Genomic DNA, 226,899 nt, shown 5'->3' with positions numbered 1-226,899 from the left:
ATCGGGTGCGACGCCATCGTCTCGGCCACCGACGAGGTTATCTCGAAGACGCAGGCTGGCCGCACGCGGGCCGTCGTCAATACGGCGCAAACCCCCACCGCCGAGTTCATCAAGAATCCGAAGTGGCAGTTCCCGGGCATGTCGGCGGAACAGGACATCCGCAATGCCGTGGGCGCCCAGTGCGACTTCATCAACGCCAGCGCGCTGGCCGTGGCGCTGATCGGCGACGCGATCTACACCAACCCGCTGGTGCTGGGCTACGCCTGGCAGAAGGGCTGGATCCCGCTGACGCTGGAGGCCCTGGAGCGCGCCATCGAGCTGAACGGCGTGTCGGTGGACAAGAACAAGGCCGCGTTCGACTGGGGCCGCCACATGGCGCATGACCCCGAGCACGTGCTGTCGCTGACCGGCAAGCTGCAGACGACGGCCGAAGGTGCCGATGTGGTGAAGCTGCCGACGTCGTCGGGCGCGCTGCTGGAAAAGCTGATCGCCAACCGCGCGGACCTGCTGACCCAGTACCAGAACGCCGCCTATGCGGAGCAATACCGCGAGGCCGTCAATCGCGTGCGCGCCGCCGAATCGGCGCTGGTGGGTTCGGGCAAGCCGCTGCCGCTGACGGAAGCCGCCGCGCGCAACCTGGCCAAGCTGATGGCGTACAAGGACGAGTACGAGGTGGCTCGCCTTTACACGGACCCGGTATTCCTGGACAAGCTGCGGGCCCAGTTCGAAGGCGAACCCGGCCGCGACTACCAGCTGAATTTCTGGCTGGCGCCGCCGATCATGGCAAAGCGCGACGACCAGGGGCATCTGGTGAAGCGCCGCTTCGGGCCATCGACGATGACGTTGTTCCGGATCCTCGCCAAACTCAAGGGCCTGCGAGGCGGCGCGCTCGACATCTTCGGCAAGACCGAGGAGCGCCGCACCGAACGGGCACTGATCGGCGAGTACCGTGCGCTGCTGGCGGACCTGTCGGCCGGCCTGACGGCGGCCAACCACGGCGCGGCCATCGCGCTGGCCAACCTGCCGGACGACATCCGCGGCTTCGGCCATGTGAAGGAGAACAACCTGAAGGCCGTGCGCGGCAAGTGGGCGAAGTTGCTGGAGCAGTTCCGCAATCCGCAGGCGGGACAGCAGGCTGCCTGAGGGGTGCATCATCAATGCCCGGGAGACTGGGCAAATGAAGACGGCGCGGGCCAACACCCCGCGCCGTTTTTGTTTGGCGGCCTTACTCCGCGCGCGCCAAGGTGTTCTCGCCGGGCTTCACATACATCGAGTTTCTCGGCGCACTCATCACCCGCCGCACCATCGGCTCGAAGAATTCCAGCGGCAGCGTGTCGTAGTCCGGCATGAACGCGGCGGCGTCGTACTTGCGGCAGAAATCGGCCGTGCGGTCGAACAGGTCCGGCTGGCTGCGGAACTGCTCGCGCAGGTTGCGATCCAGGCCCAAGTGATGGAAGAAGTAGTAGCCCTGGAACACGCCGTGTTTTTCCACCATCCACAGGTTCTCCGCGCTCACGAACGGCTTGAGGATGGCCGCGGCGATGTCGGGATGGTTGAAGCTGCCAAGCGTGTCGCCGATGTCGTGCAGCAGCGCGCAAACTACGTACTCCTCGTCCTGCCCGTCGCGGTGGGCCAATGTCGCGGTCTGCAGCGAATGGGTCAGGCGATCCACCGGAAAGCCGCCGCAATCGCCATCGAGCAGGCGCAGGTGCGTCAGCACGCGGTCCGGCAGCGCCCGCGCATAGGGCATGAACTCCGCCGAGATGGCCGCCCAGTCTTCCCGGGTGCCCTGTTCCATGTGGCGGAAGGTGGCGCGCGCGGGCGCGTGGATGTCGCTCATGGTGTCTCCTGTGGGGTGTTGTTCTCAGGTGTTGCCGGCCATTGTGACAGCGCCGCCGCGGATACACTGTCAATCGCTTAACAATGTCGGCAAACGCCCGCGCTGCGATGCAGCAGTGGTCGCTTCCGCCGCCCTCATTCCCATGCTGATCCGCGCATATCGCGCCGCCGATGAACCCGCCGTGGTGGCACTCTGGCAAGCCTGCGGCCTGACCCGGCCTTGGAACGACCCGCATCGCGACATCGCCCGCAAGATGACCGAGCAACCCGAGCTGTTCCTCGTCGGCGAGACCGACGGCCGCGTGGTGGCATCGGCGATGATCGGCTTTGACGGCCATCGCGGATGGGTCTACTACCTGGCTGTCGACCCGGGGTTTCAGGGCCGTGGCTACGGGCGTATGCTGATGGCGCGCGCGGAGGCGCTGCTGATCAAACGCGGCTGCCCGAAGATCAACCTGCTCGTGCGAGAAGGCAATGACGCCGTGATGGCGTTCTACGACAAGCTCGGCTATGGCCGCGACGCCGCGGTCAGCCTGGGCAAGCGGCTGATCCCGGACCAGTGAGCGGGCGGGGTCGGATGACGACAACATCAGGAGACCCCATGACGACCTACCAGGGAAGCTGCCATTGCGGACGCGTCGCCTTCGAGGCGGACGGCGAGATCACCTCGGTCCTGCAATGCAACTGCACGATCTGCCGCCGGCGCGGCCATCTGCTGTGGTTCGTACCCAAGGCGCAGTTCCGGCTCAAGACGCCGGACGAGAATGCATCGACCTACCGCTTCAACACGATGAAGATCGCGCACCGCTTCTGCCCGGTCTGTGGCTGCGGCCCGTACGCGGAGGCGCAGGACCCGCAGGGCAATGCCATGGCGGGGGTCAACGTGCGCTGCGTGGATGGCGTGGACCTGGGCAGCCTCAAGATCGTCGAGTACGACGGCCTGCACAAGTAGGCCAAGAGGGAAGGAGGCAAGTCGCCATGTTCCGCATCGCCGGCATCGATCACCTGGTACTGCGCACGGCGGATGTGCCTCGCCTGGCGCGGTTCTATGTGGACGTACTGGGCTGCACCCTCGAGCGCGAGCAGCCCGATTTCGGGCTGACCCAGCTACGCGCCGGCAACAGCCTGATCGACCTGGTGTCGCTCGCCGGCCCGCTCGGTCGGGCCGGTGGTGCCGGGCCCGGTGCCGAGGGCCGCAACCTCGACCATTTCTGCCTGCGCATCGACCCGTTCGATGCCGAGGCGATCTTTGAACACCTGCACATTCATCGTGTCGATGCCAGCCCCGTCGAGCAGCGATACGGCGCCGAGGGCCGGGGCCCTTCGATCTATGTGAAGGACCCGGACGGCAATACCGTCGAGCTGAAGGGTTCGCCGACATCGGCTTAACCGGCATCGCGACAACTGGCCGGCAACGCCGAATGGAGCGGCATGTCGGCGTGGTGCGCGAACGACGCCCGCCAAGTGCCTTGGCGTAGGCATCCGGCGACCGGGCCGATACAATTTCCGCTTCTTCCATCGCACCGCCACCGGCGCTCCCCCACCTGCGCCGGGCGCGCCATGACTGCTCCTGCCGACCCCGCCGTACCCACCGCTGCGCTGCCACCGCGCCATATCGTCTGGACCCTCGGCCTGACCGAAGTCATCAGCTGGGGCACCCTCTACTTCACCTTCACCGTCTTCATCGACCCGATGCATCAGGCGCTGGGCTACGGCAAGCCGTTCCTGGCCGGGGGCTTTTCGCTGGGGCTGCTGGTCTGGGCCCTGTGCTCGTTCGCCGTGGGCCGGCTGCTGGACCGCGTGCCGGCACGCAAGGTGATGAGCGCCGGCTCCGTGCTCGCCGCCATCGGGCTGCTGCTCTGGGCGTGGTGTCCGACCCCGGCGATGTTCCTGCTGATGTGGATACCGCTGGGGCTGGCGATGGCTTCCACGCTCTACGAACCCGCGTTTGTCGTCCTGCGCCAGGCGTACGGCGACGGCTACCAGAAGCCGATCGTCCACGTGACGCTGCTGGCCGGTTTTGCCAGCACCGTGTTTATTCCGCTGGCCCAATGGCTGGTGCTGCATCTGGGCTGGCGCCCGACGCTGGTGGGATTCGCCGCGCTCAACCTGTTCGTCTGCGCGCCGCTCCATGCGCGGCTGCGATTCGCGGTGCACGCCACCTACGCGCCCGTGCAGGCTGGCGGTCCGCTGGCCGGGGCGGGCGCTCCCGGCATTGCCCGCATGACCCTGCGCCAGCCTGTGTTCTGGGCCGTGGTGCTGGCCTTCACGGCCACGGCGGTGATTGCGTCCCTGCTGGGCGCGCACCTGATCCCGATGCTCACCGAGAAGGGCATGCCGCTGGGCCAGCAACTGATCGTCGCCGCGCTGATCGGCCCCGCCCAGGTGGCCGGGCGGCTGGCCATGGCGCGGCTGCCGATCCATCATCCGGTGCGGCTGTCGATGCCGGTCTATGTCGTGATGAGCATCGGCCTGCTGTGCCTGGCGATGGGCCACGGCTACTGGCTGATGCTGGCGGCCGTGCTCTATGGCTGCGCCAACGGCGTCAACACCATGCTGCGCGCGATGGCCATGCCGGAGCTGATCTCGCGCCACCACTACGCCACGCTGAACGGGCTGATGATGACGCCGGTGCTGCTGATGCAGGCCGTGGCGCCGTGGTTCGGCGCCCTGCTGTGGCGCGCGGCCGGCGGCTACTGGCTGATGCTCTGGGTCATGGTGGCGCTGGCCGCGGGCGCCCTGCTGGCGTTCGGCTTCGCGCTGCATCGGCGTGGCCTGCTACGCCCCGGCACTCAGTCGGCATAAGCGGTGGTATCGGTGCCCTCCCCCCTTGCGGTCTCCCGCGCCACGCGCGGCACGATGGCGCTGTTCTTCGTCAATGGCGCCACGTTCGCCACCTGGGGCGTTCACATTCCCACCATCAAGGCGCGTTTCGGGTTGTCGGACGCCATGCTGTCGTTTGCCATGCTGGCCGTGGCCGGCGGCGCAATCCTCGCCATGGGCCCGGTGGGGCGCTGGGTGGCACGGCTGGGCAGCGCGCGCGCATCGATGCTGGGCGGTATCGCCTTTGCCGCGGCAACCATCGCGATCCTGGCCATGCCCGCCTTTGCGCTGCTGCTGCCGATGCTGCTGCTCTTCGGCATGGCCAACGCCGCGTTCGACGTGGCCATGAACGCGCAGGCCGCCACGGTGGAGGCCAGCCGCACGCGGCCCGTGATGTCCGCGCTGCACGGCATGTTCAGCCTCGGCGGCATGCTCGGGGCGGCTTTCGGCGGCCTGATGCTGACACTCGGCGTGCCGCCGCTGGTGCATGCGGCGATGATCGCCGCAATGACCGCCGCCGTGGCAATCGGCATGGCACCGCGGCTGATGGCCGACCATCCGATGCCGCCGACGGCCGATCACCACCGCGAACACGCCACGCGCGCGCTATGGCTGCTGGGGCTGATGGCGTTCCTGGGGCTGGTCGGGGAAGGCGCGATGTACGACTGGACCAGCGTCTACATGCGGGACGTGGCCGCGGCGCCGCTGGGCTGGATCAGCTTCGGCTATGCCGCGTTTTCGGGCGGGATGGCCTGCGGCCGATTTGGCGGGGACCGCCTGCGCGCGCGTTTTGGCGATGCCGACACGCTGACCGGCAGCGCCTGGCTTGGATTTGCCGGCATCGCGCTGGCGATTGCGGTGCCGCTGCCGTTGGCCGCGCTGGTCGGCTTCAGCCTGATGGGGCTGGGCGCGGCCAACATGGTGCCGATCTTCTTCGTCGCGGCCTCGCGCCTGCCCGGCGTGGCCCCGGCCGAGGCCATCGCGCGCGTGGCGCGGTTCGCCTACGTGGGGCTGCTGCTCGGGCCTGTGCTGATCGGCGGCGTGGCGCATGTGGCCAACCTGCGGATTGGCATCGCCGTGGTGGCGCTGACGATGGGTTGGATCGCGCTGTTTGGCGCGCGCGCAGCCCGCCAATACCTGACCCGGCGTTAGCGGTTGTTTCCATCATGAAAAAGGCGGCCGAGGCCGCCTTTTTCGTTCCCGGCGAAGCGCCCGGAGTTCTGCTCAAGTCGCCCCGGTCAGGCCGCCTTGTCCAGCCGCACGTGCCCCGCGCCCATGCCGTCGAACACGAAGGTGTCCATGGCGAGCACACCGTAGGTCACCTCATCCGCCACGCGGGCTACCTGGGTCTGCCCCGTCGAGGCCGATCGCGGGCCGATGGCCGCGCCCAGCGTCACGTATAGCGGCAGCAGGTGCTCGTCGGTCGGGTGCGCCCGGCGCGCATAGGGGGCCTGGGCGCGATAGTCGGCGATCCGGCTGACATCCCCAGTGGCCAGCGCTTCGTCCAGCGCATCCAGCATCCACCCGCGAAAGGCATCCACGTACGGCTCGGTTTCCGGTCCGTGCTGGGCCTTGCGGCCGCCGCCGAACACTTCCTGCAGGTTGTGGGTAAAGCTGCCGGAGCCGATCACGAGCACGCCTTCCTCGCGCAGCGGCGCCAGTGCGCGGCCGATCTCGATCTGCATGGCCGGCGTCAGGTACGGGTTCAGCGCCAGTTGCACGACGGGCACGTCCGCCTGCGGGAAGAAATGGCGCAGCGGCATCCAGGCGCCGTGATCCAGCGGGCGATCCTCGTCCTCGGCGACAAACCCGGCGCCGGGGATGGCAGCGGCCTCGACCAGCGCCTTCACGCGGGCGGCCAGCGTCGGAGCACCCGGCGCGTCGTAGCGCAGCGCGTAGAGCTCGCGCGGGAAGCCACCGAAGTCGTGCCAGGCCTCCTGCCGATTGCGGGTGCTGACGGCCAGCGTGCTGTAGATCCAGTGCGCCGAAATGACCAGCACCGCCTTGGGGTGTTCCGCGCGCAATCGCTCGCCCAGCGCATCGAAGGCGGCGCCGGTCGGTCCGGGATCGATCGCCAGCATGGGAGAACCGTGTGACACATAGAGAGCGGGAAGCATGGTCGTGACCTTCAAAGGCTTTGTGCGTATGCCTGAAGTCTGGCAAAGATGCGCCCGTCCGGCGAAAGCCGATTGCGGATATATCGTGCAAAAAACTTGAAGCTCCACCTGGCACTTATCGGGTGCCGGGCACGACGCGTTGGATAGCGCACACAGTCCGCGTGGGATTGCCGCTCGCGAGCGGCAGGCGCAAGGCGAATCGGCCTATGATGATGACAGGGAGCCCCATGGCTCACCGCGCCAGGCCGCCCCATCGGTCGACCGGCGCGGGAGCGCTACCCACAATGCAAGATGCGCCCGCCTCGGAACCAGGCGGTCAGCTGGAGAAACCCCGTGGTAAAGCGCAATGCACACCGACACGCCTTGCCCCACGCCCTGTGGTGGCAGCCCGGCGTCTACGGCAGCGGCCCGGCTGTGCTGCTGTGGATCGTCGCACGCTTGCCCGCCGACTTGCTGGCCGAACTCTTCCGCACCCCATCCGCTGCCGCCCTGTTCAATCACGCCGGGGATACGGTCTTTGTGGTTGGCTGGCTGGCCAGCGCCGCCTGGCTCTGGTTCACGCGCAAGCGTCCGGAAACCGGGCGCCCGGATGCTGCGGCCAACGCCGCGCCCAACTTGCCCTCAACGCCCTCCGCGCGCCGCGATCACGCCACGAACAGGCGGCGTCCCGGCTGAACGCCGCTCCTGCGGCTCTGGCCACTCTGCCCGCTCTAGCCCACTCGTACCGCTCCCCATTGCTCTCCCACGTGCCCTTGAGCCGACTTTCAGGGCGCGATGTAAGGAATCGCTTAAGATGACGCCTCGCGCCGCCGCTCGCAGAAGCGGGGGCATCCACCGGTTCCTTCATCGTTGTCAAAAGCGCCATGTCCGTCATCGCCGCACCTGCCCACGAACTCACCAAAGCCACCCGACGACGCGCGATCATCGCCGCGACCATCGGCAATGGCCTGGAATGGTTCGATTTCACCGTCTACAGCTTCTTCGCCGTCATCATTGCCAAACTGTTCTTCCCCACCGGCGATGACCTCACCTCGTTCCTGCTGACCGTCGCCACCTTCGGCGTGGGCTTCTTCATGCGTCCGGTCGGCGCCATCGTGCTCGGTGTCTATGCCGACCGCGTGGGCCGCAAGGCGGCGCTGACGCTGACGATCCTGCTGATGGCGCTGGGCACGGCCATCATCGGCCTGGCGCCCACCTACAATTCGATCGGCCTGTGGGCCCCGGCGCTGATCGTCGTGGCCCGGCTGATCCAGGGCTTTTCCGCCGGCGGCGAGGTCGGCGGTGCCACGGCCTTCCTGATCGAGCACGCCCCCGACGAGGAGCGTGGCGCGTACGCCAGCTGGCAGCAGGCCAGCCAGGGCATCTCGTTCATGCTGGGCGCGGCCATGGGCGCGCTGGTGACCAACGGGCTGGACCAGGCGCAGATCGACGCCTGGGGCTGGCGCATCCCGTTCCTGTTCGGCCTGCTGATCGGGCCGGTGGGCATGTACATCCGCTCCCACCTGGAAGAGCCGCCTGAGTTCGAGGCGCGCCGGGCCGAGCGCAATGCCAGCAAGGTCAAGTTCTCGCCGCTGTCACAGGTCCTGCGCGACCATCCGCGCGAGGTGCTGGCCGGCCTGGGCGTGACCATCCTGTGGACGGTCTGCACCTATGTGCTGGTGTTCTACATGCCGTCCTACGCCAAGCAGCAGCTGGGGCTGCCGCTGGGCGCCACGTTCCAGTCCACGGCCATCTGTGGCGCGATCATCCTGGTGCTGTGCCCGCTGATGGGCATGCTGTCCGATCGCGTGGGCCGCAAGCGCATGCTGGGCACCGTGGCGCTGATCATCGGCGCGCTGGCGTACCCGCTGTTCCACTGGCTCAATGTGTCGCCGACCACGGCCACGCTGCTGCAGGTGCAGGTCGTGCTGGGCATCCTGCTGGCCGCTTTCACGGGCCCGGCCCCGGCGGTGCTGGCGGAGCAATTCCCGACCGAGGTGCGCTCCACGGGCCTGTCGCTGGCCTATAACTTCGCCGTGACCATCTTCGGCGGCTTTGCCCCGCTGATCGTCACGTGGCTGATCGAGTCGACGCACAACAAGCTGGCCCCCGCGTACTACGTGATCATCGCCGCGGCCATCAGCTTCGTGGCCCTGGTGTTCATGCACGACCGCACTGGCAAGAAGCTTGCGTAAGCACGCCGTCGCGACCGCAAAAAAGCCAACCCGAGGGTTGGCTTTTTTTATTGCCGCCGGCCGTGAAGTCCGTCAATCCCGCGCGGTCCGGCGGGGAGCCGGGTCTGGCGTTCAGACGTCGTCGCCGGCCTTTACCCCCTTTACCGCCTCGCCGCCCTCTTCGCTTTCGAAGATGTTGATCACATGGCGCGCTTCGAAGCAGACCGGCAGGCCCGGGTTCATCTCGTCGGTGCAGTACGGCTGGTTGTCGAGCTCCCCCCGGTACAGGTTGCCCTCGCGACCCGTGACGATGACCCACATCCGCTCAACATGCACCTCCTCGGCGCCGTCCGCGTCTTCGGTGACGATACGGAAAATCAGCTTGACCTGCTGGCCGGGCTGCAGCGCATCCCGCTGCTCCCGGGAAGGAATCCAGAACGTTTCCGGGTGTTGGGCAGCGATTTCCTCGCCGTCATCGAGCGTCCAGCCGTCGTCTTCCAGTGTTGCCAATTGCATGTCCATTTCCAGCCGTCTCCACCCTTTACGCAAAACCATTTGTCCGGGCATGATCGTAGCAAAAGCGCCAGCGCGCCCGGGGGCACAGCCGGCACTTTCCATCCACTACAAGGAGTTTCAAGGCAATGACAATGTCCGAGTCCGCGTCGCAGCATCGGGACCGCTGCGGCTGGTGCGGCACGATCGAGGATTACTGCCACTACCACGACAACGAATGGGGATTTCCCGTCGACGACGACCGGCGCCTGTTCGAGAAGATCTGCCTGGAGGGCTTTCAGTCCGGATTGAGCTGGCTGACGATCCTGCGCAAGCGCGAGGCCTTCCGCAAGGCGTTTGCCAACTTCGACATCGACAAGGTGGCGCGCTTCACCGACCGTGACGTGGAACGCCTGCTCGGCGACGCCGGCATCATCCGGCACCGCGGCAAGATCGAGGCCGCCATCAACAATGCCAGGCGCGCGCAGGAACTGCTGTCGACCGAGCCATCGCTGGCCGCCTATTTCTGGAAGTTCGAGCCGGACCCGAAAAGCCGGCCGAAGAAGATCACGCCCGAGGCCCTGCGCGAGATGACGACGTCCGCGGAATCGGTGGCGCTGTCGAAAGACTTGAAGAAGCGCGGCTGGAAGTTCGTCGGCCCGACCACGATGTACGCGCTGATGCAGGCCATGGGCCTGGTGAACGACCATCAGGAAGGCTGCTGGGCCCGCGCGGAGGCGTTGCGTGCCCGCAAGGCGTTCAAGGTGCCACGCTAGGGCGCGCCTGGGTGCGAAGCGGTGGCAGGGAATCGTCAACGGTATACGAGGCCGATCCCTCCACCTGCCGTGCCGGATGTCGAGTCATCCACAGGGCATTCCACCCCCGGCAACGGTCTGTATACGTAGTTCAGTATTGTTTACGTATACATCAATAGTAGTAGTAGATAGAGGTGCCGCCTGACCGTGGATAACCGGGTTTTTCCCTTTTGCATCAGCGGTTTGGCGAAAAGACAAGCGCAGGGGCAAGCGGGGTGCGTATACGTGGATAGTTTGGATGGACGTATACGCGGGGCGCCGATAGGTTCAGGTTATCCGTATACATCCCACATGCCACCCCCAGCCGGACCACAGGCTTTTCATGTGGTTGTCCCCAGGTGCCGAAAAGATGTCCACAGGCAACGCGTGCGCATCGCGGTCAAACGCGGCACACTGGCGGATCGCTTGCGCCTTGCGTGGCGCAGTTGCCTGGAGCCGCCGATGGATGCCACGACCTTGTTTCTCTACCTGATCGCCGTTGCCGCCGTGATGGTGACGCCTGGGCCGACGATGCTGCTGGCGCTCAGCAACGGCGCCACGCGCGGTATGCGCGTGGCGTCCTGTGGGATTGCCGGCGCGGCGCTGGCGGACCTGATCCTGATCGGCGCGGTGGGGTGCGGGCTGGGCGCGGTGCTGCAGGCGTCCGAGCAGCTGTTTACGCTGATCAAATGGATCGGCGCGGCCTATCTGCTGTACCTCGCGTGGTCGATGTGGCGCGCGCCAACCCACGCGCTCGTGGCGGCGCCCGGCGCGTCTTCCGCCAGCGGGCGCGCCGCATTCCTGCGGGCACTGTTCGTGGCGCTCTCCAACCCGAAGACCTTGCTGTTTACGTCGGCGTTCGTGCCGCAGTTCGTCCATGCGGACAAGCCGGTGGCCATCCAGTACGTGATCCTGGCCGTCATCGCCGCAGTCATGGATATCGTGATGATGGCCATCTACGCGTTCGGGGGCCGGCACGCGATGCGTACGCTGTCAGCACGCGCCGTGCAATGGATCAATCGCGGTTGCGCGGGCATGCTGGCTTTCCTGGCGGTCGGACTCAGCCTCTACCGGCGCAGCGATCTACGCTGAGGGCGCGTCTGCGCCTGTCGGAGACTGGCCTCGGAGGGCCGCGTCTCGCCCGGCTGGGCCGTCATGCCGGGCGTTCAGGACATTTCCGACATGCCGGGCGTCGGGGCCAACTCGGACGCCGCGGTCGGGCGGGCCGCGACGCGGACCGGATCCACGTGCGTCATGACGTTGAGCACGTCGTCGCGCTGCATGGCCCGGCGGCGCGCCTCCGTGGCGATGGCGTGACCTGCCTCGACGGTCAGGTCAGCCTGGATTTCCAGGTGCACGTCCACCAGCACCATATCGCCCATCTTGCGGGTCTTCAGATCATGCAGGCCCAGCACGCCAGGGGTAGCGAGCATGATATCGCGCAAGTTGGCCACGGTCTCGTCATCGGCGGCACGGTCCATCAGATCCCCGAGGGCGTTCCAGCCGAACTGCAGACCCATCTTCGCCACCATCAGGCCGACGACGATGGCGGCCACCGGGTCCAGCACGTGATAGCCCAGCAGGTTCCCGCCAACGCCAAGTGCCACCACCAGCGAGGACGCCGCATCGGACCGCGCGTGCCAGGCATTGGCCACCAGCATGCTCGACCGCACGCGCTCCGCCACGCGCAGCATGTAGCGGAACAGCAATTCCTTGCCTGCCAGCGCGACCAGCGCCATCCAGAGCGCCACCAGCTTCACGGGCTGGACGCCTTCCGGGTGCTGGATCTTGCCGACGGCGCTCCACAGCATGCCGACGCCAACCGCCAGAAGCAGCGCGCCCAGCGCCAGCGACGCAGCCGTCTCGAACCGCTGATGACCATACGGGTGATCGGTATCGGCATCCTTGTGGCTGTGGTGGCCGGCAAACAGCACCACGAAGTCAGAGATCAGGTCCGACAAGGAATGCATGGCATCCGCGATCAGCGCTTGCGATCCCGCCAGGACGCCGACCACGCCCTGCGCCGCGGTCAGCGCGACGTTGACGACAACGCTGACCAGCGTGCTGCGCCGGCCGGCGATGTGCCGCGCCTCGGCGTTCGTGGTGGTTTCGCCCACCACGGGCGCATCGGATGTTCCGGCCACTTGCCTATCGGGCATAGCGTCCGACGATGCTTTGCCCGCCCAGCGCATGGCCCTTCAGGGCGTCGAGCACTTCCTGACGCGTCATGCCGGGCTGCAGCGCGTTGGGCTCCAGATCGGTGGCGATGACGGTCAGCGTGTAGTGATGCGGCAGGTCGCCGACCGGCGGGCAGGGGCCGCGATAGACGGTATCGCCCCGAATGTTCTTGCCGACCGTGGCGCCCTTGCCCTCGGCCTGCCCTTCGCCCTGCTTCAGTTCATTTCGGCTGGCGGCGATGTTGTAGGCAACCCAGTGCGAGACACCCAGGCCGTTCTGGCCATCGGGGTCGTACAGGAACACGACCACCGAGCGCGCCTTCGGCGGCAGATTCGACCACCCGACCTGCGGCGACACGCCCTTGCCACCGCAGTTGTCGGTGTCGTTGCCGTGGAGCGTGGGAATGGTGCCTCCTTCCAGGAAGGAGGTGGAAGTGACCTCCATGCCGGCGGCATGAGCCAGCGTCGTGGCGGCGAGGAGGGCGGCGGCAGCGGCGAATCTGTATCGAGCAGGCATGCGAGCTCCGATTGGCGCGGATCAACGGGGTTCCGGGCTGGACGGGCCAGTGCCGGACAGGATCGGCTTCTGTTCCCGTCCCACCTTTGGAACAACGATTGACGGGCATAAGCAGATTCCCGGGAATCGTACCGCCAATTTCGGCGCTTGTTGATGTCGGATGGCGGAGGCGTTTGTGCACTGCACCCGGACGCCATGCAAGCGGCCCGGCAAAACGCCCTCAATTTCCCGAGGCCAGCTTGAGTCCGATAACGCCTGTCAGAATCAGAACAATGCAGAGCACCCTCATCGGCGCCGCGGAGTCACCGAGCACGATGATTCCCAGGATCGCAGTACCGGCTGCGCCGATGCCGGTCCAGACCGCGTAGCCCGTCCCCATTGGCAGGGTACGGAGCGAGAGCGAAAGCAGAAAGACACTCGACAAACCGGCGGCGAGTGTCAACAGCGCGGGGATCAATCGCGTGAACCCTGCAGACGACTTCATGGCGAAGGCGAATGCAATTTCGAGAAGGCCGGCGATCCCTAGTAATACCCATGCCATATTTGACAGGTCCCTTCCGTGATTTGAAAAGCGAGGCCCGCCCATAGGGCAGGCACTCGCTCATGGGAGATTTCAAGCCTTTGCAGCAGCGGGGGTCGCGCGGAACGCAACGCCAAATCGGTTGAAGGCGTTCATCAAGCCGATCGCGTAGGTGAGATCGGCAAGCTCCTTGTCGCTGAACTCGGCCGCGGCAGCTTCGTAGTCGGCATCGGAAACGCCGGTTTCGGCGACGCGCGTGACGGTTTCCGCCCAGGCCAGCGCGACCCGCTCGCGGGCGCTGAATACTTCGCCCGCTTCGTGCCACACCGGCACTAATACGAGCTTGTCCACGGCAAGACCGGACTTGAGCAAATCCCGGGAATGCATGTCAATGCAGAATGCGCAGCCGTTGATTTGCGAAACCCTCAGATACACCAGATCGACGAGCTCTTTTGGCAGGCTGCCGTGTTGAAGCGTGCCGTACACACCTCCGAAGGCCTTGTAACCTTCAGGCGATGCCTTGGCGTAATCGATACGAGCGGTCATGACGAATCCTTGATGTTGACTGATGAAGGACGCTATCGTGCCGCTTCTTGGCCTACCCCAGAAGATCCAAGATCGGTCTTGCACATTAGGCCATGATCGCCCCAAGGCGCACATTTGCGATCATGACATCAGCGCCAGGATGCGCCTTCCGAGATTCTCGGCAGTCTCCTCGGAGTCGATATTCGTGAAACCGAGAAGCAAGGCCGAGGCGCCATCGCAATTCGTCGTCCAATCGGTCAACGCTTCGGCGTACAAGCCCTCTTCCCGCATGCGCGCAGCAAGCCGGCGATCTGACTGCTGGCCTTGCAACCGCAAGATCAAATGCATGCCTCCCGGCTGTGAATCGATTTGCATGTGTTTCCCCAGCACGCTTTTCAGGCCTGCTGCAGTGGCTTCCCGACGCTCCGCATAGAGTTTCCGCATCCGTTGAATATGGCGCGCGAAGTGTCCCTCGGTAATGAAGGCCGTGACGATGGCCTGGGTAAGCTGCGGACTGCCCCCTGCCAAAGCCTGACTGATCGTCTCGAATCTCTCGACCTGCGCTTCCGGCACGACGAGATATGCAAGTCGAATGCTCGGAAACAGCACCTTGCTGAAGGTTCCTGCATACAGCACTCGCCCATCGCGATCCAGGCTCTTCAACGCCGCCAAGGGACGGCTGACATACCGATACTCGCCGTCGTAATCGTCCTCGATAATCCATGCGTGATTTCGCGCGGCCCAGTCCAGTAACGCCTGCCGCCGCGTCAGGGACAGCGACACACACAGTGGACTCTGATGCGCAGGCGTGACCACCGCTGCGCGCGCCCGCGGTGCCAGCTTGATGCCGTCGGAAACGACTATCCCCTCCTGGTCTACCGGCACCGGGACTGCCGCAATCTGCATGTGCCCCAGAATTTCTCGCGTCGGCGGGTATCCGGGGTTTTCAAGCCAAACGCGATCGCCCGCCTTCAGCAAGGCATGCGTAATCAACTCGATGGTGTGGCGATATCCCGATGTCACGAATATCTGATGCGGGCCGCAATTGATGCCACGCGAAACCTGGAGATATGCGGCGATCTCGGCGCGCAGCGCCTGCGAGCCGAATACGGACGGATGAACCATGTCTGACGGCTGCATGGCGCGTACACACCGCGCGCCCAGTCGAGCCCAGATCTTTCGGGGAAACATATCGAGGGCAGGCAACCCCATCTGGAACGGCCGGATGGAATCCGGGCGATAACTCGTCGCATCGATGCCGATTTTGGGCGGGGGCGTCGCGGTTGCAATGCGCGATTGCGGCTTGAGGCCCGGTGTCACAATGGTCCCTGCCTGGCCGCGAGCCTGAATGTACCCCTCGGCGGCTAGCAAGGAATATGCAGCCTCGATCGTGCCTCTTGCCAGACCCAACTCTTTCGTCAGCGCCCGTGCCGATGGGATTCGGTCACCCGGCTTCAACACTCCGCTGGTAATAGCGCCACGAAAGCGCTCGTAGATCTGCCGGTAGAAAGGCGCGGCCGCTGCGGGATCCAACGGCGGAATACTGCGGGTCTTTGCCTCGGTCATGGTCTAGTCAACATCGCAGATTGGTTATTGGCGACCATACCATGTCAAGCCGGCGTGGCGGTGCAGGGCAAGCCAGAATGACATGTTCCGAGCGGGCCCGCCAACCCGAATCATGGACCAGGCGCAATTGCCATTCATGGACCTTGGGAACGGGTCATGGGATTCGTAGACTTCCCGGACCTCAATCGAATCCATCGGCCATGACGAGACGTTCAATCAAGACCATCGCTGTATTTTGCGGATCGAACTACGGCGCATCGGAGGCGTTTGCCGAGGGAGCGCGAGCGCTCGGTCAGGCACTGGGGAAAGCGGGAATCACCGTTGTATATGGCGGGACGACAAAAGGCCTGATGGGCGTTGTCGCCGATGCCGCGCTGGCTTCCGGCGGCAACGTCCATGGCGTGGTTACCGAAAGCCTGCACCGGCGCGGGCAATCGCATCCGGGTCTGACCGAACAGGAAATCACGCCGACGTTGCGCAGCCGGAAGGAACGCATGGTCGAGCTTGCCGACGCCTTTATCGCGCTGCCGGGTGGAATTGGGACGATTGAAGAGCTGATGGAGGTATGGACCATGAACCAGCTTTCGGAGATCGACAAACCCGTCGGTCTGTTGAACGCCGCCAGCTTTTTCACGCCGTTTCTGAGGTTCATCGACCATATGATCGACACGAAATTCCTGCCCGCGGCGCATCGGCATTCGATAGTCGTGGATACAGACGCGAGTGCCTTGATCGACAGGCTTCACAGCCATGTATGCGTCGATGTACCCAAATGGCTATAGCGCCGCCACTGGCCTGCCGCCATTCGTTCCGGACGAAAAAAAAGAGCCGACCTAAAGTCGGCTCTTCTTGTCAGGCAGGCATCTCGTGCACTCGTCCAGGAAGCGCATCCTTGCGCGCCGCGCAAAAATATCGTTCCCGTCTCACGTCTTGAATCACGCCCTGATGTTCTGGTGGACCGAAGGAGGATCGAACTCCCGACCTCTGCATTGCGAACGCAGCGCTCTCCCAGCTGAGCTATCGGCCCGTAGCGAAGGATTGTAGCCGAAGATTTTGCCCGCTTTCAATCCGGCCGGGTGCGATGGCGTCCACCCGACACCACACTGCGCCCCCGGACCGCCATCATGCTGCCGTCATGCCGGGATTGCCGTCCATGCCTCGCACGGTCGGCAGGTTCAGTGGGCGGGCGCTGACCTCCTTGCTCTGGCGCAGCCACTGCGCCATCACGTCCCAGATCGGCGGGCCGCCAGTCTTGCTCGCCTCCTCCGATACCGGCGCCCAGCCGGCCACCTTGTAAGTCTTGCTGGCATCGAGAAGCTTGCCGTTCAGGCGCATGTCGGTGATGCGCTGGCCAATGGCCTTGTTGGGGTCGATCGTGTACTGCAACCCGCCCACGCGTACCATGTCCCCGCCCTGCTGGTAGTACGGGTCGGGGTTGAACAGGTTGTCCGCCACGTCCTCCAGGATCGTCTTGATGGTGTCGCCGGTCATCGCCGTCACCGTGGTGTACGGGTACGTGATGGCGGTCTGGTCCATCAGCGCCTCCATCGTGATGTTCTCGCCCGGCATCAGCGTCGTGCCCCAGCGGAAACCCGGCGAGAACGCGATCTCGGCGTCCTGCACCGCCATCAGCCCGTCGAGGATCAACTGGTCGAACGTGCCGTTGAAGTTGCCGCGCCGATACAGCAGGCCGCGGGTGACGGCCAGCACCTCGCCCAGCCTGGCTTCATAGGGCGCGCGCACCTTGGCGATCAGCGCGTTCATGGCCGGGTCGGCCGGCAGGTAGTCGGCGAAGACCGGCAGCAGCTTGTAGCGGAAGTCGCTCACCTTGCCGTTGCGGACGTCGAAGTCCAGCACGCCCAGGAACTTGCCGTTCGATCCCGCATTGGTGACCAGCGTGGTGCCCCCGGGGTTCTTCACCGGCACCGGCGCCGGCATGCCGTCGTGGGTGTGGCCACCCAGGATGGCATCCAGTCCGCGCACGCGCGACGCGAGCTTGAGGTCCACGTCCATGCCGTTGTGCGACAGCAGCACCACCACCTGCGCGCCCTTGCCGCGCGCATCGTCGATCACCTGCTGGAGGTTCTCCTCCTGGATGCCGAAGGTCCAGTCGGGCACCAGGTAGCGCGGGTTGGCGATCGGCGTGTAGGGAAACGCCTGCCCGATGATGGCCACGGCAATGCCGTTGATGTCCCGGATCACGTATGGATCAAACACGGGGTCGCCAAAATCGTTGGTCTTGATGTTCTGGGCCAGGAAGGACACGCGGTCCTTGAAATCCTTGCTGACGATTTCCTTCACGCGATCCGCGCCGAGCGTCATTTCCCAGTGCGGCGTCATCACGTCCACGCCAAGTTGCAGCGCGGCGTCGACCATGTCCTGGCCCCTGGTCCACAGCGCCGTGGCCGAGCCCTGCCAAGTGTCGCCGCCGTCGAGCAGCAGCGCGCCCGGGCGACTGGCCTTCATGCGCTGGACCAGCGTCGACAGATGCGCAAACCCGCCGACCTTGCCATAGCGGCGTGCCGCCTCGGTGAAGTCAAGACAGGTAAAGGCGTGCGCGGCGGCGCTGCCGGGCTGGATGCCGTAGTGGCGCAGGAAGGCGTTGCCAACCAGATGCGGCGGCTTGCCGGCCCATTGCGCGACGCCAAGGTTGACGCTCGGTTCGCGGAAATGCACGGGCCGCAGCTGGGCGTGGCAATCGGTGAAATGCAGCAGGTGGACGTTGCCGAAGCGCGGCACGTCATAGAGTTGCCGTGCGGCGCGCGCGGCCTGGGCCTCGCCGCCGGGGAAGGCCATGCCGCCCGCGCTGGCCACGGCCAGCACTTGCAGGAACTCGCGTCGATTCATGGTCGGGTATCCGTATCGGGTATCCGTTGCGGGCGACGGCTCAAGGCTGGCCGTATCGGGCCAGCGCGGCGACGTCGTCTTCCAGCATTTCGCCCACTTCCTTCTGCACCACGCGGCCGTTGCCGTCGAGCACATACAGTTCGGGCAGGCCCTTGCGTGCGCCCAGCGCATGGCGCAAGGCCGGGGTATCCATCGTCGCCGGGAAGGTGTAGCCGCGCTGTTTCAGGTACGCGGCGGCCACCTGCGGGTCCTTGTCGATACTGATCGTGAGCACCTGCAGCGACGTGCCACGGGCTCGCTCGTAGAGCGATTGCAGGCGCGGGTTCTGCAGCGCGCAGAACGGGCACCACGACGCCCACACCTCGATCACCAGCGGCTTGCCGGCCCATTGCGAGGCGGGCACCGAGCGGCCGTCGAGCAATTGCACCGCTGGCAGGCGGATTACCTCGCCCACCTCGGCGGCACCCACGGACGCCACCAGCCCGGCTGCCAGCGCCAGTGAGGCAACAATGCGCCGGGCCAGCATCGCCCTGCCCTTACTGGTTGACCGGCGATGCCGGATCGAGCAGCAGCGCCATCACGTCGCGGATCTGTGCCTCGGTCAGGATGCCCTTGTGGCCAAAGCGCGGCATGTTGGAACACGCGGCGTACGCGTTGGAGTCCCAGATCTTGCCCCACGTGTACTTGACCACCTGGTCCGAGTTGCCGCGCAGCTTGCCGTATTGGTACAGCGAGGGGCCAATGTTCCCGAACGAGATCTCGGCCTTGGTCATCTGGTGGCAGGCGTAGCAGTTGCCGCCGTTGACGCCGCCCACCTGATCGGTGAACTGCATGCCACGGCCGTTCTGCGCGATCTTCTCGCCTTCCTTCCAGTCGCCGATCCAGTTGTTGTCGGCCGGGTATTTCACCTGGCGCAGTTCGGCGGCTTCGACCTTCTTCGCCACCGGCGCCGGCACCCGGGTACGGTCGGGGTACTGGCTGCAGGTCTTTTGCGTCGCGTCCTGGTTCACCACGCCGTCGACCGTCGCCGGCCCCTTGGACGTGAAGGAGCCTTCGATCATCTGGCGAACGTCGGCGTCACTGACCGCAGGCGTGACGGCCTTGGCGGCCTTCGTTGCGCGTGCCGGCCTGGCGGCATCCTGCGCCAGGGCCTGCGTGCCGATGCCGGCGAACGTCATGGCCGCGACCAGCGCCATCGTATGGAGTCGATTCATGTTGTGCTCTCCCGTGCCTCAGCGCTTCATGTTGGGGCCGTCGTACGTGCCGCCGTTCGCGTTCTTCGCCAGGAACATCGCCAGGGCGGTAATCACGTCGGAGCCATAGGCCGGTTCGGGAAAGCGCTGCTGGCGCAGGCAGTCATAGAGGCGGTGCTGCATCGAGCGAACCTCACCCTGCGACACGCGGTACGCGGGCCAGGTGGTGTAGGCCGCTTGCGCGCCCTTTTCGGTCAGCAGGTTCGGCAGGTCCTGCAAGCGGATGCGCTGGCCATCCACGGCATGGCAGGTCGCGCAGGCAAAGTCATACGCGCCGCCACGGTAGAAGAACATCTTCTGGCCCAGCGCATAGACCCGTTTTTCCTCGGGATGCGTCAACTGGACGTTCATTTTCACACCGCGCGATTCGCCCGTCAGGTACGACACCAGTCGTTCGATGTCCGACGGCTTGCCGGAGGACGAGAACGGGTTCTTCGTCGCCTCTTCCTGCGTCAGCCCCTGCAGCGTCACCCGGCACCAGGCCAGCCGCTGCTCCAGGTCCATCACCTTGTTGGCGTCTTTGAAGTAGCGCGGCAGTTCCGCGTACGCGCCCTTGGTCACGCCGGGGCCCTTGCCCAGGTCGCACTGTTCGAGCGATACGTTCTTGGGGCCGGCCGGCTTCTTCCACAGTTCCTCGCCGGCGGCTTCCCACAGTTCGGCGGGATTGCCTTCGGCTAGCATCTGGCGGTACTTGGCGATTTCCTCGGCGGTGCTGCCTTGCGCCAATGCCGGCGCGGAGACCGAGACGCTGACTGCCGCAGCGGCGACGACAGCCAGTGCCGTGATGGCGGGCACGGTGGCGCCGCGCAGGCGACGACGGGTGATGCGCATGGGGGCTTCTCCTCGCAATCTCGCCGCACAGGCGCGACGGATCGCTTTGTACTCGAGTCCGGCCAGGGGCTCGCGGCCGGACTTCGGGGGAACGACGATCAGATGAAGATCAGGCGATCAGGGCCGGACCCCGATCAGGGCTTGATATAGGCGTAGCCTTCGTCGAACTGCAGGCGGGCGATCTCGACCACGCCGGCCGGCACCACCTTGGCGTCCATCAGCAGGCTCTGCTCGGAAATCTTGCGTGCGGTCAGCGTGTTGCGGCAGACGCGGAAGTCGACGCCGGCCGATGCCAGCGCTCCCACGGCCGCCTCGAACGCATTGCCGCGCGAATCCTTGGCACCTTCGACGAGGAAATCCACGCCGTAACCGAACGCCACCACCACGATCCTGGTGTCCGGCGCGCCGTTCAGGTGATTGCGCAGGTTGCCCATGGCGCGCACGGCCTGGTCGATCCCGTCGGACAACTGGTACACGACCTTGACGCGCCCGCCCTTGCCGGCCGATGCCGGCGCCTGTTGCGCTGCAGCCTTGGCCGACAGCCCGATGGCGGCCAGTGCCGCCGTGGCGCGAATGAATGCTCGCCGCATGATGCTTCCTCGCTTCGCCGTATCAGGCGATGGTGGCCTCGTCGGTACGCTTGTCGCCGCGGTTGTCGACCCAGGTCACGGTGACCTTGTCGCCCTTGGCGCCGCCCTTGAACTTGAAGTTGAGGAACGGGTCCTTGGACACGGCCGGGCCAAACTGGGCATGGAAGACTTCCTTGCCCTTGCACGTGGCAATCACGGTCTGGATATGCCAGGCCGGAATCGTCTTGCCGGCCGAATCCTTGCGCTGGCCGGTTTCCATGTCGTGCTTCATCAGAATCTTGACGTCGACAACGCCGCCGTTTTCGGTGGCGCGGACGCGCATCGGGTCTGCCATGTGCTTCTCCTGTCAGCAGGTAAACGGGAAATCCGTGAGTCGGGGTTCGGGGCGAGGCTCAGCCGCCGCAGCCACCCAGCGTGACCTTGATTTCCTTCGATGCCACGTACCACTTGCCGCCGGCCTTGACCGCCGCGTACACGATCGACGTCTGGCCCATCTTCACGCGCGTGGAGACGAACGGTTCCGTGCCGGCCGGGATGGTGAAATCCGCCGCCAGCGTGTTGGGGTTCTTCTCCACGAGGATCGCGATCTGCTCGGTATCCGGGATGCTGCTCGTCACGGCCACCGGCACCACGGCGCCGTTCTCGGCGATGTCCGGGGCGGTGAAGGTGATCGCGCTGCTTTTCTCGGTGCCGCTGCCGCCGAGGGCCTTGATCACGTCGGCGACGCTCTTGCCGTCAAAGGCGGTCTTGTTCCATTCCGCGGCCTGGGCTTCGCTGATCAGGCCAGTGGCCGCCATCAGCGAGAGGACGGCGGTGACCCGCAATACTTCTCGTCGTTTTGTATTCATGTTGCTGTTTTCCCGTACTTGCGTACCCGGTTCCCTGTCGACCCCTTCTGCTCCGCCAGCCAGACTTTCGCGCCGGACCCGGCGCCTGGCCTGCGTGCGGCGGCCGGTGCGTCGCCGGCCGTTGCTTCTTTCATCTGTGCAGCTTGCCTGCCGCGTCCGGCGGCACCGGAAGCGGCACGGGCCGCCGGCAATGCCGGACGGCCCGTCTGGCCTGTCGATATCCGCGTGGCTTACTTGGCCGGCGCGCCGGCCAGAATCCATTCCACCACCGTCTTGATGTCAGCGTCGCTGACTGCGGCGTTGGCAGGCATCGGCACCGGACCCCACACGCCCGAGCCACCGCTCTTGACCTTGGCGCTCAGCTTGGCCAGCGCGCCCTTGTCGCCCTTGTACTTGGCGGCGACGTCCTTGTAGGCGGGGCCGACCAGTTTCTTGTCGACCTGGTGGCAGCCCATGCAGGCGTTCTTGTTGGCGATGTCCTGCGCCTTGGCGGCGTCCACCGCGTGTGCGGATGCGGCGGCCGCCAGCAGGGCGGCGGCGATGACAAACTGCTTCATGTTGTTGTGCTCCAAACTGATTGAGCCGTGGGGACGGCAAAGGCCTCGCTCGGGGATCCCCCGCGGCGCGGCGCGCGCTGGCCGCCGTTGGGGCGGGCCTCTCGAGGGGCAAATGCGGCCAGTCCGTTATTTTGCCTCAAGAATGGGCAACGTTACGGATGCGCCTGTGATATCGATATTCACAAAAACGAGGGAAATCGCGGTCAAACCCTGGGTTAACCCTCGTCGATTAGCTCGATTCGGCTGATCAGCGCCGGGCCAGCGCCCGGCCCGCCCACAGGCGGCCACCGAAGACATTGAGCAGAAGTCCCGCCATCACCACCGCGGCCCCGCCCCATTGCGCCAGCGCCAGGTCCTCGCCCAGGAGCATGCGGGACGACACAAGGCCCACCACCGGCACCAGCAGCGTCAGCGGCGCCACCTTGCTGGCCGCATAGCGGGTCAGCAGCCGGCCCCACATCGTGTAGCCGAACAGCGTGGCGGCGAAGGCCAGGTAGCACACCGCGAAGATACCCGTCCCGGAGATGTGGGTCAGGGCCGTGCCGATGCGTGTGGGCCCCTCGAACCAGAGCGACAGCAGCGCAAACGGAATGATCGGGATCAGCGCGCCCCAGACCACCAGCCCCAGCAAGTCCACCGGGCCGATTTTCTTGCTGACGATATTGCCCGATGCCCAGCAGAGTGCCGCGCAGAGCGTCAGCGCGAAGCCGGCGGCGGTCATGCCGCCGGGGCCGTGCGCGGCACCCGTGCCGATTAGCGCGAGTCCGCCTGCCGCGATGGCCATGCCGGCGATGTTGTGCCAGCGAATCGGCTCGCCCAGCCACAACGCGGCGATGGCCAGGGTGAAGAACACCTGAGACTGGAGCACCAGTGACGCCAGCCCGGCTGGCATGCCAACGGCCATCGCATAGAACAGGAACACGAACTGGCCCAGGCTGATGGTCGCCCCGTAGGCCAGCAGCATCCGCCAGGCAATGCGCGGGCGCGGAATGAAGAAGATGGCCGGGAATGCCACGAGGCAAAAGCGCAGCGTGCCCAGCAGCATGGGCGGCATGCCGGCGAGGCCGACCTTGATGACGACGAAATTGACACCCCAGACCACGATGATGGCGAGGGCAAGAAGACGGTCTTTGGCTTGCATGATCGATGGAAGGCGCCGCATCCCATTGGGGGGCGGGATGACCGGCAAGCCAAGCGTAGCAGCGCGGCCCGCCCCGGCATTGCACGATCTTGCGGTTTTGTGGGGCTCGTGGTCGCCCAGGGAAACCCCGGGCCGGGCGGTCAGCCGAGCATGTCGGCCCAGATGCTGCGGGCCCAGGCGATCCCATAGGTGCCTTCCAGCACGCTCGGGCCTGTGGATAACCCGCCCGAACCCGGCACGGTGATCATGGTCTGCTGGGCAGCGTCGTAGCGGTGGACGCTGGCGATGTGGATCGCCTCGCTGGCCGACGTGAAGCTGTAGCAGGTGTTGGTGTAGAGCGGCGCGGGGTCCGGCGCCTGCCCGGCCAGCAATTGCAGGATGGCAGCGGCCGCCACCTTGCCATGCTGGTTGGCCATGGTGCCGGACTTGGGCATCAGCGGCGCGATCTGGATGGCGTCGCCCAGCACGTGGATCTCCGGCGCCACGCGGGACGCCATGGTCCGGAAATCCACCTCGCACCAGCGCCCGTTGGCCGTCGCCAGTCCGGCGGACACCGCGATGGCGCCGGCGCGCTGGGGCGGCAGCAGGTTCACGACGTCGGCGCGTTCATCGTCCTGGACGTCGAACTTGATCGTGCGCGTGGCCGGGTCGACGTCCACGGTCTCGTGCTGGGGCCGGTATTCGATCATCCCCTTGTAGCGGGTCTCCCAGACCTGCCGGAACAGGGCCCCCTTGGAGGTGATGTCCGGATTGGCGTCGAAGATCAGGACCTTGCTGCGTGGCTTGTGCTGCTTCAGGTAGTCCGCGACGAGGCAGGCGCGCTCGTAGGGGCCGGGCGGGCAACGGTACGGGGCCAGCGGGATGGTGATGGCGAAGGTGCCGCCATCGCGCATCGCCGCCAGTTGCCGGCGCAGGGCCTCGGTTTGCGGGCCCGCCTTCCACGCGTGGAGAATCTGGTCGCCGCCAGGTCGGGCGAGGCCCGGGATGGCGCTCGATTGCATCTCCACGCCGGGCGACAGCACCAGCCGGTCATAAGGCAGCATACCGCCGCCAGCCAGCCGGACCGTGCGTGCGGCAAGGTCGATGGCGGTAGCCAGGTCGCGCACATGGGTCACGCCATGGCGGCGGACCAGCGTGTCGTACGGCACCGTGATGTCGGCCATCTGCCGGTTGCCGGCGACTACCAGGTTGGACAGCGGGCAGGAAACCAACGCGGCGTCGGGTTCGACCAGCGTCACGTCCACCGCCCCGCGGCTCCAGGTGCGCAGATATCGCGCCGTTGTGGCGCCGCCGTAACCGCCACCGATCACGACCACCTTGGCCGGTGCCGCCGCGCGGGCCTGACGTGGGGTCAGCATTCCCAGGGTGGCGGCACCGGCCAGGCCGGTCAGCGCGCCGAGTACGGCTCGTCTGCGCATGGATTTTTGTCGTTATTGTTGTTCCGGGGAGGAAGACCCCGTCACTTACTTCTGATCGGCGAACCAGGACGCGATGGCAATGATTTCGGCGTCGCTGTATCCCTTTGCGATCTGAGGCATCACGGTGCCCGGCCGCTTGCCGGACTTGTAGTTCAGCATCGACTCGACCAGCTCCGCCTGTGGCCGCCCGGCCAGCCCCGGCACGGCGCTATCGGCCGGCGCGCGCCCGTCGGGGCCGTGGCAGACCGCACACGCGGCCGCCTGGTTGCGCGCCTGCTGGATGCGCGCCGCTTGCGTTTCGACGGTCGTGCGCTGGTCGCTCGCCGGCCCCGATGCGGCGGGCTGGGCCAGCGCCAGCATCGGCGCGGCGCCTGCCGCCGCCACAAGGCTCATCGGCAATCGTCGAATGGTGCGCCGCAACATACCGGTCATGGCGATCTTGCCGGTCAGGGCAGGCTACGGCCCGGCGGCAGCGCCACCGGCGACGAGACGGGTGCTGCAACGGGGCTCGTCGTGGTGCCGTTGGTGGCGGTAGTTGCAGGCGCACCGGACGTCACCGGCGCGTTGGGCGCCGTACCGGGCACCGACTGCACCGGCGCCGGCGTGCCCACCGCTTCCGAACCCGTATTGCCGTTCGTCGAACTGGAGGCGGCATCCAGGCGTGCCCGCTCGGCGTCGCTCACGTAGTCGAAGACCTTGACCACCTTCTGCACGCCGCTGGCGTTGCGGGCCACTTCGGTCGCCTTGTCACCCTCGGCCGAGGTCACCACGCCCATCAGGTAGACCACGCTCTTGTCGGTCGTGACCTTGATCGAATTGGCCGGCACGCCGTCCGCGGTGACCAGCAGCGTCTTGACCTTGCTGGTCAGGTACGCGTCGTTGCTCTTGGTCATGAAGCCGGGGGAAGAGGTGATTTCCAGCTCGTTGATCACCTCGCGCGCATTCGACAACCCGCGCACGTACTGGTCCACCTGCTGCTTGACGTTGGCATCCTTCGCCTCGCCGACCAAGAGAACCTTGCGGTTGAAGACCGCCGCATCCACGCGTGCCTGGCCGCTGTACCTGGCGTTCAGCGTGTTGTCGATCTCAAGTTGCAGGCCGCGGTCGATCGTCTGGGTGCCGGTCGGGCGGCGGTCGGTGGCCATCACAACACCGGTGCCCACGGCGCCGGCCAGCACCGGGAAGCAGCCGGCAAGTTGCGTGGCCGACACCACCAGCGCAGCCACGGTAATGGCCGTGCGCGCCATGCGGGCGGGGGAAGTCTTCTGGGTAATCACGGTCGTCATGCGATCCTTGGCTCGTAACGGAATGATGCGCGATAGGTTGCAAAAGGGTGCGGCGCTGTGGATAGAGCTGTGGATGACGCCGCAAAACCTGTGGATACCTTGTGGGCAGGCCTGTGGATAACAGGGGATAAGTCGTGCTCCTGTTCTCCCCAGCCTATGCCGTCTGTCTTACGCTTCGCCCAGCAGCGCCTCGTCGATCCCGTCGCAGAGGCAATGCAGCGTCAGCAGGTGCACCTCCTGGATGCGCGCGGTACGGTCGCCCGGCGCGCACAGGTGGATATCGAATTCGTCCAGCAATGTGGCAATCCTGCCGCCGCCCTTGCCGGTCAGGGCGATGATGCTCATGTCGCGCTGGCGGGCGGCCTGGATCGCTGCCACCACGTTTGCGGAGTTCCCCGAGGTCGACAGCGCCAGCAGGATATCGCCCGGTTGGCCGAGCGCTTCCACCTGCTTCGCAAACACAACGGAAAAATCATAGTCATTGCCGATGGCCGTCAGGATCGAACTGTCCGTGGTCAGGGCGATGGCGGCCAGGCCGGGTCGCTCGCGCTCGAAGCGGCCGATCAGTTCGGCGGCAAAGCGCTGGGCGTCCGCAGCCGATCCACCGTTGCCGCAGGCCAGAATCTTGTTGCCACTGGTCAGCGCGGCGACCATCCGCTCCACGGCGGCGTCGATGTGCGGCGCCATCAGCGTGGCGGCCTGGCGCGTGTGGTCGGCGCTGTCCAGGAAATGCTGCTCGATACTTTCAATGCTCATGGATCACCGGGTCCCTTGGGCGGGCCCTCTACCTCTCATACTCTCTCTTGCTATCCCGCGCATTATGACGCAGCGGACCAGTCAGTTTCCATGGCGCCGAGATCAAAGGCATTCTTCAGCCAGTCGAGCCGGCCGGGCTCCAGCGCCACCACGTCGAAACGGCATGGCGGGGTGGGATCGAGCGTCGCCAGATACTGTCCCGCGGCCAGCAGCACGCGCCGCTGCTTGGCCGGCGTGACGCTGGCGGCCGCTCCGCCAAAGCTCCGGCCGCTACGCTGGCGCACCTCGACAAAAACCAGCGTGCCGTCGGCCGCCCGCATCACCAGGTCGATCTCGCCGCCTTTGCAGCGATAATTGCGAACCACCGGCGCCAGCCCCTGCCTCAGCAGGTAGGCCTGCGCGCGGTCCTCTGCCAGCGCGCCCGACTGCGTGGTGGTTTTGAATGAGCGATTCAACGGAAGTTCTCAAGCATGAGTGACTGGACCTCGCTGGCGACAGGCCAGACCTACCCGCCCGGCACGCTGTACGTGGTGGCCACGCCGATCGGCAACGTCGCGGACCTGTCGCTGCGGGCGCTTCACGTATTGGGACTGGCGGACGCCATTGCCTGCGAAGACACCCGCAACACCGGCCAGCTGCTGTCCCGCGTCGGCCTGCAACGGCCGCTGCTGGCCGTCCACGAGCACAACGAGCGCGAGGCTGCCGGCCGCATCGTCGAACGCCTGACTGCAGGCGAACGCATTGCCTATGTCTCCGATGCCGGCACGCCCGGCATTTCCGATCCCGGCGCGCGCCTCGTGGAAGCCGTGCGTGCCGCCGGCCTGAAGGTCGTGCCGCTGCCGGGGCCAAGTGCAGCCGTGACTGCGCTGTCCGTGGCCGGCGACATGCTGGAAGCGGGCCAGGGACGCTTCACGTTCGTCGGATTCCTGCCCGGCAAATCCAAGGCCCGGGCCGATGCCATCGACAAGCTCGCCAGCCTGGACCACGCGTGGGTGTTGTATGAAGCCCCGCACCGGATCGCCGACACGCTGGCCGCGCTGGCGGCCGCCCTGCCCCCCGCGCGCCGGCTGCTGGTGGGCCGGGAGCTGACCAAGCTGTTCGAGGAGGCGCCGGTGCTGACCGTCGCCGCGGCCCCCGCATGGCTGGCGGCCGAGGCGTCGCGTGGCAAGGGGGAGTTCGTACTGGTAGTGGAAGGCGCGGGCAGCGCCGAGCGGGACGGGGCGGATGCGCCGGACGCCGAGGCCCAGCGCGTGCTGAAGTTGCTGCTGGCAGAGTTGCCAGCCAAGCGCGCGGCCAAGCTGACGGCGGCGATTACGGGCGCGAAGACGGATGCGCTCTATCAACTCGCCCTGGGCCAACGAGGCGATGGCGACAGCGAAGACTGAGAGATGTACTGAGAAAAATCTGAAGAGGTAGTGCGGGGCACTGGCAGCAGGGAGGAAGTCCTTCGCGCCAGTCCACATCGTCTGGACCCGGCCGCTTACCGGGCCTTGCGCTTGACGGCTGGCTTGACCGTGCGCGCGCGAGCCTTGGACTTGACGGGGGCCAACGTGTTGGCGCTATCGGGTGGGCTCAGGTCATCCGCACCGCTGCCGTCACCGGCTTCATTGCCGCCAGCCTCGATCTGCGGCCCCAGCGCCGCCACCTCGGTGCGGGACAGGCGGCGAATCTCGACCTGGGTCGCGCCGTGATCGACGAAGCTCAACCGCCTGGCTGCGGCATAGGACAAGTCGAGGATACGGTTGCCGTGATAGGGACCGCGGTCGTTAATGCGCACCACGGCCACCTTGTTATTGCGCAGGTTGCGCACCAGCACCCAGCTATCCAGCGGCAGCGATGGGTGGGCGGCCGTCATGGCGCGCATGTCGAAGCGCTCGCCGTTGGCGGTCTTGCGGCCGTGGAATGCCTTGCCGTACCACGACGCCATGCCACGCTGCTCGAAGGTGCCCAGGTCCGCCCTCAGGCCGTCGAGCGACGGCTGCGAAGCAGCGCCCTCGTCCTTGCCCCAGCTGAACAGGTCCCAGTTGCCACGGTCATCGGCCCGGGACTTGTCCGCCCTGGACTTCGCCGACTTCGTGGCGATGGCGCCGTTGGTATTGGATGCGTTCTGCGAATCGCTTTCCGGCGGCGTTGCGCACGCGGCCATCACCAGCGCCGATACGATGATCGCGCACTGACGAAGAAAACGATTGCCGGCGGGGAACACGGACGCGAACCCCGGACGGAGGATTGGCAGGCTAGGCATGGCCGCAGTCTAACACCGGCCTTTCGCTGCTATTACCTTGATTTTGTTACGAAATTTAATCAAACGGTGTCCAAGATGGTGCCTATTCCCCGGAATCCACCGCCAGACAAGGGATTGCGCCGATTGTTACCGGGCGTCAGTCACGTAATCGATACGCAACTTTCAGAGTTGTCTCATCCAGAAAGCGGGTGACGGAGCATCGATGAACGGACTCGCCGGAGGCTACAATGGCCCACCCGCCGGGCCTCAATCTGACCCGTGTTCGAACCCGGTTTTCAAGCCATTGTCAGCGCCCAATCGATCCCTTGCCTGGTCGGATAGCAGGTAGCCGGCCCCGCGCCGGTTGCCAATCCCGGCCGCCCAGACAGCACAAGCATTCAAGCATTCGCCCGATGAAAGTCCTCGTGATCCCCGTGACGCCCTTCCAGCAGAACTGTTCGCTGCTGATAGACGAAGCCACCAACCGCGCGGCGGTGTGCGACCCCGGCGGGGACCTCGACCGGATCCTGGCCGCGGTGAAAGAGCACGGCGTCACGCTGGAAAAGATCTTCCTCACGCACGGGCATGTCGATCACTGCGCGGGCGCGGCGGCACTCTCGCGCCAGCTTGGCATCCCCATCGAGGGCCCGCAGCAGGAGGAGCGCTTCTGGATCGACCAGCTCCCGGAGCAGACTCGCCGCTTCGGATTCGGGCAGGCAGAAGCCTTCGAACCCGATCGCTGGCTGGAAAACGGCGAGACGGTGACATTCGGCAACGAGACGCTGGAGGTCTACCAATGCCCCGGCCACACGCCCGGCCATGTGGTGTTTTTCTCGCGGGAGAACAAGCTCGCGATCGTTGGCGATGTGCTGTTTGCCGGCTCGATCGGCCGCACCGACTTCCCGCGCGGCAACCATGCGGACCTGATCCGGTCGATCCGGACGCGCCTGTGGCCGCTGGGGGAGGAAGTGACGTTCGTCCCCGGCCACGGCCCGGTTTCCACGTTCGGCGAGGAGCGCCGCAACAATCCCTTCGTAGCCGACCATCTGATCGAGGTGGCCTGACGCATGGCGAAGAAGCAGGCGCCGGATTCCCGCCCCGAGATCTACGTCAGCACCGACGTCGAGGCTGATGGCCCGATCCCGGGACCGCATTCGATGCTGTCGTTTGCCTCCGCGGCCATGCTCGCCGACAAGACCGTGGTCGGCACGTTCTCCGCAAACCTGGAAACGCTGCCCGGCGCCACCGGCCATCCGGTGCAAATGCAGTGGTGGAAGACCCAGCCCGACGCCTGGGCCGCCTGCCGGCGCGACCTGGAGCGCCCGGAGGACGTCATGCCGCGCTATGTGGAGTGGGTGGAACGCCTGCCTGGCAAGCCGGTGTTCGTCGCGTTCCCGGCGGGTTTCGATTTCACGTGGGTGTTCTGGTACATGATGCGCTTTGCCGGCCGCTCGCCTTTCGGATGGGCCGCGCTGGACATCAAGACCATGGGTTTCGCGCTCACCGGCCGACCGTATCGCAAGTCGGTCAAGGCGGCGTTCCCGGCACACTGGCACGACCCGTTGCCACATACTCACGTGGCACTCGACGACGCGATGGAGCAAGGGGCGCTGTTTTGCAACATGCTCGCAGAACTGCGTTCGCGAGAAACCGCGATGGCTGAGATCGAAGCCAAGGCTGCGGCCGACACCGAGGCAAGCAATCCCTCACTTTCTGCCGAGTCCTCTGCCGAAGCAGGGGCCAGGTCGACCTGACTTCCTCGGATTGCCTGCGGGTGGGGCAGCCCACACACGACGCGACAGCAAGGCCACATTTCGCGCCGGTTGCCTATAGTAGAAGGGTGCTCATGGCGACCCGGGGCCGACCGCTCCGGGGCTAGTGCGGCCACGCCATGTGACGGTCGAAAACGGAGTTGCCCGGCCGCCCGCGCCGTCCCAGAGGCAAGGAGGTGTGACCATGCGATTCCATCCCGAAATCCACGTCAAGGACCTGGCCGGCAGGTTGCATTGGCCACACCGGACGCACGAGCGCACCACCGTCATTTCCCGGTCGCATTCCGCCTCGGAAGACGCGGAAGTCGCCAAGGCCACGCTCTACGTGAGCACGGTAACCCTCGTCGTTCTGCTGGTCGTGCTGGCTGGCATTTCTTTCGGTCAGGAGGCCATGCACTGGCTGGGTGTTCAATAACGACGACTCGCCTGAAGCGATTCGCCTGTCTGACCGGCCGGCCTCCACCTTGGTGGAGGCCGGTTCAATTTGGGGCCCTCGAAACCACGGCTCCCCAAAACGGGGCTCTCCGCTTCCTCAGGCAAGCAGCGCCTGAACGTGCTCTGGTGGCCGGCCGATGGCGGCACGGCGATTGCGCACCACCACGGGACGCTGCAGCAGGATCGGGTTGTCGGCCACGGCGGCGAGCAATTCCGCATCGGTCAGGCCCGGGTCGGCCAGGTCCAGTTCCTTGTAGACGTCTTCGTTGTCCCGGATCATTTCGCGCACCGTCACGCCCAGCATCGTATGGAGCTGGCGCAGCGTGGCCAGTGACGGCGGATGCTTCAGGTATTCGACGATCTCCACCGGTTCGCCCAGACGCTGTGCCGCGGACTCGACCAGCGCGAGCGTTTCGCGAGACTTCGAGCAACGGGGGTTGTGGTAGATCGTGATCATGACGGCGTCCTCCAATTGAATATCCCGCACTATATACAAGCGCTGGCGGCGCTGGCACGGTAAGGTACCGGATGTGGCGGGCATGTATCGTGCTTGTCCGCTTTACCTCTGAACCGTGGCCACCGGCCATCGGCTGGTCCACCCTTCCCTGCCCGATTCATCGTGTCCGAATCTTCCGCGGTCCTGACCCGCAAATCCTTCCGGCTGCGTGACGCCACCCCAGCCGATGTGCCCGCGATCCACGCCATCTACTCCCACCACGTGCAGCACGGCCGCGCCTCGTTCGAGGAAGTCACGCCGACGCTGGACGATATGCACCTGCGCTTTGCCGAGGTCCGCAAGAAGGGCCTGCCGTATATCGTGGCAGAACGCGACGGTGAGATCCTGGGCTACGCCTATGCATCGGCCTACCGCGCGCGCAGCGCCTACCGGTTTGCGATCGAGGACTCCATCTACATTGACCACCGCCACACGGGCGAGGGCCTGGGCCGCGCGCTGCTGGCCGACTTGATCGCCCGCTGCGAGACCGGCCCGTGGCGCCAGATGGTGGCTGTGGTGGCCTTGACCTCCACCGGCGAAGGCGCCGGATCGGTGGCCGTGCACGAGCGGCTGGGCTTCCGGACCGTGGGCCGCCTGGAGTCCGTCGGATTCAAGCACGGCCAATGGATCGACACGCTGCTCATGCAACGCCCACTGGGTGCCGGCAACGAGACGATTCCCAGCTGAAGCACCAACGCAGGCGCCGACGCGATCCGAAACCCCTGCTTCGCCCTGGCCAGGACCGCGTCACGTCATGCTGAAGCGACCTATTGGTCGAGCACGACGTTGAACCGCAGCGCGGCCGCCAGCAGGCCGTTGCGATAGTAGAACCGGTGCCCCAGCACGTTGGTCAGCGGCGTATCCAGCACAAGCTTGTGGCAACTGAGCTCCCGCGCCTCCGCCTTGAGCCAGTCCATCAGCGCGTGGCCGTACCCACCGCTGCGCGCCTGGGCATCCGTCACGAGGTCATCGACGTAGAAATGCAGGCCGTGAACCAGGTTGTCCTGCAGCCGGTAGCCAGCCAGCGCCATCAGCCGGCCATCATCCCAGAGTCCAGCCAGCCGGTAGCCGACGTCCGCCTGCCGGCGCCAGCGCGCCACGAACTCGTCCGCGTCCGCCAGGTGGGGCCGCAGTTGTTGCATCAAAGGGAAGCATGCCGCGACCTCGGCGCCCGTGTCGATGCGACGAATCTGAACCTGCCCGACGTTCGCGCTCATGCCTGGTTTCTGGCACCGGCAGCCGGCGGCGGCGGGAAGTGGAGGCCAACGGCGATCCGGTTCCAGGCGTTGATCCCGGCAATCGTGGCGGCCAGGTGGACCAGCTCGCTTTGCTGGAAGGCTGCGCGGGCGGCAGCGAGCGCAGCATCGCGCGCGGCGGGATCGGCCAGGCAGGTCAGTGCTTCTGCCCAGCCGAGCGCCGCCTGTTCGCGCTCGCTGAAGATGCCGGCGTCGCGCCAGCCTGCCAGCAGGTCGAACTTGCGCGGATCGATGTCGAGATTGCGCGCGATGTTCAGGTGGAATTGCAGGCAGAACGCACAGCCGTTGATCTGCGAGACGCGGAGTTTCACCAGCTCCGTCAGCGCCTTGTCCAACCCGGAAGCGTCCACGGCCTTGCCGACGCCGCCCAGTGCCGCGTAGACATCGGGCGCGATATGCGTGAATTCCTGAAAGTCCATCATGAATGCTCCTTGCTCATGGTGGTTACGTGGCTCGACACGTTGAGTTAACATGTCAGAGCACGAATATTAATGTAAGAGCTCTGACAACATGTCGAAGACCCTGCCGTCCAAGGGGAAAAAGGCTGCCGCCGCCCACCCCGCCCCCGAAGCGCTATCCGGCGCCCCGCCCATCCCACGCCCCGGCGAAGGCAAGCGCGGTGAAGGCGGCTATCTGGCGTACCTGCTGAGGCAGGCCAGCGCCGCCAACCGGCTGCGCATGGAACGGCAACTGGCCGACCTCGGTGTCACATTGCCGCAGTTCTTCGTGCTGACGATGCTGGGCGCCTATCCGGGCATCTCGGGCGCCGACGTGGCGCGCCTGGCGCTGCTGACACCGCAGACGGTCAGCGTGATCATGAACAACCTGGAGAAGATGGGCGCGATCTCCCGGACGCCGCATCCGGTTCACGGCCGCATCCAGACCATCGCGCTGACTGACGCTGGACAAACCATGCTGGCAGCGTGCAAGGACCGGGCGAAGTCCGTCGATCAGCAGTTGCGCGCTGGCCTGTCGCCGGAAGAGGAAGGGATCATCCGCCGCTGGCTGGTCAGCCTGGCGGAGCCGCTCGAAGCCGGCACCCAATGAAAAAGGCCCGCGGACTGGCGTCTCGCGGGCCGGAATCACAACAAGGGAATCAGAACATCAGGCCATCAGGTCCGACAGGGCCAGCGCCACCACCTTGGTCGCGCGGTTCAGGTCGTTCAGGCGCAGGTTCTCGTCCGAGTTATGGCCGCGCGCTTCCATCAGCGTGCGCGGACCCGCGCCGTACAGCACCGTGGGAATACCGCGGCTGGTGTAGTGGCGCGCGTCCGTGTAGAGCGGCACGCCCTGCACCGGGATCTCCACGCCGAAGACGGCCTCCGCACGTTGCTTCAGCGCGCCGATCAGCTTTTCCACGCCCGGCAGTTCCGACAGCGGCTCGGCCAGGATGATGCGTTCCACCTTCACTTCGATACCCGGACGATCCTTGGCGGCGCGCTCCACCACGGCGCGGATTTCGCTTTCCGCGTCGAAGCCGATTTCCTCAGGAATCATGCGGCGGTCCACGCGGAACGTGACGAGGTCCGGCACCACATTGGTGTTGATGCCACCCTTGATCAGGCCGACGTTCAGCGTGGCGGTGTCGATGCCCGGCACCTTGGACTTGCGCGTGGCCAGTTCGGCGCGCAGGCCATAAATGGCCTGCAGGATGTGCGTGGCGGCTTCGATCGCATCCACGCCGGTGTGCGGCATGGCGGCGTGCCCCTGCTTGCCCTTGACCGTCACCTCCACGTGCAGGCAGCCGTTGTGCGCCGACGTGATGCCATACGAGAAGCCGGCCGAGATCGCGTAGTCAGGCTTGGTCAGGCCTTCGTCGAGCAGGAACTTCGGGCCGATGTCGCCGCCGGTTTCCTCGTCGTAGGTGAATTGCAGTTCCACCGTGCCATTCAGTTTGGCGCCCTGCTTCTCGGCATTCATCAGCGCCAGCACGGCGTAGGCATAGGTCGCGAAGTCCGACTTCGACACGGCCACGCCGCGGCCATACATGACCGGGCCGTGCTCGCTGTCGGCGATCTCGCCGCCGTACGGATCCTTGGTCCAGCCCAGGCCCGGCGGCACCACGTCGCCGTGGGCATTCATGGCGATGGTCGGGCCGCCGCTGCCGAACGTCTTGCGCACGAGCAGGTTCGTCGCGCTGATCATGCCCGCGGCCTTGACCATGTCTTCCGGCACCTTGTGGGCTTCGACGGTAAAGCCCAGGCCTTCCAGCAGCGCCTTGGCGCGCTTGCCGTGGGCTTCACAGTCGCCGGACGGGTTATCCGACGGCACCTTGACCAGCTCGGCCAGGAACGCTTCCTGCTGTGGGCGCTGTTGGTCGATGTACTGCGTGAGCGTGGTCTCGATGGGGTTCATGTTGTCTCGTGCGGTCATGTCTTTTCTCGGATATCGGGAATCTTTGATGGTCGTCGTCTTGACTTGGAGGTTGTTTCAAAATGAAGCGAAGCGGTCCTGGCTAGGCGCGCGGCCGCAGACAGTAGAAGTGGTACGGCCAGGCCGCGCAACGACGCCAGGATCTTTTTGAAACGACCTCTCAGTGGGGACGCTGGAAATGCTCGACAAAGTCCGCGAACACGCGCGCGGCCGTCTGGGCGTCTTCCGACGTCATGATTTCAGTGGGGTGATGGCTGATGCCGCCGTTACCGCAGCGAACGAACAGCATGGCCACATCGGCGATGGCGGAGATGGCCATGGCGTCATGGCCCGCGCCGGAAGGCAGGTGCCTCACCGGCACGCCCTGGCGGCCGACGGCCTCGGCCCATTGCGATTGCAGCCACGGTGCGCACGGCACGCTGTTGGCCTCGTGCGTCTTGCGGACCTGCACGCGAACATTGCGGCGCGCGCCGACGCGTTCGATTTCGGCCAGCACGTCGTTGACGGCGGCCTGGCGCTCGGCGTCTTCGCCGGCACGGATGTCGATCGAGAACACCGCGCGGCCCGGCACCACGTTGGTGGCGCCGTTGGGCACGTTGAACTGGCCGACCGTGCCGACCAGGCCCGGCTTGCCGCCACAGCGGCGCTCGATGTACAGGCCGATCTCGGCGCCGGCCATGGCGGCGTCGCGCCGCATGTCCATCGGCACCGTGCCGGCATGGCCGGCCAGCCCTTCCAGCTCGACGATATAGCGCGTGGCACCGGAGATGGCGGTCACGACGCCCACCGGCAAGCCTTCGTTCAGCAGCACCGGGCCCTGCTCGATATGGACTTCGACAAACGCCAGCACCTGCTTGCGGTCATGCGCGGCGGCAGGCAATTGCGCCGCGTCGAAACCGGCGGCACGCATCACGTCGCGCATGGTCTGGCCGGATTCGTCGACGTTGTCGAGCACGCTGGTGTCGAACGTGCCGGCGATGGCCCGGCTACCCAGCAGCGTGGCCTTGAAGCGCACGCCCTCTTCCTCGGCAAACCCGACGACCTCGATGGCAAACGGGAAGCGCTTGCCCTGGCGATTCCATTCCGCCACGCAGGCAATCGGCAAGATCACGCCGAGGTTGCCGTCATAGCGGCCGCCATCGCGCACGGTGTCGAAGTGGGAGCCGGTCAGCAGCGCGGGCGCGTCGGGCGACGTGCCTTCATAGCGGCCGATCACATTGCCGGCGGCGTCGCGGCGCACGGTCATGCCGGCCTCCTGCATCCACGCGGCCAGCTGTGCGGCGGCGCCGTGGTGCGCATCGGTCAGGTACGTGCGGGTGAGCATGCCGGGTTGCTCGGTGTGGACGGCCAGGGTATCGGCCCAGGTCATGATGCGCGTGCCGACTTCAGCGGCGAACGGCGTCGGGGATGCTGCCATTGCGTGTCTCCTGCTGGTGGTGCCTCGTTGGTGCCTTTGGTGTCTGGTCTGGCGATAGCCCGGCGCGGGGGTCCTGGCGGTGGCGCCAGTCCGGGCTGGCGCCCGGTGCCGTAGCTCTATTCTCTGCGATTCATGTTAGCACAGTGAATTCAAAAATTGCATACAAAAATGATATGCACTATATTGGCCTCCACGCACCGACAATCCGCTGCGGACAATCCAGTCCCGACAAGTGGATTGCGTGGATTCCGCCCCAACAGGGGGGCTTTCCGCGCGCGGCAAGGCTCCCGGGCCGATCGCTGCACGATGCGTCAGGCCAGCTCCACGTCCCAATGTGACGGCTGGCATTCCTGAATCAGATCAGGGCCTGCCATGCTCGACATGGACTGGCCCGGCACGGAGACAACGATGCAGCATGCAGTTCAACCGCAGCGCGCCGCCGGCGCACGCCTGCACACCCGCTTCACCCGTTCCCTGTTCGGCCAGGTGCTGATCGCCCTGGTGCTCGGCACGGTCGTTGGCCTGCTCTTCCCCGAATTCGCCACCAAGCTCAAGCCGCTGGGCGACGCCTTTATCAAGCTGATCAAGATGCTGATCGGCCCGATCGTGTTCTGCGTGGTGGTGGCCGGCATCTGCGGCGCCGGCGAACTCAAGAAGGTGGGCCGTGTAGGCATCAAGGCCGTGGTGTACTTCGAGATCGTCACGACGATCGCGCTGGCGCTGGGCATCATCCTGGCGTACGTCTTCCAGCCGGGCACGGGCATGAACGTGAACCCGCAGTCGCTCGACGCCTCGGCGATGGCCGCCTACGTGGAAAGCGCCGGCAAGGTGAAGAGCGCGGGCACGGTGGACTTCCTGCTCAAGCTGATTCCCAACACGGTGATGGGTGCCTTCGCCAGCGGCGACGTGCTGCAGGTGCTCCTGATTTCCGTGCTGTTTGGCTGCGCGCTGTCGCTGGTGGGTGAACCCGGCCGGCCCCTCGTGCGGCTGATCGACACGTTTTCCCACACGCTGTTCAAGATGATGGGCTTCATCATCAAACTGGCGCCGCTGGGCGTGCTGGGTGCCGTGGCATTCACGGTCGGCAAGTACGGCATCGGCTCGCTCAAGCAACTCGGCTTCCTGGTCATCCTGTTCTATGGCGCGGTGGTGATCTTCGTGCTGGGTGTGCTGGGCGGCATCATGCGGCTGTGCGGGTTCTCGGTGATCAAGCTGATTCGCTACCTCAAGGCCGAACTGCTGGTGGTGCTGGGCACGGCATCGTCGGACAGCGTGTTGCCGCAGGTGATGAAGAAGCTCGAGTTCATGGGCATCCGCAAATCCGTGGTGGGCCTGGTGATCCCGACCGGCTACTCGTTCAACCTCGACGCGTTCTCGATCTACCTGACGCTGGCGGCCGTGTTCATCGCGCAAGCCACCAATACGCCGCTTGCGCTGGGTGACTTGCTGGGCATCCTGGCCGTGGCGCTGGTAACCTCCAAGGGTGCGCACGGCATCCCGGGCTCGGCCATCGTGATCCTGGCGGCGACGCTGTCGGCGCACCCCGCCATCCCGGCCATCGGCCTGGTGCTGGTGCTGTCGGTGGACTGGTTCATCGGCATCGCCCGTGCGCTGGGCAACCTGATCGGCAACTGCGTGGCCACGGTGGTCGTGGCGGCCTGGGAGCGCGACATTGACCACGAGCGGGCCCACGGCGTGCTCAACGGCACCATCTCCGCCGGCGATCTGGACGAGGGCCTGGCGGCCATGACGGACGCCAGTGGGGAAGTCCCGGTAGCGGCTGCGCTGCCTGGCACCGTGGCGGGGCGCTAGAATCTCGTCATTCCCTTCACCGCGCAGGTCCGTCAGGCGACGCGCGACACCATGCCCGAGCACATCGATCCAGATATGACCGCCGAGGCGATTGCCGAAGACATCGTCGCGGCCATCGTCTCGCACCGGCTGCCACCCGGCACCAAGCTGCGCGAGGAGGCATTGGCGAGCGTCTACCGCGTCAGCCGCACCAAGGTGCGCGCGGCGCTGCTGATGCTTTCCAAGGACAAGGTCATCCAGATCGTGCCGGACAAGGGCGCATTCGTGGCCAAACCAAGCGCCGAAGAGGCGCGGGAAGTCTTCGCCGTACGGCGCATCCTGGAGGCGGCACTGGCGCGCGAGTTCGTGGCCAAGGCCACGGCGGCCGACTACAAGCGGATCGACAAACACCTGTCGGCGGAACGCAAGTCGCTTGCCGGCAACGATGCGCAGATTCGCACCCGGCTGCTCGGCGACTTCCACATCGTGCTGGCAGAAGTCGTCGGCAACCATGTGCTGACCGCGATCATGCGCGAGCTGTCGATGCGCAGTGCGGTGATCACGATGCTGTACCAGAGCCGTCGCGACGCCACGTGCTCATCCGACGAACACCGGGAGTTCATCGAGGCCGCGCGCGCCGGCGACGCCGATCGTGCTGTCGCGCTGATGGTGGAGCACCTGGCGCATGTCGAGAATGCGTTGCACTTTGAGGAAGTTCCGGCCGCGGCGCGCGGCAAGGATCTGGTGGCCGCGTTGCTGGCTTAGGCGATTGCTGCCAGCTTGATCGGCATCAAGGACGCGAGGTACGGGGTGGGCGCATCATTCCTCTCGCCATGAAGTTGCGGGGGCGCACTTCATGGGCTCTCCCCGTCCTTCGCAAGAAGGACTGCCCGCAGACCGCAATGGCTGCGGGCTTTTTCTTTTGTGCGATGCGCATCGCGCATCGTCTCGTACGACGCGGGTCGTGGCACACGCCGCGCACCCCTCCCTCGTGCATCTCCCGCGCATCTCCCACGTCTCCTGCGCATCTCCTACGCATCGCATCTTCCACGCATTGCGATGCGCTCGCGCAGCCTGCCGTCCCCTCGGCCCCGACTTCAACCGGCTTCACCCCCCCACCGATTCAACCTTCGCTGCGGCCCGTCCAGTAACCGGGCTTGGCGAACGCCGCTTTCAGATGCTCGATGAAGAAGCGGATCTTGGCCGGCACCGGCCGCTGCTGCGGGTACACCGCCAGGATGTCGTAGTCAGGCAGCGCATACTCATCCAGTACCGTAATCAGCTCCCCGCTTTCCAGCTGCGGCAGGATTTCCCACGTCGACCGCCATCCCAGTCCGAGGCTCTCGCCGGTCCACCGATGCAGCAGCTCGCCATCATTGCAATCCAGATTGCCGTTCACCCGCACCGTCACCGTCTTGCCGTTCTGCTGGAAGTACCACCCGCGCTGCTGGCCGCCCTGAAGGTTGAAGGCCAGGCAGTTGTGGCGCTCCAGGTCCTCGAGCGTATGGGGGACACCGTGCCTGGCGAAGTACGCCGGCGTGCCGCACACGACGCGCTTGTTGGTCGCCAGCTTGATGGCCACGAAATTGGGATCGATCGCGCCGCCAATGCGAATGCCGACGTCGTAACCCTCGCGCACCAGATCCACCACGCGATCGGTGAGGTTGAACGAGATCTGCACTTCCGGGTTGGCCTTGAGGAAGGCCGGCGCATGCGGCGCCACATGCTTGCGGCCGAACGCCGCCGGCGCCGACACGATCAGGTGGCCGGTGGCCTTGTGCTTGCCCTCGGCAATCAGCATCTCGGCGCGGTCCAGGTCGGACAGCGCCTTCTTGCATTGCTCCATGAACGCGGCGCCCTGCTCCGTCACCACGATTCGGCGCGTGGAGCGATGCAGCAGCTTCACGCCGATGCGCGCTTCCAGCGCATTGATGCGGCGACCGATCATGACCGGCGTGACGTTCTGCGTCAGCGCCGCCGCGGCCATGCTGCCGTGTTCCACCACGGCGATAAAGGCTTCGATTTGTTTGAGTTTGTCCATATGGGCCAGCTAAGCCATTTGTCTCCTGCTGGCACATTGTGAGGCATCCGCGACGCGATGGGCATCCCCGCGCTGCTATGCGGCCCATCCACTCATGCCGATGACGGTGACGGCTGGCGCCCTTTGAGCAGCGCCTCGTTGATCTCGGCGGCCTCCCCCAGCACGTGGGCAAGCCGCCGCAGCGGTCCGCAACATTGCAGCTGCGCGAACAGCGCGAACGCGGCGCCGATCACCAGCACGGCACCATAGATCGCCACCAGCGTGGGCGCGTTGCCGGGTGGCGTGACGGCGATGCCATCGGCCAGCACCAGCGCAGCCGGCCCGAGCGCGAGCACCAGCGCCACCGTCCGCGCGGCGCCTTCCCACAGGCGCGCCTGCAGGACGATGCGGCGTTGTCGCGCCCGCAGTTGCAGCGACGAAATTCGTCCGAGCCGTAGCAGCAGGGCGTTCTCGATCTCGCTTTCGGTATCGACACGCCGTGACAGCCAGCGCATCGGATGTTGCAGCGCATCACGCGCCGCCAGCATCCGGGCCAGCCACGCCGCCACGTAGAACACGCCGCTCATCGCCAGCAGCACGTGGAAGAGCTGCGGCAGCCAGACCGGCGGCGTCTGGACGAGGACCTGGTGCCACCACACCAATGCCCCGCCCCCGACCAGTGTCGGCGCCAGCGTGAGGACGAAACCCGCCCACAGCACAACGGCCAGCCGGCTTTCGGACGCTTTCGCGGGCGGCGCCGTCTGGAGCGCTTCGATCAATTCATAGGTGGGCGGCAGCCGGGTGTACATGGCAAGGCAGTGACAAAACACAACCCGTTATTTTGGCCCGACGGCGGCTGCGGCCGATAGGCCAAACCGTACGAAAACAGACCAATCCCCACGCCGTGGGGGACTCCATCACGCGTACCGATTTAGTCACATCAAATTGGCCGATGCTGCAATATTCCTAACTCCAGGTATCGAATCAACTGATCGCCCTTCTGTTTATCCACAGGCCGGTGCGGGCATAGCATCAACTCCAACACGAATCCCACCATTTCAATTGGAGACAGACATGCCGAAGATGAGAGCAATCGACGCAGCCATCGCCGTGCTGGAAAAGGAAGGCATCCATACCGTATTCGGGGTGCCCGGCGCAGCCATCAACCCGTTCTATTCCGCCATGCGCAAGACCGGGACCATCAAGCACCTGCTGGCCCGTCACGTCGAGGGCGCCTCGCACATGGCCGAGGGCTACACTCGCGCCGAGCCCGGCAACATCGGCGTCTGCGTCGGCACGTCGGGACCCGCCGGCACGGACATGATCACGGGCCTGTACTCCGCCTGGGCGGATTCGATCCCCATTCTCTGCATTACCGGCCAGGCCCCGCGCGCCCGGCTCTACAAGGAAGACTTCCAGGCTGTCGATATCGAATCGATCGCCAAGCCGGTGACCAAGTGGGCCGTGACCGTGCGCGAGCCGGCGCTGGTGCCGCAAGTGTTCCAGCAAGCGTTCCACCTGATGCGTTCCGGCCGTCCGGGCCCGGTGCTGATTGACCTGCCGTTCGACGTGCAGGTGGCCGAGATCGAATTCGATCCGGAAACGTATCAGCCGCTGCAACCGTACAAGCCGTCCGCCTCGCGCGCCCAGATCGAAAAGGCCATCAGCATGCTCAACGCGGCGGAGCGCCCGCTGATCGTGTGCGGCGGCGGCGTGATCAACGCCAATGCGTCCGAGTTGCTGGTCGAATTCGCCGAACTGGTCAACGTGCCCGTGGTGCCCACGCTGATGGGTTGGGGCGTGCTGGCCGATGACCACCCGCTGCAAGCCGGCATGGTCGGCCTGCAGACCTCGCACCGCTACGGCAACGCCACGCTGCTGGCCTCCGACTTCGTGATGGGCATCGGCAACCGCTGGGCCAACCGGCACACCGGCAGCATCGACGTCTATACGAAGGGTCGCAAATTCGTCCATGTGGACATCGAACCGACCCAGATCGGCCGCGTGTTCGGTCCGGACCTGGGCATCGTGTCCGACGCCGGCGCTGCGCTGGAGCTGTTCGTGGAAGTCGCCCGCGAAATGAAGATGGCCGGCCGCCTGCCGTGCCGCAAGGCCTGGGTGGCCGACGTCCAGAAGCGCCGCCGCACCATGAAGCGCAAGAGCGACTTCGACAACGTGCCGGTCAAGCCGCAGCGCGTGTATCGCGAGATGAACCAGTACTTCCCGCGCGACGTGCGCTACGTCTCGACGATCGGCCTGTCGCAGATCGCCGCCGCGCAGTTCCTCTCGGTGAACCAGCCGCGTCACTGGATCAATTGCGGCCAGGCCGGCCCGCTGGGCTGGACGATCCCGGCCGCCATCGGCGTGAAGACGGCGTCGCCGGAATCGGACGTCGTGGCCATCTCCGGTGACTACGACTTCCAGTTCATGATCGAGGAACTGGCCGTCGCCGCGCAGTTCAAGGTGCCGTACATCCACGTGGTGGTGAACAACTCGTACCTGGGCCTGATCCGCCAGGCACAGCGCAACTTCGAGATGGATTACTGCGTGCAGCTCGCGTTCGACAACATCAACGCGCCGGAACTCGAAGGCTATGGCGTGGACCACGTGAAGGTGGTGGAAGGCCTGGGCTGCAAGGCGATCCGCGTGTTCAAGCCGGAAGACATCGCACCGGCCTTTGCCGAGGCCCGCGACCTGATGGCCGAGTACTCGGTGCCGGTGGTCGTCGAGGTGATCCTGGAGCGCGTGACGAACATCGCCATGGGCACCGAGATCGACAACATCAACGAGTTCGAGCCCATCGAGGACCTGGATGACGCCGAGGAGGCGATCCTGGTCGAGGAAACCGTCAACGCCTGAAGGCTACCGCGCCGGCGGATCGCCATCCGCCCGGCCTGACGAGACCCGCCTTGCCTTTCACCCTTCCCGCGTGCGCGGGAGGGGTCAGCATTGCCGCCACACCATCACCGAGAGAGACCAACAATGCCAAAGCTCGCAGCCAACCTGACGATGCTGTTTAACGAAGTCGGCTTCCTGGACCGCTTCGAGGCCGCCGCCCGCGCGGGATTCCGCGGCGTGGAGTTCCTGTTCCCGTATGCGTTCCATGCGGACCAGATCGCCGACCGCCTGAGCCGCTTCCAGCTTGACCTGGTGCTGCACAACCTGCCCGCGGGCAAGTGGGAAGCCGGCGAGCGCGGCATCGCCTGCCATCCGGACCGCGTCGGCGAGTTCCAGGACGGCGTGGGCGAAGCCATCCAATACGCAAAGGTGCTGGGGGTGAGTCAATTGAACTGCCTCGCCGGCATCCTGCCGCAGAACGTGCGGCGCGAGCAGGCCAGCGAAACGCTCGTGGAGAACCTGCGCTTCGCCGCCAATGCGCTGGCGAAGGAGCAGATCGACCTGCTGATCGAACCGATCAACACGTTCGATATCCCCGGCTTCTTCCTCTCGCGCACACAGCAGGCGGTGGACCTGATTGGCCAGGTCAACGCGCCCAATCTCTACGTGCAGTACGACATCTATCACATGCAGCGCATGGAAGGCGAGATCGCCGCGACGATCCGCGCCAACCTGCCGAAGATCCGCCACGTGCAGCTGGCCGACAACCCGGGCCGCAACGAGCCCGGCACTGGCGAACTGAACTACCAATACCTGTTCAAGTTCCTCGACGAGATCGGCTACGCGGGCTGGATCGGCTGCGAGTACAAGCCGAAGACCACCACGGAAGCCGGCCTCGGCTGGCGCGCCGCGCACGGCGTGCGGTGAGCCCCGCATCCCCGCATCCCCGGAAAAACAGATTCATACCCTTCAAGGAGACATCACATGGCAAACCAACGTAACGTCGGCTTTATCGGTCTGGGCATCATGGGCGCGCCGATGGCAGGCCACCTGCGCAGCGCCGGGCACACGCTTTTCGTGCACGACGTCAACCCCGCGCCGCAGGCACTCGTCGATGCCGGCGTGACGGTCTGCACCAGCGCCGAGGAAGTAGCCAAGCGCGCCGACATCATCATCATCATGGTGCCGGACACCCCGCACGTCGAGGCCGTGCTGTTCGCCGACAAGGGTGTGGCCGCCGCGTTCAAGACCGCCGGCAAGGAAGCCAGCTACGGCAAGATCGTGGTGGACATGAGCTCGATCTCGCCGATCGCCACCAAGGACTTCGCCGCGCGCATCAACAAGCTGGGCGCGTCGTACCTGGATGCCCCGGTTTCCGGCGGCGAAGTGGGCGCCAAGGCTGCGTCGCTGACGATCATGGTGGGCGGCCCCTCCGAAGCGTTCGACCAGGTGAAGCCGCTGTTCGACCTGATGGGCAAGAACATCACGCTGGTCGGCGGCAACGGCGACGGCCAGACCACCAAGGTGGCCAACCAGATCATCGTGGCGCTGAATATCCAGGCCGTGTCGGAGGCGCTGCTGTTCGCCTCGAAGGCGGGCGCCGATCCTGCCAAGGTGCGCCAGGCCCTGATGGGCGGCTTCGCGGCATCGCGCATCCTGGAAGTGCACGGCGAACGCATGGTCAAGCGCACCTTCGATCCGGGCTTCCGCATCGAACTGCACCAGAAGGACCTGAACCTGGCGCTGCAGGGTGCGAAGGCACTCGGCGTGTCGTTGCCGAACACGTCCACCGCGCAGGAGCTGTTCAACGCGTGCGCGGCAAACGGCTTCGGCAAGCTCGACCACTCGGCGCTGTGCCGCGCGATCGAGATCATGTCGAACCACGAGATCGCCAAGGGCGCGAAGTAAGCATCGCACCCGCGTAGTCCCTGCAGTTCCCGTAGTCCCTGCCCTGCCCGCCGACGTGGCCGCGCGCGATGCGCGCCACGTCGGCGGATGCCGTTCTTCCCGCGTGTCACGCGCGGGATTTGCATCCCATCAGGACCCCACATGTTTGCCACCGATGCCAACGCCGCCTTGCTGTCGCCCGAGCGCCAGCCCGGCTTGCCCGACTATCGCGAACCCCGCCACGCCCGCGCGCTGCTGCGCGACCTGTTCGATACCGCCGTGGCCGCCGTGAGCGCGAGCCATTGCCTGCCGCCGCACCTGCCGCAGCCACCCAGGGGACGCACCATCGTCATCGGCGCTGGCAAGGCCGCCGCAGCGATGGCGCAGGCCGTGGAAGCGCACTGGCAAGGCGAGTTGTCCGGGCTGGTGGTCACGCGCTACGGCCATGGTGCCGATTGCCGGCGCATCGAAGTCGTCGAAGCGGCGCACCCGGTGCCGGACGCCGCGGGCCAGCGCGCCGCGCAGCGCATGGTGGAACTGGTGCAAGGCCTGACCGCGGACGACCTCGTGCTGTGCCTGATCTCCGGCGGCGGCTCCGCGCTGCTGGCGGCGCCCGCGCCGGGTCTCTCGCTGGCCGACAAGCAGGCCGTGAACAAGGCGCTGCTCAGGAGCGGCGCGAGCATCGGCGAAATGAACTGCGTACGCAAGCATCTCTCCGCGCTGAAGGGCGGCCGACTGGCGCTGGCGTGCGCGCCGGCTCGCGTGGAAACGCTGCTGATTTCCGATATTCCCGGCGACGACCCCACGCTCATCGCCAGCGGCCCGACGCTGCCGGACGCCACGACGTGCGCCGACGCGCTCGCGGTCATCGCCAAGTACGGCATCGACGTGCCCGCCAATGTGCGCCAGCACCTGGAGAGCGGGGCCGGAGAAACGGCGAAGCCCGGCGATGTCCGCTTTGCCGGCCATCGCAGCGTGACGCTGGCCAGCGCGCAGCAGTCGCTCGAAGCTGCCGCCACGCGCGCACGCGAACTGGGCCTGACCGCCCACATCCTGTCCGACAGCATCGAGGGCGAGGCGCGCGATGTGGCCGAAGTGCATGCCGCCATCGCGCGCCAGGTGGCCACGCATGGCCAGCCGTTCGCAAAGCCGTGCGTGATCCTGTCCGGCGGCGAAACCACCGTCACCGTGCGCGGCAATGGCCGCGGCGGCCGCAACGCCGAGTTCCTGCTGTCACTGGCCGTGGCGCTGGATGGCTTGCCCGGCGTGCATGCGATTGCCTGCGACACCGATGGCATCGACGGCTCCGAAGACAACGCCGGCGCGCTGGTGGGCCCCGACACGCTGACGCGCGCCACCGCACGCGGCCTGTCGGCCCGCGCGCATCTGGACAACAACGATGGCTACGGCTTCTTTGCGGGCGTGGACGACCTGATCGTCACCGGCCCGACGCGTACCAACGTGAACGATTTCCGCGCGATCCTGATCGTCTAATCCGGGTATCGCGCGTCCCCAGCAATATCGGCACGCGAGAGGCGTGCCGTCCGAGAATGGAAGAGGAGACAACATGAGACGCCAGCGCAAAGCCAAGATCGTTGCCACGCTCGGTCCCGCCAGCACGGACAGCGCGGTGATCCGCCAGTTGTTCGATGCCGGGGCCGATGTGTTCCGGCTGAACTTCAGCCACGGCACCCACGAGGATCATCGCGCGCGCTACGACGCCGTGCGCCGCGTGGAGGCGGAGACCGGCCGCCCCATCGCGATCCTGGCGGACCTGCAGGGCCCGAAGCTGCGCATCGGCACATTCGCGGCCGGCAAGGTCGCCGTGCGCACCGGCGATACGTTCGTGCTCGACAGCGATCCGACGCCCGGCGATGCGACGCGCGTCTACCTGCCGCATCCCGAGCTGTTCCGCGCGGCCAGCGCCGGTCAGTCGCTGCTGATCGACGACGGCAAGGTCCGCATGAACATCGAATCGGTGGCCAGCGGCAGCATCACCACGCGCGTGGCCAACAACGGCACGCTGTCCGACCGCAAGGGCGTGAATGTGCCCGATGCCGTGATTCCGATTCCCGCGCTGACGGAAAAGGACCGCAAGGATCTGGCGTTCGCGCTGGAGCTCGGTGCCGACTGGATTGCACTGTCGTTCGTGCAGCGTCCGTCGGACATCGTGGAAGCACGCGAGATCATCGGCACCCGTGCCGGCGTGCTGTCAAAGATCGAGAAGCCGGCCGCCCTGCAGCAGCTCGAAGAAATCGTGCGCGTCTCCGATGCGGTGATGGTCGCGCGTGGCGATCTTGGCGTGGAGCTGCCGCCCGAGCGCGTGCCTGGCGTGCAGAAGCGCATCCTGCGCATCTGCCGCCAGCTCGGCAAGCCGATCGTGATCGCCACGCAGATGCTGGAATCGATGATCGACTCGCCGGTGCCCACGCGTGCGGAAGCGTCGGACGTGGCCAGCGCCATCTACGACGGCGCCGATTCCGTCATGCTGTCGGCCGAATCCGCCAACGGCCGCCATCCGGTGCCGGCCGTCGCGATGATGGACCGCATCATCACCGAGGTGGAACGCGACCCGCTCTACCGCAACATGATCGACGCCCAGCACGAGGCGCCGCTCTCCACGAGGCAGGATGCGATTTGCGCGGCGCTGCGCGAAGTCACGCACATCATCGGCGCCCGGGCGACGGTGACCTACACGTCGTCCGGCGCCACCGCGCTGCGCGCCGCGCGCGAGCGGCCGTGCGCGCCGATCGTCAGCATCACGCCGAACCTCGACATCGCGCGCCGCCTGGCGATTGCGTGGGGCGTGCATTCGACGGTCAGCCCGGATGTGCAGAGCGTGGACGAGATGGTGGAGGCCGCTGCCCGCGCCGCGCTGGTGGAAGGCTACGCCGAGCCCGGCGACCAGATCACCATCGCGGCCGGCATGCCATTCGGCCAGGGCGGCACGACCAACCTGCTGCGAGTCGCCGAGGTCGGCACGGAAGTGGCCGGCGGCCTCGATGCGGAGCTCGGCATCGGCAACGCCGCGCGGGAGACCGCCACCGCCTGATGCGCGTGATGCGCCTGATGCGCGCCGCACCGCACGACAGGCTTTTGTTTTCCCTGAGTCGGGCAGGCTGACCCCCTGCTCACTGGCCGTCCGCGCTCTGGTTGTCGGGTGTCGCGGACGGCTCCTTTTTTCACGTAACGATTTGTGCACAGCATGTGGGCCGTCAGGTGCCGTTGCTATACTGCTCCGGCATCCGGCAGCCAATCGTGGCTGCCGTTTTACCCTGCATTGACGGAGCCCCCATGCGTCTCGATGACGAAGCCGAAAGCCAGAACGTAGAAGACCGCCGCGGTGACGGCGGTGGTGGCGGGTTCGGCGGATTCGGCATCGGCGGCAAGTCCATCGGCATCGGCACCGTCATCATTGCGCTGGCCGCGTCCTATTTCTTCGGCATCGATCCCTCGCTGATCTTCCAGGGTGCCTCGGTCATCCAGGGCCAGCCGCAACAGGCGCCGCAATCGCAGGCGCACCGGCCACCCGCCAACGACCAGCTGACCGTGTTCACGCGCAAGGTGCTCGGCAATACCGAGCGGACGTGGGAGCACATCTTCGAGACCGACCTTAATCGCCGCTACGCGCCGCCTACGCTGGTGCTGTTCTCGGGCGCTACGCCCACTGCGTGCGGAACCGGGCAATCGGCGATGGGGCCGTTCTATTGTCCCGGCGACCAGAAGGTCTACATCGACCTGGCGTTCTATGACGAGTTGCGCCAGCGCTTTGGTGCCGGTGGCGACTTTGCGCAGGCCTACGTGATCGCGCACGAGATTGGCCACCATGTGCAGAACCTGCTGGGTGTCTCCGGCAAGGTGGATGCCGCGCGTCGGCGTATGAACGAAGCGCAGGCGAACCAGCTTTCCGTGCGCATGGAGCTGCAGGCCGACTGCCTGGCCGGCGTCTGGGCCGCGACGGCGCAGCGCGCCAATGAGGCGCTGCTGGAGCCGGGTGACGTGGAAGAAGGCCTCAAGGCCGCGGCCGCCATCGGCGACGACCGGCTGCAACGGCAGGCGCAAGGCTATGTCGTGCCGGAAGCCTTCACGCACGGCACGAGCGAACAACGCGTGCGCTGGCTGCGTCAGGGCCTGACGACAGGCGACATCCGCAAGTGCGACACCTTCGCCGCGCGGCAACCGTAAGTCACACCACCGTCACGGCGAGCGGCGCCGGAGGCGCGAGCAGGTCCGGGCGAAGCACATACGAAACCATGCAAGTCGCTATAAGTCGCTGATAGTCGATACGAGTCGACATGGCGCGAGAGCGGTACGCCTGAGTTCAGTGCAGGCGGGGCGCTTTGGTTCGGCAACAAGCGTGCGGAAGGTCGAGTGGAGGTCGTGCTGGATCGTGCAGGCACGCCGGCATCGTTGCGGAGGGGAAAAACCTGAGGGGAAAAATCACCTGCGCGACGGAGAGAGAAGGAGGAGGAGGTCGGTCGCGCAGGTGGGAGAGAAAACTGAGCGGCCACCGAAGTGGCCGCTGATGTCCATCAGGACAGGCAATCAGACGCGATAGCCATAGAGATCGCCGTTGCGGGCATTGTCGAGTGCCGACGCGGAGATCTCGCCGCTAAACGTGCGCGAGCCTTCGCTGAAGGTATCGAACTTGCCTTGGCGCGAGCCCTCGCTGAAGGTATCGAACTTGCCTTGGCGAGCACCATCCGTATAGGTGTCGTACTTGCCAATCTTCGAGCCTTCCGAGAAGGTATCGAACTTGCCGGTACGCGACGCGTCGGCATACACATCGAACTTGCCGACCTTGCTGGTCGTGGCGGGCGCGGCAATGGCAACTGCCGAGGCGGCAAACGCGGCGAACACAAGGGCGCCGCCAAGGATACGTTTGGCGTTCATCTGGGACTCCTTCAACTGATCATTACTTTTTTATGGACGCAGCTGACTGCTGCCCGGATGCGCAATCTTTGTTGCCATGCGAGCACGGAGTGAAGGTTAGTGGGTCGGCTGGAAACGAGAAATACCGCTGCGACGAATGGTGCGTTGCACGCCGTGAAACGACGGGCTTGCGGACGAACGGCACGGTTTGGCGACCGGCCGGCAGGCTTGCCGGCACCGGTCAGGCGGAAGTGGCACCCCGCCGAAGCCAGTTCGCCCGGGGTTCAGGTAGCCAGTGCGGGGTGGGTACGCGGCTGCTTCAGAGCGTGAACTGGCCGCTGGCTTCGGGCTGGAAGGCAATTTCGATCACCGTCACGCTCTGCGCCCGGCCGTCCGGCAGGCGGTAATTCACCGTCTGCCCTGCCCGCGTACCCAGCAGCGCCTGCCCCACCGGCGACAGCACGGACAGCCGTCCGGCCGCCAGATCGGCGTCGTCCGGATATACCAGCGTCCAGTCACGTGGCGCGGCCTCCCCCTCAAGCGCACAGACGATCCGGGAATTCATCGTCACGACATCCTTGGGGATGGCGTCAGGCGGCACGATCGCCGCACGCGCCAGCAGCGCATCGAGCATTTCATCGAGTTCGGCGGTGCCCGCCCGGCTGGCAATGCCCTCCAGGCGGGTCACGTCGAGTTCGGTCAGGTACAGGGTGGAAGACGCGGCGTTGGAAACGTTGGCGGACTTGGCCATGGCAATGCCTCTCTCGCTGAATGGCGGCCGGGTGCGGAATCGAGACGCGTGGCGGCCGTCGTGGGCTGGGAAATCGATATCCGGCGCGGAAACTGGCGCGCCGGCTGGTGAAACTGCGGTGGCTCAGGCCCGGTTCGGCGCCGGGACCCGCTTAGTGGGGATCGGTCAGGCCGGGAACCGGGCGGGATCAAGCGGGGCGCTGATCCGGCGGTCGGTGACGATGGCGGCAAGCGCCACCGCCGCGCACGCGCGCGCCGGCCGCTGAGTGCGGACCAGGGCGAAGGCGGCGAACGGCTGAGCGCAAGACATCGTGAGAAAAGTCTGGGATATGGGAAAGACGTCGATGTGACGAGCGGTCATGCTAGCACAGGCCGTCGCGTCGGTCTGGCAGGGCAGCCGCCCTCGGCAGGAGCGGAGGTGGCTGATGGAAGACTCGGGTGCCCCGTCGATGCAATTCAGTGCCGGGGATGGCACTCGCAGGCGGCACCTTCGGCTGCTTGCTGCAGGTTCTGCAGGATGCCGCACTCGCTGGCGGGATGCGGATTCGGCTTCTCGCAGGTGTGGCGTAGCGCGCGCAGCTGGCCTTCGAGTGCCTCAAGCGCCATGCGCTGCGCGTGAATCTGGTCGATCTGGCGATCCAGCAGGGTGTTGATATCGTCGCAGGCCAGCGAGGGGTTACGCTGGAAGTCCCGCAGGCGCCGCACGTCGGACAAGCTCATGCCCAGCGACCGGCAATGCCGGACGAAGTTGAGCTGGACGAGATGGCCGTCGCCATAGCGGCGATAGCCGTTGTCCTCGCGCTGCGGCGCATCCAGCAGGCCCTCGCGCTCGTAGTAACGAATAGTCTCAACGTCACAGCCGCTGTGGCGGGACAGCTCGCCGATTCGCATGTTCATGTCCTCCGCGTCTCAAATCCCTGTAGTCATTACAGGGTTACGAACGGAGTGTAGACCATCCGAAAGCCCCTGGCGCAGCAGTGGGTACGCTGCGATGATCCCGGTCCTTCAGGCCAGCCCGGGCCCCCGGGCCTGGTCGCGCACGTTCGCGACGGTCGGTGACAGCGCCGCCAGGATGACTTCAATGCCCAGTTCCGGCTGCGCGGTGCCGCACATGAAAATGTCCACCGCCGCAAACCCATATTCGGGCCAGGTGTGGATGCTGATATGGGATTCCTTCAGCAGCAGCACGCCGGTCACACCGAGCCCCGGCCCGAAATGCTGGAAGCGGCCGTCCACCGGCGTGGCACCGGCCGCGCGCGCGGCGTCGTAGAGCACGCGCTCGATCAATGCGGCGTCGGTCAGCCGCGTCGCGGCCACGCCCTGCATGTCGAGCAGCAGGTGGCGGCCCAGGATCGGTGGGCAAGGAAGCACGGGGGCATTCATCGCGGCGCTTACTTGTGGCCGGCACCGGACGACCAGCCACCGCTGCCGCCGCTGAAGCCCGAACTGCCGGACCAGCCCCGGCCGCGCGCGCCCGACGCATCGCCCAGCGTATAGAAGGTGACCCCGAACAGCACGGCCACGCCATAGACAAGAAACAGGAATCGCACGCGCTCAGTCTCCTCCGCCACCGTCACCACCACTGTCACCATCGCCACCACCGCCACCATCGCGGCCGGATTTCCGCTCGCCGGTGTAGTGCTCGACAATCCAAACCGGCGCCCACAGCAGGAGCGTGCCGACGAACAGCCCGGCAAAGTTGCGCCCATTGAAAAACGCCAACGGCAGGTTCAGCACCCACATCACGACGGCCACGCCCCATGCCGTCTTGCGGCAATAGGCGAGATCGCCGGTCGGCGCCTCGGCGCGCCGGGCCTCCGGCAGTCTTGCAGCCTCCGCCAGCGCCTTGTTGCCCTTGAACCATTGCGCCACCTGCGACCGGCTCACGGTCGTGGACAGCGTCCAGACGATCTCGGTCTCGCTGGTTTCGCGCGTCAGCCGTCGCGCCGGCGCGCCGAACTCGGTCAGCCGCGTGGTATCGCCGGCCTGCACCCGCCAGTTGAACGTGCCGGCGGCATAGAGCACGCGGCTCTCGTAGTCGAAACCCTGCCGGAATTCCTTGCCCTCGAAGGCCGCCGTCTTCGCGGTCGACATGCGCGGCCATGTGTCCAGCACGCGCACGCGGTCCCAGCCGGCGTCTTGCTCCACCAGCCAGAGCAGTCCGGCTTCCTCGTTGAACAGCAGGTACTCGACCCACGTGGACGCCTCGTCCTCGTCGTCATCGATGCATTGCAGGAGACCCAGCACCGTGTACGGCTTGCCGTCGATGGTGCCCACCTCGCCCGGCGTCAGGCTGGTCTGCAGCGCCTCCACCTCGGCATGCTTTTCCAGCACGATGGCGGTGGATGTCGTGCAATCCACCTCGCTGTGGCAGCTCGGGCAGACGACAAAGCTGGCCATGCCCGCACGATAGGCGATCGGGCTGCCGCAGTTCGGGCAGCCGAGCGGCACGGCCTTGCCGCGATACTTGTCCGCGGTACGGCCGATCTCGTCCGCGCCCCGCAGCAACTGGCACTTGAGCCCGGCGAGCGTGACCAGCTCGCCCGTGTACACCGATGGCGGATACCCGTCGGCATAGTCCAGCGTCAGGAAGCGGCCCTCGTTGCGGAAGTCCGCCACCTGCGCACTCCAGCCCGCGCCAACCTGGAACGGCAGCTCGCCTTCGCCGCCGGTGCAGCGCGCCGTGCGCACGTCGCCGGCCTCATAGCGATACTTGTCGAAGAACAGCCCGTCGCCGGGCTTGAGCGCCTCGAACTTCGGCAGCGGATTGACCGAAGCGCTGGCAGCGGCCTCCGGCGGCATGCGCCGCGTGAGCATGTACTGGCCGGACGCATCGGCCAGCCAGCCATCGGTGCCGTCATCGAACAGCACGTACCACTCGTTCCACAGGCCCGCGTCATAGCGCAGCTGGATGCGGCCGACCAGCGCAAAGCCCTGCCCCTGCCATACGCCGCTGGCATGGAGCTGCAGCGGCGTGTAGTCCTCCAGCACCGACGACATCTTGCCGATGCTGCGGACGGCGTCCGCTTCCCGCAGCAGCGTGCTGTGGCAATACTCGCAGACCGCCATGACGGCGGCGGACGAACGAAAGCTGACCTCCGCGCCGCAGCCCGGACAGTTGACCGTTTGCATAAGGGAGGATTAGCCGACCAGCTTCCTGAGGATCTCCGCCTTGGCCGTGTCGAACTCCGCTTGCGAGATCAGGCTCTTGTCGAGCAACTCCTTGAGCTTCTGCAGGCGCGCGGCCGGATCATCGGTGGGTGCCGGGGTTGCCCCAGCCGTCCCCGCCGCGCCAGCAACGGCCGTCGGCACCGCAGGCGCGGGTACGCCCGGGGCACCGCTCGCGGCGCCGGCCACGCCTCCCGCCAGCCCGCCGGCCATCGCCTGACCCATCACCGCGCCGGCCGCCAGGCTCGCGCCCAGGCCGGCCACGCCGCCTTCGTTCTGCGCGGCGAGCGGGATCGAGCTGGCCACCTGGTACTGCGTGTACCGGGTCATATCACCCATCATCCCCATCGAGATGCGCGTGTCGATCGCCTTCTGCAGTTCCTCGGGCAGCGAGACGTTGGTGACCGCGAAGTTGTCCAGCACCACGCCGTAGCGCTCGAACTCGGGCGCCAGCTTCTCGCGGATGGTCTGCGACATCAGCGCCTGGTTGGCCGCCATGTCCAGGAACGGCACCGACGATGCGCCCAGCGTGCTGGTCATCGTGGCGATCAGCAGGTTGCGCAGCTGCTCTTCCACCTCGTCGCGCGTGTATTCGGCGCGGGTGCCGCTGATCTCGCTGTAGAACTTCGCCGCGTCGGCAATCTTGTACGAGTACAGGCCGAACGCGCGCAGCCGCACCATACCGAAGTCCGCATCGCGGACGGTGATGGCTTGCGGCGTGCCCCACTTGCGCCCGATCTGCAGCCGCGTGCTGAAGAAATAGACGTCCGACTTGAAGGGCGACTCGAACAGCTTGTCCCAGTTCTTCAGGTACGTCAGCACCGGCAGCGTCTGGGTGGTCAGCTTGTACATGCCGGGGGTGAAGACGTCGGCGATCTTGCCCTCGTTGACGAACACCGCCACCTGGGATTCCCGCACGGTCAGGCTGCCGCCGTACTGGATTTCCATGTCCTCCATCGGATGGCGCCATGCCAGTACGCCGTCCGTATCCTCCGTCCACTGGAGGATGTCGATGAACTGCTTCCTGATGAATGACCCGATGCTCATGTCAGCTCCTCTAAGGGGATATTCAGCAATGTTCAGGGTTGTGCCGGGATGTCCGGGGATGCCTGCCGGGCGCCCGTCCGGTCAGGACAGGCAGGCGGCATTGAGCACCCCCACGGTCACCGAAATGGTCCCCATCAGGCCGCCCATGGCGATGTTGTTGGATTCGATGGCGGCGTCCATGTCAGGCAGCGCGCGCGTCAGGGCCGCATAGACGGCGGCCTGCACGACCAGCGCGCCCAGCGACCACACCAGGAACATCAGGAAGGTGTCGTTATGCTGGATGCTGGAGGACAGCGTGAAGCAAAAACCCAGCGTGCTCCCGGCCAGCGAAAGCCCTGCGGCGACGTTGCCCTGGCGGATCAGCGTGAACTCGTGGAACGGCGTGATCCTGGTGTAGACTCCGACGAACACGACCAGCAGCACAAGGCTTGCCAGCAAGTGCTCGACGTAGGCATAGATTGGTTGCATGGTTCGGGTTGCCGTGCCGGCCCTTCGTAGTCGACGTGGTGGTGGTTGTATCCGGTCCTTCGCGATGCGGAACTGCGCGGCAGAGTATAGCCGCAGTCGCATTTTTTCCAATATCAGATTCTTGACATACCGGTCGCCTCACACGGCCGGGTGATCTCCTGTTGCGACCGCCGCCCCATGCGCGACCGTACCCTCGTTCTTTCGGTGTTGATCGTGGCCTCTTGCGGGCTGGGCTACGAACTGATCGCCGGCGCCTTGTCCAGCTACCTGCTGGGCGATTCCATCCTCCAGTTCTCCTCCATCATAGGCTGCTACCTGTTCGCCATGGGCGTGGGCTCCTGGCTCTCGCGCTATGTGAAGGACGAGGACGTACTGTCGCGTTTTATCGACATCGAGATCCTGGTCGGCCTGCTCGGCGGGATCTCCGCGGCGCTGCTGTTCGTCGTGTTCGCGTGGCTCTCCGCCCCGTTCCGGACCGCGCTGTATGCGCTGGTGTTCGTGATCGGGTTGCTGGTCGGCATGGAGATTCCGCTGGTGATGCGGGTTCTCAACGCCCGCAAGGCCCAGTTCAGCGACCTCGTCAGCCGCGTGCTGACGTTCGACTATCTCGGCGCGCTGGCGGTGTCGCTGGTGTTCCCGCTGGTCCTCGCCCCGCGCCTGGGGCTGTCGCGTACCGGCTTCCTGTTCGGCATGCTCAACGTGGCCGTGGCACTGTTCACGCTGCGCATCTTTCGCGACGAGGTGTCCCACATCGCCACGCGATCGCTGCGCGCCGGGATCGTGCTGGCGCTGCTGACGGCCGGCTTTGCCGGATCGAACCACCTGACACGCTGGGCGGAACGCGGGCTGTTCGGCGATGAAATCATCCACAGCGAGACCACGCCTTACCAGCGACTGGTCATCACGCGCTGGAAGGACGACCTGCGGCTTTACATCAACGGCAACCTGCAGTTTTCCTCGCGCGACGAGCATCGCTACCACGAGGCGCTGGTCCATCCGGTGATGCAGGCGCTGCCGTGGGCGCGCCGCGTGCTGGTGATCGGCGGCGGCGACGGGCTGGCGCTGCGCGAGATCCTCAAGTATGGCCACGTGGAGCATGCCACCCTGGTGGACCTGGACCCGGCGATGACCACGCTGTTTTCGCGCAGCGCTCCGCTGCGGGCGCTGAACCACGATTCCCTGACCGACCGTCGCGTCACCGTCGTCAACGCCGACGCCGCGCAATGGCTCGAGCAGAACCGCGAGAGCTTCGACGCGATCATCGTCGACCTGCCGGACCCGTCCAACTTCGGCCTCGGCAAGCTGTACTCGGTGCCGATGTACCGGCTGCTGGCGCGCCACCTGGCCGAGAAGGGCTACGCGGTGGTGCAGTCCACCTCGCCCTACTACGCACCGCGCTCCTTCTGGGACATCGACGCCACGCTGCGCGAGGCCGGCCTGCACACCTGGCCGTACCACACCTACGTGCCGTCGTTCGGCGAATGGGGCTTCATCCTGGCCGGCAAGCGCGCCGACTACACTCCGCCCGCGCGCTACGACGTGCCGATGAAATTCCTCGACGCCGACACCACGGCGCTGATGTTCCGTTTTCCGGCCGACATGGCGCCGCGCGCCGGCGCGGCCAATCGCCTCAACGAACAATCCCTCGTGCATGACTTCGAGGAAGACTGGCGCAATGTCATTCGCTAAGTTCTCGCCAGGCACGTCGCGGCCCGCCCGACTGCGTTCCGTCGTGCCCCTGCCTGTTGAATCGTTGTCGACCCGATCCGTGCCGGGATGGACCGCCGCCGCTTCCTGATCGCCGCTGCCGGCACGGCCCTGGCCGGATGCGACCGCCTTGGCGGCGAGGCCGGCCGCTTCCTCGCCGGGCTGGGGCTGCGCGAGCCGGCGCCCGTGGTGCTGCGCCCGGGCATGGCGGAAGGCCACGCGCTGCGCGATATGCGCCAGTGGCCCGAGCCGGACGGCGAGATCCGCTGCGAAGTGGCGATCCTCGGCAGCGGCGTGGCCGGGCTGTCCGCCGCATGGCAGCTATCGCGCGCTGGATTGCGTGATGTCGTCATGGTCGATGGCCCCGAGTTCGGCGGCAACGCGGCGGGCGGCCAGTTCGGCGACATCGCCTATCCGCGCGGCGCGCACTACCTGCCGCTGCCGTCGGCCGAATCGACACACGTGCGCGAGATGCTGGCCGATATCGGCGTCATCGAGCGCGATCCGTTCGATGCCCGCCCGCGCTTTGACGAACGCGTGGTCGTGCATGCTCCGGAGGAACGGCTGTTCTTCGACGGCAGATGGCAGGACGGGCTGCTTCCCGACAGCGACGCCTTTCGCGACCAGCACCAGCGCTTTCTTGCCCGCATGGACGCCTTGCGTCACGCCACGGGAAGTGATGGCCGCAAGGTGTTTGCGATTCCCCTCGCGCTGGCGTCGCGAGATCCGGCATGGACGGCACTCGACCGTCAGACCTTCCGCCAGTGGCTGGTCGCCGAAGGCTTCACCGCGCCGACACTGCACTGGTACGCCGACTATTGCTGCCGCGACGACTATGGCGCTGGGGCGGACGCGGTGTCGGCCTGGGCCGGACTGCACTACTTCGCCAGCCGTGGCGGCCATGCACGCAACGCGGCGGACGGCGCTGTGCTGACGTGGCCGGACGGCCTGCATGGCATCGTCACGCGGCTGTCGGCGCGCATCGACGCGCTTCGGGGCGCTGGGCGCGGCGCCGATGGTGGCCCGGGGAGCGGCACGGACGGCGACGCACCCGACGGCACCGCACGCGGCTGGCGACGGCCGGGTCTGGCTGTACGCGTTGACGAGGCGGGCGACGGCGTCAGCGTGCGCTGCGTGTACTGGCCCGACGGCGTCGGCCGGCCACCGAAGTCCTATCGCCTGCGTGCCCGCCGCGTGATCTGTGCGATGCCGCTACACGTGGCCGCGCGCGTGGCGCCGCTGGCGGCGTTCGGCTTCGACCCGGCCACGCACCTGCGCCCGCACGCACCCTGGCTGGTGTCCTCCTTTCATCTACGCGGGTTTCCCGCCGAGGCGGCCGGCGTGCCGCTGGCCTGGGACAACGTCGTGCACGGATCGCGCGGGCTTGGCTACGTCGTGGCGACGCACCAGTGGATCCGGCAGGCGCGGCCGGCGGAAACCGTCTTCACCGCCTATTGCCCGCTGGACGCCGCGTCAGGCGTGCCGGCCACCTCATCGTTCACCCCACCGTCCACCTCGCCGGGCAGCTTGCCGGCTTCGCCTGACGCCGTCCGCCGCTGGCTGGCCGATGCCGCGCCGGCCGCGTTGCTGGACCTCGCCGTCTCGGACCTCCGCGAGGTCTATGGGCGCGACTTCTGGCGCCATGCCGATGCTGTGGAGATCACCGCACGCGGCCATGCCATGGCGACACCGGTGCCGGGATTCCTGACCAATCCCGGCGCCGCCGCGCTGCGGCAGGCGGACGGCCGCATCCAGTTTGCCCATGCCGACCTGTCCGGTCTGTCCGTGTTCGAGGAGGCTGCGTGGTGGGGCACGCGGGCGGCGTTGAGAATCATCGGATAGCGCACTTTTCCGGCCGATGGCTGGCGGCGCCATCCTGTAGAATCGACGCCATCGATGTCGTCCCCATGTGACACGCCCCCGTGCAATCGCTCCGCTTCCTGCTGATGATCGTGCTGCTTGCCTTCCTGCCGCTGCAGACCTGGGCAGACACGGCCATGCATGCTGGCGCGCCTGCGGCCAGGATGGCGAGCGCGCAGGCCGAGGCATCGCCGGCCACGCAGGCCAATGCCAACACGGCGGTGATCGAACTCGCCGTACAAGCCGTGCAGGCCGACCAGGCTGACTTCGTCACGCCGGCCGAATCGGGCGAATCCCCCTATCCCGCCGACAACGCGGAGCCGTCGCCCCCGGGTGCGGACTTTGCCGAGCAACTGCTGCCCGCGCCGCTGCCGCGCGTGGCCACGCCCAACGGCCGGAGCGCCTTGCCGCACTACGCCGGCACAGCCCTGCCAGACCCCGACCTTCCCCGCCTGCCGCGCCCGCCGCGCGGCTGATCCTCTTTCGCGCGGCCTTCGGTCCGCGCATTTGTGTGTCGTGTGGCGCGTCGCAACGTGCCGCGCGCTCTTGCGGCCTGTCCGCGTCCTTTCGAGTCTTGCCCCACCACTATGAAACGCGTTCTCCTTTTCCTGGCGACCAACATCGCCGTCATGCTTGTTCTCAGCTTCACGGCCAGCCTGCTGGGCGTGAACCGATTCCTGACCGCCAACGGCCTCAACCTCGGCATGCTGCTGGTCTTCGCCGCGCTGATGGGTTTCGGCGGATCGTTCATCTCGCTGTTCATGTCGAAGACCATCGCCAAATGGTCGACGGGTGCACAGGTCATCACGCACCCGAGCACCAGCACGGAACTCTGGCTCGTCCAGACCGTGGAAAAGCTGGCGACCCGGGCCGGCCTGCCGATGCCGGAAGTCGCCATCTACGAGGGCGAGCCGAACGCCTTTGCCACGGGCGCATCGAAAAAAAGCTCGCTGGTGGCGGTATCCACCGGCTTGCTGCAGTCGATGTCCCACGACGAGGTGGAAGCCGTGCTGGCGCACGAAGTCGCGCACATCGCCAATGGCGACATGGTCACGCTGACGCTGATCCAGGGCGTGGTGAACACGTTCGTCATTTTCATGGCGCGCGTGGTCGGCTACTTCGTGGATTCGTGGCTGCGCCGCAATGACGAGGAGTCGAGCGGCCCCGGCATCGGCTACATGGTGACCGTGGTGATCTGCGAGATCGTGTTCGGCATCCTGGCCAGCATCATCGTCGCGGCGTTCTCGCGTCATCGCGAATACCGCGCCGATTCCGGCGCCGCCGGGCTGATGGGTACGCCCACGCCGATGGTCGCCGCCTTGCGCCGCCTGGGTGGCCTGGATGCCGACGGCCTGCCGCAGAACATGCAGGCCATGGGCATCTCGGGCGGCAAGTCGTGGCTGGCGCTGTTCTCCAGCCACCCGCCGATCGAGTCGCGGATCGCGGCGCTGCAGGGCGCCCGCTAAGTGCGGACAGGGTTGCCGGCGGCGCTGCCTGCCGGCGACTTCGGCGGCGTTCGGAAAAGACTGCCAGCTAGGCCGCCAGGTCGCCGCCCTGCCCGGCCTTGAATGCCGCCCGATAGCGCTCGGGCGTGGTCTGCACATGCCGCAGGAATGCCTGCCGCATGATGTCCGCGTTGCCGAATCCGGTGGCGCGGGCGATCCCTTCCAGCCTGCGGTCGCTGCCTTCCAGCAGCCGCCGCACCGCCTCCACCCGCAGCCGCTCGACGTAGCGCGCCGGGGTCTCGCCCACCTGCTTCGCAAACACGCGCGCGAAGTTGCGCGGGCTCATCGCCACGCGCTCGGCCAGCACGCCCACCGACAAGTCACCGCCGAGGTTATCGGCCATCCATCCTTGCAGCGCGCGCAGCTCCGGACTTTCCGCGGCCTGGGCGCGCAGCGACGTGGAGAACTGCGCCTGGTTGCCGGGCCGCCGCAGGAACAGAACCAGTTCTCGCGCGACCTCCAGCGACACGGCGTACCCCAGGTCTTCCTCAACCAGCGCCAGCGAGAGATCCATCCCCGCCGTGACACCCGCCGACGTGTAGAAGCGCCCGGCGCGAATCCAGATCGGGTCCGCATCGACGGTCAGCCTCGGATTGCAATCCGCCAGCCGGCCGGCGTGGCGCCAGTGCGTGGTGACGCGCTGCGCGTCAAGCAGCCCGGTGCGCGCCAGCACGAACGCGCCCGTGCACACGGCCCCCAGCCGCCGCACACGCGGGGCCTGCGCGCGGATCCAGTCGATCAGTCGCGCGTCGTCGGCCGCCCGGGCGTGACCGGAGCCCCCCGAGATCAGCAGCGTATCGATCGGCCGCCCGATCTTGTCGAGGATCTGGTGATAGGGCGCGTCCGCCAGCATCCGCAAGCCGCTTTCCGTGCGCACGATGGCATCGTCGCTGACGCTGACCACGTGCACCTCGTAAGGAGGCTGCGGTCGGCCGGAGAGCTTGTTGGCGGCGCCGAATACCGCCGTGGGCCCGGTCACGTCCAGTTCCTGCGCGGGATCGGGCGCGACGATCACCACGACGCGCGGCAATTCGGAGACGAGGTGCAGGTCGGATGGCATGGCGGTTCGGCGAAAGTGAGTGGCCCCGGGCTGGCCCCAGGCTGACCTCGGGCGACTTGGGGACATCGGGGCGGTCGGAATGGCGATCGCCGGGTGTGTCGGGGCGTCCCCGTCAGCCGGCGCGCGTCGTGAAGATCATACCTCCCGCTTCAGGCCGCCACGGCCATTGCTTGTTGGCGCCGTACGTGGCGTTGCCAGCCTGCTGTCATGACCAGCGCCAGCAGCAGCGCCGGCAGTACGGCCAGGTTCACGGCGCTCCAGCCCCAGTGATGGAGCACCTGCCCCGCCGCCAGTGTGGCGAGCGCGGTCAGCACGGCTGTGGAAAACTCGCTCGTGGCCTGCGTGCGGGCGCGCTCGGCGGTGCGATAGCTGCCGGCCAGCAACGTCGTGCCTCCCACGAACATGAAGTTCCAGCCCACACCAAGACACAGCAGCGCCACATAGAACGCCGGCAGCGAGGTCGAGCACAGCGCCACCACGGACGCCAGCGCGGACAGCGCAATGCCGCTCATCAGCATCACCGGGTTGCCAAAGCGCTGCAGCAACCAGCCGGAAAAGAACGATGGCGCGTACATGCCGACCAGATGCCATTCGATGATCTGCGCGCCCTGCGTGATCGTGTGGTTACACGCCACGGCGGCAATCGGCGTGGCCGTCATCATGAACATCATCACGGCATTGCCGATGCCGTTGTTGGCAAATGCGGCTACGAACACCGGCTGGCGCACGATCTCGCCCAGCGGTCGCGCAGGCAAGCCGTCCCCGGCCGTCGTGGCCGCCAGCGATGTGGGGTCCCGATAGGCGATGGCCAGCAGCAGCACGGTCAGTGCGCCGAAGACCGCCACCACCAGATAGGCGCCGGCAAACGGCAGCGGCTGCATCATGTCCGCGCTCCACGCGGCGATGGCGGGGCCGCACACCGCAGCCACCACGCCACCGGTCAGCACCACCGAAATGGCGCGTGGCTTGTCCGGTGCCGGGGCGGCATCGGCAGCGGCCAGCCGGTAGAACCGCGCGAACGCCTGAAACACGCCAACTAGCGCCGTGCCGACGCAAAACAGGATGAAGTGATGGCGATAGATCGCCCAGACCGAGACCAGCCCGCCGATCGTGCACGCCAGCCCGCCAAGGCAGAACGCGAAGCGCCGGCCGAGCCGCTCGATAAGAAAGGCCGCCGCGATGGCAGTCAGCGCCGACGCGACGGTGATCAGCGCGAACGGCAGCGTGGCGAGCGCCTTGTCAGGCGCCAGGGTGTAGCCGACCAGCCCGGTCAGGGTCAGGTCGACGGATAGTGCTGCGGTATAGAGCGCCTGACAGAGCGCCAGCACGCGCGCTTGCCGCATCGCGGGGATAGCCATCGGAGGTCTCCCGAGGAGAGGGGGATGGTTCCCAGCGTAAGGCGCGGGCCGGGTGGCCGGCTGACAATGATCCGTGGATTTCTGCCAACCCGGCTGCCAGCCGCGCTGCCGCCCCGCTACCGACCGCCAGCCAGGCCGCATCCGATAGCCCGAGTCCGTGGAAGCCCGCCGGCAGGGCCGACGGCAATGAGTGAGTAAGTGAGCGGGTCAGTTAAACACGTCCTGCCGATACCGCCCCTGCGCGACCAGCGTCGCAAACCAGTCGGAGGCGGCGTCCGCCGTCATCCCGCCCTGCTCCGCGCCGATGTCGATCAGCGTCTGGCGAACCGCAGGCGCCATGCGGCGCCCGTCGCCGCAGACATAGACCGTCGCACCGGCCTGCAGCCGTGCCCAGACATCCTGCCGCCGCTGCCAGAGCAGATCCTGCACGTAGCGCGGTGCACCCTCCACAACCGAGTACGCCGCGTGGACCTCGGCCACGCCGGCGCTGGCCCATCCGGCAATCTCGTCGCGATACAGCCAGTCATGCTGCGGGTGCCGACAGCCAAAGTACAACTGCACGGGCGCCACCGGCTGCCCGGCCGCATGCTGGGCGGCGCGCTCTTCCAGGAATCCGCGGAACGGTGCGATACCCGTGCCCGGACCTATCAGCAGCATCGGCACCTCCGGGTCGGCCTCCGGCGCGAACGGCGGATTCGGCGTGCGGACGGATGCCGCCACGCGCGCCCCGGGCGCCAGGCCCTGCAGCCACGTCGACGCAACCCCCCGGAACTGCCCGCGCCCGGACAGCGCCGGCGCCCAGACCGTGCCAACTAGCAGCGTCGCGACGTCCGGCGACACCCGCGGTGATGACGCGATCGAATAGAACCGTGGCCGCATGGGCACCGCGCAGGCCAGCAGGCCCTGCAGCGTCAGCGTGATGGCGGGATACGCCGTCAGTACGTCCAGCACGCCCAATCGCCGCGCCGCCACTTGCACTGCGTAGCCCCGTTCCGGATCGTCGGACGCCAATTGTTCCAGCGCCTGCCGCGTGAACGGGCAGCGCGTCGCCTGCAGCAATCCGCGCAAGGTCTGGCGCGACACCACATCCTGTAGCTCGATGAAATGCGTCAGCAACTGGCCGACTGGCAGCGCCTCACCGATGGGCAACCCGCGGCCGGCGCCGGGCGGCGCGGACAGCGTGACCATGGCGCCCGGATCGAGGTCGAGCCGTTCGCACAACGCCTCCACCAGCCGTGCCTCGTTCTGCGGCCAGATTGCGAGGTGATCGCCGGCCTGATAGGTCACGCCCGGCGGCAGTTGCAGCCGGATGTCGCGCGTGGAGGTGCGCGGCGCCTCGATCGAGAAATCCCACAGGCCACTTGGGTCGTTCACAAGCTCGGTGTTCGAGAGCACCGCGCACGCCTGCGTGCCAGCCGGCAGGGTGTCGGCACGAATCGCGGCCATGCTGCGCAGCCGGACCTGGAGGCCCGTTCCGCCCACACTCGCACCATCGCTCGCGCCTTCGGCCTGCAGTGCCTGCCAGAGCTGCGCGAGCCAGCGCTCAGCCGCCTGGTCGAAGTCGCCATTGCCGTCGGCCTCGCCGCGCGGCAACAGCGGCACCGCGCCGGCGGCCGTAAAAAAATCGAACACCCGGCGCGGGAATGCCTGATATGTCGCCCATTGCGAGTTGCCGCAGCCGAGCAGCGCCAGCCGCAAGCCTGCCGCGCGATAGCCCTGCGCCGCCTCGGCATCGAGCATCGCCTCGAACTTGCGGCCGGAGTCCGGCGCGCGGCCGTTGTAGGTGGCGGCGACGATCACGACAAGGCCCGACACTGGCAACGCGCCGACGGTCTCGTCCAGATCCTGCAGCCTAGCGTCGAATCCTGCGCCCACGGCGCCCGCGTGAATCTGCTCGGCCAGCTCACGCGCGGTGCCCAGCGATGAGGCGCACAGCACCGTCAGCGCCTGGCCTTGACCGCGTACCTCCGCCTGCGCCGCGCCGGTCGCTTCCGGGGCCGCCACACTCGTCACGATGCGCTCGTGCGCCCGCCGCCGCCGTGCGCGCAGCACGAAGTTGTCGGGCTTGATCGTCAGGGTTTCCTTGAGCCGGAACTGGTAGTCATGCGGATCGTGAAAGGCGAAGTGGCGCAGCATCAGCGCGAGCGCCAGCTTGGCTTCGGTCAGCGCGAACTGGCGGCCGATGCAGGCGCGATCGCCCTGCCCGAACGGCATGTAGGCGTGCGCGGGCAGCCTCGCCTCGTTCTCCGGCAGGAAGCGGTCGATATCGAAGCGTTCGGGATTCGCCCACACCTTCGGGTCCCGATGTAGCGCAGTCAGCACCACGGAGACACGGCGGTCCTTGCGCAGGTGATAGCGCCCACCGATCACCACGTCCTCGAACGGCGCCACCGCGAATGCCGGGGCGGTGGGCCACAGGCGCAGCGTCTCCTTGAGGATGCGGTCGAGCACCGGCATGCGCGCCAGGTCGGCGTAGACCGGCGGCGCGTCGCCCGGCAGCACGGCATCCACCTCCGCATAGGCCTGCGCCAGCACGCCCGGGTTGCGCAGCAACTCGTACAGCGCAAAGGTCAGCAGGCCGCTGGTGGTCTCGTGGCCGGCGATCAGGAAGGTGATGACCTGGTTGCGGATATTCGCGTCATCGAGCCGCTGGTCGGTCTCCGGATCGCGCGCTTCCAGCATCAGGTTGAGCAGATCCATGCCGGGCATGGGTGCCGCGCGCCGCTTGCGGATCACGTCGTCGACCAGGTCGCGCATGTAGGCGATGTCTTCGGCGCACTTGCGATGGGCGCGGCCCATGAAGCGATCCTGGATCGGCAGCCGCGTGAGCTTGTCCATCGCCTCTTCCAGCGCGCCGACCATCGCCACGATGAACGGGTCCAGCCGATCGCTGGCGAACGACGCGAAGTCGTAGCCGAAGCCGGACAGCGCAATGGTGTCCAGGGTCAGCCGCGTCATGTCGTCCGCCACGGCGATGTCGGCGTCCGGGCCCTGCCGGTCCCACTTGTCCACCAGCCGGTTGGCCACGCGCAGCATGACGTCGAAATAGCCCTTCATCGCCCGCTGGCTGAACGCTGGCATCAGGATGCGGTGTGCGCAGCCCCAGTTGGGTTCGTCGCTGTGCGCGGTGAACAGGCCATCGCCGGCCATGTCGCGCAGGTAGGACAACGGCGGCCCGATGATCTTGCGAAATCGCGTTGCATCGCACAACTCGCTGGCCAGCGCCACCGACGAGACAAACGGCACGCGCCGTCCGGCGAAGTCCAGTTCGAAGATCCCGTCATGGTGGCGGCTGCGCGCCAGCAGGTGCTGGCCAACCTCGCCGGGCGTGATCTGGAACAGGTTGCCGACGATCGGCCAGCCTGGATCGCGGGGAATGGGCTGGAGCACGGCGGCGAGCGTTTCGGAGGACATGTGGGGGCGGCAGGATGGTCATTGAAGGCTGCCGTAGACAATCGCCAGTTTCGGGAGCGAAGTCAACGCGCGCGCACCGAGCAGGTCCTCCAATCTGCGCGAAGTGCCGCCCGTTTGAAGTGATCGTTCGAATACAACGCCCACGCCGAAGCGCTGCCTAGTCGGCCGGAGCGCTGCCTAGTCGAATACCCGGCCTCGTAGCGCCTTGACCTGTCCGCGCTGGGTCTTGGCGTCCAGCCGGCGTGTGCGCGATGCCCGCGTCGGCCGGGTCGCGCGGCGCATGCGTGGGGGCTCGGCCACGCTCTGCACCAGTTCGTGCAGGCGCCGGATCGCTTCCTCGCGATTCATCTCCAGGCTGCGATGCTGCTGCGCCTTGATGACCACCACGCCATCGCGCGTGATGCGATGGTCGTGCAGCGCCAGCAACCGCTCCTTGTGGTCGGCCGCCAGCGACGACGTACGCACGTCATAGCGCAGGTGCACCGCGTTGGACACCTTGTTGATGTTCTGCCCGCCCGCGCCTTGCGCGCGAATCGCGGTGATTTCGTATTCGTGATGAGGGATAACAGTGTCGCCGGCCATGCGCGCCATCATAGCAACGCATCGACCGGCGGCGCCAGAACGGCCGCGTGGGCAGGTTCAGGGTGCGGGCGCGATGTTCTGGTTCGTGCGGAACAGGTTGTGCGGATCGTAGGTGCGCTTGATGCGCGCCAGCCGGTCATAGTTGGGACCGTAGGCCGCGCCCACGCGTGCGACTTCATCATCGGTCAGGAAATTCACATAGACACTGCCGGTGGCGTAGGGCTCCGTGGCGCGGAAGAAATCACGCGCCCAGGCGATGCAGGCGGCGTCCTCGTCGGCACGCTCCCAGCGGGCGTGCACGTTGAGCACGTAGCGCGCGTCCCGATTCGCGTAGGCGGTGACGTCCGGGGCCACGCGATTGGCCACGCCGCCGACCTGGCCAACGAAGATGTCCGCCAGCGGCGACGGCAAGCGCAGCGCGTAGTCGGTCATCGCATCGATGGCCGCATCGTCCAGCCGGGCGAAGTTATGGGATTTCCAGTAATTGCGCGCCCCCGGGCCGAGCAACGGGTCGAACGCCTGCTGCCACGCGGTGTACGGCACCGGCCCGACGTGCTCGCCGATAGTCTGGCCGAATGCGCGCAGCGGATCGATGGCCTTGTCCGCCTTGGCGGGATCGCCGTCGTAGAACACCGCCAGCACCACCACATCGGTGCCGTGAGCCGACGACGGCAGGAACGGCAGCGGCGGCGCCTTGCGCAGCACCACCCAGACATTGAGGTCTTCGGACATGGCCGAATCGACAAACGTGCGGTACTGCTTCAGCACGGACTTGCCCTCCACCGCCGGAAACACCAGCAGCCCGGCCGTGACGAGCGGCCCCACCGGATGCAGCCGGAATTCGAACAGCGTGACGACGCCGAAATTGCCACCGCCACCACGCAGCGCCCAGAACAGGTCGGGCTCCTCGCGCTCGCTGGCCCAGAGGCGCCGGCCGTCGGCCGTGACCACCTCGCAGCCCAAGAGGTTATCCACCGTCATGCCGTACCTGCGCGTGAGCCAGCCGAAGCCACCGCCGAGCGTGAGCCCGGCCACGCCCGTGGTGGAGTTGATGCCCAGCGGCGTGGCCAGCCCGCAGGCCTGGGCCTCATGGTCGAAGTCGGCCAGCGTGGCACCGGGGCTGACCCATGCCACGCGATCCCGGGGATCGATATGAACGCCGCGCAGGTTGGACAGGTCGATGACCAGCCCGTCGTTGCAGATGGCGCTGCCGGCGATGTTATGGCCGCCCCCGCGCACGGCCAGCACGAGCCCGCGATCGCGCGCGAAGTTGACGGCCTGCATGACATCGGCCGTCCCCGTGCACTGCACGATGACCGCGGGCCGGCGGTCCACGGTGGCGTTCCACACGGTACGCGCGGTGTCATAGCCCGGGTCGGCGGGAAGGATGACCTTGCCGCGCACGGACTGGCGCAGCATGTCGATGTGTTCAGCAGATAGAGTGGGCATGGCGGGATCTCCACGGGTGCAGGTACGCGGGTCGGAAGGAGATCTCATGCAAACGGCGCGCCAAGTGGCGCCCACGCTGGCGTGGCGGCTCCGGCGACCCGCGCGCGTCGCGCGGAATTGGCCGATGTGTTGCAGCGATGAGGCGGCGCCAACGTGACTTGATCCCTTGCGGGTGACCTCGCGGGCGCCTAGGCTCATTCTCATGAACCTGCCACTGAGAGATCGCGTCGCGCTGGTTGCCGGTGCCACCCGGGGCGCCGGCCGCGGCATTGCCGTGCAACTGGGGACGGCGGGGGCGACCGTGTATGTGACCGGCCGCTCAACGCGTGCCGCGCGCTCCGAGATGGACCGGCCGGAGACCATCGAGGAAACGGCCGAGCTGGTGACGGCCGCCGGCGGACGCGGAATCGCCATCCGCGTGGACCATACGATACCGGCGCAGGTCGGCGCGCTGATCGACCGCATCCGGATGGATCACGGTGCGCTGCACATCCTCGTCAACGATATCTGGGGCGCCACGGTCATGGAATGGAACAAGACCGTGTGGGAGTCGTCTCTCGACGTTGGCCTGCGCAATCTGCAGCTTGGCGTCGGCACGCATGCCATCACGAGTCACTTTGCCTTGCCGCTGCTGATCGAATCACCGGGCGGGCTGGTGGTCGAGGTGACCGACGGCACGGCCGACTACAACGCCAAAAATTACCGCGTGTCGTTCTTCTACGACCTGGCCAAGGCCAGCGTGCTGCGCATGGCCTTTGCGCTGGGGCATGAACTGGCGCCCTACGGCGCCACGGCGGTGGCGTTGACACCGGGCTGGCTACGCTCGGAGGCCATGCTCGATGCCTATCGCGTCACCGAGGCCAACTGGCGCGATGCCACCCACATCCAGCCTCACTTCGCGATCTCGGAGAGCCCCGCCTATATCGGCCGTGCCGTGGCGGCGCTGGCGACGGACCCGGAGGTCTCGCGCTGGAATGGCCAGGCGTTATCCAGCGGCCAACTGGCGCGGGTCTATGGGTTCACCGATCTCGACGGCAGCCAGCCGGACGCCTGGCGCTATGTGCCCGAGGTGCAGGACGCCGGCAAACCGGCGGACACGACTGGCTATCGATAGTTGCGTCTGGGGTTCGGTGCGCACGCCAATCCGGATTGCGGAGTCGCCGCTGGTGGTGGAGATCCCTCGTGGACAAGACGGGCTACGCTGCCTTCGGAGACAAGACGCCGAGGGACGCCACAAGGGCCAGGATCAGGATCGCCAGTGTGGTTTCGATCATCAGACTCGTGCGGAACGCGCTGACGGCCTGCGCGTAATCGCCCGTCAGCACGGCACGCGCCAGCCGGGGACTCAGCCGATAGCGGTTGGCTGCGGCAAGCCCGAGCATGGCGCCGAACAGCGCCAGCTTGGCAAGCAGTTGCCCACCGTAAGAACTCCATGAGACAGCCGGTAACTCCGGTCCGACGATCAGCCAGTAGTTGAGCGTGCCGGTGAGCATCAGCGTGACCACGACCACCGTCCCGGCCTTCGCGAATCCATCGGCCGCGCGACTCAGCAGCGCCACCCCGCCGCGGCTGGCCGACGGCTTCGTCCATGCCAGCAGGACGAAGGCCACCAATGCGCCGACCCAGACGCCCGCCGCCAGCAGATGCCCGATGTCGGCGGCAAGGTGGAGATAGCGCCTGAGCCCGTCATCGTCCATCGCGCCGTGTCCTGACCACGCGAGCGTGGCGAGTGCCACGGCGGCGGTCGTCGTCTGCCATATCGACCGGAGCCGGGAATGCGTCCTGCCGGACAAGCCTGCCATCAGGCAGAGTGCCAGCGCGACCATGCGCACGGCCCAGGACATGCCTGCGTCGGTGCCGGTCACGATCATGGTGAAGACGTCGCGCCGCAGTGCCGAGTATTCGGCCACGCCGGTCATCGACCGGGCCATCACCACGATGCCGGCCAACGACAGAACGATGCCGATGGCCGCCGCTGCCGCGGTGACGGCGGCGTAGTGGGACAGAACCCGTGATGCCGCCCGGGAAACGTGCGCGGACGACGGCTCGTCGCGGCGGAATGCATGGAGGCTGAACAGGGGCAGCCCGAACAGCAGGGTCAGGTCGAGGTATAGCCCGAAACGTACCGAGATTCCGGCCCAGTCCATGCGCGATCCCTACCTGACGGTGAAGGAGACATTGCCCGTGATCGGGTGGGTATCGGATGAGACGGCACGCCAATCCACGCGATAGCTTCCCGGCGCCAGCGGGCGAGCGGGCGTGACGACCATCGTCTTCGGATCGTCGCTACCCGCGACCGTCGCCGCGATCTTCATCGGCGCATGGCCATCCATGCCGGGCATGGCGGTCATGACGAGGTTCGCGCCCGAGAACTGCGTCACGAGGCGCTCGGAGAAGTGCAGCTCGATCTTCGAGGGTGCGGCGATTTCCGCCTTGTCAGCGGGCATCGATGAAACCAGTGCCGGGTGCGCGACGGCTGCGGCGCTGACAAGTGCGGTTGACGCCAGCATCATGTGGACGGTGGAACGAAGGATAGGCAAGGAAGACTCCCGGGGGCGAGTGGAGATGAGGTGGAGATGAAGTAGATGGGACTCAGAACCAGAGGCGAACACCGGCGACAAAGCGCGTCTCGCCGCTGCGGCCGCCCGATGTCCGGACGAGGTCCGCTGTGTTGCCGAAGGTCTGATATCGCTCGACGCCGATATAGGGCGAGAACTGGCGGCTGAATTCGTAGCGCAGTCGCAGGCCCGCCATGCCGCTGGACAGGCCGCTGCCAACGCCGGCCTCCGGATCGCTCTTGCCGTACAGATTGGCCTCGATGCGGGGCTGTAGTATCAGTCGCTGGGTCAGGAGCAGTTCGTACTCGGCAGACAGGCGCAAGGCAGTGCGGCCGCTCGTGCCGACATAGGCGGTGGCGTCGACCTCGAACCAGTAAGGCGCCAGGCCTTGCACGCCGAAGGCGAGCCAGTTTCTGGGCTCGCGGCCGCTTCCGGCATCGTTGCGAAGCCCGAGCTGGGTATCCCAGTAGGTGGCGATGGCATGCCCCCAAAGGAGTTCGGTGCGTGCGTCATGTACCTTGCCCCTCGCGGCTTCGCCTTCGGCCTTGATCACCAGCTTGTCGTAGGCATTGCCGAACCACGCCTGCGCCTCGTAGGCGGCGGCGTTGCCGTCGCCGGCGTGCGTCCATTCGAGCCGGTCCACCAGCACGGAGGCGAAAAGGTGCTCGTCCGCCATCACGAGCTGACGCTTGTCGCTGAGCGCGTATTTACCTGCGCCGAGCTGATAGCCGCCTGAGTAGGCGTCAGGGTCGCGCGCATCAGCCGGCGGCGATCCGCCCTGCATGCGCATCGATCCGTGATCCATCGTCGGCGCGGGGGCTGAATCGGCGGCCTGCATGGACATGACTTCCATGTCCTCCACATCCGGTTTCATCGCGCCGCTGTCGGCTGGGGTCGCCTCGGCCGCTGGCGCGGGATGAACGTGCCCGGCGTGCGAATCCTGTGCGGAGGTGACGCCGGTTGCCGCGATGGCGAGCAAGGCGACGATTATTGTTGCGATGGGCTTTGACATGGGAAATGCGTGTTTGCAATAGGACATCAGGCCACCAACACTTCGCGGAACATTCCCGCATCCATATGGAGCATCAGGTGGCAGTGCCAGGCCCAGCGGCCGGGTGCGTCGGCGGTGACCAGGAAGCTGATGCGCTGCGCCGGCTGCACGGGAATCGTGTGACGGCGTGCCTGGAAGCTGCCGTCCGGCGCTTCCAGCTCGCTCCACATGCCGTGCATATGCATCGGATGGGTCATCATCGTGTCGTTGTGCAGGATGACCCGCAGCCGCTCACCGTGCCTGAAGTGGACCGGCGTGGATTTTCCGAACTCGACGCCATCGAACGACCACGTGTATCGCTCCATGTTGCCGGTGAGATGCAGTTCGACCTCGCGCGCCGGACCGCGCGGGTCCATCGCGCCGCCGATGGTGTGCTGATCGGCCAGGGTGAGCACGCGCCTGCCGTTGTTGCGCAGGCCGATGCCGGGATCGTCGAGGTTGGTGCGGGCCACGTCCACACGCATGTCGGTGCCGGGGCCGTACTCGGTTCTGGCGTGCCTCGCCTTCGTGCTGGGGACCTTGAGCGGATTCGGCGCGTCCATGCCGGTCATGGCGTGCTGGCTGTGATCCATCGCCATGCCACCCATGCCGTGCTGGCTGTGGTCCATCGTCATGGCGCCGTGATCCATGCCCTGCATGGTCATCGCGCCGTGGTTCATCCCACGCATGCCGGCGTGGTCCATGCCGTGCATCGCCATGCCACCATGATTCATGCCGCCCATCATGTCGGACATGGCGAGCCACTCGATCTTGTCCAGTGCAGGCACCGGTGCCGTCAGGCCTTCGCGCATTGCCAGCGTGCCGCGCGCGTAGCCGGACCGGTCCATGGCTTGCGAGAAAATCGTGTACGCCTCGTCCTGCGGTTCCACCAGCACATCACACGTTTCACCGGGGCCGAACCGGAATTCGTCGACGGTGACCGGATCGACGTTCTGGCCATCCACTTGCACGACCTTGAGTTTCAACCCGGGAATGCGGACGTCGTAGAACGTGCTTCCCGCGCCGTTGATAAAGCGCAGGCGCACGCGCTCCCCGCGCTGGAACAAGCCGGTCCAGTTGCCGGCGGGCGTGACGCCATTGGTGAGGTAGGTAAGCGTCGCGCCGGACAAATCCGCGAGGTCTGTCGGATTCATCCGCATCTCGTTCCACATCTTGCGTTTGTCGAGCGCGTGCTTCAGGCCGTCGTTCGAGACATCGCGGAAGAAATTGACGACGGTCGGCTGGTTGTAGTTGTAGTAGTCGCTCTGCACTTTCAGCTTGGCGAGCACGCGCATCGGATCCTCGTCGGTCCAGTCCGACAGCAGCACCGTGTAGTCGCGATCCGCCTGGATGGCATCCTTGCCGGCGGCGGGGTCGATGATGATGCCGCCGTACACGCCGGTGAGCTCCTGGAATCCGGAGTGAGAGTGATACCAATAGCTGCCGCTTTGCGCGACCTTGAATCGGTAGGTAAAGGTGGTGCCGGGCGCGATGCCGGCAAAGCTGATCCCGGGTACGCCGTCCATCTGATACGGCAGGATGATGCCGTGCCAGTGGAGGGAGGTGGGCTCGGGTAGGCGGTTGGTCACGCGAATCGTGACGGTGTCGCCTTCGCGCCAGCGCAAGGTGGGCCCGGGAATCATGCCGTTGATCGTGGTGGCGATGCCGGGCTTGCCGGTGAAATTGACCGACGCCTCGTCGATCACGAGGTCGAACTCGGTGCCGCGCAGCACGGGCGCCGTACCCAAGTCAGCGCTTCCACGGCTTTCGGAGGACCCGGCGGGGTGGGCATGGGCCCAAGCGCCGCCCGGTAGTCCGGTCAGCCCCGCCATGACACCGCCCGCCGCCAGCCCCTGGACAAAGCGGCGGCGAGGAAGGTTGGGCAGCACAATGCCGGCCGGTCGGTCGCGTCGCATGAAATCAATCCTTTTTTCGTAATGACCGCACAGGAAGGCGGCGCGCACAGCGTAGCGAGATCGAGCCTACGCACATCTGACCGGAAAATTACGATCCGGTAATGTTCCCGTCATGTCAGCGGCTTTCTGGCTAGACTAGACTCGCCTGCCTCTGGCGCAGGCCGGGTGCGACTCATGAATGGAAGGTGGCTGATGAAACTGCTAGTGGTAGAGGACGAGTCCAAGACCGGCGAATACGTACGCCAGGGTCTGACGGAAGCGGGCTTCGTGGTCGATCTGGTGACAAACGGGCTCGATGGCCGGCACCTGGCGATGAACGAGTCCTACGACCTGGTCATCCTCGACGTGATGCTGCCGGACGTCGACGGCTGGCGCATTCTGCAAGCACTGCGCGCCGCCGAGATCGCGGTTCCCGTGTTGTTCCTGACCGCCCGCGACAGCGTGGCGGACCGGGTCAAGGGGTTGGAACTGGGTGCGGACGACTATCTGGTCAAGCCGTTCGCGTTTTCGGAGCTGCTCGCGCGCGTGCGCACGCTGCTGCGGCGTGGCACCGGGCAAATTGCCTTGGATCGCATCCAGGTGGCCGATCTGGTACTGGACCTCAGCCGCCGCAGGGCAACGCGCGCCGGCCGCCGGATTGTGCTGACCAGCAAGGAATTTGCCTTGCTCGAACTTCTGGCGCGGCGCCGGGGCGAAGTTCTGCCGCGTTCCCTGATCGCCTCCCAGGTGTGGGACATGAATTTTGACAGCGACAGCAATGTGATCGACGTGGCCATTCGTCGCTTGCGGGCCAAGATCGATGACGACTTCGAGCCCAAGCTGATCCAGACCGTCCGGGGCATGGGCTACGTGCTGGAGGAACCGGAGGCGCTGGAATGAGGGTTCGCCCGTCGCTGACGACGCGACTCACCATCCTGTTCTCGTTGTCGTCGGCCGGGGTGCTGCTGGGCCTGGGCGTTCTGATCTGGCTGGCCATGGACCGGCACTTTGCCGATGAAGACTATGCCGTGCTTCAAGACAATATCCGACTGATCCAGAAGATCGCCGCCGAGGGGCCGCCAACCTCCGTCCCGACGCGATTGGCGGAAACACTGGAACACCATGCCGGCTTCGTGGCGGAGGTGCGTACCGCCGATGGCGCCCGCCTCTATGCCAGCGAGGGATTCGATTTCGGTTCCGTCTCCGATGTCGTTGCGAAGCTGCCGCCGGATCGGAATACCTTCGTGTGGGAGCACGGCGGCGAGGAGTATCGGGGCATGCGCGCGTCCGTGGAAATGCCACCAACACCGGGCGCGCCACCCGGCATCCTGCGTGTCGTGGTCGGCATGGATACGCAAATCCATGCGCACTTCATGCACGCATTCCGGCAGTCACTGGCTTTCTATATCGCGCTGGGCGCGTTGGCGAGCGGCCTGTTGGGGTGGAGAGCCGCGCGGCGCGGGCTGGCACCGCTGCGAACCATGGCGTCACGCGCCCGGGCCGTCACGGCGCACAAGCTTGACGAGCGCATGCCGGTGGATGCGGTGCCTGTGGAGATGGCGGATCTGGCGGCGACGCTGAATGCCATGCTGGAGCGGCTGCAACGCGACTTTCGCCGCTTGTCCGAGTTCTCGTCGGATCTGGCGCACGAATTGCGCACCCCGCTCACCAACCTGATGACCCAGACCCACGTGGTGCTGTCCCAGCCGCGCGAGGCCGGAAAGTATCGGGATGTATTGATATCCAATGCGGAAGAACTGCAACGCCTGTCTCGCATGGTGTCCGACATGCTCTACCTTGCGAAGATGGAGCACGGCATTACGCTGCCAAACGCGGAGCCAATCACGGTGAAGGACGAGGTGCTCGCGCTGTTCGATTTCTATGACGCGCTGGCCGAAGACAAAGGCGTGCACCTGCGCATGCGGGGCGACGGGAACATCGTCGGCGATCGCCTGATGCTGCGTCGAGCACTCAGCAATCTACTGTCTAACGCGCTGCGCTACACACCGGCGCGCGGAAGTATCGACGTGGAGATCGCCAGCCAGCCGGACACGGTCACGATCGCCGTGGAAAACGAAGGAAAGGAGATCAGCCCGGAGCTGCTGCCGTCGATCTTTGATCGCTTCTTCCGCGCCGACAGATCGCGTGCCCGTGCGGATTCGGATAGCGTGGGGCTGGGCCTGTCGATCACGCAAGCCATCATGGCGGCGCATGAAGGCAGCATTGCGGCGGTGTCCTCGGACGGCAAGACGTGTTTCACGCTGACCTTTCCCCGACTGGTCAAATAAGGCGGGTTGCAGGGGTTCTGCGGGTCGTCGCCCGGTGCCAGTGGGAGTCTCGCCCGAGGGAACGCTGGCTCGGCACCCAACCGAGCGGCATGCGTTTTCCCTTGACATCGATTGGCTCGTGTACGAAGATCATTTACATCGCATGCGATTGAATCGTGTGCGCACATTAAGTCCGTCGCGCGCGTCAAGGAGGTCCCCATGTTCTTCCTTGCCTACGTATGCGGCGCAGTGATCAAGGAACAACTTCCATCCCCAGGCTGGCGGAGAGCAAATGACATCCACTGACAAGGCGGCCCCGGCGAACCCGATGCTCTCCGACTTCCTGTGCTTTGCGGTCTATTCCGCAAACCTGGCTTTCGGCAAGGCATACAAGCCAATTCTCGAGCGACTCGGCCTGACCTATCCGCAGTACATCACCATCGTTGCGCTATGGGAGGAAGACAATGTGACCGTTGGCAGGCTGGGGGAAAAGCTGTTTCTGGAATCGAACACGCTCACGCCGATCCTGAAGAAACTCGAGGCGATGTCGTTTCTTGAGAGGCACCGCGATACCGTGGACGAGCGCCTGGTGCGGATCAAGCTGACCAGGAGTGGTCGAAGCCTGCGCGAAAAGCAGCTGGAAATGTGCCTTTCCGACGCGACCGGCCTGACTCCGGACGGCTTCGCGCAATTGCAGAAGGCGATCCCGACGCTACGCGACAACCTCATCCAGTCGACCAGGGCCGGAGAATGAGCGCTTGCCCGGCTGCCTCTGATGCATTTTGCAGTTCGCGCCAGAGCTATCCACTTGACCCCTCGCGACACGTTGATGGCGCGTTGCGGGACATCCAATCCAAGTCGCAAAGCGCGGCACACACCATCACTAACATGAGCACCGACCCTTCCCAGTACAGCCCGATCAGCTGCGAATTCCACGATCGACTCGAGGATCTCGCGACCGTACGCAAACCGACACGCATCCGCTATCAAGACAGCGATGCCGCAGCACAGGAACGTGACGCAACGATTACGGATGTGTTCAGCCGGGGTGGCGCCGAGTATCTCTCGCTCAGCTCAGGCGAGACCTTGCGCCTCGATCAGCTCGTCGAAGTCGACGGCAACAAGTTGGCCGACTACTGAACAGCAGGCGACGCCAGCGCTGATGGAAACGTGCAGCGAGCGGCAGATGTGCTGACGAGAGGAGGCGGGGAAATACGGGAATCCGTTGTCAGGATTGGCGCGCCCGGCTGGGATCGAACCAGCAACCCCTGCCTTCGGAGGGCAGTACTCTATCCATTGAGCTACGGGCGCGACGTATGCAGTTTTGACAGCGGGCGAGTGCCGCCGTCGGAAAGTCGCATAGGATACCTCGTTTGGCCCGGCCCGTCCATGCGGGTTGCGCCGGGAGTCGCCACGGCAGGTTTCGGAGCCGCCGCTTTTAGCCCCCGCCGACATGTCTTGGGTCTATAATCGCCAGCTATTTGCGTCGAAACGAGACGTACTCGGGACCTGAGACAGTCCCGGACGCAAATGCGACAGATTCATCCCCGACAAAGGGCCAACAAAGCAAGCCGCCCCCACCGCGCTGCATAAGGTTTCCTGCAAAATCGAGAGTTCTGTATGAGTGACGTCCACCAAGAAAACGACCACCACGAGTCTCCTATCAAGACCCCGAAGCAACTGATCGCCGTCGTGATCGCCGCCTTCCTGGTTCCAATCATCGTCATCATCCTGCTGGTCAACTTCGTCGGACACGGCACCCGTGAGGGCGCCGGCTCAACCCAGACGGCGGAGGCAGTGAACAACCGCATCGCCCCGGTTGCCTCGCTGGAAATCAAGGATCCCAACGCACCGCGCGTCTTCAAGGCCGGCGAGCAGGTCTACAAGGAAGTCTGCGCGGCCTGCCACGCCACGGGTGCGGCTGGCGCGCCGAAATATGGCAACGCCGGCGACTGGACCGCCCGCATCGGCCAGGGTCTTGATGGCCTGATGAAGTCGGTGCTGCACGGCAAGGGCGCGATGCCCGCGCGTGCTGGCACCACGCCGGACGACTTCACCGACTACGAACTGACCCGCGCCGTGGTCTACATGGCCGACGCCGGCGGTGCCAAGTTCCCCGAACCTGCCGCACCCGCACCGGCTCAGGCCGCCGCACCGGCACCGGAAGCGCCAGCCGCGGCACCCGCTGCTGCCCCCGTAGCCGCTGCCGTAGCTGCCCCCGCCGCCGCGCCTGCTGCTGCGGCCGCTCCGGCAGCCGCCTCCGCCGACACTGGCAAGAAAGTCTACGAGCAGGTTTGCGCCGCATGCCACGCAGCCGGCGTCGCCGGTGCGCCGAAGTTCGGCGACAAGGCAGCCTGGGCGCCCCGCCTGAAGGAAGGCATGGACGCGGTGCATGGCTTTGCGCTCAAGGGCAAGGGCGTGATGCCGCCGAAGGGTGGCTACGCTGGCCCCGACGCCGATGTGATCGCCGCCGCCGACTACATGGCCAACGCCGCCAAGTAAGCCGTCCGGATCCGGAAAGGCCCGGAGCTGACGAGGCACCAAGCCCACCGGCTCCGGACCAAACAAAAAACCCGCGAATGTCCTCGCGGGTTTTTTGTTTGGTGCAACCGGCTTTTGCGGTGGCTAAGTCGACTGAGTCGACAGCCCGACCATCTTCCTAAACAACACGCGCCTCAAACGACACGCGAATAGCGCACAAGTGGTATCACCTTGCCATTCCGGGCAACCGGGGCAGCAGGTGCGGGCCGCGTGGCATCCTCGCGCAGGTAGCGATCGAACACCATCGCCACGCGCCGAACCAGCAACCGGCCCAGCGGCGTGATGTCGATGCGGTCCGGCTGGCGGCGCAACAGCCCCTCGGCGGCCAATGCGTCGAGGTCGGCCAGCTCGGCCGCAAACTTGCCCGCGAAGTCGATGCGATGCGTCGATTCCAGTGCCCCGATATCGAGCGTGCCGTTGCACATCAGGGCGCCGATGATCGCCTTGCGCAGGTGATCGTCTTCGGACATCTCGAAGCCCCGCACAACCGGCAGCCTGCCCGCGTCCAGCCCGGCGTAGTAGTCGTCGGTCGTCCGCGCGTTCTGCACGTAGTGACCCGCCACCGCACCAATCGCCGACACGCCGAAGCCCAGCTGGTCGTAGCCCGCATGGGTGGCGTAGCCCTGGAAGTTGCGCTGCAATCGTCCCTCGCGCTGGGCGATGGCCAAGTCGTCGTCCGGCAGCGCAAAGTGGTCCATGCCGATATAGACATAACCGGCGGCGGTCAGACGCTCGATCGTGGAGACCAGGATGTCGAGCTTCTCGCCCGCCGGCGGCAGCGCCGTCTCGTCGATGCGACGCTGTGGCTTGAAGACATGCGGCAGGTGCGCGTAGCTATAGACGGAAAGCCGATCCGGCCGCAGCGTCAGCACGCGATCGATCGTGGCGGCAAAGCGCGTCGTGGTCTGGTGCGGCAGCCCGTAGATCAGGTCCACGCTGACCGAGCGGAAACCCAGCCGGCGCGCCGCCTGCACCACACCGCGCGTTTCCTCGTAGGACTGCACACGGTGGATTGCCTGTTGCACCTCGGGGTCGAAGTCCTGCACGCCCAGGCTGATGCGGTTGAAGCCCAGTTCGCCAAGCAGCGCCATGCGATCGTCGCCGACGCGCCGCGGGTCGATCTCGATCGCGTGTTCGCCCTCCGGCAGCAAGTCGAAGTGGCGATGCAGCGCGCGCATCACGCGGCGCATCTCGTCCGGGTCGAGGAAGGTCGGCGTACCGCCCCCCCAGTGCGATTGCATCACGCCTCGACGCGCGCCAAGCCGTTCCGCCGCCATCGCCATTTCGCGGGCCAGGTAGTCCACATAGCGCGCGCTGCGCGTGTGGTCCTTCGTGATGATCTTGTTGCAGCCGCAGTAGTAGCAGATGTTCTCGCAGAACGGGATATGGATATAGAGCGAGAGCGGAGCGGGCGCACTAGCGCTGCAGGCATCGAGCGCGGCCAGGTAGCCGGCGTCGCCGAGTTCACCGTGGAAGCGGTCGGCGGTAGGATAGGACGTGTAACGCGGCCCGTTGCCGTCGATGCGGCCCGCCAGGCTCCGGAAGTCCGCGAGCGCACGGCGATCGAAAGCCGTTGAGGCGGTTGAGGCGGTTGAGCTGGTGGACGCGGCGATGGAATCGGCGAGGCCGCCGGCGTCAATGGAATTGGCTTGAGATTGAGCAGGAGTGGCTGGGCTGGCGTGGGCGGGGGCTGACATGGCGAGTGCTCTTTTGTGGGGCGGAGATTTGATCGATGCTATGCGTCGGCCCTTCCCCACATCTTGACGTCCATCAAAGTCCGCCACGGAACATCGCCTCACCTGCACGCCGCCGCAGACCACGACAGCCCTGCGCCCGCCAGCCCCGCGCCAGTGGGGATCAAACGTCACGGAAACGTCACCATCGATCGATAGTCTCGGGGCCGGCTTTCGCAGTCCCCGCCTTGCCTCCTTCCACGCACGAACTTTCAGATCCGCTGCCATGCGCCCAGCCTTGCCGCAGTCGACCCCGCCTTTTGCGCCCGCCTCCACCGGGCGCCGGCGCGCCCTCGCCACCATGGCCGCCTTCGCCGGAGCGCTGGCCGGCCCTGCCGCCTGGGCGCAGTCCATGCCGTCCGGCCAGCGCCGCCAGTTGGTGGTCGGCCATCTGGTCGACCGTACCGGCCCGCAAGCCGATCTCGCGCGCGACTACCTGGCCGGCGCCAAGGTGCTCTTCGATGCCCTCAACGCATCGGTCAGCGGCTTGCACGTCGTCCACGTTGTACGGGATGCCGACGCCAATCCGCGCACGGCCATCGGCCAGGCCATCGCGCTGGTCGACAACGAGCACGCCGATGTGCTGTTCGGCCCGGGCGACAACCTGCTGCCGGCGCTGGCGTCGTCCTCGGAACTGGGCCGCCGCGGCGTGCAAATCGTGGCGCCTCTTTCCGGCCTCTCGCTCAACGCGGAGAACGTCTGGTTCACGCGGGCCGACTATCAGTCAGAACTCGATGCCGCCGTGCGCCAGTTGCGCAGCTATGGGCTGACGAGCGTCGCGCTGGCGGTGTCCCCCGACTTTGCCGCGGGCACGCTCGGCACGGGTACGCCGTGGCTCGGCCGGATGGAAAAGGAGATGAACACGCGCGCCGTGCCCCTGACCGGCAGCTTCGACGAATGCGCGCAGCGCATCGCCGCGGCAAGGCCCGGCGCGGTGGTGGTGGCCGGCGACACGCTCGCCTATGGCAGCCTGGGTCGCGCGCTGGCGGCGCAGAACTGGTACGGCTTCCTGGTGGGGCTATCGGCCGTCAGTCCGGCCTCCGCGCGCGAGATTCTCGGCACGCGCTATGTGGGCGGTGTAGTGGTGACGCAGGTGGCACCCGGTCCGCAGGAATCCACGCTGCGCGTGGTGAAGGAACATGTGGCCCGCATGAAGCAGTACCTCGACGAACCGCCCTCGCCCGCCACGCTGGCCGGCTATATCGGCGCGGCATGGCTGGTGCGCGCGGCAGGTGCCGCCAAGGCCCCCGGCACGATGGAGTTGCGCCGTGCGCTGCAGGCTCGCGTGGATGTGGGGGATTTCACGCTCGACTTCACACGCGGGCTGCGAGGATCGCAGTATGTGCAGCTGGCGGCCATCGGCAAGACCGGCCTGCCGCAACGAGCCTGAAATCCGGGCTGAATTCGGGCTGAATTCGGGCCTGAATTCAGTGCTGATGAGCCTGAACATTGGCGCGGGCCCATCGCGTCCCGGGTCACCGCGCCAGGCGGTGTTATCAAGATGAAGCGATAGTGGTTCTGCGTGCCGCTAGCTGCGCGGCAGCGTGATGCTGACACGCAGCCCGCCCTCGGGACGATTGGCCAGCGTCAGTTCGCCACCATGACGCGCGACGATGTCCGAGGCGATCGACAGCCCCATGCCCACGCCACCGGTCGCACGGCTGCGCGACGACTCCACACGGTAGAACGGCTCGAGCACGCGCTGCAACTCGGCGGGCGGAATGCCGGGGCCGTTGTCGCAGACGTCGATCCCGACGCGCTCGGGGCTGTCGGTCAGCAGGATCTGCGCCGCGCCGCCATAGCGGTGGGCGTTCTCCACCAGATTCACCACGGCGCGACGCAACTCCGCCGGATACGCCAGCAGGGGCGCCGCGGTGCCGGAAAGGCGCACGTCCTGCCCCAGCTCCTCTGCGTCGTCGACAATGGCCTGAAGCAGTGCCTGCACATCCACGCGCTGGCGCGGCCCGGTGGCATCGTCACGGTCGCGCAGGTAATAGAGGGTCGCGTCGATCAGCCCGTTCATCTCCGCCAGGTCCTGGCGCAGCCGGTAGCGCACATCGTTGTCTTCGATCCGCTCGATCCGCAGGCTCATCCGCGTGAGCGGCGTGCGCAGGTCATGCGATACCGCCGCCAGGAAGCGGGACTGTTGCGCGAGCTGCGTGCGGATGCGCTGCTGCATCAGGTTCAGCGCATGCGTGGCCGCGCGCGCCTCGGCAGGTCCGGTGTCTTCGTCCAGCGGCGGTGCGTGAACGTCTTGCGCCAGCCGTCCGGCCCCACTGGCCAGATGCTGCACCGGTCGCGCCAGCAAGCGTGCGCCGACCCACGAAGCGGTCAGGATCGCCAGCAGCTGAAGCAACATGCCCGGGTGCGGCGGCCAGATGCCGCGCAGGTGTGGCGGTGGCCCGCGCCGCTCGCCGTCGGGGCGGCGCATGCCCGGACCGCCATCAGGACCGCGACCTGGGCGCCCTTCCATGCCCGGCCCGGGCGGCGGACCGAACGGCCGCTCGCCGGGTGGCGGCGGCATGAATCTGTCCATGGGACGCGGAGGCGGGACAGTCGGCACCGGCTTGCCGGCGGCCTCGGCCTCCGACGCCGCACGGCGCAAGCGCTCCATGTACCGTTCGGAACCGGGACGCGGGAACAACCCTTCGATCACGGTCACGCCAAGCACGTGCACGGCCAGCATGATCGCGGCCATCACCAAAAACAGCCGGACGAACATCGAATCGAACCGGCGGGCGCGGGGGCGATTCCAGGCCTGCGCCTCGGGTCGGCCGCCGTCGGCCGACGGCGGTGTCGAAGCGGCCATGCGGTCAGTGCTCCACGTTGCCGGTGAAGACGTAGCCCTCGCCGCGCACGGTACGAATCAACGCGGAGTCACGCGGATCGTCACGCAGTTTCTGGCGCAGGCGCGACACCAGCAGGTCGATGCTGCGGTCGAACACATCGAGATCGCGGCCGCGCGCCTGGTTGATCAGCATCTCGCGGTCCAGCACGCGATTGGGATGTTCGATGAAGGTCAACAGCAACCGGAATTCGGCGTTGGACAGCGGCACGACCGTGTCTTCGGCATCCACCAGCTGGCGCAAGGTCGTATTCAGGCGCCATGCGCCAAATCGCAGCTCGTGGCCCGCCGAAGTGGGCGCGGGACGATGCACGTCCGCACGGCTGCGGCGCAGCACCGTATGGATACGCGCCACCAGCTCGCGCATCTCGAAGGGCTTGGTCACGTAGTCGTCCGCCCCGACCTCCAGACCCACCACGCGGTCGGCCAGCTCGGCGCGGGCGGTCAGCATGATGACGGGCAGGTTGCCCTGGTCGCGGATCTCGCGGCACAGCGTCAGGCCGTTTTCGCCGGGCAGCGACAGGTCCAGGATCACCAGGTCATAGTCGTTCCGCGTCAGCGCCGCACGCATCGCTGCCCCGCCCTCCGCGCCATCGGCTTCCATGCCGAAGGTTGCAAGATATTCAGCCAGCATGGCACGGATCTGGGGATCGTCATCGACGATCAGCAGGCGGATAGGCAGGGAAGATGAACGGTCCATGGGCAGATACGGGAGGGGCATGCGGCGGCAATCGTCCAACGGGAGGCGTCTGAAAACGCCGGGGCGATCGGCCGTCCACTGTACCAAATGGATCCATCCCGGCTATCGCCGTTTTGTATCAATTTCGATACGTGCAGACTGCGCCACATGCATGCGAAGACGGGCCGCATCTCGTCACGACACAGCGAAAAAAACGCCCCCGGCACTGCCGCGCCAGGAGCGTTCAACAGGGAAGAAGCCAGGCTCGCATGGGCCCGGCCGCACCGCAGCCGAAGGGCAGGCCACGGCACGACGCAAGACATCGAGATGTCATCGCCGAAGCGATGTCACCGCAACGTTTCGCGCCCGCTCATCCTAGGAGGGCGTGTCGCGCCAGTCTTGTCCAGCTTGTACCGGCATCAAGCGCTGCCGGCGTCCGCCTCAACCCGGCGCGGTCTTGCCAGCGGTGCCGAGCAGCGCCTTGAGTCCGGCCAGCCGGTCCTTCGGGCTCATGGCGGGGGTCTCGTCCTTCGGGGCGGGCGCTTCCTCCAGCTTCATCTCGCCAATGAAACGCGACGGCTCGCACGAATACGTTTCCCGCGCGCGCTTGCGCTTCCTGCACCAGCTGATCTGCAGGCTGCGCTGGGCGCGCGTGATGCCCACGTACATCAGCCGGCGCTCTTCCTCGATCTTCTCGTCGCTCATGTCCTCGTCTTCGCGAGCGTGGGGCAGGATGCCCTCCTCCACGCCCACCAGGAACACGTGCGGATACTCCAGGCCCTTGGAGGCATGCAGCGTGGACAAGCGCACCGCGTCCGGATCTTCCTCGCGGCCTTCCAGCATGCTCATCAGCGCCACCGTTTGCGTCAGCTCCAGCAGGTTCTTGCCTTCGTCGCCAAAGCCGTCGGCGTTGTCGAACCCCGTGGCTTCGCCCTCGCCCTCCGGCTCCGGCCGGGTGCCCTTGCGCTTGAGCCAGTCCAGGAACTCCAGCGCGTTGGTCCAGCGCGACTGCGCCTGGCGTTCGTCGAAGGTGTCGTAGAGGTAGGCCTCGTAGTGGATACCCGCCATCAGGTCGTCCAGGACCACGGTCGCCGGGTCCTTGGCCGCGCGGTCGGCCAGCCGCACCATCGACTCGCAGAACACGCGCAGCGGTTCCAGCTGGCGCGGCTGCAGCTTGCCTTCGATGCCGCCCATCATCGCGGCCTCGAACAGCGACACCTTGGCCTGGCCGGCAAACGTGCCGAGCGCCTCCAGCGTGGTATTGCCCACGCCGCGCCGCGGCGTGGTGATGGCGCGGATAAAGGCGGGATCGTCGTCCGGATTGGCGATCAGCCGCAGGTAGGCGCAGATGTCCTTGATCTCGGCCTTGTCGAAGAAGCTCTGGCCGCCCGACAGCACATACGGAATGCGCTCGCGCCGCAGGATCTGCTCGAACAGCCGCGCCTGATGGTTGCCGCGATACAGGATCGCGTAATCGCGAAACTGCGCGCGCCGCTCGAACTTGTGCGCGGACAGGCGGAACACGACGGACTCGGCCTCGTGTTCCTCGTCGTTCATGGGGTGAATCGCAATCGGATCGCCCATGCCGTGCTCCGACCAGAGTTTCTTGTCGAACAGCTTGGGATTGTTGGCGATGACCGCGTTGGCGGCTTCCAGGATGCGCACCGTGGAGCGATAGTTCTGCTCCAGCTTGACCACCTTGAGGTCGGGAAAGTCAGTCTGCAGCAGGCGCAGGTTATCCAACGTGGCGCCGCGCCAGCCGTAGATCGCCTGGTCGTCGTCTCCCACGGCCGTGAACGCCGGCGCACGCAGGTGCGACCCGCCGGCCAGCTGCTTGAGCAACTGGTACTGGCAGGCATTGGTGTCCTGGTATTCGTCGACGAGGAAGTAGCGCAGCCGGTTCTGCCACTTCAGCCGCACGGTTTCATCGCGCGCGAAGAGTTCGGCAGGCAGGCGGATCAGGTCGTCGAAGTCCACGGCCTGGTAGGCATGCAGCGTGGCCACGTAGTTGCGATACACCATCGCGGCCTGGTGCTCGTCGGCATTGGCGGCCTGCGCCAGCGCGGTCTCGGGATCGATCATGCCGTTTTTCCACAGCGAAATCGTGCTCTGCACGCTGCGGATCAGCTTCTTGTCGGTCGTGCCGAGTTGTTCCTGCACCAGCCCGAAGCAGTCGTCGGAATCCATGATCGAGAACTGCGGCTTCAGGCCCACATGCTCGGCTTCCATGCGCAGGATCTGCACGCCGAGCGAGTGGAACGTGCAGACGGTCAACTGCTTGAGTGGAATGCGCTTGCCCTCGCGCGTGGTCTTGCCCTCCATCAGCTTGGCAATCCGCTCCTGCATTTCCTTGGCCGCCTTGTTGGTGAAGGTGACGGCGGCAATGTGGCGCGGCTCGAAGCCCTTGTCCTCGATGAGGTGCGCGATCTTCTGCGTGATCACCCGCGTCTTGCCCGAGCCCGCGCCGGCCAGCACCAGGCAGGGTCCGTCCAGATAGCGGACGGCTTCGGATTGGGCGGCGTTGAGTCCGTGGGTCATGGGGCGGGAAGGAGCAAGGGCGAGGTGCCGGATGGCGCACGCAGCAGGTGGTACGCGAAAGCCGACGATGTTAACACGCGGTGCCCGGCCCGCCGGTGACCGATAGCGGACACGCAACGGGCTCTTTCGGCGGACGGACCCACCGAGGTAACACTTCGTAAGTCGCGGCCGCCGGGGCATGGAGTTTGCCTCTCTGAGTCATGGCCGCGCGGGCCCATGGTCGGCGCGGATGGCAAGTTCAACACATTGGAGGCCATCATGAGCACGCTGCGAACCTTGTCGAAAGTCACCCTGATCGGCGTCACGCTGGTTGCCTTTGGCGGCTGCGCGGACATGACGCCCAAGCAACGCAACACCGCGATCGGCGCGGGCGTGGGCGCCCTGGGCGGCGCGGCGCTGACCAACGGTAGCGCACTGGGCACCGTCGGCGGCGCGGCGGTGGGTGGCGTGGTGGGTAACGTCGTCACCAAGGACCGCTGATTCCGGCAAGCGTGAAGTTGCCGGACGTAGCGGTTACTCGCGGCCGGCAGGAATTACAGAGGGGCGGGTGACTGAGGGAAGACTGCGCGGCGAGGCCGGACCGGCGGGGTGAGCCTGGCGCACATCCCGCCACTCCGCCGCCTCTTCGCCTTGTAGCCCCTGTGGCGGATGCCGCATACGAAGGACATGGCGCCGCGAAACCTGGCCGCGCGTTTCGCCGTTTGACAAAGGCAAACCGGTCCCGTACATTCTCGCGCATCCGACCGGGAGAGCGCGCAGCGACTGCGCCGCCGAAGGGGTATCACCCGAAAACTCTCAGGCACCATGGACTGGTCGGATCGGCATGCAACATGCACACAATGCATGCCGCACTCTGGAGAGCGACATCCGCCATTGCCCAAGCGCATGGTGAGCATGTCCACCGAAGGGGCGCACGAGGCGCGAGCCTTGTAATCTCTCAGGTATCGAGGACAGAGGGGTCATCCGCCGCAGCGGCTAGGTTGCACATTGTTGTGACCGAGCGATGCGGCGGACGACCCTTTTTTCGTTTTCGAACCACGGTTTCTGAACCGCGAGAGCCCCCGAAGGAATTCCATGACGCTMCAGGCCACGCCCCTCAATGCCATCCACCGCGCCCTTGGCGCCCGCATGGTCGATTTTGGCGGCTGGGACATGCCGGTCAACTACGGCTCCCAGATTGAAGAGCACAACGCCGTGCGCAGTGACGCTGGCATGTTCGACGTCTCCCACATGTGCGTGGTCGACCTGGCCGGCCCCAACACGCGCACCTTCCTCCGTGGCCTGCTGGCCAACAACGTCGACAAGCTGCAAACACCCGGCAAGGCACTGTACTCGTGCATGCTGGACGAGAAAGGCGGCGTCATCGATGACCTGATCGTCTACTTCTTTGCCGAGGACCGCTTCCGCCTGGTGGTCAACGCCAGCACCGCGGTGGGCGACATCGAGTGGATCCGCGCCCGCAATGCCGCCACCGGCAGCGGCGTCACCATCACCCCTCGACGCGGCGACGTGGCCCCGGCCGACGTCAGCAAGCTGGCGATCATCGCCGTGCAAGGTCCCAACGCCCGCCAGAAGGTCTATCAGGCCTTTCCGTCCACCCAGCCCGCCGACGCGCTCAAGCCGTTCAACGCGCTGGTCGTGCAGGACCCGGCCGTCGGCGAGCTGATGGTCGCCCGCACCGGCTACACCGGCGAAGACGGCTTTGAACTTGTGGTGCCGGCCGAGAACGTCGCAGGCATCTGGGAAAAGCTGGAAGCCGCCGGCGTGCGCCCGGCCGGCCTGGGAGCGCGCGATACGCTGCGCCTGGAAGCCGGCATGAACCTTTACGGCCAGGACATGGACATCCACACCTCCCCGCTGGATGCCGGCCTGGCCTGGACCGTCGACCTGCAGAGCGAGCGCGACTTCGTCGGCAAGCCTGCGCTGACCGCCAGCGGACAACACAAGACATTTGCCGGCCTGATCCTGCGCGACAAGGGCGGCGTGCTGCGCGCGCACCAGCGCGTCATCACGCCGGCCGGCGAAGGCGAGATCACCAGCGGCACCTTCAGCCCCTCGCTTTCCCAGTCGATCGCCTTTGCCCGCCTGCCCGCCGATGTTGCCCCCGGCACCGAGGTACAGGTCGAGATTCGTGACCGCAAACTGACCGCGACTGTGGTTAAACTGCCGTTTGTGCGCAATGGCAAGGCACTCGTGAGCTGAGGCATCCGCCTGGCATCACCCAACGGTCGCCATCTCGCCTGCCCGGCTGGCCAGCCGGCAGGCGTCCGAAACAAGAAACACACTGCATCCCGGAGAACCCTCATGAATTTCCCCGCTGACCTGAAGTACACCGAGTCGCACGAATGGGTGCGCGTCGAATCCGACGGCACGCTGACGATCGGCATCACCGACCACGCGCAAGACGCGCTGGGCGACATCGTCTTCCTGGAACTGCCGGAAGTCGGCAAGTCGGTCGGCGCCGGCGACGCGCTGGCGGTGGTGGAGTCCGTGAAGGCGGCCTCCGACATCTACGCCCCGGTGGCCGGCGAAGTCATCGCCGTGAACGAAGCCGCCACGGCATCGCCGGAATCGGTGAACGCCAACGCCTTCGACGCCTGGCTGTTCAAGCTGAAGCCGGCCAACGCCGACGACGTGAACGGCCTGATGAACGTCGACGCCTACAAGGCCAGCGTCGGCGCCTGAGCCCGGACGCACCCACGCCGGCTCCCGAGCCAGGAGACGGCGCCTGAAGATGCCCGCGCGGCGGCACGGCTGACCACCTGCCGCCGCGCACCCACGAGACCCTTGCCATGAACGCCCCGCTCCCCATGAACGCTGCCGCCCAAGGTACACGGCCCACGCTGGCCGAACTGGAGGCGCGCGACGCCTTCGCCGCCCGCCACATCGGCCCGGACGGCCCCGAACAGCAACACATGCTGAAGGTGCTCGGCTATGACAGCCGCGCCGCGCTGATCGATGCCGTGGTGCCCGCCGCCATCCGCCGCCGCGACGGCATGCCGCTGGGCGAATTCACCGAACCGCTGACCGAGGAAGCCGCGCTGGCCAAGCTGCGCGGCCTAGCGAGCAAGAACCGGGTTCTCAAGAGCTTTATCGGCCAGGGCTACTACAACACGCTCACCCCGGGCGTCATCCTGCGCAATATCTTCGAGAACCCCGCCTGGTACACGGCCTACACGCCGTACCAGCCCGAAATCTCGCAAGGCCGCCTGGAAGCGATGCTGAACTTCCAGCAGATGGTCACCGACCTGACTGGCCTCGACATCGCCAACGCATCGATGCTCGACGAAGGCACCGCTGCCGCCGAGGCGATGACGCTGCTGCAACGCGTGAACAAACACGCCTCGAACACGTTCTACGTGGCCGACGACGTCCTGCCGCAAACGCTGGAAGTGGTCCGCACGCGCGCGCTGCCGCTGGGCATCGAGGTGAAGGTCGGCCCCGCCCCCGATGCCGCGCAGGCCCACGCGTTCGGGGTGCTGCTGCAATACCCGGGCGTGAACGGTGACGTGGCCGACTACCGCGCGATTGCCGACGCGGTGCACGCGGCCGGTGGCCTGGTGGTCGCCGCCGCCGACCTGCTGGCACTGACCCTGATCGCCGCACCGGGCGAATGGGGCGCCGACGTGGCCGTGGGCAACTCGCAGCGCTTTGGCGTGCCGCTGGGCTTTGGCGGCCCGCACGCCGGGTACATGGCGGTGAAGGACGACTTCAAGCGGTCGATGCCGGGCCGGCTGGTCGGCGTGACCATCGACGCGCAGGGCAACAAGGCCTACCGCCTGGCCCTGCAGACGCGCGAGCAGCACATTCGCCGCGAGAAGGCCACCTCGAACATCTGTACCGCCCAGGTACTGCTGGGCGTGATGGCGTCGATGTACGCGGTCTACCACGGCCCGCAAGGCCTCAAGCGCATCGCGCAGCGCGTGCATCGCCTGACCGCCACGCTGGCCGCCGGCCTGAAGGCGCTGGGCCACACGCCGCTGAATGCGACGTTCTTCGACACGCTGACGCTGGAGACGGGCTTCAACACCGACGCGTTCCACGCCACGGCCACGCAGCGTGGCATCAACCTGCGTCATGCAGGCGCCACGCGCGTGGGGATCTCGCTCGACGAGACCGCCTCGCGCGAGGACGTCGTCACGCTGTGGGAAATCTTCGCCCACGGCAAGCCGGTGCCCGACTTCGACAAGACCGAGGCCTCGGTGCAGGACGGCTTCCCGGCCGCACTGGCCCGCCAGAGCGCCTACCTCACGCACCCGGTGTTCAACACGCACCACGCCGAGCACGAGATGCTGCGCTACCTGCGCTCGCTGGCCGACAAGGACCTGGCGCTGGACCGCACCATGATCCCGCTGGGCTCCTGCACGATGAAGCTCAACGCCACGAGCGAGATGATCCCCGTGACGTGGCCCGAATTCAGCAAGATCCACCCGTTCGCGCCGCTGGACCAGACCGTGGGTTACCGCGAGATGATCGACCAGCTCGAGGCCATGCTGTGTGCCGCCACGGGCTACGCCGCCGTGAGCCTGCAGCCCAACGCGGGATCGCAGGGTGAATACGCCGGCCTGCTGATCATCCACGCCTACCATGCCAGCCGTGGCGAGTCCCATCGCGACATCTGCCTGATCCCGTCGTCGGCACACGGCACCAACCCGGCTTCGGCGCAGATGGCCGGCATGAAGGTGGTGGTGGTGGCGTGCGACGCCAACGGCAACGTCGACCTGGACGATCTGGCGAAGAAGGCCGAGCAGCACAGCAAGAACCTGGCCGCGATCATGATCACGTACCCGTCCACGCACGGCGTGTTCGAGGCGGGCGTGCAGCAGATCTGCGACATCGTGCATCAGCACGGTGGCCAGGTGTACGTGGACGGCGCCAACATGAACGCCATGGTCGGCACCGCCGCGCCGGGCCAGTTCGGCGGCGACGTGTCCCACCTGAACCTGCACAAGACCTTCTGCATCCCGCACGGCGGTGGCGGCCCGGGCGTGGGTCCGGTGGCCGTGGGTGCCCATCTGGCCGATTTCCTGCCGAACCAGGACAGCGTGGGCTATCGCCGCGACGACAACGGCATCGGTGGCGTGTCCGCCGCGCCGTTCGGCTCGGCCAGCATCCTGCCGATCTCCTGGATGTACATCGCGATGATGGGATCGGCCGGCCTGACCGCCGCCACCGAGAACGCGATCCTCGCCGCCAACTACGTGGCCCGGCGCCTGTCGCCGTACTACCCGGTGCTGTATGCGGGTCAGCATGGCCTGGTGGCGCACGAGTGCATCCTGGACCTGCGGCCGCTGCAGAAGAACACGGGCATCTCCAACGAGGACGTGGCCAAGCGCCTGATGGACTACGGCTTCCACGCGCCGACGATGAGCTTCCCGGTGCCGGGCACCCTGATGATCGAGCCGACCGAGAGCGAGGCGCTGCACGAGCTGGACCGCTTCATCGATGCGATGATCGCCATCCGTGCCGAGATCGCGCGCGTGGAGGACGGCAGCTTCGACCGCGAGGACAACCCGCTCCGGAACGCGCCGCACACGGCCGCCGTCATCACCGCGAACGAGTGGACGCGGGCGTACACGCGCGAGGAAGCGGCCTATCCGGTTGCCTCGCTGCGCACGCAGAAGTACTGGCCGCCGGTTGGCCGTGCCGACAACGTGTATGGCGACCGCAACCTGTTCTGCGCCTGCGTGCCGATGAGCGAGTACGCTCAGGACTGACGCGCCCGGTCGGGCGGTGTCCGGTTCACGCGGATGCCGCCCACGCGCTATGCTCAGAAGGCCAGCGCCGGCGTCCGGCGCGCTCCTGAGCGGAGGTCTCATACATGTGGAGTCTCAGCGCCCCCTGGTGGGAATTCGTCCTGCGCGGGCTGATCGTGTACGGCGCGATACTGGCGCTGCTGCGCCTCTCGGGCAAGCGCCAGATCGGCCAGCTCACGCCGTTCGACCTGGTGCTGCTGCTGGTGATTTCGAACGCCGTGCAGAACGCCATGAACGCCGGGGACAACTCGGTCAGCGCGGGCCTGATCCTCGCCACGACGCTGGTCGCCGCGAATGCGGCGCTGGCCTACCTGACCTGGCGCAGCCGGCGGCTGGAAGTGCTGGTCGAAGGACGCCCCCGGGTGCTGATCCACAACGGCAAGATATTCCGCGACGTGATGCGGCATGAACGCATCTCGAGCGACGACCTGAACAAGATCCTGCGCCACGCTGGCTGCGACGGCACGCAGGACGTGCATTTCGCCATTCTGGAAACAGATGGCACGGTGTCGGTGAAGGTCCGTGCGAAACCGGCCGAACCCGTATCGCCGCCGCCCCGGGCCGTATCGATCTGGGGCGACCCCGGCTCCGACGATTCCGTCTGAGGCGCGCCATCCAGATCCCCGATCCACACCGCAATCCCAGGAGTTCACCGTGGCTGTCAGCGTCTTCGATCTGTTCAAGGTGGGTATCGGCCCCTCGAGCTCCCATACCGTGGGGCCGATGCGCGCCGCCCTGATGTTTGCCCACGGGCTGGAGCGCGATGGCCTGCTGCCGCAAGTGGCCAGCGTGCGCGCGGAACTGTATGGGTCGCTTGGGGCGACCGGCAAGGGCCACGGGACCGACAAGGGCGTGATTCTGGGCCTGATGGGCGAGACACCCGACACCGTCGACCCGGACGCGATTGACGGCAAGCTAGCCGCCCTGCGCGCCAGCCGGACGCTCTCGCTGCTGGGCAAGCATGCCGTGCCATTTGTCGAGCGCGATCACATTGCGTTCTATCGTCGCGAAGCCTTGGCCGAGCACCCCAACGGGATGAAGTTCCACGCGTACGACGCCAGCGGCACGTCGTTGCGCGAGGCACGCTATCTCTCCGTCGGCGGTGGTTTCGTCGTCACGGCCGGGGCCCCCAATACGCACGTGCTGGCCGCCGAGCAGCAACTACCCCACCCGTTCCGCAGCGGACGGGCGATGCTGGAAATGGCGCATGCCAGCGGCAAGTCCATCGCCCGCCTGATGATGGAAAACGAGCTCGCGTGGCGACCCGAGAACGAAGTCACCGACGGCCTGCTGCACATCTGGGATGTGATGCAGCGCTGCGTGGTGCGCGGTTGCCGTACCGATGGCGTGCTGCCGGGGCCGTTCAAGGTACGCCGCCGCGCTCCGGAGCTCTACCGCAGCCTGACCGAGCGCGCCGAGCGCACGCTGTCCGATCCGCTGTCCGTGATGGACTGGGTCAATCTCTATGCGATTGCGGTCAACGAGGAAAACGCCGCCGGTGGCCGCGTGGTCACCGCGCCGACCAACGGCGCCGCGGGCATTATTCCGGCGGTGCTGCACTACTACGACCGCTTCGTGCCCGGCGCCAGCCGCGAGGGCGTCGTCGATTTCCTGCTGACGGCGGGCGCAATCGGCCTGCTGTACAAGCTCAACGCGTCGATTTCGGGCGCCGAGGTCGGCTGCCAGGGAGAAGTGGGTGTGGCCTGCTCGATGGCGGCGGGCGCGCTGACGGCGGTGCTAGGCGGCACGCCGGAGCAGGTCGAGAACGCCGCCGAGATCGGTATGGAGCACAACCTCGGATTGACCTGCGACCCGGTGGGCGGCCTGGTCCAGATTCCGTGCATCGAACGCAATGCGATGGCGTCAGTGAAGGCGGTCAACGCGTCGCGCATGGCGTTGCGCGGCGACGGCACACACTATGTGTCGCTCGACTCCGTCATCAAGACGATGCGGGAAACGGGCGCGGACATGAAGACCAAGTACAAGGAGACGGCGCGGGGCGGGCTGGCCGTGAATATCGTGGAGTGCTGACGCACTCGATTGTGCCTACGGGCCGGCGTATCATTGGCGACACCCCCGGTTTGCCAAAAAGAAAACGGCCATGCAGACCTTCCATCAGCTGTTCGACGAGACGTCGTCCACCTTCACCTACCTGCTGGTCGATGCCGATACGCGCGAAGGCTTGCTGATCGACCCCGTCGACCGGCAATACGAGCGCGACCTGGCCGTGCTGGCGGACGCCGGCGTCCGGCTGAAATGGGTGATCGAAACTCACGCGCACGCGGACCACATCACCTCGGCCGGCCGCCTTGCCGTGCAGACCGGCGCCCACACCGCGGCGCCATCGGGCTGCGACATCAAGCCCGCGCAGAAACAACTGATCGACGGCGACACCGTCACATTCGGCAATCAGGTCCTGCGCGCGATCCACACGCCGGGCCACACGGCCGGCAGCATGAGCTATCTCTGGGAGGAGCCAACGCCAGACGGCATGGTTCGGCGCATCTTTACCGGTGACGCCTTGCTGATCGACGGTTGCGGCCGCACCGATTTCCAGTCCGGCGACGCTGGCACGCTGTTCGACAGCCTGACGCAGAAGCTTTTCCGGTTGCCCGACGATACGCGCGTCTACCCGGCGCACGACTACAAGGGCCGCACCGAATCCACCATCGGCCATGAGCGCGCGCACAACAGCCGCGTGGCCGGCCGCACACGCGACGAATTCATCACGATGATGCGCGGGCTGAACCTGCCGCGCCCGAAGATGATCGACGTGGCCGTGCCGGCCAACCAGCGCCTCGGGCTCGTCACCGGCCGGGATGGCGAAAGCGTGCCGCACGGCGCGTGACCGCGCAACGTCCTTTCCTGCCAAAACGGAGTCACACGCATGTCCGAGTACACCGCCGAAGTCCTGTGGCAACGCAACGAAGAGGACTTCCTCGGCAACCGCTACAGCCGCAGGCATCTGCTGCGCTTCGACGGCGGCATCGAGGTGCCCGGGTCGTCATCGCCCCACGTGGTGCCGCTGCCGATGTCCGACGCGAACGCGGTGGATCCCGAGGAGGCGTTTATCGCCTCGCTGTCGGCGTGCCACATGCTGTGGTTTCTGTCGCTGGCGGCAAAACAGCGCTTCTGCGTCGATCGCTACGAGGACAAGGCGATCGGCCGGATGGAAAAGAACGCCGAAGGCCGCATGGCCATGACCGTGGTCACGCTGCGGCCGGACGTCGTGTTCTCCGGCGCGCATCGGCCGACGCGCGAGGACATCGACCACCTGCACCACGCAGCCCACGACGCCTGCTTCATCGCGAACTCGGTCAAGACCGATGTCCGCTGCGAGCCCGTCTATCCGGCGTAGCACCACGGGCGCTGTCTGCCGTCAGGACTCCCAGCTTTCGCACGTCCGCCGCACGGTCTCGCGCAGGCTGTGCGCATCGGCGTCCACCGTGCGAACCCAATGCGCATCGTTGTCACGGCTGGCCGCCAGCGCCCGGATGTTGGCCAGCGCCGGCAGCGACCCCAAGGCTTCCGCATGCGGCACCAGCGCATCGCAGATTGACAGGATGTGATCGGCAATCGGCATGCGCGTGAGTTCGTTCGGATGCACGTACTCGCCCTCCAGCCCGAAGCGGCACGCCTGGAAGCGGTTGAACGTGTAGACGAGGTAGTCGTCCTCCTGCGGCATGAAGGGACGCGACAGCAACAGATAGCGCGCCAGCGCCTGGATATAGGCGGCGATATCGCACGCGCGCTGCACCGTGAGCGGCGTGTCCATCACGCGCACCTCGATCGTGCCGAACTCCGGTTTGGGACGGATATCCCAGTAGAAGTCCTTCATGCTCTCGATCACGCCCGTGTTGCGCATCTTGTTGAAGTACGCCGTGAAGGCGTCCCACGTCAGCACGTGCGGCGCGCGGCCGCTCATCGGGAAGGCCGCCACCGAATTCAGGCGCGCCGACGCAAAGCCGGTATCCACGCCCTGCACATAGGGTGACGACGCCGCCAGCGCAATGAAATGCGGCACGTAGCGGCCGATGGCATGCAACAGGAACAGCGACTCGTCCGCGCTGGGGCAGCCGATGTGCACGTGCTGGCCGAACACCGTGAACTGCTTGGCGAGGTAGCCGTAGAGTTCGGAGATGTACTGGTAGCGCGGCGAGTCGGAAATCGTGCGATCCGACCATTGCTGGAACGGGTGCGTGCCGCCGCCGCAAATACCAAGATTCAGGGACCGCGACGCATTGACCATCAGGTCGCGCATGACGGTCAGCTCTTCCAGCGCCTGCGCATAGTCGTGGCAGATGCCGGTGCTGATCTCGATCATTGACGGGCTGATCTCGGGCTTGATGTCGCCGGCATGCTGCGCCCCCTTGAGCGCCCGCAGCAGGTCCGGGGCAAACGGCGCGAGGTCATAGTCGTGCCGGTTGACGAGCTGTAGTTCCAGCTCGACGCCGAAGGTCAGCGCCTCCGAGTGCTTGAACGGTTCGAGCGACATCAGCGCCCTCCTCCATTTTCGCGCGCCTCGCCTGCGTAGCGCAGCGCCCAGGCCGCGATGATCGGGCCCAGCAGTTGTTCGATGGCCAGCGCGCACAGGATGATCGACGTCAGCGGCGCGCCCGTGCCCGGATACAGCCGCGCCACATCGCTCATGAGCAGGTAGGCCAGGCCGGACATCGGCGCCAGCGCCAGGCCCAGCGCCATGCACTGGCGCAGGCTCAGGCCTGAAAACGAGCCGAGCGACACCACACCCACCAGCTTGGCCACATGACGCAGCACCACCAGCGCGACGGCCAGTGAGCCGCCGATCACCCAGTCGCGCGCGGTCAGCGGCAGGCCCAGCGACACCACCATCACAATGATCAGCAAGCTGCCCGCGCTGCCGAAGTGCGTGGGCCATACGTGCGGCTGACGGTCCTGATGCTTGAAGACCACGCCCGCCAGCATCAGCGTCAGCGGCATGGACAATTTTAGGACGCGGGTCAGCGCCAGCGTGAACAGGACGAGCCCCACCAGCACCAGGAAACTGTAGTGATCGTCGGCGGACATGCGCGCATAGAGCGCATGTCCCAGCTTGCCGACCACCCATGCCAGCAGGCACGAACCCACCAGCAGGTACAACGGATGCAGCAATGCGGCGCCCAGGTTGCCATACTCCGAGTGCAGCCAGCCGGTGGCCACCTGCACGATCGCCGCCGCGTAGATGCTGTTCAGCGCCGACATCGCCATCAGGCGCTCGGTGACCTGGCCTTCGGCGCGCAGCTCGTTCTTGAGCTGCAGCACGATCGTCGGCGAGGTGCTGACCGCGATCCCGCCCGCGAGGATCGCCACGCCGGGCGACGCCCCGAGCCATTGCAGTACCGTGGACACGAGGCCCCACGTCAGCAGGCTCTCGGCCGCGCTCGTAAACAATAGCCAGCGGTTGGCGCGCAGCCAGGACAGCGACAGGCGGTGCCCGAGTTCGAACAACGCCAGCGCCAGCGCCATGTCGATCAGGATGCGCGTCTGCGCAATCATGTTCTCGTCGACGATGCTGCGGCCGAGCATGCCGGCGAACAGTCCAATGACGGCGTAGCCGACGATGCGCGGGCAGCCCAGCCAGCGGCGGCAGACCTCTCCGGCCAGGCCCGCGCCCACCAGCGCGAGACCCACCCAGAACAGGCCGCCCGGCGCCAGCGGCAAGGAGGGAAATAGTTGGCTCAATCCATTCATGGCCGACATGGTAACGGAAGCACTTGCATTTCCGTGTCGGGGTTTGTCCGACACTGCTCGCAATGTGCCGGCAACATTCGTCAAATCAAAAGAAAAAACGCCATCTCCATGGATGGCGTTTTTGTAGGACTTTCAAAATTCAGAATCGGGTCGGGCCCTGCCGCCCCGCCCGGGTCACCATGCGCGCTATACGCCCCACAGCTTCCATTTCGGACGCGTCGCCTTCAGGCCGGCCTCGACCTTGGCATAGAGTCCCCGCGTGCGACCGGTCTCGGCACCTTGCGTGCGGGCGCGCTCGAACCACGTCAGGGCAGTCTCGCGCTGCCCCATTCCGAGTGCCGCCTGCACCGCATTGAGATACGTCTCGGCGTCCCAGTCATCCCGCGCGGCCAGGGCCATCTGGAAATCGGTCAGGGCCTCGGGGAAGCGCTCCGCGGCGACGTAGAGCTTCGCCCGCTGCACGCGCGGCGGCGCCTGGTCGGCGGGGTCACCTTCCGTCAGGGACACGGCCTGCTCGAACAGCGGCAGCGCGCGTTCGGTGTCGCCGAGGTCACGCCAGATCTGGCCAAAGCGGTTGAACAGCCACGCGTCCTCCACCAGCAAGGCGCGGCGCTGCAGCGTTTCCAGCTCCGCCGTCGCGTCGGTCTTGTCGTGTTCGTCCATCGTCGCCATGCCGGACTGCAACAGCGCCGCGTAGTGCGCACGCGCATGGGCCATCGCGTGGGCGGCTTCACTGCGCGCCTCGACCGGCAGCGCATCCAGCCGCGCGTCCATATGCGTGAGCGCGGCGCTGGCGGATTCGGTCGGCTCCCGCCCGCCGATGGCACCCCATGCCGCCACCAGACGGCTGAACGCCCAGGTCACGTCCGCCGGGTTGCGCTCCACCGGGTAGCGGTTCAGCACCTGGCCGGCGAGATCCACCACCTGCTGGGGCTGGCCCGCTGACGCGTAGGCATCGAGCAGGTCGATCCAGTGGTCGATGAAATCGCTGGCCACCATGCCCTGCCGATGCAGTGCGATCTTTTCGTCGAGATGCGTGGCGTCCGCCGGCATCGTGCGCGCCAGCAGGCGGCACAGCATCGAATAGAGGTGCGGATCGGCATTGCCGCCATGCCCGTCCGCATCCCCCTCGCCCGTGGCGAAGTACGCCTCGAAGCGCTCCAGGCCCTTGCGGCAGGCCAACTCCATCACCGGCTTGAGCGTGGCCTCGGATTGCGGCACCTCGTCGATGAATGCGCCGAGCGCGGTGGCCGCGTGGAAGTACGCCGCACCGTCATCGGCGTCGGCGGTCATGGCAAAGCTGCTCCACGCCGGCGGCGGCACGGGTGTGCCGGGTGCGGTGGACGCGTTGGCCTGGTGGCGCCAGGTCAGTTCGCGTACCTGTGCCTGCGGGTCCGGGCGCTGGCGAAGATAGGTGGCGAGGTCATCGAGCGCTCCGACGCGATCACTGCCCAGCCGCAGGGGCGCGCGCAGCCGGCGCGCTTCGGGATGGTCGGCTTGCTCGGCCAGCACACGCTCGGCCTGCGCGGCCGCCAGCGCATCGCCGGCTTCGGGGGTGAGGTCGAGCAATTCCGGGGAATCCAGCGCAATCCGCCCGAGGCAAATGCGCAGCAGCGGCTCGCCGAGCTGGCCGGCGTCGTCGGCGCGCACGACATAGTCCTGCACGAGTGGCAGGATGTCCGAGGCCCCGAGGTCTGGCGCGCGATACAGCAGGTCGTGCCAGTAGCGGCCGGCCAGCGGGAAATCGTTGAGACGGAAGGCAACAAAGCCGGCGTAGAAGTGCGCGGCCCATTCCCCGGAAGCCAGTCCGTTGCGCCGCGAAGCCTCATGCAGCCATGGCAGAGCCTCGGAATCCCGGCCCGCGCGCATCAGTAGCGTGCCGTGGAGGTGCGCCAGCGCGCCGCGCGACGCCCAGCGGTGGACCGGCTCCAGCGGCAGGGACGGGAGCTTGGCCATCGCCTCGTCGAGCGTGGCCAGCGCGGCCGGCGTATCCCCCCGATCGGCGTGCAATTGCGCGCGCAGCGCGGCATAGTCCACGACTTCGGGGTGGGCCTCCCAGAGCTGGTCGGCAATCCGCAGCGCCTCGTCATAGCGCTCCGCGTTGGCTAGCGCGATCGCGTGCTCGTAACGGACTTCCTGCACGGACGGCTCCTTCTGGAAATATGCAAAGGCGGGATTATGCGCCATCGCCGCGTCGCACCATGGAGAAAACAGGGGGAAAAACCGGTGTGATTCCGGTTGCGGAGCGCGACGTCGGCTGCTCCACGGCGTGTGTGGCGGCCGCGCCCATAAAAAACGCCACCCCGCGAGGTGGCGTCAGTTCTGCAACCGCGCCGGCCGGAGGAAAGCCAGTCGGCGGGCCTGATGTCGGCCGGCTTACTTGCCGCCGACGGTTTCCAACACGGTCCACTTGCCGTCCACGACCTTGTAGACGGTGATGCCGCCGTCCTTCAGGTCGCCGCGGGCGTCATAGGCCAGCGTCTTGGTCGTCACGCCCTGCATGCTGGTTGCGGCCAGCACCGGGAGGTAACGCGCCGGGTCGGCCGAACCGGCCTTGATCATGGCGGTCATCATGGCGGTGGCGCCGTCATAGGCGTACGGCGAGTAGGTCTGCACCTTGCTGCCGAAGCGCTTCTCGTACTTCTTCTCGTACGCCGCGCCACCCGGCATCTGGTCCAGCGGCAGGCCGGCCAGCGACACCACGGTGCCGTCGGCAGCGTTGCCGGCCAGCTTCAGGAAGTTGTCGGTCTTGGACATTTCGCCCGACACCAGCGGGGACTTCAGGCCCAGTTCCTTGACCTGCTTGGCCATCGGGGCCGACTGCGTCTCGGCGCCGCCGTAGAAGATCACGTCCGGGTTGCTGCGCTTGATGTTGGTCAGCACGGCCTTGAAGTCCACCGCCTTGTCGTTGGTGAACTCGCGGCGCACGATCTTGCCGCCGGCGGCCTTGGCGGCCTTCTCGAACTCGTCGGCCAGGCCCTGGCCGTAGGCGGTGCGGTCATCGACGATGGCGATGTTCTTGGCACCCAGCTTCTTCACCACGAAGGCGCCGATCACCGAACCCTGCTGGGTGTCGGAGGTCATCATGCGGAACGTGGTCTTGAAGCCTTGCTTGGTGTACTCGGGCGCGGTCGCCATGGCGATCTGCGGAATGCCGGCGCGGTTATAGACCATCGACGCCGGGATGCTGGTGCCCGAGTTGAAGTGACCGAGCATGCCCTGGATGCCGGAATCCACCAGCTTCTGGGCCACCACGGAACCGGTCTTCGGATCGGCCTGGTCGTCTTCGGAGACCAGCACGAACTTGACATCCTTGCCGCCGATCTTCGGCTTGGTGGCGTTCATGTCCTCGATGGCGAGGACAACGCCGTTCTGCATGTCCTTGCCGTACTGGGCCTGGCCGCCGGTCATCGGGGCGGCAAAGCCCAGCTTGATTTCCTGTGCCTGCGCGAATGCGGCCGAGGCGGTGGTCAGGCCGGCGAAGGCCATGGCAACGGTCATGGCCGTCTTTTGGAATGTCGAGCTCATCAGTTCTCCTTGGGTCCCATAGGGTGCCATATGGTGCCGGTGTCGGCATTTTTGCGGGTCGGCGTTGGCAGCACCGCTCCGTTCCTGGGTTGCGCGACGGGGTCAGGATCGCCGGCCCCCGCCACGCACTTCGATGACACGTCAGCCGGGGTGGACTCAGCCGATCGTCATCAGACTTGCATTGCCGCCCGCCGCCGCCGTATTGACGGACAGCGAACGCTCGATCAACAAACGCTCCAGCGCGACATTCGGTTCACCGTGGGCAAGCCCCTGCACGCCGACAATCGGACCGGGCCGCGTCGCCACCTGTTCGCAGACGGTACGAAGCTGGTCGGAATCGCCGTGATGCAGCACCGCGTCGATGCCGGTGTCCGCGGCCATCCAGTCGGTGACCAGGCGGACGCGCGATTGTACTGCCTGGGGCAGCCGCGCCAACAGGCTCTTTGCCAGTGTGGTGTCCGGCCACAACGCCTCCGCGCCCACGGCCAATACCGCGGCCAGTTGCACGGCCAGGTCGGCTTCCTGCTGAGCCAGGCACAGCACGCGCTCGCGCGGCAGCAGGGAATAGGTGTTGCGCTCGCCGGTCGGGCCGGGCAGCGTCACGGACAGGCCGGACGGGCTGGCGGCGGCAAAGCGGTCACAGGCGGCGGCCAGCTCCGGGCTGTTGCCCTGGGCCCAGGTCTTGAGGGCCGCCAGTTCCGGCGAGAGCGGGGCTTGCGGCGCGGGCGCCGTGCCCCCGGCGACATCCGCCGCGCGCACCACCCGCACCACGGCGTCCTGCGGGCAGACCGACAGCAGGCGGTGCAGGTACAGCGGGCCGCCCGCCTTGGGGCCGGTGCCGGACAGGCCTTCGCCGCCGAACGGCTGCACGCCCACCACGGCGCCGACGATATTCCGGTTCACGTACAGGTTGCCCACGTGGGCGCGGTTGACGATACGGGCGATGGTTTCATCGATCCGCGTATGGATGCCCAGCGTCAGGCCGTAGCCGGTGCCGTTGATCTGGCCGATCATCGTGTCGAGGGCTGCGCGCGGGTATCGCACCACGTGCAGCACCGGCCCGAAGACCTCGCGCTGCAGTTCCTCGAGGCTGTCCAGTTCGATGAGCGTCGGCGGCACGAAAGTGCCATGACGGCAGGCGGCCGATTGCGCGGCGCCGGCATCGGCCTGGTGAACACAACGGCCCTTGGCGCGCATCGCCTCGATATGGCGGACGATGTTGCCGCGCGCTTCTTCGTCGATCACCGGACCCACGTCGGTCGACAGGCGATCCGGATTGGCCAGCGTCAGTTCGCCCATCGCCCCCTTGAGCATTTCCAGGATGCGGTCCGCCACGTCTTCCTGCAGACACAGCACGCGCAGCGCGGAGCAGCGCTGACCGGCGGAATCGAACGCCGACGAGACGACGTCGCCCACGACCTGTTCGGCGAGCGCCGACGAATCCACGATCATGGCGTTCTGGCCGCCGGTCTCGGCGATCAGCGGGATCGGCCGGCCCGCGGCGTCCAGCCGGCCGGCCACGTTGCGTTGCAACAGCCGCGCGACTTCGGTGGAGCCCGTGAACATCACGCCCTTGACGCGTGCATCGCCCACCAGCATCGCGCCGACGGTTTCGCCACGGCCCGGCAGCAGTTGCACGGCACCGGCCGGCACGCCGGCTTCGCGCAGCAGGCGCACGGCCTGCGCGGCGATCAGCGGGGTCTGTTCGGCCGGCTTGGCCAGCACCGGATTACCGGCAGCCAGCGCGGCGGCCACCTGGCCGGTGAAGATCGCCAGCGGGAAGTTCCACGGGCTGATGCAGACCACCGGGCCCAGCGGGCGATGCGTGTCGTTCGAGAAGGTCTCGCGCACCTGCACAGCGTAGTAGCGCAGGAAGTCCACGGCCTCGCGGACTTCGGCGATGGCGTTGGAGAACGTCTTGCCGGCCTCGCGCATGATCGTGCCCATCAGGGACTGCATCTGCGCTTCCATCAGGTCGGCGGCGCGCTCCAGCGCGGCGGCGCGGACCTCGGGCGGCGTGGCCTGCCAGATCGGCGCCACGTTGACGGCGGCGGCCAGCGCGGCCTCGATCTCGGCGGGCGTGGCTTCGCTGACCTGGCCCACCACGTCGCGGTGATCGGCCGGGTTCAGTACTGGTGCGAACGTGGCGTCGGCGCGTGGCACCTCGGCGCCCAGCAGCGGCTCGGCGCGCACGGTGTCGCTGGTGCCGGCCAGCAAGGCCGACGAGAGCGACGCCAGGCGATGCTCGTTCGAAAGATCGATACCGGCCGAATTGGCGCGCGACTTGCCGTACAGCCCGCGCGGTTGCGCAATGCGGGGGTGGGGCTGGCCGAGCACGCCTTCGTCGCGATGCATCGCCTCCACCACGGCAACCGGGTCGGCCACGAGTTCGTCGAGCGAGATCGTGTCGTCGGCAATGCGGTTCACGAACGACGTGTTGGCGCCGTTTTCCAGCAGACGGCGCACCAGGTACGCCAGCAGCGTCTCGTGTGTACCCACGGGTGCGTAGATGCGGCACGGGCGGTTGAACTTGCCGTCCGCCACGGGGCCGACGACCTGGTCATACAGCGGCTCGCCCATGCCGTGCAGGCACTGAAACTCGTACTGGCCGGGATAGTAGCTGTGGCCCGCAATCTGGTAGATGGCCGACAGCGTGTGCGCGTTGTGCGTGGCGAACTGTGGATAAATCGCGTCCGGCACGGACAGCAGCTTGCGCGCGCAGGCCAGGTACGACACATCCGTATAGACCTTGCGCGTGTAGACCGGGTAGCCCTCCAGCCCATCCACCTGGGCGCGCTTGATTTCGCTATCCCAGTAGGCGCCCTTGACCAGGCGGATCATCAGGCGATGGCGGCTGCGGCGGGCCAGGTCGATCAGGTAGTCGATCACGAACGGGCAACGCTTCTGGTAGCCCTGCACCACGAAGCCGATGCCGTTCCAGCCGGCCAGCTCGGGCTCGAAGCACAGGCGCTCCAGCAGGTCCAGCGAGATTTCCAGGCGGTCGGCTTCCTCGGCATCGATATTGATGCCGATGTCGTACTGGCGGGCCAGCAGCGTCAGGGACTTCAGGCGGGCGTAGAGCTCGGTGACCACGCGTTCATGTTGCGCGCGGCTGTAGCGCGGATGCAGCGCCGACAGCTTGATCGAGATGCCCGGGCCTTCGTAGATGCCACGGCCGCGCGAGGCCTGGCCGATCGCGTGGATGGCCTGCTCGTACGATGCCAGGTAGCGCCGGGCATCGGCTTCGGTCATCGCGGCCTCGCCCAGCATGTCGTAGGAATAGCGGAAGCCTTCGGCTTCGTACTTGCGCGCGTTGGCGAGCGCCTCGGAAATCGTTTCGCCGGTCACGAACTGTTCGCCCATCAGGCGCATCGCCATGTCCACGCCCTTGCGGATCAGCGGCTCGCCGCCCTTGCCGATGATGCGGGTCAGCGCCTTCGACAGGCCGGCTTCCGTATGCGTGGCCACCAGCTTGCCGGTCAGCAGCAGGCCCCAGGTGGCGGCATTGACGAACAGCGACGGGCTCTGGCCCAGGTGCGACTGCCAGTTGGCGCCGCTGATCTTGTCGCGGATCAGCGCATCGCGCGTGGCCTTGTCGGGGATACGCAGCAGCGCCTCGGCCAGGCACATCAGCGCCACGCCTTCCTGCGACGACAGCGAGAATTCCTGGATCAGGCCCTGCACCAGTCCTTCGCGACCAGTACCTACCTTCTGTTCACGCAGGCGCTGGGCCAGCGTCTTCGCCATCTTGATGGCGGCCTCCCCCTGGATCTGGGGTAGCCGGGCCTGCTCGAGCAACACCGGCACACACTCGTTTTCCGGGCGACGGTAGGCCGAGGTGATCGCCGCGCGCAACACGGACTGTGGCTGGATGCTCTGCGCGAATTCGAGGAAAGGCTGCGGCGCGGCATCGCCCTGCGTCATCTCGGCGGCATCGGCGGCGTCGGTCTCCGACGTGGCGCCCGGACCCGCTTCGTGCGGCAGGTGGCCGCGCTCGACTTGCTCCAGGTACGTGAAGATCGCCTGCTTGATAAGCCAGTGCGGCGTGCGGTCGATGGATTGGGCGACGCGCTTGAGGCGGTCGCGCGACGCGTCGTCGAGCTTGACGCCGAGGGTAGTGGTGGCCATGCGAGCAATTCTCCGTAAGGCGGGAAAGGCAGCGGGTTCTACCGGCACGCAACGGGCGCGCAGGGTCCCGCAGCTTCCGGGGCTGGCACGATCTTACTCTCGGCAAATCCATGGGTGCAACCTAGTGCAACCCCTTAGCACGGCGATGGTGCAACGGTTGCACGCACGCCACATTCCACGCATCCGTCAAATCCGCAGCGGATCGATTTCGAGTTGCCAGCGCACACCCTTGACCCGTGCGGCAACCTGATCGAATGTTTGCACCCACTCGCTAACGAAACGTTGCAGTACGGGACGCGAACCCGCCTCCACCAGCATTTGGGCGCGCTCCTTGTTGAATATCCGCACCATCGACATCGGCACGGGATCGTGCAGTTGCACCTCCGGCGCCATCGCGCACGAATCGGCCTGTTCGCGTGCAGCCAGCAGGAACGCCAGCGCACGTTCCAGTTGCCCGTGCTCGGCGGTGACCAGCACCTGGTACGCGAACGGGGGCAACCCGGCCTGGCGCCGCTCGCGCAACTGGCTGGCGGCGAATCCATCATAGTCATGCCGGGCAAGGGCCTGCAATGCGGGGGCGTCCGGATAGCGGGTCTGGATCAGCACTTCGCCGGCCAGCCCCGCCCTGCCCGCCCGGCCGGAAACCTGCATCAGCGATGCGAAGAGATGCTCGGCCGCGCGGAAGTCGTGACTGAACATCGCCGCGTCGGGATGGACGATGCCAACCAGCGTCACACGCTGGAAGTCGTGGCCCTTGGCGACCATCTGGGTGCCGACGAGGATATCGACTTCCCCCGCGTGGACATCGTCGAACATGGCCTGGGCGCTACCCTTGCGACGGGTCGAATCGGCGTCGATCCGGGCGATGCGGGCCTGTGGAAAACGCGCAGCCAGTGCTTCTTCGATGCGCTGCGTGCCACGCCCGAGTGGCGCAATATCGACATTGCCGCAATCCGGGCAGTGATGCGGCACCGGGGATTCCAGGCCGCAATGGTGGCAACGCAGCCGGCGCTCGGGCCGGTGCAGCACCAGGTACGCGGAGCAGCGCGGACATCCTGACAGCCAGCCGCAACTGTCGCAGGCGATGACGGGCGCATAGCCGCGACGGTTCAGGAACAGCAGGCTTTGCTGCCCGCGATCCAGCCGCTGCTGGATCGCATCGATCAGGGGTACCGACAGGCCTTCGTAGAGTGGCCGCTGGCGCTGACGCTCGTGGTTCAGGTCGACAAGCCTCACCACCGGCAGCGCGGCATCCGCCTGTGCGCGCTCGCGCAGCACGAGTTTGCGGTATGCCCCCTGCTCCGCGCGGAACCAGGTTTCCATCGACGGCGTCGCCGAACCCAGCACGATCGGAATCTTCAACTGGTTCGCACGCCACACAGCGAGATCGCGCGCGGAATAGCGCAAGCCCTCCTGCTGCTTATATGACGTGTCGTGCTCTTCATCGACGACAATCAGGCTGAGCTGTGGCATCGAGGCCATCACGGCCATCCGTGTGCCCAGCACGATGCGAGCCTCGCCGCGATGTGCGGCCAGCCATTGCAGGCTGCGCTCCTGGTCCGCCAGTCCGCTGTGCAGCACGGCCAGCGGCCACTGGGGGAAGCGCGCGGCGATGCGCGCCTGCAGTTGCGGCGTGAGGTTGATTTCAGGCACCAGCATCAGAACCTGCGCGGCGGGGTCGGCAGCCAGGATGCCGGCCATCGCATGCAGATAGACCTCGGTCTTGCCACTGCCGGTCACACCATGCAGCAGGAACGCCGCGAATCCGTCCGCCGCATCGATGGCAGCCACGGCCTGGCGTTGCTCGTCATGGAGCGGCGGCGCCACGGACGGCGCCTGATCCGGCACGATTTCCAGGAGCGGCCGGGCGACGTTGCCGGATTCCACCCAACCGGACTCCGCCCATTCGCCCAGCCTCGCCGGCGCAGCGGTGCATAGTTCGCGCGCATCGGCCAAGTCGATCCAGCTGTCCGTTGCCGCCAGCGCCTGCGCCAGTGCGTGGACGGTGCGGGCCCGCGCTGGCACGGCGGCCAGGAGCGCCTCGGCCTGCCCCGGGCGTACCCGGTACTGCGTGGTCTGCGCGCGCTGGCCGAGGCGATCCCACGTGTCGGATTCGCGCAGCGACGGCGGAAGCGACGGCAGGATCACCTCGCCAAGACGTCGGTGGTAGTAGCGCGCCGCGAATCGGGCCAGCGCGATCCATTCCGCACTCACCGGCGTCAGCCAGTCGAGCCTGCCGGCCAGCGGGCGGAGGCGGTCGATGGGCACATCGGAGGATGTGCCCAGTTCAATCACAACCCCGACCAGATGACGGCGGCCGAACGGCACGACGACCAGCTGGCCTGGCGTGACGGGTTCGTCGGCGAGGTAATCGAAACAGTCGTCGGCCGGGGTATCCAACGCGACCCGTGCGACGGTGAACGATTGCTCAGGCGGCGCCGCGGAGGTTGTTGTCTGTAACGTATCCGCCACAGCCGCGGGCTGTCCGGTGGTCATCGGCAGCCCCCTGAGTGGTGCACTGCAGTTGCGCATTCGTTGTGCATGCGGCGGCGGGTCGACTTGGCGCGGTGGCTCTGTGTGCGGCGCAACATCAACTTAAAGTAAAACTTCAAATGTGACCCTAAGTCGATGATCCATGAATGGTTTTCCACGTCCGTCGCCATGCCTGTGGATAACTTTGTTGAAAAGTCGCGCCAACTTCCCGCCAAGGCGCGCAGATCAAGGGTTTTATCGCGCTCGCAACGTCCGTTGCAGAAGATTCAAAGTCTTATGAATCAATGACTTGCAAACACCCCCCAACTGAGTTAAGGGGTTACCCGCTCGTGCACTGCCGCAAACCTATCGGTGTGCATAAGTCAAGCCTTGACAGCAAGCGCCTGGCACCTTTTTGGCGAAAAAACGCAAAATAGTTTACTTGACAGGGATCCCGGCGCGCCTCCTGCGGCACAGGCGCGTACAGCCAACTGGATCGCTGCGGCGCGGGGAAAATTGGCGCTCCAGGCAGCCACTGACGTCAGGCGGCCCGAAGCTTGCGGCTATAGCCGTGAACCTCGTCCACCAGGACCGCGACGCTCTCCGGAGGCGTGAACTGTGAAATACCGTGGCCAAGGTTGAAAATGTGCCCATCGCTGCCCCCACCGGCCGCGTAACTGTCCAGTACGCCACGTACTTGCGCCCGGATGGCGGCCTCGGGCGCAAACAGCACTGTTGGGTCGATGTTGCCTTGCAGCGCGACGCGGCCACCGGTCCGCTGGCGGGCCTGCGTCAGATTCACGGTCCAGTCCAGGCCGATTGCATCCGGTCCGGTTTCTGCGATTTGTTCCAGCCAGATCCCGCCGCCCTTGGTAAAGACGATGACGGGGATGTGCTGGCCGTCGTGCTCGCGCTTCAGGCCGGCGAGCACGCGGCGCATGTAGTCCAGCGAGAACGTCTGGTACATCCCGTCGGCCAGCGCGCCACCCCAGGTGTCGAAAATCATGACGGCCTGAGCACCGGCATCGATCTGGGCATTCAGGTACGCGGATACCGCCTGCGCGTTGATGTCCAGGATGCGGTGCATCAGGTCCGGCCGGCCGTACATCATCGCCTTGACCGTGCGGAAGTCGTCCGAGCCGCCGCCTTCCACCATGTAGCAGGCCAACGTCCACGGGCTGCCGGAGAAGCCGATCAGCGGCACTCGCTGGCGGCCGTCTTGCACAAGTGCGCGGCGGATCTCCGCGACGGCGTCGAATACATACTGGAGCTCACCCATGTCGGGCACGGCCAGCTTCGCCACGTCGGCTTCCGTGCGCAGCGGGTGCGCAAAGCGCGGACCTTCGCCCTGCGCGAACGACAGGCCGAGGCCCATGGCGTCCGGCACGGTGAGAATGTCCGAGAACAGGATCGCGGCGTCCAGCGGGTAACGGTCCAGCGGTTGCAGCGTCACTTCGGTCGCATAGGCCGGGTTCTTGGCCAGCCCCAGGAAACTGCCGGCCCGGGCGCGCGTGGCGTTGTACTCAGGCAGGTAGCGACCTGCCTGGCGCATCAGCCAGAGCGGTGTGTACTCGGTCGGTTGCCGGCGCAACGCGCGCAGGAATGTGTCGTTCTGCAATGCGGTCATGGTCATCCTCGTAAGACCGCCATTCTAAGGGATGCCCGCCGGCTCACGGGGCGCTGCGGACCGATGTCGATGATATGAGTCAGTGCCGCGTTACACGTCGTCGAAAATGCTGACGAACGCATCCGCGGCGCGCCGCATCCACTCGCGCGCACGCGGTGCGTCCGGCTGGAGACGGGCAAAGCCGTGCGTCATGCCACTGGCCTCGATCGTGATGACCGGCGCGTCATGGCGCACCAGGAAATCGGCGTAGGCCAGGCCGTCGTCGCGCAGCACGTCGTTTGCCGCCACCAGCACGACACTGGCCGGCGGCAACTGGGTCGGCACGTCGGCCATCAGGTGGATCCGCGCGTCGGTCTGGTCCGCACCACGTGCCAATTCATCGGCGCCGATGAATTGGGTCCAGAACCACGCCATTTCATCACGTGTCAGGCCGGGGCCATCGGCAAAGGCGCGGTAGCTTTCGGTGGTCAGCACAGGTGCCGTCACCGGATAAATCAGCAACTGGGCGTTGACGACCGGCGTGTCGGACTTCGCGTTGACGTCTCGCGCAGCGATGGCGGCAAGATGGCCACCAGCGCTGTCGCCGGCCACGGCCAGGAATCCGGGTGCGACGCCGAGTTGCCCGCGCGCGTCGGCCAACCAGCGCACTGCGGCAATGGCGTCGTTGCAGGGGGTTGGGAATGCGAACTCGGGCGCCAGGCGATAGTCGACACTGGCCACCACGCAGCCGGTATCGGCAGCGAGCAATGCTGCGACCGTGTGGTGAGTCTGCGGAGAGCCCACGACCCAACCACCACCGTGGAAATAGACGATCAGGCGGGGGCTGTCCACGCCGGCCGGCCGAAACAGGCGGACCGGCAGCTTGCCGTCTGGTACAGGAATCGCGAGATTCTCGACGACCATGCCCTCGGGATTCGGAAGGACAGATTGCGCGGCCAGTTCTTCGAATCTCTCACGGCGCGCGGGGGCATCAATGGGCACGGGCAGGCCGGCAAACTGGTCGGCCATGCGGCGATAGTAGGCAAGAATCTGGGGATCGATGGCCATGGTACGTCGGCGGAAAGTGCGGGAACCGCGCAAGTGTATACGGGGCCGATGTCCCGTACCTACATCAGCGCTCAGGTCGGCAGGTAGGTGGAAAGCGATCCATCCAGCGCACCAACCGTTTCTAAACGTAACGATGAATGCGTTACCGAACACAAAATCGGAAATCGGAATTTCTTTATCCCCAAAAGGTGGGGAATGCGTATTTTGGTATCGGGAAAAACGTAATGCATTCAGTACGCTAGCCGTGTATTGTCTTAACAATTACGCGCTCAGAGACGGCTACGTGGAGTGGCGAAGAAGATGCGAGAAGCAAACAAAAGTGGTTAAAACGCCGTATTTTTGCTTGCAGTCCTTTCAACTTCTTGCAAAACGATACATTTTGTTACTGCCATCCCAGGAAGTTTCCCCCACAATGCATTGACACACCAGCCACTGGGGTGTGACGCCCCTACCTGTAAATCATTGATAAATAAGGCGGGGCGGAAGAAGAAAGCCCTAGGCAGTACCCGATTTTCCGGACCAGCAGATTTGTAGATCCGCTGATCCGGAGCACAGGAAGACCGACGGCGCGAGGCTTGAGATTCCCTTTGGGAACCCTGACCTGGATGCGGAGAAATGACTCCGATGCGCTTGTAGTGGAATCCTGGACCGAACCCGTTCCTTCGAATTGACCCCTCGAAGGGATTTTCCCGTCCGCGCGGAGCCTCCCCGGCCCGCGCGCTTTTTTTTGTGGTCCAGGCAGGAAAATATAGCGTCCACCTGACAAAAAAGGCAGCCATCCGGCTGCCTTTTTCTATGTCGCGCCCAAAAAACAACAGGCGCGCCAGTACTACCAGGTGCTTACTTCTTACGACGCAGACGGGCGATTGCTGCCAGTTGCGCTGCGGCCACCGCCAGCTCGCTCTGGGCGCGAGCCAGGTCCAAGTCGCTGCTCTGGTTCTGCATCAGTTCCTCGGCCCTGCGCTTGGCTTCCTGCGCCTTGGCCTCGTCCAGGTCGTTACCGCGGATGGCGGTATCGGCCAGCACGGTGATGTGCTTGGGCTGGACTTCGAGAATACCGCCGGCAACGAACACAAACTCTTCGCTGCCATCTTCCTTCTCGATGCGCACCGCACCCGGCTGGATACGGGTGATCAGCGGCGTGTGGCCCGGCAGGATACCCAGTTCACCCGTCTCGCCCGGCAGCGCAACGAACTTCGCCTGACCGGAGAAGATCGACGCTTCCGCGCTGACGACGTCTACAAGAATGGTTGCCATGTGAAATCCTTTGTCCAATCGCTCTACCCTGGGCGGTGAGGCACGCGGTGTGCCCCACCGCCGTCACCGCCCAGGGGCGGCAACGACAGGCAAGGCTTACTGGAGCTTCTTGGCCTTCTCGAAGGCTTCGTCGATCGAGCCGACCATGTAGAACGCCTGCTCGGGCAGGTGATCGCATTCGCCATCCACCAGCATCTTGAAACCACGGATGGTTTCCTTCAGCGGCACGTACTTGCCCGGCGAACCCGTGAACACTTCGGCCACGTGGAACGGCTGGGACAGGAAACGCTGGATCTTACGAGCGCGGTTCACTGCCAGCTTGTCTTCCGGCGACAGTTCGTCCATGCCCAGAATCGCGATGATGTCGCGCAGTTCCTTGTAGCGCTGCAGGGTCTGCTGAACGGCTCGCGCAACGTTGTAGTGCTCCTGGCCAACGACATGCGGGTCCATCTGACGCGAGGTCGAATCGAGCGGATCCACGGCGGGGTAGATACCGAGAGCGGCGATGTCACGCGACAGCACCAGGGTCGAGTCCAAGTGCAGGAAGGTGGTAGCCGGCGACGGGTCGGTCAAGTCATCCGCAGGAACGTACACGGCCTGGATCGAGGTGATCGAGCCAGTCTTGGTCGAGGTGATGCGCTCCTGCAGCTTGCCCATTTCTTCAGCCAGCGTCGGCTGGTAGCCCACGGCGGAAGGCATACGGCCCAGCAGTGCCGACACTTCGGTACCAGCCAGCGTGTAGCGGTAGATGTTGTCGACGAAGAACAGGATGTCGCGGCCCTCGTCGCGGAACTTCTCGGCCATGGTCAGGCCGGAAAGTGCCACGCGCAGACGGTTGCCCGGCGGCTCGTTCATCTGGCCGAACACCATGGCCACCTTGTCGAGCACGTTGGAGTCCTTCATTTCGTGGTAGAAGTCGTTCCCTTCACGGGTACGCTCGCCCACGCCGGCGAACACCGACAAACCGCTGTGCTGCTTGGCGATGTTGTTGATGAGCTCCATCATGTTCACGGTCTTGCCGACGCCGGCRCCRCCGAACAGRCCCACYTTGCCGCCCTTGGCGAACGGGCAAATCAGGTCGATCACCTTGATGCCGGTTTCCAGCAGGTCGGTGGAAGGCGACAGTTCGTCGAACTTCGGTGCCGCCTGGTGAATCGCGCGCCTCTCGTCCGAAGCGATCGGACCGGCTTCGTCGATGGGGCGGCCCAGCACGTCCATAATGCGGCCCAGCGTGCCTTGACCCACCGGCACCGAGATCGGCGCGCCGGTGCTCTTCACCGCCATGCCGCGGCGCAGGCCGTCCGACGAACCGAGGGCAATGGTACGCACCACGCCGTCGCCCAGCTGTTGTTGCACTTCGAAAGTCAGGCCCTTCTCGGCGAACGAAGCGGTGTTGCTGTCTTCCAGCACGAGCGCCTCGTACACCTTCGGCATTGCGTCGCGGGGGAACTCGATGTCCACCACGGCGCCAATACACTGCACAATATTTCCGATACTCATTTCGTATCTCCGATAGCTTGAATTCTTGACGCCTTAGACCGCAGCCGCACCGCTGACGATTTCCGACAGTTCCTTGGTAATCGCGGCCTGACGGGTCTTGTTGTAGACCAGTTGCAGTTCGCCGATCACGTTCTTGGCGTTGTCAGACGCAGCCTTCATGGCCACCATGCGCGCCGATTGCTCGGACGCCATGTTCTCGGCCACGGCCTGGTACACCAGTGCCTCGACGTAGCGGACCAACAACTCTTCCACTACAGTCTGGGCGTCCGGCTCGTAGATGTAGTCCCACGAGTAGGCGCGCTTTTCATCTTCGGTCTGGGCCAGCTTGTCGGCGGCGAGCGGCAGCAGTTGCTCAACCATCGGTTCCTGCTTCATCGTATTGATGAACTTGGTGTACGCCACGTACACCGCGTCGACCTCACCATTGGTGAATGCGTCGAGCTGGACCTTGATCGCACCGATCAACTTTTCCAGATGCGGGGTGTCACCGAGCTGCACCACATGCGAAACCACCTTGGCGCCGATGCGGCCGAGGAACTGCATGCCCTTGGTGCCGATGGCGGTCGCCTGCACATCCACACCGCGGCCCTGCAGGGTCTTCAGTTCGCCGGTCACTGCGCGCAACACGTTCGTGTTCAGACCGCCGCACAGCCCCTTGTCGGTCGTGACCACGATCATGCCAACACGCTTGACTTCGCGCTCCTGCATGAACGGGTGCTTGAACTCAGGGTTGGCCGAAGCCAAATGCGCTGCGATATTCCGCACTTTCTCGGCGTAGGGACGGGAATTGCGCATCCGCTCCTGCGCCTTGCGCATCTTGGACGCGGCGACCATCTCCATCGCCTTGGTGATCTTGCGCGTGTTTTGCACGCTCTTGATCTTGGTTCGGATCTCTTTCGTTCCGGCCATATCTTCCTCTCCGTCCGAACCGCACCGCGCGCTGTCATCCAGCGCACGGGCGGTGTCGTGGAATCACGCGGTTAGAACGCGGCGGACTTCTTGAAATCCTCGACAGCGGCACGCAGGGCGCCCTCATCTTCCTTCGAGAGCTGCTTGGTCTCTTCGATGCGGTTGACGAGATCGGCGTACTTGGTCTTCAGATGGTCGTGCAGGCCCTTCTCGAACGGCAGAATGTCCTTCACTTCCACGTTGTCGAGGAAGCCGTTGTTGGCTGCGAACAGCGACGCGGCCAGCTGCCATACTTGCTGCGGCTGGTATTGCGCCTGCTTGAGCAGTTCAGTCACGCGGCGGCCGCGCTCGAGCTGCTTACGGGTGGCGTCGTCCAGGTCCGAAGCAAACTGCGCAAACGCAGCCAGTTCACGGTACTGGGCCAGGTCGGTACGGATACCGCCGGCCAGGTTCTTGATGACCTTGGTCTGTGCTGCACCACCCACGCGCGACACCGAGATACCGGCGTTGATGGCGGGGCGGATACCGGCGTTGAACAGGTCAGTTTCCAGGAAGATCTGACCGTCGGTAATCGAGATCACGTTGGTCGGCACGAACGCGGACACGTCGCCGGCCTGCGTTTCGATCACCGGCAGCGCGGTCAGCGAACCGGTCTTGCCCTTGACGGCACCGTTGGTGAACTTCTCGACGTACTCGGCGTTCACGCGGGCTGCACGCTCCAGCAGACGCGAGTGCAGGTAGAACACGTCGCCCGGGTAGGCTTCGCGGCCCGGCGGGCGGCGCAGCAGCAGCGACACCTGGCGATAGGCCCAGGCTTGCTTGGTCAGGTCGTCATAAACGATCAGCGCGTCTTCACCGCGGTCGCGGAAGTACTCACCCATCGTGCAGCCGGCGTAGGCGGCCAGGTACTGCATGGCGGCCGAGTCCGAAGCGGCGGCAACCACGACGACGGTGTATTCCATCGCGCCGTGCTCTTCCAGCTTGCGCACCACGTTGGCGATCGTCGAAGCCTTCTGGCCGATTGCCACGTACACGCAGAAGACGCCCTTGCCCTTCTGGTTGATGATCGCGTCAACGGCCACGGCCGTCTTGCCGGTCTGGCGGTCGCCAATGATCAGCTCACGCTGGCCACGGCCGATCGGCACCATCGCGTCGATCGACTTCAGGCCGGTCTGCACCGGCTGGCTCACCGACTGACGTGCGATCACGCCCGGGGCCACCTTCTCGATCACGTCCGTTTCCTTGGCGTTGATCGGGCCCTTGCCGTCGATCGGCTGGCCCAGCGTGTTCACCACGCGGCCCAGCAGTTCCTTGCCAACCGGCACTTCCAGAATGCGGCCGGTGCACTTCACCGTGTCGCCTTCGGAAATGTGTACGTACTCACCCAGCACCACGGCGCCGACCGAGTCGCGCTCGAGGTTCAGCGCGAGGCCGAAGGTGTTGCCGGGGAATTCCAGCATCTCGCCCTGCATCACGCCGGACAGGCCGTGCACGCGGCAGATACCATCGGTCACGGAAATCACCGTGCCGGTGTTGCGCACTTCAGCGTCGGCGCCAAGGCCCGAGATGCGGGACTTGATCAGCTCGCTGATTTCTGAGGGGTTCAGTTGCATCACAATGCTCCTAATTCTTCAATCCGTCGGCCGTTGCGGTCAGGCGGTCAGCGTGGCTTGCAAGGCAGCCAGGCGCGCGCGCACGGAGGTGTCGAGCACTTCGTCGCCGACCTTGACGCTCACGCCGCCGATCAGGGACGGGTCAACCGCCACCTTTGCATACAGCTTGCGGCCGAACTTGCGTTCGAGTGCAGCGACCAGTTCGTTCAGTTGCGAACCTTCCAGCGGGAATGCGCTGGTAATTTCGACGTCGGACGACCCCTCGCGGGCGTTCTTGAGCGCATGGAACTGCTCGGCGATTTCCGGCAATACCGTCAGGCGGTTGTTCTCCGCCAGCAGGTTCACGAAGCGGCGGGCTTCGTCATTGACCGGATTCTTCAGCACCGACAGGAACACTTCCACCACCTTCTGGCTGGAAACGTTCGGATCGTCGGCAAGCGCCTTCATGTCGGGATTGGCGGCAACCTGCCCCATCTCCGACACCAGCTCGGACCATGCACCCAGGTTGCCTGCACCGGCTTCACTGGCGACGCGGAACAGCGCCTCAGCGTAGGGACGGGCAATGGTTGCGGTTTCAGCCATGATTAGAGCCCAGCCTTGAGTTGATTGAGCAGGTCTGCGTGCACCTGCGCGTTCACTTCACGCTTGAGGATCTGCTCTGCACCCTTCACGGCCAGCACGGCGACCTGATCGCGCAGCTCTTCGCGGGCGCGGGTCACTTGCTGTTCTGCCTCGGCCTTGGCCTGGGCGATGATGCGTGCGGCTTCCGCCTGGGCGTTCTGCTTGATCTCGTCGGCAGTCAGCTGGGCGCGCTTCTCGGCGTCGGCGACGCGTTGGGCACCCTCGGTGCGGGCTTCGGCCATGGCCTGGTCCACACGCTTGTTGGCGAGTTCAAGCTCCGCCTTGCCTTTTTCGGCAGCGGCGAGGCCATCGGCGATCTTCTTTGCGCGTTCGTCGAGCGCCTTCACCAGCGGCGGCCAAATGAATTTGGCAACAACCCACCACAGGATGAAGAACACGACCATCTGCGCAAAAAACGTTGCGTTCAGATTCATGGTGTGTTCCTTTCGGTAATCAAACTACAGACAAATGCACAAGGGCGGCCAGGCCATCGGACCGAAGGCCGGCGCCGCCCGTCAGCATCATGCAGACCGAAAAGACTTACTGAATGACAGCCAGCAGCGGGTTGGCGAAGGCGAACAGCATTGCAACGCCCACGCCGATCAGGAATGCAGCGTCGATCAGGCCGGCCAGCAGGAACATCTTGGTTTGCAGCGGGTTCATCAGTTCGGGCTGACGTGCGCAGGCTTCGATGTACTTGCCACCCATCAGGGCGATACCGAGGCAGGCGCCGATAGCGCCCAGGCCGATGATGATGCCGATACCGATAGCGGTCAGACCCTGAATGTTGGCGAGATATGCTTGCATGATGACTCCTTTAATTTAGAGAGACTTAGAACCAAAAAACCAAAAAACCGGAAATCAGTGATGATCGTGAGCCTGGCCGATGTACACCAGCGTCAGCATCATGAAAATGAAGGCCTGGAGCAGAACGATCAGGATGTGGAAGATGGCCCAGACGGTACCGGCAACCACGTGCCCGACGAAGCCCAGCGCCGACAGATCCGCGCTGAACGTCCAGATGGAACCCAGCAGCGCGATCAGCAGGAACACGAGTTCGCCGGCATACATGTTGCCGAACAACCGCATGCCGAGCGAGACGGCCTTGGCCAGGAATTCGATGATGTTCAGGATGAGGTTGAACGGAGCCAGATACCACTTGGCGCCGAACGGGGCCGAGAACAGTTCGTGCATGAAACCGCCCGCGCCCTTGATCTTGAAGCTGTAGTAGATCATCAGCACCAGCACCGAGCACGACATGCCCAGCGTGCCGTTCAGGTCGGCGGTGGCCACGGCGCGGTGGTGCGGCAAGTGAATGTGGAAGACGCCCAGCAGCTGATTCAGGCCGGTGACCCAGTCCACAGGGATCAAGTCGATCGCGTTCATCATGGTGATCCAGCAGAACACCATCAGCGCCAGCGGCGCGATCCACGAACGGTCACCATGGATGATGCCCTTGGCCTGGTCGTCGACCATCTCGACAACCATTTCCACGAAGGCCTGGAAGCGGCCCGGCACGCCGGCGGTGACGCGGCGGGCGGCGAGGTACAGGAACACCACGGCGATCAGGCCGCAGAGGACCGACCAGAACACGGTGTCGTAATTGAGAACGCTGAAATCGACAACGGAGTGCTGCTTGCCGCCAACCGAATTCAAGTTCTGCAAATGCTCGGCGATATAGCCTGAGGGTGTGAGCGTGTGCTCGGCGCCTTGAGTAGCTTCAGTTGACATGTCGAATCGAACGGTATATTGCGAAATCGTTGACCGGACGCCGCCCTGGACGGTATCTCGGTACAGGTCTTGCTTAGCCTTCGGTCACATGACCGGTCACCGCTTTGAGCAAGAACGCTTTGTTGTTCTGGCAAACCTTAGTCATGCAGCGCTTCACCGTTGTGACGCGCCGCATCTAAAACCAATCTTGAATTTCGGGAGGGGTGCCGCATCTTGACGGAAGCCCACCCGAGGCCCGAAAGCCGAGGGCGACGGGCTTCGCATCATCCGCTTAGCGGATCGCGAGCGCCACCCAATATGTCTTGAGCGCCAACAGGAACGTGACGAGCATCGGCACCCAACGCAGTTCGCGGTACAGCACCACCACCAGCACGAGCAGTGCGACGGTGGCAAAGATCTTGATCGCCTCGCCGGCAACCAGACCGCCTACCGACGGCTGCCCGCGCGACATCCACAAACGCAGCGCGAAAAACCCGCTGGGCACGAAGCACACCGCGCCACCGAAGAAGGCCGACCAGCCCGACGGCGCATGCTCGCTGGCAAACACCGCCCAGGCAATCGCCGACAACAGTGTCACGACGACCTGCGCCAGCACCACTTTGACGGGGGTCATGCGCGAAGGACGCAACGCACGTTCGCCAAGCAGCTTCACCGCTTCGGCATGCGACAGCGGATCGACAGCTTCTTCTTCGCGCTCGGCCTCATCGTCCCAATCGTCCTCAAGACGATCGTTCCGGGGCACTGCGCCGCCTTGCGGACGGTCCTGCTGACGGTCTCGAACTACCACCTGCCTAGCCTCGTTCCAGGCCGGAACTTTTTGGGTCCGGCCAGAATTCAAACCGCACGATTCTACGAGGAATCCCCAATGGGAGTCAATCTGCTTTCAGTTAGCTTGCAGTGAATTTCGCACAACGGTTGGCATCACGCCTTCATGATGGCTGGCGGGAAATTGCGCGGCAATGACGTGATACGTAATTGGATTGCGCCGGGTCCGTGGCGCATGATGGGGAATCGAGCGGCCCGCCCTGCCCTTCACGAGCGGCCACTGTTCGGTTATCGCGCAGATTTTTCCCGATGGATTTTTCGCATCCGGGCGACTGTCGCGCGAGGCCGACAACTGCCAGAAAAAGCAGTTGCCGCTATTTCCGTATCAGGCTACACGCTCGCCATCGGCCTGCTCGCGCAGGCGCGTAAGCACACCGTCCAGCGCATCGTTGCTGGTGAAGTGGATCGTGAGTTGACCCTTGCCACGTGCACCGAGCTTGATCTGCACTGCCAGTCCCAACGTATCGGACAATTCCTCTTCCAGTCGCGCCACATCGCGCGTACCGTTGCCCGATTTCTGCTTGAGCGATTTCAGGTCGAACGGCTTGAGCGTGGAGGCGACCAGCTTCTCGGTTTCGCGAACCGACAGGCGCTTGTTGACGATCTGGTTCGCCAGCGTAATCTGATTGGCGCCATCGACGGCCAGCAGCGCACGCGCATGCCCCATATCGAGGTCGCCCGCCATCAGCATGGTCTGCACGGGATTGGCCAGGTTCAGCAGACGCAGCAGATTCGACACCGCGCTGCGCGAACGTCCCACGGATTCGGCAGCCTGTTCGTGCGTGAAACGGAATTCGCGGATCAGGCGCATGATGCCTTGTGCTTCTTCCAGCGGGTTCAGGTCTTCGCGCTGGATATTTTCGATCAGCGCCATCGCGGCCGCGGCTTCGTCGGCCACGTCCTTCACAAGCACCGGCACCTTGTCCAGGCCCGCGATCTTCGACGCACGATAGCGGCGTTCGCCAGCGATGATCTCGTAGCGATCGGGCTCGGCCACGCGACGCACCAGGATTGGCTGCATCAGACCCTGTGCGCGAATACTCGCAGCCAGCTCCTGCAGCGCGCCTTCATCCATGCGCGTGCGCGGCTGGTACTTGCCAGGCTGCAGCTGGTCCACGCGCAACTCCGACGGGGCACCCTCCTGCCGGGCGGTCTCGACGATCTCGGCCGGTCCACCCAGCAAAGCCTCCAGTCCACGGCCGAGGCCCTTCTTCTTTGCGGTACTCATGGTCGCCATCCTTCTTTCCAAATCCGCGGCACTCAGCCGAGCTGCCGTACGCGCGCGATCATCTCCGCGCCAAAATCGAGATACGCCTTCGCGCCCTTGGAAGACGCGTCGAAGGCAACGCCCGGCATGCCGTACGACGGCGCCTCGGCCAGCCGCACGTTGCGCGGAATCACGGTCTTGAATACTTTGTCCGCGAAGTGAGCTTCCAGCTGGGCCGATACCTGCTGCTGGAGCGTCACGCGCGGGTCGAACATCACGCGCAGCAAGCCAATCACCTTGAGGTCGCGGTTCAGATTGGCATGCACCTGCTTGATCGTGTTGACCAGGTCGGACAGCCCTTCCAGCGCAAAGTACTCGCACTGCATCGGCACGATCACGCCATGGGCGGCACACAAGCCATTCAGCGTGAGCAGCGACAGCGACGGCGGGCAATCGATCAGCACGAAGTCGTATTCGGCGTCGACCTCCGCCAGCGCCTGCTTGAGCCGGCGTTCGCGCTGATCCAACTCCACCAGCTCGACTTCCGCCCCCGCGAGCTCACGGTTGGCGGGCAGCACGTCGTACCGGCCCGATTCCGATCGCTGTCGCGCCTGGGCCACCGTGGACAGGCCCACCAGCACCTGGTACACGCTGTGCTCCAGCGCCTGCTTGTCGATACCCGAACCCATCGAGGCATTGCCCTGCGGATCCAGGTCGACCAGCAGCACACGCTGGTCCTGCGCAGCCAGGCCGGCGGCGAGGTTCACCGTGGTGGTGGTTTTGCCGACGCCGCCCTTCTGGTTTGCGATCACGAATACCTTGGCCATATGCGCTTGCCGCTCCTGAGTGCATCCAACCGGCGCATCGCCGATTTGTGCTGAATTGTTCACAATATCCGTCATTAGCGACGGGACAGCACCACGAGATGCCGTTCGGCATCGAGTTCCGGGACCGCCAACTTCGGTACCGCTTCCACCCGCCATACCGTCATCAGGCCAGCGGCCTCCATGCGGTCAAGCTCGGCCTGTGGATAAACGCCCTTCATCGCAATCAGCTTGCCGCCGGCCGCCAGCAGGTGGCCGGAGAGGTTCACGAAATCCGTGAGCTCAGCAAAGGCCCGCGATGTGATCACCGCATAGCCGTTTGCATCCTCGAGTTTTTCCACCGGGCCCCAATGCGCCGCCGCATTGGACAGGCCGAGCTGCGCCCGGCACTGCGTCAGGAACGCAGTCTTCTTCTGGACGATATCGACCATCAGCACGGATACGTCCGGGCAGGCAATCGCCAGCGACAGCCCGGGCATTCCACCACCCGAACCAACGTCGAGCACCCGTCCCCGCGCGGCATCGGCGACGCCAGCGGCACGGGCAGCCTCGGCCAGTGCCGGAACAGCCGCCAGCGAATCGAGCAGGTGGTGCGTGAGCATCTCGTCAGGATGACGGATGGCGGTGAGGTTATAGACGCCGTTCCATTTGCGGAGCAGCGTGAGGTACGCAAACAGCATCTCGATCTGCTGCGGCGCCAGCGCTAGCCCGATACCGGCAAGGCCGGCTTCGAGCCGGCGGCGTTGCGCGGCGTCGTCGATCGCGGAGTGTCGAGGGCCGCCCACTCAGGCAGCCTCTTGGCCATTGCCGGCCGCCGGTGCGGCCGATGCAGCGGGAGCAGCGCGACCCATCCCCTTCTTCTTCAGGTGTACCAACAGCAGCGAGATCGCGGCCGGCGTGACGCCGGAAATCCGTGACGCCTGACCCAAGGTCTCGGGCCGGTGCTGATTCAGCTTCTGGCTCACTTCGAAACCCAGCCCGCGCACCTCGGTGTAATCGAAATTCGGCGGCAGCCGGGTCGCTTCATTGGCTTCCAGCTTGTCGACCTCGGCCGCCTGGCGGGCGATGTAGCCGTGGTACTTGATACCGATCTCGATCTGCTCGCGGATCTGCTCGGCCAGCATCGGATCTGCGTCGAGCGCCGCCTCCGGTGCAAAGCGCCCTGCTTGCAGCGCAACCAGCGCCTCATAGCTGACTTCCGGCCGGCGCAGCAGGTCGGCCAGCGAATACTCGCGCTCGATTGCCTTGCCGAGCAGCGGCACCGCCTCGGCTTCCGGCAGCAGCGTCGGGTTCACCCACGTGCTCTTGAGCCGCTCTGTTTCACGTGAAACAGCGTCGCGCTTGCGGTTGAAGGCATCCCAACGCACGTCATCGACGACACCCAGTTCGCGCCCCATCTCGGTCAGGCGCATATCCGCATTGTCCTCACGAAGGCTCAGGCGGAATTCTGCGCGGCTGGTGAACATGCGATACGGCTCGGTCACACCGCGCGTGATCAGGTCATCCACCAGCACGCCCAGATAGGCCTGGTCGCGGCGAGGCGTCCAGGCATCTCGCTCGCGTACGTAGCACCCGGCGTTGATCCCGGCCAGCAGACCCTGGGCTGCGGCTTCTTCGTAGCCCGTCGTACCGTTGATCTGGCCAGCGAAGAACAGCCCCTGAATCGCCTTGCTCTCCAGCGACGCCTTCAAGGCACGCGGATCGAAGTAGTCGTACTCGATGGCATAACCCGGGCGAAGGATGTGAGCATTCTCCAGGCCTCGAATCGAGTGCACCAACTCCAACTGCACGTCAAATGGCAGACTCGTCGAGATGCCATTCGGGTAGAACTCGTTGGTCGTCAGGCCTTCGGGCTCCAGGAAAATCTGGTGGCTTTCCTTGCTGGCGAAGCGATGAATCTTGTCCTCGATACTCGGGCAGTACCGCGGCCCCACCCCTTCGATCACGCCCGTGTACATCGGGGATCGGTCCAGCCCGCCACGGATGATGTCGTGGGTACGGCTGTTGGTGTGGGTAATCCAGCAAGGGAGCTGCTGCGGGTGCTGTTCCGGCCGGCCCAGGAACGAGAATACCGGCACCGGATCCAGGTCGCCCGGCTGCTCTTCCATCGCCGAGAAATCGATGGTCCGGCCGTCAATCCGCGGCGGCGTGCCAGTCTTGAGACGGCCTTGCGGCAGTTTGAGCTCTTTGAGGCGTGCCGACAGCGACACGGCGGCAGGATCACCGGCACGCCCGCCCGTGTAGTTGTCGAGACCGACGTGAATCTTGCCGTCCAGGAAGGTGCCGGCAGTCAGCACCACCGCCCGACCGCGGAAGGCGATGCCGACCTGCGTCATGGCCCCCACCACGCGGTCGCCCTCCACCATCAGGTCGTCCACCGCTTGCTGGAACAGCATCAGGTTCGGCTGGTTCTCCAGGCGCGAGCGGATGGCCTTGCGGTACAGCACGCGATCGGCCTGGGCGCGGGTAGCGCGTACCGCGGGACCCTTGCTGGAGTTGAGGATGCGGAACTGGATGCCGGCCTCGTCGGTAGCGGCGGCCATCGCACCGCCCATGGCGTCCACTTCCTTGACCAGGTGCCCCTTGCCGATGCCGCCAATAGACGGATTGCAGCTCATCTGGCCCAACGTCTCGATGTTATGGCTCAGCAGCAACGTCTGGCAGCCCATACGGGCCGCAGCAAGGGCAGCTTCAGTGCCGGCGTGACCACCACCGACGACAATGACATCGAACTCTTTTGGGTAAAGCATGGGACACCTCCTCCGGGAGGCTGGGCGGGAAAAATCGGGATGCCGAATTATAGCGGCAATCGAATCGTGGACTTTGGTCCGACACGATGTTTCACGTGAAACATGACCCGCAAGATACTCCGGCAAGCCAATGTGTGTTTCACGTGAAACACCTCGGCGGAAAAATTAAAGGCCCCGCTTCTGCGGGGCCTCCTTACTTGCCAATGTTTCACGTGAAACGTGAAGACTCTCTGGCGTCAGATACGCGCGCGGATGTACGCCGCAATGCGCTCGCTGAGGATGCCAAGGTCGCGTTGCAGGGTAGCGAACCCACCATTCGGCACCTTGGTCGCCTCGTCCATGTACAGCGGGCGACGGATCTCGATCTGCAGGCTGTTGCGGCGTTCGGCTGGACGACCAATCTGGGCAATCAGCTGGACGCCCTTGTAAGGATCATTCCGCGCCACCGTGTAGCCCATGCCACGCAATTCGGCCGCCACCAGATCCACGAACCCTGGCTCGCAAGTCGTACCGTCCCGATCGCCAAGCACAAAGTCCGCAAGCGGATGGGCACTCTGGATCTTCAGCCGCTCATAGGCGTTATTCGGCATCGAATGCAGGTTCAGGTGCCACAGCGCGCCGAACCGTTGGTAAGACGCCTCCACAGCCGATGCCAGCACCGCGTGATACGGGCGGTAGTATCGATCAATCCGTCTCTCCACTTCCGCCACTGTCAGCTTGCGGTCGTAGATCGGCGTGGCCGCATCGATATTGCGCCAGATCAGGCCAAATCCGAGGCGGGTCTTCTCCCCCGGCGCCAGTGGCGTGGGCCAGGACGACGCCAGCAGATCCGGATCGAGATCATCCAGCATCCGGTTTGGGTCGATGTAGACACGCGGGAACGTCGCCCCGATCAGCGTGCCGCCGACCTTGGGAATCGACTCCCACAGCGTGTCGATATGCGTATCCTCGCCGCCACGCAGACGCGCCATATCCACGGCGGAATGGAAGTCCGCCGGATAGAAGACGCCGCTGTGCGGCGAGTCACACACCAGCGGAAGCGGATCACCCTCGGGGGCCGCAAGCGTAAAGGGACCGCACTGTGCATCGCCCTGCACTGCTTCAAACATCGTCATGACTCAATCCAGCTTGATGTTGGCGGCCTTGGCAACACGGGCATAGCGGGCCATGGCCTGCTGGATCTGTGCCTTGAACTGATCTGGAGTAGTCGGTACGAGCGTGCCGCCGCTCTCCTCTACCTTCCGCTTGAACTCCGGGTTTTGCATCGCCTTGTGGATGGCCACGTTCAGCTTCTCGATAACCGCCGGCGGCGTACCAGCGGGCGCCACGATGCCAAACCAGCCGCCCTCGCCCATGTCCTTGAATCCCAGTTCCGCATAGGTCGGTACATTCGGCAATTGCGAGGAACGCGTCGCACCGAGAATCGCCAAAGCGCGGAGCCGGCCCGATTTCACGTGGGGCAGCGTCGAGGACAGGTTATCGGTAATCGCATTGACCTGGCCCGCCACCGCATCGTTGAGTGCCAGGCCGGCGCCCTTGTACGGCACATGAAGCAGGTCAATCTTGGCCAGCATCATGAAGTTCTCGATGTTGACGTGACCCAGCGATCCGGCACCCGGCGATGCAAACGTGTACTTGCCTGGGTTGGCCTTGGCCAGAGCGATAAATTCCTGCATGGTCTTGGCCGGTACGCTTGGATGTACGGCAAACACGCTCGGAATCGCCACGACATTGGTCACCGGCGCGAAATCCTTGATCGGGTCGTAACCAAGCTTGGGGTACACGGCCGGATTAGAACCGTGCGTGCTGACCGTGGCCATACCGATCGTGTAGCCATCCGGCGCTGAGCGAGCAACCTGCTCCATGCCGATCGAGCCGCCCGCCCCACCCTTGTTATCCACAACGATGGTCTGACCCAGCTCGCGACCAGCGAACTCGGCCACCAGGCGCGCCGACAGATCCGTCGACCCGCCGGCAGCGAACGGAACCACAAGGCGGATCGGCTTGTTCGGGTAGCTGGATTGCGCAGCGGCAGTGCCGGCAATGGTCATGCCCAGCAAGGCAGCGGCTGCGCCGGACAGCACAAAGCGGCGGCGCGACGAATAGGCTCGGTTCATCAGTTCAAACTCCTCTTTATCGTTCTCGAATGGGGTACCGAGCGTCGAGTGTCGGGAGTTTACCGGCTGTGCACAAACGACTATATTGCACGATTGCATTACCAAAGATCATTCTAGGATCTGCCCTGCCATGCGGCTTCGTTCCCCCTCGATGTCAGAACTGCATGCGTTTGCCACGGCGGCACGCCTGGGTAGCTTCACACGCGCCGCGGAAGCGCTCTGTGTGACACAAGGCGCGATCAGCCGCGCCATCGCCCGACTCGAATCCCATTTCGGTCAGCCCCTCCTCCATCGCAACGCCCATCGGCTAACGCTGACCGATGCTGGCCGTAGCTTCCTGGACGCCGTCGCCGGCCCGCTGGCCGCCATCGAAAGTGCCAGCACGGCCATGCTCGATCAGGACCGGCAGCATCAACTGACCCTGTCGGCCGTCCCCACGCTGGCAAGCGTGTGGCTAGTGCCGCGGCTACCGGACTTCCACCGGCGTCACCCCGACATCCAGCTCAACTTCGTGCCCTACCGACGCGATGAGGATTTTTCCGGGGCAACACCGGATGCCGCCATTCTTGCCGGCGAGGACGGACAGTGGCCCGGTTGGCAAGCCGACTACGTGATTGGCCGAGAGATGGTGCCGGTTTGCCATCCGGACCGCGCGCGCGCGAGGCATGCGGCTGGACGTTGGCAATCGCCGGCCGAGCTAATGGAGGAACCGCTGCTTTATCACACGACGGCGCCGGCCAATTGGCGAAACTGGTTGCTTGCGTCTGGCGTACCTGATGCTGCGCCCCCGCTTGCCAAGGGCTTCGACCAGGTCTCGATTCTGATTCAGGCGGTGAAGGCGGACATGGGCGTGGCCGTGCTGCAGCGCTGTCTGGTGCATGATGCCTTGGAGGCGGGCCAGATCATCGCCCCGTTTGATTTGCCGGTCAGCCTGCGGCGCGGATATTTTCTTTGCTCGCGGCGGGAAAAGCGGAATCACGCGGCACTGTCCGCATTCCGTGAATGGCTGCTCGCGGCTGCAGAAACTGATATTTTTCCAGCGAATTCAGTCGGCCAATAATAATCACTGCATTTATAGCGCGATCTATACCATCAGCCTTCAAATCCATGTCACCAATAATGGTCATGCTGCGCAGAAGCTGATCCACGACGAAGCCGGCCATGCCGTCGTTGGTCTCGCGCGCCGCCAGCACAATGCTCGGTGTGAATCCGCAAGTAGCGGCCTTGTGCGTGAGGTAGTAACGGGTCGACGGAGATACAGTGCCCGCCCACCAGGCCCGGGCGGAAGTCGAGAAAGTTCCATTTGCTGCGCGCCGCGGCCAGCACGTCGTGCGTGTCCACACCGAGCGTGCCAAGCCGTTGCGACACCTGGTTGACCAATCCGATGTTGACGTCGCGCTGCATGTTCTCCAGCACCTTGGCCACCTCGGCGACCTTGATGCTCGGTGCGCGATGGATTTGCGTGATCCGGCCATATGGATCCGCCAGCTGCTCGCAGACCTCGGGCGTATCCCCCGCCACGATCTTGGTGGTCGTGGTCAGCGTGTTCACCAGATCTCCCGGACTGATGCGCTCCGGCGAATAGCCGACGTGGAAGTCCCTAAGGTGCACCAGGCCACTATGCTGCGCCAGCAGCGGCACGCATACCTCCTCCGTTACGCCGGGATAGACCGTACTTTCATAGACGACGATCGCGCCACGCTTCATGTGGCGTCCCACTTCGATCGATGCATGCACCACCGGATTCAGATCCGGCACACAGGTGCCATCCACAGGCGTCGGCACGGTCACCACAATGATGTCGGCCCGTGCCAGCACCGTGGCGTCGGTCGTGAAAATCGCCGATGTCGCCCGCAGCGCCGCCGCCGGGATCTCGTTGGTGCGGTCCCGCCCGGCGCGCAGCTCCTCCACGCGCATCGCGCTGATGTCGAAGCCAGCTACATCGAAATACTTCGCCAGCGCAACCGCCAGCGGAGCACCCACGTAGCCCAGGCCAACGACCACGACCTGTGACCCGGCCGATAGCTGCTCCGGCACGCTCGACGCGGCGCATGCGGTCCGCGCGATCCGCGAATGCAAATCAGACATGAGAGGATTCCTGTAACGAGCGATGCCAGCGGCGCTGATCTATCGCATCGAGACGGGAAGAGTAGGCATGCGGAGTGTCCCCGGAAATCGGATTTGTACGAAAGTTCCGATCGGTGTGGTCAAAAAAAACCCGGCCGAAGCCGGGTATCCATGCTGCGGGAAGCGGTTTGCGCGGCTCAGGCGGCCTTCTTTGCCAACCCTAGGTAGGTCTCGATTACCTTCGGATTGCTCGCCAGTTCGGACGCGGGCCCCTCCATCGCCATATCGCCGGTCTCGATCACGTACGCATAGTCGGCCACCTGCAACGCCGCGCGCGCGTTCTGCTCGATCAGCAGCGTCGCCACGCCGGTCTGCCGCAGGTTGTGGATGATGTGGAATATTTCCTTCACGATCAGCGGTGCCAGCCCCAGGCTCGGCTCATCCAACATCAGCAGTTGCGGCTTGGCCATCAGCGCGCGGCCAACGGCCAGCATCTGGCGCTCGCCGCCGGACAGCGTGCCAGCGTCCTGCTTCGCGCGTTCCTTCAGGCGCGGAAACAATTCGTACACCACGTCCATCTGGTCCAGGTAGTTGCGCTCCCCTGCCTTCTTGCGACGGAATGCGCCCAGCAGCAGATTGTCCTCGACGGTCATCGACGCGAAGAGCTCGCGCTTCTCCGGCACGAGGCACATGCCGCGCGCCACGCGTCCCTCCACCGGGATACCCGCCATGTCGTGACCCAGGTAGCGCACCCCGCCGCTCGATGAACCGTTCACGGGCAGCGCGCCCATGATCGCGTTGAGCATCGTTGATTTGCCCGCGCCGTTGGGGCCAATCACGGTCACGATCCTGCCCGCCTCCACTTTGAGATTGGCGCCGTGCACGGCCTCCACCTTCCCATAGCGGACGTGCAGGTCATTTACCTCAAGAATCAGACTCATCTCATCCCTCACTCGACGCCGCCCAGATAGGCTTCCAACACGGCCGGATTCTTCTGCACGTCTTCTGGCACGCCCTCGGCGATGCGCGTCCCGAACTCCATCACCACGAGGCGATCCGTCAGGTTCATCACGAAGTCCATGTCATGCTCGACCAGCAGCACACTCATGCCCTCGCCCTTCAGCTTCTTCAGCAACTCGGCCAGCGCCTGCTTCTCCTTGTATCGCAGGCCGGCCGCTGGTTCGTCCAGCAGCAGCAACGCGGGGTCGCAGCACAGCGCGCGGGCGATCTCCAGGATGCGTTGCTGGCCGAGCGCCAGGCTGCCTGCCTCCATGTACATGCAGTCGCCCAGGCCCACGCGCTCGAGTTGCCGCTTCGCCTCGAACAGCAGCTTCTGTTCCTCGACCTTGTTCATGCGCAGGATCGCCGCGGACACGCCGCCCTGCGCGCGAAAGTCGCCGCGCAGGTGGGCACCGATGGCCACGTTCTCCAGCACCGACATCGTTGGCAGCAGATGCACGTGCTGGAAGGTACGTCCGACGCCGCGCTTCACGATCTCGCGCGACGGCAGGCCGGAGATCACCTCGCCGCGATATCGCACTTCACCGCGCGTCAGCGGCAGCACACCCGTGACCAGGTTGAACGTGGTGGACTTGCCGGCGCCGTTCGGACCGATCAGGCCGATGATCTCGCCCGCGTGGACCTGGAAGCTGACATCGTTGACGGCCACGAGCCCGCCGAACTGCTTGCGCGCGGCCCGCACATCCAGAATGAGCTCCCCGGCATCGGGCTTCTGCCGCACAGGCAGCGGTGCGGCGTCGTCTGGGGCGATCACGGACGGGCCGGACGGAAACAGCCTGCGCAGGAACGGCCAGATCCCATCGCGCGCGTACTGCAACAGCAGCACCATCAGCACACCAAAGACGATGATCTCGAAATTGCCGGTCGAGCCGAGCAGCTTGGGGAGCAATCCCTGCAGCACGTCCTTGAGGATCGTGAGGATCCCGGCGCCCAGCACCGCGCCCCACACATGGCCAATGCCGCCCACCACGGCCATGAACAGATACTCGATGCCGTAGTTCAGGCCGAATGGCGTGGGATTGACCGCGCGCTGCAGGTGCGCATAAAGGAAGCCCGAGATGCAGGCGAGCACCGCGGCGACGACGAAGATCACCACCTTCATCCAGGCCGTGTTCACGCCCATCGCTTCTGCCATGGTTCCACCACCCTTGAGCGCGCGGATGGCGCGGCCGGGACGCGAGTTCAGCAGGTTCTGCATCGCCAGCACCGCGAGCAGCACCACCGCCCAGATCAGGTAGAACATCGATCGCCCGGACTGCAATTCCGCGCCGAAGAACGACAACACCGGAATCCCGTTCAGGCCGTCGTACTTGCCGACGAACTCGAGGTTGCCGAACAGGAAGAACAGCGAGAGTCCCCACGCAATCGTCGCCAGTGGCAGATAGTGGCCGGACATGCGCATGGTGATGAGCCCGATCACATACGCGGACGCCATCGTGATCACCAGCCCGACCAGCAGCCCGAACCACGGCGACAGTCCGAACTGCGTAGTCAGGTACGCCGTGCTATACGCACCCAGGCCCACGAACGCGGCCTGCCCGAACGACGTCATGCCGCCCACGCCCGTCAGCAGCACGAGGCCGATCGCCACGATGCTGTAGAGGCCGATGTAGTTGCCCAGCGTGATCCAGAACTCCGGCGTCGGCAGCACGGGCAGCAGCGCCAGCACGATCACGAACGCCAGCGTCAGCACGCGATTGCGCGCGACGTTGGTCGTACGCGCGCTGGAGGACGGAGCCGCCTCGTTCACCTGCTTGTCGGTCAGCATCGTCATGGCTTACTCCTCTTCCTCGACATGCTTGCTCGTGAGCGAGCGCCACAACAGCACCGGGATGATCAGGGTGAATACGATGACCTCCTTGAACGCGCTGGCCCAGAAGGACGAATAGGATTCGAGCAGACCCACCAGCAGCGCACCGAGCGCGGCGACCGGATAGCTCACCAGTCCTCCGACGATGGCCCCCACGAAGCCCTTGAGCCCCACTAGGAAGCCGGACTCGTAGTACACGGTGGTCAACGGCGCGATCAGGATGCCGCACAGCGCGCCCATCGCGGCGGCCAGCGTGAAGGAGAGTCGTCCCGCCTGTGTGGTGCCGATGCCCACCAGCCGCGCGCCAAGCCGGTTCACTGCGGTCGCGCGCAGTGCCTTGCCCTGCAGCGTGCGTTCGAAATAGAAGTACAACGCGACGATCAGCAGCGCGGACACACCCACCACCCAGAGGCTCTGCCCGGAAATGCTGAGACTGCCCACATCGAAGCGTGCATCGGAAAACGCCGTGGTCCGCGAGCCTTCCGCACCGAACATCACCAGGCCCAGGCCCACGAGCGCGAAATGCACACCGACCGAGACGATCAGCAGCACGAGCGTGCTCGCCTCCGCCAGCGGCTGATACGCCAGCCGGTAGAGCATCGGCCCGAGCGGGATCACGATGAGCAGCGTCAGCGCGATCTGTGCCAGCATCGGCAACGGCTGACCGCCGTACTGCTGCACGATCAGATGGACGACCCCGGGAAACACGAGGTATTTGCCGGCCAGCACGGCTATCCGACGCGGCGCCGTGCGACGCAACTCCGCGCTGCGCAGGACGGCCACGCATTCATAGAGAAATGTCAGCACGCCCATCGCCAGCAGCAGCCATGTGGTCTGCGGCGCATGGCCGGCCTGCATCGCGGCCAGCGTCAGGGCCCCGTAGGCCACGAACTCGCCCTGGGGAATAAAGATGACGCGCGTCACCGAAAACACCAGCACCAGTGCCAGTGCGAGCAGCGCGTAGATCGCGCCGGAGGTGATGCCGTCCTGCGCCAGAATGGCCGCAATCGAGAGGTCCATTGTCTCCCCGAGTCATGGATGGGTCGGCAGCGTCAGCGGACTGACGTCGGCGTTCCCTTAAACATAGTCGTCACGCTGGCTGGCGCAGGCAAAAAAAAGCGCATGGTTGCCCATGCGCCCTTCGTTGCTGCTGTGCCCCCGCGACTTGCTCCCTGCCGTCGGTTAGGTGCCGACTTACTTCTGCAGCTTCCACTTGCCGTCGACGATTTGCACCATCACGCGTGCGCGCTGGTCCATGCCGAGGTGGTCGGTGGCGCTCATGTTAATGATGCCGTGCGACACCGGCAGGTTCTTCGTCTGCTCCAGCGCATCGCGCAAGGCCTTGCGAAACTCCTTGGTGCCGGGCTGGCCCTTCTTCAGCGCTTCCGGAATCGCGTTCTGCAGCAGCAGGCCGGCGTCCCACGCGTGCCCACCGAACGTCGACACCTGGCCACCGAAGGCCTTCTCGTAGGCGGTCTTGTAGATCATGGCCGGCTTCTTGACCGGGTTGCTGTCAGGCAGTTGCTCCGCCACCAGCAGCGGGCCGGCGGGCAGATAGGTGCCTTCGCAATCCTTGCCGCACACGCGCAGGAAATCCGGGTTGGCCACGCCATGCGTCTGGTAGATCTTGCCCTTGTAGCCCCGCTCCTTGAGCGTCTTGGCCGGCAGCGCGGCAGGCGTACCCGATCCTGCGATCAGCACGGCGTCGGCATTTGCGCCCATCATCTTGAGCACCTGGCCAGTGACCGAGTTGTCGGTGCGCGCAAAGCGCTCGTTGGCGACGACCTTGATCTTGCGCATCTCCGCCACCTTGGCGAATTCCTGCGCCCAGCTGTCGCCGTACGCATCCGCGAAGCCGATGAATGCCACCGTCTTCACGTTGTTGCTGGTCATGTGCTCTGCAAGAGCGGTTGCCATGTGCGAGTCATTCTGCGGCGTCTTGAAGACCCAGGCCCGCTTGGCATCCATCGGCTCGATGATGCGGGCCGAGGCGGCCATCGAGATCATCGGGGTCTCACTCTCGGCGGCGACGTCGACCATGGACAACGAGTTCGGCGTGACCGTGGAACCCACCACCACGTCGACCTTGTCTTCGCTGATCAGCTTGCGCGTGTTCTTGACCGCGGTGGTCGTGTCGGTGGCATCGTCAAGCACGATGTACTCGATCTTCTTGCCCGCAATTTCCTTCGGCAGCAGCGTGAAGGTGTTCTTCTCGGGAATGCCGAGCGAGGCAGCCGGCCCCGTGGCCGATACCGTGACCCCCACCTTTACCTGGGCACTGGCCGCACCTGCGAACAAGCTTGCGGCTGCAAGGGCCAGGAGGCTGGCGCGCTTGAATGTCATGTCCTCTCCTTCGGTTCCAAAAACGGAAAAAGGCATCCGTCGGCTTCCGGCCGGCGGATGCCCTCAGTTTTTATATCGGCCCGTTGTCCGGGCTCTCTGGCGGATGCATCGCTGGCGTCCGCATCGATGTTGGGAACGTCGAAGTTCGTCCCGTTTTTTCCCGTCCTGCGCTTCTTACCCCCGGATTGCGCAGCAGCATTATCCGACCGTACGGTCGGGAATGCGAATCGAGTCTAACACAGCGATTTCGCAGGAAAAGGCGGGATTAACCCGCAGCAGCGCGGGCGCAACAGTCCGGGTCGTGGCGGAGGTTTGCGGGGCGCCGGGCCTGAGGTCTGCCCTACTTTAGGAAGGCGTCGTAAGCGGTCTTCACGATCAGCGCGCTGACGACGGCGATAAACGCCTTTCGCACGAAACGGCTGCCGTGGCGCAGTGCCAGCTTGCTGCCGACCTGACTGCCCGCCACGTTGGCAACCGCCATGACCAGCCCCAACTGCCACCAGACGTGACCCTTGGCAGCCAGCAGCAACAATGCCGCCAGGTTGGTCGCGAGGTTCACCACTTTCGCGGAGGCCGACGCGTGCAGGAAGTCGTATCCGAACACTCGCACGAAGACGATCATCAGGAAGCTGCCGGTGCCGGGCCCAAAGACGCCGTCGTAGAAGCCGATGGCCGCTCCAGCCAGCAACGCCGCGGCACGTTCGCGGCCACCCGACAATGTGGGCGCATGCGCGGCGCCCAGGTCCTTCTTCGCCACCGTGTAGGCCAGCAGCACCAGCAGCACGAACGGCAACGCCTTGCGCAGCGGTTCGGCGGGAATCTTCGTCAGCGTCCAGGCACCCGCCATCGACAGCGCAAAGGCCGCGATCATCGCCGGCGCCGTGGCGCCCCAGTAGATCCGTACGCTGCGGGCATAGCGTAGCGCCGCGTTGCTGGTCCCCGCCAGCGACGCCACCTTGGTGGTGCCGATCAGCGTGGCCGGGGGCATATTCGGATAGGTCGAGAACAGCGCGGGGATCTGTACCAGTCCACCTCCGCCCGCGACGGCATCGATCATGCCCGCGAGGAAAGCGGCGGCGGCGAGAAAAACGAACTCCATGGAGGGAAGTACCGAAAAGGAAAAAAGAAGGAAGCAGGCGGATCGTGACGCGCCGACGGCGTCATCGACCCGAAGAGGAATCCGCGATCAGCCGAGGATCTTCGGCGCCGGGACGAGGCTGCGATGCCAGAGCCCATCCGGCCCGGCGACGAAGCCTGGAGGCACCGTGCCGACATCGGCCACCACACCTGGCGCCAGCAGCACGTGGCGAATGCCATGCGCTCGGCACCAGTCGGCCAGCATGTCGCAGCAAGCCACCAGCCAGTCGCTCGCCTTGGCTCCCTTTTTGTCCCCGTTGCCCTCCGTACCCAGCTCTGCGGTCGTCCACCATTCCGAGGCAAACGCCGCCCGGCCACCGGTGGACAAGCTGTGGACAAGTGAGACCGGCAATAGCGCCCGCACCGATGTGGTGCCGTCGACATCGCTTTTCCCCTCCCCCACCATCAGGCACAAGCCATGACCGCCCTGCACCAGAAGTGCCTCCAGCGCGACCCTGCGCGCGCGGGCTTCCGGCACCGGCAGTGGCGCAAGGGTCATCAGCCAGGCGTCGAGCAACGGGGCATCCGTGGTCAGACCGGGGCGTACCCAGTGCTGCGCCATAGGGGAAATCGGGGAACGGGATGGATCGGTGGACATGTCAGGCCTGCCAGACTGCCAGGGCGGAGGCAAAGAGGCCGCATTGTCGCACGGGGGTTGGCGGGGGGTCATGCCGGAAGCGCATGGACGAGGCCGGGGCATGAGGGGGTGTCATCGCCGCCCGGAGCGGGCGTCGGCGCTACATGGAGCAAGCCGAAGCAGGCCGAATCATCGGGGCCCGGAAATGAAAAAGGCGCTGCCAGGGATCACCCGGCAACGCCTTTTATTTGTATTGGCTGCTGCTACCCGACACCGGGTGCGCGCCTGTCGTCTCCTCGCTTCCGCCTCCAAGTAACCTGCGAAAACCGTATATGCAATGTAACGAAGCGGTGCTTATGAAACAAGCTAGCAGAAACCCTAGCCCCAAAATCGGGCATGCCTCCCGATCATCACTCGCGTTTTTGCCACTTATTGCGATTTCTTGTGACTGGTGAGGGCGATGAGTTCGCCCATGATGCCACGCCGGAAAGTCAGCACGCAGATCACGAAGATCACACCCGTCACCATCGTCACCGATTCGCCCAGCACATTGAACCAGCCGATGCCGGTCGTCGAGGCCAGGAACGATCCGATGTCGCCGAGCTTGTTCTCCAGCGCCACGACCACGAACGCGCCGACGATAGGGCCGGACAACGTACCCAGGCCGCCGACCAGCGTCATCAGGATCACGGAGCCCGACATCGACCAGTGCACGTCGGTCAGCGTGCCAAAGCCGAGCACCAGCGCCTTGATCGAACCCGCCAGGCCGGACAGCGCCGCCGACAGCACGAAGGCCAGCAGCTTGAAGCGGTCCACGTCGTAGCCCAGCGAGATCGCGCGCGGCTCGTTTTCCTTGATGGCCTTCAGGATCTGGCCGAACGGCGAGTACACCGTGCGCACGATCAGCGCAAACGCGGCGACGATGATCGCGAGCGCCACGTAGTAGAGCGTCAGGTCATCGGACAGCGACAGTACGCCGAACAGCTTGCCGCGCGGAATCCCTTGCAGGCCGTCCTCGCCACCGGTGAACGGCGCCTGCAGGCAGATGAAGAACAGCATCTGCGCCAGTGCCAGCGTGATCATCGAGAAGTAGATGCCCTGCCGGCGGATGGCCAGCGAGCCCACCACGTACCCAATCAGCGCACCCGTGAGCGTGCCCAGGATCAGTCCGATTTCGGGCGTCACACCCCAGACCTTCATGGCATGGCCGGCAGCGTACCCCGCGCCGCCGAAAAAGGCCGCGTGGCCGAACGAGAGCAGTCCGGTGAAGCCGATCAGCAGGTTGAAGGCGCAGGCAAACAGCGCGAAGCACATGACCTTGAGCACGAACACCGGGTACGCGCCGGCCATCGGCGCCACGATCAGGCCCAGCAGCAGCAGGCCATACAGGACTTTCTTTTGCACGCCCGTTCCTTCCTTCACGCGATTGGCGCCAACCGCCACCGTGGTTTGTCCGGTCTGTCCGCTCATCACTTTTCCCTCCCGAACAACCCTGCTGGTCGCAGCAACAGCACAATCACCATGATGAAGAAGACGACGGTCGCCGACGCTTCAGGATAGAACACCTTGGTCAGGCCTTCGATCACGCCCAGCCCCAGGCCCGTCAGGATCGAACCCATGATGGAGCCCATGCCGCCGATCACCACCACGGCGAACACCACGATGATGAGGTTCTGCCCCATCAGCGGCGACACCTGGATCACCGGCGCGGCCAGCACGCCGGCAAAGGCTGCCAGCGCCACGCCGAAGCCGTAGGTCAGCGTCACCATCAGTGGCACGTTCACGCCGAACGCCTCCACCATCTTCGGGTTCTCGGTGCCGGCACGCAGGTACGCGCCCAGCTTGGTTTTCTCGATCACGAACCAGGTAGCGAAGCACACCACCAGCGACGCCGCCACGACCCATGCGCGGTAGTTCGGCAGGATCATGAAGCCGAGATCGGTGGCGCCTTGCAGCGCATCGGGCGGCGAGTACGGCAGCCCGGACACGCCGTAGATCGAGCGGAACACGCCTTCGATCACCAGCGTGATGCCCAGCGTGAGCAGCAGGCCGTAGATGTGATCGAGCTTGTAGATCCAGCGCAGCATGGTCTTCTCGATGATCACGCCGAGCAGCCCGACGATGATCGGCGAGAGCGCCAGCATCACCCAGTAATTCAGCCCGGCGTACTCCATGCCCGCCCAGGCAAGCAGGGCGCCAAGCATGAAGAGCGCGCCGTGCGCGAAGTTGATCACGTTGAGCAGGCCGAAGATCACGGCCAGCCCAAGACTCAGCATCGCGTAGAAGGCGCCGTTGACCAGCCCCAGCAGCAGCTGGGACAGCATGGCGGGAAGGGGTATTCCGAAGATGTCCATGGCAAATTGCCGTTGTGCACTACGTGACTGCTCCCCTTTTCCGTGTACGGGATTGCCGCGTGCGAAAAAGGGGAGCCAACCGTCGGGACCTATATCACCGACGGCACTTTCCTCTGCCTGCTTACTTCTTCAGCATCGAGCACTTGGATTCGGCAACCGTCGTGAAGGCCTGGTCGCCCGGAACCGTCGCAACGACCTTCATGTAGTCCCACGGCTTCTTCGAATCGGCCGGCGCCTTCACCTGCATCAGGTACATGTCGTGGATGCCGCGACCGTCCTGGCGGATGTAGCCGTTCTTGGCGTAGATGTCATTGATCTTCGCCTTCTTCAGCTCGACCATGACCTTGTCCGGATCATCCGTCTTGGCGGCTTCCACAGCCTTCAGGTACGTCGAGACCGCCGAGTAGTCAGCCGCCTGCAAGCTGCTCGGCATCTTCTTCATCTTGCCGAAATAGCGGTTGGCCCACTTGCGGGTGTCGTCGTTCATGTCCCAGTACCAGCTGTCCGTCATCAGCAGGCCTTCGGTGTTCTTCAGGCCCAGGCTGTGGACATCGTTGATGAACATCAGCAGGCCAGCGATCTTCATCGTCTTGGTGATGCCAAATTCCTTGGCCGCCTTGATCGAGTTGATCGTGTCGCCACCGGCGTTGGCCAGACCCAGGATCTGCGCCTTGGACGATTGGGCCTGCAGCAGGAACGACGAGAAGTCCGATGCGGACAGCGGGTGACGCACGGAACCGGTCACCGTGCCGCCGTTGGCCTTCACCACTGCGGCGGTGTCGTTCTCGAGCGAGTGGCCGAACGCGTAGTCGGCGGTCAGGAAGAACCACGACTTGCCGCCCTGCTTCACCACCGCGCTGCCGGTGCCCTTGGCCAGCGCCACCGTGTCATACGCGTAGTGCACCGTGTACGGCGAGCACTCTTCGTTGGTCAGGCGGGCCGTGCCGGCGCCGATGTTGATGTAGACGCGCTTCTTGTCCAGCGCCACCTTGTTCATGGCCAGTCCGGTACCGGAGTTGGTGCCGCCGATCAGCACGTCCAGGCCCTGCTGGTCCATCCACTCGCGTGCCTTGGAGGCGGCAATGTCGGCCTTGTTCTGGTGGTCCGCGGACAGCAGTTCGATGGGCTTGCCCAGCACCTTGCCGCCGTGATCCTCAATGGCCATCTTGATCGCTTCCAGGCCCCCCGGCCCGTCGATGTCGGCGTACAGGCCCGACAAATCGGTGATGTAGCCGATCTTCACGGTATCGCCAGACACCTGCGCGGATGCGCCCGTCGCAAAGGTACCAAAGACAGTAGCCGCCACCGCGACCGCCAGCCGAGTCATCTTCATCTTTTGTCTCCTGAGTTTCGGCGGCGTCTCACGCCAGCCTTTCCTGCCACCATCAATCATGCGACCCATGCGCCGGAACGGCGCCACGGATCAGACCCCAAGCAGTTCGTTCAGCACCGGCATCTTGGCCTGCAGCTCCGCCGCGGCAAAGCGCTCGACGATCGTGCCGTGCTCCATCACATAGAAGCGGTCCGCCAGCGGCGCGGCGAAGCGGAAGTTCTGCTCCACCATCACCACCGTGTAGCCCTTCTTCTTGAGCATCAGGATCATGCGGGCCAGCGCCTGCACGATCACCGGCGCCAGGCCTTCGGAAATCTCGTCGAGCAGCAGCAGGTTGGCACCCGTGCGCAGGATGCGGCCAACGGCCAGCATCTGCTGTTCGCCACCCGAGAGCCGCGTGCCCTGGCTCTGGCGACGCTCGGCCAGGTTCGGGAACATCTCGTAGATGTCGGCCTCGCTCATGCCCTTGTCCGCGTTGGCGCCTTTCAGCACCGGCGGCAGCAGCAGGTTTTCCTCGCACGACAGGCTCGAGAAGATCGCCCGCTCTTCCGGGCAGTAGCCGATGCCGTAGTGCGCGATCTTGTGCGTGGGCAGGCCGATGGTCTCGTGCCCGTTGACCTTGATCGATCCCTTGCGCGTGCCTGTGAGGCCCATGATCGCGCGCATGGTGGTGGTGCGGCCGGCGCCATTGCGTCCCAGCAGCGTGACCACCTCGCCGGGGTTCACGGTCAGGTCCACGCCATGGAGGATGTGCGATTCGCCGTACCAGGCGTGCAGGTCCTTGATCTCGAGCGCGGGGGTAATCGTATTCGTCATGTCCCGGCTCCTCAGTGCGCGCCCTGCAGCTCGGCGTCAACCGTGCCCATGTAGGCTTCCATCACGCGCGGGTCCTTCGACACCTCCGCGTACGGCCCTTCGGCCAGAATCGCGCCGCGCTGCAGCACGGTGATCTTGTCGGCGATGGACGACACCACGTTCATGTTGTGCTCCACCATCAGGATGGTGCGGCCGGCCGATACCTTCTTGATCAGTTGCGTGACGCGGTCCACGTCCTCGTGGCCCATGCCCTGCGTGGGCTCGTCCAGCAGCATCAGCTCGGGCTCCATCGCCAGCGTGGTGGCGATCTCCAGCGCGCGCTTGCGGCCGTACGGCAGGTTGACGGTGACGGTGTTGGCGAACTCGGTCAGGCCGACCTGCTCGAGCAGCTCCATCGCGCGGTCGTTAAGCACATCGAGCGAACGCTCGCTGCGCCAGAACTGGAACGCGGTGCCGAGCTGGCGCTGCAGGCCGATGCGCACGTTCTCGCGCACGGTCAGGTGCGGGAACACGGCGGAAATCTGGAACGAGCGGATCACGCCGCGCCGCGCGATTTGCGCGGGCTTTTCGCGGGTGATGTCGATGCCGTTGAAAAGAATGGTGCCGGTGGTCGGCTCCAGGAACTTGGTGAGCAGGTTGAAGCAGGTGGTCTTGCCCGCGCCGTTGGGGCCGATCAATGCATGGATCGAGCCGCGCCGTACGCGCAGGTTAACGTCGCTCACCGCGGTGAACCCCTTGAATTCCTTCGTGAGGTTCTTGGTTTCCAGGATGGTTTCCTGAGTCATAGTCTCCTGCCCGCCCTCTTGCTGCGACGCCGGATTTTGGCCGGCACTGACAATGGTTCGAACTGCGGCGCTTTTGTCGCCATGCTTGCCGCGTTATAGGTGTGTGGGGCGGCGCGGCTGCCGCAGGTATGACGGGCGCGCGGAAGACGCAGGATGTGCAGGCTCGGGCACCGTATACCGGCGCCTATTGTGTGCGCCTGTTGCGTCGCAAAACATCGGGGTTTGCACTAATCATGAAACATGAACCAGATGTCATGTTTGCAACATGACGCGGAGGCCGTGTGGCGCGCCGCACCGACACGTGCGCAGTGGCGTGCAAGCCGCCGCGCACGGGCGTAAGACTTACCCGATCCGCGCACCGGCGGACAAGCCACCGGCCACGTGCACCGCTGGCGTGCGGCCGGGGTGCGGCCGCTATGCGGGCTGCACGGCGGGGACGACGTCCGCGGTGGCGGTTTGCCGTGCCTTGCGGTCTGCCCGGATCATGTCGCTGGCGCGCTCGGCGATCATGATCGTCGGCGAGTTTGTATTGCCCGACGTGATCAGCGGCATGACCGATGCATCGACCACACGCAGCCCGGCGATGCCGCGCACGCGCAGGCGGCTGTCCACCACGGCGTCCGGATCTTCCGTCGTGCCCATGCGGCAGGTTCCCACGGGGTGGAAGATGGTCGTGCCGATGGCGCCCGCGGCCTCGGCCAGTTGCTCGTCGGTCTCGAACGCGGCGCCTGGCAGCCATTCCTGCGGCTGGTACGGTGCCAGCGCGGGCGATGCGACGATGCGTCGCGTCAGCCGGATCGAGTCGGCGGCCACCTTGCGGTCTTCGTCCGTGGACAGATAGTGGGGCGCGATCACCGGCGCGCGGCGGAAATCGGCACCGTCGATATGCACACTGCCGCGCGACGTGGGCCGCAGATTGCAGACGCTGGCCGTGAAGGCATTGAAGTCATGCAGCGGATCGCCAAACTTGTCGAGCGACAGCGGCTGCACGTGATATTCGAGGTTGGGCCGCGCGTAGCCGGGATCGCTGCGCGCGAACGCGCCGAGCTGCGAAGGCGCCATGCTCATCGGCCCGCTCTGGTTGAAGGCGTACTGCAGGCCGATGCCGAGCTTGCCCCACCACTTCGACGCGCGCGTATTGAGCGTACGCACGCCCTCCACCTTCACCACGGTGCGCAGCTGCAGGTGATCCTGCAGGTTCTCGCCCACGCCCCGCAACGCATGCCGCACGCGGATGCCCAGCGATTGCAGCCGATCCGGCTGGCCGATGCCGGACAATTCCAGCAGCTGCGGCGAGTTGACGGCGCCGGCCGCCAGGATCACCTCCTCGGTCGCGCGGGCCTCGCACGCCTTGCCGCCGCCCAGGTATTGCACGCCCGTGCAGCGGCGCCCGTCGGGTCCGTCGAATGTCAGCGCACTCACCTGCGCACCGGTGACGATCGTCAGATTGGACCGATCGGAGGCACGGCGCAGGAACGCCTTGGAGGTATTCCACCGAATGCCGCGCCGCTGGTTGACCTCGAAGTAACCCACGCCGAAGTTGTCGCCGCGATTGAAGTCATCGGTACGCGGTATGCCGGCCTGCTCCGCCGCATCGATGAAGCGCTCCAGGATGTCCCAGCGCAGCCGTTGTGCTTCCACGCGCCATTCGCCGCCCGCGCCGTGGAATTCGTTAGCGCCACGGTAATGATCCTCGCTGCGCCTGAACAGCGGCAGCACATTGTCCCAGCGCCAGCCATCGTCGCCCGAGAGACGCGCCCAGTCTTCGTAATCCTCGCGCTGGCCACGCATGTAGATCATGCCGTTGATCGATGACGATCCCCCCAGCACACGCCCGCGCGGATAGCCGAGCGACCGGCCGTTCAGGCCCGGCTCCGCCGCCGTGCGGTACAGCCAGTCCGTGCGCGGGTTGCCGATGCAGTACAGATAGCCGACCGGGATATGGATCCAGTGATAGTCGTCCTTGCCGCCCGCTTCCAGCAGCAGCACATTGACATCGGCGTCTTGCGTGAGACGGTTGGCCAGCACACAGCCGGCCGAGCCCGCCCCCACGATAATGTAGTCGTACGTCTCCATATCCCCTGCATCGGTTTTATTGTCGGAATGCCGGAGATCATCGCACGACTCGCGCCCGCCCGTCGTCAGGGCTTTGCCGGAGTCACCAGGTGGCGCCCCAGCCAGCCGGACAGTGCGGCGAATACCTCGCCGCGCAGTGGCTCGGCCTCATTGAAAATCTCGTGGTATCCGGTTTCGAACCAGACCATCTCGCGCAGGTCTTCCGGCGCGCTGTCATGGAAGGTGCGGCTCCCGGCCGGATCGACGATGCGATCCGCACCGCCCACCAGCATCAGCATGGGCGACTCGAGCCGCGGCGCATCGGCCTGCGCCTGCGCCATGCCGCGAATAAAGGACTCCAGCACGCCGGCAGTGATCGTGCCTTGCACGAGCGGATCGGTACGATAGGCGCGCGCCACCTCGGGATCGTGGGAGAGCAGCCGCGCGTCGATCGGGTTCGGCACGCGCAGCCGCGGCACCAGCGCCAGCAACACGCGATGCAGCGTCATCATGCCGCCCGACAACCTCAGCGCCAGCGCGGGCGACGACAGGATCAGCGCACGGATCGGACGTACGCGCCCCGTGGCAAAGCGCGCCGCGACCAGGCCGCCCATGCTGTGGCCCAGCACGATCGGCATCTCGTTCCACTGGCGCACGGCGGCATCGTGGATTTCGGCGAGATCCTCGACGTAGATATCCGGATGCGGCACCACCATGCGCGGGCCGCCGCTGGCCCCGTGGCCGCGCTGGTCGTACGCGCGCACGCGCACGCCCAGCCCGCAAAGGAGATCCGCGACGTGGAGATAGCGGCCGCAATGCTCGGCCAGGCCATGGACCAGCAGCAACGTGCCGAGCGGCTCGGGATAGCGCTGGGGATCTGGCAGCCACGTGCGCAACAGCAATTCCGTGCCGTCGCGCATGCGCTGGCGGGATTCGGTCGGCAAGATGGTGGTGGTGGTTACCGCGCGCGCGGCGGTATCGGGCATGCCGGCGCCGGGCCCGGCAGTGGTCACAGGTTCGTCCATCCCACTCGTCTCCTCGTTGGGTGCCTGCTTCTTGTTGTTGTCATGGAAAACAGGCGCGTCACGCGCGCCTTTGCTGCACTGCGGCAGCTACCCTCAGCGTCCTTCAGCCTCCCCGGCGGACGTCAACCAACCTCAGTCATGGCAGGACGCGCGGTCGTCGCCGTCCACGCTGGCCATGTCCGAAAGGATTGGGCAGTCGGGCCGGTGATCGCCGCTGCACGCATCGGCCAGCGCACGCAGCGTGTCGCGCATGGCAGTCAGCTCGGCAATGCGCACCTCCAGGTCCGCCACGTGCTTCAGCGTCAGCGCCTTGACGTCGGCGCTCGCGCGCGCCCGGTCGTGCCACAGCGACAGCAGCCCGCGAATCTCGTCGAGCGAGAATCCGAGATTACGGGCGCGCCGGACGAAGCGCAAGGTGTGCACGGCGCGTTCGTTGTAGCGGCGATATCCACCCTCGCTGCGCGGCGGCGGCGCCACCAGGCCGATGGATTCGTAGTGGCGGATCATCTTGGCGGACACACCTGATGCGTCCGCGGCTTCACCGATATTCATCGCGATCCCTCATGAGTGGATGCCGCCGGCGCGGCGGGATGCCAGCGCCGCAGCAGCAGCGCATTGGCGACCACGCTGACGCTGGAGAACGCCATGGCCGCACCGGCCACCACCGGATTAAGCAGGCCGGCCGCAGCCAGCGGAATCCCAATCACGTTGTAGATAAAGGCCCAGAACAGGTTCTGGCGAATCTTGCCCACGGTGCGGTGCGACACCCTCAGCGCATCGGCCACCAGCGCCGGGTCACCACGCATCAGCGTAATCCCGGCCGCATGCATCGCGACATCCGTGCCGGTCGACATGGCGATCCCCACGTCGGCCGCCGCGAGCGCAGGGGCGTCGTTGATGCCGTCGCCGACCATCGCCACGATGGCGCCACCGTCCTTGAGCGCCGCCACGCGCGCTGCCTTGTCTTCCGGCAACACCTCGGCCTGCACGGCATCGAGCCCCAGTGCCTTGCCCACCCGCGCGGCCGCGCCGGCGTTGTCGCCAGTTAGCATCACGGTGCGGATACCGGCGGCGCGCAGCCGGGCGATGGCATCGGCGGCGCCGGGCTTCAAGGCATCGCCAAACGCGACCAGCCCGGCCACGCGCGGCGGCGAGGTTTCGATCAGCCACGAGACCGTGCGGCCCTCCTGGCGCAACCGGTCGGCGTCGGCCTGCAACGCGCCGGCGTCCGCATGGAGCGAGTTGCGCAGGCCTTCGCTGCCCAGTTGCAGCGCCTGCCCGTTCACCACGCCGGCAATGCCGCGGCCCGGCAGTGCGCGGACCTCGCTCGCCACGGGCACGACGATGCCGCGTGCCTGCGCGGCGGCCAGCACGGCGCGCGCCAGCGGATGCTCGCTGCCGGCCTGCAAGGCGGCCAGCAGGGCCAGCAGCCGCGCGTCGCCACCGTCGCCAGCGTCGGCGGCACGCAGCGCCACCACCTCGGGCTTGCCCACCGTCAGCGTGCCGGTTTTGTCGAAGGCCACCACGGAGACGCGATGTGCCACTTCGAGCGCCTCGGCGTCCTTGATCAGGATGCCCGCCCTGGCCCCCGCTCCCGTGCCGGCCATGATGGCCGTCGGCGTGGCCAGACCGAGCGCGCACGGGCAGGCGATCACCAGCACCGCGACGGCATTGAGCAGCGCCGCTGTCCAGTCACCGCCGATCAGTCCCCAGCCGAGCAACGTGGCCAGCGCGATGACGAGCACCACCGGCACGAAGACCGCGCTCACCTGGTCGACCATCCGCTGGATCGGTGCCTTGGCCGCCTGGGCATGCTCGACCATCCGGATAATCCGGGCGAGGACGGTCTCCGCTCCCACCGCCACGGTGCGGGCCACCAGCAGGCCTTCGAAGTTGATCGCGCCACCGGTCAGGCGGTCGCCCACGCCCTTCGACACCGGCACCGATTCGCCGGTCAGCATCGATTCGTCGGCATGGCTGCGACCGTCGATCACTTCGGCATCGACAGGAATGCGCTCGCCCGGTCGCACCACGATCTCGTCGCCCACGCGCACGCTGGCCAGCGGCACCGTGGTCTCGACGCCGTTACGGCGCACCTGCGCGGTGTCCGGCCGCAACGCCGCCAGCGCGCGAATGGCTTCGGCGGTCTGGCGCTTGGCGCGCGTCTCCAGCCACTTGCCCAGCCGGACCAGCGTGATCACCACGGCGGCGCTTTCAAAATAGAGATGCGGCATGGCCTCCCCCGCATCGGCCATTTGCCACAGCGACAGGCCATAGGCAGCCGAGGTGCCCAGGGCCACCAGCAAATCCATATTGCCGGCGCCCGCGCGCACGGCCTTCCAGCCGGCCTTGTAGAAGCGCCAGCCGAACACGAACTGCACGGGCGTCGCCAGCAGCCATTGCACCCAGCCGGGCAGCATCGCGTGGATGCCGAACCAGCCGAGCACCATCGGCGCGATCAACGGCAGCGACAGGAGCGCCGAGATCGCCACGGGCCAGGGGCCGGACCAGAAATCCGCGTGGGCCGGTGCCGGAACCTCCGTACCCGGCGCTGCGGTCACGGGTGCTGCGGCGTAGCCGGCACCCGACACGGCGGCCGCGAGCGTGGCGGCCTCGATCGTTCCGCGCAGCACCGTCACGCTGGCACGCTCGGTCGCCAGGTTCACCTGTGCATCCAGCACCCCGGGTACGGCGCGCAACGCCCGCTCCACGCGGCCGACACATGAGGCACAGGTCATGTCGGCAATCGTGAGGTCGATGGTGTCGCGCGGCACGTCGTAGCCGGCATCGGCAACCGCCTGCGCGGCAGCGGTCAGCGCGGCGCCATTGTCGGCATGCAGCGTGGCCTGCTCGGTGGCGAGGTTAACGGCAACATCACGCACGCCGGGCACCTTGGCCAGTGCGTTTTCCACACGGCGCACACATGACGCGCAGGTCATGCCGTCCACGGGCAGGCGCCATTCGGCAGGGGTCAGGGCGGAGGGAACACTGGACATGGCGGAACGGTATTCACGAAAGCTGCGAGAGCGATGACTTGACTGTGGACCTTACCATCATTGGAAGGTCAAGGTCGGGCCGCGTGAAACCGCCGCTTGCGCTTCCCACCATGGGAAGGTTCACACTACAGTCTGTCAGTCCGCTCAATCCGCTCAGTGCGTTTAGTCTGGTCAGTTATTTCTCAAGGAGTCTTAGGATGATCCAGTTTCAGGTCGAAGGCATGTCCTGCAACCATTGTGTCGGTGCCATCACCCGTGCCGTCCAAGCCGTGGACCCGGCCGCGCGTGTGACGGCCGATGTGCCGACGCAGGCGGTCAGCGTGGAATCCGGCGCCGATCGCCAGGCGCTCCAGCAGGCCATCGAAGGGGCCGGCTATCCGGTCAAATCCGCCGTGACCTCCGCAGGCTGAGCACGGCGGCAGCACTAATAAGAAAGGGCACCCGAAGGTGCCCTTTCCTGTTTCCTGACCCCAGGCATTCCCGCTGGCGGGAGATGTCTGGTCAGAAGCGGTAGCCGACGCTCAGGAACGTCACCACCGGGTTGATCTTGATCTTGGTGTGCGACTGCACCGTGGCGCCATTGGCCAGCGTGGTCGTGAAGTTGGCCGTCGTGGAAATCGGCACATACGACACAGACAGGCCCAGGAACCAGTTATCGGTAATGGCGTAGTTGGCGCCGACGTTGAACACCGGGTTCCAGGACGACTTGGCGCTGGCGGTCATGTGCGAGCCCGGGCCGAATTCGCTCTGGACGAAGGTCTGGTTGGTCACGGTTTCGCCGGTGAACCAGGTGTAGTTCACACCGATACCCACGTACGGGCGGAACTTGGTCTTGGCGTCGAAGAAGTGCCACTTGGCCACGATCGCCGGGCTCCACTGGCGCACTTCGCCCAGCTTGCCGTACTTCTCATAGCCACGGTCACCGCTCACATCGTGCTTCGGCGGAATGCCAGCCACGAACTCGGCGGAGATGTTGTCGGTGAAATAGTGGCTGAAGGCCAGGCCGACCGTGTCGGCTGTGTCGATCGTCGCACCCGTGTTCGGGCGCTGCAGGCCACCCGTGGGACGGCCGGCGACCGAATCGATGGTCAGGTTTTCCGAATGCCCCATCGGCATCACACGGAACCAACCCAGGCTCACAACGTTGCTGCCCGCGGATTGTGCCTGGGCGACGCCTGCGAGCGCCATGGCGGCGCCTGCCACCAGCATCTTCTTATAGATTTTTGTCATAGATCCTCTTACTCCTCGTTTACATCACAACCACTGCAAGGCACGCATTATCCTGCGTGACGTGCACGGCCTGATTCAAACGAGATACCGGTCGGTAGAAGAATTGCCCTAAAGGCAGGGTTAACCCACAAATCGGATCGGAAACTCCCAATTCCTTGTCGTAAAACGACGCTTTCGCGCAACGCTTTTGTACGCAAAATAAAAGACCACTCATAGTGAGTGGTCTCTCTCCTACATTTCCGATTGGAAGATCACCCGGAAGGGTGAAGACAATATCTCGCGAACATCACTCCCGACTGGCCAGGACGCAGGCCGCCAGGTCCCAGAGGGCGTAGCCGACGCTCTTGAAGACCAGCGGGCTGCCCGTGCGGGAACGTAACGCGTCAGCCGCCAGGATCGCGGTCTCGAACGGTTGCACCGTAGCCCAGTCGATGCCGGCCTGCAGCAGGTCCCCCGCCTCGTCCTCGATACCGAACAGGGTGTCCGCCAACAGCCGCTGGCTGGCGGCCGCGGCCTGGCACAGCCGGGGCGGGAGTTCGCACATCTCGGGCCGAAACGCGCCGACCGCGGCCACGAAATGGCGATCCGTCCACAACCCGCTATCCAGATCGGGCAGGACGGGCACACGGCTGGAGGTCACGGTCACCACCATCGACACGCGCGGCAGCACCTCAGCGACGTCGTCGATCACCGTCGCCTCGACCCCGAGCGTGCGGGCATGAGCGGCCAGGGCTTCCACCTTGTCGCGGGTACGTGACTGCAACCAGACCTTGCGCACGGGCAGCCCGGCGACAAACGCCTCCAGATGGGTTTGCGCCTGCACCCCGGCGCCGACGATCAGCAGTTCGCCATCGGGCACGGGCGCGAAGGATTGCGCCGCCAGCAGCGACACCGCCGCCGTGCGACGCCCCGTCACCGTCGGACCGTCAAGCATGGCGATGCGCTCGCCGGTGTGGGCGTTGGCGACCAGTACCTCGCCCAGGATGTTGGGCAGGCCGCGCTGCGGATTGCCCGGATGCACCGTGATGTTCTTGGTCATCACGAGATCCCGGTTGCAGGCCGGCATCACAAGCAGCGTGCCCTCCCCTTGCGCCGCATCCCCCACCGGCAGCGCGATGCGCGGTGGCGCCATGGCCGTGCCATCGCGCAATTCCCCGAGCATGGCCGCGATGGCCCGGGCGAGTTCGGGGTAAGGCAGGCGAGCCGCCGTGGCGGCGGCATCGAGGGGCATGAACGGAGCGGTCATCTGGGCGACGGGCAGCGGTGGAAAACCGCCATTGTCGCCCAGCCAACGCGCCGGATCAGCGGGACAGCAGCCCCATCACCGCCTCCACATAGCGCGTACCCGCCGCTGCGCCGGCCGGGAACACGGCCTCGATGTCGGCCATATCGCGCGCGGTCAGCTTCACATTCAGCGCGCCGAGGTTGTCGTCGAGATTGGCGATGCGGCGCGTGCCTGGAATCGGCACCACATGGTCGCCGCGCGCCAGTACCCACGCCAGCGCCAGCTGTGCCGGCGTGCAGCCCCGGGCACTGGCCAGCTCCCGCACGGCATCCACCAGCTTCAGGTTGCGCGTGAAGTTGTCGCCCATGAAACGCGGATTGGTCTTGCGATAGTCGTCCGCGTCGAAGTCCTCCGGCGTGCGGATCGCCCCGGTCAGGAAGCCGCGCCCCAGCGGGCTGTATGGCACGAATCCGATGCCAAGCTGCGCGCAAGTGGCCAGGATGCCGTTCTCGTCCACATCGCGCGTCCACAGCGAGTACTCCGTCTGCAACGCGGTGACGGGATGGACCGCATGGGCGCGCCGGATCGTGTCGGCACCTGCCTCGGACAGGCCGATCCACCGCACCTTGCCGGCGCGGACCAGGTCCGCCATGGCGCCGACGGTCTCCTCGATCGGCGTGTGCGGATCCACGCGGTGCTGGTAGTAGAGGTCGATATGGTCGACGCCGAGCCGCTTCAGGCTGGCATCGCACGCCGCCCGGACATACTCGGGGCGGCCGTTGACGCCACGCGCGGCCGGATTCGCCGGATCGCGCACCATGCCGAACTTGGTGGCCAACACCACCTTGTCGCGGCGGCCGGCCAGTGCCCGGCCCACCAGTTGCTCGTTCGTGTGCGGGCCGTAGATGTCCGCGGTGTCCAGCAGGTTCACGCCGCGATCCAGCGCATGGTGGATCGTGCGGATCGATTCGGCGTCGTCGTGCGCGCCGTAGAAATCGCTCATGCCCATGCAGCCTAGGCCGAGGGGGAAGACTTCGGGGCCAACCTGGCCCAGTTTGCGCAATGCGGTCATGTGGAGACTCCTGTGGGGCAATGCAACGATTCGGGGTCGAGAGAGCGATCGGGCCGGACTGGCCGGCCTCGACCGGATGCCCATCAGTATCCCGAGTCGGCGCGCCCGGAAACAGCGTGCTACGCTGCATGGATCATGAAGCCTGACTTCACAATCGACGCCGATTCGCTGCCAGCGCTGGTGGCCTTCGCCTGTGTGGCCCGGATGGGCACCTTCACGGCCGCTGCCGGCGCGCTGGCCGTCAGCCCATCCGCCGTATCGCAGACCATCCGTCACCTGGAGGACCGGCTCGGCGTGCGCCTGCTGCAGCGAACCACGCGCCGCGTGGGGCTGACCGAAGCCGGCGCCGCCCTGCTCGCGCGCGTGGAACCGGCACTGGCGGAGATCCACGCCGCCACGGACGATGTGCGCCAGCAACGCGACATGCCCGTGGGGACGCTGCGGCTGACGAGTTCGCACTCGGCCGTCGTCATCGCGCTGCGCCCGATCCTCACGGACTTCATGCGCGCGTACCCGTCGATCTGCGTGGACCTGGTCACCGACGACCGGTTCATCGACCTGATCGCCGAGGGCTTCGACGCCGGCCTGCGGCTTGGCGAAGCCTTGCAGCAGGATATGGTGGCCATCCCCGTGACCGGCCCAATGCGGATGACGGTAGCCGCATCGCCCGACTACCTGGCGCGCCACGGCACGCCGCAGACCCCGCACGAGCTGCATGACCACGCCTGCCTGCAGTATCGCTTCGGCCCAACCGGCACCGTCTATCGCTGGGAATTTGCACGCAATGGCGGACGGACGTTCACCGTGGACACCCGACCCGCGCTGATCGCCAACGACAAGTCGATGCTGCATCAGGCGGCGCTGGCCGGGCTCGGCCTGATCTACGAATTCCCGCACCACATCCAGGCCGCGCTGGCCTCCGGCGAACTCGTGCCCGTGCTGGAAGCGTGGACGCCTTCGTTCGCCGGCTTCTACCTGTACTACCCCAGCCGTGCGCTGATGCCGCCCAAGCTGCGCGTGTTCGTCGACTTCCTCAAGGCCCGCAAGCTGCCGCCTGCCACCTGACACTCAGCGGCGCACCGATACCCGTTGCGGGCCGGCATCGCGCACGCTGGCGCCCCGTACCTCGATACCGATGTGGTCGACAACCTTGCCAGTGGCATCGACCAGCTCCACGCGGTGTCGTCCCGGCCACGGCAGCCACGCGATCTGCCCGCCCTTGCCCAGCGGCTTGCCATCCATGCGCCAGCTCACCGCGCGCGCGGTCTGGCCGGTCAACCCGTCGGCATGGAACCAGACCCGCTGCGCCGCCGGCGGAATGTCCGGATCGAGCGCGAAAATCGTGCCGTCAGCAGGACTGGCGATGGCAGCCGCCGACGCGGCTTGCGGCGTCGATCCCACGCTGATCCGTCCGATTGCCGTGCCGGACAGGAAGACCTCCTCGCGTGCCGGCTCCAGGTCGTCGGCGAATGTCAGCGCCACGCGCTCCACGCCGGACGGCATCGCGGGCGCGCGACTCGGCGTGGTGCGATGGAGCGCTTCCATGACCTCATGCCACACCGGTGCCGCGCCGGAGACGCCCGACACGTCGTGCATGCTCGCGCCGCTGGCATTGCCGACCCAGACACCGACCGTATAGCGCTGCGACCAGCCGATGCACCAGTTGTCGCGCATGTCCTTGCTGGTTCCGGTCTTCACTGCCGTCCAGAACCGCGTGGTCAGCGGGCTGTCGAGGCCGAAGGTACGCGCCCGCGCGTGACGGTCCGACAGCACGTCGCCCACCACATAGCTCGCGGCCGGCGTCATCACCGTCTGCCCGCGCGCGACGGCGGCGCCCGGCCGCACGCGCGTCGGCCCATAGGCACCCTGATTTGCCAACGCGCGATAGGCATTGGTCAGCGCCAACAGCGACACGTCGGCGCTGCCCAGCGCGAGGCTGTAGCCGTAGTAGTCGCCCGATTGCGTCAGCGGCAGGCCAAGCGCCACCAGCCGCCGATGGAAGCGATGCGGCGTGACCATGACCAGCGTGCGCACCGCCGGCACGTTGAGCGATGACCCCAGCGCCGCGCGCAGGCTCACCCAGCCCGCATAGCGATGATCGTAGTTCTGCGGAATGTAGAGCCCGCCGCCCGTTGGCAGGTTGACAGGCCGGTCGTCGAGCAGCGACGCCGCCGTCAGGCGACGCTCTTCCAGGGCCTGCTCGTAGAGGAACGGCTTGAGCGTGGAGCCCGCCTGCCGCAGCGCGGCGGCATGGTCGACCTGCGCCGCCGATGACAACGCGCCCGACGATCCCACGTAGGCCAGCACATCGCCGCTGGCGTTGTCGATGACGACGACCGCGCCGTCCTCCACATTGCGCGTGGCCAGTTCGCGCAGGTGGCGGTCGAGGCTGCCGACCGCCACGCGCTGCACGTCAGCATCCACCGTCGACGCGATGCGCTGCGGCAGCGGCTTGCCAGCGGGCGTGGCGTCGCGAGTCTGCGCGATCACGATCCGGGCGAGATGCGGAGCGAGGTTGCCACGTCGCATCGCAGTCGTATCGCCAAACGCAGCTGTCGATAAGGCGGCCGTCGACGATGCCTTGGTCAGCGCCAGCGTGGTGAAGCCATCGAGCCCGTCACACTCGCGCGGCTGCTTCATCTCGCGCAGGATGCCGCAGGCACGCTTCGATACCTGCGCGGCCGTGGCATTGGGGCTGCGGACCAGTGCCACCGCCACCGCCGATTCCCGCGCGTCGAGGCCGCTCGGCACCTTGCCAAACAGCGTCTGCGACATCGCCGCGAGCCCCACCAGTTCGCCACGGAATGGCACCAAGTTCAGGTACGCCTCCAGGATCTGATCCTTGCTCCACCCGCGCTCCAGCGACGTCGCGCTGACGACCTGCCCAACCTTCTGCCCGAGACTGCGGCCGCGTCCCGCGCGCAGGTCGTCGTCCAGCAGGCCCGCGAGCTGCATCGTCAGCGTCGACGCACCACGCGTGCGCGTATTCCAGACGTTGGCCCATGCGGCGGCGGCAACGCCCTGCCAGTCGACGCCGCTGTGTGCGTAGAAGCGCTTGTCTTCGGATAGCACGATGGCCGTGCGCAACGCGGGCGACGTGTCCGCCAGCGTCACCCAGTTGCCACGTCGCGCACGAAAGTCGTCGCGCACGCGCGCCAGGGTTTCGCCATAACGATCGACCACGACGATATCGGCGCTGCGCCAGTTGTCGCGCACGTCCCGGAACGCGGGCACCGCGTGAGCGGATGTCGCCAACGTGCATGACAACAGGAAGCCCAGGACGCCGCGCAGCATCGCCGATGGCCTCACGATTCTCCGCGCTGCGACACGATGCCCGCCACCAGCAGCACCTGCGCCACCGCGTAGGTCCACCAGATTCCGAGCTGGTACGTATCGAACGGCGAGAGGAATTTCGCCATGCCGATCATCGCGTCCGAGGCCACGAAGCACAGCGCCCCCAACGCGGTCAGCGGCGTCGGCAACCTCGCGAGCAGCGCCGCGCAGGCCATCGCCGCGAGTGCGCCGATATAGACCGATACGGGCAACATCAAGTCGCCAAGGTTCGGCCAGAAACGGCCGAGCAACGCCCCCGCCGCGCCGATCACGAGCCCGCAGCCGATCAGCCGGTGCGGACGCAAGTCGCCGCACATCGGCACCAGCAGGCGCAGGTAGGCCAGGTGTGCCAGCAGGAAGGCGCCGAGTCCGCCGATGAACGAGATTTTGAGGCCCGGCAGCGCCAGCAGGAAATCGCCGATTGCGGAGAACACCAGCGCGGTCACCAGCCAGCGGCGCTCGCTGACCGGCCGATGGAACCATGCGGCGCGCGCCAACATGATCGCCATCGCCGTCTTCCATGCCGGCTGGTAGGCAATCTGGCCCGTGAGCGGCGTTCCCGCGGGCAGTTCCATCGCCACCTGCAGCAGCAATACACCGTAGACCACGCCCGCCAGCGCACCCGCGATCCACCACTCGCGCACGCGCGCCGGCATTCGCATCGCCAGCCAGCTCATGGCCGGGCTCCCACGGACAACTTCGCATTCGGAGCGGCGCCGAAGACATCGGGCGCGTACATCGCCTCCACCCGCGTGGGCGGCAACGCGAACTCGCCCGCGTTGTTCAGCCGCACCGTGTACTCCACGGCCAGGCCGCCCTTGGGCAGGTAGGCGAAGTATTCGCGATAGGCCTCCGGCGTGCGCTCGGTGAACGTGGACGACGACGTCTTCTGGCCTTGCGTGGCGATCGACGAATCCCGGCCCAGTCCGCTACCGAGGATCGTCGCCCCAGTGGGCACTGGATCGCTGACCACCACCCAGGTCATGTCGGCCTGCGCGTCGACGTCGAGCCGCACGCGATAGGTGTCGCCGCGCGACCAGCGGCCCGCCACGGCCTGATCCACCGGCGTCACCGTACGGCGCACGCGATAGCCGGCGGCGATGGGCTCACGCAGCGGCACGGCGGCCAACGCGCGCACCGTCGCCCACGGACGGCCCGTGCCCTGTTGCTCCACCTGCAGCGTCGCAGGCGTGGCGACAGGTGCCGGCGACGACCTGCCGCCGCTGCCGGCCGGCCACGGCAGATCGAGCGTGCCGCTCGCCACACCGTCCTTCTGGGTGGCCCGCGACCAGTCGAACGTGCGCGCGGTGTCGCCTAGCGTGATCCGCGCGGTGCCGGCCACCGGCGTCTTCTCGAAGGCCTGCGCATAGCGCTGGATCGCCAGCACGCCCCACGCGTTGGCCGTGGTCGTGCCCCACGCGCCGCGCGCCTGACGACCCAGCAGGCCCGTGACCAGCTGCGGCACGTCTTCCTTCCACGCCGGCAGCTGCGTCGCCAGCGCCAGCAAGCGCGCCGCGTTGACATCGCCGCCCGCCATCAGCCACCACCAGTCATCGCTGCGTTCGGTCGAGAACACCAGCCGCGTGCCCTGCACCGACAGCCGGTTGCGCAACAGCTGTTGCGCTTCGGCCAGCAGCTTGTCGCGCTGCGGGATGTCCGGCACGCGCGACAGCAGCGCCAGCCAGTCGATCAGCGCCGATGTGGGCCACTGCGCAGGCAGGATCTGGATCGAACCGAGCATGCGGGCCTGTGCGTGGCCGCTGCGCGACAGCGCTTCCAGCGCAGCCAGCTTGCGCACTTCCAGATCCATCGTCGCCGACGACGGCGCCCAGCGTGGCGGCGTGATGCGACCCTCCACGAATGCGGTCAGCCCGCGCTCCATCTGGCTGCGCAGCGCATCAGGCACGCGCATCGGCAGGCCCGCACGCACCGCCTCGTCGGAGATCGACAGCAGGTAGGCCGTGAGCACCTCGCTACCGGCGCTGTCATCGCTGCGCAGCGGGAAATAGGCCGCAAGGCCATTGCTGTCGAGATAGGACGGCAGCTGGCCCATCAGCGCGTCCCACGCGGCGGCGTCACCCAGGCCCAGTGCCTTCGACGTGCGCTGCTCCAGGCAGCTGAACGGGTAGTGGGCAAACCATTCGCGCACGCCCGGCATGCCTCCCGCCAGCGACGACTGCAGCGATACCTGCATGCCGCCGCGCAGCTTGCCGGCCGGGTCGGTCAGCGCGCCCGCCGGCGCCTGCACCGGCAGGGCCAGCGAGGGCGTCAGCTGCGCCAGCGCCGCCTGCTGGACCGTGACCGGCACCGCCGGCACGATCTGCTGCGACAGCTTGAGCCGGTCGCTGGCGGTGCCGGTAGCCTTCTCGGTGGCGGCGACTTCCCACATCACCGTGCCGCTGCGGCTGTAGGCCAGCAACGCCGGCGCATTGACGTCCCAGCCGATCTCGCGCGATTCGCCCGCCGGGATCTGCACGGTTTGCGCGGGCAGCGTCTGCGCGTCGACCAGCGTCGCGCGGGCGGTGGCCTCCACGGTCATCGCGCGCTGCGTCGTATTGCGCAGCGTGAACATCGCGCGATACCGGTCGTCCTCGCGCACCAGCAGCGGCAGGCCCGAGATCATCTGCAGGTCCTGCGTGGCGGCGATGGTGGCACCACCGGTGCCGAAGCGACCCACGCCGAGATCGGCCACGGCGACGATGCGGAAGCTCGTCAGCGAATCATTGAGCGGCACCTCGAGCGATGCTTTGCCTTCCCCATCGAGCTGCACGCGCGGATTCCACAGCAGCAAGGTGTCGAACAGCTCGCGGGTGGGGCTCTTGCCCCCGCCACCGCCCGCCGGCACCGCCTTGCGGCCATAGTGGCGGCGACCGATGATCTCCATCTGCGCGGTGGCGGTCTCCACGCCGTAGCTGCGCCCTTGCAGCATCGCGTCGAGCAGGTTCCAACTGGTGTTCGGCATCAGTTCCAGCAGGGCCTGGTCGACGGCGGCCAACGCCACCTCGCCGTTCGCGGCCGGCTTGCCATCGGGCAGCTTCACCTGCACCACCACGCGGGCCTTGCCGCGCACGGGGTACGTGGCCTTGTCCGGCGTCACGGTCACGTCGAGCTTGTGCGCTTCGTTGCCAACGCGGATCTCGGCCAGCCCCAGACGGAATGCCGGCTTCGCCAGGTCCACCAGCGGTGACGGCGCCACGTAGTCGCGGCCTTCGCTGCGGAACGCGTGCCACCAGTCGATCGGCTGGCGCCAGCCCCACGTGAAGAACGAATACCACGGCACCTCGCGCAGGCGGCCGCGCACGCTCAGCACCGACACATAGACATTCGGCCCCCAATCGGCCTTCACCTTCAGCCTGACGGTGGGGTCCTTGCCGTTGAGTTCGACAACTTCCGTGTCGAGGATGCCTTCGCGCTCGATCGCCACCAGCGCGGTAGCCTGGCGGAACGGCATGCGCACCTGGAACACGGCCGTGTCGCCCGGCGCGTAAGCCTTCTTCTCCGGCAGCACATCCATGCGATCGTGGTTCTCGCCGCCAAACCAGAGTTCGCCCTGGCGCGTGACCCACACGGTGGTGGCGGCCTGCGACATGCGGCCATCGGCATCGCGCGCGTTCGCCACCAGTTCGATCTCGCCCGCCTGCGCCAGCAACACCTCGCAACGCACGCGGCCCTGCGCATCGGTGCGCGCCTCGCACACCACGCCCAGGTCCTTGCTCTCGCTGCGGTTGTCGTAACGATAGAAGCCGCCCACGACGCGTTTGCGCGCCGAGGTGGTGATGCGCGCGCGCGCCTTCACCTGCACCGGCGAGTCCGCCATCGGCTTGCCCTGCGTGTCGAGCACGACGCCCTGCACGGACAGCTTCTGGTTCACCGACGCCCAGTTGGCCGCGCGGATCCCGGCGACCACGGCCGACGGCCACACGGCAACGGTCTGCCGCAGCGTCTGGATCTCGCCGTTCGGATCGGCGAAGCCGGCCTCCAGCACGAGGTCACCCGGTTTGTCGACCTTCGGCAGCTGCTTGACGGTCACCTTGCCGTTGCCGTCCTTGTCCAGCGTGACGGGCAGCTTGTCGGCGACGAGCTTCTCGGATTCGTCACGCGCGGCGTCCTGCTCGCTCTCTTCCTCGTCGCCCGATACGCTCTCGCGCTGCGGGCGCGGCGGGTTGAACGAGAACTCGTCGTAGTCCGCGAAGTTCACAGTCTTATTGCGCAACAGCGCGGAAACGCGGACGGGCAAGCCCGCCGCACCGCCGCCGTTCAGGTAGTGGACTTCCACGCCTACCGGCACCTCGGCGGGGGCCACCAGCGCGTTGCTCTTTGCCTTCGGATCTTTCGTGACCGACAGCGTGCCTGCGAGCACCGGCAGCCGGAAGGCCTCGACGCGGAAGCTGCCGCTGTCCAGCGTGCGCCCATCGCCATACACCAGTGCAACGGCATACGTGCCGAGCTTTGCCGCCTGTGGGACCTGGAACGTGTTCTCCGCGCTACGACCGCCGGTCGCCGTGATGCGCCATGCGAGCGGGAGCTCATAGGTCTGGCCGCTGCCGTCATGCGTGATGACGATCTTCTCCGGCATCGCCGCCGGCAGGCCAAAGCCCTGCGCCGTCTCCGTGCGCAGCAGATGCTTCATCGACACGGTCTCGCCCACGCGCAGCAAGGTGCGGTCGAAGATCGTATGCGCACGCACGGTCTGGTTCGGACTCATGTCCGTGGGCACATTGAAGCGCCACGTCTCGATGCCGCGGTTCCAGCCGGACATCACGAAGGCCATGTCGGCCTTGCCGCGCGCCTGCGGATGATCGGCGGCGATGCGCGCGGAGACAAAGTAGCCCTCCATCCCGTTTGCGCAATCCTTGTAGCGGCGATCCGGCAATCTGGCGAAACGTGCCACGCCGCTGGCGTCGGTCGTGCCTTCGCCGAGCAGTTCGCCCTCGCAGGTGCGCACGGCGATCTTCGCATTCGGCACGGGCTTGCCGTCGTCGAGCGATGTCACCCACGCCAGCCCGCTCATGTCGCCATCGGCCACGCCGCGCGCCAGCTTGAAATGCACGCCGAGGTTGGTGACCAGCGCCGCGGTGCGTACGTACATCGGCGCGGGCTTGCCAAGCAGTGCGGCGCCCAGCATCGGCGAGGCAATCTCCACCACATGGAAGCCCGGCTCGGGCAGCGGGATGCCGACGACCTCGAAGGGACGTGGTGTCGTATCGTTCAGCTTGGGGATCGCCAGCGTCTTCGCCCCCGCCACGCCATCGAGCAGCGAGACCGAACGCGCTTCGATCGACGGCGCGTTGCGCGGGCTGCGCACGTCCGACGGCGACTTGCCGGCGCGGATCGCATCGAGTTCCTGCTTCGTCCACGACGATTCGTGCATGCGCTTGACCATGCCGAACCAGCGCAGGATCGCCGTATCGTCGTCGACCTTGAGGCGGGCCACGGTTCCGGCTTCCGCGCGGACCGATCTGGCCGGCAGGTCGGCTTCCACATTGCGCAGCGTGACGGGCAGCAGCGGCGGATAGTCGGCCGGGGACTTGCCGCGCGGCACATCGGCGAACCGCTCGACCACCCCGAACGGCGCGGCGGCGAACTTCGCCAGCGGCGGCAACGCAGCCGTCGTCAGCCGGATCGGGAACAGGTCCGCATTGGTCAACGGGCGGCCGCTCTCGTCCTGGATGTCTTTGGGCGCCTCGATGGTGAGGCTGGCTTTTTCGGGGAATGGCGCGGCGAACGTGACCGATTGCACGGTCGCCTCGGCGCGCTGGTCGGGATCGAACGTCGGCGCGCGCGGGCCGGAGGGTGTCTTGAGGACGATGTGTTCGGCCACCTTGCGCGCGATCGGCGCGGTGAACGTCACGGTCAGAGGGCGCAGCGGCGTGCAAGGGGCCTCGGCGCGTTCGCGCTCGCAGGTGAATCCGGCGGCAAAGGCCTCGCGCACGACGAAGTCGAAGCGGCGCGGCGCGGTGGTGGCCAGTCCGGATGGCGTGGCGATGCCGGCATCGAACACGAGCTGCATGCGCGCGCCGGCCGGCAGGCGCTGCTGGCAGGTCAGCAGGTGGATGGCGTCGGCCTCGCGCCGGGCGATCTCCTTCCAGTGCGCGGCGGCAATCACGCTGTCGCGCTCCTTGCCAGTCAGCAGCCGCACGGGGATGCGTTCACCCAGGCCTTCGGCCTGACACCAGGTGTGCGCGAGGATCGATCCGGCCGTGGCCGCGCCGTTGAAACGCAGCGCAAAGACCTGGTCTTCCTCGATCTCCCCGCCGGATGGGCGGGCGGCAATGACGGTGGGGCCGCCGGTCTCGAACCGGTACTCGGGCTTGCCCGTGAAGGGCTTGCCGGCCACGCTCCGGAGTCCGGTGCCCATGCGCACGGAACATCGCACGCCGGGTGGCAGGTCACGCTCGAAATCGAACACCCAGTTGGTAGCGTTGACCCAGCGTCCGCTGCCCCCCACGCTGCCGCCGGTGCATGACACCGCGGCGGGCGGCGCGGCGTTGAGGTCGCCCATCGGCACCATCGGCTCGTCAAAGCGGATCGCCACCTGCCGGACCTGCGGGACGACCCCTTCGGGCGAAAAGCGCGCGACCTGCGCGGCCAGCGCGTCAGGCGCACCGGACATCCCCCACAGCGCAAGACCCGCCGCTGCGGCCAGCCTGCCCGACACAGCCCGCAGGAGCTTCACGCTACGGCACGAGGCGATCTTCCCCATCATCCTGCCTTCTCCGGAATTGGCACCCGGCGAGCGTGACATGCACCGATGGCAAGCGCAAGCTTCAGCACATTCCGATGCAGTCGCGTACCGCATTCAGCGCAAATGCGACAGCGGAAGCGGCCCTTCGCACTTGAGCGCAGTCAGCACGATGTTGGACCGGATGCTCTCCACGCCCGGTACGCGCATCAGCCGCTTCATCGTGAACTCCGCCAGCGTGGGCAGATCGGGCACCACCACGCGGATCAGGTAGTCCGCCTCGCCGGCCACGGAGTAGCATTCCTGCACTTCTTCCAGCAGCAGGATCTCCTCCCGGAAGCGCTCGATGATCGTGTCGCCGTGGTGGGCCAGCTTCACGCTGATAAAGACCAGCACCCCCAGGCCCAGCGCCTGTGACGACAGGTTCACGCGGTAGCCGGTAATCACGCCGTCCGTCTCCAGCCGGGCCAGGCGGCGGCCGACTTGGCTGGGCGACAGATGGACGCGGTCCGCCAGTTGCTGGTGGGTGGAGCGTCCGTCGGCCTGCAGCGCCGCCAGCAACGCCAGGTCGTAGGGGTCCAGGCTGGCCGTAGTCATATCGCGTGAATATCCCGCATCCGGTGATTGAAAGATGCAGATTACATGCACGCCGCCTCGAAACCAAGCCGATTTTGCGGCCAGAACGCGCGCACTGATCGCTAGACTATGCACAAAACCCGCATGACTGGAGACACAAGACATGACCCCATCGGCCGCCCCCCAGGACACCGCGTCCGGCAACTTTGCCGGCACCCTGACCGCGAAGCTCAAGGAACAGTTCGAGGAAGGCCTGTTGTCCGGCCAGGAACTGCGCCCGGACTTCACCATCGCCCAACCGGTGCATCGCTACACCAGCACCGATCATGCGATGTGGCGCCGGCTGTACGAACGCCAGGCATCAATGCTCCAGGGCCGCGTCTGCAACGAATTCCTGCAGGGGCTGGCCACGCTGGGCATGGAACGCGACCGCGTGCCGGAGTTCGACCAGCTCAACGAGACGCTGATGCGCGCCACGGGCTGGCAGGTGGTGGCCGTACCCGGGCTGGTGCCGGACGAGGTGTTCTTCGACCACCTGGCCAATCGCCGCTTCCCGGCGAGCTGGTGGATGCGCAAGCCCGAGCAGCTGGACTACCTGCAGGAACCGGACTGCTTCCACGATGTGTTCGGCCACGTGCCGCTGCTGATCAACCCGATCTTCGCGGACTACATGGAGGCCTATGGCAAGGGCGGTCTGAAGGCCGCCAAACTGGGCGCGCTGGACATGCTGGCCCGCCTGTACTGGTACACCGTGGAATTCGGCCTGATCCGCACCCCGGAGGGCTTGCGCATCTTTGGCGCCGGCATCCTGTCCAGCCAGGGCGAATCGATCTACAGCCTCGATTCGGCCAGCCCGAACCGCATCGGCTTTGACCTGCACCGGATCATGCGCACCCGGTACCGCATCGACACGTTCCAGAAGACCTACTTCGTGATCGACAGTTTCGAACAGCTGTTCGATGCCACGCGCCCGGACTTCACGGCGCTGTACCCGGAGCTGAGCGCGCTGCCCACATTGGGCGCCGGCGACATCGCCGAGGGCGACCGCGTCATCCACGTGGGCACGCGCGAAGGCTGGGCCGACAGCGACGACATCTAAGCCCCGCCGCCCACCCCGCTTTGTGAAACAATGCCGGCATGCCCGGCCGCCAGCGGCGCCCGCCCTCAGGGCCCGGCGGACCAGGCGGGCCGGCGCTTGTCGTTTATGACCTATCAGATCGAGCCCATCATGACGCCTCTTTCGCAAGAAGCCCGCGCGAGCCTGCTCGCGGAACTGCCCGGCTGGACCGCTGTCCAGGACCGCGACGCCATCCAGAAATCCTTCAAGTTTGCCGACTTCAACGCCGCGTTCGGTTTCATGACGCGCGTGGCGCTGCACGCCGACAAGGTGGATCACCACCCCGAGTGGTTCAACGTCTACAACCGTGTGGACATCACGCTCTCCACGCACGATGCCAACGGGCTGACGCAGCGCGATATCGACCTGGCCCGCTTCATCGAACAGGCTGCCGCGGGCCTGGCCCGCTGAGGCACCGGTCGGGAAATAACGGTCGCCGCAGGCCGCCCTCCGGGCCATCAGGGCGGCGGCTGGAGCTCCCGCAGGAACGCTGCAGCTGTAGGGCAACTGAAAGGCAGGCCGCGGTGCCGCCCTGTACAATCGCCGGCATTGCCACACTGCCTGCCCGAGCCCCCTGCCATGCGTATCCTGCTGATCGAGGACGACCGTCAAATCGCCAGCGGCGTGGAAGCCGGACTGTCCCGCGCCGGCCACCAGGTACGCGTGGTGCACGACGGCGTGTACGCCACCGATCACCTGCTGCGGGAGCAGCATGACCTCGTCATCCTGGACCTGGGCCTGCCCGGCATCGACGGCATGACGCTGCTGGCGCGCTACCGCGCCCGTAATCGCACCACCCCCGTCATCATCCTGACCGCCCGCGACGAGCTCGAAGACAAGCTCTCCGGCCTGAATGCCGGCGCCGACGACTACCTGGTCAAGCCTTTCGCCCTGCCCGAACTGGAAGCACGCGTGCGCGTGCTGCTGCGCCGCAGCCAGCATGGCGAAGCTGCACCGGAGCGCGATGTGCGCCTGGGCCGCCTGCGCCTTTCCGGTAACGATCGCCGCATGTTCGTCGACGGCCGTGCGCTGGAGTTGTCGCCGCGCGAATTCGCCGTGCTGGAACTGCTGCTGCAGCGGCAGGGCCGCGTGGTGAGCAAGGCGCAGATGCAGGATCACCTGGCTACGTTTGCCCATCCGGCCGGCGAAGGCGGCGATACCGTCGGCGACACGGCCATCGAGGTCTATGTGCACCGCGTCCGCAAGAAGCTTGAGGATGCCGATGTCGAAATCGTCACCGTGCGCGGCTTCGGCTACCTGTTGCAGATTCGTGCCGGGCACTGATTCCCGTATGTCGCGGATGCGGCCGCGCCGCGCCGCGTCCCAACCAACGTAGTCATCCGCCATGTGGCCGCGCTCGCAATCGTCCTCTTCCGCACCGGCCGGCGATCCGCCCGCCACGGGGACGCGCGCGCGCAGCCGCCGGAGTAGCCGTAGCGGCCGCAACCGCGGCCAGGCCAATGCGCGCGTGTCGTCCAATCCCAGCCTGCGCGTCCACCTGTTGCGCGCGCTGGCCACCCCGCTGTTCGCACTGGTGCTGACCAGCGGCTCGCTCTCCTACTGGCTGGCCGCCCACTACACGACGCAGGTGTTCGACCGGGCCCTCTATGGCGTGGCGAACAACATCGCCCAGCAGATCCGCATTGCCGGGCCGCGCCTGGAGCAGGACATCCCGACGATTGCCCAGACGCTCGTCGAAGCGGAAGGCAGCGACCGCATCTACTGGCGCATCCACGGACCGGACGGGTTGATCGGTGGCATGGATACGTGGCTTGGCTATGGCACGGGCCAGACCTCGCTCCATGACGCGCGGCTCTTTTATGCGTGGTTCAGCGGCCGGCAGGTCCGGGCCGTGCGGCTACCCGTCAGTCTGCCCAGCTCGGCATCGGACGAACTCGGCACCAGCGCGGAGGCCACCGTGCCGCGCGGGCCGATCGTCGTGGAAGTGGCGGAATTGCTGGACCGGCGCGAAACGGCGGCCAATGAAATCCTGCTCTCGATGTCGGTGCCGCTCATCCTGCTCCTGCTGGTGGGCAGCATGATCCTGTCGCACGTGCTCAAGGAAGAGTTGGTGCCGCTGCAGATCCTGACGGACAAGCTCAACCGGCAAACCGCGCGATCGATGGCCGCGCTGGACGAGACCCAGGTGCCGGCCGAGGTGGAACCGCTGATCCGCAGCCTGAACGACCTGCTGTCGCGCCTGCGTGATGCGCTCGACGCGCAGCGCAAATTCATCGCCGATGCCGCCCACCAGCTGCGCACGCCGCTGACCGCCGTCAAGCTGCACGCGGATCGCGCCATGGAAGCCGATACGCTAGACGTGGCGCGCCACGCGCTGCGGGAGGTGCAGACGGCGGCCGATCGCGCGGTGCGGCTCTCCAACCAGTTGCTGTCGCTGGCACGCGCGGAGCCGGGGCTGTCGCTGGAGCGACTTGGGCCCGTGGAGCATTTCGACCTGGCCGGGCTGGCGTTCGAGATCGGTGCCGAGTGGGTGCCGCAGGCGCTGGCGCGTCGCGTGGACCTGGGCTTCGAGATCCTGCCCGGCCCTACCTTTACCGGCAGCGCGCCGGCCGTGGTGCGCGGCAACCGCTTGCTGATGCGCGAGGCGCTTTCCAACCTGATCGATAACGCGGTGAAGTATGTGCCGGCCGGCGGACGCATCACGGTGCGCGCCGGTGGCGAGACCATGGGCCATCGTGGCATGGCCGTGGTGATGGTGGAAGACAACGGACCGGGCATCCCGCCGGCGCGACGCGGTGAGGTGTTCAAGCGCTTCTTCCGTGGCGATCACACCCCGGGAGCCCAGGCGGTGCAACAGGCCGCGCCGGGCGGCGCCGGCCTTGGGCTGGCCATCGTGCACGAGATCGTCACGCTGCACCAGGGCACGATCTGCATCGAGGATGTGCCCGCGCCCGCGCTGGCACCGTCCCCTGCGGTGGCCACCCACGGTGGTCATGACGAAGCGCCTTCAGCGGAACCCGCGCCCCGCCGGGCGTCGATGCGCTTCGTGATCCGGATCCCTTGCGAGGCACCCGGTAGCACCACGGCCTGACGGCGCGCCCGCCGTGCCGCCCCGCAGGCTTATTTGCCCTTCTTTTCCTTCGGCGCCAGCATCGTGCCGCGGCACTCCGGGCTGCCGCATCGGCATTCGTATTCCTTCTTGAGCTTGCGGGTATAGCGGGCGTCAATCACCAGACCGTAGTCATAGAAGAGTTCCTCGCCAGCTGTGATGTCGCGCAGGGCATGGATGTAGACCTTGCCGCGCTTTTCGCGTGCCTCGCAGTTGGGGGCGCAGGCGTGATTGATCCAGCGCGCACGATTGCCACCGAACTTGGCGTCGATGACGTTGCCGTCTTCCAGGCTGAAATAGAACGTGTGATTCGGGTCGGTGGGATCGTGCGGGTGCCGCTTGAGCGCTTCCTTCCAGGAAATGTGCTCGCCCTTGTACTCGATCACGCGCTCGCCTTCGGCAATCGCGCCAATCGCGTATACGCCCCTTCCGTGCACACCTGACTGGCGCACTTCGATGCGATCGCTGGCGGTCTTCTTCTTGCCCGCCTTCTTGTCCTTGCCGTCCCTGGCCTTTTCCGACATATCCGTTTTCCCGTCAACGATGGATGGCCGGTCCAGCCCGGCGCGAACCGGATGATACCCGCCGAACGACGTATACAACACACCCGGCGACCTCATCGGCGCGGGGGAAATGCCACGTATTTCGCGTATACCCCTCAACCCGCGATGTGGATAACCAGGCCGAAATCTGTGGATAAACGCGCGCGTTTGGTGTGGGCTGCCTGGGGCTGGGATGGGGATGGATCAGGAACAAGTCGGAGGGGGTTTCGGGTACACCTCATCCCGATGGCTGAGTCATCCACGCCGACCAACACGCCATCCCTGCGCTTTCGGTATACGTAAACGGTTGATCCGATTGACGTATACGTGGTTATCCACAGAAAAGCACCTTGTTTACCTATCACTACTATTTGTATACATGAAAAGAAATACGTAAACCGAAAGCACGAGAGAAGGAGGAGGCAAAGAACGCCCGGCGTATACCTCGCTTTCGCTCGCCGGCCGGTATACCCGCTCGAATGCAGCCGGTTAAAAAACGGGCAGCACGGCATCGAGCTGGGGCTGGCGAGACATGGCTGCCCAATGGCTCTGATCGGCTCGCGATGGTTGTCGGTGGGTCAGCGGTCGATGGGTCGGCGTATACCGGTGATTGGCCGGCGATTGGCCCGACGATTGGCAGCCGATATGCCGTAGACCCGACATCGCCATGTTGTCGAGATTTGCCGTTGGCGTGGTGCAATGGAATGCTTGTGCCACCCCCGCCACCCGGCACCGGCCATTCAGGGGCGTCTGGACGCGCTCAGAGGGGCTCAGGGACGTTTACGGGGCTGGCATGACCCTGGGGGACGTATACGCCCTCCGGGGCTTGCTGAGGCCCTCTGCCTCCTCCTGACCATTCCAGTCGCGGAAATGCCGTATACCGCACCATGCGTTCCATGGGCCTCTGCTATCACATCGTCCTTGCGCCAAAGCCCCGCAAAACCCGCTGAAAACCCGCCAGCCGCCATCTGGCGCGGCTTCGCGGAGAGCCGGCGTAACAATGTGTTCCCGGCCGGGCTTGCCCGACACGGTATGATGTGGCCCGCGGCGTCTTGGCCGGGGCGGGTTCCAGCGTGGAACGCCTGGGCAGGGCGTCAGTGTTTTTTCAACTCGATACGGAGTGAAGCATGACGAAAACCGAACTGATCGACGCGATTGCAGCTGGCGTGGACGGTCTGACCAAGGCCAAGGCAGAGCAGGCCCTCAACGTGACCCTGGGCGCCATCATGGACGCCGTGGCCAAGGGCGACACCCTCAGCCTGATCGGCTTTGGCACCTTCAGCCAGGGCGAGCGCGGCGAGCGCATGGCGCGCAACCCGCGCACCGGCGAGGAAATCAAGGTGGAAGCCGCGAAGACCGTGAAGTTCAAGGCTGGCCAGAAGTTCAAGGACGCCGTCAACCAGTGATGCTGGCGGGCGCCTTCGATCGCCCGGTTTGCATGACCCCGCCGTGCCGCCACCGGACGCCAGAAAAGGCGCAGGTGTGCGCCAGGCGGGGGACGTTATCCACAACGGTTTTCCCGCCGACGTGCGCGCAGAACTGCACAGCCGGCAGGGCCTGCCGGATGGCCGTCGCAATTGTCTGAAAAAAGGCGCCTGGACGTGGCCGGTACTGGGGCCGTCGGGTGCCGGGAGTCGTGGACCTGACATGCTGCCCCGCTTGCTGCCGCACAGATTTCCACAGCGTTATACACAGCGCTTTCCACACAAGGCTCCACAGCTTTCTCCACAGGCGCTTGCGCAGGCATTTCTGAGCGCGGTTGCCCTGGCCGTGCTCTGTGGTTGCACCACCTCCCCGCCCCGGACCGCGCGTCCGCAGGCCATCCCCCTCCCCGACTATCAACGCGTCGCCACGACACCTGGTGCCACGCCGCGCGAGCGCATTGTCGAGATCGCCTTGCTGGAATGGCACAAATGGGGGGATCAGGTCGTTCGCATTGGCCGGGATGATTCGGCCTGTGTGACGCAAAGCCCGCTGCCGCCACCCGTGCTGGAGGACCTGGTCGGTAACGCCAATGCGGTGGACGCGAACGGACAGGCCTCGGCAGACCAGGAGTCCGACGAAGATGGACGCGACGCGAACTGCGTGCGTTTCCCGGACGGCACCGGCATGGAGTCCACGCAGCGGGGCTGCGCCATGGCACAACGCTACTGGGGCATCGTGGGGGAAGCCCCAACCTGCCGTCAGGTCACCCAAGGGGCCTGGGCCTGGTCGGCCGTGTTCATTTCCTGGGTCATGCGCAAGGCCGGCCTCAACAATGACCAGTTCCTGACCGGCCAGTCACATTCGATGTACGTGGTGGATGCGCGTGACGGCAAGCTGCCGCGCCCCGCGTTCCATATCGTACCCACGCCTGCGTTGCCACGGCCTGGCGACCTGATCTGTGCCCCACGGGGCCGTGACAAGTACCTCGAGAGTCCTGCCGAGATCGGCTTTGGCACCACGCCGATGCATTGCGACATCGTGGTGGAGGTCGACCCGTCCGCGCGCGTCGTCAAGGCCATCGGCGGCAATGTCCAGCAATCGGTATCGATGGACGTCATCGACCTGAACGATGCCGGCCAGCTCGACGCCTTTACGAACTCCCATATGCCGTGGCTGCTGGTGATGCGGAACAATCTGCAATAGGGATATCAGTGCGAAGAATTTATTTCGTTATATTTTTGATGCGCTGATTATTTGGTTGAATAAAATAAGCCCGCAACCATCGGCTACGGGCTCGCTATGTGCCGCATTCGGCGTGTTACGCCTTGACGAATGCCTGGGTCGGCACCAGGAAGTCGATCTGCCGAGGGGCCTTCAGCAAGCGCGGTAGCGCTGCCTCATATTCGCGGCGGTAATTTTTGCTGAGGTGATGGGTCATGAAATATTCCTGGGAACAGGCCCACGTCTCGTACAGCACGTAGGTGTCGGGGTCTTCGGCCGACTTGTGAATGGTTGTGTTCACGAAGTCCGGCTCCTTCGCCATCGTTTCGACGACACCCAGCAGGCGGGCCTCGAATTCCTCGCGAAACTCGGCCCGGGCGGGCAAGCGCACGACAAACGCGATCTGTGCATGGCTCATGGTTCTCTCCTGTGCGGGATCGTTGCGAATCACAGCTGGCTCATGCCGCCGTCGACGATGATCTCGGTGCCGACGATGAAGGCCGATTCCGGGGCCGCCAGATGGAGGACGGTCGAGGCCACTTCCGCCGGTTCGCCAAATCGGCCGAGCGGGATCTGGCTCAGGATCTGGGCCGCCGTGGCGTTCAGCGTCTCGGCATCCAGACCCAGCTTGCCGTACAGCGGCGTGGTGACCGGGCCGGGGCTCACCACATTCACGCGCGCGCCGCGCGGCAGCAGTTCCGCCGACAGTGTCTTGGCCAGCGAAATCACCGCGGCCTTGCTGGCGGCATACACCGACGACTGCGGCATGCCGATGCGGGCATTGATCGAACCGTTGATCACGATCGACGCGCCCTTGTTCAGTAGCGGCGTCAGGGCCTGCACCTGAAAGTACGGGCCCTTGACGTTGACGTTGAAGACTTCGTCCCAGAGCGATTCCTGAACATCTTCAAGGGCGGCGAACCTGGCCGCGCCTGCGTTCAGAAAGACGGCATCGAGGCGCACGCCGGCTTCGGTCAGTTGTCGGGCCAGGTCGCGGGCGCCATCGACGGAGCCCGCTTCATTGCGAATGGCGATGGCGCCGGTGCCCAGCGTGGCACGGGCCGACTCCAGCGTGGCCGCGTCGCGGCCGGTGATGACGACGCGCGCGCCTTCGGCGGCGAAAGCCTGCGCGGCAGCCAGGCCGATACCGCTGTTGCCGCCGGTCACGAGTACGGTCTTGTTTGCGAAGCGTTGCATGGTGTTCTCCAGGGATGTGGTGGGTGTGTGAATACATTCTGGGCAACCACGATCCGAAAGCCATGCGAACGAGTTGGCGCTGACGTTCGATGTCATCGAACGAGTTGCCTGCCGTTAGCGGGGAGATCTTGCCGAGGCGTGGCCGATTCGATACCGCGTGTTCGTTCACAACATCGCCGCGGCGCATTGACGCGCTTTGGGCTGGCGCGGAACACTGCGCGGTCGATTCCTGCCTTCTTTTTGTCCCTTCCTTCGCCCTCCTGCGCGCCCTTTCGATGACCCGCCTTCGTCTCACCGCTCTCACCCCCACTACCGCCATGGCGGCCCGGCACCCATGACGACGCTTGCCCGCCGGCTGGTGGCCGAAGGCCTGGGTACGGCCTTGCTGATTGCAATCGTCGTGGGATCGGGGATTCGCGCCGAGCGGCTGGCGGCTGGTGATACCGCGCTGGCGTTGCTATGCAATGCGCTGGCGACCGGCGCCGGACTGGTGGCACTGCTGGTGTCGCTGGGGCCGGTCTCGGGCGGGCATTTCAATCCCGTCGTCACCCTTTCGGGGCTGATACAGGGGAGCCTGGCGCCGCGCGATGCGCTGCGCTATGTGCCGGTGCAGGTGGCTGGGGGAATCGTCGGGGTGATGGCCGCGCACGCAATGTTCGGCGAGCCTTTGCTGAACTGGTCCACGCAGGCGCGTACCGGGGCGCCGATGTGGTGGAGCGAATTCCTGGCGACGTTCGGCCTGATCGGGCTGGTCATCGGCACGTCCCGCACGCGGCCAGGCCTGGTGCCGTTTGTGGTGGCCGGCTATATCACGGCCGGATACTGGTTCACGTCATCCACGTCCTTCGCCAACCCTGCGCTGACGATAGCCTGCGCGCTGACCAATACGTTCGCCGGCATCCGCCCGGCCGATGTGCCCGCCTTCGTGCTGGCGCAAGCCGGCGGAGCGCTCACGGCCACGTGGCTGTTTCACTGGATGTGCCGCCAGCCGGTCGCGCCGCAGCGCGCACCGGAGGCGAAGGCATGGAAGGGATTCAAGCGGGCCACCGGCGGGGCTGCCGGCGGAACTACCAGCGCCGATTGAGCTGGACCCCGAAGATGGAGCCGCTGGCTTGAGACGCCCACGTGTCCGCGGGGGCGGCAAAGGTGATGCCGTCCACGTCGTTGGCGCGGCTGTAGGTATAGAAGGCGCGGAGATTGGCATTGCCCGCGGACTTGCCGAGCGTGAGCGTCGGCGCCACGGTCAGCGCGGTACGTTGTCCGCCGACGCCAAACCCCGACGAGATCTGGTCATGCGCCACCTCGAAGGTCAGGCGGAACTGGTCGCTGGCCACATAGGCCGGCCGCACGCGCGTGGCGGCCCACTGGAGCGTGCCGACGGCGGAACGGTCCAGTTGCAGGCTCGACTCCACCGACCCGCCGATGCCGGATCGTCCCTTCCATTCCATCGACTCGGCCAGGCGCACCCGCGACAGCGATGTGCCCATCCCCGTGTAGCCCGTCATGGCCGTGCGCGAGCCCTGGCCGTACTGCACGCCCAGGCGGTTGGTGCCGAAGAGCACGCCCTTCTGCTCGTGCATGGCCGACGCCCACCAGGCGCTACCGGTGTCCACGATCTGGGGCAGCGGCTCCACGCGCGTGAAACCGAGCTGGACCGAACCCTTGTCGTTGGTGCCGATCGGCGCCGTGCGCACGCTGTGATAGCTCGGCAGGTTGGCGCCGTTCAGATCGTTGCGCGCGGTGTATTGGTAGCTCAGGCCGAAATCGCCCAACTTGGCGTTGTCCACGCCAAAGCGCATCGACGGCGAATTGGGTGGCAACAGTCCCGATGACATCAGGAACGGATTGCTGTCCCGACGGCCGGCCCAGACGCTGGCACCGTCCAGCACCGACAATCCGGAAAGGCCGCTGACGGCGGTATAGAACTGCGGAACCAGTGCATAGGGGTCCACGGCGGCGGCATTGCCGTTGATGGACGTCGCATCGGTCCCCTTGGCGTGCGCCACCAGTTGGACCTGGGCACCGCCGCCGATATCGACCAGGGACTCGCGAATCTTCACCTCGCCGCTGCTCGTGCACGCGAGCCCCCTGCCGAACCCGGTAGACGGGGTTCCTCCACCTGCGCAGGCGCGCTGCATGCTGGAGCGATCCTCCACGGCCGCGCGACCACTGTAGCCAAGCCGCCAGACCGAATCGCCGGCGGGATCGTCGGCTGGCAACTGTGAACGCAGGACAGGAGGCGCATCCGACGGCGTACCCGCTTCAGCGGTATCCCGGGAATCGCGCGCTTCGGCTGCCTGCTCCAGGGCTTGCTGGGCCGGGAATTCCCCCAGCCGATGCGGAAACAGGACCAGCGGGGGTGGTGGTGGCGGTGGTGGAGCCGCCGATTCGGGCGGGCCGACAAAGTCGGGGTCCGTGCTGGCGTCGGCTGCGGCCGTGGTGGTTGGCGCTGCCGCCGGCGTCCCTGCATCGGCGGCCGTTGCCGTGGCCGCTGCGTCGCCGGTGCCGGGCGTGTCCGCTGTCGCCGTGTTGTCGCTTGCAGTCGTCGTACCCGCGGCGCGGATCAGGTCTCCCAGCGGATCGGCCGCCGCTGCGGACGTTGCCGCGGCCGGCACGGTAGCGGACGTGGTTGCCGATGTGGCCCTGGAAGGGGTGCTGGAGTTGGCCCCCGGAGTGGCCCCAGTGGCGGCGGCCGAAGCCACGGGCGGCACGGCGGGCGTGACGATCTGCGGGGGTGGCGCTACCGTGCTGCCGGTTTGCGCGCAGGCCACCAGCCCCCACGCGGCCAGGACGGCGAACGTGAGACGACGGGGATGCGGGCGGGAGGAAGACGGAGCGGAATGCAGCATGAAAACAACAGGACGGGCTCGGACAAAGGCCCCAGACGAGGGGTCTGTTTTTAACAGGCGACCATTTGGACCGCAAGCCGGGTTACAAAATCCATCAAACCTTGCCACTTCTCACAATACGAAACCTAGCGAGGCCCGCAATTGGGGCATGCCCACGTCCCCCTGTTGCATAAGTACGCCGATTAGCGAAAACCCGGACTTTGGCGGGGCCCCGTGCACAAAACGCCACCGCTATAATCGGCGGGCCCCGTTTTACGGGTAAAGCATGCACACATATTTATAAGAGGAGATGTCAATGGAACGTCGTTCCTTCCTGTTGAAAGCATCGGCTGTGGCCGCTACCGGGGCACTTGCCGCATGTGGCAAGGAAGACAAGCCGGCGGCTCCCGCCGCATCGGCCAGCGCCCCCGCGGCGCCGGCAGTGGTCGGCAGCAATCCCGCGGTGGAATGGCGCCTGGCCTCCAGCTTCCCCAAGTCGCTCGATACCATTTTCGGGGCCGCCGAGCTGCTGTCGCAGCGCGTGAAGGAACTGACCGATGGCAAGTTCAACATCAAGGTGTTTGCCGCCGGCGAAGTCGTCCCGGGCCTGCAGGTGCTGGACGCGGTGCAGAACCAGACCGTGCAGATCGGCCATACGGCCGGCTACTACTACTTCGGCAAGAATCCGACGCTGTGCTTTGACACCACGGTCCCGTTTGGCCTGACCGCGCGCCAGCAGACCGCGTGGATGATGCAGGGCAACGGCATGAAGCTGATGCGCGAGTTCTTCAAGGAATACAACATCGTCAACTTCCTGGGCGGCAACACCAACGCCCAGATGGGCGGCTGGTTCCGCAAGGAAATCAAGACCGTGGCCGACCTGCAAGGCCTGAAGTACCGCATTGCCGGGTTTGCCGGCGTGGTGCTGTCGCGCCTGGGCGTGGTGCCGCAACAGATTGCCGGTGGTGACATCTACCCCGCGCTGGAAAAGGGCACGATCGACGCCGCCGAATGGGTGGGCCCGTACGACGACGAAAAGCTCGGCTTCTACAAGGTGGCGCCGTACTACTACTACCCGGGCTGGTGGGAAGGCAGCGCGCAGCTGTCGTTCTACGCCTCCGCACCGGCGTTCGAGAAGCTGCCGGCCCAGTACAAGCGCGCGCTGGAGACCGCCACCATCGAGGCGCACACCAACATGATGGCCAAGTACGACACCGTGAACCCGCAGGCGCTGGCTCGTCTGCTGGAAAACGGCGTGAAGCTGCGTCCGTTCTCGAAGGAGATCATGGAGGCCTGCTTCAAGGCCACGCAGGAAGCGTATGCGGACGAAACCGCCAAGAACCCGTCGTTCAAGAAGATCTACGACGACTGGCGCGTGTTCCGCAACAACGAGGCCGCCTGGTTCAACGTGGCCGAGCAGGCATTCTCGCAGTTCAGCTTCACCCACAAGCTGTAAGCCGAGCGCCCCGCCCCGGGGCGACCTGGCAGGAAAGAGGAAAGCCCGTGCCCCGCGCACGGGCTTTTTTCATCCCCGGTAGAATCCGCCGCACTTACCGGACATTCCCATGCAAATCGGCATCCTCTACGCGCTGCTCGCGTACATCATCTGGGGCTTGCTGCCCCTCTACATCAAGTCCCTGCACGGCGTGGCGCCGATCGAGATCCTGCTGCACCGCATGGTGTGGTCGCTCGTCTTCCTGGGCGCAATCCTGCTGTGGCGGCGCCATTTCGGTTGGTTGCGCGAGGTGGCCGGGAATCCGCGCCTGATCCTGGGGTTTGCCGCCAGCGCGGCGCTGCTCTGCGGCAACTGGTTCCTCTATATCTGGGCGGTTTCCGCCAACCGCGTGGTGGATGCCAGCCTGGGCTACTTCATCAACCCGCTGTTCAGTGTGCTGCTGGGCGTGCTGTTTCTGCATGAGCGGCTTCGCCCCGGCCAATGGCTGTCGATTGCCATCGCCGCGGCAGGTGTGTTGTGGCTGACGGTATCCGCCGGCCAGTTGCCCTGGATCGCGCTGGCGCTGGCGGCCACGTTCGGCGGCTACGGCCTGTTGCGCAAGACCGGCGCGCTGGGTGCCCTCGAGGGGCTGTCGCTGGAAACGCTCCTGTTGTTTCCGATTGCTCTCGTTTCGCTGGGATTTCTGTTTCTGACCGGACAGGACACCACCCGCGCCGCAGCGCCGGGTACGCAATTCCTGCTGCTGATGGCCGGCCCGGTCACGGCCGTGCCGCTGCTGTTCTTTGCCGCCGGCGCGCGACGGATTCCGCTGTCGCTGCTGGGGCTGCTGCAGTACGCCGGCCCCACCCTGCAACTGCTGCTGGGCATCTGGCTCTGGCACGAGCCGTTCCCCGCCCAGAAGCAGCTCGGCTATGCGCTGATCTGGGTATCGCTGGCCATCTATGCGATGGAGGGAATGTGGATCTCGCGGCGCAACCGGCTTTCCGCTATCGATATCAAGAATCAGAGCTCTTGAAAAATAGATCGATCAATCTTTGCGGCTAATGATTGTTGTGGTGCCGTTCTGACGTCTCACCCGGCACTCACTCGGCATACAGAAGCTGACGCACTATACTGTACGTTTATACAGTATCGACGCGCCCCCTTACCTTCATGCCCCCGACCACCCGGCGCATCGCCCATCTCGATATGGACGCCTTCTATGCGTCCGTCGAACTGCTGCGTTATCCCGACTTGCGTGGCCAGGCCGTGGTGATCGGCGGCGGCCGCAACGCCATTCCGGAAACCCTGCCCGACGGCTCGCGCCGCTATGCACGCCTGCGTGACTACGTAGGACGCGGTGTCGTGACCACGTCCACCTACGAGGCCCGGGCGCTGGGCGTGTTCTCGGCGATGGGCATGATGAAAGCCGCCAGGCTCGCGCCGGACGCGGTCCTGCTGCCGACGGACTTCGATGCCTACCGGCGTTATTCCGGGCTGTTCAAGGCGGCCGTGCGTACTTTCACGGCCGAGGTGGAAGACCGCGGCATCGACGAGATCTATATCGACCTGACCGATGTGCCGGGCGAACCCCGCGATGTCGCCGCGCGCATCAAGGCGGCGGTCAGGGAGGCCACCGGGCTGACCTGTTCGATCTGCGTGGCACCCAACAAGCTGCTGGCCAAGATCGGCTCCGAACTCGACAAGCCGGATGGCCTGACTATCCTGACCCCGGCCGACATCCCCACGCGCATCTGGCCGTTGGCGGCGCGCAAGGTCAATGGGATTGGTCCGAAAGCCGCGGAGAAGCTGACGGCCATTGGCATCGACACCGTCGGCGACCTGGCCGAGGCGGATCAGGGCTTGCTGCAGGCGCACTTCGGCCGCAACTACGCAAGCTGGCTGGTGGAGGTGGCGCACGGGCGCGACGACCGCCAGGTGGTGGTGAGCCACGAACCCAAGTCGATGAGCCGCGAAACCACCTTCGAGCGCGACCTGCACCCGCGCGGTGACCGGCCACTGCTGTCGGAATCGTTCACCAAGCTCTGCATGCGCGTGGCGGAGGATCTGCGCCGCAAGGGCTACGTGGGGCGAACGGTGGGGATCAAGCTGCGCTTTGATGATTTCCGTACCGTGACGCGCGACCTGACGATGACCGCGCATACCGCGGACGGCGCGGCAATCCGGCGCGGTGCCACGGAGTGCCTGAAGCGGATTCCGCTGGAGCGCCGGATCCGGCTGCTGGGCGTACGCGTGAGTGCGCTGATGCCGGCCGGCGAACAAGGCGATGATCCTGCCGCGGTGCAGGAGGAATTCCGCTTCGATGACGACCTGGACCCGTAGCCGGCCCAAGACCCTACGCCCGACGCCCCTATCTATCTCCAGGTAGAATCGGCCGCTTGATGGCGCGGCAACCGATCGCGCTCGTCCCCGGCCCCGCACGCTGCATTCCGTCTTTGCCGGCCAGCGGTCCCCCCAAACAAGCATGACGGCCTGCCGGCCCGCAAGTCCGTTCAGGAAGCCTCATGACCCCCGCCACCGCGCAACGTACCGACCAGGACGCCACCGAAGGCACCACCCAGCCCGCCGCATGGATCACGCCGCTGCTGGCCGCCGCCTGCGGCATGATCGTCGCCAACCTCTACTACGCCCAGCCACTGGTGGGCCCGATCGCCCGGGCGCTGCAACTGTCGCCGGAGATCGCCGGGCTGATCGTCACGCTGACCCAGATGGGCTACTGCGCCGGACTGGTGCTGCTGGTGCCGCTGGGCGACATCGTTGAAAACCGCAAGCTGATCCTGACGCTGATTGCCGGCTGCGCCGTGGCGCTGACGGCGGCCGCACTGGCCAGCCACGCAAGCGTGTTCCTGATTGCCGGGTGTGCTATCGGCTTGTGTTCGGTGGCCGTGCAGGTGCTGGTGCCGTTTGCGGCGCACCTGGCGCCCGACCATGCGCGCGGCCGTGCCGTGGGCAATGTCACCAGCGGCTTGCTGATGGGCATCATGCTGGCCCGTCCCGTGTCCAGCCTGGTGTCGGGCCTGTTCGGCTGGCACACGATCTTTGCCGCGTCCGCCGTGGCGATGGTGCTGCTGGGTGTGGTGCTGGCGCGCAAACTGCCGCGCCGCCAGCCGGCGCCCGGCGTCAACTACGTGCAGATGATCGGTTCGATGGGCCATCTGCTGCGCACCCAGCCGGTGCTGCGCCGCCGTGCGCTGTATCAGGCCAGCCTGTTCGGCGTGTTCAGCATGTTCTGGACCACGGCGCCGCTGTATCTTGCGGGGCCAGCATTCCACATGTCGCAGACCGGCATCGCCATCTTTGCACTGGTGGGCGTGTCGGGTGCGATCGTCGCACCGATGGCGGGCCGCTATGCCGACCGGGGCCACAGCCGCCAGATGACCGCCATCGCGCTGGCCATTGGCGCCGGGTCGTTCCTGCTGAGTCGCGCAGGCACGGAGGGCTCGCTGCTGTCTCTGTTGGCTCTGACGGCAGCGGCCATCCTGCTGGATTTCGGCGTGTCGGCCAATCTCGTGATCGGCCAGCGTGCGATCTTCGCATTGTCGGCCGAGCATCGCAGCCGCCTGAACGGCCTCTACATGGCCATCTTCTTCGTGGGCGGCGCCATCGGGTCGTCGGTCGGTGCCTGGGCTTTTGCGCGCGGCGGCTGGCCGCTGGCGAGCTGGATCGGGTTTGCGCTGCCCGCGCTGGCCCTGCTCTACTTCCGCACCGACCGTACCTGACGCTGCGTCCTACGGCTGCGCGGCGCGGCGCAATGCCGCGCGGGCCAGCAACCGTGTGGAGTCCAGCGTCGGCAATGGCGAATTCCCATCATTGATGATGAGCGGGATTTCGGTGCAACCGAGCACTACCGCGTCGCAACCGTCGTCGCGCAGTTTGCTGATCACTCGCTGGAAGATCTCCACTCCCGCCGGCGTGGCGATGCCCGGCACCAGTTCCTCCATGATCACGCGATGGATGGCGTCGCGGTCCGCCACCGACGGCCGCACGTGCCACAGCCCGCGTGCCTCCAGCTTTTCCGGATAGACATCGCTGTCCACCAGCCAGCGCGTGCCTGTGATGCCGATGCATTGGAAGCCACGCGCCAGCGCCTCATCCGCGACCACCTCCGCGATATGGAGCCAGGGCAATGGCGAGCGCGGGAGCACCAGATCCATCACGGCATGAATCGTGTTGTCCGGGCAGACCAGGAAGTCGGCGCCGGTGCGCGCCAGCTTGTCCGCCGAGCGCAGCATCAGGTCCGCCACGCCCAACCGGTCGCCCCGGTCCAGGCAGTCGACATACGCCGCCAGCGACGGCGTGTGCAGGGTGATCTCCGGATGCGCGTGCGGGCCCATCCATTCCGCCCCTTCCATGCAGATCGTGCGATAGCAAAGCGCGGCGCCTTCGGCGGAGCACGCCACGATGCCAATGTGCTGCGGCATGACTTGTCTTCCACGGTGTCAACGAACGGCCATGATCGCACGATCATGTGCCGCTTTGGCAGGCGGGCGAGGCTGCACTACACAGTGCCGACGGATGCAGCCAGCCGCCACAAACTCATTGCATTTCCCGCGCAAGCGGACCTGCCTGGAGACTACGGCGCGCGGGACCTGTTCCTGTTGCGCGAAGGCGTACTGACCAGTCGCCAGCATGACCTCACCTTGCGTGCGCTGGGCGTGGAGGCGGTGCTGGCCGCCGAGCGGTACAAACTGACCTTCGTGCGCGATTACGCGCAGCAACAGATCACCATCCAGGAAAGCGCGGCGGCCAGGCCACCCGACGCGGCAATCGAAGCCGCGTACGCCGCGCGCAATCAGCCCGTGTGGCAATTGGCCGTGCCCAATGCAGACTCGTCCATCATTGGCGTGTCCGCGCAACTGTTGTCTGGCCTCGAGGGCTTCGAGCGGCGCGACGCGGACTTGCGCGCCGATCTCTACGCGGCCCGCCAGCTCAGCCATGTGCTCGGCCTGAACCAGCGTAACGACGCCACCGCCGGCGCGGTCACCTTTATCTCGAGCAACGGGTTCTACGTCACCTTCCCGCCGCTGGCTGCCGACAAGGCGCCGGCGCTGCTGCGACGCCTCAACGGCATGCCGTATTACCGAGACCTCCTGCCCGATCGCAACCCGAACCATGAACTGCGGTGGTCGTCCGTCTATACGCAATTCGAAAGCACGCAGCAGCGCACCACCGTGAGCGTGCCGATCTACGTCGACAATCGATTTCGCGGCGTGGTGGCGGTGGACTTGTCGCTGTGGCAGCTGCGTACGCTGCTGGGCACGCCCGACGACGCCGATGCCACGCGCTACATGCTGGATCGCAAGGGCAAGCTGATGGCGGCAAGCGCCAACGAAACGATCCGGGATCTCCGCTGGCCCGACGCCTTGGGCGATAAATGGAAGCACCTGACCCTGGCGGAACTGTTCTCGGCGCGTTCCGGCGTGCGCCAGTCGGGCGGCGAGTACCTGTTGTTCCAGACTGGCGGCGACGGCAACTGGATGCTGCTGGACACGCTCAAGTCCGACGACCTGAATCGCGCCGTGCTGGCGCGCATGAGCCAGCCGCTGCTGATGCTGGTCACCATCCGCGTGGTGACGCTGCTGTTCGACCACTACATGGCGTTGGGCGAAAAGCTCCAGCAACTGGCCGAGCGCGACCCGCTGACCAACCTGGCCAATCGCCGGCATTTCAGCGAATTGTTCCGGCGGGAGTCCGCGCGCCGTCACCGCGAAGGCCATCCGCTGGCGACGCTGATGCTGGATATCGACTACTTCAAGCGCGTGAACGATCGCTGGGGACATGCCAGCGGCGACCGCGTGCTGCAGCGGCTGGCAACGACCGTGAAAGAGAATTTGCGCGCGGAGGATACGCCGGCGCGACTGGGTGGAGAGGAATTCGCGGTACTGCTGCCCGGCGCAACGCTGGCCGAGGCGACGGCCACGGCCGAGCGGCTGCGTGCGGCGATCGCCGCCATCGCGGTGGAACCTGCACCGGACGCGCCACCCCAGGAAGGCGGTGACGGCCGGATTCACTTCACGATTTCGATCGGCGTCGCGGAAGCCGGGATCGATGGCAGCACGACACTTGACGCCATGCTGGCCACGGCCGACCGCCGCCTCTATGCCGCCAAGGCAGCGGGACGCAATCGGGTGTGCGCATCGGATGCGCCTGCCGGCAGTGTTGCGGCACCGACAGTCCGGGGATGACGCAGTGCACGCCGCTCCTCCGGTTCAGCGCAACAGAAAGGCGATGTCCTCGACCGTGATCACGGAAACCGGAATGCCCTTGCGACGCTGGAACAGGATGTGCTGCTGGACGCGGCTGCGTTGCTCGGCAAACAGCGCCGGGTCGATCTGCACGCCGTTACGCGCGTAATGCTGCACCAGCAGCTTGTACGCGCGATGCCGGACCTGCAGCGTCTCGTTCTCCGCGCGCAGGCGCTGCCATTCGGCGGGGCTCAGGTCCAGCGTGTGATTGAGTTCGTCGACGGTGCGCGTGTGCAGGTCGCGGTAAAGATCGCGCTCGGCCTCGGCGCGGTGCAGCTCGTCGCGTAGCGCCATGATCTTGTGTTGCAGCTTGAGCGTCTGCCCCACTGCCGCCTGCATGCCCTTGGCGGCTTCCAGCGCCTGGCTGGCCGCGGCCATCGTGCTTTTCCACAGGCCGCGGTCGGCCCCCCCCTCGAGCTCCGGCGGCCAGCCGTCCGACACCTTGACCGTTGTTTCCATGTTGACCCCTGATGACACCCATTTGGCCTGCCGCACTTGTTGCCGCTTCTGTTGCAGCTTCCATTGCGCGGAGGTTTTTTTGTCGTTCATGTTGCGCCGTTCTGTGCGGCAGGCAACTGAGGACAATCCTAGTGATATGTGTATCGGTCGCCAAGTCAAAGATGTTTAGATCAGCCTTCGCGGCACCCGACTGTGGCAAAAACCATCCACCATGCTGCCCGGCATTTGCGTAGGATGGATGACGACCGCGCGTCTCGGATGCAGACAAAGCAGACAACATCACGTAAACCCCATGCGGTTTGCTGTCGCTTTGACAGGCTTTTGACAGTTTGGGCCACCTAGAATCCTGCCCATGGCCGCCACTGCCTCTTGCGCGCATGCGCGGCCGCATTTGCACAACATTCCAATAAAGACAGGAGACCGCGATGCCTCGCACGCTTGCCCGCTTTGCCCATGTCGTCCTCGCCTCGGCCACGGTGGCCGCCGCAGTGGTTGCCGCACCGGCCTACGCGGTGGACAACCTCAAGGTGATGATCGGCGCCAACCCCGGCGGCGGCTACGACCAGACCGGCCGTACGATCGGTGCGGCGATGATCGCGGCGGGTACGGCCAAGAGCGCGTCCTATGACAACAAGGGCGGCGCCGGCGGCACCATCGGCCTGACGCAGTTCGTCAACAGCGACAAGGGCAATCCCAACGCGCTGGTCGTGACGGGCGCCGTGATGGTGGGTGCCATCGAGACCAACCACCCGCCCGTGACGCTGAAGAACGCCACGCCGGTCGCCCGCCTGTTCGCCGACACCATGGTGATTACCGTGGCTTCCAGCTCGCCGCTGAAGTCCATCAAGGACCTGACCGCGCAGCTCAAGGCCAACCCGGGCAGCGTGAGCTGGGGCGGCGGTTCCAAAGGTTCCATCGACCACATCCTGGCCGGCCTGATTGCCAAGGACATCGGCGTGGATCCGAAGAAGATCAACTACGTGCCGTTCCAGGGCGGTGGTGAAGCGTCGGCCTCGATTCTCGGCGGCCACGTGACCGTCGGCATCGCCGGTGTTTCCGAATTCCTGCCGTTCATCAAGAGCGGCAAGATGCGCGCACTGGCCGTGACGTCGAAGGACCGCACCGCCGATATCCCGACGCTGAAGGAGCAAGGCGTCAATGTGGAGATCTACAACTGGCGCGGTGTGTACGGCGCGCCGGGCATTACGCCTGAACAGCGCAAGGCCCTGATCGACGCCGTGGTCAAGGGCACCGAGAACCAGGTGTGGAAGGACGCGCTGCAGAAGAACGACTGGACGCCGTTCCTGCTGACCGGCGACGAGTTCGGCAAGTTCGTCGATGCCGAATCGGCCCGCCTGGGCAGCACGCTGCGCGAACTGGGCGTCGCCAAGTAAGCGAGCGTCGCCGTGCCGGGCGTGGTGGCCCTCGGCGCCACCGGCCTGGCCGACCTTGTTGTCGCGGAAGTTTGTATCACCCTGCTGTTCCCGCCCGGACCGCTGGCGATTGCCGGCTGTCCGGAGGACGGCACGGGGCCCGGTGCCGCCATCACCTGCGCAGCACCTCAAAACTAAACCTATAACGTCACCGGGCCCCGTGACCATGCGGGAAGCAGGACCCTCCGAGAGCCCCATCATGAAACCATCCCACGTCTCCATCGGCATTGCCATCCTGGCGGTGTCCGCCTTTTTCCTTGCCGGCCTGCCGGGCATCTCGGGCGAGGAAGGCTATGCCGGCCTGTCGCCGCGCTTCGTGCCTACGCTGGTGGCCATCGGCCTGGCGGTCTGCGGCGCGCTGCTGACCTGGCAAGGCGTGCGCGGCGGGTTCCGCAACATGCCGGAGGAAGATGCCGAACTGCCATCGGCTCCGCACAACTTCAAGGGTTTCCTGTGGGTGGCGCTGGGCCTGGTGCTGAACATGGCGCTGATCGGCACGCTGGGCTTCGTGTTCTCGTCGACGCTGATGATGGTCTGCGTCGCGCGAGGCTATGGCAGCCGCCGCATCGTGCGCGACACGCTGATCGGTCTCGTGCTCACGGTGCCGATGTGGGCGCTGTTTGATTTCTTGCTCGGCATCAACCTGCCGCTGCTGCCGGTTGCCGGCTTCTGAGCCCGCACCCCAACGGGAGGAACTGACATGGATACCCTGAACCAGCTGATGCACGGCTTTGCCGTGGCCATCACGCCGATAAACCTGATGTGGGCCCTGGTGGGCTGCTTCCTGGGCACCGCCATCGGCGTGCTGCCCGGCATTGGCCCGGCGCTGACCGTCGCGATGCTGCTGCCGCTGACCGCCAAGGTGGAGCCCACTGCCGCGCTGATCATGTTTGCCGGCATCTACTACGGTGCGATGTATGGCGGATCGACGACGTCGATCCTGATGAATACGCCCGGTGAATCGTCGACCATGGTCACAGCCATGGAAGGCAACCTGATGGCCAAGAATGGTCGCGCGGGCCCCGCGCTGGCGACGGCCGCGATCGGCTCGTTCGTGGCCGGCACGATTGCCACGGTGTTGCTGTCGATGTTCGCGCCGGTGGCCGCGGACGTGGCGCTGCAGTTCGGCCCGGGCGAGTATTTCATGATCATGCTGCTGGCCTTCACCACGGTGTCCGCCGTGCTGGGGTCGTCGCTGCTGCGCGGCATGACCAGCCTGTTCCTGGGCCTGGGTATCGGCCTGATCGGCATGGATTCGCTGTCCGGCCAGACCCGCTACTCGATGAACGTCCAGGAGCTGTATGACGGCGTGGACATCGTCGTCGTGGCCGTGGGCCTGTTCGCCGTGGGCGAGGCGCTGTTCAACGCGTTCTTCCCGCAACCGGACGGCACGTTCAACAAGCTGAGCTCGGTCCACATGAACAAGTCGGACTGGAAGCGTTCGGTGCCGGCCTGGCTGCGTGGCACGCTGATCGGCTTCCCGTTCGGCCTGATTCCGGCGGGCGGCGCGGAGATCCCGACCTTCCTGTCGTATGCGACGGAGAAGAAGCTGTCGAACCACAAGGAAGAGTTCGGCAAGGTGGGCGCGATCGAAGGCGTGGCAGGCCCGGAGGCCGCCAACAACGCCGCGGTCACTGCCACGCTGGCCCCGCTGCTGACGCTGGGCATCCCGACCTCGAACACCACCGCGATCCTGCTGGCCGCGTTCCAGAACTACAACCTGCAGCCGGGCCCGATGTTGTTCCAGACCTCGGGCGACCTGGTGTGGGGCTTGCTGGCATCGCTGTATATCGGCAACGTGATGCTGCTGGTGCTGAACCTGCCCGCGATTGGCCTGTGGGTGCGCATGCTGCGCGTGCCCACCCCGCTGCTGTACGGCGGCATCCTGATCTTCGCCGGCCTGGGCGCGTACGGCATCCGCCAGTCGTGGTTCGACCTGCTGCTGTTGTTCCTGATCGGCCTGCTGGGCATGGCGATGCGCCGCTTCGACTTCCCGACCGCGCCGGTGATCGTCGGCCTGATCCTGGGGCCGATGGCCGAGAAGCAGCTGCGCAATGCGCTGTCGATCGGTCAGGGCGACTGGAGCCTGTTCATCAAGCAGCCGATCTCCGCCACGATCCTGGCGCTGACGGTGGCCGTGGTGGTGGTCCCGCGCCTGCTGCGCTGGCACGCCACCCGGTCCAGCGCGCGCGTCGAGGCCGACAACGCCGCATAACCGACGGCGCATGCGGGGGGCCGGCGCCCCCTGTATCATTGGCGCAAACATCGCGCCGCGCCGGAGGAGACCAAAGCGCCGCCCGCAGCCTTCGCTGCCGGTGGCGGCCCGCGTGGCCATGCCGACAGGATCGCCATGCCCGAGTCCATCCTTACGCTTGCCGACGTCGACGCCACGCTGGAGCGGGTCCTTGCCCCGTGGGTGCGCCAGCTCGGCCTGCGCGCCGAGGCTGCCGATGCCGGCGGCGTGACGCTGCGCCTGCCTTTCAGCGAAAGCTTCCGCCATGCCGGCGGCGTGGTGTGCGGACAAGTCCTGATGTCCGCAGCCGATACGGCAATGATCGTCGCCATCTCCAGTGCGTTGGGCGAATTCCGCCCGATGACCACGGTCAGCCTCACTACCAACTTCATGCGGCCCGTCATCGACGGGGATGTGCTGGTGCGTGCCAATGTGCTGCGCCTGGGCAAGACCGTGGTGTTCGGTGAAATCGAACTGACCGGCAAGGATGGCAAGCTCGCGGTGCAGGCCACCACCACTTACGCGCTGCTCTGATTGTCCACGCGCGGACACCATTCCCCTTCCCGATCATGACCATTGGCGGTACGCCGACCTCCCCTTCCCTGGCGCAGCCCTTCGACCAGATCGTCTTTGCCGGCGGTGGCAACCGCTGCTGGTGGCAGGCGGGATGGTGGGACACCGTGGCGCCCGAGCTGGGGCTGCGGCCGCGCGTGATCGCGGCGATCTCGGCCGGTGCCGCCACCGCGTGCATGGTCTATGCCCATGACTCGCACCAGACCATGGCGTACTACCGGTCGATCCTGGCCGACAACACACGCAATGCCTACTGGGGCAATCTGTGGCGGCGCGAGCGCGTGTTCCCGCACTACGGCATCTACCGCAATGCCTTGCTGTCGCTGTTCGGCGATAACCGGCTTGCGCGCCTGCAGCAGGCGCCCGAGATCCGCATCGGGGTGGCGCACATTCCGCCGTGGAGTGGCCCGCGCCTGGCCGTGGCGGCCGGGCTGCTGGCGTACAACATCGACAAGCACATCCTGAAGACGCTGCATCCGCGGCTGGGGCGCAAGCTCGGATTCCGGCCGGAGTTCGTGCTGGCCCAGGATTGCCGCTCGCCGGAAGACCTGGCGGACCTGCTGCTGCAATCGGCCTCCACGCCGCCGTTCACGCCTGTGCTCAAGCGTGGCGGCCGTGCCGTGCTCGATGGCGGGCTGGTGGACAACGTGCCCGTTGATGCGCTGGATGCCGCGCCGGGCAATGTGCTGGTGCTGGTGACGCGGCTGTACCCGCGCCCGCGCCGTTTTGCGCTGGACGTGGGCGGCCAGCGCCGCCTGTATCTGCAACCTTCGCAACGTGTGCCGATCTCCAGCTGGGACTACACCCGGCCCGAGGGGATGACGCACGCCTACGATCTCGGACGTCGCGATGGGGAAGCCTTCCTGCGCGACTGGCCAGAGATTCGTGACAAGGAATTGTTGCCGGCGTCATAGGCAGTTGCGCCCTGATGGCGCCGGTCGGTCTGTTGAGTGCGGCTACGCGCCGCGTATCAAGGAGGCATGGATGACTAAGCGCCAGGCAACACCCGAGATCGCCACCCCGACACCGGCGAAGGAGCGCCGCCGCGCGCGCGAGATCAGCGCGGAGCCCGCCGTGGAAAACGTGCCGCGCCGCAAGCGCGCGGGCAAGCCGCCCAAGGCACGGGAAGCGGATTTCGTCGTTATCGGCGCGGGCTCCGGCGGCGTGGCCGCGGCACGGCGCGCCGCATCGCATGGCGCACGCGTGATCCTGGTGGAGCGTGGCGCGATCGGTGGCACCTGCGTCAACCGTGGCTGCGTGCCAAAGAAGATGTTGTCCTACGGGGCCACGTGGGCGGCGATTCTGTCGGGCTGCCTGTCGCATACCGGCGGCAAGGAGGACTGGCGTGACGCCATCGTGCGCGTCAATGCGGAAGTCGCGCGGCTCAATGCGTCTTACACCCAGCGGCTGGCTGAGGCCGGCGTGGAGATTCTGCACGGCGAGGCCCGGCTGGCCGCGCCGACGGAGATCGTCATCGGCAACGAGATCGTGCATGCGCGCAAGACGCTGATCGCCACCGGCGCCCGTCCGCGCGCGCTGCCCGTGCCGGGCGGGGAGCTTGCGGGTACGTCGGATGACGTGTTCACGTGGCAGACCGTGCCGGCATCGATCGCCGTGATCGGTGGCGGATACATCGCCGTGGAATTGGCGTCGATCCTGTCCCGCTATGGAGTCAAGGTGGACCTGCTGGTGCGCGAGGACTGGCTGCTCCCGCGCTTCGATCACGATATCTCGCGTTCGCTGGCGGAGGCGCTAGCCGCCACGGGCATCCGGCTGCATTTCAATACCGACGTGACGTTGCTCTCGCAGACCAACGGCGCGGTGGAAGTCTGTTACCGGCAGGACAGCCATCCGGGGCGTACGCAGACCGTGCGTGCCCAGGCGGTGCTGGCCGCAATCGGTCGTGAAGCGAACGTTCACGGGCTGGGCCTGGAGGAGATCGGGGTGAAGATGGGGCCGAAGGGTGGCATCCGCGTCGACCGTCAGTTTCGGAGTTCGGAACGTTCGCTGTACGCGATTGGCGATTGCATGGCCGAGAACATCCACCTGACGCCGGTGGCGATTGCGCAGGGCCGATGGGTGGCGGATCGGCTGTTCGGCAAGCGTGGAGACATCGCCGATTTCGATTTTGTGCCGACGGCGGTGTTTTGCGAGCCGGCGATCGGCGCGGTCGGACTGACAGAGGCGCAGGCCATCGAGGCCGCCGGCGGCAAGGCGGATCGTATTCGCACGGAAATCAAGCGCTTTGTGTCGCTGGAGAACCGCTTCGGCGGCAACGCGCAGACGTCGATGTTCAAGCTGGTGTTGAACGCGCGCAGCGGGCGGGTGCTGGGCGCGCACCTGATGGATAACGCGGCGCCGGAGATCGTTCAGACGCTGGCGGTGGCGTTGAGGCTGGGGTTGAAGACGTCGCACCTGAAATCGACGCTGCCGCTGCATCCCACGGTGGCCGAGGAATTGTTCGGATGATAGGGACGCAAGGGAATCTTGAAGACCCCCAGGGCCATGAGGCGCCCATAAGACATCGCGAGGCCTTGGGTGGTTGAGGGTGCGGGTTCTTGTGGCTTTGAGGGCTTTGAGATCGGGAGGGCAATCGTTCGACCGTTAAGGCCGCGTGGCCGCAGTCATTGTCACGTCAGGCAATCACGCCAGGCGCGGGGATCGTCTGGATCGCAGCGAGACCGGCCGGACCTGTTGCAAGGCGCGCAGGGAGGCCAACGCATCCTCGATGGCTTCCATGCCGTCGTGCAGACGCGCGCAGGCATAGGCAAGTTTGGTCTGGGCATCTGCGTCGGTGGCACTGAGCTGCTCGAGCGCGTCCAGTTCGGCCTGAATCTGGCCGATGAGCCGACGCAGCTGCGCGGTGCTGTGGGAGGCAAGGGAGCGCAGGGCCATGGCAGTCTCCAGCATGAACATCACGGTACGTGTCTCTACGGTAGAACACCCGCAGAGCCAATTCCAATGCCGTTACGTGCGCTCACACGCGGCGGCCATCATGGCCGTGCGGACCACGCCGATGGCCTGCCGCGGGCGTGCTGCCATGGGTTCAGGATTTGAAATTCTTGCAATGCGCGGACTGCGCGGGACGAGAGCCAGGGTGCACGAAAACATGCGGTGGCTTTGGGATCGAGCGGCGGAAAAACAGGCGGAAGAACGAGCAGGAAAACGGACGCAAAAACGCGCAGCAAAACAAAAAGGCCAACCGCGAACGGTTGGCCTTTGAATTCTGGTGGCCTGGGACGGAATCGAACCGCCGACACAAGGATTTTCAATCCTCGCAAAGAGATGTTTATGGATGTTGGCGCACATCGACGAAGCGAAAATACTCTTTGAAAAACAACTACATAATCAAACATGCGTGATACGCCGCATTGACGAAAGTTGATCGGCATGCCCAAAATTCGCTTACATGGTGTGTTACATGGAAGCGGTCCGACTTACGACGGAGGGGCATCATGGCGCGGGTCAAACTAACGGCGGGGCGTATCGCTGACTTCGCGTGCGAAGCCGGCAAGGCGCAGTCCTTCCTGTGGGACAAGGACGTGCTCGAACTGGGCTTGCGGGCGACCGCCGGCGGCGCCAAGGCCTACATCTTCCAGAGCAAGCTGCACGGCAAGAGCCTGCGCATGACGCTGGGCGAGCCGCGTACCTGGAGCCTGGAGGACGCACAGAAGGAAGCGCGCCGGCTGCAACGGCTGATCGACGAGGGCAAGGACCCCCGTCAGGTGAAGGCCGACGCGCTCGCCGCCGATCAGGCCGCACGCGACGCGCGGTTGGCCGTCGAAGCCGAGGCGCTTGCCCGACAACGGCGCGAGGCGGTGACGCTGGCCGACGCATGGGGTGACTACGTGCGCGAGCGCGCGCCGCACTGGTCCGAGTTGCATCTGCGCGACCATCAGCGCCTGATTCAGGCCGGGGGCAAGAAGCGGAAGCGCAGCGCAAAGCTGACCGTACCGGGGCCGCTCGCGGCGCTGGCGGCCGTCCGACTGGTTGACCTGACGCCGGCGCGCGTCGAGGCATGGGCGAAGCAGGAAGGCAGGACGCGCCCGACCAGCGCCCGCCTCGCCCTGCGCCTGCTGAAGGCTTGCCTGTTCTGGTGCGCGACGCAGCCTGCCTACAAGGCGGTCGTACTCACCGATGCCGCGCAAAGCCGGAAGGCGCGGGAGAGTCTTGGCAAACCCAAGACCAAGGACGACGTGCTGCAGCGTGAACAGCTTTCGGCGTGGTTCGCGGCCGTACGGCAGGTCGGCAACCCGGTCATCCGTGCCTACCTGCAGGCGCTGCTGCTGACCGGCGCGCGTCGCGAGGAACTGGCCGCGCTGCGTTGGGAAGACGTGGACTTTCAGTGGCAGAGCCTTAGGCTGAACGACAAGGTCAAGGACTTCCGCATGGTGCCGCTGACCCCCTACGTCGCAAGCCTGCTTTCCACCTTGCCCCGGCGCAGTGCGTGGGTGTTTGCCAGCGCGACGGCCGCGTCGGGGCGCCTGACGGAGCCGAGCATCGCGCACCGCAAGGCATGCGCCGTCGCGGGGCTCGAAGTGTCCCTGCATGGATTGCGGCGCAGCTTTGCCACCCTCAGCGAATGGACCGAGATGCCCGCCGGCGTCGCCGCGCAGATTCAGGGGCACGCGCCGCAAGGCGTGCGCGAGCAGAATTACATCCGCCGCTCGCTCGATTTTCTGCGCAAGTGGCACACGACGCTGGAGGCGTGGTTGCTCGAAGAGGCCGGTATCGTGTTCGACCCCGGGCAGGCGCGACCGGTGCTCAAGGCCGTCTAAACGGCTCGTGGCTTGGTCCAGGCAGGGTTTGCCGGTCGATTGCCCGCGCCTTCCATCGGATGACGTCCGTGGCGCAGCGGCATGGCGATGCCGCAAGAGCCCCCGGTGCGAGCCAAGAGCCCGCAGGCTGGCTACCGATTCGTTCGGAAGGCGATCCACATTGCACGGTGCTCGCACCATACAGGCATGGTGCTGGTACCGGGGGGCGGGGTCCGCCATTTGACGCCCGCAAGGCTTGGCCGCTGATGAATGACGATGTTGCCCCCGCGCTCCGCGTGAGCGCGCCGGACCCCTTCACCGGCGCAGCGGGGGAATGCCCATGAAGGACGTGGAAGCAAGCCGTTCAATGACGAACCAGTATCACGAAGAATTAGCAGGCCGCGAGTTCAAGGACGCCCTGTTCTCCGTCGTCGAACTAAGGGCTTGGCTTACGAAGAGCGGCAAGGAATTCGAGACAGTTCCGCCGCTGTCGGCGAGCGGCTTCATTCAAGTAGAGGCCTTGCTGTGTGGCATTGAGCGGGCCGCGTACGACGACTACCCGGAAGCAACGGCTCGCGCCATCGTCGGGCGCAACGCGGTGCTGTCGGTTCACGACCTGGCCGCTGAGGCACCGCAATGGCTGATCGGCGCGGAACGGCACGCGGCGTGGCGCAGCGAACTGCGCGCGGCGATTGAGCGCGGCGAACTGATTCTGCGTGACCCTGTCACGAAGCTGCGGGTTTCGATGCCGACGGACGCAGCAAACGGCGGCGCTCCGGCGCAACGCAATGGTAGTGAGCAAAGTGGCACTCCCTCGGCCAGCCCGACCGGTACAGCTTCGCGCGTCGATGTCCAAACGAACTCGCTGAAGATTGGCAGCAACAGCAAGGCGACCACCGACGCTCACATCGAAAGGCGGTCGCGCGAAATCTTCGCTGATGGTGATGCTTCGACCATGCAAATGCTCGCGGAGCGCATCGCCGAAGAACTGAAAGCCAAGGGCATTCGCGGCGAAAGGGGAACATACCTGACTTGGCAGACGGTCGCCAAGGCTATTCCTCCCGGTTTGACGGGTGGGCGTCGTCGGAACGGTAGGAACAAACCCAAGTGAATCGGCGCGCCGAATCAACGCTACGCTGATTCAGTGCGCGAATTCAAAAAAGCCCGGAAACCCGCGCGGCTAAAGGGGTGCGGCATCTGGCAGTGATAGCTTGGTCGGCGCATGCGCCGATTCTGAAATCGATTCCGTCTCAACGACCGATGAGGATTTCAGATGGCAATGCTCCACCCCAATGCGGCCCGCCACAGCCTGCCGGACGTCCTGCCGACGGACGAAGCCGCCGCACTCATTAACCGCAAGCCGCAAACCCTGCGCAAATGGGCCTGCATGGAGAACGGCCCGATCCGCCCCGTTCGCATCAACGGCCGTTTGGCCTGGCGCGTGGCCGATCTCGCGACCCTGCTGAACGGAGGCCAATAATGAAAAAGTCCGACCGCCGCCAAGCTCAGCCGGACCTTTTCGAGACTGTCGAAACCCCCTCGAATCTTACTCCCGTCGCTGAAGTTTTTGATACTAAGAATCCGCGCCATCTGCTGGTGCTTCACGCCCTGCTGGAACACCCGCGCCGTATCAAGGAGATCAAAAAGATTGCCAACTGCCACAACGGCCACAGTCTCATTGCCGAACTGCGCCGCCGTGGCCTCGAGATTCCGTGCTACCGCATCAATGCTGCGTATCGCCAGGGTTTCGCAGGTCGCCCGGGTGTCTACTACCTGACCCCCGCTGACGAACGCAAGCTGGCGGCGTGCTGGTTCCACAAGCGCAAAGGCGGTGCAGCATGATTGCATGGATCAATTACGAGGTTGGTAACCATCGTCTGCCCTGCCCTGCCTGCGCACGCGGTAGCCGCGATATGACGTTGGGTTTGACCATCGAACCGAGCGGCAAGGGTGTTGCGCATTGCTTTCGCTGCGCCTTCACTGAAAGCTATCGTCCGGACCAGGGCGCACGCCAACAAGCAGCCGCAACGCCGCGTATCAAGGCCGTGGCGGCGCAAAAACATGAGGTGCTGTCTGACTACGGCCGCGAGCTGTGGAACGCCTGCAAGCCGCTCTCAGGCGTTGCACTCGACTACCTGAGCGCGCGCCTCTGCGTCATCCCGCCCGCTGATGGCGACCTGCGTTATCACCCCGCCCTGAAGCATCCGACCGGCCACACCGGTCCCGCGCTGGTCGGCCTGATTTCGGATGCAATGACGAGCCAACCATTAAGCCTGCATCGCACCTGGGTTCGCGCCAATGGCTGCAAGGCCGACGTGAACCCGCCGCGCCTGCTGCTGGCCGGCCATCGCAAGCAAGGTGGCGTCATTCGCTTGTGGCCCGACGAAGCCGTGACGCTGGGGCTGGGTGTTGCCGAAGGCATCGAAACTGCCCTGAGCCTGGCATGGGCGTATGCGCCGGTCTGGGCATGCATCGATGCCGCGAACCTGGCCTCTTTCCCGGTACTGCCGGTAATCGGGGCGCTGGTGATCGGCGCGGACAACGATGGTGCCGGCACTGCCGCCGCCCACCAGTGCGCGCAACGCTGGGCCAATGTCGCCGAAGTGTATGTCACCCACCAAGCCGAAAACGACCTGAACGACACCCTCAAGGAGGCCGCATGAACACCCCCAATGAAATCATGCGCGATATCGTGAACAGTGCCGAGCGCGTCCGCAAATCCGAGCCGGTACGCGACGGCGTCGTCCTCGTCAACGGCGCGGACCTGAATCCGAAACCGGTGCGCTGGCTGTGGCGCGAGTGGTTGGCACAGGGCAAGATGCATCTCCTCGCTGGTGTGCCGGGCCAAGGCAAAACCACGATTGGCTTGGACTTTGCCGCGACCGTAACGAGTGGCGGTCGCTGGCCGGACGGCTCGGCATGCCAATCGGGCAACGTGCTGATCTGGTCCGGCGAAGACGACCCCGCCGATACTCTGCTGCCGCGCCTCCTGGCGGCCAAGGCCAACAAGAACCGCGTGTTCTTCGTCACCGGTGCGCGCATCAACGGGGAGGTGCGCGCGTTCGACCCAAGCCGCGACATGGCTGCACTGCGTGTCAAGGCCGAGGAGATCGGCAACGTTCGCCTGATCATCGTTGACCCGATTGTGAGCGCGGTAACCGGCGATTCGCACAAGAACACGGAAACGCGCCGTGCGCTGCAACCGCTCGTTGATTTGGCCGCGAGCATGGACGCGGCGCTGCTGGGCATCACGCATTTCAGCAAAAGCGGGCAAGGCTTCGACCCCACTCAGCGGGTGGTCGGTTCGGTTGCCTTCGCGGCCGTCGCCCGCGTCGTGCTGGTGGCGGCCAAGGTGAAATCCGAGGACGGCGAAGACCGGCGCGTTCTCGCACGTAGCAAATCCAACCTCGGGCAGGATGAAGGCGGGTTCGAATATCGACTTGAACAGGCTGAACCGCTGCCTGGTATTCATGCATCGTATGTGGCGTGGGGCGACGCGGTTGAAGGTTCCGCGCGCGAGCTGCTGACCGATCCGGGAGCACAGGACGACGAGCGCACGAGCGCATTGGAAGCCGCCATCGACTTTTTGCGCCAAGTGTTGGGTGATGACCTAGTGCCAAGCAAGGCTGTGGAGGCGGAGGCGAAGGAGGCCGGCATCTCGTTGCGGACCATGCGCCGTGCGTCTGAGCGAATGAACGTCAAAAAGAAGCGCGGTCATGACGGGCGCTGGTACTGGAGCCTGCCCAAGCTGGCCAACTTGACCACGATTCCCGATGTGGTCAACTTGGACAAGTTGGACAACATGACTCAGCCCGAACAGAGCAACTTGAGCGGCATGGGCAAGTCGACCGGCGATGGGGAGGGCCTTGTTTAACCTGCAGAGGGGTATTGTGGCGGGCGGCGCATTGGCGCCGCTCTATTACTCCCCTGCAATTGCGCGGTGGGTTGTTGGGGGATCAAAAGGGGCCGGGAAACACGAGAAGGACGGCACGAAGGGTTTGCGCGGGCATAGCAGCCTGTATGCGGCGCTGGACGCGGCCATTGAAGCTAAGCGCGTCAAAATTCGGGCTAGGCTTTTTCGGAAACTCTGGACCTGTCTGAGCTTCCCGTTTGCGGGATAAACGGGCGTTTTCGGGAACGTCGCGATGGGTCAGTCAGCTGCGGCCGTTATTCGGGCTGCCAACCCAAGGGTGATCGTCTAGTCGAAGCGTTACGCGCGCGAAGGGCCTATGAATTCGGCGAGCCGGCGACAAAGGAGGTTCCGATCGTGAAGCTCGCATTCCCAAACTTCGAGGCTTTGCCACCCCAGCTGCCGAAGTGCTTCCAGATTTCGGCGGTCGCGATCAACGTTGGCCGCTAATTTTTTGCGCCAAAAATCCGTTGCAGTCTGTGGCATCTTGTAGTGCCCGCAACCATGTTGATGCCAAAAGCATCCCTGAACGAAGATGACCTTCTTGCGCCCAATGAACGCGATATCGGGGCGCCCAGGCAGGTCCGCGCGATGGATCCGATACCGATAGCCCATGTCATGCAGGAGTCGTCGAACGACGAGTTCGGGCCGCGTGTTCTTCCCCCGAACGCGCGCCATGCGTGCGCTGCGCTGTTCGGGGGAAAGAGGATCAACCCTTGCGGGTTGCTTTTTTTCCATCAGGCATGTGCTCTACACCGCTGACGAAATGCATTTGCACGTCCTCGGGCTTCTTGTCGCCTTCTCGGTAAACCAAGACCTTGCCCAACATGATACTAATTAGCCATCCTTCGGGCAGCTTGCTGCTAATGCGGGCAAGCACGCTGCGCATCGGTCCCGCTGCGAAGAGCTTGGAGCTGTCCACTGCAATGCCGGAAAGTGCGGCATCCGTGTCTTCTTGGACTCTGAAAGTAAATGGAACATTTTTGCCAAACCATGCCAAGCCCGAAGCGAGGTCTGGGCGTACCGGTTCGAGCCTGGCGCCGCGTAAGGCATTAGCGCACTGCTCCCTAGCCATTGCGAACGCGTCAACAGTTGAATCCGGGTCGAGCGGGTACCTGTGATCGAATTTCGATGTCTTCTGACTGTCGCGTTTTGCGCCCGTGTCGTTTGAACCAAAACCAGAGTTATTCAGGAACGGTGGCTCGGTCTCGTCGAAAGTTGGGGCTTTCGGCACTAGCCTAAGATGTTGCCTTCTTCGTGCTTTCCAGCTTTTCAGTTCCGAATTGAAAAGGGCCATCGCATCCCTATGCTCCGGAGAACGTTTCGCAGGTTTTTCCGGCCTGGCCGGTTCGTCCCTATCGATTTCCGCCAGCTGTGCGTTCCATTCTTGATGGTCCCTCTTATGCTCGGGCATGCGTGCGGAAACGCTGCGCTGCCTAGCTAGACGTAAAAGCATGTCCTCGACGTCAATAGCCGCGAATGAGTAAATTTGGGCAGCCTTAAATTTGACGTCGTTAATGCCGATGCCCCTTCGGTTCGAGAACTTATGGCGGTGCCGTTCCAAGCGAATCTTGAGGCCACCCCGTGCATCTGATTTTCCGACGTACGATAAGTCGCCGTCGATATAGAGCGCATAAACACCCTCGACGCCGCGTTCGATTCACGTGGTCAGCTGTCAGTGGCACCTGAGCTAGCGAATCAAAAAAGGGTCCCAGTTGCTGGGCGAGGCTTCGCGTGAGGTTGAGCTCGAAGGTGCCGAAGCCGGGCTCTTTAAACACACCCTTGATTGAGAATGGCGCCTCATCGGGTATCTCCCGCCATTCGAAATCTTGGGGCGACTCTAAGAGTCGAGGAATTTCCGCGACGTCTTCTTGCTCAAGTTCGATTGCTTCGCTAGGAATTTCGGTGTCGACCGTAGCATCTTCTGCGTCGTATTCTGCAGGAAATAGGTCGCTTTCTCTAATTGGCATCGGTGAAGGTTGCGGTTAGCTCACCTTCGATTATGCCGTTAACCCAAGTAGTTAGGCGACCAGCGATTGCTCGGTGCTAGGCTTGATCAGCGCTTTAACCCAACTCCCGACATACTGTGCTAGCTGAACCGGGACCGCGTTTCCGATCTGCCGCATTGATTCCGTCCATGAGCCGGGAAACTCAAAATCATCCGGCAAGCCCTGCAAACGTGCGGCTTCGCGAATACTGAAGTACCGCACGCTACCGTCCTCTCTGGCCAGCATGTTTTCACCGCCTGGCACGCCATGGACGCCGGCCTTCAGCGCTTTCGCCGGCTCATCGATCGGGCTCCCAGTGTGGCCGGGGTACGAACGCGCTCCAGGCTGGAAAATATGGTTGGCGATATCGTGCCGGATGCTCGGTTCGCCCAGTCCAGCGAATGCATCGCGGCACGTTAGCCACGCCTGTTCCATAGGCCGTTGTCCATGCAGGCGTAGCGCCTCGGCGATTCGCGCCTCTTGCGTGGTCATGATTGACTCGTCAGGCTTCGGCAAGTCGTGGCGTTTCCAGTATTCGCCCGAAATCCATTTATCCCAGACCAATCGGCTCTGACTGTGGGTTGGTTCGGGAAAGTCGCCCAACTCGGCGATATCCTTGCGAATGCCCACGATGACGACGCGGTTGCGCTTCTGCGGAACGCCAAAGTCCGCGGCGTTCACAGGGTTGATAGAGACCGCGTACTTTGATCTCTTCGCGTTCCGCTCCAACCTCTCTAGATGTTCGAGGTGCGACTCCCCCGCTTTTCTTTCTAAGAGAGGGTTCTCAAGGTAGCGGAGTATCCAGCGCACGTAGTCACGGAACGCAGGACGCAACAAACCGCGTACGTTCTCAAAAACGAATGCCTTTGGTAGCGTCTCTCGCACTGCGCGCACGGCTTCTGGCCACATGTCGCGCTTGTCTTGCTCACCAGCGCCCTTCCCACCCAGCGAGAATGGCTGGCACGGCGGTCCCCCCGCAACGAGCTCAAGTCCTTGGCAGGTCGTCCAATCGATGTCGCGCACATCGGCGTGACGCAGCGGCCAGCCTTTAACTGCGGAAACGCCTTTTAGCTTGTTGTGTTCGACGGTAGCGCATGCGTGGGCGTCCCACTCGACCAACAGTTCATGACCGAAGCCAGATGCGGAAAGTCCCATCGCTAGCCCGCCACACCCGGAGAAAAGCTCGACGCTGCGCGCGGCCGGAACCTTCCTGATTGGTACGACAGTGTTTTTCTTGGGCATGGTTTGGCTGGCGGTGGGTTGCGACGATACGTCGCGAAGTTTATCATCTTGAGGCCAAATATTCAAAATGAGCCATCAAAACTATCATTTCGATGGTTTGACTAGGTATGATTGATACTCCCGTACTTCGGCAGCTTGCCCGCTTGGGTGCCGCCGCTAACGTCGTCGCCAAGCAGGTGCCTGGCGGCTTCGTCGTTGTTTTGCGAAACGGCTTGGAAGAAGAGCCTCTGCGCGCGCAAAGGGGAGGCGCGCGCGTATTTCGGCGGCTCGACACGGTATGCAATTTTTTGTCGGAAGTTGGCCTACACACCTTCGCCGTTGAGTTGGGTGAGCACCGCGCCCAGGAAGCCTTGCGGTTTTAAGCGTGACAGACGTTGGCGTCATTGACTGTGTGAAGCTCCGCAGGGAGGCATTGCGCCTTTTCCCTGCGTCGAACAAGAGCGCGCATTCGTGGAGGTGGCATGCCTGCCGCAGCCAACCATCACTGAGTCAGTGCAGACCGCGTGCCACGAGAATCGCGATTTCGGGTGGAGAGTCGTGCTCAATGGTGGCAGCCAGTCTCGCGCGCCGGAAGCTTGTCGAAGTCCCTGGCCGACGAGCACTAGCGATGTGAAAAACGGATAGCTTCCGCAATGAGGCGAGCCCGCTCGATCTTCGCCTGGGGCAGCGCTAGAGATTTCGCTTGCTGACAAAGCACACTGATCGTCACGAGCGACGCTCCGTCCGGCTAACGCAACATCTACTGGCTCGGTGCGGTCGGCACGACAGTGCCGGCCTAGGCAACAGCCTTTCACCCCCACGCGTAGCCAAATCAGCAACCCGTAAGCGAAACTTCGGGTCTGCTTTGACGCATGGTACAAGCCAACGAATGAGGTCGGAATGGGCATGCTAAGGCTGCTGGGCGGCGCGTCCAGTAGGCGCGCGGCAATTGTGTGCTCCCCTTGTCGAAGACAAGGCTTAAGGTGAACTTTGCTTCTTCAAATCGATGCGCTGGCACCTTTATTTGTTGTCAGCACATTATTAATAAATGCTGTGAATATAGATGGCGCCTTTTAACACCGAGCGCGAGCGAACTTAGAGCCTAATTGGACGTGCAGGCTTCGGGCTGTCTTGTGTATTTTGTGCAACGCAATTTTAACCAATGGCTTGAAAAATGGTTAAGTATCTATACAATTAAAGTCGTAAAAAATGCCGAAAAACGGCAGAATGGAATTAAAAGGGGTTGATATGGAAGAGGCGTATTCCAAAGATTGTGAAATTGTGATCGGTTTGGTTGCGCCGGTTGGTGTCAATTTGGATGATGTAAAGAATCGACTGGAGTCGATGCTCCAGCAATTCAAATATTCGGCAAATTGGATTCATGTCAGTAAGCTTTGCGCCGCCTATGTTAAAAATGATGTGGAGTGTAAGAGCGAGTTGGAGCGCCTCGATCAAGGGATGAACAATGGGAAGTATTGTCGCGAAAAGTATGGTCGCGGCGATTTTTTCGCTTTGCTCGCAATAAATGAAATTAGTAAGAATCGCCAAGGCGATGATCCGGGGCCGCTGCCACGGACGGCACACGTTATTCGGTCGCTAAAGCACCCCGGAGAAGTTGCGACCCTGAGAAGTGTCTATGGGGACGGTTTTTTTCTTCTTGGCGTTTCCTCCAGTATTAGGACGAGAAAAAATTATCTTAAAAATGTTAAGGGGATACCTGAGGGTGAAATCGGTCGTCTAATTGATCGAGATGATAGAGAGGCTGGCGATTACGGTCAGCGTACGCGCGATGTGTTCCAGTTGGCTGATGCTTTCGTCACAACAGACGATGCCGCAAGACTCTCGGATCAGCTTTTGAGAATCCTGGACCTCCTTTTTTCCAAACCGGTGGTTCCCCCTACCGAAGATGAGTATGCTATGTTCATGGCATACGCTGCCTCTTTACGATCAGCAGATCTATCCCGGCAGGTTGGTGCCGTCATTGCAAACAAGAATAAAGATATTGTTGCGACTGGTGCGAACGATGTTCCGAAATTTGGGGGCGGATTGTATTGGCCGGGTGAAGACGATAAGCGCGATTATGTGAAGGGGGAGGATTTTAATGAGAAGAGAAAACGTGAAATCACTCTCGAGATCATGCATCGGTTGAAATCCGATTCGGCTGAACCTGATGAGGTATTGTTGGAAAAAGGGCTTAAAGCGCTAAAGGGCACAGGGGTTCTCGAAATTACTGAGTACGGACGCGCCGTACATGCTGAAATGGAGGCTTTGCTGTCCGCAGCCCGTAATGGAATCTCTGTGCGAGGTAGTACCTTATATACCACAACATATCCCTGCCATAATTGCGCGAAGCATATTGTCGCGGCAGGTGTTGAAAAGGTTAAATTTGTCGAGCCTTATCCAAAGAGCTATGCCGTGGAGATGCACAGCGACTCAATTGAAGCTAATGGCGAAGGCGTAAAAGATAAGGTTAAGTTTGAGCCTTTTGTTGGTATTGGACCGCGGCGATTCGTCGATTTATTTTCGATGAACTTAAGTAGTGGCAGGAACGTCGTGAGAAAGGATGCGGGAAAGGTAATTAAGTGGGATCGCGGTAATGCCGAGCTGAGGGTTCCCATGAAGCCGCTTTCTTACTTGGAAGCTGAAGTTAACCTCATTAATGAGCTCTCAGCACTTGCAGATGACAAAGGAGGTAACCATGAAGGAAAGTAACTTTGAACGGGCTCGGACAGTTGCGAGTGGCTGGCCTGAATGGAAGCGAACTTATGTACTAACAGCCGACTCGATGAGGGGCGCCACTAGTACTCACGCAAGTGCTACTTCCCAGGCAAAACCAGCTTACAAGCAGGAGCAGGATGTTAATGCTTCAAAGGAAGCCCGGGACTAAGACATAAAAAGGGTGGATAAGAATCTCTCCTCAGCCTGCTGATGAACCCCGCATTTTGCCAGTGTGGGGTTTTATTTTCGGCACACCGATCTGTCAACTGCGCAATCGCGTCGTCTGGATTGGAGCGGGTCCGGAGGTTTAAGGGACGACTACATTGCCGCGCTGGGGTGATGGCACCATAGTCGCGATCAGGCGCTCCATGAACGGCGGCAGCACTCGACACAGCCCGAGCCGCTCTCTCATTTCGATGTGATACGCCTCCAGTTTCGCTGGGTCGAAGTGGCCGCCAACGTAGGCTACCCCGACGGCTTCAAGTGAAACTCGGCTTGCAATCGCAAATGCGCCGGTATGACTGAACGTGTTGTAGTGATCCTTCGCCTGGCGCAGACGCTGGACAGCGTCGGCACTAACGCGGAGAACAGGGGCATTCCACGAGAGTTGGTTGATGGCGAGATGCCCTTGGGTACGCTTGTCGCCGCCCTCTAGTTTCTCCCAATAGCGCGCCATGACCGGCCGATTCTCCTTCTTGCCAATAACCAACAGGTCGTCGGTCGAGCACAGGATCGAGATGGCCACGCCTTCAATCGCTTGGCGCATTACGTTGCCGGCGGCGAGTAGCTTGCCTGCCAGCAGGAGCTTGGTTGAAACCAAGAGGTCATCGAGAACGCCGAAGGCGAAGGCCGCGACTAGTGCAGTGCGCTTCGTCGACGTCTTGTTGGCAGCTTCATTGAGCCTTGGCAGGAGGCGGAAACACGCTGCTAGCGCCTCTGACAGTTCAATTAGCTCGCCGGCAAGATGGTGGGCGAACTTGTCCTTGACCCAGCGGTCGTCGTCGAACAGTTCTCCAAGAATCTTCTCGGGCTTTGTCAGGTCGATCATCGGCGGCGTTGGCTGCGCCTCTTCCTGTTTGCTTTCGTCATTCTGCTTCCAGCTATTCATTGTCGTGCACCCCTAGCCTGTAACCTTGGTGCTGCCTCGCGGCGCATCCGAGTTTCGGATCGCTATCGATCAGGAGCGAATTGTTCAATGGGGCCACAATCGCGCAAAGCGCGCAACGGTTGCTTGCTACGTTGTACTTCGAAGAGATTCGGCGGGGAGGGGGTACGCAATCCCTAGAGCTTGGGCGTCGAAGACCGCGTGGGTAGACTTTTCCTTATTGACGCGAAATTAGATAATGAAAATCATTATTATTTTTTGGCGGTCGGCGCTGGTCGGATTGCTATGGTGGCAAGCCCTTCCTGCCATGGTTGAAAGGATGTCGGGGGCCGAATTTGTACGCCCGGGAAACACGTATGGCCAGCCCTGAAACGCCCACGGGTTCGCCCGCCCGAACACTAGCACCGTGTAGGGTTCTCTCAGCCGGCACCAGTTCCACTAGCCTAGGGGCGAGCCTTTCAAGCAAGGCGGTAAGCGTGCAGGGATATGCTCGACCGCAACTCTGCGGTGACGTTCTATACGGCGTTATCGTCGCGAATCAGGTCGTCGACCCTCGGCAAGGGGGTTTGCTGAGACAGCATCATGAAGTCCGTTCCGCGAATGGCTTTGAATCCGAGCTCGCCATAAAGTCGCTTCAACTTCATGGTTGCTGAGCGTTGGTTGCCACTGAAGGCGGACAGCCCCAGTTGTTCTCGTTCCTCCGCGCGGCTTTCCTTTCTTAAGGCGGATTCGAACTGAAGCGGGAACGGCTTCATCACGATCAGTCCTGCCCCCAATCGAAACCAGTTGATCATTGCGGCCAGCGCGGCGAGTCCAAACCCTTTTCCTCTATAGCCCGGAAAAATGATGAGTCGGTCAAGAATCAGAACATTGAAGGTGCCCACTCCATAGTCCGTGCCAGATTCCAAGCCGGCCAGATTCTCCTTGAAGAGGCTGATGTTGTCTTCGTTGAACAATGCGTCATAGTAGTCTGCGGTGACGCTGTCCGAATCAAAAACGTCAAACACCGAATAGCCTTCTGCAACGGCGCCTTCCACATCCACATACCGCACGAGGAAGTGGCCAATTTCGATAAAGTCGTCGTCATCGAGACTATCGCCCATGAGCACGACGTTGCCGCTCCAGGTCCGGAGAAAGCGGGAGGGCTCCTCGTCGCTGGCGAAAACGGAAAGGGAATCCACATTTAGATACAGCGCGCGGCTAGTCATCTGGTAGTTCCTTTGATTGGCGTGTTCTATAGCCTTTAGGCCGACGCTTACCTGCGTGAGCGGGACAGCGCCGTGGAGGGCAGGCCGCTAGGGTAAAGATGCGGCAGGCCGGCACCGCCTTGCATACTTGGGTGGCAGCACTTTCGACCAAGGTGCCAAGTGCCGCGACTGTTACGCATCGGAGATATGCGGGCGTTTGCCCGAACGTAGCGTGTACAAGAACGTTGCACACTTTGCTCTTTCCTCGAAACCGATTCCGGCGCGCGCGAGGTATTGGAATGAAAAACAGCTCTCCCGAGAAAGCGAAGGCACGGGACTCATCGCACTCTAAGGCTGCCCGTTCATGGGGGAGGCAGGCGCGGTCGACCTCGTCGCGCCTTGTGCGGGGGCTGAGAAGTCGGAGTCAATATGCGTTCGGTTAGGCGAGTGACGTTCCCTTCTTCGCCGCGCGGTGTGGAATCGTAGGAGGTGCCGCTGCGGCGGAGAGCGCGCAGATAAGCCAGTTCAACCGCAGCCCTAAAAACCGGGCATTGCGTATCGCGGCAATTCCCGGCACCCAGCAGATGCCGCTTCAATCCGTCTGGTAGTTTGAACCCTTCCGGGTAGAAGGAGCGCGTTTCCTTCCGGCAAAGGGGGCAAGCCATCCGTGGGCCGAAAAGATCGGTCGGGTGTGCTCTCAGCAGGTCGCCGGCGGTGACATCGATAATTTGACTCGCCGTGCGCTCTGCCCATGCAAAGACGTCGTTTCGCGTCGCGCAGCCGTAGTTGCTGTCCAGAATGTCAGCCAGCTCAGGCGGTGCCATATCGACTAAGCCGCGACATGCGGCATCCAGTGTCCGTTCTAAGCGCTCGACTTCCCATTCAAGCTGGGAGACTCGCTTCTCCGCGCGAGCCAACCTTGTCTTGTCCGAAAGACCTGTCATGGCGCCCCCAGTGAACCGCAAGTTCGAGCCTACATTGTAGGGAGGTGGGCGAAGTACTCGGTGGGGGAACCAACGCGTTGCGTTGCGAGCAGCGAACTGCCGAAATTCGCTTACATTTCGTGTTACATGGCCGCCGAAACGAACAAGGGGCTGCAACGCGAAGCGCTGCAACCCCTTGATATGTCTGGTGGCCTGGGACGGAATCGAACCGCCGACACAAGGATTTTCAATCCTCTGCTCTACCGACTGAGCTACCGGGCCAAAGAAGCGAAACTATATCAGCGAGGATGAGACCAGTCAAGCGTCCCGTGCATCACTGTTACTGCTCCGTGGGCTCGGGCTTGTTGCGGCCCAGTTCCACGCCAAGCTGCTTGAGCTTGCGATAGAGGTGCGTGCGCTCAAGGCCGGTCTTCTCGGCCACGCGCGTCATGCTGCCGTGCTCACGCACCAGGTGATATTCGAAATAGGCGCGCTCGAACAGGTCGCGAGCCTCGCGGAGCGGCATGTCGAAGGAGAAGTGCATCTCGGCCTCGGGCAGGCGTGCCGGACTGCCGTTGGCGGAAGTTTCCGCTGGCATCTCGGCGGGAACCGACGCGGCCATGGCGGATTCGCCGGGCGTATTCGTGGCGGCAGGCGTCGCGGTGGCGGCCGGTGCGGCCGCACGCGGTCGTTCGATGCCGCGCGCCAGACCTTGCTCCACGGCGGACAGCAGCTTTTGCAGCGCGATGGGCTTCTCGAGGAAGTTCAGCGCACCGATCTTGGTGGCCTCCACCGCGGTATCAATCGTGGCGTGACCGGACATCATGATGACCGGCATCGTCAGGTAGCCCTGTGCCGACCACTCCTTCAACAGCGTGACGCCATCGGTATCCGGCATCCAGATATCGAGCAGGACAAGATCGGGCGTGGAGCCCGCACGGTACTCGCGTGCCTGCTGGGCGTTTTCCGCCAGTTCGACCACATGGCCTTCGTCACTCAGGATCTCCGAGAGTAGTTCCCGGATACCCATTTCGTCGTCGACTACGAGGATGGTTGCCATACTTCCCCTCTTAACCCCACCGCAGCGTCGCCGACTGGCCGACGACGCAAGATTGACTATGCCAGTTTAACGAACAGGATCGAGATCTGTGCCCCGACAATGTCGGTGCCGTCCATACGGTTGCGCAACTCGATGCGCGCTCCGTGTTCGTCAATGATCTTTTTTACCATCGCCAGCCCAAGTCCCGTACCTTTGGCTTTCGTGGTCACGTAGGGTTCGAACGCACGGCTGAGAATCCGTGGCGCGAAACCTGGACCATTATCTGCGATGGACAGCTTGACGGCCTGCCGGTCTTCGCCGGCAGAATCTTTGTATTCTACAGTCTCGGTGTGCAGAGTGATATGGGGCGCGGCCCTACCCGCCGCCACGTTGTCTGCCACCGCATCCTGCGCATTCTGCAGCAGATTGTGGATAACCTGTCGCAGCTGGGTCGGATCGCCCTTGATTTCAGGGAGTCCGGGGCCCAGCGCCGAATGAATCACCGGGTGTTCATGCACGGCGGGATCGTCAATCCCGTACAGATGCAAGACTTCTGCCACCAGGCTGTTGAGGGCCAGCGCCTGCACCACCGCGGGCGGCGTGCGGGCATAGTCGCGGAAGTCGTCCACCATCCGTTTCATTGCCGCTACCTGGTTAACGATCGTCGCAGCCCCGCGCTTTAGCACTTCCGCGTCGGAATGCTCAAGTTTCGGTGACAACTTCATCTGCAGGCGCTCGGCGGACAGCTGGATCGGCGTCAGCGGGTTCTTGATTTCATGCGCCAGCCGGCGCGCCACTTCGCCCCATGCCACCGAACGCTGGGCCGCGATCACATCGGAAATATCGTCGAACACCACCACGTAGCCGGGTTCGTCGCGGCTGCCGCCCGGCAAATGTGCGCCGCGCACCAGCAGGGTGAGCGGTTGTTCCTCGTCGCCCTGCGGCAGCTCGATCTGCTTCTGCCAGTGCTGCGCGCCACCCAGGACTTCGCTGGTGGTCTGCTCGGAGAAGGCCTGGCGGACGATCTCGCCAAACTCCCCCATGCCCGGGACTTGCTCGACACGCTGGCCCAGCACGCCCGCGAACGGCTGGCGGAAGATGCGTTCCGCGCCGGGGTTGGCCGTGATCAGCGCAAAGCGGCGGTCGAACACCAGCACCCCGGCGGTCAGATTCTGCAGCACGCTTTCGAGGTACGCCTTCGACTGTTCCAGCGCGGTGCGGTTTTCTTCCACGGCGATGCGGGCCTCCGACAGCTGACGGGTCATCTGGTTGAACTGCTGCGTCAGCATGCCCAGCTCGTCGCGGCTCTTGAGTTCACGCTTGGGCGAGAGATCGCCCTCGGCCACCTCCTTGGTTCCCTGCAGCAGCATCAGCAGCGGACGCGCCAACTGGCCGCCCAGCAGCAGCGCGAGCATCACGGCGATGAACACCGCCAGGAACAGCGTCAGCGTCAGCGTGCCGATATACATCTTGCGCAGCCCCGTCCGCCCCAACGCCTTTTCCTGGTACTCCTGGTACGCACGCTGGACCTCGTCCGCATTGCGGGCCAGCACGGCCGGCACGGGATGCAGCACCTGCAGATAGCGTTCCTCGCGCACCGTATCGCCGACGAGTCCGAAGCCGATGGCCGGTGCGTCTTCCTGACGCCGCTCCACCGAAAGGCCCGAGCCGGCCCAGCGGCTGCCGGGCGCGGTCATGGCGGCGCGCGGCGGGCGTTGCGCGGAGGCGGCGCTGCCAGCGGCCTTCGCCTGGGCGTCGACGGGCGCCGGCGACGGCGCGGTCCCGAGCGGGATGATGACGCGCAGCCGGTACAGGTGACTGCTATCGATGCGGTCCGGGCGCCGGCCCTCGGCGGCGGGATCGGTGCCGCCTTCCACCGCAGCATAGCCCCCGGCCATGCGCGCCTGCTCGGCCAGCATGCCTGACGGCAGGTCCGGGACCAGCGAGGCATAGTTGCTCGATGCGGTGGCCAGCACGCGGCCGCTGCCGGTAAAGATCGCGGCCTCCTGCACGCCATACTGTTCGCGCAGTCGGTTCAGCTGGAGCGATGTGGCGATGCCCGATGCTCCGGTGAGCTGGTCGGCCATCAGGCGCGCCTTGCCCTGCAGGTCGGCCAGCGAGCTGTCGATGGTGGAGCGTCCGAGATTCAGGCCGGCTTCGAGCGCGGTCTCCACGCGCACGTCGAACCATGACTCGATGCTGCGCGAGACAAACTGCAGCGACACCAAATAGATCAGCACGCCGGGCAGCACGCCCACCACGCCGAAGAACACGGCCAGCTTGGTCATCAGCCGCGTGCCAAACTTGCCGCGGCGATAGCGCAGCCACAGCGTGAACCCGAGCGCGCCGATGGTCAGGATCAGCAGGACGCCGACGACCAGGTTGATCTTGAAGAGGAGCGTGAAATACCGGTCGAAGAATTCGGTATTGGCGGAGGCTCCCGCCAGCAGTCCCACCAGCACCAGCGCCAGGAAGACGATGATGCCCGCCACGATGCGATAGAGCACGCGGCGAAACCTGCTATCCCACGGCGTGCCGTTCATGGCTGGCTCGCGTTGGGCTGGACCAGTTGACTGGGGGACAGCACCGTGGACACCGTTTGCGAGAACGGTGTGCTGCGCGCATCGGCGACAGGCGCGGAGGCCGCGGCCGGCGCGGAGCCGGGAGCGGCGGGCGGCGGAGCCACTGGCGGCGGTGCGATCGGCGCGGGGAGCGGTTGTGGGTTATCCAGGTTGGTCGGTACCGTGTAGTTGAAGCGCTTCCAGTCAGAGGACAGGTTCCATTCGCGCGTGTTCACCGCGTTGATCTGGAACGGCTTGGGCAGCTGCGACAGGTCCAGCCGCATGCGGACCTCGGCGTGATAGGTCTCGCCGGGCTTGACCTGATTGCGCTCGAATACGCGCCACGCACGGACCTGCTGGATGAACTGGAGCGCGCTCTTCAGCCGGCTGAACGGCAGTTGCAGGCCGCCCGTGGAGACGCGGTACTGTCGCGTCAGCGGCTGGTAGGAAAGACGTACGCTGCGGCTGGCGTTGACCGGCTTTTCGTCGAACCAGTACCAGCGTGGCCGCGTGAGCTGGAAATCGACGACGAAATACAGCGAGATGCCCTTGTGGAGCGCATCCTCGAGGGCGGGGGGCAGGTCGAAATCGAACGATGCCGCGAGATCGAAGCCACCGTCCTGGTACTCGACGCGGGCCTCGTTATTCTCGATCAGCTGTGCCGACGCGCCCGGGCAGTGCACCAGCAGCGCCAGCAGCAGCAGGGCTACCACCCACCAGCCGCGCAGGATGCGGCCCAGCGGGCCGGCTGGCAACCCGCGCGCTGCGTCACCCGGGACACGTAGGACGAACAAGCGCAGCGGGTTCAGCATCGGTTGAAATCAGGCGCGTTTCTGGAAGCGGGCGTAGTAGAAGCCATCATGATCGGATGGCAGGCTTGCCTCGCCAGCGGCATCGCCACTGGCCGTTTCAGGCGCCTTCGTACCGGGCAGCAGTTGTCCCGGCGCCTGCAATCGTATCGCATCTGGTAGCTGCGCACCAAACCAGAGCGCCTGCTCTTCGCCTTCCGTTGGGAAAATAGAACAGGTCACATAAACGAGAATGCCGCCCGGCTTCAGCAGTGGCCACAGCTGCGAAACGATGCGCCGCTGTTCGTTGATCAGGCGCCCAATATCGGATTCGCGCCGCAACCAGCGGATGTCCGGATGCCGCCGCACAATGCCCGAGGCCGAGCACGGCACGTCCGCCAGGATGCGGTCGAACTGCTGGCCGTCCCACCAGTCCTTAGGACGGCTGGCATCACCCACGATGACCTCGGCGTTCTGTCCCAGCCGGGCGAGATTGTCGTGAATGCGCGCGGCACGCTGCGCGTCGGTTTCCACCGCGGTCACATGGATGTCGGCGAGCTCCAGCAGATGGCCGGTCTTGCCGCCAGGTGCCGCACAGGCGTCGAGCACGCGCATGCCATCAGAAACTTCGCACAGTGGTGCCGCCAGTTGTGCGCCGGCGTCCTGCACGGAGACGTCGCCTTCGGCGAAACCGGGAACCTGCGCAACGGGGAACGCGCGCACCAGCCGCACTGCCTGCGTGCCCACGGCTGTGCCGGCCATGCCGGCATTGGCGAGCTGCGTCAGGTATTGCGCCACCGAGATGCGCGAGGTGTTGACGCGCAGGGTCATCGGCGGACGCGTGTTGACGCTCTCCGCCAGCGTCTGCCATTGATCCGGATATGCGTTGCGCAGTTGCGTGAGCCACCAGCCCGGCAGGTTCCAGCGCGCTTCCTCGTCCTGGCTGACGGTCTGCATCAGCGTTTTGCGCTCACGCAGGAACCGGCGCAGCACGGCGTTCACGAGGCCGCGCGCATGCGCGGTCTTGGGCTCGGAAGCCGCCGCGCTGACGGCCTGGTCCACCACCGTGAATTCGCTGTAGCCGCCGCGGCCAGGCTTCTCGGCTTCGCCTTGCTCGCCTTCCAGCAGCAGCGCCAGGGCCACGGCCAGCAAGGAATCGACGAGGGCGCCAGGCGGGCGCGTCACGAGCTGGGTGACCAGCGCGCGGGTGGTGCCGAACTGGCGCACGGTGCGGTAGGCCAGGTCCTGCACGGCGCCGCGTGTGGCGGCATCGCGCACGCGGTCCAGGCGCAGTTGGGCGGCGGCATCTTCAATGGCCTGCGGCAGTGCCGTGCCTTCGTGGACGCCGCGAACAGCCGCGGCGGCGCCGAGCATCTGGAAGGCAAGGGAATCGTGGGGCAGGCGCATGGGTATGACGAAAACTCGGAAAATCGAAAATCTGTGGAAAGCGACGCATAACGGGTCACGCGCCCCGGCGGGCAATAAAAATACCCGCTGGCTCCGATCGGAACACAGCGGGCAGTTTACCCGTTGTCGGACGGGTTGCCGGATTCACGCAGCGGACGGGGTGGCGCTCAGGCCGGATAAGTGCCCGTCTGGGCCATGTGCATCAGGCGTGCAATGCGTTCCTCGGTGGCCGGGTGAGTCGAAAACAGGTTGGCGATGCCGCCGCCCGACAGCGGGTTCATGATCATCATCTGTGCCGTGGCCGGGTGCTCCTCGGCCGCCTGGAACGGAATGCCCTGCGCGTAACGGTGGATCTTGTCGAGCGCGCTGGCCAGGGCCTGCGGATCGCCACTGATCTCCGCGCCACCGCGGTCGGCCTCAAATTCGCGTGAGCGCGAGATCGCCATCTGGATCAGCGATGCCGCCAGCGGCGCCAGGATGGCCACGGCGATGCTGGCGATCGGATTCGTCCGATTGCCATTTTCGTCGCGGCCACCAAAGAACATCGCCATGTTGGCCAGCGCCGAGATCGCACCGGCCATCGTGGCCGCAATGGTCGAGGTCAGGATGTCGCGATGACGCACGTGCGCCAGTTCGTGAGCCATCACGCCGCGCAGTTCGCGGTCGGACAGCACGCGGAGGATGCCCGTGGTGGCGGCCACTGCGGCGTGCTCGGGATTGCGGCCCGTGGCAAACGCGTTGGGCGCGTCCTCGTTGATCAGGTACACGCGCGGCATGGGCAGGCCGGCGCGCTGCGCCAGCTCCTGCACCATGTTGTAGAACTGCGGCGCGGTGCTGGCGTCGACTTCCTGCGCGTTGTACATGCGCAGGACCATCTTGTCCGAGAACCAGTAGGAGAAGAAGTTCATCCCGAGCGCGATCAGCAACGCGAACATCATGCCGCTGCGTCCGCCGATCATGCCGCCGATGACGATGAACAGCGCCGTGATGGCTGCCATCAGCATGAAGGTCTTGACCCAGTTGAACATGGCTTGCGCTCCATTTCGTCAGACGCGTACCCGCCCCTGCGGGACGCGATGACAGTTAGATAGTGCCGGGACGGTGGAAATTCAATGCCAGTTGCTGGGTTTTACGCGGATGGCCGGCTTGCCGGCCTATCGCTGCGTCAGGGCCAGCCGCGCGCCCAGGCCGATGAAGGCCGTGCCCACCACGCGATCCAGCCAGCACTTCAGGCGTGGCGTCTGCCCGACCTTGCGTGTCAGGGTTCCGGCCAACCAGGCGACCAGCGAGTTCCAGATCGTCGACATCAGCACCATGACGGCGCCAAGCAGCAGGAACGCCGCCGCCTGGTGCCCGGCACGCGGATCCACGAACTGTGGGAAGAACGACACGAAGAAGAGCACCACTTTCGGGTTCAGCACGTTGGTCAGGAATCCCTGCATGAACAGGGCCCGCAGGCTGCGATGACCGTTGCGCGGCTGATCCTGCGCGCCATCCGGCTCCCCGGCCAGCGCGGTGGAGCGCGACGCTCCCAGGCGCGGCCAGATCAGCTTCACGCCCAGCCAGACCAGGTAGGCTGCGCCGGCGAACTTGATGACCGTGAAGGCGGCCGGCGATGCCGCCAGCAGCGCGGTCAGCCCGAAAGCTGTGGCCAATGCGTGCACGCAGCATCCGGCACTCACACCGAGCGCGGACATCACACCGGCCGCGCGGCCCTGTGCCACGCTGCGTCCGACGATATAGGCGGTATCCGGCCCGGGCGTGATGTTGAGCAGGAAGACGGCGCCGACGAACAGCGGCAGATCGATGATGCCAAACATGGCGTGAGGGCGTGGGTGTGGAACAGGACGAGTCTGATTATGCCTTGGCGTCGGGGACGGCACAGCGTGTGCCTGGCGGCAGCGGCATTGCCTGGAGAAACTGTTGCGCGGGCTGGCGGCGCCCCCCGGGTTTCTGGAGTTCGGTGACCTGCAGCGCACTGCCCTCCCCGCACGCGATGATCACGCCGGCGGCATCGGCCGCCAGCACGGTCCCCGGCGGGTGAGGCAGGCTGGTAGACGCGGCCAGCGGCAGCGCCTGCCAGCACTTGATGACCGTATCGCCCACCTGCACCGTGGCGCCCGGGAACGGGTTGAACGCGCGCACCTGGTTGGCCAGCGCCGCGGCCGGGCGGGTCAGGTCCAGCGGCGCTTCTTCCTTGGCGATCTTCTCGGCATAGGTCACGCCGGCTTCTGGCTGTGGCGTGGCGGGCAGCGGCTGGCCGGCGGCGAGCTGGCGCAGCGCATCGACAATCATGCGGCCGCCCAGCGCGGCCAGCGTGTCGTGCAGGCTGCCCGTGGTGTCCGGCGTGCCGATGGGCACCGCCTCGCGCGCCAGCATGGCCCCGGTATCGAGCCCTTCATCCATCTGCATCAGCGTGATGCCGGTTTCGGCGTCGCCGGCCTCGATCGCGCGGTGGATCGGCGCCGCGCCGCGCCAGCGCGGCAGCAGCGAGGCATGGATGTTCAGGCAGCCGTGGCGCGGCAAGGTCAAGACCTCCGCCGGGAGGATCAGCCCGTAGGCGGCCACGACCATCACATCGGGGGCGATCTCCGCCAGTGCATCGACGGCGGCGCCGGCCTCCTCGGGATACTTGCCCTGGCGGCGCAGCGACCGCGGCTGCAGCACCGGGCCGAGTCCGGCGTCCAGGGCGAACTGCTTGACGGGGCTGGCCTGCAACTGCATGCCGCGGCCGGCGGGGCGGTCCGGCTGGGTTAGGACGGCGACCACCGGAAATCCGGCGGCATGGATGGCCTCAAGGGCGATGCGCGCGAATTCCGGCGTGCCGGCAAAGGCGACGCGCAGTGGCTGGGCTTGAGTCATGGCAGATGTCCGCGATAAAACGACACCGGCCGCATAGCGGCCGGTACGTGTGTGTTCTTCGGAAGATGTAACGATAGCAGACCCCGCGCCCGGGGCGGCGCTACGGACGGCGTTGTTACATCCGCGACCGTACGCGCTTTTGCAGCTTTTGCTTGATGCGGTTGAGCTTGAGCGGCGACAGGTATTCAACGAACACCTTGCCCATCAGGTGGTCCATCTCGTGCTGTATACATACAGCCAGGATATCGTCGGCATCGAGTTCGAAGCTCTCGCCCTTTTCATTGAGCGCGCGCACCTTCACGCGATCGGGCCGCTCCACGCGGTCGTAGACCTCGGGCACCGACAGGCAGCCCTCTTCCCAGACCTTGCGGTTGTCGCTGGCCCAGATGATTTCCGGGTTGATGAAGACCTGCAGTGCGTCGCGGGTCTCGGACACGTCGATCACCACGACGCGCTCGTGCACGTCCACCTGGGTTGCCGCCAGGCCGATGCCGGGTGCTTCGTACATGGTCTCGGCCATGTCCTTCACCAGTTGGCGGATGCGGTCGTCCACCACCTCCACAGGCTTGGCCACTTTGTGCAGGCGGGGATCGGGGTAGGTGAGGATGTCGAGTTTGGCCATGATGCTCGGGCGCAACGCCGGGTGCAGTCCACTGCCCGGCCGCGTTGCGGCGACGGGGGTTTCCATGCAGAATCGGGGCGCTAGTACAAAAATCAAGGCGCGCCGCAGCAGGCACGCTCTCCAGGGTCAATCCGGTCGTCTACCGGCCGGTTCACGAAAATGCGCGATCTTACCAAAGAACAAGCGGCGTCGGGCCGCAGGCTGCACGCGTTTACCCTCCTCATGCTGAGTGTCGCTGGCGTCACTGCCGGAGTCGGCATGACCGTCCAGGCCGCCGACCTCGGCGTCTCGCCGACGCAGTTGGCCCAGGCCGACCGGACGGCCCAGCAGGGCATCCCGGTTTCCGATCTGTCTCCCACTGCGCCAAGCCAGTACACGGTACGTGGCGGCGACACCCTGTGGGGCATCTCCGGACGCTTCCTGCGCCAGCCCTGGCGCTGGCCCGAGCTCTGGGGCATGAACAAGCAGCAGGTCCAAAATCCGCACCTCATCTATCCGGGCCAGGTGCTGTACCTGATTCAGCGCGATGGCCGTGCCTACCTGTCGACGACCGCGCCAGGCGGGGCGAGCGGCGACAGCCGCCTGTCACCGCGTGTCCGCGGCGAAGGCGTGGACGGCGACGCCATCCTGAGCATCCCGGCGGGCGATATCGAGCCATTCCTGTTCCGTCCGCTGGTGGTGGACCAGGGCACCGTCGATACCTCTGCACGTATCGTGGCACTGCCGGACGCCCGCGTCTACATGGGTCGTGGCGACTCGGCCTATGTGCGCGGCATCGGCGTGACGGACGCTGCCATCGGCAGCGACTGGCAGGCGTTCCGGCCGGCCAACCCGGTGCGCGATCCGATGACGCAGAAGGTCATCGGCTACGAGGCCCAATATGAAGGCAGCGTGCGCGTGGCGCATGGTCCGGAGGGCCCGGATGGCGTCAGCACCGTGCTGGCCACCCAGTCGCTGCAGGAAATGGGGCCGGGCTCGCTGCTGCTGCCCCAGCCGCCGCGCGAGCTGGTTCGCTATGTGCCGCACGCGCCGGAATCCGACGTAAATGCCCGCATCGCCGCGGTCTATGGCGGCGTGCAATACGGCGGCGCCAAGCAGGTGGTGGTGCTGAACGCGGGTACCAACGCCGGCTTGGAACCGGGGCACGTCCTGTCGTTGTCGCGCGATGGCGGCAAGGTGAAGGACCCGACCGACCGCAACCGCGCAATCACGTTGCCGGATGACCGCTACGGGCTGGCCTACGTCTACCGCGTCTTCCCGGGCATCGCATATGCGCTGGTGACGGACGCGACCAACCTGATGAAGGTCGGCGATATCGCCACGACGCCGCGTTGACAGGATGCCGCGCGCCTGCGGGCGCGCCTTCTTCCGGGCCGGCGCTTGCGCCGGCTGCCGTTGTCACGACAACCGAAACGACACGCGACCCCGCTGACGTCGTGGCGTGGCTGCGCCTGACCGCCACACCGGGCGCAAGCGGGTCCGCTGGCCATCCCTTCCGACGCGCTCGGCGCCGCCCTCGCCTATGATCCTGTCACGTTCGATGCGTTGTGCGAGCGCAGTGGCCTGACTGCGGAGGCGGCGTCCACAACACTTTTGCAGCTGGAACTCGCGGGTGCGGCCGAGCGCCTGCCGGGAAACCGCTATCGCCGGCTGGCCTGACCTTGCGAGGACGCGACGACGATCAATTTTCGAGGTGCAGCGGCCCGTCGCGGCAATATCGCTACAATCTGCCGCATCCGGTGCCGCCTGAGGCTCATGTTTCAACCGTCATGACCGTTTACTTTCCCGAACAAGATCCCGGCGCCGTCCGCCAGGCGCTGGCCCAACGGCCACGTGGCCGGCTGGTGGCCTGCCTGTGCGCGGACTGGTGCGGGACGTGCAAGGAGTACATGAGCGGGTTTGCGGCGATGGCCGGACGCCATCCTGACGATTGCTTTGTGTGGATCGACATCGAAACCCACGCCGACCGACTTGGCGAGGACATCGACATCGAGAATTTTCCCACGGTGCTGATTCAGCCGATTGGCGGTGGCGCACCGCATTTTTACGGCACAGTGCTGCCGCACCTGGAAGTACTGGGGCGCATGCTGGACCGCGGCGTAGCGATGCCGACGGCCACATCGGAAATCCCTGAAGTGCTCGACTGGTTGCTTGAGAACGACGACCGCTGAGTCTTACTGCCGCCCGCTGCGCGGGTGGCGTTTGCTTGCACGGCCGTCGGAACCGCGCTTATTATTGGCGCCTCAAAGCCCCAGCCGTGCTGTTTACATAGTTTGCAGTGCAATTCAAGAGGCGCTGACTTCCCATGAGGGAGCGGTGCCGCAAGGACCCGTTCAATGTCTAAAGCCCTCATCATCGCGGAAAAGCCATCGGTCGCCGCCGATATCGCGCGCGCCCTCGGGGGCTTTGCCAAGCACGACGAGTACTTCGAGAGCGACGACTACGTGCTGTCCTCGGCCGTTGGCCACCTGGTGGAAATTGCCGCCCCGGACGAATACGAGGTCAAGCGCGGCAAGTGGAGCTTCGCCAACCTGCCGGTGATTCCGCCGCATTTCGACCTGCGCCCGATCGCCAAGACCGAGTCGCGCTTGAAGGTGCTGAACCGCCTGATCAAGCGCAAGGACGTGACCGCGCTGATCAACGCCTGCGATGCGGGGCGCGAGGGGGAACTGATCTTCCGCCTGATCGCGCAGCAGGCCAAGGCCAAGCAGCCGGTGCGCCGGCTGTGGCTGCAGTCGATGACGCCGCAGGCCATTCGCGACGGGTTCTCCGCGCTGCGCGAGGATCTGGAAATGATGCCGCTGGCCGATGCCGCCCGTTGCCGTTCCGAGGCCGACTGGCTGGTCGGCATCAACGGCACGCGCGCCATGACCGCCTTCAACAGCAAGGGTGGCGGCTTTTTCCTGACCACGGTGGGCCGGGTGCAGACCCCGACGCTGTCGATCGTGGTGGAGCGTGAAGAGAAGATCAAGCACTTCGTACCGCGCGACTATTGGGAAGTCCACGCCGAGTTTATCGCCGCCGGTGGCCTGTACGAAGGCCGCTGGTTCGATCCCAAGTTCAAGAAAAGCGAGTTCGATCCCGAGGCGCGCGATTCGCGCCTGTGGAGCGAGGCGGAAGCCAAGAGCATCGTGGCCGCCTGCCGCGACAAGCCGGGCACCGTCACGGAGGAGTCCAAGCCGTCGACGCAGCAGTCGCCGGCCCTGTTCGATCTGACCACGTTGCAGCGCGAAGCCAACTCGCGCTTCGGCTTCTCGGCCAAGAACACGCTGGGCCTGGCCCAGGCGCTGTATGAAAAGCACAAGGTGCTGACGTACCCGCGTACCGATGCGCGCGCGCTGCCCGAGGATTACCTCGACACGGTCAAGCAGACCATGGACATGCTGGCCGACAGCTCGCCGAACTACCTGCCGCACGCAAAGAAGATTCTTTCCAGCGGCTGGGTCAAGCCGAACAAACGGATCTTCGACAACAGCAAGATCAGCGACCACTTCGCTATCATCCCGACGCTGCAGGCGCCCAAGAACCTGTCGGAACCCGAGCAGAAGCTGTACGACCTGGTCGTGCGCCGCTTCTTGGCCGTGTTTTTCCCGGCGGCCGAGTTCCAGGTCACGACCCGCATCACGGAGGTGGCCGGCCATCACTTCAAGACCGAAGGCAAGGTGCTGGTCAACCCGGGCTGGCTGGTGATCTACGGCCGCGAGGCTCAGGGCGACAAGGATGCTGCCAACCTGGTGCCGGTGGCCAAGGGCGAGAAGGTCAAGACCGACAAGGTCGAGAGCGTCGGCCTGACGACCAAGCCGCCCGCGCGCTACAACGAAGCAACGCTGCTGTCCGCCATGGAAGGTGCCGGCAAGCTGGTGGACGACGACGCCCTGCGCGAAGCCATGGCCGGCAAGGGCCTGGGCACGCCGGCGACGCGCGCGGCCATCATCGAAGGTCTGCTGACTGAGAAATATCTGGTTCGCGAAGGCCGCGAACTGATTCCCACAGCCAAGGCGTTCCAGCTGATGACGCTGCTGCGCGGCCTGGGCGTGGAAGAACTGACGCAGGCGGAACTGACCGGCGAGTGGGAGCACAAGCTCTCGCAGATCGAGCGCGGCCGCCTGAAGCGCGACGAATTCATGCGCGAGATCGCGCAGATGACGCAGCAGATCGTCAAGCGTGCCAAGGAATACGACAGCGACACGATCCCCGGCGACTACGCCACGCTGGACACGCCGTGCCCGCAGTGCGGTGGCCAGGTCAAGGAGAACTACCGCCGCTTTGCCTGCACCGCGTGCGAGTTCTCGATCAGCAAGATCCCCGGCGGCCGCCAGTTCGAGATCGAAGAGGTCGAGGAACTGCTGCTCAAGAAGGAAATCGGTCCGCTGCAGGGCTTCCGCAGCAAGATGGGCCGCCCGTTTGCCGCCATCCTCAAGCTGGCCAAGGATGACGAAGACCACTGGAAGATGGAGTTCGACTTCGGTCAGAACGATGACGAAGGCGATGGCGAGCCGGTGGACTTCAGCGAGCAGACGCCAGTGGGCAATTGTCCGAAGTGCGGCGGCTCGGTCTACGAGCACGGCATGAAGTACGTGTGCGAAAACGCCGTCGGCGCGCCCAAGTCGTGCGATTTCACGACCGGCAAGATCATCCTGCAGCAGGAAATCTCGCGTGAGCAGATCGGCAAGCTGCTGACCGACGGCAAGACGGATTTGCTGACCGGTTTCAAGTCGTCGCGTACGGGACGCAACTTCAAGGCCTTTCTGGCCAAGCAGCCGGACGGCAAGATCGGCTTCGAGTTCGAAGTGCGCGAACCCAAGGCCGGGGCCAAGGGCGCGGCGGCCAAGACCGCTGCCAAGGGTGCCGCGAAGGGTGCCGCCAAGACGGCCGAGGCCGAGGTAGCGCCGGTGAAGGTCGCCGCCAAGAAGGTGGCTGCTAAGAAGGCGCCGGCGAAGAAGGCCGCGGCCAAGGCACCGGCCAAGACGGCTGCAACCAAGACGGCTGCCACGAAAACCGCGGCAACCAAGACCCCTGCTGCCAAGAAGGCCCGCGTCGCTGCCAAGGCAACGGCTGACGCCGAAGAGTAATCGCTCACCAGCGGCTGGGGCATCCGCCCCGCCGCTGTCTTCCCTCCGCGCCTCCCCTGCTCGTCCCCCTGCTCGTCCCCCTGCGTTTCTTCCCTGCGCTTACTTGTGCGTGTGCGCCACCGTCGGGGATGCCTCGACGACGCGCTTGTTCCCTTCCTCAAGCAGGAAATCGATAAACGCCCGTACCTTGGTCGGCAGGAACTTCCGGCTGGGGTAGACCACGCTCACGTCGCGACGCGGCAACTGGTACTGCTGCAGGATGTGCGTCAGCCGGCCGGCTTCGATGTTGGGCCGCGCCAGGTAGGACGACAACATCGCGATACCCATATTGGCCAGTGCCGCCTGGTGCGCCAGCGCGGCATTGCTGCACAGCAGGCCCGGGCGGATTGGCACGGTCAGTTCGCCCTCGGGGCCGGACAGCGTCCACTCGTGCTCGGCATTGGGCAGCCGCATGGCGATGCAGCGGTGGTTGGTCAGGTCGTGGGCGTTGCGCAGCGGGGGATGCTCGCGCAGGTAGCCTGGGGATGCGCAGAGAATGATCTCCGCGGAAATCAGCGGCCGCGCCACCAAGTGCGAGCCGAGCCCCAGATCTGACAGCATCACGCCGACGTCCCGGCCCTCTTCCACGATGTCGACAATCCGGTCGGACAACTGGACGTCGAAGACCACATCCGGATAGAGCCGCTGGAAGCGTTCCAACGTCTGCGGCAGCAGGTGCAGGCCGAACATGACCGGGGTGACCAGCCGCAGCGTGCCCGATAGCGACTGGCTCCGCGCGGTGACGACGGACTCCGCCTCTTCCACGTCTTCCAGGATCTGGGAACAGCGCTGCAGATAGGTTTCGCCGGCATCCGTCAGGGACAGGCTGCGCGTCGTGCGGTTGAGCAAGCGGGTGCCGAGATGGCTCTCCAGGTCCGCCACATAGCGCGTCACGACGGCGTTGGACATCTCCAATTGCTGCGCCGCACGGGCAAAGCTGCCAAGCTCGACCACTTTGGCGAAGACGCGCATCGATTGAAGCCGATCCATGACATAGTCTCCCGATTACCCCGTGAACCTTTACACGATCCGGGCGATTTATTGTTGAAACCACAATCAATCATTGTGGAGCGCAATATTTATTCATATCAGGGAAATGCCTAATATCGCAGCATCTGGTGCCGCATCGCAGCAAACATACGTCGAGGCTGGCATCTTCCAAACAAAAAGGATTCGCCATGAAGCGCCAATTTGCCCTGATCGCTGCCCTGACCCTGGCCCTGTCGGCCGCCCCCGCCTTCGCCAAGGCTGGCAAGTTCGACACCTTCACCGACGGCGCCAAGGCCGGAAAGTTCGATACCTTCACGGATGGCGCGAAGGCCGGCAAGTTTGACTCCTTCACCGATGGCGCTCGCTCCGGTGGCAAGTTCGACACTTTCACCGACGGTGCCAGGGCCGGCAAGTTCGACGTCTACACCGACGGCGCCGCCATCTGATTCGCACCTCGGCATTCGACAAAAAGCCCGTACCTTCCCGGTACGGGCTTTTTGTTTGTGCGCTGCAGCGCGGACCCGGGACAAAAACTCGGGATAAAAAAACGGGCCGCGATGGCCCGTTTCTCATTGCTGCGATGATTAGTCGTCGTGGTGATGACGGCGATGCTTGCTGCGCTTGTAGTAGCTGCGGTCGTCGTCGTAGGAGTTGCTGCGCGACACATTGCCGCCCAGCGCCGCGCCCGCGGCGCCACCCAGGCCGGCGCCTACCAGGCCACCGGTGCGGCCGCCCATGGCGTTGCCGGCCGCCGTACCGGCGCCGCCACCCAGGGCACCGCCGATGATGGCGCCGGTGCGCTCGCGACGGTTGGAGGTGACTGCGCCACCGGCGCCGCCGCCTACCGCGCCGCCGATCACGGCGCCGGTGCTGCCGCCGAGCGCGCCGCCCACGGCGGCACCCGCCACGCCACCCAGGCCGCCGCCGAGTGCATTGTTGAGGTCACCCCCTGCAAACGCCGGCAGTGCTGCTGCCGAAAGGGCAAGGGCCAGGGTCAGGTTGCGAACAGGATGGCGAGACATCATTTTTTCCTTGGTTGAGTCGTGCATCTGGAAGCGGAGTGTAGAGAAGGAGCCCTGCCGTTGCTGTAACGAGTTGTGAGGCCCTGTAACCCACTCCAGAAACGGTATCTAACGGCGCAAAGCCGCAGCGTAAACGCAACAGGGCGGCCCCGCGGGACCGCCCTTGTGATCTGCAAGGCATGCGGGCTGGCCGATGACGATCAGCCCGCCCGCCGCGCCGCGCAGTCTAGCAGCACTTGCCCTGGCCGCCGCCGTAGCGGGCCTCCTGGCGTTCGCGGAAAAACTCCTCGTACGTCATGGGCGCGCGGTCGGGGTGCGTGCTTTCCATGTGGGCCACATAGGTCTGGTAGTCGGGGAGCCCGACCATCAGTCGCAGCGATTGGCCCAGATAGCGGCCCATGGTGCCGATTTGTTCCAGCATGGCGGCCCTCCGCGATCAGGATTGTGCCGAAGCCGCGCCAGGCATCGGCTCGAACGGCGTTTCGCTGTCGGTCCGGCGCGACTGGTTGCGGGCCTGCATCGCCGTCCTGAACCCGTAGAACACGATCGACAGCACCACGAACATGAACAGCGCGCACAGGCCGGCATCCAGGTAGTCGTTGAAGACGATGCGGTGCATCTGCTCCATCGACTTGGCCGGCGCCAGCACCTTGCCCTGGGCGATGGCATCGCTGAACTTTGCCGCGTGGGTCAGGAAGCTGACCTTCGGATCGGCGTCGAACAGCTTCTGCCAGCCGGCGGTCAGCGTGCAGATCAGCAGCCACACGGTAGGCACCAGCGTTACCCAGGCGTACTGGCCGCGCTTCATCTTGACCAGCACGCACGTGCCCAGCACCAGTGCCACGGCGGCCAGCATCTGGTTGGAGATGCCGAACAGCGGCCACAGCGTGTTGATGCCGCCGAGCGGATCCACCACGCCCTGGTAGAGGAAGTAGCCCCAGGCAGCCACGGTCAGCGCCGTGGCGATCAGGTTGGCCGGCAGCGAATCCGTGCGGCGCATCGACGGCACGAAGCTGCCCAGCAGGTCTTGCAGCATGAACCGGCCGGCGCGGGTGCCCGCGTCGACGGCGGTCAAGATGAACAGCGCTTCGAACAGGATGGCGAAGTGGTACCAGAAGGCCATCATGGCCTGCCCGCCGACCACCTGGTGCAGGATATGGGCGATGCCCACGGCCAGCGTCGGTGCGCCGCCGGCGCGCGAGATGATGGTGTTTTCGCCCACGTCCTTGGCGGTCTGGATCAGTACGTCGGGCGTGATGACAAAGCCCCACGTCGACACGACCTGCGCCACGGCATCCGGCGTGGTGCCGATCACGGCGGCCGGGCTGTTCATGGCGAAGTACACACCGGGTTCGATCACCGACGCGGCCACCAGGGCCATGATGGCGACGAACGACTCGGCCAGCATGGCGCCATAGCCGATGAAGCGTGCGTGCGACTCGTTCTCCAGCAGCTTGGGCGTGGTGCCCGACGAGATCAGCGCGTGGAAGCCCGACACCGCGCCGCAGGCGATGGTGATGAAGAGGAACGGGAACAGGTTGCCCGACCACACCGGGCCACCGCCTTGGGCAAACTGCGTGAAGGCCGGCATCTTCAGCTCCGGCGCCACGATCAGGATGCCGATGGCCAGCGCGATGATCGTGCCGATCTTCAGGAACGTCGACAGATAGTCGCGCGGTGCCAGCAGCAGCCACACCGGCAGCACGGCCGCGATGAAGCCGTAGATGATCAGCATCCAGGTCAGCGCCTTGCCGTCGTACGTGAACAGCGGTGCCAGCGTGGCGCTCTCATGCACGTACTGGCCGCCGATGATGGCCAGCATCAGCAGCACGAAGCCGATCACCGACACCTCGCCGATGCGGCCCGGGCGGATGTAGCGCGTATAGATCCCCATGAAGAGCGCGATGGGGATCGTCACCGCCACGGTGAATGTGCCCCAGGGCGAGCCCGCCAGCGCCTTCACCACGATCAGCGCCAGCACCGCCAGGATGATGATCATGATCATGAAGCAGCCGAACAGCGCGATCATGCCGGGCACGGTGCCCATCTCGGACTTCACTAGGTCGCCCAGGCTGCGGCCGTCGCGGCGCGTGGAGATGAACAGGATCATGAAGTCCTGCACCGCACCCGCGAACACCACGCCGGCCAGGATCCACAGCATGCCGGGCATGTAGCCCATCTGCGCGGCCAGCACGGGGCCGACCAGCGGTCCGGCACCGGCGATCGCGGCAAAGTGGTGGCCAAACAGCACCGCCTTGTTGGTCGGCACATAGTCCAGGCCGTCGTTATGGCGCCAGGCGGGCGTCATGCGTTTGGGGTCCAGCTGCATCACCTTGTCGGCAATGAAGCGGCTGTAGTAGCGGTAGGCGATCAGGTAGATGCAGAGCGCGGCAACCACGATCCACAGTGCGCTGACGGCTTCCCCGCGCGACAGCGCGACGGTGGCGAAGGCAAACGCGCCGAGGACGGCGACGGCCAGCCACAACAGGTGTTGTCCGATGCGATTCATGATGAAGGGTCTCCTCAGACCGGATTGAAAGGCCTGCGGCGACGGGAGGCGGGCAGCGGGGTGGTGCCGGGAATGGCGGCCGTGGACGATCCTGCGGTGAGGGGGGTCTCCTGGATGTCTGCGGCGCGCCCGGTCTGTTCTCGTCTGATCCGGATCTTGTCGTGCAGGCAGGCAGTGCAGACCGACATTGGCTTCGGGATGCACCTACTGCGTCAGATTGCATCCGGCGAAAGACCCCGGCGCATTCCGGCGTGTAGTATTGACACCCGCCCATGTCGGCACAAGCGCGTAACTACGCAACATCGCTGCGTAGTAGTACGCAGGCCGACGATGTATAGCGGCCTTGCCGGCATCGGTGTTTACCCCCGGGTCAGATGAAACTCCGCCAAAAGATACTCTTGCTCGCCGTCGCGCCGCTTGCCGTGGCCATGTTCGGCATCGCGCTGGCCGTACGCTACCAGGCCACCGCGCTGGCGCGGCACGAGCGTGCGCTGGTGGAGGCCGCCTACCTCCAGAGCAAGGAAATGGAGCTACGCCACTACGTGGAGCTGGCGCAGAGCACCATCGCGCCGATGGTGCGCTCGGGCCGCAACGATGTGGCCACGCGCCAGGCCGCCATGGAAGCGCTGGCCCGGCTCGACTATGGCCCCGACGGCTACTTCTTCCTCTACGACCTTCAGGGCCGCAACCTGATGCACCCACGCCAGCCCGAGCTGGTGGGGCAGGATTTGTGGCTGATGCGTGACCCGCAGGGGGCACTGACGATCCAGCAACTGATTGCCGCGGCCAAGGCTGGCGGCGGTTCGGTGCGATACCAGTGGCGAAAGCCCTCCTCGCAGCAACTGGCGCCCAAGCTCGGCTACGTGGTGGCGGTGCCCGAGTGGGGCTGGATGCTCGGCACCGGCATCTACCTTGACGATGTGGAGCAGACGCTGCGTCAGCTGGACGCGCGCGCCGAGACCGATATCCGCGAAACCATGGCGTGGATCGGCGTGATCGCGGGCATCAGCATCCTGCTGGTGGCGGCCAGCGGGCTGGCCCTCAACGTGAGCGAACACCGCGAAGCCGACGCCAAGCTGCGCCAGCTGGCGCAGCGCGTGGTGCAGTCGCAGGAAGAAGAGCGCGCGCGGCTGTCGCGCGAACTGCACGACGGCATCAGCCAGTTGCTGGTGTCGGTCAAGCTGGTGCTGGAAGCCGCCACCAACCGCATCCGGCTGGCGCCGACCGAAGGCGCGTCCGTGGCGCCCGTGCTGGGCATGGCGCTCGCCCGGCTCGATTCCGTCTTCAACGAAGTGCGACGCGTGGCGCGCAACCTGCGCCCCGCCCTGCTCGACGACCTCGGGCTATTCGCCGCGTTGCAGCACCTGGCGCGGGAGATGCAGGCGGGTAGCTCGCTCGGGGTCAAGGTGACGCAGACCGGGCAACCGCGCGAACTGTCCGACGACCAGGCCACGGCGCTGTTCCGCATCGCGCAGGAGGCGCTGACCAATGTGGAGCGTCACGCGCACGCCAGCCGCGTTGATGTGGCGCTCGAGTTTGCCGAGACGGCCACGCGGCTGACCGTGCGTGACAACGGCACCGGCTTCGACGTGGCCCGCATGCAGGTCGATCCGCGCCGTGGCATCGGCCTGCGCAATCTGCGCGAGCGCATGGCCGCGCTGGGTGGGCAGTTCGATATCGTCTCGGACCCGGGCGGCACGCAGATCGTCGCGGCGTTGCCGCCGGCGCCGCCGAAACCCCCGACATCCCCGGCCGACGACCGGTCCCCGACGGCAGCGCACACCGCAGCCCCTACTTCGACTTCCGATTTTCCGCAGTCATGACCTACCCGCACGATGAGGCCCCCGCGCTCACCGCGCCCGCCCGGAGCGCGCCGGCCCGCGTATTGTTGATCGACGACCATGCGCTGGTGCGCGACGGCATGCGTATGCACCTGTCGCAGCAGCCGGGGCTGGAAGTGGTCGGTGAAGCCGACGATGGCGAGGCCGCGCTGGCGTGGCTGGCCAACCTCGACGAATCCCGGCGCCCGGAACTGGTGATAACCGATATCGGCATGCGTGGCATGGGCGGCATCACGCTGGCGGGCGCGCTGCACGAGCACTACCCGGAGCTGGCCGTGCTGATCGTCTCGATGCACGACAACCTGGAGTACGTGCGCCAGGCCGTGCGGGCCGGCGCGCGCGGCTACGTCCTGAAGGACGCTCCGGCTGACGAACTCCTGGCGGCCATCCAGGCCGTGCTGGCGGGCCGCGTTTTCTACAGTGCGCGCATTGCGCGCGGCATGGCCGCGCAGACCGTCGGGCCGCTCGATGCGCTGACGCCGCGCGAGCGCGAGATCCTCAACGCCATCGGTCGCGGACTCGCCAACAAGGAAATTGCCGCGCAGCTTGGCGTGTCGGTGCGCACGGTCGAAACCCACCGGCTCAATCTCAAGCGCAAGCTCGCCATCGACGGTCGCGCCGGACTGGTCAAGTACGCGGTGCAGCAACTTGGCACGGACGCGGAAGGCAACTAGGCGGGCAAAGAGAAGGCAACAGAATGGCCGGCACCAATGGGCTAGCTAGCCGACAACGGGCCGGACTTGAAAAAAGGGCGCCACGCGGGCGCCCTTCCATTCTTGCGGCAACGCGCGCGGCTTAGGCCGCCAGGCGCTTGGCCAGCGCGTCCTTCGTTTCCACGAGGGCTTGCGGCAGGTGGTGCTTGAGCTGCGCGAACAGCTCGTCATGCAGCGCCAGTTCCTGCTTCCACGCGTCATGGTCGATCGACGTGACCAGGTTGAACTGCTCGGCGGTGAACGACACGCCGTTCCAGTTCAGGTCGGCATAGCGCGGCGACGTGCCGAACACGTGCTCCGCACCCTGACCCTTGCCTTCCACGCGATCGATCATCCACGACAGCACGCGCATGTTCTCGCCGAAGCCCGGCCACACGAAGTTGCCTTCGGCGTCCTTGCGGAACCAGTTCACGCAGTAGAACTTCGGCAGCTTGGCGCCGGTGGCTTCCAGCTTCTTGCCCAGCGCCAGCCAGTGGCCGAAGTAGTCGCTCATGTTGTAGCCGCAGAACGGCAGCATGGCGAACGGGTCGCGGCGCACCACGCCTTGCTGGCCAGCGGCCGCGGCGGTGGTTTCGGAACCCATCGTGGCGGCCATGTAGACGCCTTCGGTCCAGTTGCGTGCTTCCGTGACCAGCGGCACGGTGGTGCTGCGGCGGCCGCCGAAGATGAACGCGTCGATGGCCACGCCAGCCGGGTTGTCCCAGTTGTCGTCGATCGACGGGCACTGCGACGCCGGGGCCGTGAAGCGGGCGTTCGGGTGCGCGGCCTTGGCGCCGGTCGCCTTGGCGATCTCGGGCGTCCAGTCCTTGCCTTGCCAGTCGACCAGATGGGCCGGCGCTTCCTTGGTCATGCCTTCCCACCACACGTCGCCGTCATCGGTCAGCGCCACGTTGGTGAAGATGACGTTTTCCTTGAGCGTCGCCATCGCGTTGTAGTTGGTCTTCTCGCTCGTGCCCGGGGCCACGCCGAAGTAGCCGGCTTCCGGGTTGATCGCGTACAGGCGGCCATCCTGGCCCGGCTTGATCCAAGCGATGTCGTCGCCGATGGTCGTGACCTTCCAGCCCTCGAAGCCCTTGGGCGGGATCAGCATGGCGAAGTTGGTCTTGCCGCAGGCCGACGGGAATGCCGCGGCCACGTGGTACTTCTTGCCCTCGGGCGAGGTCACGCCGAGGATCAGCATGTGCTCGGCCAGCCAGCCTTCGTCGCGGCCCATCGTCGAGGCGATCCGCAGCGCGAAGCACTTCTTGCCCAGCAGCGCGTTGCCGCCGTAGCCGGAGCCGAACGACCAGATCTCGCGCGTCTCGGGGAAGTGCACGATGTACTTGGTCGGGTTGCACGGCCACGGCACGTCTTTCTCGCCGGCGGCCAGCGGCTTGCCCACGGTGTGGACGCACGGTACGAACTCGCCATCCGCGCCCAGCACGTCGAACACGGCGCGACCCATGCGGGTCATGATGCGCATGTTGACGGCCACGTACGGGGAATCCGACAGCTCCACGCCGATATGGGCGATCGGCGAACCGAGCGGGCCCATCGAGAACGGCACCACGTACAGCGTGCGGCCGCGCATGCAGCCGTCGAACAGGCCGGAGAGCGTCTGGCGCATGTCGGCCGGGGCGGTCCAGTTGTTGGTGGGGCCGGCGTCTTCCTTCTTGTCGGAGCAGATGAAGGTGCGGTCTTCCACGCGCGCCACGTCGGACGGGTCGGACAGGGCCAGGAAGGAGTTCTTGCGTTTGGCCGGATTCAGGCGGCGCAGGGTGCCGGCGGCGACCATCTGTTCGCACAGGCGGTCATATTCCTCCTGCGAGCCATCGCACCAATAGATGCGGTCCGGTTTGGTCAGCGCGGCGATGTCGGCAACCCAGGCGACCAGTTTCTGGTTCTTGACCCAGGCCGGCACGTTCAGTGCCGGAGTGCCTTGCATTGTGGGATGGTTCATACAGCAACTCCAAAGCGAAAAAGAAAACCTGGCGAAGTCCGGCCGACGGCGTCCGGGCGGTTGCTGCGGGGAAAGTCGGTCGGTGGAGGCAGTGCCGCACAGGTTCGATCTTCATCGATGTTCGGCAAGATGCACCCCGCCATGTGACCGTCACATCCCGTTACAACTCGGGGACAACCAAATCCGCGCAAATTGTCACGGAGGTCCCTGCGGCTGCGATACAGTTGCGCTTCGCCCGCGCATGGCGGGCGGCAGGGGCCGGTCGGGCCTTGTCCGGCGACAAACAGGTGACGGGAGCGTGGCTCGACCAGCCTGTCGCGTCGCAGGAGCGGGCAAGGATACCACCGCGGCAATCCCCTGTTTTTTGCTGCGCAGCATTGTTCCGCCTGCCAGAACGCCTGTGCGCCGGGGTCGATCGTCGTGCCGCAAGTCGGACTGGCCCATGTCTGCTGTCAATGTTGTGTCAGGGAAGCCAACAATACTGTCGGGCGCGCGCCGATTCTGTTGCCGCGCGCACCAAGCCGCCACCAGTCATAAGAGTCACCGAGTCACACATGAAGATTGCCGTTCTCGACGATTACCAGGACGCCGTACGCAAGCTGCCGTGCTTTGCACTGCTCGAAGGCCATGACATCAAGGTCTTCAACAACACCGTCAAGGGCGTGGGCCAGCTGGCCGCCCGCCTGTCGGACGTGGAAGCGCTGGTCCTGATCCGCGAGCGCACGCGCGTGACGCGCCAGCTGCTGGAAAAACTGCCCAAGCTCAAGATCATCAGCCAGACCGGCCGCGTGGGCAGCCACATCGACCTGGAAGCCTGCACCGATCGCGGCGTGGCCGTGCTGCAGGGCGTGGGATCGCCCGTGGCGCCCGCCGAACTGACCTGGGCGCTGATCATGGCGGCCCAGCGTCGCATTCCGCAGTACGTGGCCAGCCTCAAGCACGGCG

Annotated in this window: 205 protein-coding genes, 3 tRNA genes, 1 pseudogene and 2 riboswitches (2 of these 211 cut by a window edge); of the genes and pseudogenes, 82 read left to right on the top strand and 127 right to left on the bottom strand. The window is 65.5% G+C overall.

Annotated elements, in window-relative coordinates:
- On the top strand, positions 1-1,143 hold the 3' end of the coding sequence (locus AC1DOX_RS12750; protein ID WP_441621130.1) for an indolepyruvate ferredoxin oxidoreductase family protein. Its footprint begins 2,451 nt before the window's first position; 1,143 of the gene's 3,594 nt are visible here — the last part of the coding sequence; its start codon lies beyond the left edge, outside the window; the stop codon is at positions 1,141-1,143.
- An 82-nt stretch (positions 1,144-1,225) separates the two neighbouring features.
- Here the strand turns inward: AC1DOX_RS12750 and AC1DOX_RS12745 are convergent, their stop codons facing one another.
- Positions 1,226-1,840 carry an HD domain-containing protein gene (locus AC1DOX_RS12745; protein WP_441621128.1) on the bottom strand — a complete coding sequence of 205 codons (615 nt, stop codon included), beginning with the start codon at positions 1,838-1,840 and terminating at the stop codon, positions 1,226-1,228.
- A 142-nt stretch (positions 1,841-1,982) separates the two neighbouring features.
- Between AC1DOX_RS12745 and AC1DOX_RS12740 the strand changes: the two genes are divergently transcribed.
- The 5 genes from AC1DOX_RS12740 (at position 1,983) to AC1DOX_RS12720 (ending at position 5,814) form a co-directional block, all read left to right on the top strand.
- On the top strand, positions 1,983-2,402 hold the full coding sequence (locus AC1DOX_RS12740; protein ID WP_477101292.1) for a GNAT family acetyltransferase: 420 nt from the start codon (positions 1,983-1,985) through the stop codon (positions 2,400-2,402).
- Positions 2,403-2,440: 38 nt separating this feature from the next.
- Positions 2,441-2,791, top strand: a complete 351-nt coding sequence (locus AC1DOX_RS12735; protein ID WP_092138576.1) for a GFA family protein — start codon at positions 2,441-2,443, stop codon at positions 2,789-2,791.
- Between the two features lie 26 nt (positions 2,792-2,817).
- A complete protein-coding gene (locus tag AC1DOX_RS12730) occupies positions 2,818-3,228 on the top strand; it encodes a VOC family protein (RefSeq protein WP_441621126.1) in 411 nt (136 codons plus the stop codon).
- A 171-nt stretch (positions 3,229-3,399) separates the two neighbouring features.
- Positions 3,400-4,644 carry an MFS transporter gene (locus AC1DOX_RS12725; protein WP_092138574.1) on the top strand — a complete coding sequence of 415 codons (1,245 nt, stop codon included), beginning with the start codon at positions 3,400-3,402 and terminating at the stop codon, positions 4,642-4,644.
- Between the two features lie 54 nt (positions 4,645-4,698).
- Positions 4,699-5,814, top strand: coding sequence for an MFS transporter (locus AC1DOX_RS12720; protein WP_441621196.1), 1,116 nt, complete (start codon positions 4,699-4,701; stop codon positions 5,812-5,814).
- An 86-nt stretch (positions 5,815-5,900) separates the two neighbouring features.
- Here AC1DOX_RS12720 and AC1DOX_RS12715 read toward each other — a convergent pair whose 3' ends face one another.
- Positions 5,901-6,779 carry a DODA-type extradiol aromatic ring-opening family dioxygenase gene (locus AC1DOX_RS12715; protein ID WP_441621124.1) on the bottom strand — a complete coding sequence of 293 codons (879 nt, stop codon included), beginning with the start codon at positions 6,777-6,779 and terminating at the stop codon, positions 5,901-5,903.
- Positions 6,780-7,193: 414 nt separating this feature from the next.
- Between AC1DOX_RS12715 and AC1DOX_RS12710 the strand changes: the two genes are divergently transcribed.
- Both AC1DOX_RS12710 and AC1DOX_RS12705 read left to right on the top strand, forming a co-directional pair.
- The gene (locus AC1DOX_RS12710) at positions 7,194-7,454 is read left to right on the top strand and encodes a hypothetical protein (protein ID WP_441621194.1); all 261 of its coding nucleotides are present in this window, start codon (positions 7,194-7,196) and stop codon (positions 7,452-7,454) included.
- A gap of 188 nt (positions 7,455-7,642) precedes the next feature.
- Positions 7,643-8,953 carry an MFS transporter gene (locus tag AC1DOX_RS12705; protein WP_441621122.1) on the top strand — a complete coding sequence of 437 codons (1,311 nt, stop codon included), beginning with the start codon at positions 7,643-7,645 and terminating at the stop codon, positions 8,951-8,953.
- A 111-nt stretch (positions 8,954-9,064) separates the two neighbouring features.
- On the opposite strand, the gene AC1DOX_RS12700 is transcribed toward AC1DOX_RS12705, so the two are convergent.
- Complete coding sequence (locus AC1DOX_RS12700) at positions 9,065-9,454, bottom strand: DUF2314 domain-containing protein (protein WP_441621120.1); 390 nt, start codon at positions 9,452-9,454, stop codon at positions 9,065-9,067.
- Between the two features lie 119 nt (positions 9,455-9,573).
- On the opposite strand from AC1DOX_RS12700, the gene AC1DOX_RS12695 reads away from it, so the two are divergent.
- A complete protein-coding gene (locus AC1DOX_RS12695) occupies positions 9,574-10,200 on the top strand; it encodes a DNA-3-methyladenine glycosylase I (protein WP_441621118.1) in 627 nt (208 codons plus the stop codon).
- A gap of 480 nt (positions 10,201-10,680) precedes the next feature.
- Positions 10,681-11,310: a LysE family translocator gene (locus AC1DOX_RS12690; protein WP_441621116.1), complete on the top strand. Its 630-nt coding sequence runs from the start codon at positions 10,681-10,683 to the stop codon at positions 11,308-11,310.
- Positions 11,311-11,384: 74 nt separating this feature from the next.
- Here the strand turns inward: AC1DOX_RS12690 and AC1DOX_RS12685 are convergent, their stop codons facing one another.
- The 5 genes from AC1DOX_RS12685 to pdxR form a co-directional block, all read right to left on the bottom strand.
- Entirely contained in the window at positions 11,385-12,377 is a 993-nt protein-coding gene (locus AC1DOX_RS12685) for a cation diffusion facilitator family transporter (protein ID WP_441621114.1), read from the bottom strand.
- A complete protein-coding gene (locus AC1DOX_RS12680) occupies positions 12,367-12,912 on the bottom strand; it encodes a YbhB/YbcL family Raf kinase inhibitor-like protein (RefSeq protein WP_255371312.1) in 546 nt (181 codons plus the stop codon). Before AC1DOX_RS12680 ends, AC1DOX_RS12685 begins: the two co-directional genes overlap by 11 nt.
- Positions 12,913-13,132: 220 nt before the next feature.
- Entirely contained in the window at positions 13,133-13,453 is a 321-nt protein-coding gene (locus tag AC1DOX_RS12675) for a DMT family transporter (protein ID WP_441621111.1), read from the bottom strand.
- 72 nt (positions 13,454-13,525) lie between these two features.
- A complete protein-coding gene (locus tag AC1DOX_RS12670) occupies positions 13,526-13,978 on the bottom strand; it encodes a carboxymuconolactone decarboxylase family protein (RefSeq protein WP_441621109.1) in 453 nt (150 codons plus the stop codon).
- Between the two features lie 120 nt (positions 13,979-14,098).
- Entirely contained in the window at positions 14,099-15,523 is a 1,425-nt protein-coding gene (gene pdxR / locus AC1DOX_RS12665; RefSeq protein ID WP_477101291.1) for a MocR-like pyridoxine biosynthesis transcription factor PdxR, read from the bottom strand.
- 200 nt (positions 15,524-15,723) lie between these two features.
- Between pdxR and AC1DOX_RS12660 the strand changes: the two genes are divergently transcribed.
- Entirely contained in the window at positions 15,724-16,305 is a 582-nt protein-coding gene (locus AC1DOX_RS12660) for an LOG family protein (protein ID WP_441621105.1), read from the top strand.
- 169 nt (positions 16,306-16,474) lie between these two features.
- Here AC1DOX_RS12660 and AC1DOX_RS12655 read toward each other — a convergent pair.
- From AC1DOX_RS12655 to AC1DOX_RS12585, 15 genes are all read right to left on the bottom strand, one after another.
- Positions 16,475-16,550, bottom strand: a tRNA-Ala gene (locus AC1DOX_RS12655).
- 95 nt (positions 16,551-16,645) lie between these two features.
- Positions 16,646-18,370: a thiosulfohydrolase SoxB gene (gene soxB, locus AC1DOX_RS12650; RefSeq protein WP_441621103.1), complete on the bottom strand. Its 1,725-nt coding sequence runs from the start codon at positions 18,368-18,370 to the stop codon at positions 16,646-16,648.
- Positions 18,371-18,410: 40 nt separating this feature from the next.
- Entirely contained in the window at positions 18,411-18,896 is a 486-nt protein-coding gene (locus tag AC1DOX_RS12645) for a TlpA family protein disulfide reductase (RefSeq protein ID WP_441621101.1), read from the bottom strand.
- A gap of 10 nt (positions 18,897-18,906) precedes the next feature.
- Entirely contained in the window at positions 18,907-19,584 is a 678-nt protein-coding gene (gene soxX, locus AC1DOX_RS12640; protein WP_441621099.1) for a sulfur oxidation c-type cytochrome SoxX, read from the bottom strand.
- An 18-nt stretch (positions 19,585-19,602) separates the two neighbouring features.
- On the bottom strand, positions 19,603-20,454 hold the full coding sequence (gene soxA / locus AC1DOX_RS12635; protein ID WP_441621097.1) for a sulfur oxidation c-type cytochrome SoxA: 852 nt from the start codon (positions 20,452-20,454) through the stop codon (positions 19,603-19,605).
- Between the two features lie 134 nt (positions 20,455-20,588).
- A complete protein-coding gene (locus AC1DOX_RS12630) occupies positions 20,589-21,044 on the bottom strand; it encodes a DsrE family protein (protein WP_092138547.1) in 456 nt (151 codons plus the stop codon).
- A gap of 22 nt (positions 21,045-21,066) precedes the next feature.
- Complete coding sequence (gene soxZ / locus AC1DOX_RS12625) at positions 21,067-21,378, bottom strand: thiosulfate oxidation carrier complex protein SoxZ (protein WP_092138546.1); 312 nt, start codon at positions 21,376-21,378, stop codon at positions 21,067-21,069.
- Between the two features lie 58 nt (positions 21,379-21,436).
- Positions 21,437-21,892 (bottom strand): thiosulfate oxidation carrier protein SoxY, encoded by a 456-nt coding sequence (soxY, locus tag AC1DOX_RS12620; RefSeq protein WP_441621094.1) that lies wholly within the window; start codon positions 21,890-21,892, stop codon positions 21,437-21,439.
- A 230-nt stretch (positions 21,893-22,122) separates the two neighbouring features.
- Positions 22,123-22,449 carry a c-type cytochrome gene (locus tag AC1DOX_RS12615; RefSeq protein ID WP_092138544.1) on the bottom strand — a complete coding sequence of 109 codons (327 nt, stop codon included), beginning with the start codon at positions 22,447-22,449 and terminating at the stop codon, positions 22,123-22,125.
- Positions 22,450-22,696: 247 nt separating this feature from the next.
- A complete protein-coding gene (locus AC1DOX_RS12610) occupies positions 22,697-23,590 on the bottom strand; it encodes an EamA family transporter (protein ID WP_441621092.1) in 894 nt (297 codons plus the stop codon).
- Positions 23,591-23,730: 140 nt separating this feature from the next.
- On the bottom strand, positions 23,731-25,008 hold the full coding sequence (locus tag AC1DOX_RS12605; protein WP_441621090.1) for an FCSD flavin-binding domain-containing protein: 1,278 nt from the start codon (positions 25,006-25,008) through the stop codon (positions 23,731-23,733).
- Positions 25,009-25,053: 45 nt separating this feature from the next.
- On the bottom strand, positions 25,054-25,401 hold the full coding sequence (locus AC1DOX_RS12600; protein ID WP_441621088.1) for a c-type cytochrome: 348 nt from the start codon (positions 25,399-25,401) through the stop codon (positions 25,054-25,056).
- A 53-nt stretch (positions 25,402-25,454) separates the two neighbouring features.
- Positions 25,455-26,294 (bottom strand): BON domain-containing protein, encoded by an 840-nt coding sequence (locus AC1DOX_RS12595; protein WP_441621086.1) that lies wholly within the window; start codon positions 26,292-26,294, stop codon positions 25,455-25,457.
- A 168-nt stretch (positions 26,295-26,462) separates the two neighbouring features.
- Positions 26,463-27,050 carry a phosphoheptose isomerase gene (locus AC1DOX_RS12590; protein WP_092138540.1) on the bottom strand — a complete coding sequence of 196 codons (588 nt, stop codon included), beginning with the start codon at positions 27,048-27,050 and terminating at the stop codon, positions 26,463-26,465.
- 62 nt (positions 27,051-27,112) lie between these two features.
- Complete coding sequence (locus tag AC1DOX_RS12585) at positions 27,113-27,505, bottom strand: YraN family protein (protein WP_441621084.1); 393 nt, start codon at positions 27,503-27,505, stop codon at positions 27,113-27,115.
- A gap of 15 nt (positions 27,506-27,520) precedes the next feature.
- Here AC1DOX_RS12585 and rsmI point away from each other — a divergent pair, with 15 nt between their 5' ends.
- Positions 27,521-28,435, top strand: a complete 915-nt coding sequence (rsmI, locus tag AC1DOX_RS12580) for a 16S rRNA (cytidine(1402)-2'-O)-methyltransferase (protein ID WP_441621082.1) — start codon at positions 27,521-27,523, stop codon at positions 28,433-28,435.
- A 95-nt stretch (positions 28,436-28,530) separates the two neighbouring features.
- Here rsmI and AC1DOX_RS12575 read toward each other — a convergent pair whose 3' ends face one another.
- On the bottom strand, positions 28,531-29,295 hold the full coding sequence (locus AC1DOX_RS12575) for a septal ring lytic transglycosylase RlpA family protein (RefSeq protein ID WP_441621080.1): 765 nt from the start codon (positions 29,293-29,295) through the stop codon (positions 28,531-28,533).
- Between the two features lie 392 nt (positions 29,296-29,687).
- Between AC1DOX_RS12575 and AC1DOX_RS12570 the strand changes: the two genes are divergently transcribed.
- The 3 genes from AC1DOX_RS12570 (at position 29,688) to AC1DOX_RS12560 (ending at position 31,461) form a co-directional block, all read left to right on the top strand.
- Positions 29,688-30,338, top strand: coding sequence for an MBL fold metallo-hydrolase (locus AC1DOX_RS12570; protein ID WP_477112358.1), 651 nt, complete (start codon positions 29,688-29,690; stop codon positions 30,336-30,338).
- A 3-nt stretch (positions 30,339-30,341) separates the two neighbouring features.
- Positions 30,342-31,028 (top strand): 3'-5' exonuclease family protein, encoded by a 687-nt coding sequence (locus tag AC1DOX_RS12565; protein ID WP_441621076.1) that lies wholly within the window; start codon positions 30,342-30,344, stop codon positions 31,026-31,028.
- A 202-nt stretch (positions 31,029-31,230) separates the two neighbouring features.
- Complete coding sequence (locus AC1DOX_RS12560; RefSeq protein WP_092138536.1) at positions 31,231-31,461, top strand: hypothetical protein; 231 nt, start codon at positions 31,231-31,233, stop codon at positions 31,459-31,461.
- Positions 31,462-31,578: 117 nt separating this feature from the next.
- On the opposite strand, the gene arsC is transcribed toward AC1DOX_RS12560, so the two are convergent.
- A complete protein-coding gene (gene arsC, locus AC1DOX_RS12555; RefSeq protein ID WP_092138535.1) occupies positions 31,579-31,938 on the bottom strand; it encodes an arsenate reductase (glutaredoxin) in 360 nt (119 codons plus the stop codon).
- 162 nt (positions 31,939-32,100) lie between these two features.
- Here arsC and AC1DOX_RS12550 point away from each other — a divergent pair, with 162 nt between their 5' ends.
- Entirely contained in the window at positions 32,101-32,664 is a 564-nt protein-coding gene (locus tag AC1DOX_RS12550) for a GNAT family N-acetyltransferase (RefSeq protein ID WP_441621073.1), read from the top strand.
- Positions 32,665-32,744: 80 nt separating this feature from the next.
- Here AC1DOX_RS12550 and AC1DOX_RS12545 read toward each other — a convergent pair whose 3' ends face one another.
- Together AC1DOX_RS12545 and AC1DOX_RS12540 are read right to left on the bottom strand one after the other, a co-directional pair.
- A complete protein-coding gene (locus AC1DOX_RS12545) occupies positions 32,745-33,194 on the bottom strand; it encodes a GNAT family N-acetyltransferase (RefSeq protein WP_441621071.1) in 450 nt (149 codons plus the stop codon).
- Positions 33,191-33,652, bottom strand: a complete 462-nt coding sequence (locus AC1DOX_RS12540) for a carboxymuconolactone decarboxylase family protein (protein ID WP_441621192.1) — start codon at positions 33,650-33,652, stop codon at positions 33,191-33,193. The genes AC1DOX_RS12545 and AC1DOX_RS12540 overlap by 4 nt, the downstream gene beginning before the upstream one ends.
- A 91-nt stretch (positions 33,653-33,743) precedes the next feature.
- Here AC1DOX_RS12540 and AC1DOX_RS12535 point away from each other — a divergent pair, with 91 nt between their 5' ends.
- On the top strand, positions 33,744-34,280 hold the full coding sequence (locus tag AC1DOX_RS12535) for a MarR family winged helix-turn-helix transcriptional regulator (RefSeq protein ID WP_441621069.1): 537 nt from the start codon (positions 33,744-33,746) through the stop codon (positions 34,278-34,280).
- Positions 34,281-34,337: 57 nt separating this feature from the next.
- Here the strand turns inward: AC1DOX_RS12535 and AC1DOX_RS12530 are convergent, their stop codons facing one another.
- Together AC1DOX_RS12530 and AC1DOX_RS12525 are read right to left on the bottom strand one after the other, a co-directional pair.
- Positions 34,338-35,588, bottom strand: coding sequence for a M20/M25/M40 family metallo-hydrolase (locus AC1DOX_RS12530; protein ID WP_441621190.1), 1,251 nt, complete (start codon positions 35,586-35,588; stop codon positions 34,338-34,340).
- A 178-nt stretch (positions 35,589-35,766) separates the two neighbouring features.
- A complete protein-coding gene (locus tag AC1DOX_RS12525; protein WP_092138530.1) occupies positions 35,767-37,023 on the bottom strand; it encodes an allantoate amidohydrolase in 1,257 nt (418 codons plus the stop codon).
- A gap of 408 nt (positions 37,024-37,431) precedes the next feature.
- On the opposite strand from AC1DOX_RS12525, the gene AC1DOX_RS12520 reads away from it, so the two are divergent.
- Both AC1DOX_RS12520 and AC1DOX_RS12515 read left to right on the top strand, forming a co-directional pair.
- Entirely contained in the window at positions 37,432-38,835 is a 1,404-nt protein-coding gene (locus AC1DOX_RS12520; RefSeq protein WP_441621067.1) for a C4-dicarboxylate transporter DctA, read from the top strand.
- A gap of 51 nt (positions 38,836-38,886) precedes the next feature.
- Entirely contained in the window at positions 38,887-39,579 is a 693-nt protein-coding gene (locus AC1DOX_RS12515; RefSeq protein ID WP_441621065.1) for a GntR family transcriptional regulator, read from the top strand.
- Between the two features lie 358 nt (positions 39,580-39,937).
- On the opposite strand, the gene AC1DOX_RS12510 is transcribed toward AC1DOX_RS12515, so the two are convergent.
- Entirely contained in the window at positions 39,938-40,855 is a 918-nt protein-coding gene (locus AC1DOX_RS12510) for a LysR family transcriptional regulator (protein ID WP_092138527.1), read from the bottom strand.
- A 92-nt stretch (positions 40,856-40,947) separates the two neighbouring features.
- A complete protein-coding gene (locus AC1DOX_RS12505) occupies positions 40,948-41,643 on the bottom strand; it encodes a hypothetical protein (protein ID WP_441621062.1) in 696 nt (231 codons plus the stop codon).
- A gap of 265 nt (positions 41,644-41,908) precedes the next feature.
- On the opposite strand from AC1DOX_RS12505, the gene gcl reads away from it, so the two are divergent.
- The 6 genes from gcl (at position 41,909) to ypfJ (ending at position 49,744) form a co-directional block, all read left to right on the top strand.
- Complete coding sequence (gene gcl / locus AC1DOX_RS12500; RefSeq protein ID WP_092138525.1) at positions 41,909-43,693, top strand: glyoxylate carboligase; 1,785 nt, start codon at positions 41,909-41,911, stop codon at positions 43,691-43,693.
- A 123-nt stretch (positions 43,694-43,816) separates the two neighbouring features.
- The gene (hyi, locus tag AC1DOX_RS12495) at positions 43,817-44,599 is read left to right on the top strand and encodes a hydroxypyruvate isomerase (RefSeq protein WP_441621060.1); all 783 of its coding nucleotides are present in this window, start codon (positions 43,817-43,819) and stop codon (positions 44,597-44,599) included.
- A 57-nt stretch (positions 44,600-44,656) separates the two neighbouring features.
- Positions 44,657-45,580, top strand: coding sequence for a 2-hydroxy-3-oxopropionate reductase (gene glxR / locus AC1DOX_RS12490; protein ID WP_477101288.1), 924 nt, complete (start codon positions 44,657-44,659; stop codon positions 45,578-45,580).
- A gap of 141 nt (positions 45,581-45,721) precedes the next feature.
- Entirely contained in the window at positions 45,722-47,053 is a 1,332-nt protein-coding gene (locus tag AC1DOX_RS12485; RefSeq protein WP_441621058.1) for a glycerate kinase type-2 family protein, read from the top strand.
- A 73-nt stretch (positions 47,054-47,126) separates the two neighbouring features.
- The gene (gene pyk, locus AC1DOX_RS12480; RefSeq protein ID WP_441621056.1) at positions 47,127-48,611 is read left to right on the top strand and encodes a pyruvate kinase; all 1,485 of its coding nucleotides are present in this window, start codon (positions 47,127-47,129) and stop codon (positions 48,609-48,611) included.
- A 242-nt stretch (positions 48,612-48,853) separates the two neighbouring features.
- Entirely contained in the window at positions 48,854-49,744 is an 891-nt protein-coding gene (ypfJ, locus tag AC1DOX_RS12475; RefSeq protein ID WP_441621054.1) for a KPN_02809 family neutral zinc metallopeptidase, read from the top strand.
- A gap of 360 nt (positions 49,745-50,104) precedes the next feature.
- Here the strand turns inward: ypfJ and AC1DOX_RS12470 are convergent, their stop codons facing one another.
- The 9 genes from AC1DOX_RS12470 to AC1DOX_RS12430 all read right to left on the bottom strand — a co-directional run bounded on the left by AC1DOX_RS12470 (position 50,105) and on the right by AC1DOX_RS12430 (position 55,864).
- Entirely contained in the window at positions 50,105-50,452 is a 348-nt protein-coding gene (locus AC1DOX_RS12470) for a hypothetical protein (RefSeq protein ID WP_092138519.1), read from the bottom strand.
- Between the two features lie 298 nt (positions 50,453-50,750).
- Positions 50,751-51,182, bottom strand: a complete 432-nt coding sequence (gene rnk / locus AC1DOX_RS12465; RefSeq protein ID WP_441621052.1) for a nucleoside diphosphate kinase regulator — start codon at positions 51,180-51,182, stop codon at positions 50,751-50,753.
- Between the two features lie 165 nt (positions 51,183-51,347).
- Positions 51,348-51,542, bottom strand: coding sequence for a hypothetical protein (locus AC1DOX_RS12460; RefSeq protein WP_441621050.1), 195 nt, complete (start codon positions 51,540-51,542; stop codon positions 51,348-51,350).
- Positions 51,543-51,637: 95 nt separating this feature from the next.
- Positions 51,638-52,072 carry a Cd(II)/Pb(II)-responsive transcriptional regulator gene (locus AC1DOX_RS12455; RefSeq protein WP_441621186.1) on the bottom strand — a complete coding sequence of 145 codons (435 nt, stop codon included), beginning with the start codon at positions 52,070-52,072 and terminating at the stop codon, positions 51,638-51,640.
- Positions 52,073-52,186: 114 nt separating this feature from the next.
- Positions 52,187-52,564: an adenosylmethionine decarboxylase gene (speD, locus tag AC1DOX_RS12450; RefSeq protein ID WP_092138516.1), complete on the bottom strand. Its 378-nt coding sequence runs from the start codon at positions 52,562-52,564 to the stop codon at positions 52,187-52,189.
- A gap of 8 nt (positions 52,565-52,572) precedes the next feature.
- Entirely contained in the window at positions 52,573-52,731 is a 159-nt protein-coding gene (locus AC1DOX_RS12445; RefSeq protein WP_441621048.1) for a hypothetical protein, read from the bottom strand.
- A 4-nt stretch (positions 52,732-52,735) separates the two neighbouring features.
- Positions 52,736-54,313 (bottom strand): DUF4178 domain-containing protein, encoded by a 1,578-nt coding sequence (locus tag AC1DOX_RS12440; protein ID WP_441621046.1) that lies wholly within the window; start codon positions 54,311-54,313, stop codon positions 52,736-52,738.
- A gap of 9 nt (positions 54,314-54,322) precedes the next feature.
- On the bottom strand, positions 54,323-55,396 hold the full coding sequence (locus AC1DOX_RS12435; protein ID WP_477101285.1) for an SPFH domain-containing protein: 1,074 nt from the start codon (positions 55,394-55,396) through the stop codon (positions 54,323-54,325).
- 81 nt (positions 55,397-55,477) lie between these two features.
- Positions 55,478-55,864: a DUF350 domain-containing protein gene (locus AC1DOX_RS12430; RefSeq protein WP_092138512.1), complete on the bottom strand. Its 387-nt coding sequence runs from the start codon at positions 55,862-55,864 to the stop codon at positions 55,478-55,480.
- A gap of 177 nt (positions 55,865-56,041) precedes the next feature.
- On the opposite strand from AC1DOX_RS12430, the gene AC1DOX_RS12425 reads away from it, so the two are divergent.
- The 4 genes from AC1DOX_RS12425 to htpX (AC1DOX_RS12410) all read left to right on the top strand — a co-directional run bounded on the left by AC1DOX_RS12425 (position 56,042) and on the right by htpX (AC1DOX_RS12410) (position 60,897).
- Positions 56,042-57,553 (top strand): polyamine aminopropyltransferase, encoded by a 1,512-nt coding sequence (locus AC1DOX_RS12425; protein ID WP_441618979.1) that lies wholly within the window; start codon positions 56,042-56,044, stop codon positions 57,551-57,553.
- Between the two features lie 87 nt (positions 57,554-57,640).
- The gene (locus AC1DOX_RS12420; RefSeq protein ID WP_441618977.1) at positions 57,641-59,413 is read left to right on the top strand and encodes an NAD(P)-binding protein; all 1,773 of its coding nucleotides are present in this window, start codon (positions 57,641-57,643) and stop codon (positions 59,411-59,413) included.
- Between the two features lie 80 nt (positions 59,414-59,493).
- A complete protein-coding gene (locus AC1DOX_RS12415; RefSeq protein ID WP_441618975.1) occupies positions 59,494-59,907 on the top strand; it encodes a hypothetical protein in 414 nt (137 codons plus the stop codon).
- A 111-nt stretch (positions 59,908-60,018) separates the two neighbouring features.
- Positions 60,019-60,897 carry a protease HtpX gene (gene htpX / locus AC1DOX_RS12410; protein ID WP_441618973.1) on the top strand — a complete coding sequence of 293 codons (879 nt, stop codon included), beginning with the start codon at positions 60,019-60,021 and terminating at the stop codon, positions 60,895-60,897.
- Between the two features lie 67 nt (positions 60,898-60,964).
- On the opposite strand, the gene AC1DOX_RS12405 is transcribed toward htpX (AC1DOX_RS12410), so the two are convergent.
- The 5 genes from AC1DOX_RS12405 to AC1DOX_RS12385 all read right to left on the bottom strand — a co-directional run bounded on the left by AC1DOX_RS12405 (position 60,965) and on the right by AC1DOX_RS12385 (position 68,799).
- Entirely contained in the window at positions 60,965-61,996 is a 1,032-nt protein-coding gene (locus AC1DOX_RS12405) for a GlxA family transcriptional regulator (RefSeq protein WP_441618971.1), read from the bottom strand.
- Between the two features lie 149 nt (positions 61,997-62,145).
- Positions 62,146-63,354, bottom strand: coding sequence for an MFS transporter (locus AC1DOX_RS12400; RefSeq protein ID WP_441618969.1), 1,209 nt, complete (start codon positions 63,352-63,354; stop codon positions 62,146-62,148).
- Between the two features lie 207 nt (positions 63,355-63,561).
- Entirely contained in the window at positions 63,562-66,768 is a 3,207-nt protein-coding gene (locus tag AC1DOX_RS12395; protein WP_441618967.1) for a bifunctional cytochrome P450/NADPH--P450 reductase, read from the bottom strand.
- A gap of 177 nt (positions 66,769-66,945) precedes the next feature.
- Complete coding sequence (arfB, locus tag AC1DOX_RS12390) at positions 66,946-67,350, bottom strand: alternative ribosome rescue aminoacyl-tRNA hydrolase ArfB (RefSeq protein ID WP_441618965.1); 405 nt, start codon at positions 67,348-67,350, stop codon at positions 66,946-66,948.
- Positions 67,351-67,407: 57 nt separating this feature from the next.
- A complete protein-coding gene (locus tag AC1DOX_RS12385) occupies positions 67,408-68,799 on the bottom strand; it encodes an FAD-binding oxidoreductase (RefSeq protein WP_441618963.1) in 1,392 nt (463 codons plus the stop codon).
- A gap of 202 nt (positions 68,800-69,001) precedes the next feature.
- On the opposite strand from AC1DOX_RS12385, the gene AC1DOX_RS12380 reads away from it, so the two are divergent.
- A complete protein-coding gene (locus AC1DOX_RS12380; protein WP_441618961.1) occupies positions 69,002-69,913 on the top strand; it encodes an SDR family oxidoreductase in 912 nt (303 codons plus the stop codon).
- Positions 69,914-69,995: 82 nt separating this feature from the next.
- Here the strand turns inward: AC1DOX_RS12380 and copD are convergent, their stop codons facing one another.
- The 4 genes from copD to AC1DOX_RS12360 all read right to left on the bottom strand — a co-directional run bounded on the left by copD (position 69,996) and on the right by AC1DOX_RS12360 (position 74,303).
- Positions 69,996-70,946 (bottom strand): copper homeostasis membrane protein CopD, encoded by a 951-nt coding sequence (gene copD, locus AC1DOX_RS12375; RefSeq protein ID WP_477114035.1) that lies wholly within the window; start codon positions 70,944-70,946, stop codon positions 69,996-69,998.
- Positions 70,947-70,955: 9 nt separating this feature from the next.
- Positions 70,956-71,312 (bottom strand): copper homeostasis periplasmic binding protein CopC, encoded by a 357-nt coding sequence (gene copC / locus AC1DOX_RS12370; RefSeq protein WP_092138502.1) that lies wholly within the window; start codon positions 71,310-71,312, stop codon positions 70,956-70,958.
- A gap of 79 nt (positions 71,313-71,391) precedes the next feature.
- Positions 71,392-72,369 carry a copper resistance protein B gene (locus tag AC1DOX_RS12365; protein ID WP_441618957.1) on the bottom strand — a complete coding sequence of 326 codons (978 nt, stop codon included), beginning with the start codon at positions 72,367-72,369 and terminating at the stop codon, positions 71,392-71,394.
- Between the two features lie 26 nt (positions 72,370-72,395).
- Complete coding sequence (locus tag AC1DOX_RS12360) at positions 72,396-74,303, bottom strand: copper resistance system multicopper oxidase (protein ID WP_441618955.1); 1,908 nt, start codon at positions 74,301-74,303, stop codon at positions 72,396-72,398.
- Between the two features lie 192 nt (positions 74,304-74,495).
- Between AC1DOX_RS12360 and AC1DOX_RS12355 the strand changes: the two genes are divergently transcribed.
- From AC1DOX_RS12355 to AC1DOX_RS12340, 4 genes are all read left to right on the top strand, one after another.
- The gene (locus tag AC1DOX_RS12355) at positions 74,496-75,182 is read left to right on the top strand and encodes a heavy metal response regulator transcription factor (RefSeq protein WP_441618953.1); all 687 of its coding nucleotides are present in this window, start codon (positions 74,496-74,498) and stop codon (positions 75,180-75,182) included.
- On the top strand, positions 75,179-76,570 hold the full coding sequence (locus AC1DOX_RS12350) for a heavy metal sensor histidine kinase (protein WP_441618951.1): 1,392 nt from the start codon (positions 75,179-75,181) through the stop codon (positions 76,568-76,570). The genes AC1DOX_RS12355 and AC1DOX_RS12350 overlap by 4 nt, the downstream gene beginning before the upstream one ends.
- A gap of 271 nt (positions 76,571-76,841) precedes the next feature.
- Positions 76,842-77,303 (top strand): MarR family winged helix-turn-helix transcriptional regulator, encoded by a 462-nt coding sequence (locus tag AC1DOX_RS12345; RefSeq protein ID WP_441618949.1) that lies wholly within the window; start codon positions 76,842-76,844, stop codon positions 77,301-77,303.
- Between the two features lie 134 nt (positions 77,304-77,437).
- Positions 77,438-77,689, top strand: coding sequence for a hypothetical protein (locus AC1DOX_RS12340; protein WP_441618947.1), 252 nt, complete (start codon positions 77,438-77,440; stop codon positions 77,687-77,689).
- A gap of 95 nt (positions 77,690-77,784) precedes the next feature.
- On the opposite strand, the gene AC1DOX_RS12335 is transcribed toward AC1DOX_RS12340, so the two are convergent.
- A tRNA-Arg gene (locus AC1DOX_RS12335) sits at positions 77,785-77,860 on the bottom strand.
- A 309-nt stretch (positions 77,861-78,169) separates the two neighbouring features.
- On the opposite strand from AC1DOX_RS12335, the gene AC1DOX_RS12330 reads away from it, so the two are divergent.
- Positions 78,170-79,051 (top strand): c-type cytochrome, encoded by an 882-nt coding sequence (locus AC1DOX_RS12330; protein ID WP_441618945.1) that lies wholly within the window; start codon positions 78,170-78,172, stop codon positions 79,049-79,051.
- A 173-nt stretch (positions 79,052-79,224) separates the two neighbouring features.
- Here AC1DOX_RS12330 and hemN read toward each other — a convergent pair whose 3' ends face one another.
- Complete coding sequence (gene hemN / locus AC1DOX_RS12325) at positions 79,225-80,787, bottom strand: oxygen-independent coproporphyrinogen III oxidase (protein ID WP_441618943.1); 1,563 nt, start codon at positions 80,785-80,787, stop codon at positions 79,225-79,227.
- A 262-nt stretch (positions 80,788-81,049) separates the two neighbouring features.
- Between hemN and AC1DOX_RS12320 the strand changes: the two genes are divergently transcribed.
- The gene (locus tag AC1DOX_RS12320; RefSeq protein WP_441618941.1) at positions 81,050-82,213 is read left to right on the top strand and encodes an ABC transporter substrate-binding protein; all 1,164 of its coding nucleotides are present in this window, start codon (positions 81,050-81,052) and stop codon (positions 82,211-82,213) included.
- A 138-nt stretch (positions 82,214-82,351) separates the two neighbouring features.
- On the opposite strand, the gene AC1DOX_RS12315 is transcribed toward AC1DOX_RS12320, so the two are convergent.
- From AC1DOX_RS12315 to AC1DOX_RS12305, 3 genes are all read right to left on the bottom strand, one after another.
- Positions 82,352-83,632 carry an ATP-binding protein gene (locus AC1DOX_RS12315; RefSeq protein ID WP_441618939.1) on the bottom strand — a complete coding sequence of 427 codons (1,281 nt, stop codon included), beginning with the start codon at positions 83,630-83,632 and terminating at the stop codon, positions 82,352-82,354.
- 4 nt (positions 83,633-83,636) lie between these two features.
- Positions 83,637-84,389 (bottom strand): response regulator, encoded by a 753-nt coding sequence (locus AC1DOX_RS12310; RefSeq protein ID WP_255371307.1) that lies wholly within the window; start codon positions 84,387-84,389, stop codon positions 83,637-83,639.
- A 399-nt stretch (positions 84,390-84,788) separates the two neighbouring features.
- Positions 84,789-86,885, bottom strand: a complete 2,097-nt coding sequence (locus tag AC1DOX_RS12305; RefSeq protein WP_441618937.1) for a UvrD-helicase domain-containing protein — start codon at positions 86,883-86,885, stop codon at positions 84,789-84,791.
- A gap of 258 nt (positions 86,886-87,143) precedes the next feature.
- Between AC1DOX_RS12305 and AC1DOX_RS12300 the strand changes: the two genes are divergently transcribed.
- The 8 genes from AC1DOX_RS12300 to AC1DOX_RS12265 all read left to right on the top strand — a co-directional run bounded on the left by AC1DOX_RS12300 (position 87,144) and on the right by AC1DOX_RS12265 (position 95,999).
- Positions 87,144-87,365 (top strand): glycine zipper 2TM domain-containing protein, encoded by a 222-nt coding sequence (locus AC1DOX_RS12300; protein WP_092138491.1) that lies wholly within the window; start codon positions 87,144-87,146, stop codon positions 87,363-87,365.
- Positions 87,366-87,619: 254 nt separating this feature from the next.
- A riboswitch (glycine riboswitch) is annotated at positions 87,620-87,707 on the top strand.
- A gap of 21 nt (positions 87,708-87,728) precedes the next feature.
- Positions 87,729-87,849, top strand: a riboswitch (glycine riboswitch).
- Between the two features lie 110 nt (positions 87,850-87,959).
- Positions 87,960-89,087, top strand: coding sequence for a glycine cleavage system aminomethyltransferase GcvT (gcvT, locus tag AC1DOX_RS12295; protein ID WP_441618935.1), 1,128 nt, complete (start codon positions 87,960-87,962; stop codon positions 89,085-89,087).
- Between the two features lie 102 nt (positions 89,088-89,189).
- Positions 89,190-89,570: a glycine cleavage system protein GcvH gene (gcvH, locus tag AC1DOX_RS12290; protein ID WP_092138489.1), complete on the top strand. Its 381-nt coding sequence runs from the start codon at positions 89,190-89,192 to the stop codon at positions 89,568-89,570.
- Between the two features lie 107 nt (positions 89,571-89,677).
- Positions 89,678-92,602, top strand: a complete 2,925-nt coding sequence (gcvP, locus tag AC1DOX_RS12285; protein ID WP_441618933.1) for an aminomethyl-transferring glycine dehydrogenase — start codon at positions 89,678-89,680, stop codon at positions 92,600-92,602.
- A gap of 104 nt (positions 92,603-92,706) precedes the next feature.
- A complete protein-coding gene (locus AC1DOX_RS12280; RefSeq protein WP_441618931.1) occupies positions 92,707-93,246 on the top strand; it encodes a DUF421 domain-containing protein in 540 nt (179 codons plus the stop codon).
- Positions 93,247-93,295: 49 nt separating this feature from the next.
- Positions 93,296-94,672 carry an L-serine ammonia-lyase gene (locus AC1DOX_RS12275; protein WP_441618929.1) on the top strand — a complete coding sequence of 459 codons (1,377 nt, stop codon included), beginning with the start codon at positions 93,296-93,298 and terminating at the stop codon, positions 94,670-94,672.
- A gap of 70 nt (positions 94,673-94,742) precedes the next feature.
- Positions 94,743-95,489, top strand: coding sequence for an MBL fold metallo-hydrolase (locus AC1DOX_RS12270; protein WP_441618927.1), 747 nt, complete (start codon positions 94,743-94,745; stop codon positions 95,487-95,489).
- 39 nt (positions 95,490-95,528) lie between these two features.
- A complete protein-coding gene (locus AC1DOX_RS12265; RefSeq protein ID WP_441618925.1) occupies positions 95,529-95,999 on the top strand; it encodes an OsmC family protein in 471 nt (156 codons plus the stop codon).
- A 21-nt stretch (positions 96,000-96,020) separates the two neighbouring features.
- Here the strand turns inward: AC1DOX_RS12265 and AC1DOX_RS12260 are convergent, their stop codons facing one another.
- From AC1DOX_RS12260 to AC1DOX_RS12150, 23 genes are all read right to left on the bottom strand, one after another.
- Entirely contained in the window at positions 96,021-97,136 is a 1,116-nt protein-coding gene (locus AC1DOX_RS12260; RefSeq protein WP_441618923.1) for a YbdK family carboxylate-amine ligase, read from the bottom strand.
- The gene (locus tag AC1DOX_RS12255; protein WP_092138626.1) at positions 97,136-98,350 is read right to left on the bottom strand and encodes a cation:proton antiporter; all 1,215 of its coding nucleotides are present in this window, start codon (positions 98,348-98,350) and stop codon (positions 97,136-97,138) included. Before AC1DOX_RS12255 ends, AC1DOX_RS12260 begins: the two co-directional genes overlap by 1 nt.
- Positions 98,351-98,536: 186 nt before the next feature.
- Entirely contained in the window at positions 98,537-100,537 is a 2,001-nt protein-coding gene (locus AC1DOX_RS12250; protein WP_441618920.1) for a hypothetical protein, read from the bottom strand.
- Between the two features lie 189 nt (positions 100,538-100,726).
- Positions 100,727-101,878: a branched-chain amino acid ABC transporter substrate-binding protein gene (locus AC1DOX_RS12245; RefSeq protein WP_441618918.1), complete on the bottom strand. Its 1,152-nt coding sequence runs from the start codon at positions 101,876-101,878 to the stop codon at positions 100,727-100,729.
- A 156-nt stretch (positions 101,879-102,034) separates the two neighbouring features.
- Complete coding sequence (gene putA / locus AC1DOX_RS12240) at positions 102,035-106,006, bottom strand: trifunctional transcriptional regulator/proline dehydrogenase/L-glutamate gamma-semialdehyde dehydrogenase (RefSeq protein ID WP_441618916.1); 3,972 nt, start codon at positions 106,004-106,006, stop codon at positions 102,035-102,037.
- A gap of 186 nt (positions 106,007-106,192) precedes the next feature.
- On the bottom strand, positions 106,193-108,502 hold the full coding sequence (locus tag AC1DOX_RS12235; protein ID WP_441618914.1) for a primosomal protein N': 2,310 nt from the start codon (positions 108,500-108,502) through the stop codon (positions 106,193-106,195).
- A gap of 517 nt (positions 108,503-109,019) precedes the next feature.
- Complete coding sequence (gene hemE, locus AC1DOX_RS12230) at positions 109,020-110,105, bottom strand: uroporphyrinogen decarboxylase (RefSeq protein WP_092138479.1); 1,086 nt, start codon at positions 110,103-110,105, stop codon at positions 109,020-109,022.
- 90 nt (positions 110,106-110,195) lie between these two features.
- Positions 110,196-111,152, bottom strand: a complete 957-nt coding sequence (locus AC1DOX_RS12225) for an alpha/beta hydrolase (protein ID WP_441618911.1) — start codon at positions 111,150-111,152, stop codon at positions 110,196-110,198.
- Between the two features lie 840 nt (positions 111,153-111,992).
- Entirely contained in the window at positions 111,993-112,409 is a 417-nt protein-coding gene (locus AC1DOX_RS12220) for a F0F1 ATP synthase subunit epsilon (protein WP_441618909.1), read from the bottom strand.
- A 96-nt stretch (positions 112,410-112,505) separates the two neighbouring features.
- Positions 112,506-113,909: a F0F1 ATP synthase subunit beta gene (gene atpD, locus AC1DOX_RS12215; RefSeq protein ID WP_441618907.1), complete on the bottom strand. Its 1,404-nt coding sequence runs from the start codon at positions 113,907-113,909 to the stop codon at positions 112,506-112,508.
- 33 nt (positions 113,910-113,942) lie between these two features.
- Positions 113,943-114,818: a F0F1 ATP synthase subunit gamma gene (gene atpG / locus AC1DOX_RS12210; RefSeq protein ID WP_092138475.1), complete on the bottom strand. Its 876-nt coding sequence runs from the start codon at positions 114,816-114,818 to the stop codon at positions 113,943-113,945.
- 71 nt (positions 114,819-114,889) lie between these two features.
- Complete coding sequence (gene atpA, locus AC1DOX_RS12205; RefSeq protein ID WP_441618905.1) at positions 114,890-116,431, bottom strand: F0F1 ATP synthase subunit alpha; 1,542 nt, start codon at positions 116,429-116,431, stop codon at positions 114,890-114,892.
- A 39-nt stretch (positions 116,432-116,470) separates the two neighbouring features.
- Positions 116,471-117,013, bottom strand: coding sequence for a F0F1 ATP synthase subunit delta (locus AC1DOX_RS12200; protein WP_441618903.1), 543 nt, complete (start codon positions 117,011-117,013; stop codon positions 116,471-116,473).
- Between the two features lie 2 nt (positions 117,014-117,015).
- Positions 117,016-117,486, bottom strand: a complete 471-nt coding sequence (locus tag AC1DOX_RS12195) for a F0F1 ATP synthase subunit B (RefSeq protein ID WP_092138472.1) — start codon at positions 117,484-117,486, stop codon at positions 117,016-117,018.
- Positions 117,487-117,592: 106 nt separating this feature from the next.
- Entirely contained in the window at positions 117,593-117,859 is a 267-nt protein-coding gene (gene atpE, locus AC1DOX_RS12190; RefSeq protein ID WP_092138471.1) for a F0F1 ATP synthase subunit C, read from the bottom strand.
- A 54-nt stretch (positions 117,860-117,913) separates the two neighbouring features.
- Complete coding sequence (gene atpB / locus AC1DOX_RS12185; RefSeq protein ID WP_441618901.1) at positions 117,914-118,783, bottom strand: F0F1 ATP synthase subunit A; 870 nt, start codon at positions 118,781-118,783, stop codon at positions 117,914-117,916.
- Positions 118,784-119,054: 271 nt separating this feature from the next.
- Positions 119,055-119,570: an ATP synthase subunit I gene (locus tag AC1DOX_RS12180; RefSeq protein ID WP_441618899.1), complete on the bottom strand. Its 516-nt coding sequence runs from the start codon at positions 119,568-119,570 to the stop codon at positions 119,055-119,057.
- Positions 119,571-119,933: 363 nt separating this feature from the next.
- A complete protein-coding gene (locus tag AC1DOX_RS12175) occupies positions 119,934-120,836 on the bottom strand; it encodes a ParB/RepB/Spo0J family partition protein (protein ID WP_441618897.1) in 903 nt (300 codons plus the stop codon).
- A 32-nt stretch (positions 120,837-120,868) separates the two neighbouring features.
- Positions 120,869-121,642: a ParA family protein gene (locus tag AC1DOX_RS12170; protein ID WP_441618895.1), complete on the bottom strand. Its 774-nt coding sequence runs from the start codon at positions 121,640-121,642 to the stop codon at positions 120,869-120,871.
- 74 nt (positions 121,643-121,716) lie between these two features.
- Entirely contained in the window at positions 121,717-122,424 is a 708-nt protein-coding gene (gene rsmG / locus AC1DOX_RS12165; RefSeq protein WP_441618893.1) for a 16S rRNA (guanine(527)-N(7))-methyltransferase RsmG, read from the bottom strand.
- Positions 122,425-124,389 (bottom strand): tRNA uridine-5-carboxymethylaminomethyl(34) synthesis enzyme MnmG, encoded by a 1,965-nt coding sequence (gene mnmG, locus AC1DOX_RS12160; RefSeq protein WP_441618891.1) that lies wholly within the window; start codon positions 124,387-124,389, stop codon positions 122,425-122,427.
- A 236-nt stretch (positions 124,390-124,625) separates the two neighbouring features.
- Positions 124,626-125,504: an N-formylglutamate amidohydrolase gene (locus tag AC1DOX_RS12155; protein ID WP_441618889.1), complete on the bottom strand. Its 879-nt coding sequence runs from the start codon at positions 125,502-125,504 to the stop codon at positions 124,626-124,628.
- Positions 125,505-125,507: 3 nt separating this feature from the next.
- A complete protein-coding gene (locus tag AC1DOX_RS12150; RefSeq protein WP_441618887.1) occupies positions 125,508-126,506 on the bottom strand; it encodes a Bug family tripartite tricarboxylate transporter substrate binding protein in 999 nt (332 codons plus the stop codon).
- Positions 126,507-126,636: 130 nt separating this feature from the next.
- On the opposite strand from AC1DOX_RS12150, the gene AC1DOX_RS12145 reads away from it, so the two are divergent.
- Entirely contained in the window at positions 126,637-127,566 is a 930-nt protein-coding gene (locus tag AC1DOX_RS12145; protein WP_441618885.1) for a LysR substrate-binding domain-containing protein, read from the top strand.
- A gap of 50 nt (positions 127,567-127,616) precedes the next feature.
- Here AC1DOX_RS12145 and AC1DOX_RS12140 read toward each other — a convergent pair whose 3' ends face one another.
- The 16 genes from AC1DOX_RS12140 to AC1DOX_RS12065 all read right to left on the bottom strand — a co-directional run bounded on the left by AC1DOX_RS12140 (position 127,617) and on the right by AC1DOX_RS12065 (position 146,824).
- A complete protein-coding gene (locus tag AC1DOX_RS12140; RefSeq protein ID WP_441618883.1) occupies positions 127,617-128,594 on the bottom strand; it encodes a nucleotide sugar dehydrogenase in 978 nt (325 codons plus the stop codon).
- Between the two features lie 176 nt (positions 128,595-128,770).
- Complete coding sequence (locus AC1DOX_RS12135; RefSeq protein ID WP_092138458.1) at positions 128,771-129,514, bottom strand: ABC transporter ATP-binding protein; 744 nt, start codon at positions 129,512-129,514, stop codon at positions 128,771-128,773.
- Between the two features lie 8 nt (positions 129,515-129,522).
- Entirely contained in the window at positions 129,523-131,367 is a 1,845-nt protein-coding gene (locus AC1DOX_RS12130) for a branched-chain amino acid ABC transporter ATP-binding protein/permease (protein WP_441618881.1), read from the bottom strand.
- Positions 131,368-131,370: 3 nt separating this feature from the next.
- Positions 131,371-132,423: a branched-chain amino acid ABC transporter permease gene (locus AC1DOX_RS12125; RefSeq protein ID WP_092138456.1), complete on the bottom strand. Its 1,053-nt coding sequence runs from the start codon at positions 132,421-132,423 to the stop codon at positions 131,371-131,373.
- A 174-nt stretch (positions 132,424-132,597) separates the two neighbouring features.
- A complete protein-coding gene (locus AC1DOX_RS12120) occupies positions 132,598-133,746 on the bottom strand; it encodes an ABC transporter substrate-binding protein (protein ID WP_441618878.1) in 1,149 nt (382 codons plus the stop codon).
- 340 nt (positions 133,747-134,086) lie between these two features.
- On the bottom strand, positions 134,087-134,845 hold the full coding sequence (locus AC1DOX_RS12115; RefSeq protein ID WP_441618876.1) for a sulfite exporter TauE/SafE family protein: 759 nt from the start codon (positions 134,843-134,845) through the stop codon (positions 134,087-134,089).
- An 87-nt stretch (positions 134,846-134,932) separates the two neighbouring features.
- The gene (locus AC1DOX_RS12110; protein ID WP_441618874.1) at positions 134,933-135,481 is read right to left on the bottom strand and encodes a hypothetical protein; all 549 of its coding nucleotides are present in this window, start codon (positions 135,479-135,481) and stop codon (positions 134,933-134,935) included.
- A 408-nt stretch (positions 135,482-135,889) separates the two neighbouring features.
- Entirely contained in the window at positions 135,890-136,930 is a 1,041-nt protein-coding gene (locus tag AC1DOX_RS12105; protein ID WP_441618872.1) for a branched-chain amino acid ABC transporter permease, read from the bottom strand.
- Positions 136,930-137,814: a branched-chain amino acid ABC transporter permease gene (locus AC1DOX_RS12100; RefSeq protein WP_092138451.1), complete on the bottom strand. Its 885-nt coding sequence runs from the start codon at positions 137,812-137,814 to the stop codon at positions 136,930-136,932. Before AC1DOX_RS12100 ends, AC1DOX_RS12105 begins: the two co-directional genes overlap by 1 nt.
- Before the next feature lie 121 nt (positions 137,815-137,935).
- Complete coding sequence (locus AC1DOX_RS12095; RefSeq protein ID WP_441618870.1) at positions 137,936-139,147, bottom strand: ABC transporter substrate-binding protein; 1,212 nt, start codon at positions 139,145-139,147, stop codon at positions 137,936-137,938.
- 90 nt (positions 139,148-139,237) lie between these two features.
- On the bottom strand, positions 139,238-139,963 hold the full coding sequence (locus tag AC1DOX_RS12090; RefSeq protein WP_092138449.1) for an ABC transporter ATP-binding protein: 726 nt from the start codon (positions 139,961-139,963) through the stop codon (positions 139,238-139,240).
- 11 nt (positions 139,964-139,974) lie between these two features.
- Complete coding sequence (locus AC1DOX_RS12085) at positions 139,975-140,748, bottom strand: ABC transporter ATP-binding protein (RefSeq protein ID WP_092138448.1); 774 nt, start codon at positions 140,746-140,748, stop codon at positions 139,975-139,977.
- Between the two features lie 414 nt (positions 140,749-141,162).
- Entirely contained in the window at positions 141,163-142,824 is a 1,662-nt protein-coding gene (locus tag AC1DOX_RS12080; protein ID WP_441618867.1) for a GMC family oxidoreductase, read from the bottom strand.
- A gap of 65 nt (positions 142,825-142,889) precedes the next feature.
- On the bottom strand, positions 142,890-143,828 hold the full coding sequence (locus AC1DOX_RS12075) for an alpha/beta hydrolase (protein WP_441618865.1): 939 nt from the start codon (positions 143,826-143,828) through the stop codon (positions 142,890-142,892).
- A 132-nt stretch (positions 143,829-143,960) separates the two neighbouring features.
- On the bottom strand, positions 143,961-144,380 hold the full coding sequence (cueR, locus tag AC1DOX_RS12070) for a Cu(I)-responsive transcriptional regulator (RefSeq protein ID WP_092138445.1): 420 nt from the start codon (positions 144,378-144,380) through the stop codon (positions 143,961-143,963).
- A complete protein-coding gene (locus AC1DOX_RS12065; RefSeq protein WP_441618862.1) occupies positions 144,377-146,824 on the bottom strand; it encodes a heavy metal translocating P-type ATPase in 2,448 nt (815 codons plus the stop codon). The genes cueR and AC1DOX_RS12065 overlap by 4 nt, the downstream gene beginning before the upstream one ends.
- Before the next feature lie 197 nt (positions 146,825-147,021).
- On the opposite strand from AC1DOX_RS12065, the gene AC1DOX_RS12060 reads away from it, so the two are divergent.
- Complete coding sequence (locus AC1DOX_RS12060; protein WP_092138443.1) at positions 147,022-147,234, top strand: heavy-metal-associated domain-containing protein; 213 nt, start codon at positions 147,022-147,024, stop codon at positions 147,232-147,234.
- 91 nt (positions 147,235-147,325) lie between these two features.
- Here the strand turns inward: AC1DOX_RS12060 and AC1DOX_RS12055 are convergent, their stop codons facing one another.
- The 3 genes from AC1DOX_RS12055 to AC1DOX_RS12045 all read right to left on the bottom strand — a co-directional run bounded on the left by AC1DOX_RS12055 (position 147,326) and on the right by AC1DOX_RS12045 (position 150,351).
- Entirely contained in the window at positions 147,326-148,054 is a 729-nt protein-coding gene (locus tag AC1DOX_RS12055) for an OmpW/AlkL family protein (RefSeq protein WP_092138442.1), read from the bottom strand.
- Positions 148,055-148,340: 286 nt separating this feature from the next.
- Positions 148,341-149,300: a delta(1)-pyrroline-2-carboxylate reductase family protein gene (locus AC1DOX_RS12050; protein WP_441618859.1), complete on the bottom strand. Its 960-nt coding sequence runs from the start codon at positions 149,298-149,300 to the stop codon at positions 148,341-148,343.
- A 55-nt stretch (positions 149,301-149,355) separates the two neighbouring features.
- Positions 149,356-150,351 carry an aldo/keto reductase gene (locus AC1DOX_RS12045; protein WP_441618857.1) on the bottom strand — a complete coding sequence of 332 codons (996 nt, stop codon included), beginning with the start codon at positions 150,349-150,351 and terminating at the stop codon, positions 149,356-149,358.
- A gap of 135 nt (positions 150,352-150,486) precedes the next feature.
- On the opposite strand from AC1DOX_RS12045, the gene AC1DOX_RS12040 reads away from it, so the two are divergent.
- A complete protein-coding gene (locus AC1DOX_RS12040) occupies positions 150,487-151,416 on the top strand; it encodes a LysR family transcriptional regulator (RefSeq protein WP_441618855.1) in 930 nt (309 codons plus the stop codon).
- A gap of 3 nt (positions 151,417-151,419) precedes the next feature.
- Here AC1DOX_RS12040 and pbpC read toward each other — a convergent pair whose 3' ends face one another.
- From pbpC to AC1DOX_RS12020, 4 genes are all read right to left on the bottom strand, one after another.
- A complete protein-coding gene (pbpC, locus tag AC1DOX_RS12035) occupies positions 151,420-153,645 on the bottom strand; it encodes a penicillin-binding protein 1C (protein ID WP_477101283.1) in 2,226 nt (741 codons plus the stop codon).
- Positions 153,646-153,656: 11 nt separating this feature from the next.
- Positions 153,657-154,361, bottom strand: coding sequence for a lysoplasmalogenase (locus AC1DOX_RS12030; RefSeq protein WP_441618851.1), 705 nt, complete (start codon positions 154,359-154,361; stop codon positions 153,657-153,659).
- Positions 154,358-160,387 (bottom strand): alpha-2-macroglobulin family protein, encoded by a 6,030-nt coding sequence (locus tag AC1DOX_RS12025; RefSeq protein ID WP_441618985.1) that lies wholly within the window; start codon positions 160,385-160,387, stop codon positions 154,358-154,360. The genes AC1DOX_RS12030 and AC1DOX_RS12025 overlap by 4 nt, the downstream gene beginning before the upstream one ends.
- Before the next feature lie 96 nt (positions 160,388-160,483).
- On the bottom strand, positions 160,484-160,963 hold the full coding sequence (locus tag AC1DOX_RS12020) for an Lrp/AsnC family transcriptional regulator (RefSeq protein ID WP_092138435.1): 480 nt from the start codon (positions 160,961-160,963) through the stop codon (positions 160,484-160,486).
- Positions 160,964-161,105: 142 nt separating this feature from the next.
- On the opposite strand from AC1DOX_RS12020, the gene phhA reads away from it, so the two are divergent.
- The 4 genes from phhA (at position 161,106) to AC1DOX_RS12000 (ending at position 165,111) form a co-directional block, all read left to right on the top strand.
- Positions 161,106-162,041 (top strand): phenylalanine 4-monooxygenase, encoded by a 936-nt coding sequence (phhA, locus tag AC1DOX_RS12015; RefSeq protein WP_441618849.1) that lies wholly within the window; start codon positions 161,106-161,108, stop codon positions 162,039-162,041.
- 129 nt (positions 162,042-162,170) lie between these two features.
- Positions 162,171-162,470, top strand: a complete 300-nt coding sequence (locus AC1DOX_RS12010) for a 4a-hydroxytetrahydrobiopterin dehydratase (RefSeq protein WP_092138623.1) — start codon at positions 162,171-162,173, stop codon at positions 162,468-162,470.
- 168 nt (positions 162,471-162,638) lie between these two features.
- Positions 162,639-163,343 (top strand): response regulator transcription factor, encoded by a 705-nt coding sequence (locus tag AC1DOX_RS12005; RefSeq protein WP_092138433.1) that lies wholly within the window; start codon positions 162,639-162,641, stop codon positions 163,341-163,343.
- 61 nt (positions 163,344-163,404) lie between these two features.
- A complete protein-coding gene (locus AC1DOX_RS12000; RefSeq protein ID WP_441618846.1) occupies positions 163,405-165,111 on the top strand; it encodes a sensor histidine kinase in 1,707 nt (568 codons plus the stop codon).
- A 29-nt stretch (positions 165,112-165,140) separates the two neighbouring features.
- On the opposite strand, the gene AC1DOX_RS11995 is transcribed toward AC1DOX_RS12000, so the two are convergent.
- Positions 165,141-165,653, bottom strand: a complete 513-nt coding sequence (locus AC1DOX_RS11995) for an SET domain-containing protein (protein ID WP_092138431.1) — start codon at positions 165,651-165,653, stop codon at positions 165,141-165,143.
- A 1,145-nt stretch (positions 165,654-166,798) separates the two neighbouring features.
- Here AC1DOX_RS11995 and AC1DOX_RS11990 point away from each other — a divergent pair.
- The gene (locus tag AC1DOX_RS11990) at positions 166,799-167,077 is read left to right on the top strand and encodes an HU family DNA-binding protein (protein WP_017227089.1); all 279 of its coding nucleotides are present in this window, start codon (positions 166,799-166,801) and stop codon (positions 167,075-167,077) included.
- Between the two features lie 241 nt (positions 167,078-167,318).
- Positions 167,319-168,299, top strand: coding sequence for a DUF2272 domain-containing protein (locus tag AC1DOX_RS11985; RefSeq protein ID WP_441618843.1), 981 nt, complete (start codon positions 167,319-167,321; stop codon positions 168,297-168,299).
- Positions 168,300-168,414: 115 nt separating this feature from the next.
- Here AC1DOX_RS11985 and AC1DOX_RS11980 read toward each other — a convergent pair whose 3' ends face one another.
- Both AC1DOX_RS11980 and AC1DOX_RS11975 read right to left on the bottom strand, forming a co-directional pair.
- Complete coding sequence (locus tag AC1DOX_RS11980; RefSeq protein WP_441618841.1) at positions 168,415-168,735, bottom strand: putative quinol monooxygenase; 321 nt, start codon at positions 168,733-168,735, stop codon at positions 168,415-168,417.
- Between the two features lie 29 nt (positions 168,736-168,764).
- Positions 168,765-169,514 carry an SDR family oxidoreductase gene (locus AC1DOX_RS11975; protein ID WP_441618839.1) on the bottom strand — a complete coding sequence of 250 codons (750 nt, stop codon included), beginning with the start codon at positions 169,512-169,514 and terminating at the stop codon, positions 168,765-168,767.
- Between the two features lie 334 nt (positions 169,515-169,848).
- Between AC1DOX_RS11975 and AC1DOX_RS11970 the strand changes: the two genes are divergently transcribed.
- Entirely contained in the window at positions 169,849-170,598 is a 750-nt protein-coding gene (locus tag AC1DOX_RS11970; RefSeq protein ID WP_441618837.1) for an aquaporin, read from the top strand.
- Here the strand turns inward: AC1DOX_RS11970 and AC1DOX_RS11965 are convergent.
- Entirely contained in the window at positions 170,582-172,363 is a 1,782-nt protein-coding gene (locus AC1DOX_RS11965) for a carbohydrate porin (protein ID WP_441618835.1), read from the bottom strand. The two genes, AC1DOX_RS11970 and AC1DOX_RS11965, sit on opposite strands and share 17 nt — an antisense overlap.
- 295 nt (positions 172,364-172,658) lie before the next feature.
- Between AC1DOX_RS11965 and AC1DOX_RS11960 the strand changes: the two genes are divergently transcribed.
- The 4 genes from AC1DOX_RS11960 (at position 172,659) to AC1DOX_RS11945 (ending at position 177,517) form a co-directional block, all read left to right on the top strand.
- A complete protein-coding gene (locus AC1DOX_RS11960; RefSeq protein ID WP_441618833.1) occupies positions 172,659-173,798 on the top strand; it encodes a TRAP transporter substrate-binding protein in 1,140 nt (379 codons plus the stop codon).
- Between the two features lie 109 nt (positions 173,799-173,907).
- On the top strand, positions 173,908-174,813 hold the full coding sequence (rarD, locus tag AC1DOX_RS11955; protein ID WP_441618831.1) for an EamA family transporter RarD: 906 nt from the start codon (positions 173,908-173,910) through the stop codon (positions 174,811-174,813).
- 137 nt (positions 174,814-174,950) lie between these two features.
- Positions 174,951-176,120: a DNA polymerase IV gene (gene dinB, locus AC1DOX_RS11950; RefSeq protein WP_441618829.1), complete on the top strand. Its 1,170-nt coding sequence runs from the start codon at positions 174,951-174,953 to the stop codon at positions 176,118-176,120.
- A gap of 182 nt (positions 176,121-176,302) precedes the next feature.
- Positions 176,303-177,517 carry an MFS transporter gene (locus AC1DOX_RS11945; protein WP_441618827.1) on the top strand — a complete coding sequence of 405 codons (1,215 nt, stop codon included), beginning with the start codon at positions 176,303-176,305 and terminating at the stop codon, positions 177,515-177,517.
- A 9-nt stretch (positions 177,518-177,526) separates the two neighbouring features.
- Here the strand turns inward: AC1DOX_RS11945 and AC1DOX_RS11940 are convergent, their stop codons facing one another.
- Positions 177,527-178,219 carry an aspartate/glutamate racemase family protein gene (locus tag AC1DOX_RS11940; RefSeq protein ID WP_441618825.1) on the bottom strand — a complete coding sequence of 231 codons (693 nt, stop codon included), beginning with the start codon at positions 178,217-178,219 and terminating at the stop codon, positions 177,527-177,529.
- 84 nt (positions 178,220-178,303) lie between these two features.
- On the opposite strand from AC1DOX_RS11940, the gene AC1DOX_RS11935 reads away from it, so the two are divergent.
- Positions 178,304-179,983, top strand: a complete 1,680-nt coding sequence (locus AC1DOX_RS11935; protein WP_441618823.1) for a diguanylate cyclase — start codon at positions 178,304-178,306, stop codon at positions 179,981-179,983.
- A gap of 24 nt (positions 179,984-180,007) precedes the next feature.
- On the opposite strand, the gene AC1DOX_RS11930 is transcribed toward AC1DOX_RS11935, so the two are convergent.
- A complete protein-coding gene (locus AC1DOX_RS11930) occupies positions 180,008-180,502 on the bottom strand; it encodes a hypothetical protein (protein ID WP_441618983.1) in 495 nt (164 codons plus the stop codon).
- Between the two features lie 425 nt (positions 180,503-180,927).
- Here AC1DOX_RS11930 and AC1DOX_RS11925 point away from each other — a divergent pair, with 425 nt between their 5' ends.
- The 6 genes from AC1DOX_RS11925 to AC1DOX_RS11900 all read left to right on the top strand — a co-directional run bounded on the left by AC1DOX_RS11925 (position 180,928) and on the right by AC1DOX_RS11900 (position 187,210).
- Positions 180,928-181,896, top strand: coding sequence for a Bug family tripartite tricarboxylate transporter substrate binding protein (locus AC1DOX_RS11925; RefSeq protein WP_441618821.1), 969 nt, complete (start codon positions 180,928-180,930; stop codon positions 181,894-181,896).
- Positions 181,897-182,134: 238 nt separating this feature from the next.
- On the top strand, positions 182,135-182,608 hold the full coding sequence (locus AC1DOX_RS11920; RefSeq protein WP_092138417.1) for a tripartite tricarboxylate transporter TctB family protein: 474 nt from the start codon (positions 182,135-182,137) through the stop codon (positions 182,606-182,608).
- A gap of 27 nt (positions 182,609-182,635) precedes the next feature.
- Positions 182,636-184,150: a tripartite tricarboxylate transporter permease gene (locus AC1DOX_RS11915; RefSeq protein ID WP_092138416.1), complete on the top strand. Its 1,515-nt coding sequence runs from the start codon at positions 182,636-182,638 to the stop codon at positions 184,148-184,150.
- A gap of 135 nt (positions 184,151-184,285) precedes the next feature.
- A complete protein-coding gene (locus AC1DOX_RS11910) occupies positions 184,286-184,702 on the top strand; it encodes a PaaI family thioesterase (protein WP_441618818.1) in 417 nt (138 codons plus the stop codon).
- A gap of 35 nt (positions 184,703-184,737) precedes the next feature.
- On the top strand, positions 184,738-185,655 hold the full coding sequence (locus AC1DOX_RS11905; protein ID WP_441618816.1) for a patatin-like phospholipase family protein: 918 nt from the start codon (positions 184,738-184,740) through the stop codon (positions 185,653-185,655).
- A 70-nt stretch (positions 185,656-185,725) separates the two neighbouring features.
- Positions 185,726-187,210 (top strand): dihydrolipoyl dehydrogenase family protein, encoded by a 1,485-nt coding sequence (locus tag AC1DOX_RS11900; RefSeq protein WP_441618814.1) that lies wholly within the window; start codon positions 185,726-185,728, stop codon positions 187,208-187,210.
- A gap of 174 nt (positions 187,211-187,384) precedes the next feature.
- Here the strand turns inward: AC1DOX_RS11900 and priC are convergent, their stop codons facing one another.
- Entirely contained in the window at positions 187,385-187,636 is a 252-nt protein-coding gene (priC, locus tag AC1DOX_RS11895) for a primosomal replication protein PriC (protein ID WP_092138412.1), read from the bottom strand.
- Between priC and AC1DOX_RS11890 the strand changes: the two genes are divergently transcribed.
- The 7 genes from AC1DOX_RS11890 to AC1DOX_RS11860 all read left to right on the top strand — a co-directional run bounded on the left by AC1DOX_RS11890 (position 187,635) and on the right by AC1DOX_RS11860 (position 193,372).
- On the top strand, positions 187,635-187,964 hold the full coding sequence (locus AC1DOX_RS11890) for a hypothetical protein (protein WP_441618811.1): 330 nt from the start codon (positions 187,635-187,637) through the stop codon (positions 187,962-187,964). The two genes, priC and AC1DOX_RS11890, sit on opposite strands and share 2 nt — an antisense overlap.
- A 232-nt stretch (positions 187,965-188,196) precedes the next feature.
- Positions 188,197-189,519, top strand: coding sequence for a tyrosine-type recombinase/integrase (locus AC1DOX_RS11885; protein ID WP_477114034.1), 1,323 nt, complete (start codon positions 188,197-188,199; stop codon positions 189,517-189,519).
- Positions 189,520-189,838: 319 nt separating this feature from the next.
- Positions 189,839-190,609: a hypothetical protein gene (locus AC1DOX_RS11880; protein ID WP_477114033.1), complete on the top strand. Its 771-nt coding sequence runs from the start codon at positions 189,839-189,841 to the stop codon at positions 190,607-190,609.
- Positions 190,610-190,771: 162 nt separating this feature from the next.
- Positions 190,772-190,978, top strand: a complete 207-nt coding sequence (locus AC1DOX_RS11875) for a DNA-binding protein (RefSeq protein WP_477114032.1) — start codon at positions 190,772-190,774, stop codon at positions 190,976-190,978.
- A complete protein-coding gene (locus AC1DOX_RS11870) occupies positions 190,978-191,340 on the top strand; it encodes a hypothetical protein (protein WP_477114031.1) in 363 nt (120 codons plus the stop codon). The genes AC1DOX_RS11875 and AC1DOX_RS11870 overlap by 1 nt, the downstream gene beginning before the upstream one ends.
- Positions 191,337-192,161, top strand: coding sequence for a DUF7146 domain-containing protein (locus AC1DOX_RS11865; RefSeq protein ID WP_477114030.1), 825 nt, complete (start codon positions 191,337-191,339; stop codon positions 192,159-192,161). The genes AC1DOX_RS11870 and AC1DOX_RS11865 overlap by 4 nt, the downstream gene beginning before the upstream one ends.
- Positions 192,158-193,372 (top strand): AAA family ATPase, encoded by a 1,215-nt coding sequence (locus tag AC1DOX_RS11860; RefSeq protein WP_477114029.1) that lies wholly within the window; start codon positions 192,158-192,160, stop codon positions 193,370-193,372. The genes AC1DOX_RS11865 and AC1DOX_RS11860 overlap by 4 nt, the downstream gene beginning before the upstream one ends.
- Positions 193,373-193,708: 336 nt before the next feature.
- Here the strand turns inward: AC1DOX_RS11860 and AC1DOX_RS11855 are convergent, their stop codons facing one another.
- From AC1DOX_RS11855 to AC1DOX_RS11845, 3 genes are all read right to left on the bottom strand, one after another.
- Positions 193,709-194,146 (bottom strand): very short patch repair endonuclease, encoded by a 438-nt coding sequence (locus AC1DOX_RS11855; protein ID WP_477114028.1) that lies wholly within the window; start codon positions 194,144-194,146, stop codon positions 193,709-193,711.
- Positions 194,118-194,972 carry a hypothetical protein gene (locus AC1DOX_RS11850; RefSeq protein WP_477114027.1) on the bottom strand — a complete coding sequence of 285 codons (855 nt, stop codon included), beginning with the start codon at positions 194,970-194,972 and terminating at the stop codon, positions 194,118-194,120. The genes AC1DOX_RS11855 and AC1DOX_RS11850 overlap by 29 nt, the downstream gene beginning before the upstream one ends.
- Positions 194,973-195,429: 457 nt before the next feature.
- Positions 195,430-196,638: a DNA cytosine methyltransferase gene (locus AC1DOX_RS11845; RefSeq protein ID WP_477114026.1), complete on the bottom strand. Its 1,209-nt coding sequence runs from the start codon at positions 196,636-196,638 to the stop codon at positions 195,430-195,432.
- 107 nt (positions 196,639-196,745) lie between these two features.
- On the opposite strand from AC1DOX_RS11845, the gene AC1DOX_RS11840 reads away from it, so the two are divergent.
- Both AC1DOX_RS11840 and AC1DOX_RS11835 read left to right on the top strand, forming a co-directional pair.
- A complete protein-coding gene (locus AC1DOX_RS11840) occupies positions 196,746-197,000 on the top strand; it encodes a hypothetical protein (protein ID WP_477114025.1) in 255 nt (84 codons plus the stop codon).
- Between the two features lie 826 nt (positions 197,001-197,826).
- Positions 197,827-199,329 carry an anti-phage dCTP deaminase gene (locus tag AC1DOX_RS11835; protein ID WP_477114024.1) on the top strand — a complete coding sequence of 501 codons (1,503 nt, stop codon included), beginning with the start codon at positions 197,827-197,829 and terminating at the stop codon, positions 199,327-199,329.
- Positions 199,330-199,642: 313 nt separating this feature from the next.
- Here AC1DOX_RS11835 and AC1DOX_RS11830 read toward each other — a convergent pair whose 3' ends face one another.
- The 12 genes from AC1DOX_RS11830 to def form a co-directional block, all read right to left on the bottom strand.
- Positions 199,643-200,443 (bottom strand): hypothetical protein, encoded by an 801-nt coding sequence (locus AC1DOX_RS11830; RefSeq protein ID WP_477114023.1) that lies wholly within the window; start codon positions 200,441-200,443, stop codon positions 199,643-199,645.
- Positions 200,444-200,955: 512 nt separating this feature from the next.
- A complete protein-coding gene (locus AC1DOX_RS11825) occupies positions 200,956-201,648 on the bottom strand; it encodes a hypothetical protein (protein ID WP_477114022.1) in 693 nt (230 codons plus the stop codon).
- Between the two features lie 341 nt (positions 201,649-201,989).
- On the bottom strand, positions 201,990-202,571 hold the full coding sequence (locus tag AC1DOX_RS11820; RefSeq protein WP_477114021.1) for a hypothetical protein: 582 nt from the start codon (positions 202,569-202,571) through the stop codon (positions 201,990-201,992).
- A 185-nt stretch (positions 202,572-202,756) separates the two neighbouring features.
- Positions 202,757-202,832: transfer RNA gene (locus tag AC1DOX_RS11815), tRNA-Phe, on the bottom strand.
- 58 nt (positions 202,833-202,890) lie between these two features.
- Complete coding sequence (locus tag AC1DOX_RS11810; protein ID WP_441618809.1) at positions 202,891-203,610, bottom strand: response regulator; 720 nt, start codon at positions 203,608-203,610, stop codon at positions 202,891-202,893.
- Between the two features lie 56 nt (positions 203,611-203,666).
- On the bottom strand, positions 203,667-206,132 hold the full coding sequence (locus AC1DOX_RS11805; protein WP_441618807.1) for a sensor histidine kinase: 2,466 nt from the start codon (positions 206,130-206,132) through the stop codon (positions 203,667-203,669).
- Complete coding sequence (locus tag AC1DOX_RS11800) at positions 206,129-206,962, bottom strand: DUF4390 domain-containing protein (RefSeq protein ID WP_441618805.1); 834 nt, start codon at positions 206,960-206,962, stop codon at positions 206,129-206,131. Before AC1DOX_RS11800 ends, AC1DOX_RS11805 begins: the two co-directional genes overlap by 4 nt.
- Before the next feature lie 9 nt (positions 206,963-206,971).
- Positions 206,972-208,345: a 16S rRNA (cytosine(967)-C(5))-methyltransferase RsmB gene (gene rsmB / locus AC1DOX_RS11795; RefSeq protein ID WP_441618803.1), complete on the bottom strand. Its 1,374-nt coding sequence runs from the start codon at positions 208,343-208,345 to the stop codon at positions 206,972-206,974.
- A 167-nt stretch (positions 208,346-208,512) separates the two neighbouring features.
- On the bottom strand, positions 208,513-209,373 hold the full coding sequence (gene htpX, locus AC1DOX_RS11790; protein WP_441618801.1) for a zinc metalloprotease HtpX: 861 nt from the start codon (positions 209,371-209,373) through the stop codon (positions 208,513-208,515).
- A 126-nt stretch (positions 209,374-209,499) separates the two neighbouring features.
- The gene (locus AC1DOX_RS11785; RefSeq protein WP_092138406.1) at positions 209,500-210,165 is read right to left on the bottom strand and encodes a LysE family translocator; all 666 of its coding nucleotides are present in this window, start codon (positions 210,163-210,165) and stop codon (positions 209,500-209,502) included.
- A gap of 37 nt (positions 210,166-210,202) precedes the next feature.
- Positions 210,203-211,207 (bottom strand): methionyl-tRNA formyltransferase, encoded by a 1,005-nt coding sequence (gene fmt / locus AC1DOX_RS11780; RefSeq protein ID WP_441618799.1) that lies wholly within the window; start codon positions 211,205-211,207, stop codon positions 210,203-210,205.
- A gap of 115 nt (positions 211,208-211,322) precedes the next feature.
- Positions 211,323-211,829, bottom strand: a complete 507-nt coding sequence (def, locus tag AC1DOX_RS11775) for a peptide deformylase (protein WP_092138404.1) — start codon at positions 211,827-211,829, stop codon at positions 211,323-211,325.
- 159 nt (positions 211,830-211,988) lie between these two features.
- Between def and AC1DOX_RS11770 the strand changes: the two genes are divergently transcribed.
- From AC1DOX_RS11770 to AC1DOX_RS11755, 4 genes and pseudogenes are all read left to right on the top strand, one after another.
- A complete protein-coding gene (locus tag AC1DOX_RS11770; protein WP_092138403.1) occupies positions 211,989-213,164 on the top strand; it encodes a LysM peptidoglycan-binding domain-containing protein in 1,176 nt (391 codons plus the stop codon).
- 135 nt (positions 213,165-213,299) lie between these two features.
- A pseudogene (locus tag AC1DOX_RS11765) lies at positions 213,300-213,488 on the top strand (DprA-like winged helix domain-containing protein); the annotation flags it as partial.
- Positions 213,489-213,598: 110 nt separating this feature from the next.
- A complete protein-coding gene (locus tag AC1DOX_RS11760) occupies positions 213,599-214,000 on the top strand; it encodes a thioredoxin family protein (protein ID WP_092138401.1) in 402 nt (133 codons plus the stop codon).
- A gap of 165 nt (positions 214,001-214,165) precedes the next feature.
- Positions 214,166-216,901 (top strand): DNA topoisomerase III, encoded by a 2,736-nt coding sequence (locus tag AC1DOX_RS11755; protein WP_441618796.1) that lies wholly within the window; start codon positions 214,166-214,168, stop codon positions 216,899-216,901.
- Positions 216,902-217,000: 99 nt separating this feature from the next.
- On the opposite strand, the gene AC1DOX_RS11750 is transcribed toward AC1DOX_RS11755, so the two are convergent.
- On the bottom strand, positions 217,001-217,930 hold the full coding sequence (locus AC1DOX_RS11750; protein WP_441618794.1) for a LysR family transcriptional regulator: 930 nt from the start codon (positions 217,928-217,930) through the stop codon (positions 217,001-217,003).
- A 188-nt stretch (positions 217,931-218,118) separates the two neighbouring features.
- On the opposite strand from AC1DOX_RS11750, the gene AC1DOX_RS11745 reads away from it, so the two are divergent.
- Positions 218,119-218,376, top strand: a complete 258-nt coding sequence (locus tag AC1DOX_RS11745; RefSeq protein WP_441618792.1) for a hypothetical protein — start codon at positions 218,119-218,121, stop codon at positions 218,374-218,376.
- Between the two features lie 138 nt (positions 218,377-218,514).
- Here AC1DOX_RS11745 and AC1DOX_RS11740 read toward each other — a convergent pair whose 3' ends face one another.
- From AC1DOX_RS11740 to AC1DOX_RS11730, 3 genes are all read right to left on the bottom strand, one after another.
- A complete protein-coding gene (locus tag AC1DOX_RS11740) occupies positions 218,515-218,952 on the bottom strand; it encodes a hypothetical protein (RefSeq protein WP_477101281.1) in 438 nt (145 codons plus the stop codon).
- Positions 218,953-219,178: 226 nt separating this feature from the next.
- Complete coding sequence (locus AC1DOX_RS11735) at positions 219,179-219,373, bottom strand: YbdD/YjiX family protein (protein WP_092138396.1); 195 nt, start codon at positions 219,371-219,373, stop codon at positions 219,179-219,181.
- Between the two features lie 15 nt (positions 219,374-219,388).
- A complete protein-coding gene (locus AC1DOX_RS11730; RefSeq protein ID WP_441621343.1) occupies positions 219,389-221,461 on the bottom strand; it encodes a carbon starvation CstA family protein in 2,073 nt (690 codons plus the stop codon).
- A gap of 374 nt (positions 221,462-221,835) precedes the next feature.
- On the opposite strand from AC1DOX_RS11730, the gene AC1DOX_RS11725 reads away from it, so the two are divergent.
- Both AC1DOX_RS11725 and AC1DOX_RS11720 read left to right on the top strand, forming a co-directional pair.
- Positions 221,836-223,284, top strand: coding sequence for a cache domain-containing protein (locus AC1DOX_RS11725; RefSeq protein WP_441621341.1), 1,449 nt, complete (start codon positions 221,836-221,838; stop codon positions 223,282-223,284).
- The gene (locus AC1DOX_RS11720; RefSeq protein WP_441621339.1) at positions 223,281-223,976 is read left to right on the top strand and encodes a response regulator; all 696 of its coding nucleotides are present in this window, start codon (positions 223,281-223,283) and stop codon (positions 223,974-223,976) included. Before AC1DOX_RS11725 ends, AC1DOX_RS11720 begins: the two co-directional genes overlap by 4 nt.
- Positions 223,977-224,097: 121 nt before the next feature.
- Here the strand turns inward: AC1DOX_RS11720 and AC1DOX_RS11715 are convergent, their stop codons facing one another.
- Positions 224,098-225,954: a phosphoenolpyruvate carboxykinase (GTP) gene (locus AC1DOX_RS11715; protein ID WP_441621337.1), complete on the bottom strand. Its 1,857-nt coding sequence runs from the start codon at positions 225,952-225,954 to the stop codon at positions 224,098-224,100.
- Positions 225,955-226,508: 554 nt separating this feature from the next.
- Here AC1DOX_RS11715 and AC1DOX_RS11710 point away from each other — a divergent pair.
- Positions 226,509-226,899, top strand: the 5' end (the start) of a protein-coding gene (locus AC1DOX_RS11710) for a D-2-hydroxyacid dehydrogenase family protein (protein WP_441621335.1). The gene runs 623 nt beyond the window's last position; 391 of the gene's 1,014 nt are visible here — the first part of the coding sequence; the start codon lies at positions 226,509-226,511; its stop codon lies off the right edge, out of view.

The sequence above is a fragment of the Cupriavidus sp. 01L415 genome, assembly GCF_056400065.1.
Note: the sequence above shows the minus strand (reverse complement) of the source record. Positions and strands in the feature narration are given on the sequence as shown.

What these genes read in the sequence shown, in the direction of transcription:
- AC1DOX_RS12745 (WP_441621128.1), bottom strand. Translation starts at nt 1,840, where the DNA reads ATGAGCGACATCCACGCGCCCGCGCGCGCCACCTTCCGCCACATGGAA.
- AC1DOX_RS12740 (WP_477101292.1), top strand. Translation starts at nt 1,983, where the DNA reads ATGCTGATCCGCGCATATCGCGCCGCCGATGAACCCGCCGTGGTGGCA.
- AC1DOX_RS12735 (WP_092138576.1), top strand. Translation starts at nt 2,441, where the DNA reads ATGACGACCTACCAGGGAAGCTGCCATTGCGGACGCGTCGCCTTCGAG.
- AC1DOX_RS12730 (WP_441621126.1), top strand. Translation starts at nt 2,818, where the DNA reads ATGTTCCGCATCGCCGGCATCGATCACCTGGTACTGCGCACGGCGGAT.
- AC1DOX_RS12725 (WP_092138574.1), top strand. Translation starts at nt 3,400, where the DNA reads ATGACTGCTCCTGCCGACCCCGCCGTACCCACCGCTGCGCTGCCACCG.
- AC1DOX_RS12720 (WP_441621196.1), top strand. Translation starts at nt 4,699, where the DNA reads ATGGCGCTGTTCTTCGTCAATGGCGCCACGTTCGCCACCTGGGGCGTT.
- AC1DOX_RS12715 (WP_441621124.1), bottom strand. Translation starts at nt 6,779, where the DNA reads ATGCTTCCCGCTCTCTATGTGTCACACGGTTCTCCCATGCTGGCGATC.
- AC1DOX_RS12705 (WP_441621122.1), top strand. Translation starts at nt 7,643, where the DNA reads ATGTCCGTCATCGCCGCACCTGCCCACGAACTCACCAAAGCCACCCGA.
- AC1DOX_RS12700 (WP_441621120.1), bottom strand. Translation starts at nt 9,454, where the DNA reads ATGGACATGCAATTGGCAACACTGGAAGACGACGGCTGGACGCTCGAT.
- AC1DOX_RS12695 (WP_441621118.1), top strand. Translation starts at nt 9,574, where the DNA reads ATGACAATGTCCGAGTCCGCGTCGCAGCATCGGGACCGCTGCGGCTGG.
- AC1DOX_RS12690 (WP_441621116.1), top strand. Translation starts at nt 10,681, where the DNA reads ATGGATGCCACGACCTTGTTTCTCTACCTGATCGCCGTTGCCGCCGTG.
- AC1DOX_RS12685 (WP_441621114.1), bottom strand. Translation starts at nt 12,377, where the DNA reads ATGCCCGATAGGCAAGTGGCCGGAACATCCGATGCGCCCGTGGTGGGC.
- AC1DOX_RS12680 (WP_255371312.1), bottom strand. Translation starts at nt 12,912, where the DNA reads ATGCCTGCTCGATACAGATTCGCCGCTGCCGCCGCCCTCCTCGCCGCC.
- AC1DOX_RS12675 (WP_441621111.1), bottom strand. Translation starts at nt 13,453, where the DNA reads ATGGCATGGGTATTACTAGGGATCGCCGGCCTTCTCGAAATTGCATTC.
- AC1DOX_RS12670 (WP_441621109.1), bottom strand. Translation starts at nt 13,978, where the DNA reads ATGACCGCTCGTATCGATTACGCCAAGGCATCGCCTGAAGGTTACAAG.
- pdxR (WP_477101291.1), bottom strand. Translation starts at nt 15,523, where the DNA reads ATGACCGAGGCAAAGACCCGCAGTATTCCGCCGTTGGATCCCGCAGCG.
- AC1DOX_RS12660 (WP_441621105.1), top strand. Translation starts at nt 15,724, where the DNA reads ATGACGAGACGTTCAATCAAGACCATCGCTGTATTTTGCGGATCGAAC.
- soxB (WP_441621103.1), bottom strand. Translation starts at nt 18,370, where the DNA reads ATGAATCGACGCGAGTTCCTGCAAGTGCTGGCCGTGGCCAGCGCGGGC.
- AC1DOX_RS12645 (WP_441621101.1), bottom strand. Translation starts at nt 18,896, where the DNA reads ATGCTGGCCCGGCGCATTGTTGCCTCACTGGCGCTGGCAGCCGGGCTG.
- soxX (WP_441621099.1), bottom strand. Translation starts at nt 19,584, where the DNA reads ATGAATCGACTCCATACGATGGCGCTGGTCGCGGCCATGACGTTCGCC.
- soxA (WP_441621097.1), bottom strand. Translation starts at nt 20,454, where the DNA reads ATGCGCATCACCCGTCGTCGCCTGCGCGGCGCCACCGTGCCCGCCATC.
- AC1DOX_RS12630 (WP_092138547.1), bottom strand. Translation starts at nt 21,044, where the DNA reads ATGCGGCGAGCATTCATTCGCGCCACGGCGGCACTGGCCGCCATCGGG.
- soxZ (WP_092138546.1), bottom strand. Translation starts at nt 21,378, where the DNA reads ATGGCAGACCCGATGCGCGTCCGCGCCACCGAAAACGGCGGCGTTGTC.
- soxY (WP_441621094.1), bottom strand. Translation starts at nt 21,892, where the DNA reads ATGAATACAAAACGACGAGAAGTATTGCGGGTCACCGCCGTCCTCTCG.
- AC1DOX_RS12615 (WP_092138544.1), bottom strand. Translation starts at nt 22,449, where the DNA reads ATGAAGCAGTTTGTCATCGCCGCCGCCCTGCTGGCGGCCGCCGCATCC.
- AC1DOX_RS12610 (WP_441621092.1), bottom strand. Translation starts at nt 23,590, where the DNA reads ATGCAAGCCAAAGACCGTCTTCTTGCCCTCGCCATCATCGTGGTCTGG.
- AC1DOX_RS12605 (WP_441621090.1), bottom strand. Translation starts at nt 25,008, where the DNA reads ATGCGCAGACGAGCCGTACTCGGCGCGCTGACCGGCCTGGCCGGTGCC.
- AC1DOX_RS12600 (WP_441621088.1), bottom strand. Translation starts at nt 25,401, where the DNA reads ATGAGCCTTGTGGCGGCGGCAGGCGCCGCGCCGATGCTGGCGCTGGCC.
- AC1DOX_RS12595 (WP_441621086.1), bottom strand. Translation starts at nt 26,294, where the DNA reads ATGACGACCGTGATTACCCAGAAGACTTCCCCCGCCCGCATGGCGCGC.
- AC1DOX_RS12590 (WP_092138540.1), bottom strand. Translation starts at nt 27,050, where the DNA reads ATGAGCATTGAAAGTATCGAGCAGCATTTCCTGGACAGCGCCGACCAC.
- rsmI (WP_441621082.1), top strand. Translation starts at nt 27,521, where the DNA reads ATGAGTGACTGGACCTCGCTGGCGACAGGCCAGACCTACCCGCCCGGC.
- AC1DOX_RS12575 (WP_441621080.1), bottom strand. Translation starts at nt 29,295, where the DNA reads ATGCCTAGCCTGCCAATCCTCCGTCCGGGGTTCGCGTCCGTGTTCCCC.
- AC1DOX_RS12570 (WP_477112358.1), top strand. Translation starts at nt 29,688, where the DNA reads ATGAAAGTCCTCGTGATCCCCGTGACGCCCTTCCAGCAGAACTGTTCG.
- AC1DOX_RS12565 (WP_441621076.1), top strand. Translation starts at nt 30,342, where the DNA reads ATGGCGAAGAAGCAGGCGCCGGATTCCCGCCCCGAGATCTACGTCAGC.
- AC1DOX_RS12560 (WP_092138536.1), top strand. Translation starts at nt 31,231, where the DNA reads ATGCGATTCCATCCCGAAATCCACGTCAAGGACCTGGCCGGCAGGTTG.
- arsC (WP_092138535.1), bottom strand. Translation starts at nt 31,938, where the DNA reads ATGATCACGATCTACCACAACCCCCGTTGCTCGAAGTCTCGCGAAACG.
- AC1DOX_RS12545 (WP_441621071.1), bottom strand. Translation starts at nt 33,194, where the DNA reads ATGAGCGCGAACGTCGGGCAGGTTCAGATTCGTCGCATCGACACGGGC.
- AC1DOX_RS12540 (WP_441621192.1), bottom strand. Translation starts at nt 33,652, where the DNA reads ATGGACTTTCAGGAATTCACGCATATCGCGCCCGATGTCTACGCGGCA.
- AC1DOX_RS12535 (WP_441621069.1), top strand. Translation starts at nt 33,744, where the DNA reads ATGTCGAAGACCCTGCCGTCCAAGGGGAAAAAGGCTGCCGCCGCCCAC.
- AC1DOX_RS12530 (WP_441621190.1), bottom strand. Translation starts at nt 35,588, where the DNA reads ATGAACCCCATCGAGACCACGCTCACGCAGTACATCGACCAACAGCGC.
- AC1DOX_RS12525 (WP_092138530.1), bottom strand. Translation starts at nt 37,023, where the DNA reads ATGGCAGCATCCCCGACGCCGTTCGCCGCTGAAGTCGGCACGCGCATC.
- AC1DOX_RS12520 (WP_441621067.1), top strand. Translation starts at nt 37,432, where the DNA reads ATGCAGCATGCAGTTCAACCGCAGCGCGCCGCCGGCGCACGCCTGCAC.
- AC1DOX_RS12515 (WP_441621065.1), top strand. Translation starts at nt 38,887, where the DNA reads ATGCCCGAGCACATCGATCCAGATATGACCGCCGAGGCGATTGCCGAA.
- AC1DOX_RS12510 (WP_092138527.1), bottom strand. Translation starts at nt 40,855, where the DNA reads ATGGACAAACTCAAACAAATCGAAGCCTTTATCGCCGTGGTGGAACAC.
- AC1DOX_RS12505 (WP_441621062.1), bottom strand. Translation starts at nt 41,643, where the DNA reads ATGTACACCCGGCTGCCGCCCACCTATGAATTGATCGAAGCGCTCCAG.
- gcl (WP_092138525.1), top strand. Translation starts at nt 41,909, where the DNA reads ATGCCGAAGATGAGAGCAATCGACGCAGCCATCGCCGTGCTGGAAAAG.
- hyi (WP_441621060.1), top strand. Translation starts at nt 43,817, where the DNA reads ATGCCAAAGCTCGCAGCCAACCTGACGATGCTGTTTAACGAAGTCGGC.
- glxR (WP_477101288.1), top strand. Translation starts at nt 44,657, where the DNA reads ATGGCAAACCAACGTAACGTCGGCTTTATCGGTCTGGGCATCATGGGC.
- AC1DOX_RS12485 (WP_441621058.1), top strand. Translation starts at nt 45,722, where the DNA reads ATGTTTGCCACCGATGCCAACGCCGCCTTGCTGTCGCCCGAGCGCCAG.
- pyk (WP_441621056.1), top strand. Translation starts at nt 47,127, where the DNA reads ATGAGACGCCAGCGCAAAGCCAAGATCGTTGCCACGCTCGGTCCCGCC.
- ypfJ (WP_441621054.1), top strand. Translation starts at nt 48,854, where the DNA reads ATGCGTCTCGATGACGAAGCCGAAAGCCAGAACGTAGAAGACCGCCGC.
- AC1DOX_RS12470 (WP_092138519.1), bottom strand. Translation starts at nt 50,452, where the DNA reads ATGAACGCCAAACGTATCCTTGGCGGCGCCCTTGTGTTCGCCGCGTTT.
- rnk (WP_441621052.1), bottom strand. Translation starts at nt 51,182, where the DNA reads ATGGCCAAGTCCGCCAACGTTTCCAACGCCGCGTCTTCCACCCTGTAC.
- AC1DOX_RS12460 (WP_441621050.1), bottom strand. Translation starts at nt 51,542, where the DNA reads ATGACCGCTCGTCACATCGACGTCTTTCCCATATCCCAGACTTTTCTC.
- AC1DOX_RS12455 (WP_441621186.1), bottom strand. Translation starts at nt 52,072, where the DNA reads ATGCGAATCGGCGAGCTGTCCCGCCACAGCGGCTGTGACGTTGAGACT.
- speD (WP_092138516.1), bottom strand. Translation starts at nt 52,564, where the DNA reads ATGAATGCCCCCGTGCTTCCTTGCCCACCGATCCTGGGCCGCCACCTG.
- AC1DOX_RS12440 (WP_441621046.1), bottom strand. Translation starts at nt 54,313, where the DNA reads ATGCAAACGGTCAACTGTCCGGGCTGCGGCGCGGAGGTCAGCTTTCGT.
- AC1DOX_RS12435 (WP_477101285.1), bottom strand. Translation starts at nt 55,396, where the DNA reads ATGAGCATCGGGTCATTCATCAGGAAGCAGTTCATCGACATCCTCCAG.
- AC1DOX_RS12430 (WP_092138512.1), bottom strand. Translation starts at nt 55,864, where the DNA reads ATGCAACCAATCTATGCCTACGTCGAGCACTTGCTGGCAAGCCTTGTG.
- AC1DOX_RS12425 (WP_441618979.1), top strand. Translation starts at nt 56,042, where the DNA reads ATGCGCGACCGTACCCTCGTTCTTTCGGTGTTGATCGTGGCCTCTTGC.
- AC1DOX_RS12420 (WP_441618977.1), top strand. Translation starts at nt 57,641, where the DNA reads ATGGACCGCCGCCGCTTCCTGATCGCCGCTGCCGGCACGGCCCTGGCC.
- htpX (WP_441618973.1), top strand. Translation starts at nt 60,019, where the DNA reads ATGAAACGCGTTCTCCTTTTCCTGGCGACCAACATCGCCGTCATGCTT.
- AC1DOX_RS12405 (WP_441618971.1), bottom strand. Translation starts at nt 61,996, where the DNA reads ATGCCATCCGACCTGCACCTCGTCTCCGAATTGCCGCGCGTCGTGGTG.
- AC1DOX_RS12400 (WP_441618969.1), bottom strand. Translation starts at nt 63,354, where the DNA reads ATGGCTATCCCCGCGATGCGGCAAGCGCGCGTGCTGGCGCTCTGTCAG.
- AC1DOX_RS12395 (WP_441618967.1), bottom strand. Translation starts at nt 66,768, where the DNA reads ATGTCCTCCGAAACGCTCGCCGCCGTGCTCCAGCCCATTCCCCGCGAT.
- arfB (WP_441618965.1), bottom strand. Translation starts at nt 67,350, where the DNA reads ATGGCCGGCGACACTGTTATCCCTCATCACGAATACGAAATCACCGCG.
- AC1DOX_RS12385 (WP_441618963.1), bottom strand. Translation starts at nt 68,799, where the DNA reads ATGCCCACTCTATCTGCTGAACACATCGACATGCTGCGCCAGTCCGTG.
- AC1DOX_RS12380 (WP_441618961.1), top strand. Translation starts at nt 69,002, where the DNA reads ATGAACCTGCCACTGAGAGATCGCGTCGCGCTGGTTGCCGGTGCCACC.
- copD (WP_477114035.1), bottom strand. Translation starts at nt 70,946, where the DNA reads ATGGACTGGGCCGGAATCTCGGTACGTTTCGGGCTATACCTCGACCTG.
- copC (WP_092138502.1), bottom strand. Translation starts at nt 71,312, where the DNA reads ATGATGCTGGCGTCAACCGCACTTGTCAGCGCCGCAGCCGTCGCGCAC.
- AC1DOX_RS12365 (WP_441618957.1), bottom strand. Translation starts at nt 72,369, where the DNA reads ATGTCAAAGCCCATCGCAACAATAATCGTCGCCTTGCTCGCCATCGCG.
- AC1DOX_RS12360 (WP_441618955.1), bottom strand. Translation starts at nt 74,303, where the DNA reads ATGCGACGCGACCGACCGGCCGGCATTGTGCTGCCCAACCTTCCTCGC.
- AC1DOX_RS12355 (WP_441618953.1), top strand. Translation starts at nt 74,496, where the DNA reads ATGAAACTGCTAGTGGTAGAGGACGAGTCCAAGACCGGCGAATACGTA.
- AC1DOX_RS12350 (WP_441618951.1), top strand. Translation starts at nt 75,179, where the DNA reads ATGAGGGTTCGCCCGTCGCTGACGACGCGACTCACCATCCTGTTCTCG.
- AC1DOX_RS12345 (WP_441618949.1), top strand. Translation starts at nt 76,842, where the DNA reads ATGACATCCACTGACAAGGCGGCCCCGGCGAACCCGATGCTCTCCGAC.
- AC1DOX_RS12340 (WP_441618947.1), top strand. Translation starts at nt 77,438, where the DNA reads ATGAGCACCGACCCTTCCCAGTACAGCCCGATCAGCTGCGAATTCCAC.
- AC1DOX_RS12330 (WP_441618945.1), top strand. Translation starts at nt 78,170, where the DNA reads ATGAGTGACGTCCACCAAGAAAACGACCACCACGAGTCTCCTATCAAG.
- hemN (WP_441618943.1), bottom strand. Translation starts at nt 80,787, where the DNA reads ATGTCAGCCCCCGCCCACGCCAGCCCAGCCACTCCTGCTCAATCTCAA.
- AC1DOX_RS12320 (WP_441618941.1), top strand. Translation starts at nt 81,050, where the DNA reads ATGCGCCCAGCCTTGCCGCAGTCGACCCCGCCTTTTGCGCCCGCCTCC.
- AC1DOX_RS12315 (WP_441618939.1), bottom strand. Translation starts at nt 83,632, where the DNA reads ATGGCCGCTTCGACACCGCCGTCGGCCGACGGCGGCCGACCCGAGGCG.
- AC1DOX_RS12310 (WP_255371307.1), bottom strand. Translation starts at nt 84,389, where the DNA reads ATGCCCCTCCCGTATCTGCCCATGGACCGTTCATCTTCCCTGCCTATC.
- AC1DOX_RS12305 (WP_441618937.1), bottom strand. Translation starts at nt 86,885, where the DNA reads ATGACCCACGGACTCAACGCCGCCCAATCCGAAGCCGTCCGCTATCTG.
- AC1DOX_RS12300 (WP_092138491.1), top strand. Translation starts at nt 87,144, where the DNA reads ATGAGCACGCTGCGAACCTTGTCGAAAGTCACCCTGATCGGCGTCACG.
- gcvH (WP_092138489.1), top strand. Translation starts at nt 89,190, where the DNA reads ATGAATTTCCCCGCTGACCTGAAGTACACCGAGTCGCACGAATGGGTG.
- gcvP (WP_441618933.1), top strand. Translation starts at nt 89,678, where the DNA reads ATGAACGCCCCGCTCCCCATGAACGCTGCCGCCCAAGGTACACGGCCC.
- AC1DOX_RS12280 (WP_441618931.1), top strand. Translation starts at nt 92,707, where the DNA reads ATGTGGAGTCTCAGCGCCCCCTGGTGGGAATTCGTCCTGCGCGGGCTG.
- AC1DOX_RS12270 (WP_441618927.1), top strand. Translation starts at nt 94,743, where the DNA reads ATGCAGACCTTCCATCAGCTGTTCGACGAGACGTCGTCCACCTTCACC.
- AC1DOX_RS12265 (WP_441618925.1), top strand. Translation starts at nt 95,529, where the DNA reads ATGTCCGAGTACACCGCCGAAGTCCTGTGGCAACGCAACGAAGAGGAC.
- AC1DOX_RS12260 (WP_441618923.1), bottom strand. Translation starts at nt 97,136, where the DNA reads ATGTCGCTCGAACCGTTCAAGCACTCGGAGGCGCTGACCTTCGGCGTC.
- AC1DOX_RS12255 (WP_092138626.1), bottom strand. Translation starts at nt 98,350, where the DNA reads ATGAATGGATTGAGCCAACTATTTCCCTCCTTGCCGCTGGCGCCGGGC.
- AC1DOX_RS12250 (WP_441618920.1), bottom strand. Translation starts at nt 100,537, where the DNA reads ATGGCGCATAATCCCGCCTTTGCATATTTCCAGAAGGAGCCGTCCGTG.
- AC1DOX_RS12245 (WP_441618918.1), bottom strand. Translation starts at nt 101,878, where the DNA reads ATGAGCTCGACATTCCAAAAGACGGCCATGACCGTTGCCATGGCCTTC.
- putA (WP_441618916.1), bottom strand. Translation starts at nt 106,006, where the DNA reads ATGGCCACCACTACCCTCGGCGTCAAGCTCGACGACGCGTCGCGCGAC.
- AC1DOX_RS12235 (WP_441618914.1), bottom strand. Translation starts at nt 108,502, where the DNA reads ATGACCACCGGACAGCCCGCGGCTGTGGCGGATACGTTACAGACAACA.
- hemE (WP_092138479.1), bottom strand. Translation starts at nt 110,105, where the DNA reads ATGACCGCATTGCAGAACGACACATTCCTGCGCGCGTTGCGCCGGCAA.
- AC1DOX_RS12225 (WP_441618911.1), bottom strand. Translation starts at nt 111,152, where the DNA reads ATGGCCATCGATCCCCAGATTCTTGCCTACTATCGCCGCATGGCCGAC.
- AC1DOX_RS12220 (WP_441618909.1), bottom strand. Translation starts at nt 112,409, where the DNA reads ATGGCAACCATTCTTGTAGACGTCGTCAGCGCGGAAGCGTCGATCTTC.
- atpG (WP_092138475.1), bottom strand. Translation starts at nt 114,818, where the DNA reads ATGGCCGGAACGAAAGAGATCCGAACCAAGATCAAGAGCGTGCAAAAC.
- atpA (WP_441618905.1), bottom strand. Translation starts at nt 116,431, where the DNA reads ATGCAACTGAACCCCTCAGAAATCAGCGAGCTGATCAAGTCCCGCATC.
- AC1DOX_RS12200 (WP_441618903.1), bottom strand. Translation starts at nt 117,013, where the DNA reads ATGGCTGAAACCGCAACCATTGCCCGTCCCTACGCTGAGGCGCTGTTC.
- AC1DOX_RS12195 (WP_092138472.1), bottom strand. Translation starts at nt 117,486, where the DNA reads ATGAATCTGAACGCAACGTTTTTTGCGCAGATGGTCGTGTTCTTCATC.
- atpE (WP_092138471.1), bottom strand. Translation starts at nt 117,859, where the DNA reads ATGCAAGCATATCTCGCCAACATTCAGGGTCTGACCGCTATCGGTATC.
- atpB (WP_441618901.1), bottom strand. Translation starts at nt 118,783, where the DNA reads ATGTCAACTGAAGCTACTCAAGGCGCCGAGCACACGCTCACACCCTCA.
- AC1DOX_RS12175 (WP_441618897.1), bottom strand. Translation starts at nt 120,836, where the DNA reads ATGAGTACCGCAAAGAAGAAGGGCCTCGGCCGTGGACTGGAGGCTTTG.
- AC1DOX_RS12170 (WP_441618895.1), bottom strand. Translation starts at nt 121,642, where the DNA reads ATGGCCAAGGTATTCGTGATCGCAAACCAGAAGGGCGGCGTCGGCAAA.
- mnmG (WP_441618891.1), bottom strand. Translation starts at nt 124,389, where the DNA reads ATGCTTTACCCAAAAGAGTTCGATGTCATTGTCGTCGGTGGTGGTCAC.
- AC1DOX_RS12155 (WP_441618889.1), bottom strand. Translation starts at nt 125,504, where the DNA reads ATGACGATGTTTGAAGCAGTGCAGGGCGATGCACAGTGCGGTCCCTTT.
- AC1DOX_RS12150 (WP_441618887.1), bottom strand. Translation starts at nt 126,506, where the DNA reads ATGAACCGAGCCTATTCGTCGCGCCGCCGCTTTGTGCTGTCCGGCGCA.
- AC1DOX_RS12145 (WP_441618885.1), top strand. Translation starts at nt 126,637, where the DNA reads ATGCGGCTTCGTTCCCCCTCGATGTCAGAACTGCATGCGTTTGCCACG.
- AC1DOX_RS12140 (WP_441618883.1), bottom strand. Translation starts at nt 128,594, where the DNA reads ATGTCTGATTTGCATTCGCGGATCGCGCGGACCGCATGCGCCGCGTCG.
- AC1DOX_RS12135 (WP_092138458.1), bottom strand. Translation starts at nt 129,514, where the DNA reads ATGAGTCTGATTCTTGAGGTAAATGACCTGCACGTCCGCTATGGGAAG.
- AC1DOX_RS12130 (WP_441618881.1), bottom strand. Translation starts at nt 131,367, where the DNA reads ATGACGATGCTGACCGACAAGCAGGTGAACGAGGCGGCTCCGTCCTCC.
- AC1DOX_RS12125 (WP_092138456.1), bottom strand. Translation starts at nt 132,423, where the DNA reads ATGGACCTCTCGATTGCGGCCATTCTGGCGCAGGACGGCATCACCTCC.
- AC1DOX_RS12120 (WP_441618878.1), bottom strand. Translation starts at nt 133,746, where the DNA reads ATGACATTCAAGCGCGCCAGCCTCCTGGCCCTTGCAGCCGCAAGCTTG.
- AC1DOX_RS12115 (WP_441618876.1), bottom strand. Translation starts at nt 134,845, where the DNA reads ATGGAGTTCGTTTTTCTCGCCGCCGCCGCTTTCCTCGCGGGCATGATC.
- AC1DOX_RS12110 (WP_441618874.1), bottom strand. Translation starts at nt 135,481, where the DNA reads ATGTCCACCGATCCATCCCGTTCCCCGATTTCCCCTATGGCGCAGCAC.
- AC1DOX_RS12105 (WP_441618872.1), bottom strand. Translation starts at nt 136,930, where the DNA reads ATGAGCGGACAGACCGGACAAACCACGGTGGCGGTTGGCGCCAATCGC.
- AC1DOX_RS12100 (WP_092138451.1), bottom strand. Translation starts at nt 137,814, where the DNA reads ATGGACATCTTCGGAATACCCCTTCCCGCCATGCTGTCCCAGCTGCTG.
- AC1DOX_RS12095 (WP_441618870.1), bottom strand. Translation starts at nt 139,147, where the DNA reads ATGAAGATGACTCGGCTGGCGGTCGCGGTGGCGGCTACTGTCTTTGGT.
- AC1DOX_RS12090 (WP_092138449.1), bottom strand. Translation starts at nt 139,963, where the DNA reads ATGACGAATACGATTACCCCCGCGCTCGAGATCAAGGACCTGCACGCC.
- AC1DOX_RS12085 (WP_092138448.1), bottom strand. Translation starts at nt 140,748, where the DNA reads ATGACTCAGGAAACCATCCTGGAAACCAAGAACCTCACGAAGGAATTC.
- AC1DOX_RS12080 (WP_441618867.1), bottom strand. Translation starts at nt 142,824, where the DNA reads ATGGAGACGTACGACTACATTATCGTGGGGGCGGGCTCGGCCGGCTGT.
- AC1DOX_RS12075 (WP_441618865.1), bottom strand. Translation starts at nt 143,828, where the DNA reads ATGGACGAACCTGTGACCACTGCCGGGCCCGGCGCCGGCATGCCCGAT.
- cueR (WP_092138445.1), bottom strand. Translation starts at nt 144,380, where the DNA reads ATGAATATCGGTGAAGCCGCGGACGCATCAGGTGTGTCCGCCAAGATG.
- AC1DOX_RS12065 (WP_441618862.1), bottom strand. Translation starts at nt 146,824, where the DNA reads ATGTCCAGTGTTCCCTCCGCCCTGACCCCTGCCGAATGGCGCCTGCCC.
- AC1DOX_RS12060 (WP_092138443.1), top strand. Translation starts at nt 147,022, where the DNA reads ATGATCCAGTTTCAGGTCGAAGGCATGTCCTGCAACCATTGTGTCGGT.
- AC1DOX_RS12055 (WP_092138442.1), bottom strand. Translation starts at nt 148,054, where the DNA reads ATGACAAAAATCTATAAGAAGATGCTGGTGGCAGGCGCCGCCATGGCG.
- AC1DOX_RS12050 (WP_441618859.1), bottom strand. Translation starts at nt 149,300, where the DNA reads ATGACCGCTCCGTTCATGCCCCTCGATGCCGCCGCCACGGCGGCTCGC.
- AC1DOX_RS12045 (WP_441618857.1), bottom strand. Translation starts at nt 150,351, where the DNA reads ATGACCGCATTGCGCAAACTGGGCCAGGTTGGCCCCGAAGTCTTCCCC.
- AC1DOX_RS12040 (WP_441618855.1), top strand. Translation starts at nt 150,487, where the DNA reads ATGAAGCCTGACTTCACAATCGACGCCGATTCGCTGCCAGCGCTGGTG.
- pbpC (WP_477101283.1), bottom strand. Translation starts at nt 153,645, where the DNA reads ATGCTGCGCGGCGTCCTGGGCTTCCTGTTGTCATGCACGTTGGCGACA.
- AC1DOX_RS12030 (WP_441618851.1), bottom strand. Translation starts at nt 154,361, where the DNA reads ATGAGCTGGCTGGCGATGCGAATGCCGGCGCGCGTGCGCGAGTGGTGG.
- AC1DOX_RS12025 (WP_441618985.1), bottom strand. Translation starts at nt 160,387, where the DNA reads ATGGGGAAGATCGCCTCGTGCCGTAGCGTGAAGCTCCTGCGGGCTGTG.
- AC1DOX_RS12020 (WP_092138435.1), bottom strand. Translation starts at nt 160,963, where the DNA reads ATGACTACGGCCAGCCTGGACCCCTACGACCTGGCGTTGCTGGCGGCG.
- phhA (WP_441618849.1), top strand. Translation starts at nt 161,106, where the DNA reads ATGACCCCATCGGCCGCCCCCCAGGACACCGCGTCCGGCAACTTTGCC.
- AC1DOX_RS12010 (WP_092138623.1), top strand. Translation starts at nt 162,171, where the DNA reads ATGACGCCTCTTTCGCAAGAAGCCCGCGCGAGCCTGCTCGCGGAACTG.
- AC1DOX_RS12005 (WP_092138433.1), top strand. Translation starts at nt 162,639, where the DNA reads ATGCGTATCCTGCTGATCGAGGACGACCGTCAAATCGCCAGCGGCGTG.
- AC1DOX_RS12000 (WP_441618846.1), top strand. Translation starts at nt 163,405, where the DNA reads ATGTGGCCGCGCTCGCAATCGTCCTCTTCCGCACCGGCCGGCGATCCG.
- AC1DOX_RS11995 (WP_092138431.1), bottom strand. Translation starts at nt 165,653, where the DNA reads ATGTCGGAAAAGGCCAGGGACGGCAAGGACAAGAAGGCGGGCAAGAAG.
- AC1DOX_RS11990 (WP_017227089.1), top strand. Translation starts at nt 166,799, where the DNA reads ATGACGAAAACCGAACTGATCGACGCGATTGCAGCTGGCGTGGACGGT.
- AC1DOX_RS11985 (WP_441618843.1), top strand. Translation starts at nt 167,319, where the DNA reads ATGCTGCCCCGCTTGCTGCCGCACAGATTTCCACAGCGTTATACACAG.
- AC1DOX_RS11980 (WP_441618841.1), bottom strand. Translation starts at nt 168,735, where the DNA reads ATGAGCCATGCACAGATCGCGTTTGTCGTGCGCTTGCCCGCCCGGGCC.
- AC1DOX_RS11975 (WP_441618839.1), bottom strand. Translation starts at nt 169,514, where the DNA reads ATGCAACGCTTCGCAAACAAGACCGTACTCGTGACCGGCGGCAACAGC.
- AC1DOX_RS11970 (WP_441618837.1), top strand. Translation starts at nt 169,849, where the DNA reads ATGACGACGCTTGCCCGCCGGCTGGTGGCCGAAGGCCTGGGTACGGCC.
- AC1DOX_RS11965 (WP_441618835.1), bottom strand. Translation starts at nt 172,363, where the DNA reads ATGCTGCATTCCGCTCCGTCTTCCTCCCGCCCGCATCCCCGTCGTCTC.
- AC1DOX_RS11960 (WP_441618833.1), top strand. Translation starts at nt 172,659, where the DNA reads ATGGAACGTCGTTCCTTCCTGTTGAAAGCATCGGCTGTGGCCGCTACC.
- rarD (WP_441618831.1), top strand. Translation starts at nt 173,908, where the DNA reads ATGCAAATCGGCATCCTCTACGCGCTGCTCGCGTACATCATCTGGGGC.
- dinB (WP_441618829.1), top strand. Translation starts at nt 174,951, where the DNA reads ATGCCCCCGACCACCCGGCGCATCGCCCATCTCGATATGGACGCCTTC.
- AC1DOX_RS11945 (WP_441618827.1), top strand. Translation starts at nt 176,303, where the DNA reads ATGACCCCCGCCACCGCGCAACGTACCGACCAGGACGCCACCGAAGGC.
- AC1DOX_RS11940 (WP_441618825.1), bottom strand. Translation starts at nt 178,219, where the DNA reads ATGCCGCAGCACATTGGCATCGTGGCGTGCTCCGCCGAAGGCGCCGCG.
- AC1DOX_RS11930 (WP_441618983.1), bottom strand. Translation starts at nt 180,502, where the DNA reads ATGGAAACAACGGTCAAGGTGTCGGACGGCTGGCCGCCGGAGCTCGAG.
- AC1DOX_RS11925 (WP_441618821.1), top strand. Translation starts at nt 180,928, where the DNA reads ATGCCTCGCACGCTTGCCCGCTTTGCCCATGTCGTCCTCGCCTCGGCC.
- AC1DOX_RS11920 (WP_092138417.1), top strand. Translation starts at nt 182,135, where the DNA reads ATGAAACCATCCCACGTCTCCATCGGCATTGCCATCCTGGCGGTGTCC.
- AC1DOX_RS11915 (WP_092138416.1), top strand. Translation starts at nt 182,636, where the DNA reads ATGGATACCCTGAACCAGCTGATGCACGGCTTTGCCGTGGCCATCACG.
- AC1DOX_RS11910 (WP_441618818.1), top strand. Translation starts at nt 184,286, where the DNA reads ATGCCCGAGTCCATCCTTACGCTTGCCGACGTCGACGCCACGCTGGAG.
- AC1DOX_RS11905 (WP_441618816.1), top strand. Translation starts at nt 184,738, where the DNA reads ATGACCATTGGCGGTACGCCGACCTCCCCTTCCCTGGCGCAGCCCTTC.
- AC1DOX_RS11900 (WP_441618814.1), top strand. Translation starts at nt 185,726, where the DNA reads ATGACTAAGCGCCAGGCAACACCCGAGATCGCCACCCCGACACCGGCG.
- AC1DOX_RS11890 (WP_441618811.1), top strand. Translation starts at nt 187,635, where the DNA reads ATGGCAGTCTCCAGCATGAACATCACGGTACGTGTCTCTACGGTAGAA.
- priC (WP_092138412.1), bottom strand. Translation starts at nt 187,636, where the DNA reads ATGGCCCTGCGCTCCCTTGCCTCCCACAGCACCGCGCAGCTGCGTCGG.
- AC1DOX_RS11885 (WP_477114034.1), top strand. Translation starts at nt 188,197, where the DNA reads ATGGCGCGGGTCAAACTAACGGCGGGGCGTATCGCTGACTTCGCGTGC.
- AC1DOX_RS11880 (WP_477114033.1), top strand. Translation starts at nt 189,839, where the DNA reads ATGAAGGACGTGGAAGCAAGCCGTTCAATGACGAACCAGTATCACGAA.
- AC1DOX_RS11875 (WP_477114032.1), top strand. Translation starts at nt 190,772, where the DNA reads ATGGCAATGCTCCACCCCAATGCGGCCCGCCACAGCCTGCCGGACGTC.
- AC1DOX_RS11870 (WP_477114031.1), top strand. Translation starts at nt 190,978, where the DNA reads ATGAAAAAGTCCGACCGCCGCCAAGCTCAGCCGGACCTTTTCGAGACT.
- AC1DOX_RS11865 (WP_477114030.1), top strand. Translation starts at nt 191,337, where the DNA reads ATGATTGCATGGATCAATTACGAGGTTGGTAACCATCGTCTGCCCTGC.
- AC1DOX_RS11860 (WP_477114029.1), top strand. Translation starts at nt 192,158, where the DNA reads ATGAACACCCCCAATGAAATCATGCGCGATATCGTGAACAGTGCCGAG.
- AC1DOX_RS11855 (WP_477114028.1), bottom strand. Translation starts at nt 194,146, where the DNA reads ATGGAAAAAAAGCAACCCGCAAGGGTTGATCCTCTTTCCCCCGAACAG.
- AC1DOX_RS11845 (WP_477114026.1), bottom strand. Translation starts at nt 196,638, where the DNA reads ATGCCCAAGAAAAACACTGTCGTACCAATCAGGAAGGTTCCGGCCGCG.
- AC1DOX_RS11840 (WP_477114025.1), top strand. Translation starts at nt 196,746, where the DNA reads ATGATTGATACTCCCGTACTTCGGCAGCTTGCCCGCTTGGGTGCCGCC.
- AC1DOX_RS11835 (WP_477114024.1), top strand. Translation starts at nt 197,827, where the DNA reads ATGCCGAAAAACGGCAGAATGGAATTAAAAGGGGTTGATATGGAAGAG.
- AC1DOX_RS11830 (WP_477114023.1), bottom strand. Translation starts at nt 200,443, where the DNA reads ATGAATAGCTGGAAGCAGAATGACGAAAGCAAACAGGAAGAGGCGCAG.
- AC1DOX_RS11825 (WP_477114022.1), bottom strand. Translation starts at nt 201,648, where the DNA reads ATGACTAGCCGCGCGCTGTATCTAAATGTGGATTCCCTTTCCGTTTTC.
- AC1DOX_RS11820 (WP_477114021.1), bottom strand. Translation starts at nt 202,571, where the DNA reads ATGACAGGTCTTTCGGACAAGACAAGGTTGGCTCGCGCGGAGAAGCGA.
- AC1DOX_RS11810 (WP_441618809.1), bottom strand. Translation starts at nt 203,610, where the DNA reads ATGGCAACCATCCTCGTAGTCGACGACGAAATGGGTATCCGGGAACTA.
- AC1DOX_RS11805 (WP_441618807.1), bottom strand. Translation starts at nt 206,132, where the DNA reads ATGAACGGCACGCCGTGGGATAGCAGGTTTCGCCGCGTGCTCTATCGC.
- AC1DOX_RS11800 (WP_441618805.1), bottom strand. Translation starts at nt 206,962, where the DNA reads ATGCTGAACCCGCTGCGCTTGTTCGTCCTACGTGTCCCGGGTGACGCA.
- rsmB (WP_441618803.1), bottom strand. Translation starts at nt 208,345, where the DNA reads ATGCGCCTGCCCCACGATTCCCTTGCCTTCCAGATGCTCGGCGCCGCC.
- htpX (WP_441618801.1), bottom strand. Translation starts at nt 209,373, where the DNA reads ATGTTCAACTGGGTCAAGACCTTCATGCTGATGGCAGCCATCACGGCG.
- AC1DOX_RS11785 (WP_092138406.1), bottom strand. Translation starts at nt 210,165, where the DNA reads ATGTTTGGCATCATCGATCTGCCGCTGTTCGTCGGCGCCGTCTTCCTG.
- fmt (WP_441618799.1), bottom strand. Translation starts at nt 211,207, where the DNA reads ATGACTCAAGCCCAGCCACTGCGCGTCGCCTTTGCCGGCACGCCGGAA.
- def (WP_092138404.1), bottom strand. Translation starts at nt 211,829, where the DNA reads ATGGCCAAACTCGACATCCTCACCTACCCCGATCCCCGCCTGCACAAA.
- AC1DOX_RS11770 (WP_092138403.1), top strand. Translation starts at nt 211,989, where the DNA reads ATGCGCGATCTTACCAAAGAACAAGCGGCGTCGGGCCGCAGGCTGCAC.
- AC1DOX_RS11760 (WP_092138401.1), top strand. Translation starts at nt 213,599, where the DNA reads ATGACCGTTTACTTTCCCGAACAAGATCCCGGCGCCGTCCGCCAGGCG.
- AC1DOX_RS11755 (WP_441618796.1), top strand. Translation starts at nt 214,166, where the DNA reads ATGTCTAAAGCCCTCATCATCGCGGAAAAGCCATCGGTCGCCGCCGAT.
- AC1DOX_RS11750 (WP_441618794.1), bottom strand. Translation starts at nt 217,930, where the DNA reads ATGGATCGGCTTCAATCGATGCGCGTCTTCGCCAAAGTGGTCGAGCTT.
- AC1DOX_RS11745 (WP_441618792.1), top strand. Translation starts at nt 218,119, where the DNA reads ATGAAGCGCCAATTTGCCCTGATCGCTGCCCTGACCCTGGCCCTGTCG.
- AC1DOX_RS11740 (WP_477101281.1), bottom strand. Translation starts at nt 218,952, where the DNA reads ATGTCTCGCCATCCTGTTCGCAACCTGACCCTGGCCCTTGCCCTTTCG.
- AC1DOX_RS11735 (WP_092138396.1), bottom strand. Translation starts at nt 219,373, where the DNA reads ATGCTGGAACAAATCGGCACCATGGGCCGCTATCTGGGCCAATCGCTG.
- AC1DOX_RS11730 (WP_441621343.1), bottom strand. Translation starts at nt 221,461, where the DNA reads ATGAATCGCATCGGACAACACCTGTTGTGGCTGGCCGTCGCCGTCCTC.
- AC1DOX_RS11725 (WP_441621341.1), top strand. Translation starts at nt 221,836, where the DNA reads ATGAAACTCCGCCAAAAGATACTCTTGCTCGCCGTCGCGCCGCTTGCC.
- AC1DOX_RS11720 (WP_441621339.1), top strand. Translation starts at nt 223,281, where the DNA reads ATGACCTACCCGCACGATGAGGCCCCCGCGCTCACCGCGCCCGCCCGG.
- AC1DOX_RS11715 (WP_441621337.1), bottom strand. Translation starts at nt 225,954, where the DNA reads ATGAACCATCCCACAATGCAAGGCACTCCGGCACTGAACGTGCCGGCC.